Origin of the sequence: Vibrio diazotrophicus, from assembly GCF_038452265.1 — a bacterium.
Lineage (GTDB): Bacteria > Pseudomonadota > Gammaproteobacteria > Enterobacterales > Vibrionaceae > Vibrio > Vibrio diazotrophicus.
Genome location: NZ_CP151842.1, coordinates 2,133,841 through 2,364,526 on the forward strand (window position 1 = coordinate 2,133,841; position 230,686 = coordinate 2,364,526).

Consider the following 230,686-nt stretch of genomic DNA (forward strand, 5'->3'; position numbering starts at 1 on the left):
AGCAATTTGCCATAAAATTAGAATAAAAAGAGATTATATTCTTATCCAGAATGAATAATTAGATGCAACCACTAACCAAAGACTAGCTTGCAGCACAACAAAGGAAAGTAATCCTTTACATCAGATTTAAATCTCGATTTATCTAACTAACGCCGTATTCTCAGCATCTTGCACTAGAAAATAACAATACATTTAACATTTTGTACACAAATTTAGGGAGATTGTGTGATTTTTATCTCATCAGACAAGAGGGAAATGTGAGCGTTATCACTCAGCTGCACTATGATAGATCTCTATGCCCAATAAAAGAGCATTAGAGACCATAGACTAAGTAATTAAATAGTTATGCAGTTTGGAGACTGCAACTACTTGCGCTCTTTTGCTGAATATTTAGGAACTTCGGATAAGCTCGGCCAAACTGGTTAAGCGGCGTTTCGAGTCCTTCACATAAGGATTATTGGTATCCCATGCGTAACCAGCCAATATTGAGCAAATCATCTGCTTGATTCTTGAGTTTGGATTTTCATAGTAGATAACATCTTGAAGTGTACCGTCATACCAACCTTCAACGTAGGTTCTAAAGGCATTCACACCAATCATCAGCGGTATTTCGTAGTCGTTTTGCCAATCAACACTTTCGCCTTTTATTTGGCGAACAACGCACTCAGCAGCCAATTGTGCTGATTTCATTGCTATCGTAACACCCGATGAAAATACCGGGTCAAGAAACTCACCAGCATTCCCCAGCAGAGCATAGTGTTGAGTAGCCAAATGTTTAACGTTGGCGGAATAGCCTTTCAGCTCACCTGCTGCATTCGGAAACTCTGCATTCTCAAGTAGCAGTGCCAGATGTGGCTCTTCGCCAGCTAGTTGCTTTATCGCTTCGATTTTGTCTTCAGGATAACCTTCAAAAAACTCGGGTGTTGCAACCACACCAATGGAACAAACACCATTTGAGAATGGAATGAGCCAATACCAAACATCAGCATGTTTAGGATGAACCGAAATAAGAATTTTATTTCTGTCATAGAGATGTTTATCTGCATCTATATGATCAATGGTGTGGGTAAAAATGGCTTTGCGTGCGGGTAGACAAGAAGGTTCTTCAAGATTTAAAAGTCTCGGCAACACTCGGCCGAACCCGCTGGCGTCTAACACGTAAGAGGTTTGAAGTTGATAACTATTTCCTAGCTCATCCTCTACCGTAAGCAGAGAATTCGACCCATAAAACTCTATGCTTTTCACTTCATGCTGGTAGCGAATTTCAACACCTTGGCTTTGAGCACTATCAGCGAGAACTTTATCGAAGCTTGCTCTTTGGACCTGAAAGGTAGTACCCGGCCCCGGCGTAAACTTATTGCAAAAGTCAAACTCGGTATAGACACCATTTTTCCTAAAAGCCGCACCGTTTTTAAACTGAAACCCTGCTTCTTCCACAGCCTGCAGCATACCAGCGGCCTGAACGGTCTCCATGCACGCTGGCAGTAGGCTCTCTCCTATGGAGAAACGAGGAAACTGCATTTTCTCTAGAACTAAAACATCGATACCTTGCTTGTTAAGCAAAGCTGCGGCCGTCGAACCTGACGGCCCCGCGCCAATAATAACGACTTGACGTTGCTGTATATCCATTACAATTATTCTCTGAATATTATTTTTACTTGGCTTTTAGTTCTAATAGCGTATGCCCCAGACCAATGTGGTCTGTACGCTCCACTACTTCTAAACCAGCCGCGTCAATGATCTCTAGGAAATCATCACTGCGATAAAAACGGCTGTTACCATTTGCCAGACAGGTAAAATAAAGCGAGGTGGCGTTCAAGCTATAAGAAGCCGCATCATATTTCTGGGCGTCCCAGAATAGCTCCAAAATATACACTTTTGAATCTGGTTTTAGCTGCTGTTTGACTCTTTGCAGAATACTTAGAATTTCCATTGGTGAGAAACAGTCTAAAAACTGGCTCATCCACCATACATCAGCCTGCTCTGGCAAAGCTTGGCTCTTATCCAACATGTTGGCGGGATAACCCTTTATACGCTTCGAAAAACCATTTTCTTCGGCATTTTTCAGTGCCATTTCGAGCTGCTGAGGAAGGTCAACGATCGTTACTTCAACATCTTTGTCATAGTGACAGCATTGCATTGCCCATTTACCCGTGTTGCCACCAATATCAACCAGAGTTTTAGGCTTCGAAGCAAATACATGTTCAAGAAGAATAGGAAATGATCGATCTGAGTAAAAATGGTCGAACTGGAACCAGCTCTGTTTTGCTTTTTCTGGCAAACGAGAAAGCCCTTGGTAAATGGTTTCCCATTCGCCCAGCTCTTTAAGACCAGCGGGTTTACCTTCAGTAATCGACTCGGTTAAATGCATCATAGCGGCGTAACAAACATCCGCAGTGAAATCCATATTTGCTTGAGTCATTCCGTCATGAAGGATGAAATGCCCAAGATTCGCCAATATGTAATTTGGCTTTTCCCACAACACAATGTGGGCGCTAATTGCCATATCAAGAAGGACTTTGACACCGTACTCAGATACACCCGTCGCTTTGGAAAGAGATTCAGCGCTCGCGCCTTGCGAACCCGCTTTATCCAATTCCGTCAAAATACCTAAATCACGTAATGTACGTGCGGTTTGAAAAATAATCGGCGCAAAAGATAACTTTTGCGCCTCAGTTTTCGCTTCTAGAGCGTTATAAGGGTCTTGTTTTTGTACAAACACGAAAAAGCCTAATTATATTATTTTGAAACTATTTTACTGACGCTCTAGCCAATTGTTTCTGAATATCAACGTTCAGATTATTAACCCAGCGATTGTAATTACGGTGAATATTACCGCCACCCGCTTTCAAATTCACAGAACCGACATAGATGATGGAATAATATTTTTCACTATAAGGAATACGAACTTCCGCGCTATGATCTCGAGACATAAGTTTGGCAGTTAATTCAGTTGGAGTGCTGTTTGAAATTATCCAACCTCTATTGGTTGCAGCAACAACAATGGCAGCTTTCACTTCGTCACTTTGAAGATTATAAGCAACAGGAGTATTCTCTACGTTCATGATTGGTTGAACTCGCCCGCAGCCTGCTAAAAGAACAACTAATAGAATCGAAATCGTGTATTTTATTGCTTTCATTGCATTTCCTTGCTTTGATTGGGGAATATTAATAAACGAGCATAGTATTTAATGTGCTCAACAACAAATCAATACGTTATGTCAAATCAGTTGCATTTAATCTCATTTAATATCGATGCTTGGTCAGCAAACAGTCTGGGTATCAATGTCCTGCCAGATTGGCAGCAGTGGTCCCAAACTCATCAATGGCCAGAAGATGAAACCATCGAATCTGGTCTAATCCCCCCAATGATGCGACGCCGCATGAGCCCGTTAAGTAAACTAGCGGTACAAACGGCTATCCATCTTCTGCAAGAAGAATCTATCGATTACTTGGTATTTTCAAGTCGTCATGGTGAACTACGTCGCAGTGCTGAAATAATTAAGAATATTCTTGCTGGTGAAGAAGCTTCTCCCATGAATTTTTCTCAGTCGGTACACAACACAGCGGCAGGTTTATCAACCATTGCAACAAAACAAGCTATTCCAGTGACTTCTATAGCTGCTGGTGACAACACTTTTCACAGTGCATTAATCGAAGCTTGGATCTATCTCAAGCAATATCCCAACGCCAAGGTATTGCTGGTCGATTTTGATGAACCCCTACCTGACGATTATTCTGAATACGAAGATAAACAGTTCAAAGGATATGCATTGGGCTTGATTTTATCCGCTGGTAATACGTGGCAAGTTGCACAATGTGAAAAAATGGATACTATCAGCCCCCTACCTCAAGCGCTTAGCTTTTTGACACACTATTTATGCAAACAACCTCACTGGATAATTGAAGGTGAAAGAACTTCATGGGAATGGCAGCAAGAATGAATGCTGTAAATAAATATTGGCGAATTTTTGCTACTGGACTCTGTTTCGCAATTTTTGGTTTAGGCGGTTTAACACTCAGTTTTATCATTATTCCTTTAATTCGACTGACAACACCAAATACGATTCAGCGTGAATATCGAGTACAAAACGTCATTCGCATTACGTTTAATTTTTTCTGTCGCTTAATGAAGTTCACTGGAGCCATTGATTACCGAATCGATGGGGCCGAGATCTTAGCCAACGATAAGAACTGTCTTGTTGTCGCTAACCATCCAAGCCTGATTGATTATGTATTAGTCGCTTCACAACTCAAGCAGTGTGACTGCTTAGTAAAAGCGGCCATTTGGTCAAATCCATTTATGAAGCATATTGTCAAAGCGGCGGGTTATATTCCAAACCAAACGCCGGATGATCTGCTCGATCTGTGTGAAGAGCGATTTGAACGTGAGAACGTTCTACTCGTTTTCCCAGAAGGAACCCGTACTACACCGGGGGTCGCGTCAAAACTTCAGCGTGGAGCGGCTCAAATAGCCATTCGCACACAAAGAGACTTGCGCATAATACATATTTCCGTTTCTCCTAGCTTTCTCACAAAAGAAAAAAAATGGTATCAAGTTCCGGATACCAAGCCTTTTTTCCATGTAGAAGTTAAGGATAAAGTTGAGGTAATGCCCTTTATAGAGCAAACTAACAACCCAACTTCAGCAGCAAGAAGGCTGAACAGCTATCTTGCTGAAGCTATTTTTCCATCTATCAATAATAAATAAGTAGGTTCCCGTGGAAGTACTACACAAAGAAATTAAGCAGTTGATTATCGACGCATTAAACCTTGAAGACATCTCAATTGATGAAATTGAAACAGAGGCGCCATTATTCGGGGATGGGCTAGGACTAGACTCTATTGATGCTCTTGAGCTTGGCTTGGCAATTAAAAAGAAATATAACATCGTAATCGATGCTGATGATTCAAATACGCGCCAACATTTCGCATCTGTGGCTAACCTAGCAGCGTATATTTCATCTCAAACTAGCAACTAATTTGTAGAAAACGATTATGACAGATTTAAACAAGCAACAGGTTTTTGACCAAGTAAAAGATGCTCTGGTTGAACTTTTCGAAATCGATGAAGCAGACATTCAACCTGAGGCTCATCTATATCAAGATCTTGATTTAGATAGTATTGACGCTGTTGACCTCGTGGTTCACCTGCAAAACGTGACTGGCAAAAAAATCAAGCCAGAAGAGTTTAAAATGGTACGTACTGTCGATGACGTGGTTGAATCAGTAGTAGAACTGCTTAAGGAAGCCTGATGCGTCACTTGCTGACAGGTTTGTCTGCAATTGTTCTGCTCGCGTATCCATTTGCAATTTACTACGGCATAGATAAGTTCGGTCTGAGTATTTTAGGGGCAACGCTCGCTGTATTCTTTGTATTACGCATTTTCACAGCAAGTCGAACCAAACTTAAAGAATTCAAACAGTTAGCAATTATAAGTGGTCTTATCGGGATCACTTTAATTGTTTTGGGTATTCTATTCCGTAGTAAAGGCTGGCTGCTGTTTTATCCCGTCGCTGTCAATGCTTGCATGTTGATGGTTTTCGCAAGCAGTTTAAAGCAACCACAAACCATTATAGAAAGACTTGCCAGATTACAGGAGCCTGAACTCCCGCAAAGTGGTATTAATTACACGCGGAAGGTCACTCAAGTTTGGTGTCTGTTTTTCTTGTTCAACGGAATTACAGCGTTATATACCTGTTTCTTACCGATTGAAGTTTGGACCTTATATAACGGTCTGATTAGCTACCTCCTGATTGGTCTATTGTTTGCCATCGAGTGGGTGGTACGCCAATTTCTTCGCAAGGATTAGCCATTTAATGACATATAGCGGTACTGCATTTAGTTCTCTCTCCCATCTGTTACTAGAAAAACGTGAAGATACCGTCGTAGCGTTTGGTTCTGAGGGTGATATTACATGGGCACAATTTGTCGCCAATGTGAGTCATTACACTCAATTACTTCATCAAACACCGCAACAAAACGTCGCACTTTGTGCTCGCGATAGTTATTTGTTTACGGTCGGGTTGCTTGCACTATTCCATGCTGGGAAAACCATCATTTTGCCGGGTAATTATCAACCGGAAGCTCTGGAAGAGCTGAGTTCACAGTTTGATCTATTATTGTGCGATGACGCTATAACACCATTACGCAATACCGAGACACAGCTTATCACTACAGGCCACAATAGTAGTCCGTTCGTTTTTGCTGCTCTTTCTCCAGAAAGCATTCGACTCATTTTGTTTACTTCTGGTTCAAGCGGCACACCAAAAGCCATTCATAAGACCCTAGATCAGCTCAGTGTTGAAGTTGAAATCTTACAATCACTGTGGGGAGAGCAGATCCCTCACAGCCGAATCGAAAGTACGGTTTCTCATCAACATATCTATGGTTTGTTATTCCGAGTTCTGTGGCCATTATGCGCAGGTAACCCATTCGCCCGACACAGTTTAGAGTTTCCCGAACAAATCACTCATCATGCTAATCAGGATACGGTTTTAGTCAGTAGCCCGGCACTGCTAAAACGCCTAACAGAAGAACACAAACCGACAAAGCTGAGATGCATTTTTTCATCGGGTGGGCCGCTGCCTTTTGCCGCAGCAAACCATGCAGAGGAATTGTTTAGCTATAGGCCAATAGAAGTATTCGGCAGTACAGAAACTGGTGGTATTGCTTATCGCCAGCAAATGACAGAACAAACCCCTTGGTCACTGTTTCCCAAAGTGGAAGCAGAGTTAAATCATGAGAATTGCTTACGATTGCGTTCTGCACATATTGATCCAACAGGCTGGTACCAAACTGCTGATGAATGTGAGTTCGTATCTGAAAACCAGTTTGTTTTGAAAGGTCGCACGGATCGGATAATCAAAGTTGAAGAGAAGCGAGTGTCACTGGTAGAAGTAGAAAAACGCGTTGACCAGTTAGACTACGTTCAAGAGTGTGCTGTTATTCCGATGCAGCAGGCTGAGCGATTGATTTTAGCCACAGCAATAGTGCTGACTGAGAGTGGTAAAACAAAGCTTGCTGAACTTGGAAAGGGCAAGTTTTGGTTGCTGCTACGCAATGAACTGAGACGTTGGCTTGAACCAATTGCTGTACCACGCAGTTTTAGAGTGGTAAAAGAGATCCCATTAAACAGTCAAGGTAAGCGCCAAGTCGCCGAGCTTGAAAAATTATTCCAATAAAAACGAAGAAAACGCCGATTATATGATGGCTAAAAGAAAACCAACGTTACTGGCTTACGAGCAAACAGAACACCATGTGCTGCTGACTATTAAAGTAGACCAAGATATCGAAGATTTTAAGGGGCATTTCAATCACTTTCCCCTACTGCCCGGTGTCACTCAAATTGATTGGGCGATCTTTTACGCGCGTCAATATTTAAACACGCCTATGCATTTTAAAGGCATGGAAGTGATTAAGTTCCAAGAACCCATCTTGCCCAATGCAGAAGTATCCCTGAGCTTAACTTGGGATGAGAGCAAACAAAAACTGGCGTTCAGTTACCAATCTCATAGAGATGGTGACGTGGTGACACATTCATCAGGCAAAATGAAACTGGGAGATGCCAGTGAGTAAGCTTGATTACCGCCCGTGCTTTTTGATTCCCTGTTACAACCACGGTGGAACCGTAGCTGGTGTTCTAGACGCAATCGCTGATTTCGATCTTCCCGTATTCCTAGTGGACGATGGAAGCAATAAAGAGACCAAATTTGCTCTCTCAGAAGCCGCCAAACGAGCTAATGTTTCGTTAATTACCTTGCCTAAAAACCAAGGTAAAGGTGGTGCTGTCGTGGCGGGTATACGCCATGCACATTGGCTCGGGTACAGTCATGTAATTCAGATTGACGCTGACGGTCAGCATGATATCAGTGCATTGCCGAATCTTATCGAGACCTCGAAGAATAACCCTCATCACTTGATTTCGGGACAACCCGTTTACGATGAAAGTGTGCCCAAAGCTCGACTATACGGCCGATATGTCACACACATCTGGGTTTGGATTGAAACACTCTCGCTGGAAATTAAAGACAGCATGTGTGGTTTTCGGGCGTATCCGATCAAAGAAAGTATTGACGTCATTAATCATCACGACATCGGCAGTCGCATGGATTTCGATACAGAAATCTTTGTCCGTATGTTCTGGAATGGCGTGCAGTTCAAATTCGTCAACACTCGTGTAATTTATCCAGAAGACGGTATTTCCCACTTCGATTCACTTTGGGATAACGTCAAAATCAGTTGGATGCATACACGACTGTTTTTCGGTATGTTGCCGCGCATTCCTAATTTACTGATGCGCAGAAAAACGCAAGGAACTGAAACACACTGGTCAAAACGCCAAGAGCGCGGAACCGTACTGGGTATTAAAGTGCTGATGGCGATCTACAAGCTATTGGGTAGAAAGGTTTTTCGCGCCATTTTAAAGTTGGTGATGGGCTATTACCACCTCACCGGTAAACAGGCGAAGACATCATCAGAGCAGTTTATTACTCAGGTAAAAAACTTTGCCGAACAACAACAGTTGCCTGTAGCCAAAAACCTAACCAGCTATAACCATTTGTTGTCGTTCGGTGAAACTATGCTCGACAAACTGGCGGCATGGCGAGGCGATTTCAATGTCAACAATCTAACCATCCATGGTCAAGAGCAACTCACATCACTGGTTGAGCGAAAACACGGCCTGCTACTGTTAGGCTCTCATTTAGGCAATATCGAACTGTGTCGCGCGCTAAGCCGACGTCACACTCATCTTAAGATCAATGCTTTGGTGTTCACAGAGCATGCCGAACGTTTTAACACCGTTATGAAAACGGTCAACCCGAATTCAGAACTCAACCTGATACAAGTCAGCAAAATTGGGCCTGATACTGCGATTATGCTTCAGCAAATGATAGAGCGTGGCGAGTGGGTGGTAATCGTGGGAGACCGAACTTCCACCAGCGTAGAAAGCCGAGTTGTTTGGGCGGATTTTCTTGGCAAGCCTGCACCGTTTCCTCAAGGGCCGTTTATGCTCGCTTCTGTCCTAGAAGCCCCTGTATACCTTATTTTTGGACTGCGCGACGACCAAAGTAAACATCCGCATTTTGACGTCTACTTCGAGCATTTTAGTGACGGTATCAAACTGCCTCGCGCAACAAGGCAGGAATCTTTGCGCCAAGTGGTTCAACAATACGCAGAACGCTTGCAACACTACACAATGAAAGCACCATTACAGTGGTACAACTTCTTCAACTTCTGGGAATTAAGTAAAAACAATGACGAAGACAAACGACAATAATATTTTATTCGGCGCTGAGCGTCTGACCATTGAGGACGTTGTTTCAATCGCACAAGGCGCTTCAGCCTCTATTAACTCTTCAGCTGAATTTACCGCGAAGATTGACCGAGGCGTAGCCTTTTTAGAACGCCTACTTAAAGAAGAAGGTGTCATTTACGGCGTAACCACTGGTTATGGTGATTCTTGTACTGTCGCCATTCCACCTAATTTGGTTGAGGAACTGCCTCTGCACCTGACCCGTTTTCATGGCTGCGGTTTGGGCGAAGTACTTACTCACCAACAATCACGCGCTGTATTAGCAACTCGCTTATGCTCACTCGCACAGGGTGTATCAGGCGTGTCTCACGATGTGCTCAATCAAATTATCAACCTGATTAATCACGATATTGCCCCACGTATTCCGCAAGAAGGTTCTGTCGGCGCGAGTGGTGACTTAACCCCTCTTTCATACGTAGCCGCGACCTTGATTGGCGAACGCGAAGTGCTCTACAAAGGTGAAGTTCGTTCCACTCAAGAGGTGTTCGCAGAACTTGGCTTGACGCCAATTAAACTAAAGCCAAAAGAAGGCCTAGCGTTAATGAACGGCACTTCAGTGATGACTGCCCTAGCCTGTTTGGCTTATCAGCGTGCTGAGTATCTGGCTCAGTTATGCACTAAAATTACGGCTCTTGTTTCAATTGGTATGCAAGGCAACGACTTCCATTTTGATGAAGCGCTATTTGCGGTGAAGCCTCACCCAGGCCAGCAACAAATCGCGGCTTGGTTAAGAGCAGATCTACAAGCAGAGCGTCCACCTCGTAATAGTGACCGCTTACAAGACCGCTACTCACTTCGCTGTGCTCCGCATCTCATTGGTACGGTGCAAGATGCCTTACCTTGGTTACGTCAGCTTATCGAAAATGAACTAAACAGCGCCAATGACAACCCAATAATTGATGGTGACAACGAGCGAGTACTGCACGGTGGTCACTTCTATGGCGGACACATTGCAATGGCAATGGACACACTCAAAACCTGTGTTGCAAACCTAGCTGACTTGCTGGATCGTCAAATGGCACAGTTGATGGATTACAAGTTCAACAACGGTCTGCCGTTTAACTTAACTGGCGCAGAAGGCGAACGTAAACCGATCAACCATGGCTTCAAAGCGGTACAAATTGGCATTTCAGCTTGGACAGCAGAAGCATTGAAACACACAATGCCAGCGAGCGTATTCTCCCGCTCAACAGAGTGTCACAACCAAGATAAAGTCAGCATGGGTACAATCGCCGCTCGCGACTGCTTACGCGTATTGCAATTGACTGAACAAGTGGCGGCGGCTTCTCTGCTTGCCTCCATTCAAGCCATTGAGCTACGCAAGCGCCACAATGAGATCGATGAGCGTCATATGAGTGCCAGCGTGAATCAAATCGTTGCTAATGTTCAGCGGGACTTTAAGTTTGTGGTAGAAGATCGCCCGTTAGAAGCAGAGCTACGTTTGTGTATTGAACGCATTCAAACCCAGCACTGGAAGCTGTACTAGGAGTGTTAATGGAGAACATTAATTTCCCATTAGAAACCGAAGTGACAGTCACCACTTCGTTTCAAGATGCCGATCCTATGGGCGTAATTTATCACGGTAACTACTTCCGCTATTTCGAAGAAGCACGACGTGTATTACTAGATAAAATCGCTTACGGTTACATAGCGATGAGTGAATCAGGCCACATGTGGCCTGTTATTGATACACGCGTAAAATATGTCAAAGCGATTCCGTTTAACCATGAAATCCGCATCAACGCCAAGCTGACCGAATGGGAAAATCGTCTGCGCATTGATTACGTAATTTTTGATGCACAGACCGGTCAAAGAATGTGTAAGGCACATACCACTCAAGTTGCGGTCAGCATCGCTGAACAAGAAATGTGTTTTGTCTCACCAAAACTGTTCTTAGATAAAGTTGAACATTGGCATCAAACCGGAGAGTGTTTGCAATGATTAAGGTGTTTAAAAACATCACTATGTCTGTTTGTTTAAGCTTGATTGCTACTACTGGCGTGTTAGCTCAAGTAACGGATTTAGCCTCATTGCAAGCTCAGCTTCAACAATCTCCGATTATTCGTGGTGATTTTACTCAAAGCCGCACCTTAGCCATGTTTGAGCAACCTTTGGTATCGGAAGGCTCATTTCTGCTTGAAAAACAACACGGCTTACTGTGGCAGCAACACACACCGTTTCCTGTCAACTTGGTGCTGACACAGGACAAACTACGCCAAACTTTCGCCAATCAGCCTGCACAGGTGATTAACGCCAAAGAAAACCCGATGGCGTTTTACTTCAGCAAAATCTTTTTGTCCGTATTCCATGGCGACACCGAACAACTTCAAAGTCAGTTTGATCTGCAGTTTGCTCCTCAAAGTGAACACTGGCAGTTAGTACTGACACCAAAAGAAGCGCCACTGAATGCGGTGTTCAAATCGATCGTTTTGCAAGGCAATCAAAATATTGATTCGTTGGTTCTGCAAGAAATAAGAGGCGACAAAACTGAAATCACCTTCACCAATCAAACTCACCAACCTGAGAATTTAACGGATGCTGAACAAGCTCAGTTCCAGTTTTAATCATTCCAAGCTGGCAATAATCTGGCTTGTTTTGGTGGTACTAAGCTGCGCCCTACTGTTGAAACAGTGGGGCTTTAGCTCATCGGTACCCATTGAAACTGACATCATGAAGCTGCTCCCTCAAAGCCGCCAAGATCCGTTGGCTCAAGTGGCGTTTGATAGAGTCACCAGTAGTGTTAGTGACAAGGTGGTGTTTGTCCTTAAAGGCAGTAACGATCAGCAACTGTTTGCTGCTGCTGAAAGTTTGCAAAATTCACTCTCAAGCCTGAATGCATTTTCCCAAGTTACCGGCAAAATTAACCAACAAAAACAAAATGCTTGGAGTCGATACTACTTCTCCCATCGTTTTCAGTTTTTAACCGACGAACAACGCTCTCGTCTTGAACTTGCTCCAGAACAGCAAGTTCAGAAAGTGATTCAAACCATTTATAACCCTTTTTCCGGCGTTACCGGTTCTGAACTGAGCAGTGATCCGTTTTTGCTGTTTCGCGATTACTTAAGCCACTTAAACCAGCTAACAACGCAATTCCAGATTCAGCAAGGTTTCCTAACGACGCAATTTCAAAACGATACCTATGTACTGATCACGGCCACTCTCGCTGATTCTCCCTACAGCATGAGCGCGCAACAAGTGGTTCCGAAACTCAACAGTTTAGAGCAGTCTTTAAAAACACAATACGATGTGGATAGTGCGCACACTGGCGTGCTGTTTTATGCTGACTTTGGTACTCAAAGTGCGAAATCGGAAATCAGCACCATTGGTTTATTCTCCCTGTTGGGCGTTATCGTCATTGTCCTGTTTGTCTTTCGCAGTGCTGCGCCGCTGTTATTAGCTCTGCTTTCCATCAGCGTTGGGCTTTTAGTAGCACTTGTTGTGACCACCGCCATCTTCGGCAAAGTACATCTGTTTAGTTTGGTATTTGGTGCCAGTTTAATTGGTGTTTCTATCGACTACGCGTTCCACTATCTGACTGACCGCCTTGCTGCACAAGACAAATGGGATAGCATCAAAGGGCTGCAACATATCTTCACTGCGATTACTCTCGGCTTGATTACCAGCTTAATAGGCTACTTAGGTTTATTAATTGCGCCATTTCCCGGTTTGCAACAACTGGCGCTATTCTCAGCCATCGGTTTAGTTGCAGCCTACGCTACTGTTGTCGCTTGGTATCCTATCCTTGCACGCAAAGCGACAGCAAATCGTCCCTTACCCGGCGAGATGTTATGGCGTTGGTGGTTGGCACAATGGCAAAAACGCAGTGTCAGAACGTCTCTACCTCTGGCGTTAATGATTTTCAGTGCAGTTCAATTAACGCAAGTGAACTACGACGATGACATTCGTCAGCTTCAAGCCATGCCTAAGGAACTAAAGCAGCAGGAAGAGCTGATTAATCAAGTCTCTGGTGTGAAATCTTCACAGCAGATGTTGGTTGTGCGCGCAGAGAGCGATGAACAACTACTGATAAAACTTGAACAGCTAGGCCGCACACTTGCTCAATGGAAGCGGCAGCAAACAATCAGCGGCTATCAAAGTCTCAATCAGTATTTGCCATCAATTGCGAGACAAAAATCCGACTATCAACTGGTGAGCAACCTCTATCAGAATTATGGTTCCTCACTGTCTGAGTCTTTAAAGTTGTCAGCTCAGCCAACGCTAACTGAGCCCATGATTCCGGTCAGTTTATCGGACTACCTCAATCAAAGCGTTTCGGAACCCATTCAGTTCCTTTATCTGGGCAAAATTGAAGATAGCGTCGCTTCCGTCGTCATGCTTAGAGATGTGAGTAACGCAGAAGAAATCATTGCTTTTACCAGCCAACGGGCTGATATCAGTTACTTGGATAAAGCCGGAGAAATCTCAGCCTTGTTTGGGGAATACCGAACTAAAGTGATGGAGCTGTTAGCGGCAGCTTTGATCGGCATATCTTTGCTGCTGGTTAAACGTTATGGTGCTGCCCATACAATCCGAATTGTCTTCCCATGTATGGTTGCCTGCTTAGTCGGCATTGCGGTTACCACATTAACCGGTTCAACACTCAACTTGTTTAACTTGTTGGCGTTGGTGCTTGTCGTCGGTATTGGTATTGACTACACCTTGTTTTTTGCCGAACAGGCACAGAGCCGGAGCACTTTACTGGCGATTACTCTGTCAGCTATGACCACCCTACTTTCATTTGGCTTGCTGTCACTAAGTGAAACCCACGCGATTCACAGTTTCGGCTTAACGACATTAAGCGGCATTTTTGTCGCTTGGCTGCTTTCACCACTTGCAATAAAAAGGCAAAAAATTCAATGAAATGGTTAACAACACTCTTTGCTTGCTTGTGGCTCAGTGGCTGTAGTTTGCAACCTCACACCTCTTCGACACAAGTGGAAATCGGTCAGGATATATGGGTAGAACTTCCCTTACCCAGTGAGCTAGGACAGTCTCTTAACGCCACTCAGTTGATCTCAGCACAGTGGCAAGATGAACAAGGGATCACGCAAGCTCAACAATTACCTGTGCAGTTACAAATTGATTCGCAGCATATTGTTTTAGCAGGTTTTTCCTCTTGGGGGACGCGATTGCTGTCATTGGATTACAATGGTGAAAATATTTCCACCCAAGTGTTAAACGGTCTAGAAAATACCCTACCGAAACCGGAACAAGTACTATTTAATCTGATGATCACCCTATGGCCTCGAAGTGCTTGGGAAGCACCGTTAAATAAGGTAAGGTGGTCAATCATTGATGCCCCACATCAACGCATTATAAAAAACGAAGCTGGAGAACCCGTACTGATCATTAGCTATGCTGGAAAAACACCACTCGATGGTGATATTCAGTTTTTAAATAAGCCATTGGACTATTCGATCACGATCCAGACATTAAGTCATCAAGCTAAATTAACAACTTCAGAACAGTAGAAAAACCTAGATGAATTCTTCAACTTCATTTCCAGTGTTTATTCATGATTGTGGTTTTCACTCTGCGCTAGGGAGTGAAACGGTCGCTATTCATCAAGCACTACAATCCGGGCAGTCAAAAGGCATGCTCATAGACAATGAGATTCTCAACACCCATACGTCCACGGTGATTGGGCGAGTTACTGAGGCGCTACCTAAAATTCCTCAGCCATTGTCAAAATATGCGACACGTAATAATCAGCTCGCTTTATCTGCTCTCTTGCAAATCAAATCCAGCGTTGAAAATGCTATTCAGCAATACGGTGCTGACCGTATTGCCGTCATTGTCGGTACCAGTACCTCTGGCATTTCCGATGGTGAAATCGCCTACGGGCAAAAAATCGCTCAAGGAGCATTCCCAGAAAACTATCACTACACTAAGCAAGAGTTAGGTGACAGTGCTCATTTTGTTGCGGATTACTTCAAGATCACCGGTCCTAGTTACTCGATTTCAACCGCTTGCTCTTCCAGTGGCCGCGTTTTTATCAGCGCAAAACGTCTGCTACAGGCAGGCATTGTTGACGCTGTATTGGTTGGTGGTGTCGATTCCATCTGTAAACTGACACTGAATGGATTCAATGGCTTAGAAGCTCTGTCGAATCAGCTTTGCCAACCATTTAGCGCAGACCGTTCAGGCATTAATATTGGTGAATCGGCGGCATTTATGTTGTTGAGCACAGAACCAAGTGATGTCGCATTGTTGGGTGCAGGTGACAGCTCTGATGCACACCACATTTCTGCGCCTCATCCAGAAGGGAATGGAGCGGAACAAGCCATGCGAAAAGCGCTTGAAGATGCCAGTCTTACACCAGAAGATATCGGTTACATCAACGCCCACGGCACAGCGACCCCACTGAATGACAGCATGGAAAGTAAAGCCATCTATCGAGTATTTGGCGACAGCGTACCTGTTAGCTCAACCAAGCCTTTAACCGGTCACACCCTTGGTGCTGCAAGTGCGACTGAAGCCGCTATTGCTTGGCACATTTTGCGTCATCAGTTACCACTGCCTATGCAGCGCTGTGCAAACAAAGCAGACGATATTGAAATTTCACTGGTAGAAAGCGAGCAATTTTTGGGCGGCAAAGCCATTCTCAGTAACTCTTTTGCTTTTGGTGGCAACAACATCAGCTTAATTTTTGGATATCCCTATGACTGAATTACCTGCTATCGAAACACTGCTGCCTCATGATAATCCAATGATTTTGGTTGACCGCGCTTTGTCTATCGGGGCGACATCCATCCACAGTCAGGTGGATATTGATAAGCATCTTATGTTCTTCAATTCAGAGACCAAAACGGTACCCGCTTATGTTGGCATTGAGTTTATGGCGCAGTCCATCGCGGCTTGGTCAGGTTATCAAGCCTTACAAAAAGGCCAACAACCACCCATCGGATTTTTATTAGGCAGCCGCCGCTACGCCACAGAGTGTGACCAATTCACCCAAGGTCAGACTCTGGATATCTTCGCAGACCAAGTGATGGAAGATAACGGAATGGCTGTTTTCTCTGGCCGTATAGAATACCAAGGGAATACAATTGCTCAGTGCCAACTGAACGTTTATGTTCCTACACAAGAAAAATTACAAGAAATGAAAATTAGGAGTCATGTATGACCCGACAAGTTCTCGTCACTGGTGCCAGTAAGGGAATAGGCAAAGCAATTGCTATTCAGCTAGGTAAAGATGGCTTCAACGTCGTCGTTCATTACATGGGAGACCAGAATGGTGCCCAAGCAACACTTGATACGATTGTCGAAAGTGGTGGATCAGGCCGATTGATCCGATTTGATATTAGTAACCGTGCTGAATGTAGAAGCCAGATTGAAGCCGATATTGAACAACACGGCGCTTACTACGGTGTTGTTAACAATGCGGGTATCACTCGTGATACGGCTTTCCCTGCAATGACAGAAGAAGAGTGGGACGGCGTTATCCATACCAACCTCGACAGCTTCTACAATGTGCTGCACCCTTGTGTGATGCCTATGGTTCAACTGCGTAAAGGTGGACGCATTGTTACTTTAGCGTCAGTGTCCGGCATTGCGGGTAACCGTGGCCAAACCAACTACAGTGCAGCAAAAGCGGGCGTGATTGGCGCAACGAAGTCACTGGCTTTAGAGCTGGCAAAACGCAAAATCACGGTGAACTGTGTTGCTCCGGGTTTAATTGATACTGGCATGGTCGATGAGCATGTGAAAGAACATGCACTGCCGCTTGTTCCGTTGCGTCGTATGGGTGAACCAGAAGAAGTGGCAGGTCTGGTTAGTTATTTAATGTCTGATATCGCTGGGTATGTCACTCGCCAAGTTATTTCTGTAAACGGAGGTCTCGTATGAACCGCAGAGTTGTTGTAACCGGTATGTCCGGTGTTACTGCGTTTGGTAACGACTGGGAAAGTATCGAACCTCGTTTACGCGCTTGCGAAAACGCCACTCAGTACATGCCTTCTTATGAGCAATATGACGGACTGAATACAAAACTGGCTGCACCGGTCACTGATTTTGAATTACCGAAACACTATAAGCGAAAGCAAGTACGAGGTATGGGACGCGTTTCCATGCTCGCAACAGTCGCGACAGAGAATGCACTGATTCAAGCTGGCTTAATCGGTAATGAAGTACTTACTAACGGCCAGACAGGTATCGCTTACGGATCTTCAACAGGTAGTACAGACGCTGTTGGTGCATTCGGCGTGATGCTGAATGAAAAGACCACCAGAGCGATTACCGCAACGACTTATGTGCAAATGATGCCGCACACCACAGCAGTGAACGTAGGTCTGTTTTTCGGCCTTCGTGGTCGTGTAATTCCGACTAGCAGTGCTTGTACTTCAGGAAGCCAAGCGATTGGTTATGCCTATGAAGCGATCAAACATGGATATCAGACCATAATGGTCGCTGGCGGTGGCGAAGAGCTTTGCCCTACTGAATCAGCGGTATTCGATACCTTGTTTGCAACCAGCCTGAAAAACGATGCACCAAAAACCACACCGAGCCCATACGATAAAGATCGTGATGGCCTAGTGATTGGCGAAGGTGCAGGTACGCTGGTTTTAGAAGAGTATGAACACGCCAAAGCTCGTGGTGCCAAAATCTATGCAGAAATTGTTGGATTTGCCAGTAACTGCGATGCGGCACACGTTACTCAGCCTCAAATGGAAACCATGCAAATTTGTATGGAGCAGGCGCTGAAAAACGCGAATCTCTCTCCGGATAAAATTGGTTATGTGTCCGCCCATGGTACGGCGACGGATCGCGGTGACATTGCCGAAAGCAATGCTACAGAAAAAGCCGTAGGCAGAGTGCCAATCAGTTCCCTAAAGAGCTACTTTGGTCATACTTTAGGTGCATGTGGTGCGGTAGAAGCTTGGCTGGGCTTAGAGATGATGCATACCGGCTGGTTTAACCCTACCCTTAACCTTAATAACCTTGACCCAGAGTGTGGCGATCTTGATTACATCACTGGCTCTGGTCGTGAAATGCAAATCGATTACCTGATGAGCAACAACTTCGCTTTCGGCGGCATTAACACCTCAATTATCTTCAAACGAATTGCTGATTAAGCATCAGCAATTCGTTTAGACTTCAACTACGAGTTTTAAAGCCGCCCTTATTGGTAAGATAAGGGTGGCTTTTTTATCTCTCTGTTCTCTATTTCGATAAAAATTGTTAACGGGATTGGATAATTAAATCAATACCGGGAACGTTACCGAAAACTGAATTATACTAACCGCATTTGAAATTAAGATTCGATGGAGAGACACAATGAATACTGTTTGGGTAACTGGCGACGCTGTCGTTGATTTAATTCCTGACGGGGAAAACCATTATCTCAAATGCCCAGGCGGAGCTCCGGCAAACGTAGCGGTGGCGATAGCTCGTCTTGGCGGTCAAAGTGCGTTCTTTGGCAGAGTGGGAAATGACCCGCTGGGAAGATTTATGAACCAGACGCTTTCACAAGAACAAGTGGATAGCCGCTATCTTATCTTGGATAACGACCAGCGCACGTCTACAGTGGTGGTCGATCTGGATGACAGTGGAGAACGCAGCTTCACCTTCATGGTGAAACCGAGCGCTGACCAATTTCTGCAAACCAGTGATATTCCAAACTTCAAACAGGGTGACTGGCTGCATGTATGCTCAATTGCTCTGGCAAATGAGCCTAGCCGCAGCAGTACTTTCGAAGCAATTGAACGAGTCAAAAAGGCTGGCGGAAGCTTTAGCTTTGACCCTAACCTTCGTCCAGAAGTCTGGCAGAAACCGCAAGAGATGGTTGCAACAGTCACGCGTGCAGTCGCGAACGCTGATGTAGTTAAGTTTTCAGAAGAAGAACTAACCCTGCTCACAGAGACCGACTCCATCGAACAAGGTTTGAATGCAATTAAAGCGTTGGAGATTCCTCTAGTGATCATCACTCAAGGCGCTAAAGGTGCACTCGTCGTGACTAAGGAAAGCCAGACACTAGTCAGCGGTAAAGTGGTGAAACCCGTAGATACCACGGGTGCTGGTGATGCTTTTGTCGGTGGATTGTTGTACCAGCTTTCTCAAACGGCAGACTGGCAAAAAGCAGAAAACATTGCTCTTGCTGTCGAATGTGCTCACGGCTGTGGTGCCTTAGCAACCACACAGAAGGGCGCAATGACGGCTTTACCAAATCAACAAGCGTTGAAAGCGTTCCTTCAGTAAGCATTTAAAATAAGCGTTTTTAAATACAACAAAGCCACCTATTACTAGGTGGCTTTCGTTTATCGGGCTTTAGTTTCTCTTTATCTACTCTCAGCTAGACAGCAGGAGCAAATGTCGATTCCACGACCGATTTCAAAGGTGCAAACTCAGCACTGACGTTCGCTCCTTCTAAAATAATTTGTGTTGCTGACTCTGGCGTAAAGACCCTGCCCGTCATCACATGTTCACCATGGTTGATAAACACTTCCAACGATGAGTTATCGGCCAGCATCTGCAAATGTACCGCTTTGTCAGTATCTAACGGCAGCTCACGAATGACATCACCTTCTCGAATTTGAGTTTGGCTTCGGTCGAAACGAAGTACACCTTTATCTGTATCAAGCTGCAACTTCACACGATAATTGTCGTCAGACATCAGTGTAAGAGCACTTCCCCAAGGCAGTTCAACGTTAAGCTCAAAGCTTTTGGTTTGTGCATCGACAGGACTGATTCCCAGCTCCAAACTTGATACCGACTCTCTAAGCTCCGCAAGCTCACGAATTGGAGTTTGAACAATCTTTCCGTTCAACCATTTAAGCTCTCTTAATGCGGTTAGCTGATGTATCCAGCCATTGTCACAACTTGGCTGGTTAACTTCATCGGGTAACCCCATCCAACCGACCATAACTCTTCTTCCGTCTTCTGTTTCCATGCTTTGAGGCGCATAGAAATCAAAACCCGCATCCAGTTGCCAACCTTCAAGGAAATGAATTTTTCCTTCACCATCCTGCTCAACATGATAAATGCGATTTTGGTGCTCAATAGTATGATTCGGATTCTCGGATTTAATCCCTTGTGGCCCAAACACAAAAAACAGATCACCGTTCAGCTCAAACATATCTGGGCATTCCCACATATAGCCAAAAGGTGCGATTTCATCACCATAGAGGGAATCAAAATCCCAGTTCATTAAGTCATTTGAATGATATACAGCCAAACGACCTTGCAGATCGGTAGTTTGCGCGCCTAGTAGCATGTGCCACTTGTTTTGGCGATAGAGTATTTTAGGGTCGCGGAAGTGTTCAGTAACACCAGCAGGTAAGGTGCGAATCACAGGCCCCAGTTTCTCCGCCGTATTGTCTTCGTTTAAGCGTGCGACACATTGCATCGTTTGTCTCTGACGATCATGGCCTAAACGTGTGTTACCAGTATAGAAAAGCAGTAAATCCCCTTCATGGCTTACGGCATGACCCGAGAACACACCATGGCTATCAAACCAGTCTGAAGGTGTGAGAGCAATGGATTGCCAATTCCAGTTCACCAAATCGCGGCTTTTTAAAAGAACCCAGTATTTGTCTTTATGCTCACAAGCATAGGGATACCACTGATAGAACAGATAGTATTCACCATTGTGGTAAACAAAACCGTTAGGATCATTTAACAGACCTTGTGGTGGGGAGATGTGCCATTGTGGGCGATAACTGCAGGTCGTAGGTTGCAGATGTTCTTTTGCTGATGCTATTTGCTTCTCGGCAATCAAACGACCTAAGGAAGCCAAATCCTCATCACTAACGGCGCTGCTTCTAGGCATAGATAACTGCCATTCGCCTAACACCGACTCTGCTTGCACAGAATCTGGACAGGGCAATGCTTTTTGAGCATCTTTAACGGCAACAACCACCCGTCCTTCGGGAGCCAAAATACGTACGATGTTATCAACACCACCAGCGAGTTCGATAAGGAATTGTAGAGACATAGTCTTACCTAATTAAATTCTAGCGAAAACGAAAATAAGAGTTTTCTGTAAATTATTTCGGGAACGTTCTCAAAATATAAAACAACCGCTCAATTAGCAAGTATTTAAGCGGATAGATAAAAAAAGAGTCTGGTTAGTGTGAAGCTGGGCACAAAGCCCAGCCATTATTGAGGAAGGAATCTAGCAGGTTTCGCGGTCTATATTTTGGAAAGTGAGTACGACTTTACTCATCTCCAATCCTTTGCCTGCAATACGCTCTAACAGCATTTTCGCAGCATTTTCTCCCGCTTTATCAAAGGCATAATTAAAGGTTGATAAGCTGGGTGTACTGACAGAAGAAAGCTCATCGTTACCCACACCGAGTACTTTAATTTGTTTGCCCACTTCAACACCTTGCTCTAGCAAAGCTCGAATAGCTCCAAGAGCGATCCTGTCGGTGGCACAAAACAGCCCGTCCATATCCGGAAATGCTTTTAGCTGTTGCTTAGCTAGTCTATAACCAGATTCAATAGAAAAATCCCCGTGAGCATGGAACAACAGAGACAACTGGTTAAAACTTAAAGCTTGCTCCAAGCCTTGCGAACGCTGGATATCAACAGCAATGTCGTCTGCTTGCACGCCTATAAAACCGATGCGTTTGCATCCTGCCGCGACTAAACGATTTCCCGCTTCAAAACCAACCCGCGTATCGTCATGGACCACGCTTGGAATGTTATAAAGAGAGCCATCTTGACCGATGAGTACTACAGGTACATTGGAATTCTGGATCGCTTTAACCAATGGTGCATCTAAATGTGTCGCGTAGAAAATAATCCCTTCCACACGTTTCTGGTTAAATATTTGAATATATTCAAGTTCTTTTTCATGAACCTGATGAGTATTGGCCAACAAGACGTGTTTTCCCGCTTGTTCAAAAATGGCCGTTAAACCGTCAACACCTTGTGCTGTGGCGTGTGAGCTTACACGGGGAACAATCACACCCACCAAATTAGTCTTCTGTGATTTTAAGTCTTTTGCGACCTGATTGACTACGTAACCGCACTCTTTGACAGCCTGTAACACCTTGATTTTCGTTGATTCTTTAACGCCATACTCGTTGTTAATAACACGAGATACCGTAGATTTCGATACACCAGATAATCTAGCGACGTCGTGCAAACTTGCCATAAAGTACCCTACTAAGAACAAATTGGGATTGATTGCAAACTTATCTGCATTCTTCGATTTATATATCGTGATTCTACCCTTGTTTTTGTCATTCTTGCCTACCCTTTTGGCGATCATCTTCACAATATTCACCGTTTGCTTTTGACCATGAGCAATTTTTTAACAAGAATCAATATTGCAAACGTTCCCAAAATAACAATTAAGAACCAATTTTTAACCTACCCAGTCAATCGGGCTTGCAGAAAGACTAGCGAAAGCTGGTGATGAAAATGCAACTTCAAGTGAGACGGGTATCTATACTGACTATTAACATGAAACGGGGTGAGTTATGGACTATCCAGTCATAGCAAAACAGCTTCTCGACCATTTGGGTGGTAAAGCCAATATCCAAGCTTTAGCACATTGTGCGACACGCTTACGCTTAGCGCTAAAAGACGATGCACTTATCGATGAAGCTGCGATTGAATCGCTTGAAGGCGTTAAAGGACAATTTAAGGTTGCTGGTCAATACCAGATTATCTTTGGTTCTGGCATCGTTAACCAAGTATACGCAGAGATGGCAAAACTAACCGGTATGACAGAAATGTCGACCAGTGATGTGGCAAGTGCTGGCGCAGATAAACAAAACATTGTGCAACGTGCAGTGAAAGGACTTTCGGATATCTTTGTTCCGATTATCCCTGCTATCGTAGCTGGCGGTCTGTTAATGGGTCTATTCAACGTATTAACAGCGCAAGGTCTGTTTATAGACGGACAATCACTGATTGACGCAAACCCTGGTTTGGCTGATCTCGCTAGCATGATTAACACTTTTGCTAACGCCCCTTTTGTATACCTTCCGGTATTGCTAGCGTTCTCAGCTTCTCGCAAGTTTGGCGGTAACCCTTTCCTTGGCGCAGCCCTCGGTATGCTGATGGTTCACCCAGATCTTCTCAATGGTTGGGGATTCGGTAGTGCATCGGTTTCGGGAACTGTACCGACTTGGAACATTCTTGGTCTAGAAATTCAAAAAGTAGGTTACCAAGGTTCAGTTCTACCTGTACTGGTGTCAGCGTTTATCCTTGCCAAAGTTGAAAATGGCCTGCGTAAGTTTATTCCATCTGTGTTGGATAACCTTCTTACACCTATGTTGGCAATTTTCATCACAGGTTTCCTAACTTTCACCTTGGTTGGTCCTATCACTCGTGATGTTGGTTTCATGCTTGGTGATGGCCTGAACTGGCTATACGATTCTGCAGGTTTTGTTGGTGGCGCACTGTTTGGTTTTATCTATGCACCTTTCGTTATCACAGGTATGCACCACAGCTTTATCGCAATCGAAACTCAGCTTCTTGCAGATATTGCGGTAACTGGCGGTACGTTCATCTTCCCTATCGCGGCAATGTCTAACGTAGCACAAGGTGCAGCGGCTTTAGCGGTTGGTTTCAGCACTAAAGATATCAAGCTAAAAGGCATAGCAGTTCCTTCAGGCATTACGGCTCTACTTGGTATTACTGAACCAGCGATGTTTGGTGTGAACCTTAAACTACGCTATCCGTTTATTGCAGCCATCACTGGCGCAGCAGTATCGAGCGCATTTATCACACTGTTCAATGTAAAAGCTCAAGCACTAGGTGCAGCGGGTTTACCGGGTATTATCTCAATCTCACCAGATAAGATTAGCTACTACGTTGTAGGCATGGCGATTTCATTTGCAGTGGCATTCGGTATGACCATCCTTCTAGGTTTGCGTGCTAAAGCAAAACAAAATACCCAAGCGTTAGCGTAATCCCCCTCAATTATTACGCTTTACATTGCCCACTACGTTTGTAGTGGGCATTTTTATTTGTGCAGACTGGCTGAATAACTATGAAAGGGCTGCGATGATTTGTGGACGGAAGATAAAAAACACTGCGCCTAACAAGCAAAGCCCTGCCCACACAAAATCCATTCTGAAGGGTTCTTTCATGTAAATGAGAGCAAAAGGAACAAACACAGTTAGCGTGATCACTTCCTGCAATATTTTCAATTGTCCAAGGTTTAATACGGTGTAGCCAATACGGTTGGCCGGTACCTGAAAAAGATACTCAAACAGCGCAATTCCCCAGCTTAGCAAGGCTGCAATAATCCACGGCTTGTGACTCAATTCGCGCAAATGGGCATACCAAGCGAACGTCATGAAGACATTGCTGATGAGCAATAAGCCAATAGTGATTAACATAGGAGGGATAGCGAACATTCAATAAAACTCCACGCAAATATAGCGACATTATTTGCGCGGAGTGTGCTACTAACAAACGCTTTTAGCAATAGGGATCATACTGTTACTTGGTTGAAAAATTGATTCGAACATCGCGGCCATCTCCGAACTCTTCAATCGTAAAATCCCATTGATAATGACTGACGATTCTATTCGTTAATTCAAGGCCTAAACCAAACCCAAGTTGGTTTTGAGTATCACCACAACTTTCGTCTCGGTTCATGATAATGACTTGTGAACCAACCTGCTCTATCACCACTCTGCCACGCAAGGTATGTTGATAAGCATTTCGAATCAGGTTGCTGAGAACGATACGACTCATGGTTGCGGGTAGTTCAAATACGCCGCCGGACAGGCTTACCTCAACGTTTACGTCTTTATCGCGAATCAGATAGTTCAAATCTTGGCACAACTGCTTTATCAATTCACCGAGATTGACTTGCGTCAGCTGCAACTCGTTGTGTCGCCCTCTGTTGAGCCACAGCAAGGTATCGCAGAGATCGGTCATGGTCACACCCGCTCTCAATATGCGTTCCAGCACTTCTTTTTGCTTTTCAATCGAATTGGGTTTATCGACCAGTTTCGCCATTAGCTCGGTATTACTACGAACCACAGCAATGGGCGTTCTCAGCTCATGGCTCGCATGTGCCAAAAACTTGTGTTCGCGGTGTAATGTTTCTTCAACCGAAGACAAGCTGTTCTTTACAATCATTGCCAACCGATTGAGTTCGTTATATTGGAAGTCAGGCATAGGGCGATTAAGTTGACAAGGCGTCAACGTTTTCGCCCACTTAGCTAAACGTTCTATAGGATTGGCAACCAGTTGACCGATAAAATACATACACACCGCGAAGAGAGTTAAAGCTATCGCTGCGTAAACAAGAATCTGACACAAATGAGGGAGCTTATCTTTGTTGAGACGGGAGCTCAGATCCGCCGCTTCAACTTCATTAATAATGCGTGAGATATAGAGAACTTCATTCTCACCTCGTTCGTATCTAAGCAAAAACAAGGCTCTATTCGGCTCAGAATACCAATTATCTCGATAAACTCGTTTACTGAAATCCAAATGCTTAGTTGGTTGAGTGAACACTTGTCGGATTTCGGGTGTGACATCTTCCCATTGGCGAACAACTTGAAAACCCAGAATGGTTTTCGGCTCCTCAACAGAGGAAAAGCGGCCAATTTCCTGCATGTTAATTCGCAGTCCGCTGTCTAACCCTTTCTCAAAGTAGCTCGCAGTTAGCGTAGAGAAACCGACAACCGTGATGGTAGCCATCCCCATAATAGTGCAGACAATGAATATTTTTAGACTACGACGAATTTTCATGACGCATCCTGAGAAGTGATAGCAAAGCCAAATCCCGGAATTGTTTGAATTAAAGGTGCCCAATCATTCTGGTCTACCTGCTTTCTCAGGTTGAAAATGTGCACTTTTAAACTGTTGCTGTCCGGTTGTTCATCACCCCAAACTGTATGAATAATTTTTTCTCTAGAGACACCAGACGGGTATTCTCTCATCAATATTTCAAGAATTTTCAAGGCAATAGGAGAAAGTTTAAGAAGTGTTCCGGCTCTGGTTGCCTGGCGGTGACTGAGATCGAGTTCCAAATCGGCAATTACAAGTTTAGAAACTTGCCCGCTGCGACGTTTGGCTAGCACCTGCATACGAACCAGCAGTTCTTCCATTGCAAACGGCTTCACCAGATAGTCATCCGCGCCGCGACTGAATCCTTCCAGTTTGTCGTCAAGAGTATCTCGCGCCGTCAGCATCAAAACCGGCGTTTCAACACCATTGTTGCGAATGCGTTCGCAGACCACTAAGCCTTCAACTTTAGGCAGGTTAAGGTCGAGAATAATAACGTCATAGCGATTAGACATAATCAGGTTGTAGCCAACCTGACCATCGGAAGCGTAGTCACAATCGATATCTTCCAATGACATATAGTCAATTAATGCCGTAGCAAGATCCAAATCATCTTCTACTAATAATGCCTTTAACATTTGCCGAACCTAACCTTCCTAACGCAACTTTACCGTTCGATGCCGAAACAGAAACGCCAAGGATACTATTTTAGCTATCCATCGTATAACGGTTCGGCGCATCTAATTTACAAATAACATTTTAACTGATGGCAGACTAAATCATCCGTAGTTAAGGAAAGGTTAAAACATAAACGCCCGACATTCGTCGAGCGTTTAGTAAAAAAATGAATTAATTCCTTCGGTTAAAACTCATAGTTGACCTTTAATTCAATCGTACGCTCAGCGCCATACCAGCAGTTCGCACTGTCGTAGCAAGTGTAATACTCTTCATCAAACAAGTTACTGCTGATAAGTTCTGCTTTTGCGCCAGTAAGAGAATCACTAAGTTGTGCTAAGTCATAGCCAATCGACATGTCAGCCACTATGTAGCTTGGCACTTTGCCTTGAGTATTGGTTGCGTCCATGTTCATCTGCCCCACATAACGACCGCCAGCACTGATTCTCAAACCATTTAATGTCCCTTGTTCTACGTTATAGGTCGACCATAAGCTCGCACTGTATGTTGGCACATAAATAGGAGTCGTACCCTGTAGGCCATTGGCGCTGTCTTCAGTGACTTCAACAGCCGCGTAAGTATAGTTGGCTGCCACATCCCAGTTTGGCATTAACCACCAGCGACCTTCGACTTCAAACCCTTGCGAACGCACTTCACCCACTTGCAGTTCATCTTGATAGGTTGCAGATGAAGGGTCTGTAACCACCATATTGCTTTTGACAATACGATACAGCGACGCCGTCAATTGTTGACTCATATCAGCAGAAAGATACTTAACACCTAGCTCAACCTGCTCACCAACCTCCGGTTCGAACGGCTTACCAAACTTGGAATCGACTCCAGCCACAGGGGAGAAACTGGTGGCAAAGTTGGCAAACGGCGAAATGCCTGACTCAAATTCGTATAAAGCGCCTACACGGTAAGAGAACTCGTTATGGTCTGCTTGGGTATTGCTTCCTGAAAAGTTATTGATACCTTTATAGTTGTCAAAGCGACCACCGGCGATAAATACCCATTGGTTCCAGCGCAGTTGATCTTGAAAATACGCACCTAGCTGGTCGACTGACACCTGATCGTTACCAGCAAAAACTTCACTGACATTAGAACGATTAAGCAAACTGTTATTAGCATTGTAGATATTGAACTGATAAAAACCGCTGTCACTGGTTGAGTACTCTTTGTAAGCGGAATCACCACTTAGTGTTTGATAATCCAAACCAAATAGCAGGTTATGTTCAACACTTCCCCAACGGACAACTCCAGATAGCTGGTTATCCACCACTAAGCCTTGATAGTCTTCATCTGTGGTATAGATATTACGGCTTAAGGTTCCGGTCGTTTGATTAAACCCAGAAGCGGAGTGGTAAGTATTTTCTTGATAGAGGGAAGCATCCGTATAACGTAAATTTTGTAGAAAGCCCCAATCATCATTGAATCGATGCTGAATTTTGTAGCCAAGCATCATGATTTCGCGTTCGAAATGGCTCCAATTATTGTCTCCAGCGAAGGTTGAAGGTGATGTTGAACCATTCGTTATCGCCGCCAAAGGAAGTGAGGAGTTCATCCCCATTGCCGGATCCTTCTGATAATACATATTGAGATTAATCAGCGTATTTTCCGTTGCTTGCCAATCAATCGAAGGGGCTACCAAGTAACGCTCTTCCTCGGTGCCGTCCACCTGACCATCTTGCTTGCGAGCTTTTGCAATCAAACGATAAGAGACACTGCTGTCGCCAAACAGCCCTGTGGTATCTAAAGTCGCTTGCGTGAGGTTACGCGAACCAGTGGAAGCAGATACCTCAGTGTGTTTCTGGCTTTGCGGTGACTTTGCAATGGTATTGATCATGCCGCCCGGCGGCATAGAGCCATAAAGTACGGATGTTGGCCCTTTGAACACTTCCACTCTTTGAATTGCAATCGGGTCGATTTGTGACTGCAAGTTCCAGCCTTTCAGATATTGGAGGACCAAACCATCGTAATAGGTTTGATCGATACGAAAACCACGAATGTAGAAGTTATCGTACATGGTGACCGCGCCGCCTTTGGTTTCGGTCACAACACCTGACGAGTAACGCAGCGCCTGACCTAAAGAAGTTACACCACGCTGTTCGAGTTCTTCGCTTTCAATAACTGAAATAGCTTGCGGCGTTTCTTCCGCCTCTAATGCGGTTTTGGTCGCTGTATTTCGATAAGTCTGACCGAGAACGGTAACAGTTTCGACAGATTCTGAACTCTGATCTTGAGCAAAACTCAACGGAGAACAAAAAGCCGCTAATAAAGCCAAAGCTATCGGCGAAAAATGGATTTGTTTTTGTCTGTACATAATGTTTCAAATACCCTGCTTTCTTTATAAGAATAAATATCATTTGCATCTTACTCATCACAGCAGGGAAAAAGTTAACAATTTGGAGCATCTTATGAGGGCTGAACTGGAGATTTTGTCGCTCATAAACCAGTTACTGGCGAAACAGGCAACCAGTATTCCATCTCTGCATCATGGTCTTGGCAGTCATAACCTTGTGGGTAACGTTCAAGTTCAAATCCGTCTTCACCTCGATAATCAGACTGAGGTAACCAATGAAAAATAAACCACTCCAAGGTTTGAGCGAGGCCCGAAATCGGGCCTTTGTGTTTAATCACAGCGTAAGTTTGAGTGGGTATTATTAATTTCTCGATAAGGATCTCTGAACTAGGCAGCCTTTCAGTCACACCCGCTAAATAACGAAGGCGATGACCATTGGAGCTTGCTCCGGTAACGTCAACCACACCGGTGAGGGGATATTGTTTAACATCAGGAAAGCTCTCGTATAAACGAGCCCAAAGCTTAGGAACTTGCTGCGAAAAGTTGGGTTCCGGCGAGAATAGGCCGCGAATCTCCCCCATCACACCATAGCAATCAAAGTCGCTGGTTGTTTCGACTCTCACTTCAATCAGCTGTAGTGCAGTTTCTGTTTCTAGCAGGTTTTCCGTTGGCAGGGAGATTGGCGTCAACAAAGGTTTTCTCAACCCATATCGCTTACCTTGTTTTCGATATGAACGAGGACTTACACCAAAATGCTGTTTAAATGCACGGCTAAAACTCATTTCTGAATTGAAACCAAGCCCAATCGCGATATCTATAACGCGTTCAGAACCAGCTAATAACGATTCTGCGGCTGCACTCAGCTTAATTTCTCGAACATAGTGAGCAACGGATAATCCCGTTTCACTTTGAAACACTCGTTGCAACTGCCAGCGAGACCAACAACTTTGCTGCGCTAACTCTTCCAGACTGAATGCTCGCTCCATATTGGAGTGAATGTAGTTAAGCAGTTTGCAAACACGTTGAAAAGAGGCGCTGGAACGATTCATGACTTGCTACAAATGAGAAAACAGAGTGGCGCTATTGTCGCACAAAAATATCACTAATGATAATAATTATCATTTAATGATTATAAAAAAGGGCGTCAGCAAAAAAGAGTTCCATCTCTTCGCTTTAGCCCGTGGATTAAAGGTCAAATCTTTAAGTATTAATGTGCAGCGCTTGGATCAACCGCGTGCTTTGGTTTAGGGGCAAACCAGATAATGCATGCTGCGACAGCAAAAATAACAGCGATGACCATAAACAACTGATTGGTTGCCACCATGACACTTTGCTTTTGCAGTAGCCAGTCCATCGAAGAACGAACCTGCCCTATTCCCATGCCTGAACTTTGCATCGCTTGAGTCGCCACACCTGCTCTGTCGGTTAAACCTGCCAGCTCCGCATGGACATACCGAGTCTGGCGTTCCCATGAGGTATTGATCATCGACGTCGCAAATGCACCTGACAATGTACGAATGAAGTTCATTAAACCAGCAGCCGATTCCATCTCACTGGGTTTTACACATCCCAGAGCAATCGCCGTCAGCGGAACAAAGAACAACGGCATACCAATACCTTGCAGGAACATGGGATAACTGACTTGCTCAAAAGTCATATCTAAGCTGCCGAAGCTGCGTAAGAAGGTCCAAAGCCCTAACCACATTACCCCGGCAAACACGAACGGTCTTGGGTCAAACTTAGACGACAAGTTCGCAATAATTGGCGCAAGGAATACTGCCAGAACACCCATAGTTGCGGTGGCGTAACCGGATATGGTTGCGGTATACCCCATATAGATTTGTAGCCACAAGGGTGTAATAACCGAGATACTGAAGAACGCGCCAAAAGCGAGAGATAGCGTCAGCATACTCATACTGTATCCTCGATGGCGGAACACCTTCAGGTCAACGACAGGGTCACGCTCTGTCAGTTCCCAAATTAAGAAGGCGACAAAACCGATCGCAGCGATGACCGCCAAAATGACAATACGGCTTGATTCAAACCAATCGTGGTCTTTACCTTCATCCAGCATAATTTGCAGAGCGGCTACCCATACCACCAACAGTGCCAAACCCACTTTGTCGATTTTCGAACGTACTGTTTTGGTTTCAAACTGCTTGAGCAATTTCCAGCAAAGTATTGCGGCAACAATAGCGAAAGGAGTTTTGACAAAGAAGATGTAAGGCCAGCTAAATTGATCACACAAGACACCGCCCAAAATCGGCCCCATGATTGGTGCAACAAGTGTGGTCATACTCCATATGCCGATCGCAGCATGGCTCTTATTTTTGGGGAAGATCCGCATCATTAACGTTTGCGACAAAGGCATCAGCGGGCCACCGACTAAACCCAAAAATACACGGAAAGTGACCAGCATCGTCATACTGGTTGCCAACCCACAAAACACTGAGAACACACCAAACAGAGCGAAACAGGTTACAAATACGCGAATTGAACCAAAACGTCTTGATAGCCATCCGGTCAAAGGAACTGAAATCGCCTCCGCCACCGCATAAGAGGTAATCACATACGTGCCTTGACTGGTTGAAGTGCCTAAACTGCCCGCAATACTTGAAACAGAGACATTCGCAATGGTGGTATCCAGAATGGCAAGAAAGTTCGCCATTGCCAGACACAGAGCGCCGATGAACAGCGCTCCACCAGTCAAAGGTTTGATGTCATTGTCTAATGAATGACTCATGATTCACCTTAACCTTGTTCAGAGAGCTTAGATGCACGGTATTGAGCGATGGTTTGCTTGTTCACATCCGCTTTGGTATCAATCGTCACTTGCATTGATAAACCAACTTGCAGCGGGTGAGCCTGCAAATCTTCCGGATCGAGTTCAATACGAACGGGAAGACGTTGAACCACTTTAATCCAGTTACCTGTTGCGTTTTGCGCTGGAATCATTGAAAACGCTGAACCCGTTCCACCAGAAACACCCGCAACCACACCATGATAAGTGACCTCATCACCGTAAAGATCAGCGGTAATTGAGACTGGTAAGCCAATTTTCACTTCACTTAATTCAACTTCTTTAAAGTTGGCATCCACATAAATATTCTGCACCGGAACGACTGTCATTAAAGGCGTACCCATTTGCACTTGACGACCAACCTGAACTTGACGTTTTGCCACAATGCCGCTGATAGGAGCACGAATAACTGTACGTTCTAGATTGATTTGTGCCTGATGCAGACGCGCTTTTGCCGCCAACACTTCTGGGTTGTTTTCAACGGTTGTGTTGTCAGTCATTGCTGCATTTGCTTTTTGCGCACCAATGGTGGATAAGCGATTAGCTTGAGCCTGCGCTAAAAACGCTTTAGCTGCGTTTAAATTTGCCTGAGATTGCTCAAATGCCGTTCTTGCATTTGATAGCTCTTCACCAGACACAGAGCCTGAACGAACCAAGTCTTCGCGACGCGTTAAATCAATTTTCGCTCGTTCAAAGTCAGCTTTCGCTGCGTTTAACTGAGCCTTGGCGCGTGCTTCATTGGATTTTTGCGCAGCAACCTGAGCATTAAGACCTTCGTCATTCGCCAGATAACTACGTACTCGGCGCTCTGCTAAAGCCAAGTTTGCTTGCGCTTGGTCTACTGCAATTTGTGCGTCTGTATCTTCGATTTGTACCAGTACTTCACCTTTGTTGACGTACTGTGTATCCACTACATTCACGCTGGCAATAATGCCACCAATGGCAGGAGTCACTTCGGCTATTTCAGCTGCGGTGTATGCATTATCGGTAGAAATATAACGCGAACCCACTAAATACCAGTAAGCACCATAGCTGCCCCCTGCAATAACGATCGCCGCAGCTAACGCTAAGAACCCTTTTTTACGTGATTTGTTTGCACCAGACGCATCGAATTCTGCTGCGTCGTTTTGTGATGGATTTGAACTCATGAATAGAAACCTTTTAAAAATTAAGACTCTGTGGTTTGAAGGCTATCGTCTTTAAAACCGCCGCCTAAAGCGTGAATAAGAGCAAGATCAAGACTGAATGCGCGTGACTGTAAGTTCACCAACGCTCGTTGGTTATTGAGTAGCGACTCTTCAGCAACAAGCACATCTAGGTAAGTTGCCAAACCACCCTGATAGCGATTAGAAGCAATCTTCAATGCTTGTTCTGCCGCATCCACCGCTTCTTGCGTTTTCGCAATACGAGCATCAAGTGCTTGAGTGCTGGTCACAACGTCAGCCACTTCATGAAGAGCCTGAGTAAGAGTTGCGTTATAGCCACTTACGGCTTCTTCATATCGCGCTTCCGCTGAGGTGAGTTGTCCATCAAGACGACCACCCGTAAACAACGGCAAATACAGCGCTGGACCTATGCTGCCGGCATCATTTCCGCTCTCAAATAAATCATTGAGACCAAAAGCCTGATAACCAATAAATGCCGAAATACTGAGATCTGGGTAGTACATCGCTTCCGCAATACCGACTCGTTGTGCTGCTGCCTCTGCTCGCCAGCGAGCGGCTGTAATGTCTGCTCGATGCCCAAGCAAACCAACACCTGCTTCTTGCGGTAAACCGTAGCGAGCATCCAGCTGAATGCTTGGTTCAGAAATGGTCAAAGCTTTGTCCGGACCTTGCCCAACCAGCGCTGCAAGCGCATTTTTCTGCAACGCGATAGATTCGTTGATACCCAACATCTCAGCTTCAACGTTCGCAGCAATTGCTTTTGCTTGATTGACAGAACCCAGTGTTTCCAAGCCGTTTTCATAACGCTTAGTCAATAGCTCTAAAGTTTTATGGCGAATATCGAGCGCGGTTTCTACCGTATGCTTGTTCGCATACAAACGAGATAGCTCTGCATAGGCGTTTGATATCGCAGTTGCCAACATCAAACGTGCAGAAACAGCTTCTGCTTCAGCCGCAGCGAGTTCAGAAGTTGCCGCCGCAACCGAGGCACGATTCTTACCCCAAAAATCAAAATCGTACTGGAAGTTGAGGGTCAATGTTCCGTAGTCATTCCAACCGTGAGGTGGCGTTGCTGTCTGATATCGGTAGCTCACTTTTGTTTCAGAAGCACTAGCAGCTAATCCCACATTCACCGAGCGGCTTGCGCCTGCTTGCTGTGCAATGCCCTGTGCATTTTTCAGTCTGGCTTCAGCCATTTTTAAACTTGGCGCACCTTTAAAAGCGTCATTGATAAGTTGGTTTAACTGAGGATCTTGATAGCGATACCACCAATCCTGAGTTGGCCACGCCATATTTTTATCCGCAGTCAGACTTTGCTGAAACGCATAGTCGCTGGCTTGCGAAATTTCAGGCAAGTTTTCATTTTTCGAGACTGAGCAGCCCGCCAAAAGCGCTGCGCTGATCAGAGTTAAGGCAAAAAAAGGAACATTCTTATTTGTGTTTATGTTCCTTTGCATAGATTTTTTCACATTAGACAACCTTATAACTAAACCGTACGGTACAGTTATACTCTTGACAGAAAGATTCCGTCAAGCGAAACTTATCCACAATTTTCACTGGGGCTATTAAGAAACCATGCGAGTAAAAAGCGACGAAAAACGACAGGCCATCATAGACATTGCTAAGGAATGCTTTTCACAACAAGGCGTTAGCGGTACTTCTATGTCTCAACTAGCGAAACAGTTGGGAGGTTCTAAAGCCACTCTTTACAACTATTTCAGTTCGAAAGAAGAAATTTTCGCGGCGGTTATGCAATCTTCAGCGACAGAGCAAATTTCGAATTCCTTCCTTTCTTTGGATATAAATCGTGATGTTCGAACGTCGCTTTTGGAATTTGGTTACAATTTTCTGGACTCGATTTTAACCCCTGACGCTATCTCTATTTATCGCATGGCGGTAACCGAAGCCGATCGCTCAGATATAGGCCGTCATTTTTACAACAATGGCCCTAAAAAAGGCTGGAAACACTTGAGTGACTATATCGAACAACAGATTTCGAAAGGCGAGTTAAGCCAATGCAATGCTTGGGTTGCGGCTATGCAGTTTAAAGCGTTGTTGTCGGCAGAATATGTTGAACAATATGCGTTTGCCGCAATTGAAAAACCCAGTCAAAAACAAATCGAAGCAACAGTGGAACAAGCCGTCAATGCATTCATGAAGCTGTACGGCAAGTCATAACGCTTGCACTCTTTCCTACTCAAACCGTCACGTTGCCCTCATTCTAAATTTTCGAATAAGGGCAACGAATTCAACGGCTGTAATCGTAGCGCTTAAAACTCTAAGATCTCTTTCATAGATTGGTATTCCTGCTAATGACCCTGTTGTTCATTTGAGAGCGAGCCAAGTGAGGAGAACAATATGATTGAAATTAGAAAAGCATCACAACGCGGCCGCGCGAATTTTGGCTGGTTAGACAGCAAGCACACATTTTCTTTTGGGAGCTACTTTGATCCTAAACACATGGGCTTTTCTGAGCTTCGTGTGATTAATGATGACACCGTTGCCCCAAGTGCAGGCTTTGAAACTCATAGCCACCGCGACATGGAAATCATCAGCTACGTTTTAGAAGGCACCATCGCGCACAAAGACAGCGAAGGTAACATCGAAAAACTTCCTGCTGGTGAGTTTCAATTAATGTCTGCTGGCCGTGGTATTTCGCACAGTGAATTCAATGCTTCCGGCACTGAAACATTGAAGTTTTTACAGATCTGGATTCAGCCAAATAGCTATGGCGGAAAACCGGGTTATCAGCAGAAAGATTTTGGTCAGGAAGCAGGCTTAACGACTATCGCAACACCAACCGGTGAAAACGGTACTTTGCAGATCAAACAGGATGCGAAGCTGCACCAACTCATTCTGGAACCTCATACTGAGGTTAGCTATGAAGTGGAGAAAGGCCGCCGCGTTTATGTTCATCAGATCAATAGCGACCTGTTCGTTAATGATACTCAACTGACACCGGGAGACGGCGCAAAAATCGTTGCTGAGCAATATTTAAGCTTCTATAACAACAGCGATGTACGCGCTACAGCGTTAGTGTTTGACCTTCCATAAACACAATGCTCTCGTAACCAGAGCGTTTTTCATTCGTTCCTTCCCTTTTCGCCACGAGCATTTCACTCGTGGCTTTTTTGTTTTTCTCAATTTTTTATCAGTCAGTGCTCTCTGTCTGGGTGGATTCTAAATACTAGATTGACGAGAACTCACATTGTAACCGGTTTCATTTTGGCTTTTTCTGGATTAGAATGCCTATAAATCACCTATTCTATTTAGGCTCATTCACTTTATTTGAGAAGGTATCACTATGTCACAACAAGGTTTTCCGAAGGATTTTCTCTGGGGCGGAGCAGTGGCAGCGCATCAGGTTGAAGGCGCTTGGAACAAAGATGGCAAAGGCCATAGCGTGGTTGACGTTCTCACCAAAGGTGCACATGGTGTACCTCGCGTCATCACCGAAACTGTTGAAGCCGATAAATTTTACCCAAACCACGAAGCGGTTGATTTTTACGGTCACTTCAAAGGTGACGTGGCTCTGTTCGCAGAAATGGGCTTTAAATGTTTCCGCACATCGATCGCTTGGACACGTATCTTCCCAAACGGTGATGAAGAGACACCAAACGAAGCGGGGCTTCAGTATTACGATGATCTTTTTGATGAATTGTTGAAATACGGCATTGAACCTGTCATCACCCTTTCTCACTTCGAAATGCCGAACCATTTAGTAAAAGAGTACGGCAGTTGGAAGAACCGTCAGGTAATGGATTTCTTTGTAAAGTTCAGCTTAACCGTGATGGAACGCTACAAAAACAAAGTGAAATACTGGATCACCTTTAACGAAATCAATAACCAACGTAACTGGAAACTGCCTATCTGGGGTTACTGTAATTCTGGGATGATTTACAGCGATTACGAAAATCCTGAACAAATGCTGTATCAAGTGCTTCACCACCAGTTCCTTGCGAGTGCACTCGTGGTTAAACAAGGTCATGCTATCAACCCTGATTTCAAAATTGGCAGCATGATCCATATGATGCCACTCTACCCTGCTTCATGCCGACCTGAAGATATGCTGCTAGCTCAGGAAATGATGCGTGAGAAATACCAATTCAGTGATGTGCAGGTGCGTGGTTACTACCCAAGTTACCTACTCAAAGAATGGGAACGTAAAGGGATTACTGTCGACATGCAGCCAGGTGACGATGTAATTCTGCGTGAAGGTTGTGCAGATTATCTAGCGATCAGCTACTACATGACCAACATCGTTTCAGTAAAAATAGACGAAGCGACCAACACGCCTTCGCTATTCGAAGGTAGCCGCCTAAATCCATATCTACCAGCGTCTGACTGGGAATGGCAAATTGACCCAGACGGTCTTCGCTACGCGCTGTCTGAGCTTTACGAACGTTACCAAAAGCCAATCTTCATTGTTGAAAATGGTCTTGGTGCCATAGACCAGTTAGAACAAGACGGTTCAATCAACGATGACTACCGTATTGACTACCTTGGTTCACACATAAAAGCAGTGAAACAAGCGATCAGCTATGACGGTGTTGATGTGATGGGCTACACGCCTTGGGGCTGTATTGACTGCGTGTCATTTACCACAGGTGAATACAGAAAACGTTATGGATTTATCTACGTAGATAAACACGATGATGGCAGCGGCACAATGGCACGTTCGAAGAAGAAAAGCTTCCACTGGTACAAGAAAGTTATCGAAACCAACGGCGAAGTTATCTAGCCTCCACACATCCGGTAAATAAGCCTTTCAAAATTCAATTGAAATTGGCTAAACTTGTCTCCCTCTCGGCATGCCTACCATGTTTAGGTATGTCGGGTCGGATAGATAAGGAAATGTATGGCAACCATAAATGATGTGTGCAAAGCCGCTGGCGTCTCAAAAGCGACGGTGTCACGAGTACTGAACAACAGCCCTCAGGTCAAAGAAGTGACCAGAAATGCGGTTCTTTCTGTAATGAAAGAGTTGGGATATCAACCCAATACACTTGCACAGGCTTTGGCAACCAATACTTCCAATTCTATCGGCCTCGTTCTTCCTGAATTTAGAAGCAGCTATTTTGGCAGCGTCCTCCATCATGCTGGGCAAGCAGCCCTTCAGGCAGGCAAAAAGCTGTTGGTTATTCGCAGCAAGAACAGCGCAGAAGGTGAACGCGAATCGGTAGAAACCATTGCTAACCAACGCTGTGATGCCATTCTGCTTTATAGTCGTCATCTGTCCGAATCTGAACTGGTTGAACTGCAACAAAAAATCGCCCAGCCACTAGTTATATTAAACCGCCAACTCAAAGCGGAATCTCTATCGAGCTTTGGTTTAAAGCAAACTCAATTAGCCACATTAGCGATGGAGCACCTCATCCAGTTAGGTCATAAAAACATCGCCTGTATTACTTCTCCGATTAATAGCGAAACCGGTCGGTTACGTTTAGAAGCGTACAAAAACCAGCTTAGTGTGGCAGGTATATCAGAGAAGAAAAACTGGATTGTGGAAGGCGATAACACCTTAGAAGGTGGTTATAAAGGCGCGCAAATCCTGCTGCAAACTGGCGAAAAATTCACTGCTATTTTTGCTTGTAACGATGATATGGCGATTGGTGCAATCCGTGCTCTGCACGACCACGGTGTAAGAGTTCCGCAAGATGTGTCTGTGATTGGTATCGACAACGAACCGGCTGCCGCCTATGCAATTCCAAGCCTTTCAACGGTATCACTGCCGATTATCCGATTGACCCAAGATGCCACAGCCCTTGCCTTAGCGCTGGCGAATAAGCAAGGCAACCTTACCAGCCATCAAGCCTACGATGGTGAATTGGTCGCGCGTGAATCCACGCAAGCTATTGCGGGTTGCATCATAGACGAGTGAAATTCCATTACTTGGAAAAAGCAAAGCCGCAGAACTCTCAATCCCTTTAAATACAGATAGGTAGAGGTTTGTATGGCTTTATTTCATTGCCTTTAATCATCTCCTCTAGAACCGGAACAAACGCTGTTATATCTAAATCGACTTCTAGATTTTTCTGTCCGATGAAATCTCTAAAATCATATTTCCACCATTCGAGTTCGAGAAGTTTCTGTCTGATACTTTCAGAAAACCTATACTTCAATATTTTTGCTGGAACGCCACCAACGACGGCATAAGGTGGAACGTCTTTAGTTACAACAGAGTTCGCGGCGACCACTGCTCCATTACCTATAGTCAGACCTTTTTTAAACAAGACGTCATTACCGATCCAAACATCATTACCTATAGTGATCCCTTCAGGTTCCTCAAATGGTGAAAACCTATAAGTTGAGTGCTTTAAATATCTAGGATGACAATAACTAATATTGGATGTAGTGAATCGATCCAGAGGATGTCCAATAGACATAAGTCTGACATTCGAAGCAATGCTCGTGTACCTGCCTACTGTCGCATGCAGATCAAGAGCTGAGTTCGAATATGAGAACGACCCCATACTGCATAAGTTTCTTCCACTGCAGAACCTAGAGTAAGGTTCAATTTTAATCGTGTCGGAAGACAGATTAAACGCGGAGAAAAAGCTCTTTTTAGGCAAGATAATATGCGATTTTTTTAACTTGCTTCTCAATATCGGTGATATGAAGATTTTTCGATTGCTCATTGCGATTAGTAAATGCCATTAATGATTAATAAAATTATATCAATCAATTATTTACAACTTACCTTTCACATCCCTCAATCCGTTTTATCCTACGCTATGTTCATAATTTTCCACATAACTGCATGTCAGAATTGAAGAATTTTGACTAGTTAGCAGCATTTTAATTCTAAACAAGAGGGACACCGACTAGAGGTGAACTAGCCGGTTTTTCAAATCAAAAAACTATCGAATTGCGGTATATCGCTTCATCAGGAACAAAATCCAGAGCAGTGATAGCAAGGCGAAAATCGCACTCACGTATCCGATGCCTTCAAGAGACATATAAAGAATCACTTTACCGCCGATTAGTGCACCTGCGCCGATACCTAAGTTAATGATGCCCGAGAACATAGACATGATCATATCCGACGCGTTGGCGTCGATGTTAAGCACTTTTACCTGCATAACCAGACAGACAATCATCAATGCTGCACTCCAAACCACCAGCAAAATACTGATAGACCACAAGTGCGGTACTGCAAAATATAACATCGCGGTACAAACCATCACTGTCGCCGTACAGCCGACCAATATCGGTGTATTCGGACGTTCGCCTAAATTGCCAAAAATCACACTACCTATAATTCCCGCAGAACCAAATAGCAGCAGAAGGAAGGTGGTAAAGTTTTCAGAGAGCAGCCCAATCGTCTTAAGGAAAGGTTCGATATAACTGTAAGCCGAGTAATGCGCGGTAAAAATCATGAAGATAAATAGGTATAAACCCATCAAGGCTGGATTTTTCAATAGCTCTGGCAGCTTCTTCATGGAACCGGTAAACAAGCTCGGCATTACCGGCAATAAGCGATAAAGGCTGAACATTATGACTAAAGCGGTTATACCGATAACACCAAAGGTGACGCGCCAACCAAGCCATTGACCTATGATTCGACCGAGTGGAACCCCTAATACCATCGCAAGTGAGGTTCCCGTTGCCAAAATACTGAGAGCAAAGGTCTTCTTACCCGGAGGAGCAACTCGTATTGCGATAGAGGCAGTGATGGACCAGAACACCGCATGAGCAAATGCAATACCAACGCGGCTGGCCATCAGAACTTCAAAGTTCCAGGCAAACACCGATAGACCGTGGCTGACAATAAACAGCGTAAACAACGCGAGCAGTAATTTTTTACGCTCAATTCGACTGGTGAGCATCATCATTGGTAATGACATCAATGCGACTATCCAAGCATAGATAGTCAGCATCCAGCCGACAGAAGCCGTCGATATCGAGAAATCATTCGCGATATCAGAAAGCAGCCCAACTGGCACAAATTCAGTGGTGTTAAAAATGAAGCCGCTGAAACCTAAAGCAAAAACGCGTAAGTATTGTGAACGACGAGAATTGTCATTGGTTGCGGACATGGTTTGCGTCATATAACCGTGTAAAAGAAGATGAAAAAATGTGCGCATATTGTGATTTAATTCACAATTAAAGCAATATGTTTATACAACTTTTTTAATAGTAGCGAGAGGATTTTATGTTTTATTAACAGGCAAAATCCTCGATATCTACTTCCTCTTTTCCACGGCTATTTTTTCAATTTTCGAAGGCTGGCTTTGTTTAAAGCAGCGCTTCCGCGATCAAACTCACTGGATGAATACACTCTAGCTGAGTGTTTTCCTCAATTTGCCACTTACAGGTTTCGCAATCTGTAATGGCGTAATCAGCGTTTGAACGTCTAATCTTGCTAAACAGGTCATCCCCTATCTTCATAGAGACTTCGTAGTTTTCCTCTTTAAAACCATAAGTACCTGCAAGGCCACAACATTCACTATCAAGTACAACCACTTCTAAACCTGGAATCATCTTCAGGACTTCAATGGTAAAAACGGCACCCCCACTCCTTTCAAGGTGACAAGGCGTGTGATAAACAATTTTCTTATTGAGCGGTTTCATTTTTGGCAAGTTGCCACTCATAAACTCTTTCAACAAAAAGCGGCTCACATAGTGGATCTTGTTCACTACATTTTCGTTTTCAACGCCGAGCACGTGAGGATATTCCTCCTGCAAGGTGAAAGAACAGGTTGATGAGGTGGACAATACGGCAATACTGTCTTGTTCGATGGCTTTGCCGACATGCTCAATATTAAACTCTGCGTTCTTTCTCGCTTTATCGTGAAAGCCGTTCGCTATCATCGCTACGCCACAGCATTTTTCTTTTTCCAGTAAACGCACACCTATGTTCATGGCGTTCATCACTCGGATAAAGTCTTTCCCCAGTTGAGGATGGTTATAGTTGACATAGCAGCCGTGGTAATAGCTAACCGCTCTCGGGTAAATTGACTGTTCGGTGACGTTTTTCTTAAACCAATTTCTAAACGTGCCATGCGAATACTTAGGCAAAGATTTATGTTCATGCACACCTATCGTCTTGTGCATGATCTTCTTCACCAAAGGCAGTTGCGTTGCCGCATTCACGAGTGGTGCAAATGGAGTGGCGATTGAGCCGAACAGATCGGTATGGCTCAAGACAAAATCACGCACTAACTTAGGATTCATCGGGCGCTTGCCAAACTTGCCTCTTGCTACCGCAATAATATCGCCAATACGTACACCTGACGGGCACGCCGTTTCACAGCGTTTGCAGTTGGTGCAGTGTTTCAACATGTCATCATAAAACTCTGGGCTTTTGATGCGTAGTCGCTCACCGTCTGGTCCGCATTGTTTTGGTCCCGGAAAATCTGGGTTCGCCTTTGCTACCGGACAGTACACAGTACAAACGGTGCATTTAATGCATTGGTCAAAGGTGGTATCTCTGCTTGCCACTGTCATGCACTCACCTCCTTCATTAGTAATTCGCTTCGTAATCCTGCGACAATTCGCTCGACAACCCAATAAGCGGTGCTGACTGCCACACCTCCGCCACAGCCGTGGGTAATAGGATTGTAGCCACTTAAAATCGCACCAATACAATGCAAGTTATTCACCTTTTGCCCTTGGATAAACGGGGTAAAGTTCTTGTCAGTCACAACGCCAAAGGACAAGAATGGATGCGGTTTGGAGCTGAAGAAATCATGCTGATGCCACTCATGTCTTTCACCCGTCACTTCCGTATCCAAATTAAAGATTGGCTCTTTGATTGAGTTCTGGTTCGCTATCAAACCCTTACTGAAGAAGCTACCGGAAGCAAGTATGTAGTGTTTCGCCGTCAGGTTCATATCACCCATTTTTTTGGTTTGGATAGACGCCAAATTCATACTGCCGCCTTGATCCTCAAACTGACCGCCAAGCACTTCATCACCTTTGTGCAGCACACCGCCTTTTTTGATGAAGGTGTGCATCATGACATCCTCAATACGAATACCGAGCAATGAAGGCGGCATGGTTGGTACTTCATGCAAATGGAGCCCCGTATAACGGCTGAGTTTATGCATCAGCTCTAGACCATCGCCATTACCCATAATCGACGGCATCATCAGTAAATCTTCAGGTGTGGCAACTTTCAGCAATTGGTTGGCAAACTCGGTGAACTGAGCTTCGTCTCTTAAGATCCTCGAAATATCTATCGACCTGAGATCGTACGGGTTACGATTCAGTTGCCCAAACGCCGTTAAACTGACTTTGGCGGTTTTGATGGTTATATCTTTAAACGCTGGGTGTTGCTGCAAATTGCCTAGTGCAATATGTGGCTGAAAATCTCTGAAGCCATCAACAGCAATCATCACAATACGTTTAAACTGCGCCAGATTTGAAAAATTCTGTTCTATTTTTTCAACATAAGGTTGAGAGAGCCAAGTCGATTTCAAGGTACCTAGGGTGGTAATTCGAAAATGGTTGTGCGACGAAGGCAAAGTGCTCATGGCAAGTCCATTTGCCGCAAGCATTTGTTGATACCAGTTCATGGCTGAACGAACATTTTTACCGCCGACTTTCGCATAAGGGTGCTGTGGAAGCGCAGTTGGTAAAGCGTCAATTTCAGCCCAAGGATCATCTATTAACTTATGCGTTAACGGGGAATGTGAAAGCAAATCGATAGAACCGGATGAAAAATGTAAAGCACTCTGCCCGCTGCTCACCACCGCCGTTTTTAACCCGTGTTCTAAACATTTAATGGCAGCCGAATAGCCTGCAATTCCACTACCAATCACTATGACATCGTAATTCATCATTGCTGTTCTTGCTCCTGCGTTGACGGTGTAATGGTAGGTTTGTCGATACTCGCTGGCTCAATGTCTCCACAGCCAAACAACCCTTCATAGATCCAGTAGCTAAACTCAGCCTCTCGTAAGGCATCACCCCAAAATATCGGTTTAATTCCCTTCCAGCGCTCTTCCAAAAACTCTTTGAGCAGCAGTGCTGATTCATGGCCATCTATATCGCCATATTCTTGGAACAAACTCGCAGCACGAAAAGCACACAGCTCTCCCTGACACGGCCCCATTCCCAACCGAGTGCGTCGACGTAAATCCACGAGGTTTTTTACGTCCAGTTTTTTAATTGCGTACTCAATTTCACCTGCGGTGACCATTTCACATTCACACACAATCGCCTGACTGCGAGGTTGTTCAGAGAGAAAAGCTTCTGCCCTTTCCCCATGACGGTAGATGGCTGATTCATAAACTGGCTTAGCGATACTGGCACTTTTGCGAAGCGCTTTAGGAGATTCGACAGACCCAGGCAACGGCTTGGTATGAGTAATACAAGGCGCAGTATTGCCAAGCTTACGAGCAACAAGATCCGTTGCCTGTTCCGCCATCAAACGGTAAGTCATTAACTTGCCGCCAGTAATTGTCGTGAGACCTTTAAGACCATCGCGTTCCTGATGGTCGAGCAGGACAATTCCGCGACTAATGTTTCTGCCAGAACTGTCGCCACTGAGTGAAACCAAAGGCCTAACGCCTGCATAAGCTCTTAGCACTCGGGTATTTTTCATGATCGGCGCTAACTTGATACCTTCTTCCAGTAGCAAATCCACTTCTGCGGCAGTCACATGCAGGTCGTCTATCATGTCGTAATCGATATGCTCTGAGGTAGTGCCTATCAAAGAGATGGTATCGCCCGGCACTAAAATGTCTGCATCCGATGGTTTACGACAGCGGTTTATCACCAGATTATTGATTCGATAATCAAGGATCAGCAACGAGCCTTTTGCAGGGAACATTTTGATATCCAGCTCTGCGTATTCACAGATACCCTGCCCCCAAATACCCGCCGCGTTAATCACTTGCTGGGCAATCACTTCAAAAGGTTGGTTGGTTTGGGTATTGACACATTTCACGCCCAGTACGGTGTCGCCTTCACGGATCAGAGAAACGACGCGTGAATGGTTAAACAAACGTGCGCCGTGCTCTTTTGCATCAAGTACGTTAGACGAACAAAGGCGAAATGGGTCGAGCGTGCCATCTGGCACTTTGACGGCACCAATCAATTCAGGGTTAGTATTCGGTTCTAAACGAAGAGCATCTTTTGGCGAAAGAGTTTCCACATCGATATCAGCGGCTTTGCATTGCTCGATAAAGGTCTTTTGAAAGCCCAAATCATCTTCAGGCAAAGTGATGAACAAACCGCCTGTGTCTTCAATACAGTGTCGAGCGATTTTCTTCAGTATGCGGTTTTCTTGGATACATTCTTTTGCGGAATGTTGATCGGTGACGGCATAACGCGCACCAGAGTGTAATAAACCGTGATTTCGCCCTGTGGTACCTGACGCCAAATCGTCTTTTTCTAGCAAAATGCACTTTATGCCCCTCAGAGCACAATCACGCATAATCCCTGTACCTGTCGCACCACCACCAATGATGACAACGTCGGTTTCAAATCGAACTGTAGAATTCATTGTCGCCCCACCCTTAATTAACGCGTTTTTAGTGTGACATCAAAAAGATCAAATGTGCGAAAATTTAACTAAAAATGTTCGTTCGAGCACAAATTATGTTTATTTTAGCTAATGAATGGGGATAAATGATAAAAAAGAGAGTGAATTTCATATGAATGACATAAAAAAGACCTAAAAAAACCAGTCAAAACGATGACTGGTTTTTAAAACGAACATTATCAAACAATATCGAGCTGAATCTCATGCTCGCGGATAATGGCACAGATGCTCTCTGGCGGCATTTGATCGGTAATTACCAGATCAACCTCTTCGATTCCACCCAGTTTTACCATGGCATTACGCCCAAACTTAGTATGGTCAACGCCTAAATAGACACTGCGGCTATTCTCGATAATGGCTTTTTTAACTCTAACTTCATGATAATCAAAGTCTAAGAGTGAACCATCGAAATCAATGCCACTGATGCCCAGAATGCCGAAGTCGAGACGAAACTGAGAAATAAAATCCATGGTCGCCTCGCCAGTCACACCGCCATCTCGATTGCGAACTTCACCACCAGCCAGTATCACTTTGAAATCAGGCTTGGTCATCAGTAATGATGCAACATTAATATTGTTGGTCACAATGCGTAGGTTCTGATGGTTTTGCAGCAACGCTCTTGCTACTGCTTCTGGCGTGGTACCAATATCGATAAACAAAGTTGCGCCATCTGGAATATGTTGAGCCAGCTTCAATGCAATACGTTGTTTTTCTTCTTGATGAGAGACTTTGCGCGTTTGGTAAGAAGAGTTTTCGGAACTGGTGACTATGGTCGCGCCACCATGGTTTCGTTTGATTTGGTTTAGGTCGGCAAGCTCATTGAGATCTCTTCGAATGGTTTGAGGGCTAACATTGAATCGCTCAACAAGATCTTCGGTGCTGACATATCCCTGAGCCTTGACTAGCTCGATGATTTCTTGATGACGTTTAATGGCTTTCAAAGTAGATCCTGATTGACTGTTTCCAATAACTAGCAGTGTACTTCTTCATGTTCATATTTGAAATATATAGATAAATACACTGTTGAATAAGTCACTTAATCTTAGCTGTTCTGCCTAACATTGATCGTTATCGACACTTCGCCTTATTGAACTAATTTGATACAAAACTGTGCATTGCTTAACATTTGCGAACATAAAATGAACATTTAATTGTTCGTTTGCTCATTTTGAGAGCGCCATATAGTTTCATGCGAATCCTTTTGATTAACATAATGCCCACATTATCTGTATGGGATAATGCCAAATCAACGTCCAAGGAAATAAATTATGGCTAATAAAAAACAACATACTCTCATTGGTGAGTGTATTGCCGAGTTCATAGGTACGGGTTTGCTCATATTTTTTGGTGTCGGATGTGTAGCCGCACTCGTATTGACCAATGCTCAGTTTGGGCAATGGGAAATCTCTATCGTTTGGGGCCTTGCAGTTGCCATTGCTGTCTACTGCACTGCTGGTGTCTCAGGCGCACACATTAATCCCGCCGTGACCATAGCGCTTGCCGCTTTTCATGGCTTCGAAAAATCTAAAGTTATTCCTTACATCGCTTCTCAAGTTGCCGGAGCATTTTGTGCTGCTGCTCTTGTTTATGGTCTTTACAGCAATTTATTTACCGCATGGGAAGTGACAAACGGTATTGCTCGTAATACACCTGAAGCACTTGCTACCGCTGGCATTTTTTCAACATACCCTAACGCTGCTTTATCTTTTTCTGGTGCATTTGCTGTAGAATTTGCCATTACAGCAGTACTGATGTTCGCAATTTTGGCTTTAGGTGATGAAAATAATGGTGCAGCACGCGGAGCGCTAAACCCACTTCTAATCGGTATCGTGGTTGCCACTATTGGTGGTTCGTTAGGTCCACTGACTGGTTTTGCGATGAATCCTGCTCGTGACTTTGGACCAAAATTATTTGCATACCTAGCAGGGTGGGATTACGCATTAAGTGGCGCGAAAGATATTCCCTACTTTATCATTCCAATAGTTGCAACCGTTGCTGGCGCTTGTTTTGGTGGTTGGGCTTATCCTAAATTTATCGGTGCGTACGTACCGACTGTGGGCACAGGCTGTACCATTCCAAATCAGTGCGAAGAGTGTGAAATCGCAGATGACTCAAAAGCTCAGGTTTGAGCAATAAAAAGAATAAATCCAATAAAGTGAAAAGGATCCCTACCTATGAATAATAAATATATTGTTGCTCTTGACCAAGGCACGACGAGCTCACGAGCAGTAGTGCTCGATCATGACGCAAACATCGTGAGTGTTGCACAACGCGAGTTTACTCAAATCTACCCTGAATCAGGTTGGGTGGAACACGACCCTCTCGAAATTTACGCGACACAAAGCTCCACACTGGTTGAAGCTCTAGGCCAAAAAGGCATTCGCTCAGACCAAGTAGCTGCGATTGGTATTACTAACCAACGTGAAACCACCATTGTTTGGAACAAAGAAACGGGTGAGCCTGTTTACAATGCGATTGTGTGGCAATGCCGCCGAACAGCTGATATATGTGCAGAGCTGAAGAAAATTGACGGCTTTGAAGAGTATGTACGCGAAAACACAGGTTTGCTGCTAGATCCATATTTCTCAGGCACAAAAGTGAAATGGGTGCTTGAGAACGTTGCTGGCGCACGCGAACTTGCTCAGGAAGGCAAACTGCTGTTTGGTACGGTTGATACTTGGCTGGTGTGGAAAATGACTCAAGGTCGTGTCCATGTCACTGACTATACCAATGCTTCTCGTACCCTGCTATTTAACATCAATACCCTTCAATGGGATGAAAAAATCCTTAAAGAACTGGATATTCCGCTATCAATGATGCCAGAAGTAAGAGCATCCTCTGAAGTCTATGGCGAAACTAACATCGGTGGTAAAGGCGGTACTCGTATTCCAATCGCAGGCATTGCAGGCGACCAACAAGCTGCGCTATTTGGTCAAATGTGTGTTAAACCGGGTCAAGCTAAGAACACCTATGGTACCGGCTGTTTCTTGTTAATGAACACTGGTAAAGAGAAAGTGACGTCGAAAAATGGCTTGTTAACAACGCTAGCTTGTGACCCAGAAGGTAAAGTCTCTTACGCGTTAGAAGGTTCAGTCTTTATTGGCGGCGCTGCTATTCAATGGCTTCGTGATGAAATGAAACTCATCACTGATGCAAAAGATTCTGAATATTTTGCAACTAAAGTGGATTCTTCAAATGGTGTTTATGTGGTTCCAGCCTTTACAGGGCTTGGCGCTCCATACTGGGATGCATATGCTCGCGGTACTATCGTAGGTATGAGTCGCGGCACAGGTATCAACCACATTATTCGCGCAACATTGGAAAGTATTGCCTATCAAAGCCGTGACGTAATTGATGCAATGCAAGCGGATTCGGGTATCAAACTGGCCACACTGCGTGTTGATGGTGGCGCGGTAGCGAATAACTTCCTAATGCAGTTCCAATCAGACATTCTGAACACAGATGTGCAACGTCCTAAAGTTACAGAAGTGACCGCTCTCGGAGCAGCATACCTAGCTGGCCTTGCTGTCGGTTACTGGGGCTCTTTGGATGAAGTTGCTGATAAAGCTGAAATCGACCGAGTCTTTGAACCAGCGCAAGATGAAGCCAAACGAGCTCAACGTTACAACGGCTGGAAACGAGCAGTTAGAGGCGTATTGGCTGTTTCTCACTTTGCTGACGAATAACACTCTTACAACGTCAGGTTGGCGCTAGATCAAAAAGTATAAAGGGACGCTTAGCGTCCCTTTTTGTTTCACCGAACAAAGTCTTCAATACCTACCAATAGTTTTTACCAATCAATTCAATAAGAACAAGCAATTTTTCTTAAACATCTCTTCATGTGAATATACATCTCGAAGGCAAGAGACAGAAATTGCCAAACCAAAAAACTCTTAGGAAGGTAAAAACATGATTAACACTACTATCAAACCATTTAACGCAACGGCATTCAAAGACGGCAAATTCGTAGACATTTCTGAGAAAGACGTACTAGGCAAATGGGCTGTATTCTTCTTCTACCCAGCTGACTTCACATTCGTATGTCCAACTGAGCTAGGTGACCTAGCTGACCACTACGAAGAGCTTCAATCTCGTGGCGTAGAAGTGTTCTCAGTATCGACTGACACTCACTTCACTCACAAAGCATGGCACGATAGCTCAGACACAATCGGCAAAATCAACTACTACATGGTAGGCGACCAAACTGGCAACATCACTAACAACTTCGGTGTAATGCGTGAAGGTCAAGGTCTAGCAGACCGCGCTACTTTCGTTATCGACCCACAAGGTGTTATCCAAGCAGTTGAAATTACAGCTGAAGGCATCGGTCGTGACGCAGAAGACCTACTACGTAAGATCAAAGCTGCACAATACGTTGCTTCTCACCCAGGTGAAGTATGTCCAGCTAAATGGAAAGAAGGCGAAGAAACGCTAGCTCCTTCTCTAGACCTAGTAGGCAAAATCTAAGCATAAAGCTTAAGACCTAATCCATTTGAAGCCGTTTGGCGGCTTCATATTGGAAGGTAGCTGAATTAGAGAGCTGGTCAGGCAATGTACCTAACGACCTACGAGCTTGACTGGCTCTCCCCCTCAGCAAAACAAAGAATTGAATTTATCCAGAGTGACCGCTCTCTTTAATAGAATTACGAATAGGTATAACAAAAAATGTTAGATCAGGCGATTAAACAACAATTAAAACAATATCTTAGCAACCTTAAAGAAGAAGTTCAGTTAGTGGTCAGCCTAGATGAAAGCAAGGCATCTAATGATATCCAATCACTAGCGAACGAAATTGCAGAGCTAAGCGATTTAGTGACTGTGACTCGCGATGATGCAGCAAGCTCTCGCCGTCCAGTAATGACAGTGACAAACCCTAAGAAAGGTACTCAGCTACGTTTTGCTGGTCTTCCAATGGGACACGAGTTTACTTCTCTTGTATTGGCATTACTTCACTCAGGTGGCCATCCAATTAAGCTAGAGGCAGAAACGATTGAACAAATTGCTAAATTGGACAAAAAGCTCGATGTAGAAATCTTCATTTCTCTATCTTGCCAAAACTGTCCAGACGTTGTTCAAGCGTTCAACATGATGTCGGCGATTAACCCAGACATTCGTACTACGATGATCGACGGTGCTCTATTCCAAGATGAAGTGAAATCTCGCGACATCATGGCGGTACCAAGCGTATTCGTAAATGGCGAACTGTTCGGTCAAGGCCGTATGTCTCTGACTGAAATCCTTAACAAAATTGATGACGGCGCGGCAGACAAAGCAGCAGCAAGTCTAAACGAAAAAGAACCATACGATGTTCTTGTGATCGGCGGTGGCCCTGGTGGTAGTGCAGCTGCGGTATACGCTGCTCGTAAAGGCATCCGTACAGGTGTTGTAGCTAAGCGCTTGGGCGGTCAAGTAATGGATACAATGGCAATCGAAAACTTTATTTCGGTTAAACATACTGAAGGTCCAAAACTGGCGCATGATTTAGGCGAACACCTAAAAGAGTACGGTGTAGACATCATCACTGAGCAACAAGCCGACAAGCTGATGGGCGCTCAATACACAGAAGATGGTTACATCCACGTCAGCCTTGAAAGCGGTGCAACGCTGAAGAGTAAAAGTGTCATCTTAAGTCCGGGCGCACGCTGGAGAGAAATGAACGTTCCTGGTGAACAAGAATACCGTAACAAAGGCGTTGCTTACTGCCCACACTGTGACGGCCCACTATTCAAAGGCAAGAAAACAGCGGTAATTGGTGGTGGTAACTCAGGTATCGAAGCGGCAATTGACCTAGCAGGTATCGTTGAACATGTGACGGTTCTTGAGTTCGCTGACACGCTACGCGCTGACCAAGTGTTGATCAACAAAGCAAACTCTCTGCCAAACGTTGAAATCATCACAATGGCGCAAACTACCGAGGTAATCGGTGACGGTAAACGCGTAACAAGTTTGAAATACAAAGATCGCAATACAGACGAAATCAAAGAGATTGAACTGTCAGGTATCTTTGTCCAAATCGGCCTTGTACCAAACACTGAATGGTTAAAGGATTCTGATGTCGAGTTGTCTGCTCGTGGTGAAATCGAAGTAGGCAGCCGCGGCGAAACTAGCATGGAAGGTGTCTTTGCTGCTGGTGACGCAACCACTGTACCTTACAAGCAAATCATTATTGCTATGGGCGAAGGTGCAAAAGCGAGTCTAGGTGCGTTTGATTACCTGATTCGCAAACAAGCTTAAATCATACATTTTATCTCCTATTAACGACAAAAGGCTCTACTTCGGTAGAGCCCTTTTTTTAGGTTTTAACAGCAACGGAGAAGAGTGCAATCGCGGTATTTATTACTTCACAACTGCCGACGGAAACGCATCGCTACCTAGCGTGTATCCATTCACCGATTTGCCGTAGAACCCATCATGAGCATGGTACTTTTTACGGTTGTCTTCGAGACTGCCCTTGTATCTTGGGTCTTGTGGCCGCTCTTGGCTATTCACATAAGCGGATACATCCCAAGCTTCTTGTGCAGTTAACTGAACGCTTTTACCCAATGGCATGTTTTCATAAATGAAGTAGGCCGCAGTATTAATACGGTGCATGCCCGCGCCCCAGTTATACGCATTTTTGCCCCACAAAGGCGGAATATAGGAATGCCCCTCTCTATCCGAGACACCTTGCCCATCTTTCATATGACAAGCGGCGCAATTGTCTGCATACACCTGCATTCCACGCTCAAGTGAAGGTTCCAGTTCAGGATTTGCTATCTTTGGATAACCTCGCCCGGCTAAACTGCCGCGTTTATCAACCGGAAGAGCCTGAGCGATAACGTCTGGCATGGGAAACGATTCAGCCTTACCACCAATTTGCAACTGCTTATCGTCTAAAGCTGGTACAGGTTCATTTTCCAGACCATGCTGATCCATCAAACCGCCCATGGCCAACCAATAAGCATAAGCACTCAACGCAACCAGTTCCGGAGAATCATAGACTGGCGGTTTACCGTTCATCGAATAAGTGAAACACCCTTGAATTCGATCAGCGTAGCTGTTTACGCGATCATTCTTTTTACGGTATGCAGGATAAGCCATATACGCAGCCCATAAAGGCGCTGAGTTTGCCTTGCGACCCGCTTCCATATGACAGTTCACACAGTTCTGGTCATTGCCAACGTACTTGCCGCGCATCTGCTGTGAATTGACGAACAATGAGTAACCGAGTTTAACCTTCTCTCCAAATTCATCGTTGGTGATAGTGGTTAAGTCTCTTGGGACAAGATATTCGGCTTGACTGTTTTTCTTTGCCGCAGGTAATTCAGCCTGACGGTCAGGCAACTCAGTATTTGCTTTTGCCGATACAGAAAGCATGCTGAACGCCAACAATGAATAAATGACTTTCATAGCAAACTCCTAGTATCGAAATGACGCAAAGTAGAACGACAAATTTTCTATTTCATCGTCTGTTAGCTTTTGGGCAATGGTAGACATCATATTGAGTGGGTCGCCACTACGAGCGCCCTTCTTCCAATCATGAAGTTGCTTCTTCAGATAATAAGCATGCTGACTTGCTAAGCGAGGGAACTGACCCACGCCCATACCACTGGCGGCATGACAAGTGGCGCACGCGGGTATATTTCTGTTCCAATCCCCTTGATAAACCAGTTTTCGATAAGGGTTGCTGATATCGGCTTGAGAACCGCGCTGTTCGAGATTGGTAAACTCATAGCTAGGCAATGACGCATAGTACTCGGTCACTTCTTTGCGAACTTGAGGATCACCCAGCTCTTTTGCCATCGGGCTCATTAGGGGATCTTTACGTTCACCGGATAAGAACAGCTGAATTTGGCTATCCAGATATTCCGCACTTAACCCTGCAAGCATCGGAGCAATATTTGGTTGACCTTTCCCATCCTGCCCATGACAACTGGTACAGACGCCAGCTTTGGCGGGCATTTCCACCGCCTGAATACTGACTGAGGCAACCAGCACGGGCAAAGCGGCCCATAGTTGTAAATTTGACATGCTGACTCACTATTACTACTTCTACTATCACTCCTACTATTGTCAGTATTATTAGTAAGTCTACTATTGTGGATTTCCACATAACGACAGAAAACACCGCCTCTATCACTACGACTAAAGGCGGTGTTGCAAGTCACCAAGTGCTTTGTTTTATGCTTTATAAATCCGAGCTGGCAGTGATTGACGAGCAGCAGCACCCACCACCCAGTCGAGTAATACGCCTTTGCCTTCTCGGGTTGGATCAACCATGCCAATATCGTTGATGTTTACACCATCGCTGGTCTTCATTTTTACAGGCTGTTGTTTGTCGCCAATCCAGTGAGCGCGTTCGCCCAGTTCAGTATGACCAAAGCCGTGCTCGAAACCCAATGTCCCCGGTTGAATACCATCAAGCACCATTGCTGTCGCCTTAATTTGAGCGCTCGGCGTTTCCACAACAAAAAGGTCTCCAGTTTCAATACCCGCATATTGTGCATCTTTCGGATGGATATAGACTGGATTGGTTCCTTTTATCGAATGCAGACGTGGCGACAAGTTCGAAACAGCACTGTGAATGTTCGATTTAAAATTGGTGAGTGACATTGGCCATTCGCTCTTAGGATATTTCTCCTCCATTGGCGTGCCGTCACTGAGTTTTTGCGGATGCCAGCTCGGGCAGCCTGTGTACAATTCACCGGTCATGGTATTACGCGAAGTACCCACCTTTTCATTCCAAATCGCCACCGGACGATTCCACTTATACTTCATCTCTTCGCCTTTATAGGCTTCCGTAGCGTTCTCAAATCTTCCTCCACGGGCAAAAATGAACGCAACTCTCTTCATCTCTTCAGGTGTTAACACTTTCAGCATCGTTGGCAGCAGTCTTTCCAATCCAGACCAAGCAATGTCTTCCGCAGAAACCTCAGGCACGCCGCCTTTGACATAAGCTAAGTTGGCCGCCGAACGTAAGTAAAAATCTTCGGCGCTATGAATCCCATGCCACTGCCCTTGTGCATCTTTAACGGCGTTTTCACCAAAGCCGCCCAGCTGCATTTTCTTCGCTACATCGATCAAGAAATTTTCCAGACAGATTGGACGACCATCCGCTGTTTTTTCGGTGCGAGGCTCAACAATTGGCCAACGTGCAGTGACCGCTTTTACCGGCACACCATGCCACGGACCGGCCATCCCCCAGCTTTCATACGTCACGGTATCTGGAACCAGATAGTCAGACAGCGATGTGGTTTCGTTGATAAAGGCATCCACAGAGACTATCAAACCCAATTGTTTCGGATCTTTTAGCTTATCTTCCAATAAGGTTTTTAGCCCCGGAACACCATAGAGTGGGTTCGCTATATGGTTTATCCACGCTTTTATGCGATAAGGGTAACCATCCACAGCTGCAGATAAATGTTCTGTCAAAAGCGGAGCGGATATAGGATACCAAGGCGCTCGTGTTGGGTACGGCGATTGCCCTGCAGCCACTCTTCGCTTGTATTCGCTGGTTTTCTGATAAGGGAACTTGCTGCGTGATAAGAAAATACCTTTCGGGCCAACTTTACCTTCAAACTTTGTGAAATCGTAGCGAGGTCCATCCTCAGAAGTCGGGTAACCACCCGCTTTTGCCATCGCGCCACCTTTGAGGTTGATGTTCCCCACCAGCGCATTCAACATCAAAATAGTGAACGAATTATAGAAGCCATTGCTGTGCATATTACCGCCGTGAGTATCGACAACCGCTTTCGTGCCATAGCTGGTAAAACGCTTAGCCAGTGCAATAATGTCTTCTTTAGCAATCCCGCATTGTTGGCTGTAAAAGTCCAAATCATATTTGAACGCCTCCTCTTTTAAACGTTGTAAAGAGGACTTCACCTTAACGAATACGCTTCCAAGCTTGACCTCTGTTTCAACAAACAAAGCCGCAGCATCACTCTGATTATGTAATGCGAACTCACCACTTGTTGCGTTCACAACAACATAAGGGTCAGTGTCTGAACGAGGCTCACCCGTAAACGGTAAACCCATATCCGAAGCGCGAAGAAAGCTGCCGTTTCTAGGATGAGTTTCGTCACTGATGACTAAGTGAGTCGCGTTGCACCAGTGGGCGTTACCCGCCTTTTTCATTGCCTCAACACCCGGCTGGGCAAGAAAACTTTGGTTGTAACGTTGGTTTTCGATGATCCACTGAATCATCCCCAGCACTAAAGCTGAGTCAGTGCCCGGATTGATCGGTAGCCAGTTATTTCTGTCTGCGGCAGCAAGACTCGATGAACCAGCAGGTAAGCTCGGCGTCACTATGGTGTATTCCAACTTGCCGCTGGTTCTGGCCTGCGCTAACTGACGCGCCTGACGTTTAAAAGGATTACCCGCCTGAGCTGGCGACATTCCAATAAAAATCACATATTCCGCATTATCAAAGTCAGGTTTTAAATGGGCATATTTGTCTAAATCATTGAGCAGAGCACCACTTCCGGCACGAAACGCGTAACCACAGTACGAACCATGATGACCAAAGTTACGAGTGCCGAAACTGTTGAAGGCAAAGCGCTTGATGATATCGTCACGCCCTTCATTCGAGGCATTAGTAACCAGCAACTGGTTGGCTTTTGGACCGTATTCAGGATTCTCTGGATCAAGCGGTGTTTTTACATCACGTATCGCTCGTAAACCATCCACATGCCCCTCACCGAAGAGGTCGCCGCCTTCGATAATCTCTTCCAACAATTGCTCGTAACTGATAGGAATCCAACGACCTTCGCCGCGTTTACCCACTCGTTTTAATGGCTGAGTAATACGATATGGGCTATTACGAATTTCCAACATACCATTGCCACGAGCACACGCAGTAGAGCGCCCTTCCAAGCCCGCTTCACCAGCCAAACTCAAATAAGCGTCTTTAACAGGTGTCTCAAATGGAATCGCATTTTGGTGCGACAACGGGTGATACGGATTGCCACTGATACGTAAAATCTCATCAGTTTCATTATCGATACGTACCCGCAAACCGCACAAAGTCCAACAACCAAAACACATTGAAGGCGCTACTCGCTGGTTTGGATTGGGAATCAAATTCCCCTTTGCGTTGACCGTGTATTCAGCTTCCAGTGAATTACCATTATGAATGTCCTTAGTTGGGCTGCCAGCTTTACCTTCAACCACGCCTTCGACCATATGTTTGGTTGTGGTCGCATAACCTGCTGCAAACGCACCTACACCACCAACGCCGAGGCCAGACTTCAAAAACTGACGACGTTTATTGTCCATAGAACTGTTCCTCTAATTATTGATGAGTAGATGTGAGTCGTTTGTCACTGGATGAAACTAACTCGCTGGCAAGCAAAGCAAGAGCCAGCCATAGACCGAACATCCCTACAATGCCCAGTAAGCCATCAGATCCTAATGAGAGCTGATATGGAATTGGTCCAATATCGTATTTGGCAATGGTCTGAACCTGCATCATGGTGACCCAACGTACAACCCATGCAGCGCCAAGAGCCAACAACGCCATCACTAGCAAACCTGTTTTGCTGTAATGCTCACGCAGACAAAACATGCCCCAGACAACGCTGAGTAGCATCAAAACTGAAATCATTGCCATCTGGTGCACCCACTCATTACTGAGATATAGCGAAAACGTCTGATTATTCGACGCCCAAATCGGTACAAGCACTAGGGAAAGAACGCTGCTCAATGAGACCACTTTTTTCAACAGATTGAGATCAAAAGACGTCAGTGAATCTTGCTTACTTTTGTTTGGAAAAAGCAGCCAGACAAATAGCGTAAAACCCACGGCACCTAAGAAGGCGGAAACAAACCAAAACAGTGGCGATGCAGGCTGATTCCATAAAGGACGAGAATGTACCGCCATAATCTCAGCGCCGGTATACACCGCAATGGTTAAGCCAGAAAGAGCGGTGAACAGAGACACTACCAACATGTGTTTATGAGAAATCTGCCATTGACCCAGCGTCAGTTTGGAAATCCATCTGAACACTTTTCCTTGGCTATCACTTAATTTCATCAAGTCATTACGCAAGTACAACCAAGCCGTGATTATCGCCAAGCCGGAAAACACGGGTAACAACAGAGAACCTAACGACATCCATGACCATGGTGTGAAATGTACGTAGAAATGCCATGCTCGACCCGGTTGATGAAGATCGCCAGTCAGTGCAAGCGGGCCGACTACAGCGCCAATCGCCATAGTGAGTACCAACGCAGCACGCAGACGATGGCTACTTTGCTGATCAAACTTTAACGCAATCACAAACAGTATCGCTGCTGCATAGGCCGAACCGATGTAGAAGAAATACTGAACGGCCCATGGCAGCCAAGCAACAGCCTGAGGTTGAACGAGAACTTCGGTAATGTTCATGCTGGTTCTCCTTGCGGTTCAAAAATCGCAGATTGCCCTTGCAATGAATGAACAAACCTTTCGTTCATACCGATGTAGAACACATGCGGACGAGTATTTTCATTCGGCTTTAGAACCTTAAGATCATCACCATGCTCTGCGATTAACTGACTGACGTAACTGTTCGGGTCATTGATGTCGCCAATCACCCTTGCACCGCCTACACAGGTTTCCACGCAAGCAGGCAACAGACCTTTTTCAAGACGATGAGCACAGAAAGTGCATTTATCGGCGGTCAAAGTGTCATGGTTGATGACGCGTGCATCATAAGGACAAGCCTGAACACAGTAAGCACAGGCAACACAACGGCTGTTATCAACCATCACAATGCCATCGTCACGCTGAAAGGTGGCTTGTACCGGACAAACCGCAACGCAAGGTGGATTTTCACAGTGGTTACACAAACGGGGTAAGGTAAACGCTTTTACGTTTTGCGTTGAAGATGAGCCATCTTCCAGAGTCACTTCGTATTGTTTGACTGTGGTTCTGAACTGACCAATCGGCATCTGGTTTTCCACACTGCAAGCAACCGTACACGCCTGACAACCAACGCACTTACGCAAATCAATAACCATGGCGTAACGCTTACCAGTTTGTCCTTTTCGGTCTGGCGACTGGTTATTTCGTATCACGGTACTTGCTGTTGCTGTTCCAACACCCGTGATTGGAATCAAAGCAGCACCAGCAGTAACGGCACTCATGAAGCGTCTTTTGCTCGTATCCATCACTCACCTGCTAAATTTATAAGGGGTCTGTGTTTATTGTCAGAAAAGCCCCCACTTGCCGATATAGTGGATTTCCACATACCCAGATCAAAGTTGATCTAAAACAAATGTAGCTAGCAGTAAGATGCTGTTATCCTTAGCCATATAAGGATTTCACACGGACAGTTCAGGCGATGATGAGAACGGTTATACAGCACATTGCAACTCTGCTATTGGCAAGTATCTCTCTGCTGTTTTCTGCGTTCAGCTTTGGACAATCAACAGAGAAACACTCTGTTGATATTGGTGTGTTAGCCATACGAGGCAGCTTGTACGCACAGCAGCGTTGGCAACCGACAATGGATTGGCTGAGCCAACAAATTCCTGATAGCGACTTTATCCTCCATCCTCTGGACCTAGAAAGTATGGCAACCGCCGTTCAGAATCAGAGCATGGATTTCATCCTGACCAATCCCGGTCAAGCGGTGCGTTTGGGCAGACAGTTTGAACTGTCGTGGTTAGCCACCCTCAACAGCGGTCTAACCGGTCATTTTAATCACACCATTGGTTCAGCCGTAGTGGTGCAAAAAGACGCTCCGTATTTCAAAATCGAAGAGTTAGCAGGAAAACCGATGGCTGCGGTTTCAGAACGTGCGTTCGGGGGGTATCTGACGCTGCGCTATCAAGTGTTAGAAATGGGAATCAACCCGAATGACTTCTTCGCCAATGTCCGTTTTCTTGGCTTTCCGATCGACGCCAATCTCTACCAACTGCGAGACAAGATTGTCGATGCAGCAATAGTTCCAGTGTGCCTACTCGAAACCATGCAACATGAAGGATTATTGGAAGCCAATGCTTATCGAGTGATTAATGCGCAGACACCGAATGATTTCCCTTGTCAGGTATCGACTCGTCTTTATCCAAACTGGTCATTTGCAAAAACTGAACGTGCATCTTCTCAACTGGCAAAACAAGTCACTCGGGCCTTACTGGCAATGCCATCGGACAGCCAAGCGGCTATTGCTGCCGGAGCCTCTGGCTGGACATCTCCCGCCAGTCTTTTGTCCATTGATAAACTTTATCAGGCGTTAGATCTCCACCCATTTCAAGAACCTTGGTGGAAAGAGGCCTTTCGTTGGCTGCGTTATCATCAGGAATGGGCATGGGCGGTATTTGTATTTGTCATCGTTTTGAACGCTTATCACTTTTGGCTTGAATACCGTTTCAGCAAAAGTAAGCAGGCTCTGGAACAGACACAATCTCGACTTAAAGAAAAAAGTGAACAGCTTGAACACTCTCAGCGCGTAGCCATTGTCGATGAGCTGGGAAGCAGCCTTGCACATGAAATCAACCAACCTCTCGCTGCAATAAGAAATTACAGTGAAGGTGGCTTATTGAGACTTTCTAAGCAAAGACCGAATGAAGATATCGTGCCGGTCTTTCATAAAATTCAAAAAGAGGTGGATAGAGCGGATGCCATTATTCATCGTTTACGCAACCTCATTAAGAAGCGCAGCATCGAAAAGCAACCGAACAATGTAGAAGATCTGATAACCGACACCCTAGAGTTAATGCATTACCGCTTACAGAAACACTCGGTATTACTGATGCGCGAAACGGAAGGTGACGTCATTGCCGCTGACATTGATTCCGTGGGCATACAGCAAGTGTTCGTAAACTTATTAAATAACGCCATTGATGCCTGTATCAGCTTCCAACAACACCATAAAACTGAAGACTATCAAGCAACCATTACTGTAGAGACTGAATACCATCAGGACAACCTGCTGGTTAAGATTACAGACAATGGCACGGGGTTAGCGGGAATTGAAATAAACGACGCCTTCTTTACAACCAAAGAGAACGGACTTGGCTTAGGGTTAGCCATATGCCGAGATGTTATGGAAACCCACCATGGTCAGATTAAGTTGCAGTCTATAAAACCTCACGGCTGTATGGTCACGCTTTCGCTGCCCTATTTTTAATGGATCATCAGGAATATCACTTATGAACCACATCAATGCACAACTTCCTGTTTATGTCGTCGACGATGACGAGTCCGTTCGTGATTCGCTCGCCTTTATGCTTGAAGAACACGATTTTAAAGTGACTACATTTGCAGACGGCCAACTGTTTCTGGATTCTGTCGACATCACCAAACCAGGCTGTGTGATCTTGGACAGCCGAATGCCACAACTTCGAGGTCAGCAGGTTCATCAAATTCTTAACGAAGCCAACAGTCCTTTGGCGATCATTTACCTCACTGGCCATGGTGACATACCAATGGCAGTCGACGCTTTGCAAGAAGGAGCCATTCACTTTTTTCAAAAGCCGGTGAAAGGTGACGAACTGGTCCAAGCCATCATTGATGGTCAAGCCCAATCTGCGGCCAAACTCGACTGGGTTGACGCCAAGGCTTGCTATGACTCACTAACCAAACGTGAAAAAGACATACTCAGACTGATTATTTCAGGCAAACGCAACATCCGTATTGCTGACGAACTTTGTATCGCAATGCGTACTGTTGAAGTTCACAGAGCAAGTCTGTTAAAGAAATTCTCGGCTCATACTGTTGCGGAACTCGCCTATATCTATGGAAAGCTGACAAACAGTATTAAAGAGTAATCCACGTGTCCGCCGACTTCGTCTAGCAACCTCATTCACTCCACTTGGTTGTTTTTATTTTGTTAATGGATTGAAAAAGTTCCTTACAACCTCAACATAAGAAATCATAAGCATAATTGCCTTCTTTGTAAGATAAGGAACGTCTTTTGTCAGAAATAGATTTAAACGATCTCAGGTTTTCCGCTCACCACTTCTATTCTGGTGTTCGGAAATTCTTACCTATCTCACTTTTCGTTGCCATATTTGGTGCGGCTTTTGGGTTAGCAGCTTCTCAAACCGGATTAGATGATCTTTCAACTGTGTTGATGAGTGCTGCTGTTTTCGCTGGCGCATCTCAGTTCGGTAGTCTGAATTTATGGGGCACTGAGGTACCTATTCTTCCGCTGGTCGTCACTGTTTTTGCTATCAACGCCAGACACCTTTTAATGGGCGCCTCTCTTTACCCTTGGTTAAAACATCTGAACCCATTAAAGCGATACGGTGTAATGATGGTCGCATCTGATGCCAACTGGGCGATGTCTTTGCAGGCGTTTAATCGCAGGGAATATGGCAAAGCTTTGGGCATATTGCTTGGTGGCGGGCTAACCATGTGGGTTTTCTGGATCGCAGGCACTTGGCTTGGTCTCTATTTCGGTAGTTCTATCAGCGACCCAAAAGCCTTTGGTCTCGATATGGTGATGTCGTGCTTTTTGCTCACCATGGTTCTGGAAGGTAAGAAAGATCAACGCACCTTGATCATTTGGGGTGGCGCTGCCGTGGCGTCGGTTTTGGCATATCTGTACTTACCTGAAAACAGTCACGTTTTTGCCGGTGCATTAGTCGGCGGTTTATTAGGCATTATTTTGAAGGAAGAATCACATGAGCATTGAAACCGCAGGAACTGGTGCACTTTTCGTTATTCTGATTATGGCGCTGGTCACACTGGTCACTCGCTGGGGCGGCGTGTTTGTCATGAGTTTTGTGCCGATTAATCAAAAAGTACAACAGTTCATTGCGGCAATGTCGGGTTCAGTGTTGGTTGCGATTATTGCGCCTCTGTTTATACAAGGGGATATGGGGGCCAAACTCGCTCTGGCGATGACAGCGATATTCGCTTTGACAACTAAAAGACCGTTAACCGCTATTGCCTTAGGCATTGCAATGGCAGCGGTAACAAGACAAATGGATATTTATTAAGTTTGATATCCAAGAGCAATAATGAGCAATTTTGTTCAAGTTTTCGATTCAGCGAGTAACTATACTGGGAACTATAGGAATCACACGTTAAGGGAATCGTTTTGAGTGCCAAACAAGAAAATCGCTTTCAGTTCAGCAGTAGTCAAAAGCAACTAGTCACCGCACTAGAAGCAACTATGAGCGATTTTTCTTATGCCAAACATGCGCATGAGGAGTATTCCCTTGGCGTTACTCTTAAAGGTCGCCAAGATTTTTTCTGCCAAAACGCTTTCCATAAAAGTCCAGCAGGCGGAGTACTACTCTTCAATCCAGAAGAGGTGCACGACGGTCATTCCGGTGTTAGTGAAAGCCTTGAATATGTCATGCTCTATATTCATCCCAATGAATTGAAGCCGCTTTTTCAAGCGTTAGGTTACGGAAAAGAGGCGACATTAAGAGTCGACCGTCCGTTACTCAATGACCCCGTGCTAAGACACCAAATTCTGGCAATGCACCAACTCGTCAGTGATTCAAACCACTCGACTATCGAGTTTGAAAGCGGGCTATTTCATATTGCGCATTCTTTAGTACGCAAAGCTGGAAAACTCAATCATGATTTCCATACACCTTTGTCGAAAAAAGATAGCCTGTTAACCAGAGCAAAAGATTTCATCATCGATCATATTGACCAAGACATTTCCATTGATGACGTGGCTCAAGCCGCTGCTATGTCGAAATATCATTTTATTCGCTTATTTCATCGTCAGTTCGGTATTACCCCTCATCAATACGTGCTGAACTGCCGAATTAATGCTGCGCGTAAATATTTAGAGACAGGCTTACCTTCCAGCCATGTCGCACAACTATCAGGCTTTGCCGATAACAGTCATCTCAATCGTCATTTTAAAAGAACGTTTGGCATGACACCTAAACAATACCAGCTACAACTCTGTTCTTAATTCCATACATTTGGAGCTTTCAATGTTAGAAATTCTCGCTTATGCCATTGGTGTAATGTACACACCTGGCCCAATTAACCTATTAGGTCTACACAGTGGATTAAATGGTAAAACTCGTGAACATATTGGCTTTTTCGCAGGCGTGGGATGTGCCATGTTGATTCTGTTTATATTTCTCGGTTTCCTTGGACTTAAATTTATTAATCCTTCCTTATTACCATACATCAGTTTAATTGGTTGTATTTACATTGTTTATATTGCATGGAAAGTGTTTCGTGCAAATATCAATATCTCTGACAATAAAGCAAACGTATCTATATTAAGTTTTAATAACGGGTTATTTATGCAACTGCTTAACCCTAAAGCACTGGTTGCAACTATGCCAATTTCAACCATTCAATTTCCTGCCGCGGGTATTAGTGGCAGTGCGATCGTCGTTTGGTCTACATGCTTAGCCCTTCTCGCCTTTGGCGCACCGGGCAGTTATTCCTTGGCTGGAATGGTCATGGGGAAACGGATTGAGAACCCAATCTATTTCAAAACCTTCAATTTTCTGATGTCCGCACTATTGATTTTCGTTGCCACAAGTATTGGTTACGAGCATGTTTATCGTGCGCTTCTAGAATCACATTATTAAAAAATTATTGTCACTCGTTGGCTTTTTCCAATCTTGCTGATTTCTATTTGAGTTCAATATACACACTGTATAAGCCCCTTATTTCATATAAGGTTAGCTCTGAAATTGACCCAAAATATGTTTTAGGAAAACTCTATAAATTTTGCCTACCGAATTAATGACAAAAAATATATAGTCGGCACAAATAGATTATCCATACGTAATGTATATATTTAAAGATTGCAAATTGCCAAATGAGGGAATCATGAATAGATTCAAACTACAGACTATCGGCACATTGAGTCTGCTCATAGCCGCTATTGTGATACTAATAGCAGCGTTAGATTACCGAGCTTTTAGAAATGAAAGCATTCATCAACATAAAGAATTATTGCGGGAACACAACGCAACAATTGAAGCCACACTCAATGCCAAGTTTGAAAGTTATCGCAGTGAACTTGCAGCACTTAGCACCTTTGAAGGTGATACTGAAGGAGGCAGCTTAGCCTCTCATGTTATCCGCCAGCTAAAAACCTTGCAGCGAGTTCAACAAGATGTCAGTGAATCCGTGTCAATTTTGACCAGTGATGGCAGCTTATTCAGTTCTGATGGTGAAAAACTGCCTTTCAACGCTAAAGAGATGAATCGCTCTTACTACAATGCCGTGTTTAACCAAGGCAAAGAGTTCTATGTCTCTGAACCATTTAAATCAGCGACAACCGGAAATCTAGTTATTGCGGTTATTTATAAGCTCAATAACGAAACCGCAATCACAGCAAACGTCAAAGCAAGTGCCGTTTTAGGTGCTTTTGCAGATAAAAAAGACATGTTCCTTTATGCTCACGACGGTTCAATTTTACACTCTCCTTACCCTGAGCTTATTGGTAAAAATATCTTTGATGAGCGCCCACGATATAAAGAATTCAGTGAGTCAAATCCAGAGCTAGGCTACACCGCAGTAGTGAGAGGAAAGGATGTTGATTTTACTGCTTTCTGGACTCACCTTGAAGTGAGCGGCTGGAACTTTGTTACCTTCACACCGAACAGTGAAATTGAACAAGGGGCCAGCGACCAGCTTATTTACGCTGCAATAACCGGATTAATCTGTATTGTTTTGGCCAGCGGTGTATTGATGATGATCATCAATAAGTTAGTGTTAAGACCCGTCGGTGGAGCTCCTGATGAAATCGCAGCGCTAATGGAAGAGATGGCCACGGGTAACCTTTCACACAACTTTACTAAAACTGGTAAAGAAACGGGTATTTACCTCTCTCTTATCAACCTATCAGCTCAGTTGTCCACATTGATCAAAAACTCGTTGAGCATTTCAGAAAATGTCTCCTCAGCGGCGCAAGAACTGAACGTTGTGATGAATGAAACACAAAACAACGCTCAAGATGAATTGCAACAAATGGAGCAGGTATCGACTGCGATCAACGAGCTGTCTTCTACGTCTCAAGAAGTGAGCAACAAAGCCGTCATGGCAGAAGACGAAGCGAGAAAAACTCAAGACAGCGTTATAAACGGTAAACAAACGCTCGAAAAAAACATCGTCTTGACCGATAAGATCAGCCAATCGGTGACCAACACAGCAAGCATTGTCAGTGAGCTCAGCCAGTTGGTTTTGGAAATCGGCAGTGTTACTGAAGTTATCAATAACATCTCTGAACAGACTAACTTGCTCGCCCTAAATGCGGCAATTGAAGCTGCACGTGCTGGTGAACAAGGTCGCGGCTTCTCAGTTGTAGCTGATGAAGTCAGGGTTCTTGCTACTCGTACTCAAGAATCAACGGTCAGCATTCAGAAGATAATTGAAAGATTGCGTGGGCAGTCTGAAAAAGCCAACAAGAACATGATGGAAAACGTTGATTTAATCGAAGACTCCGTCGCTCTGGCAGATCAAATCAAAGCAGCATTTGAAGAAATCGCAGCGGCTTCACAGTCGATTTCTGATATCAACACTTTGGTTGCCACCGCATCCCAACAACAGTTTGCGGTAACCGAAGAAATTTCTCAGTCCATCACCAACACTTTTGATTTGGTGAACCGAAATGTTTCCGCTATCCATCAAACTCTGCAAGCTTCAACAGAACTTGCACAGTTAGCTGAAGCTCAAACGAATGAACTGGAATATTTCAAAGTCTAGTTAAACACCCGCTCCTCTTTCTAAGTTCTTGGGAAGAGGAGTGTTTTCTCTCCTCCCCCTCCAAACAGGCGGGTAACAATTTGCACCGTGTGTCACTTATTGCTCGCTGACTAGTAAAAACTTGCCCACCACTTGATAACAAATCATTAAGCCACTGAAATATAGCCACTTTATAATTGGCACTTCACTTGCCTACTCCCTCTACTCATATACGATAAATGTTGTTCAGAGGGATACATGACAAAGCTTAATTTCACGTTAACGGTTGATGGACTACCTGAAGACACGTTTGTTGTACGCGAATACAAAGGCTATGAATCTCTATCCGACACCCTTTTAGACAACGGTGATACTTGCTATGGATTTCGCTACTACATTGATTTAGCAAGCCGTCAGGCAAACTTCACAGCTAACAATATCGTCGACCGAAATGCGCATTTGAAGGTGTACAGAAACGGAGAGGTGGTTCAGCAGGTCAACGGCATCGTTCGAAGTTTCAGCCAAGGTGACACTGGGCACTCGCATTCTTACTATTCCGTCACTTTAGTTCCCCCATTAGAGCGTTTGTCGCTGCGCCAAAATTGCAGGATTTTTCAGTTAAAAACCGTTCCTGAAATCATCACCCTGTTATTGAATGAAATGGGCATCAGTGATGTTGTCTTTACCTTGAAACAGCCCAAAAAGAAGCGTGAGTTTTGTGTTCAATACCGTGAAAGTGACTTGGCTTTCGTGCAAAGACTCGCAGCAGAAGAAGGCATCGTTTACCACTTCGCCCATAAGAATGGTAAACACACGTTATGTTTTAACGATGACAGCAATACTCAACCAAAGCTCAATACGCCAATTCCTTACAATGCTGCCTCTGGCGGAACGGCGGATTCTACCTTCGTTTTTTCTCTCATCAAGAGCACTCAATCCGATGTTTCTGAGATTCAGCTTTCTGACTATAGCTTCAAAAAGCCCGATTATCTTTTCCGCCAAACTAGCGCTGGCACTGAATTGGATTACCAATTAGAAACATACGAACACTTTGATTTTCCAGGACGATTCAAAGACAACGAAAACGGTAAAGCTTACAGCCAAGCTCGATTAGGCTTTTTGCGCAGAGAAGCGAAGACAGCAATTGCGAAAAGCAACGAGCCAGCACTTCAAGCGGGATATAAATTTGATTTAGAAGAACATCTGGACGACACCAATAATCGCGATTGGCTGGTCGTTTATGCTCAACATTCCGCAACCCAGCCGCAAGCACTAGAAGAAGCCGGTGGACATGGCGCGACCACCTACTCAAACCAACTCAAGTTGATTCCTGCACACATACACTGGCAAGCTACGCCAATGGCGAAACCTCAAGTGGACGGCCCCTGTATTGCCACCGTCGTCGGGCCTGAGGGCGAAGAGATTTTTTGTGATGAACACGGACGTGTAAAACTTCACTTTCCATGGGACAGATACTCGAAAGGAGACGAACACAGTTCTTGTTGGGTTCGAGTATCGCAAAGCTGGGCTGGAAGCCAATACGGTGCTATAGCGGTTCCACGCATAGGCCATGAAGTGATTGTCTCATTCTTAAATGGCGACCCTGACCAACCTATCGTGACAGGGCGTACCTATCACGCAACAAACACTCCACCCTACTTGCTGCCGGAGAACAAAACCAAAACCGTTATCCGCACTGAAACCCATAAAGGGACAGGATTCAACGAGCTCAGTTTTGAAGACCAAGCCAACGAGGAAAAAATCTATCTGCATGCTCAAAAAGATTATGAAGCCGATGTTCTCAATGATCATTCAACCCACATAAAACACGACAAGCACTTAACGGTAGATAACAACCAATTTATCCAAATAAAAAACAATCAACACACCACTATTGATGGTGAAGGCAGGATAAAAATCTCGCAGGATTCGACGCAAATAATTGAAGGCAGCCATCATCATAAGGTCAATAACCTCTACGCCGTGAGCACTGGCAATGAAATACATTTCAAGAGTGGAGCCAAAGTCGTTATTGAAGCAGGAGCAGGAATCACACTAAAAGCAGCTGGAAGCTTTATAAAAATAGACGCTTCCGGAGTAAGTGTTGTTGGTCCTGCGATTAATTTAAATTCCGGCGGTAGTGCTGGCAACGGAAGTGGGTTTAGAGAAGCAATAGCGACACTGCCTAACAATGTTGAACCTGTGCCAGATCCTGAAGTTGCAACCCTACCAGTATTTACACCAACTCAAATTAGTAAGACAGGCGGTTTAGCAAAACCATGTAAGAAGGAAGCATAAGATGGAAGAAACACTTCATTTCCATCAATGGATAAAACAGCAAGAGCATAGAACCATTTACGCTATAGTAGACCCGTATTCTGAAGAATGCCCGCTCAAAGCATTTTATGACTGTGATGGATTAGATGCTGCTCCTTTACTAACACTAGAACAATTAACCAATCCAGAAGATGGACCTTGGCTGCTGCCAACTAATGAACATTTCTTACTTTGGTGGGAGCAAAATACACATTCTCACTGCGGTATTTTGATCTCTACAGATCAGCCAGTTCAGACTTTCCGCCGTCACTTCGCAAGTCTGTATCAAGCAATACTGCTGGGAGAATTGGTCTTTTTACCCTTTTATCGTCCAGAATATTTGTTCTCTCTGCTACTCAAGCTCCATCCAGATGAACGGGATACTTTATTGTCAGGGAACTCCGTCTTACTGCGTTCTAATGAATGTTGGCATGGCTATATATCTAATGCTTTGACTCTACAGCAAGAGAAGAACACTCCATGGTGGCGCATCAAAGAACATCACTTAGATAATAATCCGAACGTTCCCCTACTTGCTCACAACGTTGAAAGTTGGCTTTGGCAGTATCAACCAAACTTAATGATTAAGCTGCTAGAAGACAGCCCAGCAAGTTTTTCTGACGTGTTTAGCAACCATTTTTATACAACTAGCAAACCTACGCCACTAACTGAAAAAGTTGTTACAGCGGCTCTAAAGACGCTTTTCAGCAACGCCGTCATACAGCACCCCGAAGTTCAACACATCATCGACTCCTTAAAAGATGAAGAGCTACTTTTCGCTCTGAGAAAGACGTTTAACCAAATTCAAGGATATGCGTAATGCCTACTGAAATGTTTAACCACTGCCTACTCTGTAATCCAGAAGTGAATTGGTTAGAGGTGGAGCTTCGCAGCGAAAGAAACGAACCAATTACTGGATTGACGGTGAGAATTACCAACCCTTCTAGTGGCCAGACACTGAAAAAAAGCGCGCCACAAGGAAGAGTGCGGTTTGAAAACATTGTGGCGGCGGAATGGGTAGTTAATGTTGATACCGACACTCTGTTATCCAAAGTAGAGCAGTACGCCAGCCGTAAGGATAATGAAGATTCCCCTGTGCAAACGTGGGCTAAGGAACAGAAGGATTGTTGCGGAAATCCCAAAGCTTATTATCACGTAACGGTAGGCGATCTCTGGGAGAACCCACCGAAAGACAGTTTCCTTGTTGAAAATCATGGTCCCTCGAAGAAAAACTATCGGGACGAATCTAAGGGGTTTCGAACGAGCCATAACCGCTCATCGGTACTTGAGATCACAGCTCTACGCAGCTATATGCCCATGATAGTTGACACAGACGAGTTCAGTCTGGTGAATAGTTACACCTTTGCTCTGTTGTCTCAGCAGGCTTACGGTAACAATGATTTTGGCGACTCCAGAAATAAGACGTATCCACAAGGCGGTCATACGAATCTTTTAAAGACGTTGCAATCTCGACAGCGCCCAAGTCATGCGGCAGATAGAGAGGTGACCTGGCTACTTGATGAAGTGCCATACTCTCAAGCTCTAAAAGGAGAGTTTTATCATGATGATACGATTGGATCAGAAGGGTACATTTTCAGCAATGATAAGATAGCCATTATTGGTGTAAGGGGGACGGAGACCTACTTCACTAACGATGATGTGTTTCAGATTGGGGATTTAAAGGTAACGCCTACAGTAATGAATAAAGCGTTCCCCGTTATGAAAATCACTGAAGTGGTAGACGGTGTGATCGCAGCTGTGGGATCTCCGGGCTATCAGGATGTGATGACCGACATTGATGCGTCTCAGGAATCTCCACCGGAGTTTGGCGGAGCGTATGTGCATCGTGGTTTTTATAAGTATGCGATGGCATTTCGTAGCGCTGTTCGAGACAAGCTAGATTTGCATAAAAATAAAATAATTTATGTCTGTGGTCATAGTTTAGGTGGTGCAGGAGCCTTGTTACTCAGCACTTTACTTTATGATACTTATTCACCTTCTACTTTGCGTTTATACACCTATGGTATGCCGCGAGCGGGGACATATAGTTTTGTGCAGCGCTATCATTCAATAGTGCATTACCGTCATGTGAATAATCACGATGTAGTACCTCAGGTGCCGATGAGATGGATGAACACCAACCCCGATGAAAAAAGCGGACAATCGTCATTTGAAACGGCGTTGTCTCAGTCATCTAAGGTCTCAACACCTAGTACATTCGCTTCAACGTTTGCAATCCTATATCTTTGGGACTCGCTCAAAGAGAGAGTGGTAGACAGTGATGATGACAACTACCAGCATCATGGTAGTTTGATTCAGCTATTAACTTTTAGTCAGGCCAAACACTATCCTGAGGCGGTGAAACAAGTGTTGCTCACACACCGACAAACACACATATCAAGCTTAACATTGGCTTCAAACAAGTCTAATGATGCCTACCTTTTGGCAGAGACGCTGAGTCATGACCATATAGATATCAACGGATATAAGACCACGATTAAAGAATCGGGGGCAGACCATGCCTTAGGTGAGTATATCCCTAATTTCAAACAGCAATTAGCCTTGTTGCTAGAAGATAAATCGACACTAAATTATCAAACAGCCTTACAAACTGTACTTAATACTGAGCAATTGTTAATCGAGGTTCATAGCGAACTGGAAAAAGATGAATTGAATGCCTTAGCGATGCAGTACATTACTAGAAAAGATCCTGCGGCTCATATTCAGAGAGAGAATTCTCGTTCACAGGCATTGTTTGCAATACGCCAAGAGAAAAAGTTAACCGAAAAAATCACCTTAAATGTACAGCGGGTAAGAAAGGAGCTTGAAGCTCTAATACAAACGCCGAAACTATTACCCAGTGAGACTTTGTTATTTGGTGATCAAACTGCAAAAATCGAATTAGTGAGAGAGCAAATACAATGAGAACACTCAAACGGATAACACCTTTTGCACTGATAGCAATTGTGGGTGGGATGTTAGTTTATTATTTTAGCCCACCATCAGAGAAAATCTGGGGTGCAAATGGTGAGCCTTACATGGTTATTGCTGGGAAGAAACCTGCTGATGCGAGTATTAGTGTTCGAGTGAACTATTTTGGCCGTGGGGAATCCTGCTCGGGTTGGTCATGGAATGCGGGCAGTGGTGAGGTGAGGAAAGGGATTTATAACCAGAGCTTTAAGTTTGAGCACAATTTTTCAGAAGATGAAACGCGTTACGAATTAAGGGTGCCTTATAAGCCCAGAGAGCCAGAAAAAAACTGCATTACGACCTTATCAGATATGGAGGTTGAACTTACTAACGCATTTGATACGGTGGGTTTTGCGAATTTACGCATTAATAAAGCAGGAAAGGAGTATTACAACAAGCCGTTGGATGTAAACACCATAATTGAAGCCAAAGATTGTGATGGAAAATTATATAAATGGTCTAAGGATATTTGGAAAGGAATTATTGGTTGTATCTACGTTATCAATGACAACGAAATATCAAAACAGTCTGAAACAAATGCTGAAAGTGTTTATTTCGATTTCTCTCAATTCAATGACGACACCGTGATTCATTACGATATTTTGGCTGGCGAAAATTATCGTAGTGAGCCATTAGATCCTACTACCGGAAAATAAAAGTATCTTGGTGCAAAAAATCACAATGAAATTACTATTTAAATTGTTACTGGCTGCTATTGGGAGTGTGATTACTTTTTTCCTCATTGTGATATTTATCCTTACTCCATTAATGCAATGGTATAGCGAAAATAAGCCGCCTATAGGTAGCTCAATCGATGACCATTTTATTCGTATTCAAGGGATCAAGCCTGCTGATGCTCAAGTCATTGTGCGCACCACTTTTTATGGAGGTGGAGAAGAGTGTAGTTCATTTTTTTGGAGTGCTTCTGATGGTAAGAAACGGCAAGGCGGGAAAGGCGTATTTAAAATTAAACACGATTTTTCAAAGACACCAGACCGTTACGAGTTGAGAGTGCCCTATCAAAACTACCTATCATCAGGATGCGATATGAAATTATGGCAAATTGATGTAAGTGCCATAAATGCTTTTGACACGATTGGTTTTGCTGATTTACGGATTTACTCACCTGTAGATGAGAGAGATAAAGTACTCCACATTGATTCGAAAATAGAAGCTAGAGACTGTGATTCTTATATATTTTTTGGATTGGGAAAAGTTTGGTCTGGTGCATTAGGGTGTGATTTTTATTTTAATAATAAGAAAATATCTAAAGAACCAGAATATAACGCTGAAAAAGTTTACTTCGATTTCTCTCAATTTAATGACGACACCGTAATTCATTACGATATTTTGGCTGGCGAAAATTATCGTAGTGATCCATTAGACCCACAAACGGGAAAATAAAAAGTGCGTGGTAGGAAATTAAATGAAAGATTGGAACGATAAGCAGAAAGTGTGGAATGGCAACCTTAGAATATGGAGGCTTGTTGGTTTTCTAGTTTTAACTAGCTGCGCATACTGGATAGTAAGTTACGACTATACCGCCCCACCTAAAAGCTCTATTCGTATCGCCGGTATGAAACCGATCGATGCAAATATAAAAGCATGGGCGAATTACTGGGTAACAGGTGACGACTGCCAAGCATACTCTTACGATATGTTTGGTCGTAAAGCTTACCAAGGAGGGAAAAGAACAGAGAATTTTACGCAGAATTACGCTAATAAACTGAATCGCTATGATTTGAGAATACCTTACCAAACCTATATAGATAGCCAGAATTGTATTATTGAATTACGCGATATAACCGTTGAAGCGTATAACGAATTTGATACCGTTGGATTTGCTCAGTTACGCGTCTATCAGGCAGGAAATGACTATGATAATAAACCGATTGATGTAAATTCAAAAATTGAAGCTAAAGATTGTAATAGTGAAGTATATAGAAGTTTAAGGACAGTTTGGGCAGGAGCTGTGGGGTGTTACTTCTATTTTGACGATAAGGTCATATCAAAAAAACCGGAATATAATGCTGAGCGTGTTCATTTCGATTTCTCGCAATTCAATGACGACACCGTAATTCACTATGATATTTTAGCGGGCGAAAATTATCGTAGTGATCCATTAGATCCACAAACGGGAAAATAACATGGTGCTTCGGATGCAAGTACAATGAGAACACCTTTTGCACTGATAGCAATTGTGGGTGGGATGTTAGTTTATTATTTTAGCCCACCATCAGAGAAAATCTGGGGGTGCAAATGGTGAGCCTTACATGGTTATTGCTGGGAAGAAACCTGCTGATGCGAGTATTAGTGTTCGAGTGAACTATTTTGGCCGTGGGGAATCCTGCTCGGGTTGGTCATGGAATGCGGGCAGTGGTGAGGTGAGGAAAGGGATTTATAACCAGAGCTTTAAGTTTGAGCACAATTTTTCAGAAGATGAAACGCGTTACGAATTAAGGGTGCCTTATAAGCCCAGAGAGCCAGAAAAAAACTGCATTACGACCTTATCAGATATGGAGGTTGAACTCACTAACGCCTTTGATACAGTGGGATTTTCGAATATACGCATTAATAAAGCAGGAGAAGATTATTACAACAAAGCTCTGGATGTTAATGTGAAAATTGAAGCAAAAGACTGTGATGCATATATAAAACAAGGTGTCGTTAACAAAATATGGTTTGGTGGCTTGGGTTGTTATTTCTATTTTGATGGGCAGAAAATATCTGAAAAACCAGAATATAATGCCGGACAGGTTTATTTCGATTTCTCTCAATTCAATGACGACACCGTGATTCATTACGATATTTTGGCTGGCGAAAATTATCGTAGTGAGCCATTAGATCCACAAGCAGGAAAATAAAATGGTACTTCGGAAGCAAGTACCATGAGAACACCTTTTGCACTGATTGCAATTGTGGGTGGGATGTTAGTTTACTACTTTAGCCCGCCATCAGAGAAAATCTGGGGTGCAAATGGTGAGCCTTACATGGTTATTGCTGGGAAGAAACCTACTGATGCGAGTATTAGTGTTCGAGTGAACTATTTTGGCCGTGGGGAATCCTGCTCGGGCTGGTCATGGAATTCAGGCAGTGGTGAGGTGAGGAAAGGGATTTATAACCAGAGCTTTAAGTTTGAGCACAATTTTTCAGACGATGAAACGCGTTATGAATTAAGGGTGCCTTATCAACCGAGAGAGCCGGAGAGAAACTGCATGACTCAGTTATCTAATATGGAAGTTAAATTAACTAATGCTATTGATACTGCAGGGTTTGCTAACTTACGCATTAATACATCCGGTGTGAAATATTACAACAATCCTGTCAATATGAATATAAAAATTGAAGCTAAAGATTGCGAGCCTTATTTTTCAATAAAATATAAAAGATGGACAAATGGTTTTGGTTGTTATTTTTTTATTGATGGTATTCAAGAATCTAAAGAACAAGAATTTAATGCTCACCAAGTTTACTTCGATTTCGCGCAATTTAATGACGATACCGTAATTCACTTCGATATTTTGGCCGGCGAAAATTATCGTAGTGAGCCATTAGATCCTACTACCGGAAAATAAAAGTATCTTGATGGGAAAAATCACAATGAAATTACTATTTAATTTGTTACTGGCTGCTATTGGAAGTGTGATTGCTTTTTCCCTCATTGTGATATTTATCCTTACTCCATTAATGCAATGGTATAGCGAAAATAAGCCGCCTATAGGTAGCTCAATCGATGACCATTTTATTCGTATTCAAGGGATCAAGCCTGCTGATGCTCAAGTCATTGCACACGCCACTTTTTATGGTGGTGGAGAAGAGTGTAGTTCCTTTTTTTGGAGTGCTTCTGATGGAAAAAAACGACAGGGAGGAAAAGGAGTTTTTAAAATTGAGCATGATTTTTCAACAACGGCAGATCGCTACGAACTGAGAATTCCTTATCAAAACTACCTATCATCAGGATGTGATATGCAATTATGGCAAATAACTATCGGTGCTCGAAATGCCTTTGATACTGTCGGGTTTGCCGATTTACGAATTTACAAGCCAGCCAATGAGTGGAATAAAGCTCTTAGCTTTGACGCTATAATTGAAGCAAGACAGTGCAATTCTTTTATACATCAATGGAAAGATAATACATGGTCAGGAGGCTTGGGTTGTTATTTCTATTTTGATGGGCAGAAAATATCTGAAAAACCAGAATATAATGCCGGACAGGTTTATTTCGATTTCTCTCAATTTAATGACGATACCGTGATTCACTACGATATTTTGGCTGGCGAAAATTATCGTAGTGAGTCATTAGATCCACAAACAGGAAAATAAAAAGTGCGTGGTGTAACAAATTAAATGAAAGATTGGAACGATAATCAGAAAGTGTGGAGTGGCAACCTTAGAATATGGCGGTTTGTTGGTATCGCTGTGTTAATTAGCTGCGCATACTGGATAGTAAGTTACGACTATACCGCCCCACCTAAAAGCTCTATTCGTATCGCCGGTATGAAACCGATCGATGCAAATATAAAGGCGTGGGCGAATTACTGGGTAGCAGGTGATGACTGCCAAGCATACTCTTATGATATGTTTGGCCGTAAAGCTTATCGAGGAGGTAAAAGAACAGAACGTTTTACGCAGAATTACGCTGATGAGTCGAATCGTTATGAGTTGAGAATACCTTACCAAACCTATATAGATAGCCAGCATTGTATTGTTGAATTACGCGATATATCCGTTGAAGCGTATAACGAATTTGATACCGTTGGATTTGCTCAGTTACGCGTCTATCAGGCAGGAAATGACTATGATAATAAACCGATTGATGTAAATTCAAAAATTGAAGCTAAAGATTGTAATAGTGACGTATATAGAAGTTTAAGGACAGTTTGGGCAGGAGCTGTGGGGTGTTACTTCTATTTTGACGATAAGGTCATATCAAAAAAACCGGAATATAATGCTGAGCGTGTTCATTTCGATTTCTCGCAATTCAATGACGACACCGTAATTCACTATGATATTTTAGCGGGCGAAAATTATCGTAGTGATCCATTAGATCCACAAACGGGAAAATAAAAAGGTGCGGTGGTGGCAAATTCAATGAAAGATTGGAACGATAATCAAAAAGTGTGGAATGGCACCCTTAGAATATGGAGACTTGTTGGTTTTCTAGTGTTAATTAGCTGCGCATACTGGATAGTAAGTTACGACTATACCGCCCCACCTAAAAGATCTATTCGTATCGCCGGTATGAAACCGATCGATGCAAATATAAAGGCTTGGGCGAATTACTGGGTCACAGGTGATGAATGTGAATCTTACTCTTATGACATGTTTGGTCGTAAAGCTTATCGAGGAGGGAAAAGCACAGAGCGTTTTACACAAAATTATGCAAGTGACTCTAATCGTTATGAGCTGCGAGTACCCTACCAAACTTATACTGATAGCCAACATTGTATTGTTGAGTTACGCGATATAACCGTTGAAGCGTATAACGCATTTGATACCGTCGGATTTGCGCAGTTACGTGTCTATCAAGCTGGAACAGAATACTACAATAAACCAATTGCGTTAAGTTCAAAAATTGAAGCAAAAGACTGTGATGCATATATAAAACAAGGTGTCGTTAACAAAATATGGTTTGGTGGCTTGGGTTGTTATTTCTATTTTGATGGGCAGAAAATATCTGAAAAACCAGAATATAATGCCGGACAGGTTTACTTCGATTTCGCGCAATTTAATGACGATACCTGTACTAATTCAGACCTGATCTGACAGTTACCCACTTTTCGACTTGGTGCCTGTCAGATTATATCTGGGCTAGATTCTTTTCAGCCCAGATTGATTTCCCATCCTCTAATGTTTCTATCGGCGTTCTGCCACAGCACATTTTTCCTTGATGAGTACGGTGATTGTTGTAGTAGTCCATCCATTCGTCCAGATCTTTCTGCAACTCTTCGATAGAACCATACAGTTTCTTTCTGAATGTCACTTGGTAGAACTCATTCAATATGGTCTTGTGGAAGCGCTCGCAGATACCATTTGTTTGTGGTGACATCGCTTTAGTTTTCGTGTGGTCGATATCATTAATGGCTAGGTAGAGCTGGTAATCGTGCTGCTCAACACGACCACAGTATTCAGTGCCTCGGTCAGTCAAGATTCGCAGCATTGGCAGTTCATGCGCCTCAAAGAACGGTAGAACCTTATCATTCAATATATCCGCTGCGGTGATTGGTGTTTTCGTTGTGTAGAGCTTGGCAAAGGCGACTTTACTGTAGGTATCAACGAAGGTTTGTTGATAGATGCGACCAACACCTTTCAAGTTGCCAACATAGAATGTGTCTTGAGAGCCGAGATAACCTGGATGCGCTGTTTCTATCTCACCACAAGCCTCATCATCGTGCTTCTTACGCTCAAGAGCCGCAACTTGCTCGTCTGTTAGGATAATACCGTTCTCTGCGACCTGTTTCTCCAGTGCGATAAGACGTTTCTTGAAGTTCTCTAGGTCATTGCGAAGCCAGATTGAGCGTACGCCACTTGGAGAGATAAACACTCCCAATTTACGTAATTCATTACTCGTTCTAACTTGTCCATGAGCTGGGAAGTCGATGGCGTATTTGATAACGGCTTGCTCAGTTTCACTATCAACACGGTTCTTCAAATTCGGTGCTCTTCGGCTACGGTTAATCAGAGCATCAATACCCCCGTCTCAACCAACTCTTGATAACGGTAGAAAGTATCTCTTGATACCCCCATAACCTTACAGGCTCTAGATACATTACCGAGTTCTTCTGCAAGATTGAGAAGGCCCGCTTTGTGTTTGATAATTGGATTGCTAGTATGAAGCATGAGAGTTACCTCTTTTTGTCTTTGATTAGTGATTAAGCACCTTTAATCAAAGTGGGTAACTCTCTTCTTTTCAAATTGAAGTGTCAGATCTAGTCGGAACTAATACACGATACCTTAATTCACTACGATATTTTTGCTGGCGAAAATTATCGTAGTGATCCATTAGATCCCGCTACGGGAAAATAATGTTTAAATACATCGAGCACCCGCTAGAGATGGGTATTCTTAATAGCAACCTGCCCCTTTATCGCTGTACTTTCAAATAAAAAGAACCTGCATAGTCGGCAGATTCTTTTTACTGACGCAAAACACTCAGTATCTATCAGTTTAAAACCTCTATTTTTTCCTAGTGTAACGATTACACTTCCAGCGCTTGGTAAGAGTATCGATTACGTCCGTCGTGTTTGGATTGATATAAAGCTTTGTCTGCTGCGCTGACAATATCAAGAGGCGTGACAGAACTAAAATCACACTGCATAGGATCTAACGTCGAATAGCCAACAGACACAGTTACGATTGGGTAGATAGCTTCCGGTGCGTGCTTAATCGCTAAATCAGCAATTGTAGACATTAAGCTACCGATGAGAACTTCGGCTCCTTTTTTATCCGTGTTTGGCAAGATTAGAGTAAACTCTTCGCCGCCAAAACGTGCAGCAAAATCCGCAGGACGTTTGGTAACGTTGTTCAATCCCCGTCCAATCGCTTTTATACAGTCATCCCCTTCCACGTGGCCGAAATAGTCGTTGTATTTCTTAAATTCATCGATATCTATCATCACAATAGATAGAGGTTCTTGTTGCCTGCGCGCACGCCTAAACTCGATATCTAATTGTTCATCAAATGCCAGCCTGTTAGCTAACCCTGACAAACTGTCTGTATGTGCCAGCTTGTTCAGTTGCACAAGGGCTTTATGATAAGCAAGGTGCGTTTGCACTCTAGCAGCGACGACGCGCGGTTTTAGTGGCTTAGTGATAAAGTCGGAAGCACCTGCATCAAATACTTTCTCCTCAAAACCTGCTTCTATCTTACTGGTAATAAAAAGCACCGGAATACTCGCGGTCGCCATATCTTCTTTAAGCATTATGCAGAGCTTAAGACCATTGATGTCTGGAAGCTCTACATCCAACAAAATTAAGTCTGGGCGAGTTTCACTGACCATCTCCAAAGCTTGAGAAGCCGTCGAGGCAAAACGAATTCGACCAACGTCTTGCAACACTTTATGTAACGCGATAACGACGGAACTGTCGTCGTCCACAATAAGGATCTCTGGAATGTTTTCTTCCGACAGCTTATCCATTATCTTTCCTTGAACTGAGTACAAAAGGCTCTAAGACCTCTTTAGCTTGTGTGAAATTCAAACGCTTTGTTGAATCCAGTAACGAATTGAACTTATCGCGTCCTAACAGATTGAATAAATGTTCTTTTTCTTCTTCAACCAATGTTAATGCATTTAAGTCTTGTTCGTTAAACATTTTCAATAATTCTATGGCGGCATCTAGTGAGGCTTCATTGTCAATCGTTGAAGGAACGATCGAAATTTCCTGACTTTGCTTCCATTGCATGATTGCCGCTTTAGAAGCCGCATATAGCTCTTTAAGTTCTGATACCAGCTCCTGCATTACATTTTCTGCGTTTGTGTCTGGCTCCCTTAAGGTATTTTCAGCGGATGAAGCAAGCGTATGGAGCCGCTGCGCACCAACCATACCGGCTGAACTACGTAATTTGTGCGCTTGTGCGGCCAAGCTCTCGCGAATCTCGGGATTATCTAGACTATCGGCACCGATAGCTTTATCCGACAATAAGTTTTCATTGTCTTCCAGCAGATGCTGAAGCGTATTAAAAAACAGTTCTTTATTGTTCATTAACAGCTGTTTAGCTTCTGCTAAATTTAACCCCTTAATCACTGGCCAGCTGTCTTCCGGTTGTAAAGGCATATCAATAGAATCTGCTTCAATACTCGTTCCAAGCGGTTTCGATATATGAGTTCTCAACACACTGATTAACTGTGCCGGACTAATAGGTTTGGTTAAGAAATCGTTCATTCCGGCCTCAAAAGCACGTTTGCGTTCTTCAACCAGAGCTCCTGCCGTTAACGCTATGATAGGAAGTTCCGTCATACCAAGAGATTGACGGATGTGTTTCGTAGCAGAAAGTCCATCCATAACCGGCATTTGTACATCCATTAAAACTGCATCGTAATTTGACGAATCAGCTTTCAACTTATTAATGGCTGTGTCGGCACTATTCGCGGTCTCTACATCTGCGCCCGCTTGAGTCAAAAGATATTTCGCCACTTCCAAGTTTGTTTCACTATCGTCAACCACCAAAATGCGCGAGTTACTCAGCCATTTTGCTTTTATTTGAGCTGTCGTCGTAGCGCTCAAAACACGCTCAATATCACCCGTAAAACGACAAACCGTATCATTCACCGCATCAAATAAGGTCGAAGCAGACACTGGCTTTTGCAGTGTATAGGCGATCAAAGGATTATCATCAAACTGGCCTAATTGCTGTTTTTCAATGTCTGAAACCATGAGTACGGCTGGCAGTGTATCTTTTTCGATTTGATGAGCTAACTTCTCTAGTGTTTGAACACCATCAAGATCGGGCATTTTCCAATCAACAATTAAAGCATCCGGTAGACGCAAACCGTGCTCTTGCCTTTCAATAAAGAGTTCGACAAGCGCGTTCCCGTCATTCACTAGATCTGCTCGCCATCCAAGTGAACGAGTAAGTGACATAATCTGCTTAGCATCTTGTTCATCATTTTCAGCCACGATGAGATACAACATTTGCTGATTTTGTAATCCGGCTAACTCAATTTCATCAGCAGAAATCACCGAGAAAGGAATATCAACCCAAAATGTAGAACCTTTACCCTCCTCGCTTTTTACGGCAATTTCCCCATCCATAAGTCCAACAAGCTGACTTACGATAGATAGCCCCAATCCAGTTCCGCCATATCGTCTTGTGGTACTTGCATCCGCTTGTGAAAAAGGTTTAAAAAGTCGTGATATGTTTTCTTGTGATATCCCCACACCAGAATCAGTAACAGAAAAACGCACAATGGCTTGAGGTTTATCATCAATAACTTTCGTATCTTTCAGTTCAACGTTAAAACTGATCTTTCCGATATCAGTAAACTTGAGGGCGTTACTCAGTAAATTATTCAAGATCTGCTTCAACCGTAACGGGTCAGCTTCTACCCAATCGGGCAAATCACGAGATAGTACTAAAGCAAATTCAATCTTTTTCTGTTCTGCTTGAATAGTAAACACGCCGCTAATTTCGTCAGAAAAATCGCGAAGATTAACCGGCAGTAACTCTAAAGACATCTCATCCGCTTCAATTTTGGACAGATCCAACACGTCATTGACTATTCCTAATAGCGACTTGCCCGAAAGGCTTATTTTATCTATCAGTAGACGCTGTGCTTCTGTCAGTGATTCGTCGGCAAACATATGAGTTAACCCGATGATCGCGTTAAGAGGTGTCCTTATCTCATGGCTAGTATTCGCCAGAAAAGCACTTTTAGCACGTGTTGCATTCTCTGCTTCTTGTAACGCCACCTTCAGTTCTTTTTCTATTTTTAGTCTTTCAGTGATATCTCGAAGCGAAACGGAAACAAGCAAATCATCTTCCATAGGAACCGCACTTAAACTAATTTCCACAGGAAACTTTTCACCAGTGCCTTTTAATGCAAATAGCTGTCGTGAGGGAGCCATGCGACGATTTTCAGGGTTATTCATGTATGCATTTAAATACATACTGTGCGCTCCCCTAAACTCTAGTGGGATGAGTTGATCAATCGAATTATTCTCAAGTTGACTCCTCGACAAACCAAACACTTTCTCCGCTTCCGCGTTTACCATTTTGACGATGCCAGTTTGATCCACAATCAAGGTGGCTTCAGGGGAAGACTCCAATAGTGCTTTAAATCTTGATAATTCTTTGGTTTGTTGACGTTGTAACTGGTGATTCCATTTCTCGCGCTGTGACACCAAAGCGCTCATCCAAAGCCAATATTGAATCACAACGCTCACAAAAACGAATATTAGAATGGCAAAAAATAACACTATAAATTGCCAGGAAATACGAATGATAAATGGCAGTTTAGTGCTCGTTGTATAGATATTGAGATGTCTGGGCGACGTGGTAGTGTCTAAATTGAACATTGAATCAACAGCCCAAATATCGCCACTATTGCCTGCATATTCATTGGCTCCGGTGATCGCCAATATTGTCGGCTCTACAGGGAGAAATTCATTACTCCACTTGACCGGATTACCGTTCTCAAACGCAAAGGATTGGCTCGGTTCAGGATGTACAATAAAACTCCCGTCACTGTTCGTAATGTAAGATTGGATATGAGCGATATTCCCCAAAGTAATCTCATCTAAAATTGCAGTGGCGTTCAGGTTAATAATGATGAGACCAAATGGTTTCCCATCTTTAAAATACAAAGGTGTTGAAAACCGCCAGACAGGACGATGAGGGGTTTCAATGACTCCATATTCTCTATTGAGATTGATATCAGACACATAAACCTTACTGTCCCCGACACTCAACGTTTGCGATATATAAGGCTCTGAACTTTTATCCTGTAAATCGGCGTCATTAAAGACAATAAGATTGCTGCCTTCTCTTTGTACTTTTACCTGTTCTTTCCAATTATTTTCTTCGGTGATAAGTCTTACTTGAAATACTTCTTGAGATGTCTGCATGTAAGCTTTGAATATCTCTGTCATACGCTCTCGCCACAGCTCTTTCAACGCACGCCCAACCAATGGCATATCCTGACTTTCCATTTGTAGCATTGCTATAACTGGCGGAGTATTGGCTAAAAAGAGCGTGTCACGACTATATTGTGCGGCTATTTCTTCAAGGTTTGACTTCACTTCATGATTATTACGAGAAAGCTCATTTGCTAAGTCTGATTTTTGCCTCTCCAACATTTGCCAGCTGATTAAAAAAAATACCGCTAACATAGTGACGATTGCTGTCGGCCAAGTTTTTCTTACGTTCGAACTACGCAAAAAGTGCAAGACGCTTTGAACACCACGATATGCTTCACGGTTTTCATCAAAATCGTCCCCTGCATTTGTGCGCAAAAAATTAACGCTCAGAACTAACAGCAAGGTCAGCCCCATACCAATGATGATAACCCAGTGAATGTCCCAGCGATTGGCCATGTAAGCCTCATCATTCGGAACAATTTCTAATTTCCACTCCTGCCCCATAACGTTGATTACACGTACCATTTTGTCTTCTAAATGGTAGTTCGAACCATGACCATCACTAATATAAAACGGTGTTGATTCATTTTGGTTACTCAGTTGGACTTGTGCATGGTCTATAACCAAAGATAAACCGGCCAATACGTCATCAATGATCAAAGGAGCATACGACCAACCGACTACATTTTGCTCCCTAGCCTCTGGGGTTTGCATGGTGAAATCGTTTGGAAAGATAGGCAGCATAATTAACACACCGCGTCGGGCTTTTTTGTCAGCCTGTACCAGGGTAATTGGCTCACTTAAATACGCACGGTTTTCTCTTGCGGAAGCTAGTGCTGCATTTCGGCGGTTTGTTTCAGAGCCAATATCAAGCCCTATGGCTTGTTTGTTCGGAGCAATAGGATAGATGTATTGAATAACGAAACGATCACTATCATGAGGATTCAATGAACGAACTGAAAAATCCGGCATACCATCCTGCCGAGCCATTTCGAGAAAACGTTGTTCTTCCTTGACCGGCACTCGTCTAACAAAGCCAAATCCAAGTGCACCCGGAAACTCTCTGGTGATATCACGCGTCCCAATATAGTTTTCAAATTGCTTACGAGTGATTTTATCTGGTCCCGCTGTGACAACGGAACCACGAGCGCCCCTCAATCCATATTCGTACAGAGCAAAACGCTCCTGAATAATTGATTCGGCTTGCGTCATAAGCAACTCTATATGAGCTTTATCATCCTCTTGGTTTTGGGAGTGCAGCAGTATTGCAATTAATGCCGTAAGTAATGTACCCGCACACAAAGGAAGCCAAATAGATAAAAAACGGAAAGTTTTGGTCAGAGAAAATTTCATAAGGAGTAGCCCAATTCAATTTCTTCGGCTGGAACAGACCGAAATAGCGTTCTCTCTGACGTGGAATCACGCCAATGGCTTTGAACTGACCTTTCAAATGGCGTGGTGTGAAAATCAACGTCGCTATCAAGCAAACAAAAGAGCCGTTGTTCAATTGAATCATCAACCAATAATATTCTAGGTAAAGACTTACCGACTGAGAACATGCTCTCTCCTTCTGCTAGGCACGCGCAAACCAATGAAAACGCATCACTCAACATGCCATATGTTAAAAGTGTAGTTTAGAAAAACTGTATAGCCTGAATTCGGTTAGCTAAGCCAATTCGATCAGATAAATAACAACGCCGTTTTGCAATGCGTTATTAGATAGATGGCAGAACCAACATTAACAAATGTTCAAAAGCTGACAAAGAAAGATTAACCGTTAAACGGTCTACCCACACACCTCTGAAACATTTGTACAACATTTAAAACTCACCTTTACAACAAGTGGCACATCGATTGCTCAGATAGATAGCGCGCAATATATTTTTAAGGCTTATGCAAAGGCGCAGCTCTTTTTCCTACTCCTGTTAGTAAATTGGTTAACGATTTAAGTCTCTTTAGATAAGTGGTTTATATGGCTAACTAAATACGGTATCTCTCACAACGCCTTAACTATTAAGCAGTTGCGCTTGAGAGGAACTCATTATGTTGTTCACATTAACGGGGTATATATGTTTGGTAGAAAAACAAAATTAGCATTGCAAAATGCAAATGAAGAAATTGCAAAACGCGATTCGCTTTTATCTTCAATTCAAAATAGTGTGGCTGTAATCGAGTTTACTCCAAGTGGAAAAATCATTTCAGCTAACTCTCTATTTCTTGATGTGGTTGGCTATCAACTCAGCGAAATTGCAGACAAGCATCATTCCTTGTTCTGTAGTGAAAACTACAGTAAATCAAAGGAATACTCGCAATTCTGGAAAGATATCGCCAACGGAGTTCCTCAATCAGGAGCTTTTGAACGCATTAATAAAAATGGCGAGACAATCTGGCTGGAAGCGACATATTTCCCAGTCAAACATTCAGGGAAAGTCGTCAAAGTGATGAAAATCGCTTCAGATATTACAAAACGACGTATTAAAGATGAAGCTCAAACCAACTTAATCAAAGCTTTGAATCGGTCTCAAGCGGTGATTGAGTTTGATCCTTCTGGAAAAATTCTTGATGCAAATGAAAACTTCCTGCAAGTCTTTGGTTACAAGCTAGAACAAATTAAAGGGCAACATCATAGAATGTTGTGTAACGATGATTTTTATATTGAAAATCCACGCTTTTGGGACGACCTAAATAAAGGGACTTATAAATCTGGGCAATTTCTACGTAAAGATAAATATGGGAATGATATTTGGCTTGAGGCGACCTATAACCCTGTCATTGACCGTTTTGGCAAGGTAACTAAGATCATTAAATTTGCTACAAATATAACCACTCAAGTGAGTAAAAACTTAGCTGTTGCAAAAGCTTCAGAAGTCGCATTGTCCACTTCTGTAGAAACTTCGCAAATCGCTAAAGAAGGAGCTTCACTGTTAAATGATTCGGTAGCACTGTCGACACAAATTGCCGATGATGTTCGAGTTACAGTAGAAAAAGTCCAAATGCTGAATGTTCAATCTCAGAACATTTTTTCAATCGTATCAATCATTAATGGAATAGCGGAACAAACCAATTTACTGGCTCTGAATGCTGCAATAGAAGCAGCTCGTGCCGGAGAACAAGGTCGAGGATTCGCTATCGTTGCTGACGAAGTTCGTTCATTGGCATCAAGGACCAGTAAGTCTACATCCGAGATTACCCATGTAATCACGGCAAACCAAAAATTGACTGAAGACTTAACTTCTGCAATGGAGTCCGTGGTTGACACTTCCAGTAAAGGTAAAGACAAAATCACTGAAGTATCAGCAGTGATGGACGAAATATACCGTGGCGCAGAGAATGTTTCGAAAACGGTGATGCAACTGTCTGAAAGCTAAACATGGCTTCCATCAACCACAATAATTCCAGCACCTAAGTTTGGACTTACGATTTCTGAATATCAGACCGTAAGTCCCTGCTAGGTCAATGAAGAATAGTATTTACGCTTCATTCTTAGGGCTACGTTAACTAATGCGATTAGCACAGGAACCTCTACCAAGGGACCAATGACACCAGCAAAAGCTTGATCAGAGTTTAAACCGAACACTGCGATGGAAACAGCGATAGCAAGTTCGAAGTTATTCCCAGATGAAGTAAAAGCGATTGATGCGTTCTGATCGTAAGGAATACCTAATCGTTTTCCTAAGTAGAAACTCGCAAAAAACATCACCATAAAATAAATGATAAGTGGCACTGCTATTCTGAAAACGTCCATTGGCAACTCAATGATCATCTCGCCCTTTAGACTGAACATCAGCACTATAGTCGCCAAAAGCGCAATAAGTGTAATTGGTGAAATAAGAGGAATAAACACATCGTTGTACCACTGCTCACCTTTTGCAGACACCAACAACTTACGGCTTAAGAAACCAGCTAGGAATGGGATACCTAAGTAAATGAGTACACTCTGAGCAATATCCAGAATTGTCACATCCACAACAAAACTTTCCAGTCCAAAGTAAGGTGGTAAAACAGTTATAAACAACCACGCCATAAAACTGTAAGTCACAATTTGAAATGCACTATTCAAAGCAACTAACGTCGCTCCATATTCTTTGTTACCGCCGCTGATATCATTCCACACCAAAACCATCGCAATACAGCGAGCGAGGCCAATAAGGATTACCCCTACCATATAGCCCGGTTGATCTCTCAGGAAAATGATGGCAAGGGTAAACATCAAAATCGGTCCGATAACCCAGTTCATAACTAATGAAAGTGTTATTGCTCTCTTGTCACGAGTCACTTCTCCCAACAGGCTGTAATTCACTTTTGCTAAAGGTGGATACATCATTAAGATAAGGCCAATAGCCAGAGGAATATTCGTTGAACCCACAGACATAGTCTCGTTCCACTCTGCGACTTGAGGGAACAATACTCCAATGCCTACGCCGATAGCCATCGCAAGAAAAATCCACAGCGTTAAATACCGGTCCAGAAAACTCATTTTTTGGGAGGCACTGGCCTCCTCACAACCTACGATGTTACTCATAGAATCCCCTTCAAATTAAACTAATTTGTAAATATGTTTTGTACCGATATTAGCTAACCGTGCCATTTGAACACGACTTACTTTTGATACTGTCCAGTTCTAACTCAATTAGCGATAGATTGTTTTGCAACGTAAGCTCCAACACTTGTTTAATCCAAGGTTCTATATTGGGATTAACTCGGTAATAAACCCACTTTCCTCGACGTTCATCAAGAACGAGGTCATGTTTTCGCAACTCTGCAAGATGTCGTGAGACTTTCGGTTGACTAAGATTAAGCGCTTTCATCAGGTCACATACACACAACTCCCCCAGCTTCTGCATCAAAAGCATAGATTTAAGACGAGTTTCTTCTGAAAGTGCTTTGTAGAGAGATATTGGATAAGACATAAAAAGATTTCAGCTTCTATTACATACGAAATATCATATATGTTCTTTTCCATATATGTCAATTTTAAAAGCTAGATAATCTGGTCGTCACAAACAAGTATCCGTAGACTATCGTCCTAAAAAGGCACATAAGGCTTGATTAAAAACCTCTGGCTGATCCATTAAAGGTAAATGCCCAGCGTCTTGTATCCGAATAAGTTCCGCATTAGGTATTGTCTGGTTAGCTCTTTCACCATATTCGCTAGAGAACAGCCTATCGTTTTCCCCCACTATTACGAGGGTTTGATGAGTTATTTGAGCTAGTGAATCCTCCGGAATTGCTGATACCGCTGCCCCTCTACCTTGAGTAAAAGCCTTTTTACCACCAGGCTTTTTCAGTACTTCAATAGAATAGTAAATATGACTCGGGTCTCTACTCTCTGGACGAGATAATAAATATTGAGAATTAAAACGACTTGAGAGCAAAGATGGAAAACTGTTCATCCAAATCATTCCTAGCATTGACCAAAACGAAGGCCGTGCGCCTAATCCTCCTGAGTTAACAAGTACTAACTTATCCACCATGTCTGGATTGTCTAATGCAAACTGAATAGCAATAGCACCTCCTTGACTTAATCCGACAAGGTGTACTTTTTCCTCGCCTAACTCCGATAAAAATGCTTTCAACCAATCCGAAAAATAAGCTCGGTCATAAAGTGCGTCTGGCTTATCCGACTCTCCATAACCGACAATATCTGGAGCTAGAACACGAAAATTTCTAGCAATGGCATCTATTGACGGATACCAAGTGACCGCTCCTGCGCCTGCTCCATGCAGTAATACAACGGGAAAACCGTCTCCAGTAGTTAAATAGGTCGTCCTGATCGAATCACAGGTCAACGCCTTTTTAACTACAGGCCGACCCATTTTTTCAATCAGTTTTTGTCTGTGATTAATCTTTTTCATCACATGCTCCTATTTAAAACAATCTGAAACACTAGAGCTTCAGCTTATTGATGATGACTTGCAGCGTAGACAGTTCTTCTTGATCCAATAGAGAAAATATTGAGTCGGCAGTGTGTTTAACAGTAACTAGGGCATCTGTTAGCACTTCATGACCAACATCCGTCAAAACCACCAAACTTTGGCGCGCATCTCTGGGATTACTCTCTTTGAAAACTAGATGATTTTTTTCCATAGGTAGCAATACCCTTGTTACACCAGATGCAGTAAGTCCTATTTTTTCAGCCAAATGCACACGACTCAGTTTGCTTTCATAGGCTGAATGCAGATGATACATGATGGTAAATTCAGTGAAGCTAACCCCATGAACACTAAGGGATAAGTCCAATTTTTTACTTAGCAGTGAACCTATAAATGCCTGTTGCGTGATAATTGAAATATTGTCCACTTCTGTTCCTCTCGCTTATTTAATCATTGCAAGATACTTGATTACTCAAGCATCTTGCAAGTTTTATTTCTGGCTATTTATAAAGCGAAATATCACTTAGAGGTAGAAATGCCTGTCATGTCATTAGCTATAAAGCAATAGGAACCTAGGTAAGAAAGGGAAAGAAGCACAGCCATTAAGGCATTTGTTCTGCGTAGAAGACTGATGCTGGAACAAGAATTAGCTTGTCCAGATCTGAGTTAGCAACACGGGGAATTATGAATGTCTAATTAGCTAAAATAGCAGAGGGGATACGATTTCCCCCTCTGCATCAATGGAAGCACTATGGCTTACTGAACTTTACTTAGATCGACGATTGGCTCATGCACTTGCTGCACTTTTTTACCATTCAGAAGTTGATTCACATCTTTAACCGCACTATCCACTTCTGCTGAAGAAGACAATACCGTATACGTTAGATCAAAATGTTTGCTTTCTCCTGAATGAATCGTCGGGACTAGGCCCAGAGGACGTTGGAACTTGGTGTTGTAGGCGTAACTGGTACCAGGTTCAATTCCCGTAACATAACCTTGCTGTAAAGTATCTGTGTTTTTCCAAATCGTCAGAACTGGCAATTGGCTGGTATTGTATTGCATTGATACACCTAAGTTGCCCGCCTTGTTATGTAACACAGCTAATGTGTTTCCACTCTTATCTGCGACAGGTTTTAGATTGTAAACCATCTCATCATACCCTTTAGTTGGGCCTAGGTAAGTTTGCCAATCTTTCAAGCCTTTATCTGCGTAGCTATTAAAGGGAGAAATTTCACTGGCAGCGGCATACACTTTTGCACCTTTTTCTAATATTGGGCTGCCAAAGTTAGAGTGATAAATAATTTGGTATTCATCGTCGTAATCAGATTTATTGGTCAAAGTATCATTGAGCGAGAAGCTGTTTTCTCCCGGAGTAATAGAAAACGATGTTTTTGTTACTAGCTCTGCTTTTTTAAACGTTCTTTCCGACACTTCACCTTCAACAGTAATAGTGTGTGGAGCCTCGTCGCTAATAATGACTTTTATTGTCGAGCTAGGGGTATTTTGAGCCCGACCATGCAAGCTAAGTAGTTGACCATTGTCATCTACCCCTGGATGCCCCGTCCATTCATAACCACAACGCACCATCATTTCGTTGAAGCCATCCAACCAACCGAGCCCGTTACGACTTTCCAAATCAATGTAGGCTGGGTTCACAATTTCTTTTACTGGCGAGTCCCAGCCTAACACTCGTTTGCCATCTTTCTTAACGTCAAAAATCCCCATACCTCTGGTTGGTACTAAGGTCACTTCCAGCTCACTATTCTTTATGACAATAATGTCAACGCCTTCTTGCTTACCGCCATGTAAGCGCACTTTTTCTATGCTAAAAGGGATATTTCCAAAACCAAGCTTTTGGTTCGTAATTTCCCAATTTTCAACATAAGTATTCGTTGCGGTATCGGTTAGGGTAAATTCTGCTGCTGTAGCATAAAGCGGTGCAACCAAAGTAAGAGCTGCAACAAGTGGTTTTATTTTCATAGTTTGATCCTTTAAATAATTTTTCTGACATTTAAGCTGAATCGTTTCAGCTATCAAAATTGCAGACAAAAGATTTAGGATCAAAGTGCTGAACAAATAGATGTGATTCAGTTCATCGAACTGGTCATTTTTTAGCCTATTAATGTTTGATGAATCACGTTCAGCACTAACTGATTGATTTATAAATAGTAATATAACGACGTTGAAATGTTATTTTTTAGAATCGAATTATACCTTGGGTAATAGTCAAAAACTTAGGTTCGATGGCTCTGCAATAGACATTAGCGTTTTAAATAATGCTGATATGTGTATTTTTCGGGATTTAGGCTTGTTCTCGTATACTCAAAAATCCTTCCATCTTTCAGTTTTCCAACTGAATGGATACGAATCAGAGGTCGATCTGGCGACACATCTAAAGCTGCGCAAATATTTTCGTCCGGCATAATCGCTTCAAAATCTTGAATTGCGCCGTCAATTTTAAAACCCAAATCTTGTTCTAAATATTTGTATTTAGACCCTTCTAGCGAAAGAAGATTGATTTGTGGGAACAAGGCAACAGGCATATAAGAGTCTTCGTAAATCGACGGGATATCATCAATCAACTTAATACGACGGATAAAATACACCTTTTCTGAAGGAGCTATTTTTAAGAAATTGGCTATTTTTTCATCCGGAGACATCAACTGAAATTCCACAACCTTATAAACCAGTCGCTTATCCGAATCCGCAAGCATTTCTTTGGTAGTGACCAGGTTCGACATGGAATTGGCCATCGCTTTACTGATCACGCTGGAACCTGAACCTTGGCGTGTTTCGACCAATCCAAGTTTAACAAGCTCATCAATCGCCTTGCGTACCGTACTACGGCTGACTGAATAGTGTTCAATCAGTTCTTTCTCTGTCGGCAAGGAATCTCCAATTTGTAACTCATCCGAATCAATACGAGCCTTTAGATCCAGCATTACTTTCTTATACAGCATGATTTCCCCTTTGTTTGTTGCCAATAATTATTACATACAAAAGATACAAATCAATAACCAATTTAGTTTTATAAAACCCAAACATCCTTCTCATCACCACTCTAAAGTTGTCATTAATTTGTATCTATAAAAATAAATTGATCACGATCTATATTCTGTTAAGATTAATTTGTTATTTATTTGTCATTATGAATAATCACCAAAGCAAACATCATTACTAAACCAAAAAGAAACAAAAATACGGTGGTCATATGAACATAGAGAAGATATCCAGAGACTTGATTCCCTTATTGGGAGGGAAAGAGAACATTAGCAGTGCCGCTCATTGTGCCACTCGATTAAGACTTGTCCTCGTTGATGATAGTCAGCTAAACCAAGCAGAAATCGATAACGTTGAAGGTGTTAAAGGTTGTTTTGTCAACGCCGGACAAATTCAGATCATTTTTGGGACAGGGCTAGTCAACAAAGTGTATGCGGAGTTTGTTTCCCAGATCGGATTAAGTGAAACATCAAAGGCTGAGCTCACTAATATCGCGACACAAAAGCTGAATCCGTTTCAGCGCATAGCCCGACTTCTATCAAACATTTTCGTACCTATTATTCCGGCTATAGCATCAGCAGGTCTGCTAATGGGATTGCTTGGCCTTGTTCGTTCCAATGGCTGGGCAGCACCAGACAGTGCATTATTTATCATGCTCGATATGTGCAGTTCCGCTGCATTCATAATTTTGCCGATCCTGATTGGTTTTACCTCCGCTAAAGAATTTGGCGGTAACCCGTTCCTAGGTGCTGTTTTAGGTGGCATTCTGACTCATCCAGCGTTAACTAATGCCTGGGGAGTGGCTTCCGGCTACAACACCATGGACTTTTTCGGCATTGATGTGGCTATGATTGGCTATCAAGGAACGGTCTTTCCAGTGCTACTCGCTGCTTGGTTTATGAGTAACGTTGAGAAGCAGCTGCGCCGTATTGTTCCTGATTCTATCGACCTTATCGTCACTCCTTTTGTTACGGTCATCCTAACGGGTTTTGTCGCGTTGTTGTTTATAGGCCCTGTCGGCCGAGCACTCGGTGATGGCATCACTCTCTCACTCAGCTTTATCTATGAACACATTGGCTGGCTTGCTGGATTTTTGTTTGGCGGTACCTACTCAATGATTGTCATTACCGGTATCCACCACAGCTTCCATGCCATTGAAGCTGGCCTGCTAACCAACCCTGAAGTGGGAGTAAACTTCCTGCTACCTATCTGGTCGATGGCTAACGTGGCGCAAGGTGGTGCATGTCTTGCGGTAGCATTTAAAGCAAAAGATACCAAAGTTAAGGCCATCGCCGTTCCAGCTGGCATCTCCTGTATGTTGGGCATTACAGAAGCGGCTATCTTCGGTGTGAACTTACGCTATGGAAAGCCATTCGTTGCGGCACTTATTGGCGGTGCTTTGGGCGGTGCATACGTAGTATTAACCAAAGTCGGCATGACAGCGGTAGGAATGACAGGTATTCCGGGCATGGTTATCACGCAACCAGGTAGCTTGGTGAACTATATTATCGGCATGTGTATCGCCTTTGGTGGCGCATTTGTTATTTCTTACCTCATCTCTGCGGTTAACAAAAAATAACCACGAGTCATTCGTTTTCACTTTGAAATATAGATATAAGAAGAGATTTGTTTATGTATAAGATTTTTTATCAACCCGAAGGCCACTGGTTTGGCGACTGCATGCCCTATTGCGAAGATGGTGTGTTTTATCTTTACCACCAGCGCGATACTCGTAACCCAGGCCCGATGGGCGAACCTTTTGGCTGGTCACTTTGTACCACATCCGATTTTCGCCACTATCAAGAACATGGCACGGCGATAGAACATGGTTCAAATGATGATCAAGACCAATACATCTATGCGGGCAGCGTGTACCAAACATCCCAAGACACCTATACCGCTTTCTATACTGGTGCTAATAAAATTTTCAAAAAGAAAGGCATTCCTTCACAAAAGCTCATGCAGGCAACTAGCCATGATTTAATTAACTGGCAAAAGAATGGCAATGCAGAACAGATCGTTCCACAAGAAGGCTACGACGTATTTGCTTGGCGTGACCCTTTTATTGTCTGGAATGATGAGAAAGAAGAGTATTTGCTGGTACTCGGAGCCAGAGCCCCAGGTGATAACAGAGAACGTACCGGTCGCTTGGTTTCTTTTACCAGTAAAGATATGAACAAGTGGGACTTTCAAGGAGACTTCTGGTATCCGGGATTGTTCACAATGATTGAAATGCCGGAGCTATTTAAAATTGGCGAGTGGTGGTATCTGATTGTTTCTGAGTTCAGTGACAAAAACAAAATGATCTATCGAATGAGTCGTAGCCTTGATGGTCCTTGGATTGCACCTCATGACGATGCTTTTGACGGCAGAGCATATTATGCCGGCCGTACAGCGACAAATGGCACCAATCGTATTCTTTTCGGATGGGTTCCAACAAAAGAAAATGATGACGATTTGGGCAATTATGAATGGGGAGGCACTTTCGTTCCTCAAGAAGTTTACCAACGACCAGACTACTCACTGGGCGTAAAACCGGTTAAATCAGTGCTGGATGCATTTTGCGTCAAGACAGCATTGGCAGACGTCCATTTACAAACCATTGATACCCATAAAACACAAATTCTCACTGAGAACAGTTCAACCTGTTTTACTCTTGAAGCAACGGTGAAAATTGCAGAAGGTACTCGTGGATTCTCTATTTTCATTTATGGGAATGAACTCGAAGAAGCGTATGAATACCGTTTTTCACTCAACGAAAAACAGCTTACTTTCGACAAAACACCGAACTGGCCTTGGTTCCAGTATATGAATAAGGGATTGGAGCGACCAATTAATCTACAAAATGATACCGAGTACAAACTGTCTATCATCGTTGATGACGATATCGCAGTTCTGTACATCAGCGGCACGGCACTGAGTGTTCGAATGTATCAAAAACCGGGCACAAAACTTAGTTTCGGAGTCACAGACGGTGACATCGAGTTAACTAATATTGTGCTGTCCAAACTGGAACAATAACAACTAACAGTGATGGTCATCTGACAGCCGGATGACCATCTAAATTTAAGTTTGTTTAATACATTTCGAAATCAGCATAAGCAAAACTTAGGTGCTCCGAGTCCTAGAACATGATCGAGGACTTCCTCAATCGCGATATTGGACAATTTATCCAATCGAATATCACTTTCGTCTCGTCAATGAAGGAACGAAGGTGAGTCAGTCCATAAGCAGAACACGATCTCACCTAAGCTTCAGATTTGGTTCCCCTGTACTATTGGCTATCAAAACTGGGAATTATTTAAAATCCATCTCTGCCTTACAATCCCAACGCTTTTGCCAACCAATACAATAACGACAGCCCCAATCAGAACTGGACTAATCAAAAATCCCCAGCTTTGTCCCGACAACATAATTAGCAGTGGATTAGCGCCCGCTGGTGGATGCGTTGTTTTCGTTACCAGCATCAGACTAACCGCTATTCCTGTGGCCAAAGCTAGCCATATAGGCGACACGCCAACAAACTGAACAAAAAACACCCCAACGAAAGCCGTTAGCAAATGTCCTAGAATTACGTTTTTTGGCTGAGCCAATGGGCTATCTGGAACGCCAAACACCAGCACCGTGGTCGCACCAAATGGCGCCATCAATAAAGCGATGTCGTAAAAAGTATGATCAAAATAAGACAATGTACCGATAGCAATACTTGCTCCAACCCCTGCAATAATTGACAAAATAATACTGTTCATATGTAGTTGCTCTCCTTTTAGTAGACCACTCTGTCTACATTTATAAAATAGACAGAGTGGTCTACTTATGTCAACATAGTTTTCAAAGGAGCGTGCATATGAGTAAAAAACGTCAGATATTAGTTGATACAGCGTTAGAGCTTTTTTATCGAAACGGAATCAATACCATAGGGATCAATGAAATTCTGAAATCCGCTGGTGTGGCGAAAAGAACGTTGTATACGGATTTTGATAGCAAAGAGGCGCTGATATTAGCGGCTTTACACCAACGTCATGAACGTTTTATTGACTGGCTAGAAAGCAAGCTTTCCGATTCAGACTCCGATGCCCGTGTCATCGAAAACTTATTCAATTCGTTAGCCAGTTGGTTTGATAATCAAGAACCTGCGTTGGGAGATTTCAGAGGGTGTTTTTTTATAAATACATCCGCAGAGTTTAGCGATACTAGTTGTGAAATTTCTCGTTTCTGTAACCAGCACAAACTGCAAGTACGCCAAGTAATTCAAAGGCATCTTCACAGCAAAGATCCGATATTATTAGAATCAATATGTGTGCTAAAAGAAGGAGCCATTACCACGGCATATATGAGTGGTGATAACCACACAGTGATAGCCCATTGCCTTGAGATATTAAAAGTACTTCAAGAACGCTTGAACCAACAAGTTCAAAGTAAATAAGAGATAGGCTTGTATTCTGACGAGTTACGTTAGGATAGATGAATGCTGATTGAGAATAAAAAAAGAGATTTGCGTGTTTTAGATGGGTGGAAGCCCCAGCCACATCCCGGCACACACGTCATTCGCTGTGGCTGCTTCCTTCCGGACCTGACCAGGTTTACGAACTAGTGTTGCGGGAGGACCAGGGCCCCCATAGAGCATCTTTGGTTTGTGCCAAAGAGTGGGAAGGATTATCAAGCATCGACTTCATCATTGCAAGCCTAAATCCTAGTAATGTCTTTGATTGTGAACCAATTGGACACCAATTAAACAAATCGAGTGCATTGGATTCGTTTATCGATGTCTCATTCGAATCGGTGTTACTACATTTCTTTGATGTTTTGTCACATACATCGCTTGATCGGTTTGGTGCAACACTTCTTGCAGAGACATATAGCTATCTCGATCTGTTGAAACGCCCATAGCCACTGTCACATCAAAACTCACATCACGCTCAACATCAACAAACACGAATCGTTGCAAATAAGCTTGGATTTCTTCCAACTGGTCACGTTTTATATTACCAACCAAAATAAATTCGTCACCACCAATTCGGTAAGCATGCCCTTGCCACACTTGCTGGATTCTATGAGCAAGTTGCTTTAGTACCTTGTCTCCGATTTCGTGTCCGTAACTGTCATTGATTTGTTTGAAATGGTTTAGGTCGAGATAAACAACGGATATTTTACCTGCTAAGCCTCTACTGTATCTGCGATACAGAGCTCGACGATTACACAATTTGGTTAAGTTATCGGTATTTGATTGTTTGTGTAGATATAAAGCAACGATAACTAATAGGCCAAATGCGGTCGCAAATAACCATTGGCTATGACGAGTGAAGCGCTTTTCAACCACTAAGGTGGCACGCCAGTCGGGCTGATAATCATACGTTTTTATGATTTTCTGCGTATCCATCATTTTAATAGCGCGGCTAAATAGTGATGCTAAAGATTCACCCAAAGGGGTTTTGGTAAAACCGATAGCGACATCAAACTTATAGAAGCCGCCAATCATTGAATCCTCAACAAAGGGCAACAACTGATCGGATTCACGTAAAAAGAGATTAAAATTGCCTCGGCTCATAACAATGTAGTCAACCTTCTCTGTCATAAGCCCTTCAATCAATTCTTCTTGAGTGAGAAATGTTTCGAGTTCCTTGCGCGGCAGCATTCGATGCAGCAAATCTGCAAAGAAGTCGTCTTTGATTACACCAATACGTTCTGCGATTAGTTCAGACACATTGCTGTATACAAAATCCTTGTAACCTTCTCTTTTGATCATCACGGCTTCAGGATGGTAGTAGCTCTCGCTGAAATTAACGATGCTCTTACGCTGCTCGGTGATAGTCAGTGGGGCAATAATATCAATGTGTTGCTGGCGAATATCGTTGTACATGCTCTCCCATGTTTCATTAGCTTTACTGGCTAACTCACACTTCAACAGCAAAATGTCGCAGGCACGGAAAACGATATCTGCACTGATACCACTGACGCCACCATCCGGATGATAAATGGCATAAGGGCTGACGTTTTCCAACTTCACTTTCAGCGGTCGCTGAATGCTCAAACCACTGTCTATCACTGCTTGGCGTAACGCATGCTTACGAATATCAAACTGATATTTTTGGATAGATTCACGAAGCAACTTCTGTACTCGTGCGGAATGAACGTAACGTTCGATTTCAAGCAGTAGTTCTGTGTTTTCACCTTTTGGTGTCACGATAGATACAGGCTGAATAGAGATTCTGTCGTTAAGAAGCTGAGCATCAAACCCCGCTAATAGCATCGGCTTTAGTTGATTTATCGCATCTACTACACCATCAACTTTGTTATTTTTAAGTAGCGATTTCGCTTCCGCTGAACCGTAGTAATCAATCAACTCAATATTGGGATAATTTTGAAGAATTAAGTCTCCATAAATCGTTCCCGCAGGTACCCCTACTTTATTCATATCTTCCAAATGGTGATTGGTTTTACTAAATAGATAGGTGTATTCAATGTTGGTCGGGCGAGAAAAATCGAAACGCTCGGCACGCTCAGGGGTATAAGTCACATTCGCTGCGAAGTCACTGATCCCAGCTTCAACAGATTTTAGAATGGCGTCAAAGCTCGAATAATTCACATATTCAATATCGATATTAAAGCGATATGCGACGTCATCAAAAATAACGCGCGACACTACATCGTCAGCTTCAGTCGCGACGAAATAGACTTTATGTGAATCATTTGTATTAGCGGCAAGTGCTTGCGAAGAACACAAAAGCACCAACAACCAACCGCAAATGTGCATGGCTCTGGACATAGACGTTGTTATTAATAGTTCTTATTTTTTATATGGAATAATAGTATCGAAACTGACTTTGATTGCATAAAGCTTTTTGCAATCCGTACGGCATATTTTTGCACTAGATTTGATTTTAATCGCTGTCTTTTCGTTCAACCTGCTCATAAGAACAGCGCAAAATAGAATCCGTTAACCAAGTCGTCGCGAACAAGTTTACCTAAGCTACCAATACAAAGTCGGGTACCGCGGTGTTTACATTCACTAACATTGCAGTACTGAACAGAAAAGTTGAAAATAACCCTCCCACTCCTTAAACCGATCCTTGGTAAATTTAGAACTAGGACTGACTCAGTATGGACCAATTTCTATCACATATCTTCACCGTCATTTATCGAATCCCCGAAGGGAAAGTTTCTACCTATGGTGAGATAGCGAAAATGGCGGGTTATCCCGGATACGCACGACATGTTGGTAAAGCGCTCGGTAACCTCCCAGAAGGAAGTAAATTGCCTTGGTTTAGAGTCATTAACAGTAAAGGTGAAATCTCGCTGACTGGACCCGATTGGGAGAGGCAAAGAGAACATTTAGTCGCAGAAGGCATTGCCGTAAGCAGCACCGGAAAAATATCTCTTAAGAAATACAAATGGCAGCCCTAAAGCTGCCATTCTTTTTAATTAACGTGTTTAAAATCGCAGTAGGCTTATTTCGCCCCTACACCGATTAATCGCAAATCAACGTGTGTCGTCGCGTTATCATCGGTAATAACCGCATATTGGGTGTCAGTAATAAAGCGCAGTTTACCGTTCACCTCAATACGGGCAGAAACACTGTAACGGTGGTTTTCCTGAATCTTAGTGCTGTCGTACGCCAAATCAAAAGTCAAAGGAACTTGATGACCGTTGGTAATAAATTGCTGTTTTGCAATCACTACCGCTGCGGTATCCATTTTCGATACGTCTTGCAATACGACGGTAACTTGCGCGTCATCAGGTAATGCAATTCGCTCACGGTAAGCAACCGTGCCAGTAATAGACTGGATTTTTTGTTGTGGCTTTGACGCCTCAGAGCTTTGGCAACCGACCATAAATATAGACCCCACCACCAACGATACTACCAACAGCATTACTTTTTTCATTTTGCCTCTCTTATAAGATCTTTCGACCAAGCTAATTTCATACAAATCAGTATAGATTCAGTGTCCTAGGCTGTCATATTGCTTCAGTTACCACTAATATACTTAGTACTCATTCAATAGCTGTGTTTTTAAATCAACACGTTAAATGAATATTAGCCGAGATGGCCTATGACAGTCACGGAGCTAGGTCAGCTATTGACAAACAATTGACTCAATAAACAGACTAACAGCGTCAGATAAAGATTCATAAGGAAAGGGTAACAAGCTATGAGTAAACCTCTGCAAGAGTTATTGAACTTGCTGCAATTAGAAAAATTAGAAGAAGGCTTATTTCGTGGAGAAAGTGAGAACTTAGGATTACCTCAAGTCTATGGCGGACAAGTAATAGGCCAAGCTCTCTCAGCTGCGCATTACACCGTCGATCCAGATCGTACGGTTCACTCATTCCATAGCTATTTCCTATATCCGGGTGATTCAGAAAAACCGATTATCTATGACGTTGAAAACCTCCGTGATGGCAGAAGCTTCAGTACCCGAAGAGTCAAAGCGATCCAGAACGGACGCCCAATTTTTTACCTCACCGCTTCATATCATGGAGAAGCCGAAGGTTTTGAGCACCAGAACACCATGCCTGATATCCCAGGGCCAGAGAACTTTGCTTCAGAATCCGAACTAGCCGCTCAGATAGCTCACCTGCTTCCTGAAAAGGTTCAAAAAATGCTGTGTGGTGAAAAGCCGATTGAAATTCGCCCTGTTACGGTTATCAATCCTCTCAAACCACAAAAGGCAGAGCCTAAACAATATTTGTGGATGAAAGCCAACGGCCAAATGCCAGACAACCAGCTTATTCATCAATATATCTTGGGGTATGCTTCTGACTGGGGATTTTTAGTCACTGCGTTACACCCGCATCAGGTCACTTTGCTTACACCCAAGTTCCAAGTAGCGACCATCGACCACTCTATCTGGTATCACCGCTCATTTAAGATGGATGAATGGCTGTTGTTTGCCATTGAAAGCCCGACTGCAAGCAACACTCGTGGCTTAGTGCGTGGCGAAATCTACAATCAACAAGGTCACTTAGTGGCTACTGCTGTTCAAGAAGGCGTAATGCGCTTTAAGCCCTAATTTTTTCTTTACTCTCCCCTTAGGTTAAGGATTACTCTAATGGCATATCCTTGACCTAATCGGAGGAAATTATGGGCTGTTGTAACCAACCACCGAAAGGTGGCTCTACTGAAATCAAACCACTACTCAAAGCGTTTGGCGTGATGCTGGCCGTCATTCTGCTCATTGCTTGGATATTCGGTTAACTACCCTCTGTGTTGGCCAAGATTAATGACCTAACGGTAGCTCAGTGGTGTATTTCAACGATTCCATGGCAAATGTTGAAGTCACGTTGTTAAGACCTGCAACACTGTTGACCAGTTTTTTATAGAACTGGTCATAGTCTTTCATGTCTTTGACCAGCACTTTCATCATGTAGTCATACTCCCCCGCCATACGATAGAACTCCATCACTTCAGGGAATTCCTCCACGGTTGCGACAAACTTCCGATACCACTCATGGGAATGATCGCTGGTCTGAACCAAAACAAACACGGTAAAGCATAGGCCCAGTGATTCCGGATTCAGCAAAGCGACGCGCTTAGCAATGATGCCTGACTCTTCCAACTTCTTGAGACGTTTCCAACATGGCGTGGTCGTTAAGTTCACTGCTTCCGCCAAATCATTAAGAGAAACCGTACTGTCCTGCTGCAATATTGCCAATATTTTGCGATCAACCTTATCCAAAGCCATACAAAAACCCACTTAGAGAGAATTATTTTCTCCAAAATTAAACAAACACGAAAAAATTAGCAAAGTTTTTCTCCTGATAAATCGCTAGATTATGAATATAAACTTTAGGGAGAAAAAACATGTGTACCGACCATCAATGGATAAACAGCGCAATTCGAAAAATCGAAGCTGACTATCAACGTTCTGCTGACACTCATTTAATCAAACTTGATTTACCGTGTTTACAGGGCATTGATATATATCTGAAAGATGAAAGTACCCACCCAACTGGTTCCCTAAAGCACCGCCTTGCCCGCTCGCTGTTTCTCTACGCCATTTGTAACGGTTGGATTGGTCCAGAGACCCCAATTATCGAATCCTCTTCTGGCAGCACTGCTGTTTCAGAAGCGTACTTTGCTCGTTTGCTCGGTTTGCCTTTTATTGCCGTCATGCCTAAGTGCACGGCAATTAAAAAAATCGAACAAATTGAGTTTTACGGTGGTAAGGCACATTTAGTCGACCGTTCTGATCAGATCTATGCAGAATCACGCCGTTTAGCCGCAGAGCTGAATGGTCATTACATGGATCAGTTTACCTATGCTGAAAGAGCAACAGACTGGCGTGGTAACAGCAATATTGCAGATAGCATCTATAGCCAGATGAAAATGGAAGACCACCCAGTACCAGCTTGGATTGTGATGAGCCCGGGAACTGGCGGCACTTCCGCAACTATAGGGCGCTTTATTCGCTATCAACAATACGACACTAAATTGTGCGTTGTAGATCCGCAGAACTCGGTGTTCTTCGATTTCTATAAAACCCGTAACCCAGACATCAAACTAGATTGCGGCAGTAAAATTGAGGGCATAGGTCGCCCACGTGTAGAACCGAGTTTTATTCCCAATGTCGTCGATGAAATGCTTCAAATCCCCGACGCCGCAAGTGTCGCAACAGTTCACTGGTTAGAAGGCATTCTTGGCAGAAAAGCCGGTGCATCGACTGGTACCAACCTCTACGGTGTCTTGCAGCTTGCCTGTGAAATGAAACGCAAAGGTGAGACAGGATCTATTGTAACTTTGCTATGTGACAGCGGCGAACGTTACCTTGATACCTATTACAACGCGGATTGGGTAGCGAAAAACATTGGCGATCTTTCTCCATACTTAGCAAAACTAGAAATTTTCTCTAGAACCGGTGAACTAGAGTAATAACTTTCTCATAGCGTGAATTAAGAACCGAGAGACAGATTTATTGTCACTTTTCTTTTATAGTCTTGTTGAATAAAGAAAAATCTGGAGAACCACAGTGCAAGTGCGAATTGTTGAATTTACGCCGAGAAAAGTAGCCATTTATACTCATCAAGGAGCCCCTGAGCAGTTGATGAACAGTGTGGAAAATTTCGTAGCATGGCGTAAAGAAACGGGGTTGTCCCCTATCGCAACCAGTGACACCTTCGGTATTCCATACAGTGACCCTAACGAAACGGACAACAAAAATTTTCGTTTTGATATCGCAGGAAGTGTCGAAGAAGACATTCCTGACAATCGTTTCGGTGTGGTTAACGGCATGCTGACAGGTGGCAAATGTGCCGTACTAAGACACTACGGCAGTTTGGATCTGATCAGCCAAACAGTCTATAAGCTGTATAGAAACTGGTTACCCACCAGCGGCGAACAGCCAAGTGGTAAACCTTGTTTTTTCCATTACCTGAATATTGCTCCAGACACCGACAAAAACGCTTTGCAAACCGATGTTTATTTACCTCTAAAATAGTCAGCCTTTAATTTACTCATTCTCAGCAGTATTGCCGTCAACGATGTTGTTCCTATTCTCCGTAGAGGGCAACACTGGCGGCTTTATACTTTCTATGTATATGTCCTTACCTTGGCGCGAATGCCGCTTATCACTCTGCCCTACTAACTGTCCTTATTAGCTTTCTTTCCCAACTTTTTTATTTACTCCGAATTCTAAAGCGAGTTTGTAACTTAAAAACCGTTTGAGCCTTAGAAACAAAATTTCGTTTTGAGTCAATTCACATTCGCCTCGCGCTTATTTCCCGAAAATCACTCCAGCTTAAAAACTAAACCCTACTATTATAAGGAGCAATACCATGCTTATGGCACTTTCGGGATTCCTGATGTTGGCAACCATCATGTATTTCCTGTTTAAAGGACGCACTATACCTGTCGTCGTATTTATAACTGTCCCAGTACTCGCCGCTTTTTTGGCTGGATTCTCAGTCGAAGAAGTCGTTTCTTTTATTGAATTTGGCATAAAAAAAACCAGTAAGATGGCCGTGTTATTTATCTTCTCTGTCACCTTCTTCGGCATAATGTCTGATGCTGGTATGTTTGATGGATTGGTTAACAAACTGGTATCCAAAGCTGGCACCAATGTTGTAGCCATCGCTATCGCTACAGCGGTTATCGGTATCATCTCACATCTTGATGGAGCAACAGTCACCACGGTACTTGTAACAGTACCTGCAATGCTTCCTGTATATAAGAAACTGAATATTCGTCCACACTTACTACTGCTGATCGTTGGTTGTGGTATGGGTGTAATGAACCTGCTTCCTTGGGGTGGACCAGTGGCACGTGCAGCAGTGGTATTAGGCATTGATCCAACCTCTCTATGGCGCACTATGATTCCTCTTCAGGTAATGGGCATATTTGCAACAATTGGTCTTGCAATAGTCATGGGTATCCGCGAGAAAAAATTCCATAACGCTGGTCGCGTTGACCTCGTGGTAAACGAAGTTAGCGGTGATGTTGAAGTTAAAGAGCAGGACGAGGAAGCCTTAAAACTTAAGCGCTATGATCGTACTTGGGCAAACCTTACTATCACACTAGTTCTACTCACTCTTCTGCTATTAAATACTTTCCCAACTTATTTCACTTTCATGCTAGGTGTATGTGCGGCATTAATTGTGAACTACCCGAATGTTAAAGAGCAGAAACGTCGCATGAAAGCTCATGCTCCAGCAGCGCTGGATGTGGCAGCTGTCATGCTCGCTGCCGGTATCATGGTTGGTGTGCTAGGGAAAAGCGGCATGCTCGAAGCCATGACAGTACCTCTACTAGAAATCATTCCAAGTTCTATCGCACATTTCCTACACATTATCATGGGCGTTATAGCATTACCTTTAGGCACCATGCTTGGTACTGATTCTTATTTTTATGGACTTCTACCTTTGGCGATCAAAGTTGGTGAAAACTACGGCATTACCAGCATGACAATGGCAATTGCTATGCTCATTGGTAAAAACCTATCACTGCTTATCAGCCCACTTGTTCCAGCAACTTACCTAGGTATAGGTCTGACAAATATTGAACTGAAAGATCACATCCGTTATAGCTTCTTCGGCTTATGGATCGTCGGTCTCATCATGTTCGCCTTTGCTTGGGTTATTGGCATGTTCTAACTCAAATAGATTAGTGACATTCACAAGTTAATATTTAAAGGAACAACCAATGCTACGTAATTACTATGAAATGAAAAAAGAGAGAGAGGCAAACAACATTTGTCCTAAACCTCTTGATTCTAACGACACCTTAGAGCTGATTAACGAATTGCAAAAGGCAAATATCGAAGCTCACCTAGCGATTGAGTTAAAAACACTCCTCTCTACACGAGTACCACCCGGTGTTGATGAAGCAGCAAAAGTGAAAGCCGAGTACTTAAGTAAACTGGCTTTTGGTGAACTAACTTCTAGCGTGATCTCAGCAACAGAGGCCGTCAAACTACTCGGTACTATGCAAGGCGGATATAATATTGCCCCTTTGGTTGAGCTACTAAGCCATCAGCAACTTTCATCCCATGCTATAGAAGCTCTTAAGAGCACCATTCTGATTTTTGATGCTCTGGAAGAGGTTGTAAAACTCGCAGAGGAAAATCAAGCTGCGAAAGAAGTGCTGAAAAATTGGGCGAACGCGTCTTGGTTTCTAAGCAGACCAGCCTTAGAAGAAAAAATTACGGTGAATATCTTCAAGGTACCTGGTGAAATTAATACTGACGACTTATCTCCGGCTCAAGATGCATGGTCTCGACCAGATATTCCTTTGCATGCACAAGCAATGTTGAAGAACCCCCGAGAGGGAATGACTGATAAACCATTGGAGTTCATTGCAGGTCTAAAAGAAAATGGACACCCAGTGGCGTTTGTCGGCGATGTTGTCGGCACCGGCTCTTCTCGGAAATCGGCTGCGAATTCCGTGATCTGGTGGATTGGTAAAGATATCCCTTACGTACCGAACAAGCGATTTGGTGGCGTTGTCATTGGCGGAACCATAGCTCCTATTTTCTACAACACGCTTGAAGATGCAGGCGCTCTGCCTATTCAAACGGATGTCTCTCAACTTGAATCTGGGCAGTTAATTGATATCTACCCTTATAAGGGTGAAATCAGAGACAACTCGAGTGGCAATCTGATAACCACATTTGAGGTTAAACCATCGATATTCGACAGCGTAAGAGCCGGTGGACGTATTCCTCTCATTCTTGGACGTCAACTTACCGATGACTGTAGAGAGATGTTAGGTATGCCTATCAGTGACGTATTTGTTCGTCCCGAACAGATCACAAGAAAAGGCGGATATACACTTGCTCAAAAAATCGTTGGTAAGGCCTGTGGTTTAGAGGGAGTTTACCCTGGACAATACTGTCAGCCCAAAGTCAGTTCTGTCGGTTCGCAAGACACAACTGGACCAATGACGAGAGATGAAATCAAAGACCTAGCATGCTTAAAATTTAATGCGGACCTTGTACTTCAGACTTTCTGTCACACTGCGCCCTATCCGCGCCCCATTGACGCAGAAAACCACAAAACGATGCCCACTTTCTTTGAAGAACGTAATGGTGTGGCGATCAAACCAGGTGACGGCGTCATCCATTCGTGGCTAAATCGAATGATTCTGCCAGATACGGTCGGTACAGGTGGTGATTCACATACCCGTTTCCCACTTGGTATTTCTTTTCCTGCTGGTTCTGGTTTAGTTGCTTTCGCAGCAGCCACCGGAATGATGCCACTGGATATGCCAGAATCGGTTCTCGTTCGTTTTAAAGGCGAAATGAGAGAAGGCATAACGCTACGTGATCTCGTACACGCGATTCCATACTTTGCGACAAAATCGGGATTGCTGTCGGTTGAAAAGACCAACAAGGTAAATATTTTTGCTGGCAAAGTAATTGAAATAGACGGTCTGACTGACCTATCTGCCGAACAGGCGTTTGAGCTCGCAGACGCAACAGCTGAACGTTCAGCAGCAGGCTGCACGATCGTTTTGCAACAGCAAAGTGTAGAAACCTACCTTAAATCGAATATCACTCTGCTAAATTGGATGATTAGCCAAGGTTATGAATGCAAGCAAACATTGGAAAAACGCATTCAGGAAATGCAAAACTGGTTGGACAACCCTGTGCTGCTTAAGGCCGATGCTGACGCTGAATATGCAGCCATACTCGAAATAGATATCAGTGAGATCACCGAACCTCTACTCTGTTGTCCCAATGACCCCGATGATGTTAAACCGCTTTCACAGGTGGCAAATACGACCATAGATGAGGTGTTTATCGGTTCCTGCATGACCAATATCGGACATTTCAGAGCTGCTGGTAAGATTTTAGAAAACTGGGAAGGAGCAAACCGCAGCAAAACTTGGATAGCTCCGCCGACTAAAATGGATCAGTCGCAGTTAATGAGAGAAGGCTGGTATAACATTTTTGCTCGTCGTGGTGTCAGAACCGAAATGTCAGGCTGTTCACTCTGTATGGGTAATCAGGCTCAGATTGCAGAAAATTCAACGGCAATTTCAACCTCAACCCGAAACTTCCCTAACCGTTTGGGTAAAGGCACTCAGGTTTATTTGGGGTCTGCTGAACTGGCAACCGTGGCTGCAATGTTGGGCCGATTACCAACCATTGAAGAATATACCGCAATAACAGCGCCATTAAGAGGTAGTGAACAAGACATTTATCGCTACCTAAACTTCAATACCATGCCAGAGTATCAACAACCAAAAGAACTGGTTATTCGTCAAATGGCTTAGCGATTAGGCTACTGCATAAACCATGCTGCTGTCGCTTTGATCAATGTGGCACAGCATGGTTTATTTACATTGAAAGTATTAAACCCCATAAAACCATTAAAACCACATATAAGTTGCGGTTAATCACCGAATTCAATTCATCAATGCCCTACTATTCACAATCTTAATAATTGCCATGTCGACGAAAAGGCATCGAAGATAAAGATGGATTGTGTTTTGCTTAATAAGCTCAAATTTCGTACCCGTGTAGCATTAATGCTGTCTCTCTTTTTTATCACCCTTATCTGTTCTCAAAGCGGACTGTTTCTCTATATTTTTGAAAAAACAATTGTTGAACAGGTTGGTTCGAAGGCGTTAGTACAGGCAAAAGAAATTGCTTCCGACCCTGCTGTTATTTCTGGATTGAAGAACATTAATCAACCACAAATCTCCGATATTTTCAGTCGTAGAAACGAATTAAGCGATGCCGATTATATCGTTATTGCTGATCGTCAGGGATTACGTCTTTATCACCCGAACCCCGATTATATCGGTGAGAAAATCACCAGCGGCGATAACTATGATGCGCTGGTATTGGGAAGAAGCTATGTCTCTGTAAAAAAGGGACAATCTGGCCTTTCCATTCGAGGGAAAACACCTGTAATTGCAGGAAATAAAATTATTGGTGTGGTCTCTGTGGGTTATTTAGTCAGCAAGCTGAGTGACCGCATATTTGAATACTCTTTACCCATATTGAGTGGCATTGTTATCGCAACGATACTGACGATTTGGGGAGCCTATAATTTTTCAAACCATATTAAAAAACAGATGTTTAATATGGAGCCTAAAGAGATCGCGCAATCCTTACAAATCAAAACCAGCATCATGCAGACCATGTACGAGGGTATTATCGCGACCAAGAACAACGGAACCATTCTAAATATCAATCGGTCTGCAATTGAGATGCTAGGTATCACTAAAGACCCATCACACCTAACAGGCAGATCTATTCAGGAGTTCGTAACTCCTGCTGGTTTTTTCATGCCTTGCAAAGAAAACGAAAATATCCCAGACGTGAATGATGAATTGATGACCTGCAATGGAGAGACGTTTATCGCTACAAGGGTCAAAATGTCCGATGAAAACGGTGTGTTAGGTACCGTAGTTAGCCTTCGTAAGCGGGACAATATAACAACGCTTACCACTCAATTAGCTCAGGTTCAGCACTATCTAGACAATCTGCGCGTTATTCGCCACGAGCACAATAATCAACTCTCTACACTAAGTGGACTGTTACAAATAGGCGAATACCAAAAGGCTCTTGAGCTTCTGGAAAGTACCAATAATAAGCGTCAGGGCTTAATTGATATGGTCTCCCAAATATTTAAACCGAGAATTATTGCGGGCCTACTTCTGGGCAAAATCAGTCGCGCTGAAGAACTCGGCTTGACGTTGGAAATAGATCCTATGTCCGCTCTGGATGGTGGTGACTGGAAGATAAAAGAGGATGAATTATGCGCTCTTCTAGGAAATGTCCTTGATAACGCTTTTGAGTCCAGTATCAAAAATCCAGGCAGTAATAAAATTATCTCTTTGTTCATTAATGACAGAAGCCAAGAACTGATCCTTGTTGTTAGCGACAATGGGATTGGATTTGAAGGTCGGGATCCTGAAGAGCTTATTACTCGAGGCGTTTCATCAAAAAAAGAAGAAGGCCATGGCATCGGATTGCATTTGGTTAGTAATTACGTCGCCAAAGCTGGCGGTACTTTACTAATGGAAGAGGCAGAACCTCAAGGAGCCGTATTTTCAATTTATATTCCTAAATTTCGTAAACAAGAGGATACATCGTATGAAGGTGTTTAACGTTTTAATTGTTGAAGACCAAACGAACATCGCGGAGTTTCATGCAGAATTCCTTCGTCATACCCAAAAATTTGTTGCTGTTGGTATAGCAAAAAGCATAAGAGAAGCGAAAAGCATGATAGCTATTATCAAGCCAGATTTAATCATACTGGATAACTACCTTCCTGATGGAAAAGGTATTGAATTGATGAAGGACATCAACGCAAAAGAGAACCCGCCAGATATCATATTTGTCACCGCAGCCAGTGATATGGATACCGTCAGTAAGGCAATTAGAGCTGGTAGTTTTGATTATCTGTTAAAGCCTATCTCATACAGCAGACTTGAAGACTCACTCAGTCGATATTTGAATTACAAAAGTACATTAAAATCCACTGACTCGGTTAGCCAGAAATATGTCGATTTAATGCTTAATTTTCAATCCAAACCAGGGAAAGTTAGTGAAAGCCTACCGAAAGGAATTGATGAACTAACACTAGAGAAAATAAAAGATGTGTTTAGTGATGACAGTGTTGTCCATACTGCCGACACTTTGTTAATGGAAGCTGAAATCAGCAAAACGACAGCGAGACGTTATCTGGAGTATTGTATTCTTTCTGGTTACCTTGAAGCAGAAATATGCCACGGAAAGATTGGACGCCCAGAAAGGCGATTTAGAAAAAAAACGATGACTTGATGTGTACTAATTCAGACCTGATCTGACAGTTACCCACTTTTCGACTTGGTGCCTGTCAGATTATATCTGGGCTAGATTCTTTTCAGCCCAGATTGATTTCCCATCCTCTAATGTTTCTATCGGCGTTCTGCCACAGCACATTTTTCCTTGATGAGTACGGTGATTGTTGTAGTAGTCCATCCATTCGTCCAGATCTTTCTGCAACTCTTCGATAGAACCATACAGTTTCTTTCTGAATGTCACTTGGTAGAACTCATTCAATATGGTCTTGTGGAAGCGCTCGCAGATACCATTTGTTTGTGGTGACATCGCTTTAGTTTTCGTGTGGTCGATATCATTAATGGCTAGGTAGAGCTGGTAATCGTGCTGCTCAACACGACCACAGTATTCAGTGCCTCGGTCAGTCAAGATTCGCAGCATTGGCAGTTCATGCGCCTCAAAGAACGGTAGAACCTTATCATTCAATATATCCGCTGCGGTGATTGGTGTTTTCGTTGTGTAGAGCTTGGCAAAGGCGACTTTACTGTAGGTATCAACGAAGGTTTGTTGATAGATGCGACCAACACCTTTCAAGTTGCCAACATAGAATGTGTCTTGAGAGCCGAGATAACCTGGATGCGCTGTTTCTATCTCACCACAAGCCTCATCATCGTGCTTCTTACGCTCAAGAGCCGCAACTTGCTCGTCTGTTAGGATAATACCGTTCTCTGCGACCTGTTTCTCCAGTGCGATAAGACGTTTCTTGAAGTTCTCTAGGTCATTGCGAAGCCAGATTGAGCGTACGCCACTTGGAGAGATAAACACTCCCAATTTACGTAATTCATTACTCGTTCTAACTTGTCCATGAGCTGGGAAGTCGATGGCGTATTTGATAACGGCTTGCTCAGTTTCACTATCAACACGGTTCTTCAAATTCGGTGCTCTTCGGCTACGGTTAATCAGAGCATCAATACCCCCCGTCTCAACCAACTCTTGATAACGGTAGAAAGTATCTCTTGATACCCCCATAACCTTACAGGCTCTAGATACATTACCGAGTTCTTCTGCAAGATTGAGAAGGCCCGCTTTGTGTTTGATAATTGGATTGCTAGTATGAAGCATGAGAGTTACCTCTTTTTGTCTTTGATTAGTGATTAAGCACCTTTAATCAAAGTGGGTAACTCTCTTCTTTTCAAATTGAAGTGTCAGATCTAGTCGGAACTAATACACTTGATGTACGATTACGCCTCAAGCAATGACTTAGCCTATGCTCAGTTAAAAATGTGCCTGGCAAAAAAGCCACCAACCATGTCAGTTATCAAACAACATATAGAACCTAAATGACTGACAACACTGGCGGCTTTTTATTTCCCTAAGTTTCTATTTTTTCTGCTTTGCTTCAAACGCAGCGAGTTGCTCTGGTGTTGCTGGCAGTTGGTGATTTGCTTTCCACTCATCATAAGTCATGCCGTACACACGTTCACGAGCATCATCAATCGACAAGTCTGTCCCTGCACTTTCCGCTTCGGCTTGATACCACTTACAGAAGCAGTTGCGGCAGAAACCAGCAAGTATCATTAAATCAATGTTTTGAACGTCTTTATTTTCATCTAGGTGCGCCAATAGACGACGAAACACTGCCGCATCAAGCTTGTCTTGTTCTTCTTGGCTTAGGTTTTTGTATTTGAATTCAGCCATGATATTTCCCTTTCTTGTTTGACTTTACCACTCAACGTTACGTTGTCTGGTTAGATTGTTGCTTATCATGCCAATAAAAAAACGCCCAAGACAAGCTCGGGCGTTATATAAAAGCAATTTTGTGACTTAATTGATTGATTAAGCTTGAATACCAACAATCAACCAAGGTGCATTTGGCACTGTCAGATCGCGCTCTAGGTGCCAGATATCTTCGATATTCTCTTCGATACCTTCTACAGTGTCACGGTAGCGACCGCTAAACTGAAGGCTAAGTTGAGCTTTATCTGCATCGTAGTCTGCGCGAACAATTTCAGCATCTACATACATTACGTCTGTGTGTTGCTCACCTTCTAGCTTCGCACGCTCTTCTTTCAGATCAGCGAATAGACTTGGTGAAACATACTCTTCAATAGTTTCAAGCTGATTGAAGTTCCAAGCGCCTTGAAGAATACGGTAGTGTTCACGAGAGCCACTGATGAAAGCCGCTTGATCAAAACCCGGTGGGTAGTTGTGCGGTACGTCACTTGTTGCTGTCGTACCGAAACCGCCCGCTGCTTGTGGCTGCTCAAAGTTATGTACGTTTGGTTGCTCATGCATGTTGCGGTTAACACCGCCGAAAGCCGGCTGCTGTTGATTCTGGTTCATGCTGCCCTGTTTTGCGGCCAGCATGCTGCGCAAGAACTTAAATGCGAAGTAAGCAATCAAGCCCATGATAAGAATATCTAGGAACTGAATACCCTCAAACGCTCCACCGAAGAATGCAGCTAATAAACCACCTGCTAGCAAACCACCTAACAGACCGCCCATCAGACCTTTTTTGCCTGAAGTTTGCGCAGCTTTAGAAGTATCTTTGTTGATGGTACTTGTGTTTTGGCTTTGCTGCTTAGGAGCAGGAGCTGTTTTAAAACTCTTACCAAATGACTTACCGCCACCAAACTTTTTGGCTTCAGCTATCGGTGAGACAGCGACAGAAACCATCAGCAGTGCGATCAGCGAGAACAGACGTTTCATACTTATCCTTCACGTTATATTTGTACGAGGGTGCAATAGTGTTTATACCCAAACTCATTGGAGTGTAGTAAGGCGACTATGTATAGCCAACACTGCTGCGGCTTCAATTAAGACGGGGTTACCTATATTTGTAACACATCATATCCACTTCACTCAGACAATAAAACGCTTTTACAGTGAGGACTTGTATCAGAATATTGCAAACCTAATGTTTGACGCCCCAGACCATGCTTATTAGAATATCGAACGTTGTTCATTATTCTATTCCGGCTATGGCGAGACGAAACGATCACACACGAGAGGAATTGATCACTCTCACACTCAGTTCCGTAAAGGATTTTTTAACTGAACATTCCTATCACGAACTCAGTTTGCGTAAAGTAGCAAACATGATTGGTTATGTACCAAGTACATTAGTCAATGTGTTCGGCAGCTATAACTTATTGTTACTTCATGTGGTTGCTCAGACTCTAGATGAACTGGCTCTGGAAGCTAATGAAGTGGTCAGCCAGTGTCACGACTCTGAACAAGCCCTCTACGAACTTGCCTATTGTTACCACGATTTCGCACAGAGAAACCCTCACCGTTGGCAACTTATATTCGAACATAAGATGAACGGTGAAGCTCTCCCAGAATGGCAGGCTGAACGCATTGATAACATGACCAGTATGCTGGAAGATTTGCTTACAATATTTGCACCGCAGCGTTCTCCTCGCGAAGTATTACAAGCAAGCCGTGTGCTTTGGGCTGGTGTGCATGGTATTACCTTGCTGAGCGTTGACGACAAATTTTTTGCAAACGAACCGATTGATGGCAAGAAGCTGATTCAGAATCTACTCTCTAACTACTTGAGTAAATGGTCACACTAATAAGGACATAGGATGTCACAACATCACACACCGTTGCTCAGTCAGCGACGTTTTCTTCCGTATTTTGTGACGCAGTTTTTTGGCGCTTTCAATGACAACATTTTCAAAAATGTTTTGCTGCTCTTCGTTGCCTTTTCAGGCAGTGCAATTCTACCCATTTCAAGCCATCTGTTTATTAATTTAGCGGCAGGATTATTTATTCTTCCGTTTTTTCTTTTTTCAGCTTCCGCTGGGGTGCTGGCGGATAAATATGAAAAATCTTGGTTTATCCGTAAGGTCAAACTGATTGAAATCGCCATTATGTGTTTGGGCGCCATCGGCTTTATTACAGAAAGCTACCTTGTGCTGCTATTGATGCTGTTTTTGATGGGTACACAATCTGCGTTCTTTGGCCCTGTAAAATATGCGTTGCTACCTCAACAACTTAAAGCCAACGAACTGGTGTCTGGTAATGCGCTGGTAGAGGCAGGAACTTTCCTTGCCATATTAATCGGTACAATTGGCGCAGGCGTTATCGCCTCGCTTGACCACGCCAAATACATTGCTGCAGGTTGTGTGGTTCTGTTTTCACTTTGTGGTTATCTGGCAAGCCGCTTCATACCACAAGCACCTGCGGGTAACCCGCACATTCATTTTACTTGGCGCCCTATCCGCCAGACTCGCCACACACTAGCCATTGCCAAAAGCGATCGCACCATATTGCTGTGTATTATGGCAATCAGCTGGTTTTGGTTCCTCGGCGCAACTTATTTAACTCAGTTTCCAAACTTCACTAAGCTCCACCTCAATGGCACTGAGAGTGCGGTTTCTTTCTTACTTGCCCTGTTCTCGGTAGGGATCGCTATCGGTTCATTAAGCTGTGACAAATTGTCAAACCACCGAATTGAAATTGGTATCGTGCCTATCGGCAGCTTAGGCATTACCGTATTCGGCTATTTGATGGCGACCAGCATTCCAGAATCACTGCCTATCTTTCATCAGTTTAGCGAGTTCGTTCTTTATCAGCCCCTCTGGCCTTTGTTCTGCTATTTACTGCTATTAGGTGCTTCTGGTGGTGTATTTATTGTGCCGCTTTATGCATTAATGCAACAACGCGCTCAAGAGACTCAACGAGCACAAGTTATTGCAGCGCTCAACATCTACAACTCGTTATTTATGGTTGGCAGCGCCATTCTCGGGATTGTGTGCTTGTCTGTGTTAGAACTTTCTATAATCCAGCTATTTGTCGTTATCTCGGTGATCAACCTATTAACGTCGGTATTTGTGTTCTTACAAGTCCCTATATTTGCTGTCCGGTTTTTGGTTTGGGCACTGACCCATACTCTCTACCGAGTGAAACACAAAAATCTCAATCACATTCCCGAACACGGTGGTGCGTTGCTCGTCTGTAATCACGTTAGTTATATGGATGCTTTGCTCCTCAGCGCAGCCAGCCCTCGCCTGATTCGTTTTGTGATGGAAGAAGACTATGCAAACCTGCCTGTGTTAAGAGGCTTTTTAAAGCGCGCAGGCGTGATCCCTATCTGCGCTCGCAACAGACGTTCCATACTCCGAGCGTTCAATGATGTTGAACAGGCTTTGAATGAAGGTCATCTGGTGTGTATTTTCCCTGAAGGCCGTTTGACGGCAGACGGTGAAATGAATGAGTTTATGCGAGGGTTAGACATCATCTTAAAACGCAGCCCTGTTCCAGTAATACCCATAGCGTTGAAAGGATTGTGGGGCAGTTACTTTAGCCGATGTAAAGGTCGTGCTTGTAAAGGGTTGCCGAGTCGTTTCTGGTCACGCCTAGAAATAGAAGCCGGTCCGCCAGTATCTTCAGAGCTTGCGTCCTCAGAGGTAATGTTCAAAAAAGTCGCTCAATTGCGCGGAGATTGGCAATAAGCTCTGGGTGTATCAAAAGATATTTTGTTGGAAGGCTTCTTTTAAGAAGCCTTCATTGCATCACCTAACACTGAAAACACCTGTTGTTCAGTTTATCTAAACATATGTTCAATACATTAAGATTTCCTGACCAACCACTTCTCGTTACAATGCCCCTCCAAACGGTTCAGAGCTCGCCGTTTAGCAAAATCGTGCTGAAAAGCGGGACTTAAAAATATTGTCTGTGCATGTTGTTGTAAGGTAGTCACTATGAACATCAAACCTATTCACCTTCCATTTTGGCTGGGTGGCGCACTTTGCCTTTCTCCTTGGATTACATCTCCAAGCGCTTTGGTTATGGGTTTTTTGATTGCTTCCTTAGGCTGGGTTCCCGCGCACATTCCTATCGCAAAGCTCACCAAGAAACTGTTGGCTTACTCTATCGTTGGCTTAGGTTTTGGCATTCCTTTGCAACAAGCGTTAACTGTCACCAGTGACGGTATTGGCCTTATTCTGGCAACCATCTGCGGCACACTCGTTATTGGTACTTTTGTTGCCAAAGCAATGGGACTTGAGAAGAAAACAGGGCATTTAATCGCTTCTGGTACCGCAATTTGTGGCGGAAGTGCGATTGCTGCTGTCGCTCCAGCAATTAATGCCGATGACGACCAAACGGGCTTAGCTTTAGGCACTGTTTTTGTACTGAATTCTATCGCGCTGTTTATCTTTCCGATGATCGGGCACGCGTTATCACTCGACCAACATACGTTTGGTACTTGGGCAGCGATTGCAATTCATGATACTTCTTCTGTTGTTGGTGCCGCTTCAGCCTATGGTGAAGAAGCACTTAAAACAGCAACCACACTTAAGTTGGCTCGAGCGCTTTGGATTGTACCCGTAGCATTAGTGAGCGCTTGGTTGTTCAAGAGCCATTCGCGCAAACTGGCTATCCCTTACTTCATTCTTTTCTACTGTCTGGCAATCGGGTTCAGTGACTTATTTCCACAGTGGCAACAAATCTATCAAGGTGTGTTTTCGATTGCTAAACAGGCTCTGGTGATCTGTCTATTTCTGATTGGTTGCAGTATTTCACCTGCACGTTTGAAAGCTTCTGGGCCTAAGCCGCTGCTGTTTGGTGTGATTCTTTGGATTGCGATATCGGTGTCGTCTTTGGGCTGGTTACTTCTGACGGTTTAATGGCTCAGGCTTGGTGGTAAACGGTTTAACCGCAAGGCTGAATAATACGACTAATAAGAACGCACTCAGCTCCGCCACCGAGCGTACCCAGCCGTTTTGTGTAAAAGCAATCAATAGTTGCAGTGCGATGGTGACAATAAAAAGCCCTTTGAACATAACAGCCCCTTGAATATAGACACTATAGTCTTAAATTCTCAAAAATCTGGGTCTATTATGCTCATGAGTTATAAGAAGAGAAATTCTGTTTTGGACTAACTCATAACCGCAGCTTTTAACTTTCGGTTTTAAGTTCACAAACGTTCGGTTATGAGTTCACAGACTCTCGATTTTCAGTTCACAAGTGCAGTTCATAGCGGTATGTATTGGTTCTGATGATCCTTCAACCAATCTTTAACGGCTTTGCGTGAGACTTTTATCCCTGTTTCTAACAGTTCATCCGGCATCTGAAAATACGCGACCGGCCATTTGAATTTTTCAAGTTTGTCACTGCATAACACATCGCCATCCGGCTTTTCGAACTGCTTTTGGCTGCGAATCACCGCCACCGGACGAGCGCCGTACTCTGCATCCGTCACCGGAACAACCATCGCTAGTTGAATATCTGGATGCTGGTTCAATACGCTTTCAATCTCTTCACAGTGAATGTTTTCTCCACCAGAGATAAATAAGTTATCAGCACGACCGATAATCACTAATTCATCACCAACCCACTGACCCAAATCTTTACTGTCAAACCACCCTTGTTCATTCACTATCGGTGTCATTGAGCCCTGAAAGAAATAACCCTGAGCAAGCGTATTTCCGCCGATATAAATACGTTCGCCTTCCAGTTTAACTTTCCTCTGAGAAAGTACCTTGCCAGTCGCAGCCGTTTCATCAACTCGTTTCGCTGTTACTGTGGAGGCGGCTTCCGTCATTCCGTAGCCAAGCCAGGTTTCTATTCCCAATGCCGCGGCTTGCTGGCTAAGCTGCTGTGGAATATGGCTTCCTCCAAGTAATACATGGCTAAGAGTGAGTACCTGCTTACTATCCAACAAGCGCTTTAATTGTGTGGGGACTAAAGAAGCATGAGTGACATTTTGAATATCTTGAACTAGCTCTCCCGTACCAATTTTTAAGCAGGCTGCTGAGCTTAGCCAACGATAAACAATCGCTAATCCAGAAACATGGTACATGGGCAGGCTTAGCAACCAAGTATCATCGGCTTGGAAGCGAAATACTTCGAGTAACCCCTGCGCCGAGGCAAGATGCTGACTGTGATTATGGGCGACGGCTTTCGGTTTGCCTGTGGAACCTGACGTAAAAATGATGCTGGCTAAGTTGTCAGCTTTGTATTGAGAGTGAAGTGAAACAGAATTAGGGTTGCAAAGATGAGCGTCAAACTCGATGAACGCTATTTTTCTCTCAATGTGTTGAAAGTCTTCCGCTCGGCATTGAGCGCTATCCGCTAACCACACATAAGCCGTTTGTGATGGTGTGTAGAGGGTATCTAGTTTGTCCGTCAGCTGAGAAATCGTTTGAGGCATCGCAAAAGCGCACACTATCCCAGATTGTTGGGCAGCCAAAAACCACATAAGCATCTGTATGTAATTCTTTCCCACTAAAGTGAGTACTTCACCCGCTTTGATTCCCTTTGATAGCAGAGACGCTTGGTATTGGTCTACATGATGGCTAAGTTGCTGCCACGTCAACCTCTGCTCTCTACCCTGTGGGTCATAAAAGCAAAGTGCCACCTTATCTGGGTGACACTGTTGATAATGTTGCCAAGGGGTCATGCTGTCTCCGACGACCAGATAAGCTCTTGGTCTTCGAGATTCGCAACCGGAATGTTGCAATCCGGCCATGAGGTAACAAGCTGAGCCTTAAACAGCCCTATCGTATCTAGCCCCGGAATTTCTTCCGGCATCAGCCATTTAGACAGACGAGCTAACTGAGTCAGGCCTAAACTTGATTCAATACTTGAACTGACCACTGCCTGAATTTTTAACGCCTTAGCTTTTTCAATCAACGTTTTACAACGTTCGACAGAACCTATCAGCGTCGGCTTGATAACAATGGTTTTCGCCCCTACCAGTTGTTCAAGTTTGAACTCATCACTGCGAACCGCATGTTGCAGGGTTTCATCCCACGCAATGCCGATACCGGTATCAATAGCAAAAGCCAGACTGTCACTTGGCGACATACACGGCTCTTCAAGGTAAGCGATTCTGCTGCGTCTTGAAGGCGCGATATATTGGGCAAACTTAGCAGCTTTTTCTTTTGTCCAAGCTCGATTGGCATCCAAGCGGAGATAAAGGTCTGGCATAGATTCTAAGAATAGATTCACCAACATGCCGTCACGAATCGGTTCGTACAAACCCACTTTGATTTTCGCCACTTTTCTGCCCGGCATATTGTTCAGCGTTGGAATGAGATCGTCTGGATCACCAGTACAAAGCGGTGCCGCGTTATACTCACCCTCTTGTGGTAAACCACCTGCTAACTCTAACTCCGCCATCGATAACCCGAAGGCAACTGATGGAAACAGCTCATCGTAGCTCAGCGATTGCCCTTGAACCCAGAGTTCAAGCTGCTCTTTTGCTAACGCACCCGCTTCATCTGGCGTTTCGACACTGAATCCTTTTAAGGGCGCAATTTCCCCAAGCCCTACTTTTCCATCTTCACGAAGTTCAACAACAAAACCTTCGCGTACAGTCAGTTTCTCTTCACGAAGAATCACTCCGCTATCCATGGGTAATGCATAGCGGTACAGTTTTGCACTGCGCATATAAAACCTAATTTGTTCACTATGGGTCAGAGTAACGAGACTACTGACCCTAATTTCGTACGGCTAACAGTTAAAAACTGTCAGCCATTAACCATAAGCGTCTGCAACATTAAGGGTTGCGAGGGAACTTGTTGAAGTCCGGACGACGTTTTTCATTAAACGCATTACGTCCTTCCTGCCCTTCGTCAGTCATGTAGAACAACATGGTTGCGTTACCCGCCAGCTCTTGAAGACCAGCTTGACCATCACAGTCTGCATTCAGTGCTGCTTTCAGACAACGAAGCGCCATAGGGCTGTGTTGCAGCACTTCACGGCACCAACGTACCGTCTCTTTTTCAAGATCAGCCAGTGGAACAACTGTGTTGACTAAGCCCATATCTAAGGCTTCCTGAGCGTTATAGAAACGGCAAAGGAACCAGATTTCGCGTGCTTTTTTCTGACCCACGATGCGCGCCATGTAAGAAGCACCCCAGCCGCCATCAAAAGAACCCACTTTTGGTCCTGTTTGACCGAACTGCGCATTTTCTGCCGCGATAGTAAGATCACACATCATGTGCAGAACGTGACCACCGCCTACCGCCCAGCCCGCAACAGATGCGATCACAGGTTTTGGACAGGTACGAATTTGGCGTTGGAAGTCCAACACGTTTAGGTGGTGAGTGCCGGTGTCGTCTTTGTAACCGCCGTAGTCGCCACGAATCTTCTGGTCGCCACCAGAGCAGAATGCATCTTCACCTAAACCGGTAAGGATGATGACACCCACGCCTTCATCGTAACGAGCATCTGCTAACGCATTGATCATCTCTTTTACGGTTTGAGGGCGGAATGCGTTACGTACTTGAGGACGAGCGATGGTGATTTTCGCGATACCATCTTCAGATTTGTGGTAGTGAATATCTTCAAAACTGCCGCTGCAATCATGCCACGCCACTGGTGCGTAAAGTTCTTCTTCTGAAATGCCTACTGTTTTAGCCATGGTGATTCCCAATATTGTTGCTTCTCACTTCTTTGTGGAGTGAGTCTATAAATCGCTGAATTGTCCTCGCAAAAGCACTTGGCTGTTCTTGATGAACATTGTGCCCTGCGCTTTCAATCTGACTGTAAGTCAGCCCGCTCTGTTCGGCGAGTTGACGAAATTTGTCATCGTTTGCTCCACACACATAAAGCACTGGCAACGAAAGTTGCTGCAATGCAGGTAGTAAGTATGGTTGATTTGCTAACGATGTTGATAACAGCATATTTGCTATCTCGTTCCCAAGATTAGCACTACGCTTTGTGATCAGAGTTTGTCTTTGCTCATCATTTAGTGAACTAAACACCGCTTGCTGATACCAATCGTTCAATACTTGCTCAATCGGTTCCAAGCGAAATCGCTGTGCCCAATGGCTATCTTTTTCCCAGCGCGCTTTTTTCTCTTGTTCATTCTGTAAACCAAAATTCCCACCTTCGATAACCAATCCAACAAGGTTGAGATTCGAAAACAGTTCAAGCGCAACCCCTAACATGGCGATGCGACCACCCAATGAGTATCCAATCAAAATAATGGGTGTATTAGGTTCTAGCTGGGAAAGGATTGTGTGAGAAATTTGTTGGCAGCACTGAAAAAAATCTGCACAGGCATACTCTTGACTTTGACCATGCCCGGGAAGGTCTATGGTGATCCAATTGCTGTTAGGCAGTTTTTCAATCGAGGATTGCCAGTCTTCGCCACTGCCCAGCAAACCATGCAAAAAGACCAGCACGGGCTCGCCTTCTTTGGTGGTTTGCTTAAAGCAAGAGTGACTATAAAGCATGAATCTGAGCGGTCAGTTGCTTGATTTGTGCTGAAGCTTGTTGAGGTGGCGTGATGACCTCCACCAGCAGGCATCCCTCACCCGACTGCAAATGTTCCTGCACTAAAGAGCGATAAGCATGAAGCGTCTCAGGTTGCGCATAGTGCAAACCAAATTGCGCTGCTGCGGCTTTAAAGTTCATGCCATGTGGCATCTGGTAAAGCGCTTCACGCTTTTCAGCAGGTACAGGAAGCAAATCGAATATCGCGCCACCATCGTTATTGCAGACAACGATCACCAGCGGATGTTTACTTGCGCGCACTAACGCCAACGAGTTGAGATCGTAAAGTAGCGAGGTATCACCCAATATCATCAACATAGGTTTATCAATTGCGCGATGTACGCCAGCCGCTGTCGCAACAAGTCCATCAATACCAGACGCTCCACGATTTGAGTACACGTCACGTTGATCTATCACGCTGAACATATCCGCTAAACGCACAATCAAGCTGTTGCCCAAGAACAATGCTGCGTCCGTATCACTATCACTCAGCTCAAGTGCAACTGCAATTTCGGTTAAATGCTGTTGAGATAAATGCAACTTCGCCAATTGTGAAATGGCCGTTGAATACGCTATTAGTGAATCCGCCCAGCCAGATTGTAGCGGCGTTAGCGCTGTCCATTGTTCTATGGCAGAAGCGACCCAGTCAGAAATATCTGCGACCCAATGTTGCTGAGGAAGATGAGCGGGATTGTTTCTGTCCGAACTAGGGGAAACATAACCATATCGGCAATTTCTTTGGCTCACTTGTTCCGAAAGCCATTGATTTAAACGCTTGGAGACGATACGAGAGCCAAACTGAATGATTTGCTCACATTGATTGAGCTGAATTTTTGCTGTGGCATTTTGCAGCCATAAATCGAAGTGTGCCCATTGGCTGTTGATTCCTGATTGAGGGTCACACAGCAGAGGCCAACCCAGCTTTTGGGCGAACTGCTTCGCCGCCAACGCCTCTTTTAAACTCACCGAGCCAACAATGACGACGCCTTTGTTACTCAATATGTCGTTGGAGATAAGAGAAACCTGCGAAATGCTAAAGTGTCGTTGGCAATAAATTTGTTCAGATTGAGACCACTCACCAATCGTAGCGAGGTAATCCTGATACTGTGAATCGTCACCATTGGAATACAAAGGTTCAGGGAATGGGCAGTTAATATGGATGGCACTACCCGCCTGCTGCTGCTGATAACAAGCATCATCAATAGTAGTCAACAACCAGTTAATTGAGACGCCAACATCAGGGCTGGGCAGGTAAACCGCTTTTGTCACATGCGAAGAAAAAATGTCATGCTGCACAATTGCTTGGTTCGCGCCACAACCTACCAGTTCAACAGGACGGTCAGCAGTAAGCACGATCAGTTTTTCACCGGTTAGTTTTGCTTCTGCAATAGCAGGAAGTAAATTCGCTACCGCCGTGCCGGATGTAACAATAACAGCGACAGGTTTGCTGCTTGCTTTCGCTAAACCTAATGCAAGGAAACCAAGCCCGCGTTCATCATAGTGAGTGTGAAGGTTTAACTTTGCGTTCGCGTCAGCTTCAAGTGTCAAAGGTGTAGAACGAGAACCCGGAGCCACGCAAACTTCAGTCACACCAAAGCGCGATAACTCTTCTAAGATAACCTTGCTCCAAATTCGGTTCAGTACCGCTTGATCTTGGCTCATGAAGCCACTCCCAAAGGCAGCTTGTCTGATATTAAACTCAGCAGCGTCGACATTTTCTTATCCAGTTCCTGCCACTCATGTTCTGCAACCGAGCCGGGAACAATACCTGCACCGGCAAAAAGCTGAACTTCTTTTTCCAGCACTAATGCACTGCGAATCGCGACACAAAACTCGGCTTTTTGATGGCTAAAGTAACCCATAGAGCCTGCGTACCAACCGCGAGCGAAAGGCTCGTTTTGGGTAATAAAATCCAACGCTTCTTTGCGAGGTAACCCAGCCACCGCGGCTGTTGGCTGCAACGCACTCAATAATTGAATGCCGTTAATACCCTGTTTCAGGTAAGCGCGGATAGAACGTTTCAAATGTTGAACTTTGCGTAAGCGAACCAATCGGGCTTCCTCTTCAACAAACACTTGATGAGAATGCGGTTCTAAACGCTCAACAATATCATCCACAACCAACTGGTTTTCATTCAGATTTTTTGTATCTTGCGTTAACCAATTTGCCAGTTCTAAATCCTGACTGGCATTGTGACCCCGTCCAATTGTGCCAGCCAACGCTTCTGTCTGTAGTTCACTTCCTTGGCGGTAATACAAACGTTCCGGCGTAGAACCCATGAAACTGTGCTTTGTATCAATCGATAGAAGGAAGTGGAAGCTGTGATGATTCTGCGCATAGCTTGCTTTTAAAAGCTGAGCAGCACTTAAGTTGCTGTCTAGCTGCAAGCTTGTTTTTCGTGCCAGAACCACTTTTTTGAACTCTTTCTGCTCAATACCATGCAAGACTTTTTCTACAAGGTGATTCCAACTGTTTTCATCCGGTGTATGTGTCACATGCACAATCTCGCTTTGCAGCGTCCGAATTGGCGTAACGTCCACCAGCAGTTTGTTGAGCGTAGCTAATGTGCGGTGTTTTTCGTGACTCACATTTGCAGCTAACGACCATTTATCGTCGAAACGGATTAACTCAATCTGTGGCAGAAAGAAAAAAGAAGCCATGCAGTAACGGTTCTTCTCCGTCCGCCCATCAAAAGAACGTCCGCCCCATACTCGCTGGCCTTCGCCCAGAATGGCGTAAGCAGGCTCTGGCTCAGTAAAGGTGTATAACTGCCCTAATGCGACTACTTCGTCACGAGTGTCTCGTGATTGCCAGTAAAACTTAGGGAAAATAGGTTGGGCTTCAAGCCAATCTATAAACGCGAATGGTGGCTTGTCTGCCAACTCTTGGACAAAACGAACATCGTTTTCTCTCGCGTTACTTACTTGCTCAATTAACTGAGCAACGGCTTGATAAAATTTAGACAAAACAACCTCGTAGTTAAGGAGATTTGGTATACCTTTGGCTACTCTATTGAGAGAACTTATTTAAATCAAGGTTATGCTCTATCTTTTACATCACTTCAACAAAATGACATTCAACTCACTCACCATAAAGCAGACTTTTTACAGATTTTTATTCTAAAAAATTTCTATTTGAGTTAGTTTAATAAAGAAATTCAACCATTCTCAGGAATAAAAAAATGCAAAATATCGGGATGTCGTCAAAACTCGATAATGTCTGCTACGACATTAGGGGTCCTGTACTCAAACATGCTAAGCGCATGGAGGAAGAGGGGCATAAAATACTGAAGCTAAATATCGGTAACCCGGCCCCATTTGGCTTCGACGCCCCAGACGAAATCCTGGTTGACGTGATCCGTAATATGCCGACTTCGCAAGGCTATTGTGATTCGAAAGGTATTTATTCCGCTCGTAAAGCTGTTGTTCAACACTATCAGAAAAAAGGTATCCGCAGCCTAGATGTCGAAGACGTTTACTTAGGTAACGGCGTATCTGAACTGATCGTAATGGCGATGCAAGCCCTACTGAATAATGGCGACGAAATGTTAGTGCCAGCGCCTGACTATCCGTTATGGACTGCTGCTGTGTCTCTTTCTGGTGGTACTGCGGTGCATTACATCTGTGATGAACAAGCAGACTGGTACCCAGATCTGGATGACATTAAAAAGAAAATCACACCAAAAACTCGCGGTATTGTTCTAATTAACCCGAACAACCCTACTGGTGCGGTTTACAGTCGCGATTTTCTGTTAGAAGTGATTGAAATTGCACGTCAGCATAAATTGATCATTTTCGCAGATGAAATCTACGACAAAGTGCTTTATGACGGTGCAACGCATACTCCAGTCGCAAGTCTGACGGAAGATGTACTGGTTGTGACATTTAACGGTCTGTCTAAAGCTTACCGTGTTTGTGGTTTCCGCAGCGGCTGGATGTTCCTGACTGGTCCTAAGCATTATGCTAAGGGTTATATCGCAGGTCTTGAGATGCTCTCATCAATGCGTTTGTGTGCCAACGTTCCTATGCAACATGCAATCCAAACAGCACTGGGCGGTTATCAAAGTATCAATGAACTCATTCTTCCTGGTGGTCGCCTGTTAGAGCAGCGTGATAAAGCATGGGAAATGATTAACCAGATCCCTGGGGTTTCTTGTGTGAAACCGAAAGGCGCGATGTACTTGTTCCCGAAAATCGACACTAAGATGTACAACATCAAAGATGACCAAAAAATGGTGTTGGATTTCTTAGTTCAGGAAAAAGTACTGTTGGTTCAAGGCACTGGCTTTAACTGGCCGAAGCCTGACCATTTCCGTATCGTAACGCTGCCACACGTTGAAGATCTGGAAATCGCCATCGGACGCTTTGAACGCTTCCTAAGCACTTACAGTCAATAATTTGATATTACAAATATCATATTCGAACCCTTAAGCGGCAAGCCAAACGGTAAGAGTATTAGAATTAACGGGCTCTCTTCTGTACACTCAAGAGAGCCCGTTTTTTATGCTGAACAAGTTGGAATGTTATGCAAGAGAGTCATTTTTTCGCCCACCTCGCTCGAATGAAGCTGATTCAACGCTGGCCATTAATGCGTTCAATCTCTAAGGAAAATATCTCAGAGCACAGCCTGCAAGTGGCTTTTGTTGCTCATGCCTTGGCGGTAATCAAAAACAAAAAATTTGGTGGAAAACTCAATCCTGAGCGCATAGCCATTTTAGCGATGTACCACGATAGCAGCGAAGTGTTAACCGGCGATTTGCCGACCCCAATCAAGTACTACAATCCAGATATCGCTAAAGAATACAAAAAGATAGAAGCAGCGGCAGAAAAACGTCTTCTGTCTATGTTGCCTGAAGAGTTCCATGAAGACTTCGCGCCTTTCTTAGTTTCAGAATCTTCACATCCGGATGATGCCGCTATCGTCAAACAAGCAGACTGTATCTGTGCTTACCTGAAATGCTTAGAAGAGCTAAGTGCGGGTAACCACGAATATGCGTTAGCGAAAAAACGCTTAGACGTAACGTTGAAAGAGCGCTATTCGCAAGAAATGGAGTATTTTTTAAACACTTTCGCCCCAAGTTTTGAATTAACACTGGACGAAATTAGCTAGCCCCCCAAAAAATAGGCATGCGGGGAGCATTAGCCAGCATGCCTATTGTATAGATCAATTTTTTATAGCTTAAAACGCCCGACGACATTAATCAGCTTGTCGTTTACGGTTGCAATATCTTCAGCATTTTTAATCGCTTCTAGACCGTTTTGATCTAGATTGGAAACAATTTCACTAATTGCATTCATATTCCGACTGACTTCTTTAGTCACACTACTTTGTTCTTCTGCGGCAGTTGCTATTTGTGAGCTTAAATCATTAATCTCATCAACAAATTGTGTTAGCGCTTGAAGGCTAGATTCTACTTCGACCGACCCCGCAGCCGTTTCTTGACAGCGCTCTTTGGTATATCCCATCGACTCCACCACTCTTTGGCATCCAGTTAAGAGATCCGTTAGTGCTGCCTCAATTTCCGCTGTACTTTCTTTAGTTCGGCTGGCTAATTTACGTACTTCATCAGCGACAACAGCAAACCCTCGTCCTTGCTCACCAGCTCTAGCGGCTTCTATAGCAGCATTCAGTGCCAACAAATTCGTTTGTTCTGCAATATCACCAATAACTGTCAATATTGTACTAATGTTTTGAGTCTGGTTGTTCATTTGCTGAACGTCCAAAGACGCCTTTTCAACATCAGCAATCAACGCAGATATCGTTTGTTTCGATTTATCCAAGATCCGACGTGATTCATTACTGCTATTATTGGCTTGTTCAGTTAAATTAGCTGTATTGGCAGCATCGGTAGCCATAGAGTTTGCTGTGGCATCCATCTCATCAACAGCTGTTACTATTTGCTCTGTTTCTGTTACATGGCTTTGTAGGATCTCACCATTGTATTTAGATTGCTCTCGAAGCTTATACACGTTGTCCTGCAATGTTTGACTCGCACCTTGCACTTCCAACATCATACTTTGCAGATCAGCAATAAAGCGATTAACTCCGGTCGATATCTCACCAATATCATCATTAGAAGTTACACTCAAACGTTGAGTAAGATCTCCGTTACCACTTGATAAATCTGTAATTGTCTTACGCAAAGAAATAATTGGCCGATAAAGGATATTGACCAAAACAAAAGCTACGATAATGCTAATCACGGTCGCAATAGCTGTTACAAAAAATGCAGAAACCTTGACACTTTCTAGATCGGCAAAAGCAACTGATTCATCAAGCCCTATCGCGTAATACCATAGCTTATCTCCCACTCTGACTTGGTGTGAGAAAAGCAATTTGTCTTGTCCATTTAATTGGTATTGTGATACTGCTTCGGGTGCATTAAGTGCATTTTCAGCGGCTGATTTAAACCAAGCGTAATCGCTAACCTTGGTTCCTGACTTTACAACCTCAGAAGAAGAAGCCAATAAAGTACCACTTTGGTTCATAATGATAGCGACGGCACCAGGTATCGATGTTTTCACCATCTCATTTAAAAATGACAAAGTCATATCCGCAGAAACAGTCCCGTCTTTCACTTTATCAATAATTGTTACCCAGTAAACTCCATCGGTTCCCATATATGGATCCGTGACGGTCACTTTATTAGAGCTCTGAGCCGCTTGATACCAAGGGCGCTGGGTTACGTCTCCCGCATATTTATGATTCGGCCAAGTGTCACTGGCAATATTCCAATACGCATCCCCGTTGTCAAAAGCAATAACAGCACTATCTACATTCATAGCATTAGCAAGGAACTTCGTTCGCTCTATAATTTCTTCCGCACTTCCCGTAATTGCCTTATTTTTATATTGTCCTGCAATTTTGCTAATACCACTTGCCTTCTGATTAATGAAATTTTCAATAATAACGGCCTGTTCGGTAACGTAACTTTTACTTTGATTTAATATATTGGTTGTTAATGATTCTTTCTGTTGTAGATATGATGCTAAGTTCGCTAACGAGACAGATATGGCAACAAGTAATATTACGGATATTAATAATACTTTTTTTAATCCTAATGTTCGCATTTCACACTCTCCAATATGTTGCAAGACAAGCTCCCTGCAGATTTCATTATAGACGCCACACAATCAATAATTAGCCAACTCACCACAAAACTGGGGAAACAGCGACCTTTCTTCTCACATTTATTCTGTTTTAGGACGAGGTCTCCAATACCTTCTATAATCAATACATTACATATAGAGATATTTTATGACCTTAAATTTCAAGCGCCTATTGATTTTAACTTCACTGATTCTTTCATGTTTCATCCAGCCGAGTTACGCCAATACGGTCAATTTATCCGCGATGGAGTGGCCGCCCTTTTATGGGAAAGATTTACCCGAAAATGGTTTTTTAGCTGCAATAACCAGAGAAGCTTTTCAGCGCTCGGGATACACACTAGAACTGACGTTTATGCCTTGGAAACGGGCTCTCAGTAGTGCACAAAATGGACTGGTCGATGGCATTCTAGGGTTGTACTTCGCACAAGAAAGGGAGAAAACGCTTTCTTACTCTTTCAGTATTTATTCCAGTGAACAGGTGTTTATTAAAAAACGAGACCCACTGAATAAAACTGACTCACTCAATGATAATAAAAATCTCCTTATTGCAGTTCAGATAGGCACCCTGCAAGCCGATGACGCTCAAACCGAAGGGCTTAATTTATATCCGGCAAACTCTAATTTGGTTAGTTTGTCTATGCTAGTTAAGGAAAGAGTTGACCTTGCTTTGATGGCTCGGGAATATTTTCGCTTCATGCAAAATTCTGGATTAGAACCGAGCAATTCCTCCGAACATATAGAAATCCTCGTTCCTCCATTTCGCACTTACGAAGTCTATAATGCATTTAGTCGCAAGTTATCTCGAAGTGATGAGCTGACTCAAGCATTCAACCAAGGCCTGTCATCTATGAAAGAAGATGGTACTTACAACGCCATACTGACACGGCTTGGTGTTTCAAATCTTCCTAATGAAAATTAAGGCACCAAAGTAATTTCGCGTTATCTCTGGACGAACACCGCTAAGTCACTATAAGTTATACAAACACCTTGTAGGAGTTATGAATGAAACCCTCTTTCGACCTCGCGGAAAACTACGAATGCAATGCTCTATGGCAAGAGCGTAAGAACGACGAACATAAAATTCGCCGTAATGATCACCGCAGCCCTTTTCAGCGAGACAGAGCACGCATACTTCACTCCGCCGCTTTTCGACGCCTGCAAGCAAAAACTCAGGTTCACGGTACCAGTCTTAATGACTTCCACCGCACTCGCCTTACTCACTCTTTGGAAGCCGCGCAAATCGGCACAGGCATCGTCGCCCAACTAAAACTTAAACAACCCGAATTCAGTGAATTATTGGGTAGCGACACATTAATTGATTCACTTTGTTTAGCGCACGATATTGGGCACCCACCTTATGGGCACGGCGGTGAGGTCGCCTTGAACTATATGATGCGTGAACATGGTGGTTTTGAAGGCAACGCTCAGACGTTCAGAATTGTCACCTGCTTAGAACCCTATACTGAACATCACGGAATGAACCTTGCTCGACGTACTCTGCTCGGGCTATTGAAATATCCTGCCCTGCTGAGTGCAACTCGTGCAGAAAAAATACCGGAATCCGTTCCTCACCAGCGTCAGTTAAAAGCGAAAGACTGGTCACCAGCGAAAGGGGTTTATAACTGTGACAGCTTTGTTTTTGACTGGGTCTTAGAGCCTCTTGATGCTCATGACAGAGCACTGATTAGCCAAATGCGTGACGGAATACAGTCACCATATCAACATCAAAAAACTCGCTTCAAGTCGCTCGATTGCTCCATTATGGAACTGGCGGATGACATTGCTTACGGTGTTCACGATTTAGAAGATGCGATTGTACTTGGCATGGTAACTCGTCAGCAGTGGAGTGAAGCGGCTGCCCAGTTGGAGAAATGTGGCGACCCTTGGTTTGGCGAGAATACAGGCAAGCTCAGTGATATGCTTTTTTCTGGCAAACACCATGTGCGCAAAGATGCTATAGGCGGCATAGTCAATGCCCTGCTTACCAGCATCAGCATTCAACCCGTTAATGCACCTTTCCATAGTGAGCTTCTCGCTCTAAATGCTTACTTGGAACCTCACATGGCAACTGCTTTGGAAGTGCTTAAACACTTTGTTAGCCAATATGTCATTCAAATACCTGAAGTTCAGCGTTTTGAGTACAAAGGGCAACAAATCATTATGGATATGTTTGAAGCTTTAGCCGCTGATCCTGAAAGATTGCTTCCTTCCGCCACCAAGGAAAAATGGCTTAATGCAGAGCAAACATCAGGCGATGGATTACGGGTTATTTGCGATTATATTTCTGCAATGACCGATGCCTATGCACAGCGTCTACATCAGCAGCTATTCTCTGCTCACACTCATTATTAGCACGCACTTAGGAACGATAGTTGCGCTCAAATACGCCAGCAGGCATTTGCTGAATTTGATAATCGATCATGGCTTCAAATGCGTCTAAAAGAGGCGAAAAGTCTTTCTCTGGCTGCATGATGCTGAGAACATGAAAACCAGCTTCAACGGTTGACAGCGCATTTTCGTTTGGCGCTTTGCGAATACGATAATTACCTTTCAAATCTTCTGGCAAATGCAAGCAAGGCAGATGGTGGAGCTGAGTATTTAGCTGCCACATCTTGAATGCTTTTTTCCATGTTCCATCCAGTAAAATGATGCGGATTTTTTTCTCAATTGGTAACGCTACATCCGCAGCCGATAGAGAAACATCACTAGGATATAGAACAAAATGCTCAACATCCGGCTCTGCTAATAGTCGGTTTAGTTCGCCATGTTCGCGGAAGTCCTCCCCGACCAACAGACGACTGTTGACCAGTGACAAACTTAAAATTCGCGCCGTTCCCATAGGTCGGTGTTCTTCTGTTGGGTGTTGAAGGATGATAAGCTCGACCTGCGAATCAAGCGCAACAATGTTGTCACAGATACACGCTTTACGTGCCTTTCCACACTGAGAACAATAACGAGACATTTTGTGAATCTTTACCTGCTGTTATCTATAGTCACCGCCGTTTGCTTTGGGCTTCAGTTTGAGCCTTTCAGCCACGTAATGGCTTGGCAAGCCGATGTGATAGAAAATGGTCAATGGTGGCGGATCGTAACAGGAAACTTCACTCATACCAACTTTGCTCATTTGGCGATGAATTTGTTAGGTTTGTGGGTCATTGGCTACCTATTCCAACCCAAACCTCGCTACTTTGCCCTGCTCACTTTACTTATCAGCACTTGGATAGGAATCAGCCTGTTATTTACCAACATGGTGAACTACGTGGGTTTATCTGGCACTCTGCATGGCTTATTTGCTTTTTATGCTTTGAATGAAGCATTAGGTGGACGTAAAAGTAGTTGGTTATTAGTGATTGGGGTGATGTTAAAAGTCGCCAGTGAACAGCTCTTTGGCGCCTCCACCAACACAGCTGAAATGATTGGTGCACGAGTCGCAACAGAAGCACATCTGGCTGGTTTACTTGGTGGTTTACTGCTGGCATCAATCGCCGAAATGAAAAAACGTCAATACTTAAAGAAGTAAAAACGTCCTATATTTAAACCTTAATTACATAGATAACCAACTATTTAATGACAGATACCCTTTCTTCTATCCGATCAATCACCTGAATTATTTTATCTTTAGAGCCTTTCATTAATTTTTCCCGGTAAATGATATACCAATCATTCTGCCCACCAAGGTCATTAATTATCTTAAAATTTTTGTAATCAAAAGTTTGCCTATTCGATGGATCATCATTACTTTTAAAATATTCTGGGGGTACATATGTTCCCGTATCTGCCCAATGATCGATGGTCATTTTAATGTATTTTATTTCACCTACCGCCATTTTCTCACCTAATATCACAGACCAACGCTCTGAACTATCAGCATTGCGTTTTATGAAGTGACCTCGATAAAAGTCTGTTCTAACGGTATGTGCTTTCCTAGATTTGGGTTTAGCCGAAGTAAAGATACTCAGAAATGATTTCATCTTATCCATTATTTCTACCTAATGTGAGAGTCAGTGACTACGCTTTCTTAATGAAACGACATTCCCAAACCTGACCATTTTTATCTCGGCATGTTTCTATTTCATCTACCGCACTGTAAACCCTAACATTTTCATTCCACCGATAACTGTGAGCGTATAGAGGTTCTTTGACTTCTGATACATTCCACCAGCCATTTCCATAACGTTAATTTTCGACAGACAATAAAAAACCTGCCTAAGCAGGTTTTTTATCAACTAGGTAATTTTCAGAATGGTCTTCAGACTTATTCAAACAACTACACAATCGGACGTTGGCCTCGGTTGATCAGTTTTAATAGAACACTGTCAGCCGCTTCTCCGGCAACACCTGCCAGTTTGTCGGTCAATTTTTTCTTCTGCACATAGCGAAGAGCTAATACCGTCTTCTCTTTACACGCTTCAACAATTAAATCGTCCGATGTTTTGATTTCATCTACCAGACCAAGCTCTTTTGCTTGCGTACCAAACCAGTGCTCGCCGGTTGCCACTTTGTCTAGATCTAACTCTGGGCGACGTTCACGGATGAAATCTTTAAACAATACATGCGTTTCTTCCAGCTCTTGCTTGAATTTCTCACGAGCTTTATCCGTATTCTCACCAAACATAGTCAATGTACGTTTGTACTCACCTGCGGTCAGTTGTTCGAATTCAATATTGTGTTTTTTCAGCAGTTTATTGAAGTTAGGCAACTGTGCTACCACACCAATAGAGCCAACAATAGCAAACGGCGCCGAAACAATTTTGTCCGCAATACAGGCCATCATGTAGCCACCGCTTGCTGCCACTTTATCTACCGCAATAGTCAAAGGTAAGCCTGCGGCTTTAATACGATCCAACTGTGAAGACGCTAAGCCATAGCCGTGAACCATACCGCCACCCGTTTCAAGGCGCAGTAACACTTCGTCACCTTGCTGTGCGACAGCCAGAATCGCGGTAACCTCTTGGCGCAGTGAAGACACTTCTTTGGCATCAATACTGCCGTGGAAATCTAAAACAAATAAGTGAGGTTCACGTTCTTCTTTTAACTCGCCCGATTTTGCGGCTTTCTTAACGGCTTTTTCGTGTTGCTTATGTTTTTCTTTCTCGCTTTTCGCTTCTGCTTTATGGCGAGCTTTCAAAAAAGATTCATCGTGTAAGTGCGCTTCTAAATGTTCAGCGTTCTCTCTGTTCTGCTTAGTTAAGTCGGTCACTTCCAACTCACCTTTAGCTGCACCTTTTCCGCCGACGGATTTAGCAATGACTAACAACACAACGATCGCAACCACAACTGTCGCGATCTTGGCTAAAAATAAGCCATAGTCCAACAAAAATTCCAATGTACTCATCCTCTTCAATGCGAATTGGTGTATTGTAACCACCTTGTCATCATGACTTAAAGTAAATCATAACAATAAGGATACGTAACGTGGATTATTCAGTGTCTGCAAACGCCCTAAAAGATAAAGTAATTTTAGTTACAGGTGCTGGTGACGGCATTGGTAAACAAGCAGCCATCACTTATGCGGCACATGGTGCGACAGTGATCTTGCTTGGGCGCACTGTGAAGAAATTAGAACAAACCTACGATGAAATTGAAGCCGCTGGCTATGCTCAGCCTGCTATTGTTCCTTTAGATATGAAAGGAGCAACAAAACAGAACTATCTGGATATGGTGGATACCATTGAAGGCCAGTTCGGCCGTTTGGATGGTGTTTTACACAACGCCAGCATTTTGGGTGTACTAAGCCCATTTGATCAGATCGGCGAAGATTCTTACGACGACGTCATGCAGGTAAACGTCAAAGCACAGTTCCTGATGACTCAAGCTCTGCTGCCTCTACTTCATAAATCTGACGATGCCCGCATCATTTTCACCAGCTCGACGGTAGGCCATTCTGGTCGCGCGTTCTGGGGGACTTATGCGATATCCAAATTTGCGACTGAAGGCATGATGCAAGTGCTTGCCGATGAGCTTAGCGATACTAATATTCGCGTTAATGCTATCAACCCAGGTGGTACTCGTACTGGTATGCGTGCAAAAGCTTTCCCTGCGGAAGATGCAGGCCTACTGAAAACACCACAAGACATTATGCCGTTATACCTGTATTTGATGGCGCCAGAAGGCAAAGCTGTCAATGGTCAGTGCATTGATGCTCAGCCGAAAAAATAGTTACTGAGTTTCATCAAACGATTCAAAGCCTTGCTAGCTTAGCGAGGCTTTGTTGTTTCTAAACCTTACTTTTTTCTTGAATGTTCTAAACAACAAAATATACTGTACAAATATACAGGTAAATTATTATGTATGAACTGATAGAACACCTCAAGAACAAACACTGGCTATGGCAAGGCTCTGAAACAAAGTATGAGCAAAGCGCCCGCTCTACCGGATTCAATGCACTGGATGACAAACTTGCCGGAGGCTTTCCTCCTCATGGTGTGGTTGAAATTCAGTCTCTGTCGGGTATTGGTGAATTACGCCTTATCTATCCTTATCTGAAACAACATGATAAGCGATTAACGGTATTTATTAATCCACCGGGCATAGTGCAGGCTGAAAGTCTGAAGTGTGAAGGTATAAACCTTGAACACGTATTGGTTTTAACGCCCAAAAACCATAAGGAAGCCTTGTGGGCTGCCGAGCAATGCCTAAAAAGTGGTGCATGCAGTCAAGTATTGCTTTGGCAAGATAAGCTCGAAGTCCATCAGGTTCGTCGCTTAAATGTTGCCTGTGAAACGGGTAGCTGTTTGCAATTTCTTTTCCGTTCGCCGCAAGAAAGCGTATTTTCGCTACCAGTATCACTAAGTTTATCGTTACAAGCTGATCCACAAGGTCTGCAGATTAGTGTCCCAAAACGCAAAGGTGGGTGGCCTTTAAGCGCATTTAAGCTATCTATGTATGAGCGCTGGCCAAACTTGGTGATCCCGCAGGCTTCTTCAAAACCGTCTTCACAAGTTATCGCCTTTCCTCAACGTATGCAGGGCTAACGATGACGCTTTGGATCTATCTTCATTTTCCAGCACTACAACTGGATACCTTATACGCCGAGCATGAATACCCTCTGGTTATCATCGAAGGTCGTGATAACCATGTTGTTCAAGCCAGTGCTTGTGCATTAAAGCAAGGCATAAAAATTGGGATGGGGCTAGGCAGTGCGGCATCTATGTGCAGCGATCTACAAGTACATCCCTATGATGAGAATGTTGAAAATCAAACCATCGAAGAGATAGCACAATGGTTGTATCTGGTAACCTCAGACATCGTGTTGCTTCCACCAAAAGGCATATTGCTAAGAGTCACTAACATGCTGTCTCTGTATTCGGGTCTGGATAACTATTGGCACACATTAAGTGCTCATCTTCGTTTACGTAAAACACGTTACTACTATGGTTCCGGTTTTTCGCCACTTTCGGCTGTTTTGCTTGGAAAAAGCGGTTCAAACATCATCATTGAGGATAAAGACAAGATTCTTGCTGCCATTAACGATTACCCACTCAGTGCCACAGAACTGGATTTTAAACAGGTAGAAAAACTCGCCAGAGTCGGGATTCGAGACATCAAAGCCCTCCTTGCCGTACCAATACAAGATCTGGCAAGACGGTTTGATATCGATTTAGTGAACTATGTAGGCAAGCTCTTGGGGCAATTTAAGCATCCAGTTAGTTTTTACCATCCGCCAGAAGCCTTTTGTAGCCACCTAGAATTGCTGTATGAAATTGAAAATATTCAATGGTTGGAGAAGCCTTTATCTCGTTTGCTAAAACGCTTAGAGCAATTTTTAACACTGCGAAATCAGGTCGCTTTTGAGCTTGAACTGATACTGACTCAGCGAGATAACATCAAAAACAGTCTGCATTTTACTTCAGCACAGGGAGAATATGCTTGTGGAAAATGGGGGAAGCTCTGTCAACTCACTCTAGAGTCAATACAACTGTCCCAACCCGCACTGGCAATGACGTTAAAAGTCATTCGTTCTGGGGAAATGAACCAAAGCGTGACGGACATTTTTGATGGTGAAAAAGGTCAGACGACAGCACTGGAACTGATCACTCTGCTACAAGCCAAGCTTGGTCAGGCACAAGTCAATAAGCCGAATCTGAGTGATGATCCTCGCCCAGAGAAGCGCAGCCAATACATAGCAGCAACAGAACCCACATCCCATACATTACGCAGACCAGAGTTGCGCCCTAGCCTGCTGCTTCCTGAGCCCGAACCTCTGTGTGAAATCGTATCGCTCATCCATGGGCCTGAAAGACTAGTCACTGGATGGTGGGACAACCAGCCCATCACTCGTGACTATTTCATTGCCCACAGCGAACAAGGCCGCTGGCTTTGGGTATTTCGCAACCAAGATAAACACTGGTTTCTGCATGGCCAGTTTAGCTAAAACGCAGGCTTGTTTAGCAAACGTGCCTCTTTGATCAGACGATTTTTATAAGAGTAGTGACATGGCTTACGCTGAACTATTTTGCCAAAGCAATTTCTCATTTCTGACGGGTGCTTCTCATGCTGAAGAACTTATTCAGCACGCGGATTTTCTACGCTATCGTGCTCTAGCGATTACCGACGAGTGTTCAATCGCTGGCGTCGTGAGAGCTCATACAGCCATCAAAGACCGAAAGCTTGGTATCAAACAAATTGTCGGCAGTATGTTTTGGCTCAATGGTGAGTGCCAAGTTGTACTTTTGTGCCCAAATCGCCAAGCATACGCTGAGCTGTGCAGAATCATCACCAATGCCCGTAGGCGCAGTGAAAAAGGCAGCTATCAGTTATCTGAATGGGATTTAATGTCCGCGAAGCACTGCCTTATTCTCTGGCTTCCAACCGAGGAAGACAACAATGCCTATTGGGGAAAGTGGCTGAAGCAATATCATCAAGGTCGTTTATGGATTGCCGTTCAACGCCATCTTGGCGCGAACGACCATCACTATATTTCGCACTGTCAGGAACTGGCTCAACAACTGAGTTTGCCCATCACTGCATGTGGCGGTGTTCTTATGCATACGGCCACTCGCCTTCCACTGCAACATGTTCTGACGGCCATCAAGCACAACCAGAGTGTCGAACACATTCAGGCTCATCTAATTGGCAACACTGAACGGGCACTGCGCAGTAAAGCAAAGCTCGCCAAAATATTCTCAAGTGAATGGTTGGAAGAGAGTGTGCGCATTGCTGAACTGTGTCACTTCAAACTGAGTGATCTGAAATACGAATACCCAAGCGAATTGATACCGAACGGTTCAGAACCGATGGAACATCTACGTCTATTAGTTGAAAAAGGCAAGCTTGTTCGCTTTCCCGAAGGTGTCCCTGACGATATTCAAGCAACCATAGATAAAGAACTCTCTCTGATTGAGGAACTCAACTATCCGTTCTACTTTCTTACTATTCACGACATCGTTATGTTCGCCAAAAGTAGAGGTATTCTATACCAAGGACGAGGGTCTGCCGCTAACTCTATTGTCTGTTACTGCTTAGAGATAACCGCTGTCGACCCTCGCCAAGTCGCAGTGTTATTTGAACGATTTATCAGTAAAGAGCGCCAAGAGCCGCCAGATATTGATGTGGATTTTGAACACGAGAGACGTGAAGAAGTCATTCAATACCTGTATCAGAAATATGGCAGAGAGCGAGCTGCATTGGCCGCGACAGTGATTACTTATCGCTTAAAAAGCGCTATTCGAGACGTAGGGAAAGCGTTGGGGATTAGCGAGACTCAACTCGATTTCTTTATCAAAAATATTAACCGCAGAGACCGCCAGCTTGGATGGCAAGCCCAGATCATAGAGCTTGGACTTCAGCCACAGTCGCATAAAGGGCAACTGTTTATCGATCTGGTCAACGAAATACAGTCGTTCCCACGTCACCTCTCACAACATGTGGGTGGCTTTGTTATTTCCGCGGGCCCTTTGTACGAGCTTATCGCCGTAGAAAACGCAGCCATGCCGGAACGAACCATTATTCAATGGGATAAAGACGATTTAGAAAGTCTCGGACTGATGAAAGTCGATGTGCTGGCGTTAGGTATGCTAACGGCCATTCGTAAGTGTTTCACCATGATCGAACTCCACCATCAACGAAAGCTCAACATTGCAGACATCACTCGTTTAAAAGACGACGAAAACGTGTATGGGATGATACAACGCGCAGATACCGTAGGCGTGTTTCAAATAGAATCTCGCGCGCAAATGAGTATGCTGCCACGCTTAAAGCCTCGCACTTATTATGATCTGGTCATACAAATCGCCATAGTTCGCCCCGGTCCAATTCAAGGAGATATGGTGCACCCGTTTCTTAAACGAAGAAATGGTATTGAGGAACCTTCTTTCCCATCTCAAGAGGTGAAAGAAGTTTTAGAGCGGACGATGGGCGTTCCGATCTTTCAAGAGCAAGTGATTAAAATTGCTATGGTTGCAGCTGGTTTCAGTGGAGGCGAAGCAGATCAGCTTCGCCGAGCGATGGCGTCTTGGAAAAAGAGTGGCGAGTTGGCTAAATTCAGACCTAAATTGATAAATGGCATGCTGGCACGTGGCTATGAGAAGGAGTTTGCTGAACGGATTTACGATCAAATTTGTGGCTTCGGGGAATACGGTTTCCCAGAGAGCCATTCGGCGTCATTCGCGGTTTTGGCATATTGTTCTGCATGGCTCAAATACTATTATCCGGAAGCGTTCTACGCCTCGTTGCTCAATAGTTTACCTATGGGGTTTTATAGTCCTTCACAACTGATTCAGGATGCTCAAAGGCACGGCATTGTGGTTCTGCCTGTTTGCGTTTATCATTCAGCTATTGAGCATCAAGTCGTACGCCACCAGCAAGGTTTTGCTATTCAGCTCGGTCTGCGTCTGGTGAAAGGGTTAAGCGACTCAGGAAGCGAGCAACTGCTGCGTGCTCGCCCTACTGGCGGATTTCAACATGTTAACCAGCTAAAAAATGCAGGAATTAACCAGAAAGATATGGAATCACTAGCCTCTGCCAATGCCCTGCATCGCTTGACCAATAACCGCTACGACACCCGTTGGGCGATCATGGATTCTCTTTCTGACCTGCCGTTATTTGAACACTATCAAGAAGATGAACGCCAAATTCAACACTCACCTACAGCGATGGAAGATCTGATAGAAGATTATGCATCGTTAGGATTGTCCCTTAACCAGCATCCGATAACCTTATTAGACAAAGCTGGTCTCTTGGGCAAATTCACCCGTCATAAAGACCTGATACATCTCCCACATAAATCACTCGTTACCGTTGCAGGAGTCGTCACCGGACGACAAGCTCCCGGAACAGCCGCTGGCGTAACGTTTTTCACACTAGAAGACGATACCGGAAATATTAATACCGTAGTTTGGCAAGCCACAGCTAGAGCACAGAAAAGCGCTTATATCAGTGCCAAAGTCCTAATGGTAAAAGGTATTGTCGAGAAAGAAGAAAATGTGGTGCATGTGATCGCGGGAAAACTGATTGATATCACCGAACATTTAACGTTGCTTCAAAGTCGCTCTCGGGATTTTCATTAAGCCAGATACTATTAAATACTGAGAGGCAGTATTTGAATATACAAAAAAGCGCTGAATGTTCAGCGCTTTTCTATTCTTATAAAACTTCTCGAAGTCGTTCTTGAGCTACTTGCACTAACAAGTCGGGCTGGAACTTAGAAATGAATCGATTACAACCGACTTTCTGAACCATCGCTTCGTTAAAGCTACCACTCAATGACGTGTTCAAAGTAATAAACAGGTCTTTCATACGAGGATCATTACGAACTTCATGAGTTAAGCGATAGCCGTCCATTTCTGGCATTTCAGCATCAGTAATCATCATCAGAAGTTCATCATTAATGTTTTTACCGGCATCACACAAAGATTTGAGGAAATTCAAAGCTTCCAAACCATCTCGGCATTCAATGATGTTAAGACCAAGCTGTGACAAGGTATCTTTAATCTGGTTTCGTGCGGTTGAAGAATCATCCACGATTAAAACATTGCGACCTACCATTTCACCCAAAATATTGTGGTCAAGCAGCTCTTCAGAAATAGAAACATCGTACTCGATGATCTCTGCAAGCACTTTCTCAACATCAATAATTTCAACGATATTGGTTTGATTTTGCTCTTTAATTTGAGTAATGGCAGTCAAGTAGTTTGAACGCCCTGCTGATTTTGGCGGCGGCTCAATTTCTGTCCATGCAGTGTTAACAATGTTGCGGACTTGGCCAACGAGAAAACCCTGAGTAGTACGGTTGTATTCCGTAATAATGAGGTTTTGCTCTGGCTTTTCTAATCGAGATGGTGGGAAACCAATCGCTTGGCGCAAGTCGATAATCGGAACTGGCACTCCGCGAAGTGTTGCAACACCGGTAATATTGCGATGCGAACCTGGCATTTTAGTTAGATGAGGGACTTTAATCACTTCTCTAACTTTAAATACGTTAATAGCAAACAGTTGACGGCTGTTTAAGCTAAAAAGCAATAACTCAAGTCGGTTTTCGCCAACCAAGTTAGTACGTTGATCGACTGAATTTAAAACACCTGACATAGAAAATTCCGCAAACTATTAAAACCCAATAACAGTATAGCTACAAAGGATAAATGTAAATGATAGTACTCAAGGTATTGTGATAATTATCCTTCCACCACCTTCATCAGCAACAAACCATCATATAATGCTTGCTTAACAAGCGCTGCACCAGGCATCGTCGCCTGTTTGTAAAAACGAGACTCCACCAGCTTCAAATCTTTATGGTAAACAGGAAGACTTTGTTGTTCGATACAATGCTGAATTGCCGGGTACAACACACTTTTTGCTTGATTGATAACGCCACCAATAAGAATTTTTTCTGGATTAAATAGGTTGATTACGATAGCAATTGCCGCACCTAAATAAGCACCAAGCTGCTCAATCACTTCAACCGCAAGAGGATCCCCTTCTGCAGCCGCAGAACAAATATCTTCTATCGTGATTTCTGCAATTTCACTTAAGCTTGAAGCTTCACCATTGGCAATACGTTCTGCGACTTGTTCTCGAATCGCTTGAGAACTGGCAACCGTTTCAAGACAGCCAATATTCCCACAGTGGCAACGCTTACCATTGCGGTCAATTTGGATATGCCCTAATTCACCAATATTGCCGTTACGACCTTGCAGTACTCGACCATCAAGAATGATACCAGCGCCTAAACCATGGTGTATTGAAATCAGAATTGAATTATCAACGTCTTGCGAATGACCAAATAACTTTTCCGCCAAAGCCCAAGCACGAGTATCGTTAGCAATAAATACAGGCAGCCCAGTTGCTTTATAGATTTCAGGGCCTAACGCTAGATTATTCACGTTGTAGTGAGGCATCTGCAAAACGATGCCTTTCTCCGAGTTAACTAAACCCGGTAAAGTGATAGCAATGCTCGTGACGCGATCGAGTTGGTCAGCATAAGTTTGGAAAAATTCTTCAACTTCAAATAAAAGACGTTGAAGCACATCGTCTTGATCGATTTCATGAATCTCAATTTTAGTATCGATCAGAACTTCACCACCAAGCTCATGAAGGGCTATGGTTAAATATCCGCGTCCCAGACGCATAGAAAGGAACTGCCAGCCTTCATTGTTGGTCTGTAAACCTACAGCAGGACGACCACGGCTGATAGCTTCTTGAACCGTTGTTTCATGAATTAGGTGCGCATCAATAAGCTCGCGAGTAATTTTAGTAATACTTGCAGGCGCGAGTTCGCTCTCTTTCGATAAATCGATACGAGATATCGGACCTTTTTGGTCAATCAATTTATACACACGACCAGCATTGACCTGCTTAATGTGGTCAATATGGCCAGGTTGAGCCATGTACATAGTACGCTCCAAAAAACAACAACCTGCCAATTTTTTTACTTTGCGAACTAATTGTGAAGGGCTTTGGTAAATACCCGTGACCAGCATCACGTATATACTCGGAACTTTGTGTATTCAGTCAAATTGTCGGGTTTGGGTAGGCTCGATATCTGTGTTTGAAAAACTTATTTTCAGAGCAAAATTATTTTAATTGCATTGAGCATTACGGCCAAATTCCTACAAAAATCTCAGACTTACGTAACAATTTTATAACCTTCATCTCAAGTACTATGGGTGTTGTTTATACTTATAAAATCCTCGATACCTTATCTGCCCGATCACTGTAGGAGATCACCATGAGTTTAGGTCAAAGACGTACCAAAATTGTCACCACACTCGGCCCATCCACAGATAAAGAAAACGTACTAGAGCAAATCATAAAATCAGGGGCAAACGTAGTACGAATGAATTTTTCGCACGGTTCTGCGGAAGACCACAAGCTAAGAGCTCAAAAAGTTCGCGAAATCGCAGCAAAACTCGGAAAAAATGTCGCGATTTTGGGTGATTTACAAGGCCCCAAAATCCGCTTATCCACATTTAAAGATGGACCGATTCTCCTGACTGAAGGTAACCGATTTATCCTTGATGCCGAACTGGCGCCCGAAATGGGCGATCAGGACTCAGTCGGTATTGATTACAAAGCCTTGCCAAACGATGTCAAAAGAGACGACATCCTTCTGCTCGATGACGGAAGAGTACAGCTACAAGTATTGTCTGTTGAAAACAATAAGATTTTTACCTCCGTCCTGATCGGTGGCCCTTTATCGAATAACAAAGGCATCAACAAAAAAGGAGGAGGCCTTTCAGCAGACGCACTGACCGAGAAAGACAAACGCGATATCCTTCTTGCAGCTGAAATCAAAGTGGATTACCTCGCCGTTTCATTCCCTCGCAACGGGGCAGATATGAATTATGCTCGCCGTCTTGCTCGAGATGCTGGCTTAGAAGCGGGGTTAGTAGCGAAAGTGGAGCGCGCAGAAACCGTCTCATGCGATGAAAATATTGACGATATCATCATGGCATCTGACGTGATCATGGTGGCTCGTGGCGATCTCGGTGTCGAAATTGGCGACCCAGAACTCGTGGGTGTGCAGAAAAAACTGATCCATCGCGCGAAAGCTCTCAACCGAGTGGTGATTACCGCCACGCAAATGATGGAGTCTATGATCACAAATCCAATGCCAACCCGTGCCGAAGTCATGGACGTTGCGAATGCCGTACTTGATGGCACCGATGCCGTAATGCTGTCAGGAGAAACTGCGGCGGGGAAATATCCTGTTGAGACGGTCAAAGCGATGGCTGAAGTCTGTATTGGTGCAGAGAAAACCATTGAGTCGAATCAACAGAACTATCGTATTGATCGTTCCTTTGCCACCTCAGAAGAAACCATCGCCATGTCTACCATTTATGCAGCTAACCATTTGGAAGGTGTACAGGCGATGGTCACTTTAACGGAATCGGGACGGACAGCACTAATGACGTCTCGTTTAAATTCCGTCTTTCCTATCTTTGCCATGTCACGTAATGAACGTGCGCTTAACCGCTGTGCGCTATACAGAGGAGTTACTCCATTCTATTTCGACAGTAAGCATGAAGAAGGATTTATTGCGGCACAATCTGCTTTGAAATCTCTCAAAGATAAAAAACTGCTCGAGTTTGGCGACTTGGTTATCATCACTCAAGGCGATGTGATGGAGGTTGAAGGTTCAACCAACTGTATGCGTATCCTGCCAGTCTTCTAACTGGTATATCCCATAAAGCAATAACTCACTCTACTTGTTCTAGAGTGAGTTATTCGCCGATTTCCAGAGAATTAAAATCTGCACGAATAATGCGTTCCGCTTTTATCTCCCTAGCCTGCAAAAACAAATTGATAAAGCGGTTTCCGGCTTCAACACCTAACTCATAATCGTGTAATAGGTCTTCTTTATCACTCATCAAAGAGGAGGATTTCAGAGGACTGCTTGGCGCAATTTGTACTATAAACACATCATCAGGTGGTGAATTCAGAAACTCTCTAGTTAGGGAGTAAGTCTGGTAATGTACCATCAACATATCCGCCAGCCCTGAATCAAATTTATCTCCAAGCAAATGACTCAATCGATAAATATCGTCCGCACCAAATAACCAACGACCGCCGTTGAGTGCTTGTAGGTGTTTATGCTCATTTTTCAACTCTTTGGAGCGCGCAATTTGCTGCTGAAAAAAACGGTTCCAGTCTTGTTTCCATTGACCTAATCGGTTCTGCCACTGATTTTGAATACTGTTAAAAGAATCTCTGAACCATTTAATTTCTTCCTGCCGAGCTCTTTCATCCTGCATGATTAGCCCTGATTCAAAATCAATTTCTTCCGTTCTGATCACCGTAATAAAACGAGCTTCTCGACGCCAAGCCTCCTGAACAGGGATGGAAGCAGAGACTCCGCCATCAATGTAAAACTGATTGTTTAACTCGACTTGTTTGGGATATAAGCGAGGAATCGCGCATGTCGCTCTCATAATATCCTTCCAGTTGCCTCCCAGCATCGGAAAGTATTCATCACTCAGGGTCAATGAGGATGTAACAGCCGCCATTGCTTTGCGTGAACCTAATGCCCTACGTCCCATGTCTATATCCATATGAAATGGGAAGTCACAAATTTTTTCCAACGCCCAGTCAAGATCCATATATTGTTTTCTACGGATGTAACCAAAAAGGTGGAAAAACTCGGGTGTAGTGGTGAGTTCTGTAATGAAAGCTTTGCCTAAGCCATGCTGACGGCAGAGAAAAGCGCTGAGATTCAGAGCACCAGCGGAGGTACCATAAAATTCATCGAATGGGTCGAAGTTGGCGAGATTAAAGGCGTCTAATACACCGGCAGTAAATATACCTCTCTGACCGCCACCTTGAGCAACCAGAGCGTTTTTACCGCCGATGAATTTGGATAGTCGAATCACATCGACTTTGTTATCTAAATTAGAAACAGTTCCACTATTAGGCATAAGTAGAACCCTTATCAGTTAGTGTGTTATTGCGATCAATCCAAAACCGACAAGTACCGTAAAGATAACGGCAGTAGCAATTACTGCAAACTTTAGATCATGTTCCATACAGACCTCCTTTTACTTAACAAATTAATAACATCGGTAAAGGAAGCCATCAAGAATTGTCGATTTTTCACCTACAATTATGCAATTGCCCTCACAATAACTCAATCACCATATCCCTCATTAGACTAATCTGGAGAACGAAAAAACTAACCTCAACGACTCTTTGATTAACAATGTCTGCATTTCCTCTCCTTATTTTAGATAAAGAGCGAAAGGTGGAGGGATTCACTGTCGATTGTATATTTTTCAGTCATACACTCTACTGTTTTTAATAGTGATATAAATTACAAATAAACGAAATAAACATCACTTGAGCCAGTGATAAGTAACTCAGCAATATTTTAAACCACATATTAGCCAATACATCACACAATAAAACTATATAAACACAAAAAACTAACATTTATGTTCTATTGCTATTAACAGAACAAATCTGTAGCCTCGGTACCACGCGTAGCTGATTATTTCAGATTTCGCAAACACACATCAGATAATAAAGAACAAAACTCTGAGTTTTCTTAAGGCAAACAAAATTTAATACTAACTTTTCACCGAATCATGGACGATAGATAAAATATTGAGCCATTCTATAGAATGCTAAAAAATATCGACAGTAGCCATGTTCGCCAGTGATAGCCATAAAGAAGCTTCAGACCTCAGAGTGTCGTAAAGGAGTAAAACATGAAGCGAGAACAATGGGGATCCCGAGTTGGGTTTATCCTAGCTGCAGTGGGCTCTGCAATCGGTCTTGGAAACATTTGGCGTTTCCCTTATATGGCTTATGAAAACGGCGGCGGCGCATTTTTCATTCCTTATATCTTCGCACTACTTACTGCGGGCATCCCATTCATGATCCTTGAGTTCAGTATGGGTCAAAAAAACCGTGGTTCAGCACCTTCTACGCTAGCAAAGATCAATTCTAAATTTGAATGGCTAGGCTGGTTCCAAGTAGGTATTGCTGCGCTTATCGCAGTTTACTATGTGGCTGTTATTGGTTGGGCTATCTCTTACTTTGGTCTGTCATTCACTCAAGGTTGGGGTACAGATACTAACGCATTCTTCTTTAGTGAATACTTGGCGCTTGGCGACAACTCACCAACCAACCTTGGTGACATCCAATGGAATATCGCATTCGCTATGCTCATCGCTTGGGCAATCACTTATGCGGCTATTGTAGGTGGTGTAAAAGCGGGTATTGAACGAGCTTCTAAGATCATGATGCCAATTTTGTTCATCATGGTATTGGGTCTGATTGCACGTATGATTTTCCTTCCTGGTGCGCTTGATGGTGTGAACTATATGTTCGAACCAGATTTCAGCAAAATTTGGGATGTGAAAGTTTGGGCGGCAGCTTATGGTCAGATCTTCTTTACGCTAAGTATCGGCTTTGCAATCATGCTTGCTTACTCAAGCTACCTACCAGAGAAATCAGACATCACAAACAATGCGTTTATGACGGTATTGATCAACTGTGGTTTCTCGATTCTTGCAGGTATTATGATTTTCTCTGTACTGGGCTACATGGCTCAAGAGCAAGGTAAACCTCTAACAGAAGTTGTTTCTGCAGGTGTAGGTCTGGCATTCGTAACACTGCCAGCGGCAATTAACCTTTTACCAATTCCATACATCTTAGGTCCACTATTCTTCCTAGCATTGGTTGTTGCAGGCCTAAGCTCGCACATCTCTATCATGGAAGCTGTTACTTCAGCAGTGATCGATAAGCTAAACTGGAGCCGTAAAAAAGCTGCAAACATCGTTATTGGTTCAGGCGTAGTGATCTCTATGGCGTTTGCAACCAACGGTGGTCTACTTCTACTTGACCTTGTTGACCACTTCGCAAACAACGTAGGTATCATGGCAAGCTGTTTCGTTGAAATCGCGCTAATGACTTGGTTGCTAAAAGTCTCTGACGTACGTAAATACGTGAACAGCATTTCTGATTTCAGCGTGGGCGTTTGGTTTGACATCTGTTTACGTTTTGTGACTCCAGTGATGTTAGCGATCATCATCGCGACAAAACTGATTGCACTGTTCACTGAAGGCTACGGTGGTTACGACCTAACTCTAGGTTGGGCAATTATTGGTGTTCTACTTGTATTTGGTGTCCTTGTTAACCTAACCAGCCGTAAGGAGGCAAACTAATGACGACTAGCGCAATTATTATGATGATCATTGGTCTTGGTATCACTTGGGGTGGCGCTGCTATCTGTATCAAGAAAGCGATGGACAAATAAGTCATCCAGCTAAAGAAAAACCGGCAGAACGCCGGTTTTTTATTTAATACGGATAGAAGAGTCTCCTACCTCTAGCAATAATTTTTCTCAACTATAGGTCGAATAACTAATTCGTCTACACTAGAAATGCCGTTTTGACTCGCCATAAGCAAAATCGCATCCACCACCTGTTCTGGATCTAAGTACTCAGGGCGATCAGCGGCTCGGAAAGGGGTATCTACCCCACCGGGATAAATAGCGCATACTTTCACACCATGTTCCCTAGCTTCTTTTCGGAAAACCTTCGTTAAGGCATCGATACCCGCTTTTGAGGCTGTATATGCACCAATCCCTTCATTGGAAAATCCGCATACCGTTGACAGAACGTTGATGACAATGCCCTGCCCTCTAGGCTTCATCGAAGCATTGTAAACTTCCTTCATAAAAACGAATGGAGACATCATATTCAGTTGAACTAACCCCATGAGGTCATCTACAGATAAGTCTGCGACAGCACTTCTCGATGTATTCGCACCAGCACAATTAACCAATACATCAATGCCACCCAGTTTCTCACTGGCATCAGCAACGAAGTGATTGATCAACCCGAAATTTGTCGCGTCAAAGGCTTGCGAGAACATTTGGCTATCACAAGATGTGACTTCAGAAACTAATTCATTGAGTTTACTTTCCGAACGCCCACAGAAAGCCACATTGGCGCCTAGCTCTAACAATCGCTTTGTCAGCAAACGTCCAATACCGGATGTCGCTCCTGTGACAATAAAATTCTTATTTCTAACATCCAGCATCAGGTATCCACGCTTTTGTTCAAATAGGTTTAAATTCAGCCATGACAAGCACGGCTGATACGATTTACCTATATGATACGTTTAACTACCTAAAAGCGAAAAGGCGGGCAATCACATAACGAACTAAATAGTTTTAAGATTAGAAATGATACGTCAGGCCTAATGCCGCTCCGATTTGCAGTTCAGGGCCGCTATAAAAATTGACTTCAGGGTGTACCTGACCATAAAGGTTAAAACGGTTATTGAACTGCCAATTAATACCTAACGGTAGACGAGCACCAAAATCATCTTCCCACTCAGCCCATGCTCCGCCTCCAACATACCAGTCAAAAGGTACATTTGGGCTGTTGAAGCCTCCCTGAGCAAAAATGTAATCAAACGCTGCGCCATCATTACCTAGAATGAAACGATATTGGTCATCGATTTCAAAAACAACACTAAGCTGCTGGTCAACTGCCATGCCGACTTCAAAGCCTTTGTTCTGCTGTGCATGAACAGCGAATGAAGTGCCAAGTAGTAAGGCGACAATCCCTAATTTCTTCATATGTAATTCCAAATACCATAGCTATACAAAAGTATAGACGGTACCCAAGCGGCCATTGGAATGTGTCATTGTCAGGTAAGGGAATATCAGAAATTTGTAGGAATTCGCGCACAAAAAAAGGAGACCGAAGTCTCCTTTTCTATAGGGGAAGAAATGTCTGAGGATTAACCGTGGTTACGGATCCACTCATCCATATCTGTTTTAAGGTTGTCAGACTTAGTACCGAAGATAGCTTGAACGCCACCAGATACTACAACTACGCCTGCTGCACCAAGTTTTTTCAGTTTGTCTTGATCAACAATTTCAGTATCAGCAACTGATACACGTAGACGAGTGATACATGCGTCTAAGTTAGTGATGTTCTCTTTACCGCCGAATGCAGCAACAAGTTCACCAGCCATTTCAGTACCAGTAGTCGCTGTTGCAGCTTCTGACTCGTCTTCACGGCCTGGAGTTTTAATGTCCATAGCGCGAATAACGAAAGTGAACACTACGTAGTAAAGAACTGCGTAAGCGATACCTAGACCAACAAGCAGTAACATGTTTTCAGCACGTGGAGATTGAACCACGAAGTCGATGAAACCGTTAGAGAATGTGTGACCGTGAACAACACCTAGAGAGTTCGTTAGCATGTATGCAACGCCAGCTAGTACTGCGTGAATTACGTATAGTACTGGAGCGATGAATAGGAACGAGAACTCGATTGGTTCAGTAATACCAGTTAGGAATGAAGTCAGAGCTGCAGAAGCCATGATACCCATTACTTTTGCACGGTTTTCAGGTTTAGCGCTGTGTGCAATTGCAATAGCAGCAGCTGGAAGACCGAACATCTTGAATAGGTAACCACCCGCTAGCTGACCGAAACCGTTACCCGCTGCGCGAGAAGCGTCATCAGCAGTTAGGAAACATGTCATAATACCGTGAGCGATTTCACCAGAACCATTTGTACAAGTACCTGCTTCGTAGAAGAATGGTACGTTCCAAATATGGTGTAGACCGAATGGAATTAGAGAACGCTCAACAATACCGTAGATACCAAATGCAGTAACAGGGTTTTGGTTTGCTGCCCAATCAGAGAAAGATGCAATCACGCTACCAATTGGTGGCCAAATGATAGAAAGAATCACACCAAGACCAATTGATAGGAAACCAGTGATGATTGGCACTGCGCGTTTACCAGCGAAGAAGCCTAGGTACTCTGGAAGTTGAATTTTGTAGAAACGGTTGAATGCCCAAGCAGCAACACCACCCGCTAAAATACCACCTAAAACACCAGTTTCGATGTGGCCAACACCCATTGCATCGCCCATTACGTTTAGCGTAGCAATCATGATGCCGTAACCAACGATAGCAGATAGACCTGAAACGCCATCGTTGTTAGTGAAACCTAGAGATACACCAACTGCGAAAAGAAGTGCCATTTGGCCGAAAACTGAACCGCCAGCTTGTTCCATTAGGTGTGATACAACTTCTGGTATCCAGCTAAAGTTCGCCGCACCCACACCAAGCAAAATACCTGCAACTGGTAGCACTGATACTGGTAGCATCAGAGACTTACCAACTTTTTGCAGGTTAGCAAAAGCGTTTTTAAACATGTTTATGCTCCTGATTAAGTTATTAGAATTTTAGGGTTCTAACGGCACACCCCCGTAGCCTAAATGTTAGCACCCAATGAAAATGTAACCACAAAATGTATTATATTTTCCGCCTCTAAATATATATTGATGCTCCTCATGGATTCTACTTAGTTACGAAATTAAGTTTCAAAGTATTAGACAGATCACAATCAGATCTGACCTCTGAAAACCATTACACAGAACGTATCTAATTGTTTTTAATAAATTTAAAAGTTAAAACCAATAATTTCACTGCGTAAATAAAATTGGGCATCATGTTATTTTATGTAACAAAATTACATTGGTTTGTTTTTCCCTCTCAAAATCAACAGATTTAGTAAACAATGGAGTTATTTTTACAATCATCTAAAATTTTCAATAAAAAAAGGAGCAGATGCTCCTTTTTAAAGCAAATGTTGATTTCTATCGCAAAAAAAGATTTTGGTAATTTTGGGTTGTTTTTTCAGCGATTTCAGAAAGCGAGCACCCTTTTAACTGAGCAATGTAGGCTGCAACCTCAACAACATAGGCTGGCTGATTCTCTTTTCCACGGTGTGGAACAGGTGCAAGATATGGTGAGTCCGTTTCAATCAGCAAGCGTTCTATCGGCAGTGCTTTCACGACTTCCTTCAGTTCTGTTGCTTGTCTGAAAGTAACAATCCCTGAGATAGAAATGTAAAAACCCAAATCCATAGCCGCTTCCGCAAAAGCGAGATCTTCAGTAAAACAGTGGATCACGCCACCACAACGCTCTGCTCCACCTTGTTTTAGCATCTCTAAGGTGTCTTTTCGCGCATTGCGAGTATGAATAATCAGCGGCTTATTAAGTGCAACCGCGGTTTCGATTTGCTGGGAAAAACGTAATTTCTGCAACTCTGCTGTTTCTGGCTGGTAATGATAATCCAAACCAGTTTCACCTATCGCCACCACCTTAGGGTGTTTCGCATATTCGTGGAACTTATCTAGTGCGAACTCACTTTCCACATCTAATGGATGAACACCACAAGAGGCATGGACATTTTCGAATGGCGTGATCATTTCAATCATGTCAGGGAAAGAATCAAGCGTAACTCCAACCGACAATAGCTGTTTTACATTCGCTTGAGCGGCTTTGTTCACGACATCCGATATATCAGTATGTAAATCTTGATAATCCAGTTTATCCAGATGGCAGTGGGAATCTACAAACATGTTTCCTCGTTAAATTTAAATATCCAATCCATAATTAAAAGCTCGCTATTTAGACCAGTAAAATGACGTAGCTTTTCAATTAAAGTGGCAAGTTCTGAACTTTGCTTTTCTAAAACAACATAGCTCAATACTGACGATAAAGTATGACAACCGGGAGTAAAGTTTGGTTGCACAACAGCAAAATGAGCTTTTTGAGCATCAGTAAGTAAGTACCAAAGCCAAGTTAAGCGCACAACTGGTGACTCATTCAGTTTGCTCGCACATTTGAGGGCAGCTTCAGTATTGCCTTGCACCGCAGCAATCAGACTCTCTTCAATAGACTTGTACGTATCTAAATCACCGGACTGAATAAAAGCTTTAGTCTGTACTGGAGCATCACCATTAATATGAGCAACATAAGACGGAACTTGCTCACCCAATTCATTCTGTAGCCACTGAGTGACAACTGAAGATTGCGGATCGGGAATCGTAACTTGCTGACATCGACTCACAATCGTAGGCAACAAGGCACTGGCTTTGGAAGCAATGAGAACAAACACACACTTCTCTGGCGGTTCTTCGAGTGTTTTCAATAATGCGTTAGCAGCAGACTCGTTCATCGCCTCTGCAGGTTCAATCACAAACAGGCGATAACCTGAGAGCTGAGAGGACTCCTGAGCAATACGATTACACTGGCGTATCTGCTCTACTGTAATCGCCTTCCCTTCCTTCTCCGGCTTTACGACATGGTAATCAGGGTGATTACCCGACTGCATTAAATCGCAGCCATGACAAAAACCACAAGGTTCACTGTTGGAAGTGCTACACATCAATGAACGAGCAAACTGCTCGGCCAACTGAAACGTTTCTAAACCGGGAGAAGATGACAGCAAGGTAGCCGAAGCGAAGCTGTTATTATCTAGCTGGTGCTTCCAGTTATCCCAACTGCTTTGTAACCAAGAATGGAGTTCTCGCATATCGCTTGCTCCCTAGACGCTCTTCAACCATTGTTGTAGCGCAGACTTAATGTCCTGTGCCACTTTGTCTATGGTTTGCTCTGCGTTCACGACAATAACCGAATCGTCTGAACCAGCTATTTCAAGGTATCGTGCTCTTGTGCGCTCAAAAAAACTGATGTCCATTTTCTCAATACGGTCCAGCTCACCACGTCCGCGAGCACGCTCAAGACCGACTTTAGGATCAATATCAAGATAAAGAGTTAAATCAGGCTTAAAATCACCCAGAGTCGTTTGTTTCAAACTTTGCATGGTTTGACGCGAGATTTGACGACCGCCCCCCTGATAAGCCTGAGAAGACATATCATGGCGATCTCCAACAACCCAACTTCCTTTCTCTAGAGCTGGCTTTATCACGTTCTCAACTAGCTGAACGCGAGCGGCATACATCAAAAGCAGTTCAGTCATGTCTTGCAGAACTTCACCTTCGTGCTCTTGCTTAACCAACTCACGCATTTTCTCTGCCAGTACAGTGCCACCAGGCTCTCGAGTACGTGTAATTTGGTCGACACCAAACTCATGTAAGGTTTCTACAATCGCTTGAATAGCGGTACTTTTACCAGCCCCTTCTAGGCCTTCTACTACGATAAATTTTGAGTTCATTATTGGTTACGAATCTGTTTTAGATAGGCGCGTACTGCGCGGTTATGCTCTGCGAGTGTCTTAGAAAAAACATGACCACCATTACCACTAGCAACAAAGTACAAATAACTGCTTTGGTCTGGATTTAGAGCTGCATTGATTGAAGCAGGGCCAGCCATTGCAATAGGCGTCGGTGGTAGGCCAGAAATCACATAGGTGTTATAGGGTGTAGGGGCCTTCAAATCTTTCTTGCGAATATTCCCGTCATAATTTTCACCCATACCATAAATCACAGTAGGGTCAGTTTGAAGCCGCATGCGCTTGTTAAGTCGATTAACAAATACCGATGAGATTTGTCTTCTCTCATCTTCAACTGCGGTTTCTTTTTCAATGATTGAGGCCAAAATCAGCGCTTCGTATGACGATTTCAGGGGTAAACCAGTTTGTCGTTTGTCCCACTCAGTAGTCAGAATGTCATTCAGCTTTACATGCGCCCGCTTCAGAATATCTAAGTCACTTGCTCCATGAGTAAAATGGTAAGTTTCCGCAAGAAACAAGCCTTCCAGTTTGTCGCGTTCAATCCCCAATTTTTGAGCAATCTCTTTTTCTGATACACCATCTAACGTGTGTTTCAGATAAGGATTATTCGTAAGGATATCTCTCCATTCAGAGAAACGGCTACCTTCAACGAAGGTGATAGCAAACTGATGTTCTTTACCTGAAATCACTAGATTCAACGCTTGGTTTAACGTCATATCTGGTGTGAGCTGGAAAGTTCCCGCTTTTAGGCCAGCAAGCTCAGGGTGCAAGCGATGGATTAGAGAAGTAAAAGGCGTTGTCTCGATCCAGTTCTTCTCTACTAGCATTGACATCGCGCGATTTAAACTGGTGCCACTTTGAATAGTGACGATTTGCGGCTCTTCTATTTTTAAAGGTTGAGCAAGATAGCTGTTTACTTCACTTTGTACATAAAAATAAGTGCCAGCTACACACAGAAAAAGAACGACCAATAGAAAAGATAACTTTTTAATCACGAATTAAATTTCTCCTGAATTCTTAGCGTCTGTTGTCCAATAGAGTACTTACGCTCCGATATTTGGACCACAGGTGCGATCTCTAACAGTGAGTTAGAGATAAATACTTCTTCGGCATTATCAAGATGATCGAGTTCGAAATCACCTTTCACCACTTTCAAATTAAGTTGCTGGGCGTATTCTAATATAATTCTGCGGGCCACACCTGAAACACCTGCATTTTTTAACGAAGGCGTATACAAAGTAGCACCTTTTACCCAAAAAATATTGGCGGCGGTGGTCTCTACAATATGCCCATGAATATCAAGACATAAACCATCGAGATAGCCAGCCAAATCCATTTCGCTTTTGAGTAGAACCTGCTCGAGTCGGTTGTTGTGTTTGTGTCCTGCAAGCATAGGGGTTAAGCCCATGCGCTTCGAACAAATACCAAGCTGCAAACCTTCGGCTTGCCATTGTGCATAGTGAGAGGGCAAAGAAAAGTTGCTAATCGTAACGTTAGGTTGCGTGGTTTGAGCAGGGCTATAACCTCGCCCACCAGTACCTCGGGTGATATGCAATTTAAGGCCAGATTTCTCATCGAAAAGAGAAGCTTGTTCCAACCATTGTTCGACTTTCTGCCAATCGGGAAACGGAATGTCTAAGACTTTCAAGCACGCTTCCATACGGTCTAGATGATATTGCCAATGCTGAATTTGACCTTGCTTGACCAACATAGTTGTAAAGCATCCATCACCGTATTGAAATGAGCGATCACTGACTGAAACTAGATCACTCTGCTCACCATTTATCCAAAACATATTTCCGCTCCCTGAAAATAAAGAAACGGCCTAATGCTAAGCATCAAGCCGTTTCAAAACAAGTACAGTTCAATGAACTTTATACGCGTTTAAAGATCAATGATCCGTTTGTGCCACCAAAACCAAACGAGTTACACATTGCGTATTCCATACCTTCCACTTTACGTGCAGTGTTTGGAACAAGATCAACGTCTAAACCTTCTTCTTGGTTTTCAAGGTTAATTGTTGGTGGAACCATTTGATCAACTAGCGACATAACTGTGATGATAGCTTCAACAGAACCCGCTGCACCTAATAGGTGGCCAGTCATTGACTTAGTAGAAGAGATAAGAACTTGTTTCGAACCTTCTTCGCCTAAAGCACGTTTGATGCCTTTCACTTCAGCCACGTCACCAGCAGGAGTCGATGTACCGTGAGCATTCACATAACCGATTTGAACACCAGTTAGGCCAGCATCACGCATTGCCGCTTCCATCGCTAGCGCGCCACCAGAACCGTCTTCGCTTGGTGAAGTCATGTGATAAGCATCACCAGACATACCGAAGCCAACGATTTCTGCATAAATTTTAGCGCCACGAGCTTTAGCATGTTCGTACTCTTCAAGCACCATGATGCCCGCACCGTCGCCTAGTACAAAACCGTCACGGTCTTTGTCCCAAGGGCGAGAAGCTTTTTGTGGTTCATCGTTACGAGTCGACAACGCTTTTGCGGCACCGAAACCAGCCATACCTAGCGGCGTTGATGCTTTTTCTGCACCACCAGCAACCATAGCTTCTGCATCACCGTATGCAATCATACGAGCTGCATGACCAATGTTGTGCAAACCAGTCGTACATGCTGTTGAAATAGCGATGTTAGGGCCACGTAGACCACGCATAATAGATAAGTTACCAGCAATCATGTTTACGATGGTTGATGGTACAAAGAATGGGCTAACTTTACGTGGGCCTTTATCTAAAAGTGAACGATGGCCACTTTCAATAAGCTCTAGACCACCGATACCTGAACCAATAGCAACACCAACACGTGGAGCATTTTCTTCAGTGATCGATAAACCAGAATCGTCTAATGCTTGAATACCCGCAGCAATACCATATTGGATAAACAAATCCATCTTGCGGGCTTCTTTTTTAGACATGTAATCTTCGCAATTAAAGTCTTTAACTAGACCTGCGAAACGAGTTGAAAAATTGGTTGTATCAAAGTGATCAATATTAACAATACCACTTTGACCAGCTAGCAGGGCTTTCCAAGAAGATTCTACTGTGTTGCCCACTGGTGACAACATACCCATGCCAGTGACAACGACACGACGCTTGGACACGATCATATTCTCCGGGAATTGAAAAATTCTATGAGAGGTAAAGATGATTGAGAAAAACTCAGGCGGTCAGATGACCGCCTGGGAAGAGACATTACTGAGCGCTGTTTACGTAGTCGATCGCAGCTTGAACAGTAGTGATTTTCTCTGCTTCTTCATCAGGAATCTCAGTGTCAAATTCTTCTTCTAGAGCCATAACTAGTTCTACAGTGTCTAGAGAATCCGCACCTAGATCTTCAACGAAAGAAGCTTCGTTTTTAACTTCTGCTTCGTCTACACCTAGCTGTTCAACAATGATTTTCTTTACGCGTTCTTCGATGTTGCTCATTTTTTCTTTTCCTTTACAGATTTCGCCTAATGCGATGATTCCGTAGTTTATTCTAACTAGGGAAAGTTGCAAGGGGGTCCTTGCTGGTCAAACCACAAAATTGGCGATTTTAACCGAAATTCACACCATTTTTGACATATATCATGCACAAATGTTGCGCATTTTTATATCAATTAATGTACAAAGTTGCTCACAATTAAAACTCTGTTTCCAACTTAGCACAAAAATGGCATTAAACCATATACATGCCGCCATTTACGTGCAAAGTTTCGCCCGTAATATAAGCGCCTTCTGGTGAAGCCAAAAATGCAACTGCAGAAGCAATTTCACGTGGATCACCTAAACGACCAGCTGGTACTTGTGCAAGTGTAGCAGCACGTTGCTCATCATTCAGTGCTTTTGTCATATCTGTTTCGATAAAACCTGGAGCAACAGTGTTTACTGTCACACCACGAGAAGCAACTTCACGCGCCATTGATTTAGTAAAACCAATCACGCCTGCTTTTGCTGCTGCATAGTTTGCTTGTCCAGCGTTACCCATAGTACCAACTACAGAACCTACGTTGATGATGCGGCCATTACGCTTTTTCATCATGCCACGTAGTACAGCTTTCGACATACGGAAGATAGAAGTCAGGTTAGTATCTAAGATATCTGACCATTCATCGTCTTTCATACGCATCAACAAGTTATCACGAGTGATACCTGCATTGTTCACTAGAATATCGATTGCACCAAACTCATCATTGATTGCTTTCAATACTGTCTCAATAGATTCTGCATCTGTAACGTTAAGAGCTAACCCCTTACCGTTATCGCCAAGATAAGCGCTGATTGCTTGCGCGCCGCTCTCGCTGGTTGCAGTACCAATTACTGTGGCACCACGTTCTACAAATAGTTCAGCGATAGCTTTACCAATACCACGGCTTGCACCAGTAACTAGTGCAACTTTGCCTTCTAAACTCATGAATTGACTCATGTTTGGTTCCTATATTTACTTAGCTGCTTCTAGTGAAGCAATATCGTTCACTGCTGCTGCGTCTAAGGTTTTTACAATACGTTTAGTTAGGCCAGTCAGAACTTTACCTGGACCCATTTCTAGTAGTTTCTCAACGCCCTGTTCACTCATTTTCTCTACGCCTTCAGTCCAGCGTACTGGGCTGTATAGCTGACGAACAAGTGCATCTTTAATTTTCGCAGGATCTGTTTCAGCAACAACATCCACATTATTAATTACTGGGATTTGAGGTGCATTGAATTCGATTTCCGCTAATGCTGCAGCTAAACGTTCAGCCGCTGGCTTCATTAATGCGCAATGTGAAGGAACCGAAACAGGTAGAGGCAACGCACGTTTAGCACCAGCTTCTTTACACAGTATACCAGCGCGTTCAACTGCGTCTTTTTGGCCAGCAATCACAACTTGGCCTGGCGAGTTGAAGTTTACTGGAGAAACCACTTCACCCTGCGCCGCATCTTCACAAGCTTTAGCAATCGCTTCATCATCAAGACCGATGATCGCATACATTGCACCAGTACCAGCAGGAACGGCATCTTGCATCGCTTTACCACGAAGCTCAACTAAGCTGATCGCTTGTTTGAAGTCAATAACACCTGCACAGACTAATGCTGAATACTCACCCAAGCTGTGACCTGCAAGAACCGATGGCTGTTCCAAGCCAAGTTCTTGCCACACTCGCCAAATTGCAACAGACGCTGCAAGTAATGCAGGCTGTGTACGGAAAGTTTGGTTTAGATCTTCAACAGGGCCGTTTTGAACCAACGCCCACAGATCATATCCCAATGCATCAGATGCTTCTGCAAAAGTTTGGTTAACTACATCATACTGCTGTGCAAGCTCTGCAAGCATACCGATAGCTTGAGAACCTTGACCTGGAAATACGATAGCAAACTTGCTCATTGCTGTTTCCTCAAAAATGATTAAGGCGTTATTTCAACGCCTTAAAGACTAATAGTAACGATTAATTATTACAAAAACCGATTGGCTAAAATCTAACGTTGTTAAAATTTAACCAAAGCTGAGCCCCAGGTGAAACCGCCACCAAAAGCTTCTAATAATAAGTTTTGACCACGTTTGATACGACCGTCACGAACCGCTTCATCAAGCGCTGTTGGAACAGTAGCCGCCGAAGTGTTACCGTGTTTATCCAAGGTTAATACTACTTGGTCTAGAGACATAGAGAGTTTTTTCGCTGTCGCAGAAATAATGCGATAGTTCGCTTGATGCGGAACCAGCCAATCCAACTCAGACTTATGCATGTTATTTGCTTCTAACGTATCTTTAACCAGCTTAGACAACTGAGTCACCGCAACTTTAAAGACTTCGTTACCAGCCATGTACAACCATTTGTCAGCATCACCACCACGCTCAGCGACTGGTAAACTCAATAATTCACCAAATTCACCATCTGAGTAGATGTGGGTTGAAAGAATACCCGGCTCTTTACTTGCCCCCAGCACAACCGCGCCTGCTGCATCGCCAAATAAAATAATGGTTGAGCGATCCGTTGGGTCACAGCTTTTTGACAATGCGTCTGCACCAATAACCAGTGCATTTTTACACATGCCTGTTTTAATGTGCTGATCTGCAACCGAAAGCGCGTAAATAAAGCCAGAACACGCCGCTGCTAAGTCAAATGCTGGACAGCCTTTAATGCCTAATTTCCCTTGAACCTGACAAGCAGATGAAGGGAACGTATGGCTGCTGCTTGTGGTCGCGACGATAATGAGATCAATGTCGTGTTTATCAATGCCCGCCATTTCGATCGCATTTTGCGCTGCATAAAACGCCATATCTGCAACTGTTTCATCTTCAGCTGCAATACGACGCTCGCGAATACCGGTACGAGTGACAATCCACTCATCACTTGTATCTACCATTTTCTCTAAATCAGCGTTAGTACGCACCTGAGATGGCAGGTAGCTGCCAGTACCTAAAATTTTGCTATACATGAAGACTAATAATGCCTCTCGAGTAAAACCGCTTCCAAACGATCGCTTATACGGCTGGGTACTTGTCGTTTAACTTCATGCACCGCCTCTGATATCGCATTCACGACAGCGGATACATCAGCACTTCCATGACTTTTTATTACAATGCCGCGCAATCCTAGCAAACTTGCGCCGTTATACTGGTCGGGGTTCAGTGTTTTTAACTCAGTAAATAGTTCAGAAAACAGCTTTTTCGCAATCCAACCTTTTATAGATGAGCCTAAAAACTTATTTTTTAGCCTATCGATAAAAAGTTGTGCCGTTCCTTCACACGCCTTTAAACAAACATTGCCAACGAAACCATCGCATACGACAACATCTGCTGCATCAATTAATAATTGGTTCCCTTCAATGTAGCCGATAAAATTCACAGCGTGTGTTTGACTCAGCATTTCTGCACAACGTTTAACTAAATCATTACCTTTAATCTCTTCCGCACCGATATTCAAAATCGCTACACGAGCAGGTCGACCTAAATGTTGCTCAGCTAATGCTGCACCCATCACTGCAAATTGAAATAAAGAGTCTGCATCACTAGAAACATTTGCGCCTAAATCCAGCATCCATGTTTTACCACCTGACGCGGTGGGCAACGCTGAAACCAAAGCGGGACGATCAATACCTGGCAATAGTTTAAGCCTAAAACGGGATAACGCCATCAATGCACCGGTATTGCCAGCACTGACACACGCATCAGCTTGACCGTCAGCGACAAGATCAATAGCCATACCCATAGAGGTACCAACACTGTGACGCAATGCCAAAGAGGGTTTTTCTGAATTCGAGATGACGCGGTCACTATTTACGACACTCAAGCGAGCGTTCGGTTCGCAACCTAATAAAGAAAGTTGTTGGGCGATCTCAGTTTGATCACCGATGAGAGTCACTTTTAGCTCTGGGAAATGCGACAGTGCCTGCACGGCGGCAGGCACTGTTACGCGAGGACCGAAATCCCCGCCCATTGCATCAAGTGCAACGGTTAAATTTTGCAAAGGTCAACCTTACTTGTTGATAACCTTTTTACCACGGTAGTAACCTTCAGCAGTTACGTTGTGGCGTAGGTGAGTTTCACCTGAAGTCGCGTCTACAGATAGTGCAGCTGCAGTTAGCGCATCGTGTGAACGACGCATACCACGACGTGAACGTGTTTTACGGTTTTGTTGTACGGCCATTGACCCTACTCCTATGTTAATGGTCTCAAAGAATTACTTCTTCAAACTTTTTAAAACATCGAATGGATTCGGTTTATCTTCCAAAATCTCTTCTGGAATCTCACCAAACACCATATTGTCTGATTTAACGCTGCAATCCGCATCTTCATGCATTGCTACTTGAGGCAAACTTAAGATGAACTCGTCTTCAACTAGCTGAATCAGGTTTACTTCACCGTACTCATTAAGATCTACCAAATCGTAATCGTCGGGAATTTCTTCATCACTCTTTTTCCCCGTAATCGGAGAATAAGTGAATTCAATTTCGCACTCGTGTGCGAAAACCTCATTACAGCGCTGACACTCTAAATCAACTTCGATGTTAGCTTTACCAGAGATAACTACGAGTTGTTGTTCATCAAGCCCAAATGACAATGAGACTTGTGCGTCGCGTTTTACGCTAGCGACTGATTCATCTAAGCGCTTCAAAAGACTCATTTGGATGATGCCATCGTAATCAAGTCGTTTTTGAGCCGCTTTGCCCGGATCAACCGTTCGCGGTATCTTTACCTTTTGCATAGGGCGCGAATATTATCTTCCAAAACAGATTTAGTCAAAGAAAAAGGTTAAAAATACAATTTTTTCCCTTTTCACGGAGAGAATTATGGTCAACAGCATTGAATGCTATATGCTGCACATAAACTTAACGATAATTGTAAAGTAAAATGCAAAATTACCAACTAGTTTTAGCTTCCACTTCACCTTTTCGTCAGCAGTTGCTGAAAAAGCTCGATATCCCTTTCATTACCGCACAGCCCAATTGCGATGAAACACCCCACACAAACGAGTCGCCTGAAGCTTTAGTACAAAGACTAGCAGAACAAAAAGCACGCTCTTGTGTCGTTAAAACCCCAAGTTTAGTCGTTGGCTCAGATCAAGTTTGCGTCATTGACGGACAAATCGTTGGTAAACCGCATACCAAGCAAAAAGCGGTTGAGCAGTTGATGAGTCAAAGTGGGAAAGCGATTACCTTTTACACAGGCTTAGCACTGTATAACTCTGAAACGCAAAAAAGTCAGGTTACGCTAGATACGTTCACAGTGCATTTTCGCCAACTTAATCAAAAGATGGTCGAATGTTATGTTGAAAAAGAAATGCCTTTAAACTGTGCAGGCAGTTTTAAAAGTGAAGGGTTAGGAATTGCCCTATTCGACAAACTCGAAGGTGACGACCCAAATACATTAGTAGGTCTTCCACTTATTAAGCTTATCCAATTGCTCGAAAACGAAAGTTTTACAGTTCTATAAACTTCATCGAACTATCAAACTGAAAAAGGCTTGTTTATCACAAGCCTTTTGTTATTTGGCAGAGCGCATTTGAGTGAGCGCATGCTCAAGTTTGCTATCCAGAGGAGCGTTAATTTCCATTTGCTCTTCCGTCGCTGGATGAACAAATCGAATGTTCGCAGCGTGTAAGAACAAACGGTCAATGCCGAATTGGGCAGTATAGGCATCAAAACGGCGATCACCATATCGGTCATCCCACGCAATTGGATGCCCCATATATTGAGTATGAACGCGTATCTGGTGAGTTCGGCCTGTTATTGGGCTCGCTTGAATCAACGTCGCCTGTTCAAACTTTTCAAGGATCTTAAAACGCGTTTCTGAAGGCTTACCGTTAGAATTGACTCGAACAATACTATTCACTTCGTTCTTTAGCAGCGGCGCGTTAACGACCTTCCACTTGCTCTCCCACTCCCCCATCACCAGAGCAAAATAGTATTTCTGTACTGTTTTCTCGCGAAACTGAGCTTGTAGATGACGAAGTGCCGAACGCTTTTTAGCAACCAGCAAAATACCCGATGTGTCGCGGTCAATACGATGTACCAGTTCCAGAAAGCGAGCTTGTGGACGTAACGCACGTAAAGCTTCAATCGCACCAAACTTTAGGCCACTACCTCCATGCACCGCTGTTCCTGACGGTTTGTTCAAGATCAGTACATGGTCATCTTCATGGATAATGCAATGTTCAAGTTCCGCAACTTTGTTCAGCTTGGTACTTGGCGCAGTTGCTTCTTCTGCCTTCGCTTCAATCGTTACGGGTGGAACACGAACCACGTCTCCAGCTTCCAATTTATATTCAGCCTTCACTCGCTTTTTGTTTACGCGCACTTCACCCTTTCGCAAGATTCGATAAACCATGCTTTTAGGAATTGATTTTAATTGGTTACGCAAAAAATTATCGATGCGTTGACCAGCCATATCTTCATCTATATCGATGAACTGGACTTGGGTTCTGATTTCGTTCATGGCAACTATTCTAACTGAATCTACGTGAATTCACATTTTCTTCGTGATTAAAAATCGCTTTTCGGATGCTTTTTTTTAATAACTCGTTGAAATAAACATCACATTGCTCATTGCGCCCGAAAATTGGGCGGTTTGTTATTGATAAAATGCAAACTTCTCTTTCATTTTGCTCAGATTTGACACTGACTAGGAAACACTTTTGGACATGGCTTGAAATTTTTAAGCGCTTTCTAATAAAGCACATTGCTGTGACTAGCAGTCACTGCTATAGTTCACACCTGCAATAATTGAACTGGTATGTTTCTATTTTTACCGTTTTATTAAAGCAATAAACGAGTAGTAAACCTATAACTTGGTGCTGCATTGGCGTAAGACATTTCAGGTTAAGGTTTCTTGTTGCTCTACTCTTCGCCTTTCATGATGAGTAAATCCGCCTCTATGCGGATCACAGGCTGCTTATGCTTGTGATGACTGACGTGCCCTCAGAGCATCCCTCCAGCCGGGAGGCTGTAATGAATTAAGCCATGGGATCTGGCACCGTGAAAGCGAACCAAACGCGACAAGAACAATAATCAAAACAAAGAAAAAATTACGAGATTTTTAAATGAAAAGAATGCTAATTAACGCGACTCAGAAAGAAGAGTTGCGTGTCGCTTTGGTTGATGGCCAGCGATTGTTCGATCTTGATATCGAAAGTCCTGGACATGAATCTAAAAAAGCGAACATCTACAAAGGCCGTATTACCCGTATTGAACCAAGTCTAGAAGCTGCTTTCGTTGATTACGGCGCTGAAAGACACGGTTTCCTCCCTCTCAAAGAAATTGCCCGCGAATACTTCCCAGATGGTTATACCTATCAAGGCCGTCCAAGCATAAAAGAAGTGCTTAAAGAAGGTCAGGAAGTTATCGTTCAAATTGAAAAAGAGGAACGCGGTAGCAAAGGCGCAGCTCTAACAACTTTCATCTCTCTTGCTGGTAGCTATTTAGTTCTTATGCCTAACAACCCTCGTGCCGGCGGTATTTCTCGTCGTATCGAAGGTGATGAGCGTACTGAGCTAAAAACAGCATTGAGCTCTTTAGAATTACCACAAGGTATGGGCCTCATCGTTCGTACTGCGGGTGTTGGCAAAAACGGTGAAGAGTTAGAATGGGACTTAAACGTTCTACTTAATCATTGGGCTGCAATCAAACAAGCGTCTGATTCGAATCCTGCGCCATTTCTGATCCACCAAGAAAGTAACGTAATCGTGCGAGCGATTCGTGACTATTTGCGTCGTGATATCGGTGAAATCCTAATTGATAGTAATACTATCTATGAACGTGCTCTAGACCATATAAGTCTAGTTCGTCCTGATTTCGTAAACCGTGTTAAGAAATACGAAGGTGAAGTGCCGCTATTTAGTCACTTCCAGATCGAAAGCCAAATCGAATCTGCATTCCAACGTGAGGTTCGCCTTCCTTCTGGTGGCTCAATCGTTATTGACCCAACAGAAGCACTAACTTCTATCGATATCAACTCAGCTCGCGCAACTAAAGGCGGCGATATCGAAGAGACTGCTCTGAACACTAACCTAGAAGCTGCTGACGAAATTGCACGTCAATTACGCCTACGCGACTTAGGTGGTCTAGTTGTTATCGACTTTATCGATATGACACCAGTTCGTCACCAGCGTGAAGTAGAAAACCGCTTGCGTGACGCTGTTCGCCTAGACCGTGCTCGAGTACAAATTGGCCGCATTTCACGCTTTGGCCTGTTAGAAATGTCTCGTCAACGCCTAAGCCCTTCTCTAGCAGAAGCAAGCCATCATATTTGTCCACGTTGTTCGGGTACGGGTGTAGTTCGTGACAACGAGTCTCTTGCGCTATCTGTTCTTCGTCTTATCGAAGAAGAAGCATTGAAAGACAACACTGCACAAGTATTGGCTGTAGTGCCTGTTTCCATTGCTTCATACCTATTGAATGAAAAGCGTCGTTCAATTAACCACATTGAACGTATCCAAGAAGTTAGAATTACTATCGTTCCAAACTCAGACATGGAAACACCTCATTTCGAGGTAGTTCGTGTACGTGAAGGTGAAGAGCATGAAATTCTTTCTTACTTGATCCCAAGAAAACTTGAAGCACTAAAAGAAGCTGAAGGCAAAGAACTTGGTGAACCTGATTTACGTCCAAAACGCATCGAAGAACCTGCTCTGAAAGGTTTTGCGTCACCAGCTCAGTCAGCACCTGCGCCAGTTGCAAAACCAAAAGTAGAAACGCCTAAAGAAACCGTTGTTGTTGAACAAAAACCTGGACTGGTTAACCGTTTCTTTAAAGCTTTAGCTGGTATTTTCGCTTCTTCAGAAGAAGAGAAGAAAGAACAGGTAAAAGAAACAAGCGAAGCAGAGAACGAGCGTAAGAAACAGCCTCAACGTCGCGAACGTAACGACCGCCGTCGTAACAACAACTCTCGAGACAGAAATCGTCGTAAGCCAAATGATAAGGCGAACGAAAAAGTTGAGAGCGAACAACCTGTTGTAGCAACTGAAAGCAAACAGCAAGAGCGCAAGCCTAAGCAAGAGCGCCGTAACAAGCGCGACCGCAATGATACGAAGTCGAACAAACTTCAACAAGAAGGCCGCCAGTTAGCAGCTGAAGCACAGCAAGAAGTGGTTGAAAAACCTGCAAGCGAAGCGCAACAAACAAAAGCGGCTGCAGTTAAAGAGCGTCGTCAACGCCGTAAGCTTAACAAGCAAGTTCGCGTGAACAATCAACCATCTGAAGAAGCAGAAATCGTTGAGAATTCATTGAATGCAGATGTTCAAGCACCTGTTATTCAAGAACCTAAAGTTGAGTTGACTCAAGCGAACATTGATACTGATAACAATGCAGAGCAACAAGATGAACAGAAACAGCGTCGTAACCGTCGTTCACCTCGTCACCTACGAGCAAGTGGTCAGCGTCGTCGCCGTGGTCGTGATCGTCGCCCTAACCCATTCCGCCTACGCAAAGGTGGTGTAGCTTCTCCAGAGATGGCTATGGGTAAAGTCATGCCACGTTACGACTTAGCTAAACCTGTGGTTAAAGCTCAGCCTCAAGTTGAAGCGGTAATTGAACAAGCCGTTGTATCAACACCAGTATTAGGTGGCTACGCATTCCCAGAAATGGCAATGGGTAAAGTGATTGTTCGTCGTGACGTAGCTGTTGCTGAAGCGCCAGTTGAGAAAGCTCCAGAGCCAGTGGTTGAAACGCCTGTCGTTGAACAGACTGTTGTTAAACCAGCTGCTGTTGAACAAACACCGGTTACTCAACCAGAAGTGGAACAAGCCCCAGCAGTTGAAACCATTGAACAACCGACAACAGAAGCGCCTGTAGCTGAAGTTGTTGTGGAAGAAGTAGCAGAACAAGCGGCGGAGATCCCTGTACCCGTAGTTGAACCAGCGAAGAAAGCGAGTGTTACAGCTCCGGCAAAAGGTCATGCTTCATCACCAATGACTAAAGCTTCTGGTTCACAAGAGGTGAAGGAAATTGAAGTTAACGCTGCACCTTTCCGCACTGAACGATACGCACCTATTGGTGCAGGTAGTCAAGTCGCTCGCAACCAAGCCGGTTCTGCCATGGCGAAACCTCAAGGTTACTAATTAGAAACCATGTAAAAGCCACCTTCGGGTGGCTTTTTTATTATTGCAGCAGGCTCATTACTCTTGATTATTGGTTCAATATTGAACTTCATCACACAATTCTGTAGCATCCGCCATTCATCTTTAACTTAACGCGTTCAGCCTATTGAATACCCTTTTTGCCAAACAACATTTATTTGGCACATCCCATTTCGATTCAATGAGCGTTTTAAATAAAGTCGGTTCACCATTAATTATCAGGAAAAACACTCAACTCATGTTTGAATTTCCCCAGTTTTCCAAACACTCTGTAAAAAATGACGCTCTTTCGGGTCTTACTGTTGCTTTAGCACTGGTACCAGAAGCGGTTGCATTCGCATTTGTAGCCGGTGTTGACCCTATGGTTGGTCTGTACGCCGCATTTATTGTTGGTCTTGTGACTTCTATTTTCGGTGGACGCCCGGGCATGATCTCGGGAGCAACAGGCGCAATGGCTGTAGTAATGGTCAGCCTAGTATCAAGCCATGGTGTCCAATACCTGTTTGCCGCCATTTTGTTAACGGGAATACTGCAAATTGCAGCCGGCCTATTTAAACTCGGTAAGTTCATTCGCATGGTGCCTCATCCTGTCATGATTGGTTTCGTGAATGGCTTGGCTATTGTTATCTTCCTAGCACAATTAGGTCAGTTCAAGGCACCTGATATGAGTGGCGCGCTTAGTTGGCTTCCAAGCGATCAGTTGTTCCTAATGTTAGGCTTGGTCGCTTTGACGATGGCTATCATCCACTTTCTTCCTAAAATTACCACTGCAGTTCCATCTTCATTAGCAGCGATAGTTACCGTCACTTTGCTGGTTCAAGGTCTCGGGTTAGAAACTCGTACTGTTGTCGATTTCTTGCGTGCAATGTCGGGTAATGAAGGCGCAACACTTGCTGGTACGCTGCCAACATTTGCCTTCCCTATTGTTCCAATGACACTTGAGACTTTACAAATTATTCTTCCGTATTCTGTTATTTTGGCAGCTATTGGTTTGATTGAGTCATTGCTGACGCTGACTGTTCTAGACGAAATGACTAACACTCGTGGTAAGTCTAACCGTGAATGTATGGGACAAGGTCTTGCGAACATTACCTGTTCTGTATTTGGCGCTATGGGTGGCTGTGCGATGATTGGTCAGTCAATGATTAACATTAATTCTGGTGGTCGTGGGCGCTTGTCAGGTATTGTGGCAGCGGTGATGCTACTGGTCTTTATCCTGTTTGCTTCCTCACTGATTGAAATGATCCCACTGGCTGCGCTAGTTGGCGTGATGTTCATGGTGGTGATCGGTACGTTTGAATGGGCAACCTTCAAACTTGCTCGTCGTGTACCTAAGCAAGATTTCTTTGTCATCGTACTAGTAACGATTGTTACCGTGTTTACCGACTTAGCTATTGCGGTAGGAGTTGGTGTAATTGCTTCTGCACTTATGTTTGCTTGGGAACACGCAAAACACATCTACGCAACCAGCCAGCTTAATGAAGAAGGTTCCAAAGTTTACAAAGTTAATGGCCCTATATTCTTTGGTTCAGCTGCGAACTTCTTAGAATTATTTGACGCGCAAAACGATCCACAAGATGTGATTGTCGATTTTGCTCAGTCACGTGTTGCTGACCACTCAGCCATTGAAGCGATTGAAACTCTGGCGGAGCGCTACGCTTCTGTAGGAAAAACACTTCATCTACGCCATTTAAGCCAAGATTGCCGTGCATTGCTTCATAAAGCAGGCAGCCTAGTCGAAATAAACGTGAAAGAAGACCCTAGCTATAAAGTTGCTACAGATGTGCTTGCAGGCTAACTGACAGCTTCTTCAATCAACATTTCTAAGCCTCTCAATTGAGAGGCTTTTTGTTATATATCCATTTGATATGGCAACCGATTAGTTGCATAGTGATATGCCTGTGCTCGTCTTGTGTCATCTCTGGCACAACAACTTTCTGTTATCTCTTTGGATGTTCTTAGCATGACATGGATTCTGTTCACTCTATTCGCCGCTTTTATGCAATCTTGGCGCAACGCTTTTCAAAGTCACTTATCTGGCGATGTAAAAACGGCTGGAGTCACTTTGGCTCGTTTTCTTTGGGCAAGTCCTATAGCTGCTCTGTATTTAATCACTTTGTATGTCATAGAGCCCATTGCTCTACCCAATTTTAATTCACTCTTCATCACTTACATTGTCGGTGCTGCGACAATGCAAATCGTTGCGACAGCGCTTATGGTTAGGCTGTTTAAATTTAATAATTACGCCGTAGGAGCTGGTCTTGCCAAAAGCGAAGCATTAGTTGCCGCATTGTTAGGCATGCTTTTCTTCGGCACTCACCTGACATTATTGGGATGGTTCGGGGTATTTGTTGGCGGTATCGGTGTGTTCTTACTCAGTACTCAAGGCAGTTTTCGTCAAATATCCTTGCCCACCGTTATTTTGGGGATAAGCTGCGGCAGTGCTTTCGCGTTAACATCGTTATGGGTTCGAGAAGCCAGCATCGCTCTAGGATTACCTTTTCCTTACGGTGCCGCTTGGGTTTTGCTGTTAGTTATATCCCTTCAAACACTCATCCTAGTCGCATATTTAACCCTCAGAGATGTGGATACGCTAAAAGCTTTATTCGCCAGACCTAAAATAGTCTTCTTAACCAGCTTTACCAGTTGTCTAGGCTCAATAGGCTGGTTCAGTGCGATGTCTTTGCAAGCGGTTCCTTATGTAAAAACTCTAGGGCAGGTAGAAATCTTTTTTACGATGTTGATATCTGTTCTCTGGCTTAAACAAAAAGTCCGAATTAAAGACGGCTTTGGGCTAGTTCTTGTGGCTCTCGCCGCTATTCTAGTCATGTGGACTTAATATCAAAAAGAAGGCAATCTTCAGATTGCCTTCTTTTTAAAAAATTACATATTGTAGCCAGGCTCACTTGGGTTATATGAAACCTTATAAACTTTAAATACTCTCGCACCAAAGCCAGTACCACCGGTAAAGACTATTCGGCCTTCTCCTTTGTATAAAGCTTCAACTCTCGCTGCATCACTACCAAAATAGAATGGGATAAATGATTTACCTGTAATATAACTCAATGTATCAGTAGGTTGACCAATGGTGTCATAGACCTGCCCCATTGACATACCAACCTTTACCTTCGCGAACTTACTCTCAGCAGGGATATTCCCTGTTACTTGCGTAATATTTTCCTGTGAGTTGGTAACTTGAGTGGTAGATGTCGATTCAGAAGTACTAGCGCAGCCAATAATGAAATTAGTTACTAGAGCAAGCCCCAAAACTTGCAATACAGCTTTTTTATTCATTCAATTTTCCTTAGATTTATAATTACTATCTTTATTATTTTCGTGCATAGAATAATAACTATTCATAACGCACACAATATATATCTACATGATTTTCATGCATTATTCACGTTATCGATAAAAATTATAGATAATAAAAATTTTAATAGATAATTAACCCTTATGTGGCAACCCAAATATAGTCAGATCCATATTTGATTATTATCCTATATCTGTTGAATAGACAAAAAAAGCCCCACCGAAGTGGGGCTTTTTGTTTCTTGATTTGGTAATCGTGCTAGCGAAAACCTATCTCAAATTAAGCTTTTACTTTTTTATCTGCTTTAGCAGCTGCTGGAGCTACTTGGTCAGCTTTCTTCTTGATTACAGTAGTACCTTCGAAAGTTTCACCTTCAACGAATGCTTTACCGTAGTAAGAAGAGATAAGTACTTCTTTCAGCTCAGTGATTAGAGGGTAACGTGGGTTTGCACCAGTACATTGGTCATCAAACGCGTCAACCGCTAGTTCTTCAACTTTCGCTAGGAAGTCAGCTTCGTTAACACCCGCAGCTTGGATAGACATTGGGATATCAAGGTCTTTCTTAAGCTCATCCATCCACGCTAGTAGACGTTCAATCTTCTGAGCAGTACGGTCACCAGGTTGAACTAGACCCAAGTGCTCTGCAACTTCTGCGTAACGACGACGTGCTTGTGGACGGTCGTATTGAGAGAATGCAGTTTGTTTAGTTGGGTTATCGTTCGCGTTGTAACGTACAACGTTAGAGATAAGCAGTGCGTTAGCAAGACCGTGTGGTAAGTGGAACTCAGCACCAATCTTGTGAGCCATTGAGTGACATACACCCAAGAAAGCGTTCGCAAATGCTACACCAGCGATAGTTGCTGCGTTGTGTACTTTTTCACGTGCGATTGGGTCATTTGCACCATTCTTGTAGCTTGAAGGTAGGTACTCTTTTAGCATCTTAAGTGCTTGAAGAGCCTGACCGTCAGAGTATTCGTTCGCAAGAACAGATACGTATGCTTCAAGAGCGTGAGTTACTGCATCGTAACCACCAAACGCTGTTAGAGACTTAGGCATGTTCATAACAAGGTTCGCATCAACGATAGCCATGTTAGGAGTTAGCTCGTAGTCAGCTAGTGGGTATTTAGCACCAGTCTTGTCGTCAGTAACAACCGCGAATGGAGTAACTTCTGAACCAGTACCTGAAGTAGTAGTAATACATACCAACTCAGCTTTTTGACCCATTTTAGGGAACTTGTAGATACGTTTACGGATGTCCATAAAGCGCATAGCTAGTTCTTCGAAGTGAGTTTCTGGGTGCTCGTACATAACCCACATGATCTTCGCAGCATCCATTGGTGAACCACCACCTAGAGCTAGAATCACGTCTGGTTGGTAGCTAGCCATTTGAGCTGCACCTTTCTCTACTACAGATAGAGTTGGATCTGCTTCTACATCAAAGAATGTCTGAACTTCCATACCTTGAGCTTTAAGTAGTGAAACTACTTCATCTGCGTAACCGTTGTTGAATAGGAAACGGTCAGTTACAAGGAATGCGCGTTTTTTACCTTCTAGGTCGCTAAGAGCGATTGGAAGGCTACCACGACGGAAGTAGATTGACTTAGGTAGTTTGTGCCACAACATGTTTTCAGCTCGCTTAGCAACAATTTTCTTGTTGATTAGGTGTTTAGGACCAACGTTCTCAGAGATAGAGTTACCACCCCATGAACCACAACCTAACGTTAAAGATGGAGCAACGTTGAAGTTGTAAAGGTCACCGATACCACCGTGAGTAGTCGGAATGTTGATAAGAATACGAGCAGTCTTCATCTTGTCACCGAAGTAACGAATACGATCTGCGTTTACGTCTTGGTTAGTGTAAAGACCAGAAGTATGACCGATACCGCCGATTTCAACCATTGTTACAGCTTGGTCAACAGCGTCTTCGAAGCTATCCGCTTTGAACATACCTAGACATGGAGATAGTTTCTCATGTGCGAACTCGTCGTCGTAAGAAACTTTACCAAGACCTTCACCGATAAGAACTTTAGTATCAGCTGGAACTTTAACACCCGCCATTTCTGCGATAGCAGAAGCAGGTTGACCAACGATTTTCGCGTTTAGCGCACCGTCGATTAGGATTGTTTTACGTACTTTGTCAGCGTCAGCTTTGCTTAGTACATGAGCTTTGTGAGAAGCGAAACGCTCTTTAACTTCGTCGTATACATCTTTATGAACGATTACAGCCTGCTCAGAAGCACACACTACACCGTTATCGAAAGTTTTAGACATAAGAACAGAAGCTACTGCACGTTTGATGTCTGCTGTTTCATCGATAACAACTGGAACGTTACCTGCACCAACACCGATAGCTGGTTTACCAGAAGAGTAAGCCGCTTTAACCATGCCTGGACCACCAGTAGCAAGGATAAGTGCGATACCTTCGTGTTTCATAAGAGCGTTAGATAGCTCTACAGATGGTTGGTCGATCCAACCGATGATGTCTTTTGGCGCGCCCGCTGCTACTGCTGCGTCTAGAACCAGTTTAGCTGCATCGTTTGTAGAATTTTTAGCACGTGGGTGTGGTGAGAAAATAATACCGTTACGAGTCTTCAAAGAAATCAAAGATTTGAAGATTGCAGTAGATGTTGGGTTAGTTGTTGGGACGATACCACAGATGATGCCCACAGGCTCTGCGATAGTCATTGTGCCCATGCTTTCGTCTTCTTCTAGAACACCACAAGTTTTTTCATCTTTGTATTTGTTGTAGATGTATTCTGAAGCGAAGTGGTTTTTGATTACTTTATCTTCAACGATACCCATGCCAGATTCTGCTACCGCTTGTTGCGCTAGAGGAATACGAGCTTGGTTAGCTGCAAGAGATGCTGCACGGAAGATTTTGTCTACCTGCTCTTGAGAGTAAGTAGCAAACTCAGCTTGAGCCGCTTTAACGCGAGCTACTAGAGCATCTAGTTCAGCCAGATTAGTTACAGGCATAATGGATCTCCTAAAATAAAAAAATTTAAAATTAAAAACTCTTTATTAAGCATGTTGCATATGTGTTTTTATCAAAACTTCAGAGACTTAATAACAACGAACTTAGTAAATTGCTTTCATGGCTGAGTATAATATTTCACTACGTGAAAAAAATTGACTCAGATCAGTTATGAAAAACTAATTATCCCTTTATAGGTAGAAAGCACCAAAGATACCAACTAACCAATTGTATTTATTGAAAAATTCCTCACAAAATAAACTGGTTAAAAATACTGCATTCGAACTGAAAATCTAAAAAAAATACAACATCGTGTAAAAAAGTTTCATTTTTGTACAACATTACTACATGTAGACAAGTTTTCATGTGCTACTCATAGTATATCCATTTCATTTTGACTCTCCAGTAGATGCACTTTTTTTTATCAAAACTGGGGGGATGTTAAAAAATCCCATAAACAAGTCGATTAATGCACACATATTTGAAACAACTAATTTTCAATTATCGACCATAATTAGTTTTTCTCACGTATAAGCTGCAAAAAACAGCAAATTTTTTCATTCGCGATTTTGCTATGTTTGACTTAGATTACGCGCAATTAATTTCAATCCTATGAAAAATAAGAGAACCTAACATGTCGTTCGAAATTGCTATTTTTCTCCAGTTCTTTCTGGGCTTGGTTGCCGCAGTTAATCCTGTAGGAATCATGCCGGTTTTTGTTTCCCTTACTGGGCACATGACTCCAGAAGAGAAAAACAAAACCGCCGCTACTGCTAATACTGCTGTGGCCATCATTCTGATCACTGCGCTGCTTGGCGGACAAATGCTGTTAGACATGTTCAGTATTTCTCTGGACTCATTTCGTGTCGCCGGTGGTTTATTGCTTATGAGCATCGCCTTTTCGATGATGAGTGGTAAGTTGGGTGAAGATAAGCAAAACAAACAAGAGAAATCGGAATACATCAGCCGCGAACAAATTGGTGTGGTTCCGCTGGCAATGCCACTAATGGCGGGCCCTGGTGCTATCAGCTCAACCATAGTATATGGCTCTCGCTATCCGGGATTGATGGATACCACAGGTATTGTCGTCACGATTGTATTTTTCGCGTTGTGTTCGTGGTTGTTGTTCCGTTCAGCGCCCTATATTGTGAAATTGTTAGGCCAGACTGGCATCAATGTGATCACGCGTATCATGGGCTTGATACTTGGCGCATTAGGCATCGAATTTATTACCAATGGCTTACGTAGCCTATTCCCAGGATTGGCTTAAACGCTAGCCTAAGGCTATGATAGAGCGATAAAAAACGTTAGGTCGCTCTATCATGTCTTTCTCAAATGAAAATTTAAAACATCAGCTCTATGTCATCATCTTTGGAACTCACACCAAAGCGGGTAAAATTTTCGACATCGCACTTATTATCGCGATTTTCACCTCTTTGATCGTACTGGTTCTAAGTTCCATCCCAAGTTTTGATGCGAAATGGCGTGAAGAGTTCAAACTGATCGAATACGGATTTACAGCTCTATTCACTATTGAATACTTAACGCGACTCTACTGCTCACCAAAACCCAGCGCATACGCAAAAAGCTTTTACGGTGTAATCGATCTTGTCGCGATATTGCCGACATATCTCGCAATCTTGTTCCCTTCTGCGTCATTAGTTGGTGTCGTTCGAGCACTGAGAGTCATGCGTATCTTTCGTATACTTAAACTGGTTCGTTACCTTCAGGACTCCAATCTGTTGTTAAGATCATTGTTGGGTGCAAGAAGAAAAATCATTATTTTCTTCAGCACGGTAGCGATACTGGTCACCATCTTGGGTTCCTTTATTTATATCATTGAAGGGCCAGAAAACGGTTTTACTAGCATTCCGCAAAGTATTTATTGGGCAATTGTAACAATCACTACCGTAGGTTATGGCGACGTTGTACCACAGACAACACTAGGTAAAGGCTTAGCGGCACTTACCATGTTATTAGGTTATTCAATACTTGCTGTGCCGACGGGCATTATCACCGCAGAGCTACATCAAGAAATGAGTGCACACAGAGCATTAGTGAAATGTCCTAACTGCTCTTTGGCGGGGCACGAGTCAGATGCTCTATTTTGTAAGCATTGTGGAAGTGAATTGGCAGATCCTGATAAGCGAGTGGTACCAGTCAATACGACGAAAACATAGCGGATGTTAGAAGCTTAAAACTACGGATTAATACATGGGTGGTTCGACTCACTCAGTATCGTTAACCAGTATCGGAGATGAGATAAACCATCTCCGATATTGTTTATGCGACAGCTGATTGCTCCTCAAAGATTTCATACCCTCCTTCTGGATAGTTTCGTTTAGCCAAATACATCATCTGATCGGCTCGTTGAATCAAAGACTCAGCATCAAGCCTATTCGCTGAATAGAAGGCAACACCAATACTGGGAGGAACAATGACTCTGGCTGTTTGTGCCCCTTCAAGGATATGTGGTTCGGATAAGACTTTTACAAATTTATTCGCGACAACAGAAGCATTTGCTCGGCATTTTAACCCTTTTACGATGACTGCAAATTCATCCCCGCCAAGACGGTAAACATTATCTGAACTTCGCAGGACTTCTTTCAGCCTCTGCCCGACATTCTTAATGACCAAATCTCCAGCTGCGTGGCCATACTTGTCATTGACGTCCTTAAATTTGTTTAAGTCCATGTAAAATAAACCATATTGGTGTTCTGTATCTTCCATCATATCGAGATGATTATGGAACGACCGTCGGTTGGGGATCTCTGTGAGTTGATCTGTGTTTGCGTATTGGTGAAGCTGGCTATTGAGCTCTTTCTGCAAAGTAATATCTTGATAAGTTCCTGCAACGGTAAGAGGAATTTGACTGTGAAATGCCCTCTTGATAACTCTACCTCTCACCAAAATCCAAACCCAGTGGCCAAGTCTGTGCCTTACCCTAATCTCAGTCTGGAAAAAACTGACTTCACCATCCAACTTAGACCGCATATTTTCTTGGGCATCAGCCCAATCTTCAGAATGACAAAGGGGCTTCAAGCTTCCCCGTTTAATCGGGAAATCCGCCCACCGCTGGTAACCAACCATAGCGTAGGCGTAATCATTCAAAGCTAATTGATCACTTTGAATATCCCACTCCCAGGTCCCAATATTGGCAGCCCAAATCACATCCGACAGTCGTTTCTTTTCATCTTCGAGTTGGGTTTTAGTGCTTCTCTGATTTATCAGCAGTCGACTTAATGCTACCAAGGCAGAGACAAGAAATGTTGATAGCACAGTAAATGTAATTAATTGACGTTGATGAGTAGATCTCAACTGAGCGGATTGTTCTTTGACCATATCGTCGAGTCGATGTTGAAAGTGCCAGAGTCCTTCTTGAGCCGAACGGTATTCAGAAATATCTCGAATAATTGAATAGAGAACGGGCCTGCCTTGATAAGAAATAGGAATAGACGACACTTCAACGGTTTTTAAATTTCCGTTTTTTAACTGGTGCTTGAAAATGAAGTAGTTTCTTTTCTCTTTTCGAGCTAGCTGCATTTCTGCTTGAGTCGCCTCTTTGCTGAGGGTATTAATCTCTTGAATCTTCATAGATTCTAATTCTGAAATTGAGTAGCCGTAAAACTCTGAAGCAGAAGAGTTGGCTTTAACAATACTCCCTGTCACAGGATGGATTAGTAACATCACCATTTTGTGCTCTGCAAATGCCTTAACCCCATCGAGAGCATAGACTTCGAAAGAACCTAGAAATGTAATCAGTACAATGATAATGAGATTTTTAACGCAAAGTATAAGTGACATAAACCTAACTACAGCCATCAACAAGGTACATTTCAAAAATCATTCAGTGAGCACATGGAACATATTCAGCAAAATGATCTTTTTGTATTATTTAGTACCTCTATTTATGACTGGTAATGCTAGCAACCACTGGCACAATAAAAATAGGCGTATGCCTTTTGCAATGTAGGATATATCTCGCGTTGTGTGAGGATAGCTTATACGAATAGTGGCGCTTGTTTTCAGACTCTACTCAGGCAAGTGACGAACAAAAAAAAGCGCCCTAAGGCGCTTTAGATATTTGAACATATTATTATTTTTCAGAAAGAATAATACGAAGTGTACGACGTAGCGGCTCAGCAGCACCCCAAAGTAATTGGTCACCAACTGTGAATGCATTGAGGAAGTCATCACCCATTGCCATCTTACGTAGACGGCCAACAGGGACAGACATAGTGCCTGTAACTTTCGCTGGTGATAGTTCTTTCGCGGTAATGTCACGTTCGTTAGGGATCACTTTTACCCACTCGTTGTGAGAAGCAATAATCTCTTCGATTTCATCCAAAGGTACACTTTGTTTTAATTTGATAGTCAGTGCCTGAGAGTGACAGCGCATCGCACCAATTCGAACACAAGTACCGTCGATCAGCACTGGTGAATCTTGAGTGCCAAGAATTTTGTTCGCTTCAACACCCGCTTTCCACTCTTCTTTGCTTTGACCATTGTCGCGTTTCACGTCAATCCAAGGGATCAAAGAACCAGCAAGTGGAACACCAAATTGATCCGTTGGGAAAGATGAAGAACGCATGGTTTCCGCCACTTTCTTATCGATATCAAGAATAGAACTAGATGGGTTAGCAAGTTCAGAACTTACAGAGTCATTAATAACACCCATTTGAGAAATAAGTTCGCGCATGTTCTGTGCGCCAGCACCAGAAGCAGCCTGATATGTCATAGCGCTGGTCCACTCAACCAGACCTTTTTCAAATAGACCACCAAGACCCATTAGCATCAAACTAACAGTACAGTTACCACCAACGAAGGTGTTAGTACCCGCGTGGATACCTTGTTGAATTTGCTTCAAGTTTACAGGGTCTAGCGTGATGATAGAGTCTGATGCCATACGTAGAGTTGAAGCAGCATCGATCCAGTAACCTTTCCAACCTGCTTGACGCAATGCTGGGTATACCTTTTCGGTGTAGCTGCCACCTTGACAAGTAATGATAGCGTCAAGCTGTTTTAGGCTCTCAATATCAAAAGCATCCTGAAGCATGCCAGCGTCTTTACCTAAGTTTGGCGCAGGAATACCAATTTGTGAGGTACTGAAGAATACTGGTTCAATTAGATTAAAATCACCTTCTTCAACCATACGTTGCATGAGTACCGAACCAACCATGCCACGCCAACCTACTAAACCTACTCTCATCGCACTAATTCTCCGTGTGTTCTTGAAAAAACAATTGACCATCTATAAGTGGTTCAGACAAAAATCTCAAGCGTTTCTTATAAAAATGATTATATTGCTGCTTTATGACAAGGAAAACGACGCGATTCGCTTCCCTACACAGCTAAATCTTATAAGTATACTAACTTAACACAACTATCTGGCTTTAAAAGGCATATTAGTAACAAAATGTTCGCTATATTCAGGATATTTGACGATAAAACTTTGAATAAGAACGATAAATAACCGATAAAAAATCATCTCACTTTTCTTCAGAAAAAGAAAACAAAATAAAAATAACATTTAAAAACAAAGTATTAGAGATAATGATAAATCATTACCTCAAACAACACTTTTCATATTGGAATAGCATTCTACAAAATAATCAGGAATTAACTAAAGTTGAGTTAAATATTTCATCTAGAAACAGAAATCTCTAACACTACTCGACAAAAACAACACAAAAATGACTCACAACAAGTCAACTCGAACGTTGCCAACCAAAAAACAACATTTAATAAGAATTAACAGCTAAAAAGATGCTTGCTCCAACCAAAACTGAGCACTTTTAACCGTTTCATCTAAAGATTTTGCCAAATTCTGAATTTCTTCATCCGTAGGAATTTCTTCTCGTTTCAATTTTGCTTCAATATCTATTGCTATAATTCTTAACTCATTCGCTCCAATAGTACCTGCGACGCCTTTTAGACTGTGTGCGGTTCTCATTGCTGCGCCTAAATCAGACGAGATTTGCATCTGGAGTTTTTCACAATCTTCATAATGATCTTCAATAAATACACGCAGCAGCATTTTCACAGATTCTTTATCATCATTAAGCGAACTTAACATTTGAGGAATATCTATCTTGGACTCAACAGATGTACCAACCATAGGCAAATAATGACCACCAGCCAAAACCTCTTTTTTCCCTATATTCTGAACAGTACTTTGTTCCGTAGCTGACGAAGCCTCGCCATTGCAAAGCGACTCAACCGCGTGTTTGCATTGCCTTTGGAAAAAAATCACAACAATAAGCAGGCTGGCAATGAGTAACCCACTTAGAACCAACAACAAAACATTAATAAAGCCGAATAACTTAAAATATTCATTTTCAAGGGTGTGTAACTCTTGATAGATCTCGTGTTGTAGTAGCCTATTCACTAGGTTTCCGCTTTCCGCATACTGACTTAATAGTTTGGAAACCTTTGCTAGAGTCAGTTGCAAATGCTGTCGGTCATCTGGCGACATCGCTTGTGACGCAACCATGATTTGATCTAAAGATCGATAAATTTCAGGACTTTGCTCACCTTCGGTAAATAACGCTTCAAAAAGATAAGCACCTAACTCTACGTAATAGCGCCTGATATCGGGTTGATTCTCATATTCTGAGCGCAACAATTTAAGCTGCTCAACCATATCGAGCACATCCAAGTCCGAACTTAAGAACATCTGGCTTTTTTCAATAAACTTATCAATAACATAAACTAAGTGCGTCACATCAGGCTGAAATACGGAGTCTTCATAATCCGCTTCTAACTGCACTCGTAAGGAATAGATTAACTGGACATTGAGAGACATGTCATTGGTGTGAATAACACGATAGGGAGATCTAAAATGCAGAGAGTTGTGAAATGACATGATGTGATTGCCTAATTCGACAACATCGTCGCTCATTTTGGCCGTTTGCCTGTATTGGACAAATATGACCGACACACAGAGCAGCCAAATAACGCCAATGATAGCTATCGCTTTATAGACAAATTTGCCTTGATGATGCTCTAAAACCATTCCTTGTCCCAGCATTCAATATTGATTAAATACAATAATATACCTTCCGCATTCAACTTGCGTAGGTTGGTTCTCAAAACTCGAGTCTTAATGTGAATAAAAAAGAGAGCTCATAGGCTCTCTTCCAAAATGACACTGATTAAAAATAACTAACTTTTACGCGTTAGCTGATCTCGCAGATTTGGTGGAGTACCTTTGATGGTAAGAGTATCGGTTTCCGGATCGTAGAAAACGCGCTCACCCATCAATAAACTGTCAAAACTGATGTTCAAGCCGCCACCAGCACCGACATACTTGGTCAGTTTTCTCATCGTAGAACGATCGCCAGGGAAACTTTCCTCTAATTCGTAACCATGCTCACGCGTAAAGTCCATAAAGCTGGTGCCATCCTGAGCTGGAGGTAATTCACCTGACAACTCTTTCACCTGAACTTCTTCACCCGCTTTTATTTGATCATTGCAGTAATCGTAAACTTGTTTCTTGTAGTTAATCGCTTCGTCTTTTTCCAGCTTTGAATCGCTACAAAAATCTTCAACTGCTTGCATCAGAACTTTGTTTTGCACTTTCGCATCGAGGCCAACTTCCGCTTGAAGGAAATCTAAAAAGAAATCTGAAACTTTACGTCCAACACGACCTTTAATGTAAGTAAGGTAGCGATTCGATTCTTTGTCCGTTTCAAAACTCGACAAATCCACACGGGCAACAATATCCATTTTATTGATATCAAGATAGTCAGTTGCACTTATGTCTAACCCTTCGGTCACCTTCAAACTTTGATTCAAAGGGAGAATACCAATCAAAAGATAATCGGTGGCTAATGACTGATATTCAGCCATCACCAAGATACCCTCATCGGCAAATGGATATTTCGACAGTTCGTCTTTGAGACGTTGCGCACTGATTTGAGAAAAATCGTAAAACGAACGCTGACTTTGACGCATTTCTTGCAACCAGCTTTGAAAATCACTGTCAGACTTGAAAGAACCAAAACCTTTACCCGCTTTCGCATTAAAAACGCGATGCAACTCGGATACTAGGTTTTCTGTTGATGTATCATTATCAAGAGATTGAGCACGGAAATTAACCGTAAGCTCGTCGTTATTATTTTTGCTTAGTTGATGCAAAATGACATTGGAAAGGTGCAGACTCATAGTGAAATAATCATCGTTCTGGTTTCAGTTGTAAGGCATAGTAGGTTATCATAAGCCGTTTTTACTATCATCATTAGAGTGTTTATGCCTATTACATCGAAATACAGCGACGAAAAAGTTGAAACTATCCTGACCGAAATCGCTGCCGTTCTTGATAAACATAATGCGTCTCCTGAACTTTCCCTGATGATTGCGGGAAATGTCGCGACCAACGTTTTGAATCAAAATGTTGCTGCATCGCAACGTAAAGCTATCGCGGAAAAGTTTTCTCAAGCATTGATGTCTTCGTTAGCAGACTGAATTTAAATATAAAAACGGATAAATAGAAAAGTACATGGTAGATAGCGGAAACACATACGGCGAACGCGTATCACGTCTAGTAGGTTGGGGGCACTGGTTTGCCTTCTTTAACATCATTGCAGCAATGCTGATTGGTACCAGATACATCGCACAATCGCCGTGGCCGGAAACTTTCTTAGGACAGCTCTATCTTGCGCTTTCTTGGGTGGGTCACTTTGGCTTCCTAGTATTTGCTATCTATCTGTTGACGCTTTTCCCGTTAACGTTTTTGATCCCTTCTAGGTCACTGTTCCGTTTTGTATCCGTCTGTTTCGCAACATTCGGGCTCACTGTACTACTGATTGATACTCAGGCTTACCAAACCATCAACTTGCACTTAACGCCCGTTGTTTGGGAATTGTTATTCAGTGATGAGAGCAGCTCTGTAAGAACTGACCTTCAGCATTTATTTGTCGTACTTCCACTCGTTTTCCTACTGCAACTTGGTTTATCTGAGTGGGTATGGCGTAAACAGCGTAAACTCAGCCACAAACGTGTTGGCCGCCCTCTCGCAGCGGTATTCTTCGTCAGTTTTATCGCAAGCCATCTGATTTATGTATGGTCTGACGCTTATTTCTACAGCCCTGTTACTAGCCAAAAATCGAATTTCCCACTGTCATATCCAATGACTGCGAAATCGTTTATGGAGAAACACGGTTTATTGGATCGAGATGAATATCTCAAGCGACTAGAAGAAACTCAAAATACGGTTGATTTGGTTAACTACCCGATTGATGAGATCAAATTTGGTCGCAGAGCCAACAACCTCAACATTCTGTTGGTCAGCGTAAATAATCTTCGCGCTGACGTTTTAACACCAGAGCTGATGCCTAATACCTATCAGTTTGCTTTTGAGAATCTCAACTTTACCAATCATTACAGTTCAAGTAACGATACGTTTGGTTTATTTGGTCTTTTCTACGGTTTGCCTAGCAGCTATGCAAGCAGCATTGAAGCTCAAGGTACTGCACCAATCATGCTGGATGTTCTTGAATCGCAAAAATATCAGTTTGGTCTCTTTAGCGGCGATAACTTTGAAGATCCGCTCTATCAAGAAACGATTTTCCGTAACTTGCCAATGTCTAAAGCGCCGTTTGATCCAGAAACAAGTAACGATGAACAAACTATTGCTCGCTGGTCTACTTGGGTTGAGCAGAAGAAACAACCTTGGTTTAGCTACTTAGAACTTTCTACCGTTGATAACTTCGACCAATACGACAGCGCGGCATCAAATGGTTCCACCAGTGACAGATTACGTGCAGGCTACAACCATTCCGTCACTTTAGCGGATAACGAACTTCATTTACTTTTCACTAAACTCACCGAGCTGGAGCTGTTAGACAACACGGTTGTGGTTATTACCTCTAACCATGGCACGGAGTTTAATGAAACGAAAACAAACAGCTGGGGCTCTAATAGCAACTACAGCCGTTTCCAACTTCAAGTACCTATGATTGTCCATTGGCCGGGAAGAGTTGCTGGTGTTTATAACCACCGCTCAAGCCACTTAGATTTTTCTGTCACAATCATGCAGGATCTATTGGGAGTTTCTTCCAACCCAAGTGATTTCAGCAGCGGTCGAAACATGTTTAACGAAGCGAAGAGAAAGTGGATTCTTGCTGGTGATTCACGTGAACTCGCCCTTATTACTGATGAACAAACAACAGTGATAGATAAGTTTGGCAACTTCAAACTTTACGATGATAACTATCAACGCTTAAAAGAAGAGAACCCGACTCTACCTGTATTAATGCAGGGGTTCACCGAACTGCAACGTTTTTACGCGAAAGATAATTAAATCAGTTGGTTAACATACTTTCGTATTGACGATCAGAAAAAAACTGATTAGATTACGCGAATCGGACTGTAGCGCAGCTTGGTAGCGCACCGTCATGGGGTGTCGGGGGTCGGAGGTTCAAATCCTCTCAGTCCGACCATACACCTAAAGCCCGTAATTCAAAGAGTTACGGGCTTTTTTACGCCTATAAAAAACCGCCTGAAAATGAGGCGGTTTGAATATGGTTTGAAAACTGTTTGAATACTAGTGCACAGAGCGATGGAGTTATTGCACCAAGTCTTTGATCGCAGCCTGAAGCTTAGCCTGCTTTTCTTCATCAAGATAAGGCATCACTTGAGGTCCTACAGTTACTATCAAATCCTTCAACTGTTCATCCCGTTCCGCGCCATCAAACATCAATGCCGTAACCAAACCAGACAACATTGAAAATGATGGGCTAGCATCTGGATGCTTCAGTTCTTCAATGATGTTATCGGCATGAATCGATGCAACGTCTTCACTGATACCTTGCTGTTTTGATTTTTCTATTATCAAAGTCTTGATACTCGCTAATGCTTCTTTATCCATGATGTTCCCTTAGTGTTCTAATTCCCAACTCTGCAGGTGGCACTTTAACCCATTGAATATGCCCTGCCTTATAGATTTCTGTGCTTCTGGCATCAGAGTGCGCCGCCCGAATTTGTGGGTCATAACCTGACTCATCGTAAAGATGAATGCTCAAACTCCGAATTTCGTGAAATGTTGGGCGCTGTGTACTTGGTACGTCTTTTTTTACTTTGGCCATATCCCTGTAATTAGAAAACTGACGGCTTAAATACTTACGGTTGACTTGAGTTATATGGTCGCAGTTCTGGCTAATATCGTTAGAAAGCCGTTGTGGTTGCCTATGAACAATGTACGGCGAATCGATACCATCTTTCTTGCTATCTTCGATAATATTTAAAAGAGACGTTGTCACTGGAATGATGACACGACTCGATTCATGCTTCTGCACTTTTTGGCGATGGATCTTAATGTACCCATAGACCTTCCAATCACCTTCAATAACTGGTTCAGGTAAGTACTCAACATCGGAGTATTTCAAAGCACAAATTTCATTAACTGCGTGAGTTGTCTCTAAAGATAAATCCATAGCTATCTTCAACCAACTTGGCGCAATGGCTCTTATCCGATGATACTCTTCCAGCTTGAGCCTTTTACGTTGCTTATTATCCTTTGGCTTCCGTTTCTTACGCTTTGCAGGGTTATCGATCATGACTGATTCATCGACTGCATACGAAAAAACTTTCTCTAGGAATGAAAGCCAACGGTTATACACATTATTTGATTTATTCGTGGCGACTTCGTTAAGGACAAGATTTACTTCATCCAAGCCAATAGCTGCACCGACATACCCACCAAGAATCAACCTTAGTTTTATCAATTTATTATTGAAATCATTTAGCGTTCCCTGAGTGGGGCTTTCCTCGCTCTCATATCTTGAGCTAATCCTATCAAGGAACTCAGAGAATAAAGTTTGCTTCCGCATGTAAGCCGGTGAAGGTGTTTCTTCAATGTGGGTAATGTCCTTGGCTACTCTGAAAGTGGCGTTATAACGCTTGGCCATAGACACCGCTTTCGACTTGTCATGTCCAAGCGACTTCCAAGTCGCATCGATGCGTCGAAATACATAACCTTTGTTGTTGTAGTAATAGAGACCTTCTGGAAGGTCTCTATATTTTTTACTTCTAGGACGTGGCACGGTCACCTCATAAATGAATAATTAATGCGTCATCAAATCATCCAATAAAGGATCCCCGAATGACTGCTTTTCTCTATCTATATCCACATAATAAGTGCGACCTATTCGCTTACCTGGCAACGTACCTAAATCGATTTCCCTACGACAGATTCGAACGTCTGGAGCACAACCTTCTGAAAAACGTGTTTTTCTCCAAGTGCTGAGTTTCACTAACATAAAAGATCTCCACCCATAGGGACGTACAAAAAAACCTGTGAACCTATGGGATGAAATGAACAGACTTAATTAATTCAGATAGTTAAATGACTTCTGGTTAATCCTTAGCCCTCAAGTTGCCGCAAGAGGGCTTTGAAAACCTATGGGACGATCCATGGAATCCCATAGGTTGTGTTTGAGCCATGAGCATAGTTTTGCGGACCTATGCTGCCTGTGTTTGCTCCTCTAATGTCATTGTATTTAATACATTAGTTACCCAATGATGTTCAGCCATCAAACGCTCACACTCTCGATTGGTAACTAATGACGACAAAACATCGCCTTGCTGAAGTTTGGCTTCATTCTCTTTGACCGCGTTTTCTAACTGTTGAAGCAATAACGAATCCAGTTGCTCGAAGTAGTAGCGATTAGCGAGAAATAAATGAACCAATGCTTCATCCTGAGGGCGCTGAACTGACGGTTCGATATCCAAAGCATTCGTTAACAAATTCTTTCCCGTTTCGTTCAACAAGTAGAGTTTCTTATCAGGTTTACCTGACTGAGGAATTTCTTCCAATGACACAACGCCCTGTTTATGGAGTTTGGCCAGATCGCGATAAATCTGTTGGTGAGATGCTTTCCAACCCTTATCAAGTAATGACTTTGATAAGTCATAGCCGGTTGATGCTTCCTGGCTAATTTCAGCCATCATTACGAGTTGTAAATTAGATAAGTACATATGCTTTACCTTCTGCGGTTTATACAATTTGTATTAACAGTGATGATTGAGAACTTTCACGGTCACATCTAAATGCAGAGATGTGATACCAAGCTTTGCTGCTAAGCGTTTACGATTGCCTGTATCGAGATTGATGGCGCTGGCCAACGTTTCATACTTGTTCTCGTGGTTGCTCATATCGTGCTTTTTGCCTTCGATATATGGCTTGTCCATACCAGCTTCTTCGTAGACTTCAGCAATGAGTTTTGCGATATGGTTAAGCGGTTTTGTTTTTGGCATTTTCAACTGCCTCCTTGTTTAGTTTTTCGAACTCTTGTTCGTTACAAATAAGAAAACCTCCAAAACCTGCGTCTCGATGTAATACACCGTTACCGATAATGTGGCTTTCCAATAGATCACACGCCGATTCCACAGCCTTCTCAAAACTTGAAAACGAACCAAGCTCCATCTTGATGACTTCGTCAGATTTCTTGCATACCGAAAGCGCGCCGTTGTCATTGAGAAAAGCTGCGATGTAGTTATTCAATTAAAGTCCCTCAGTTCAGCGAAACTCATCGGTAACACTCCATTTTTCTCTTCCCCTAATAGCTTCCCTCCGCTTATCCAGCCGAAGGAGAAAACGATGTAGCCATCTTGTTGGGCGTAGCTAGTGATGTAATTAATCTGAATAGTCAGATAACGATTACCTTCTTCTTCGATTAGCGTTACTCGATCACCTACTTTGAAATCCCTGTCGTTCTTGCGAATCTCAAAGGTTTTTACTCCGGAGATGATGGCTTCCAGATGCTCAGATTTGATTTTTAGTTGATGGTTAACCATGAGCATGTACCTCCATTTGAAAGTGCTGCTTCAAGCCTGATTGAACAGTAGTGATCAACTTCGTCAGGTACTCATAGTTATGATTTGGTTTAGATGGGACTGCGTACCACCATTCATAGCCAATCACTCGGCATAGAAGGTTAGAAAAATGGACACAGTGTGAATGGCTTTCAAACCGCTCAGGTATTTCATCGAACAGTTCTCTAGCCTCTCTTTTATCGATTTCGTTATAGCGGCGAATCATCAATAGCTTTTCTTTAACGATATCTGTGAATCTTTCGAAATCGTTGACTTCACTACTTATACTCGACAATTTGCCTGCTAAATAATGTTCGTCACAATCAACGAAAAACTGCTCAATACGACGACCAGACATTGCAGGCCATTTACTTGACCAAACCTCGCCATAGCACTCGATAGTGATTCCACCTTTACCTGGTGCGTAATTCTCCAAGTGCACGGTTATCGGGTCCATACCATCGACGTTACTCATGGTTAAAGTGACAGTTTCTAATGTTTCAATCTTCATCTGACTGATCCTCTCTAAACCCCCATCGCTCAATTAAGTCTTCCACAAATTCACTGCCATAGATTTCATGTGACTCAACTGCACCACAACATTGAATTAACGTAATGACTCCATCACGTAGCAAGTTGCAAGACTCTCCTCTGGTGTAGGACATTAAGTGATACATATCCGCACCACATATATTTGAGTTGTATAGATTGACAATTAAGCTCGCGATATGACGCTTCTCTTGAGCTAATCGTCCAACGTAGGCCAACTCTTTTTCCCGGCTTTCTGGGATTGGACTGTACTCCCCTGGTCTGGGGTCTAAATTCACGGGGATGTGTTTAATTGATACAAACTGCATAAATCACTCCTTACTGGTTAGTTTCTTTCTCTTGAACGTCGTCTGGAACGGCTGGGAACAGGCCGAACTCTCGCAAGTTCTCAACGCCCAGGGCGACAAAGTTGGCAATACGTTTGCCGTTGATAGATTTCTCATGGCCATCTTTCAAAACTACTTTGGCTTCTTTCAATTGCTTCTTGAGAATGCGATCGCTCTTCACTGGCAAACTATCGAATTTGGCTTTTAATGCAGGGCTTTGGCTGATGTGCTGCATGATGTGGCTAGTACGAACTAACAAGCACAGCTCACCTTCCACCCAGTCAAATGCGTATGGATGGCGGAAGTGGCCAGCATCCATTTCGCCTAGAATCAGTTCCATGATCCAAACCCATGGCTCACGCTCTGCTTCAGTTTCACGAATGTGGGTGTTCATCTCAGTAATGATGTCTTTTAAAAAATCGCCGTAGTTACTCGCTACACCTGTGAATTCACATAGAAGGCGCCAAGTCAACATTAGGCATGCATAGTTATCACGCATACGGTTAGCACCGTTGTCATCTGGCTTTGCCATGCAATGCTTAGATAGGAAATCCACACACTCTCGGTAGGCACGTTTCATTTGCGGACGAGTATATGAAGTCAGATATTTGATCCAGTCTTTAACAGGGAAACGAGGCAATTCATCAGGAATCATATCGCCCTTACGTCCTGTTAGGTCTGAACGAACCAATTTGCCCAGTAGTGATTGCACCGGCACATCCTCACCTGCAAGTAGAACAGGCGCGATACTCAAGAACTCGGTCATATCGGTACCACGGCGAGTGATGGTGTACTGGTAACTTTCTTGAAGCATGGCAACGGCTTTATCGATAACACCTTGCCCCTGAGCTGAAAGCTCTTCCCAACCGACTGGGTGAGAGGTGTGCGATATCGATGTCAGCAAACGGAACTCGGTTTTCAAACTCTGGCCAGAGAACATGGTAAACGCCAAAGTGCGTTCCAATGATTTAACCAAAGTTGATTTACCCGCCCCTTTACCAGCGTTAAGCATGTAGTGTGGCCAGAAACCTAAGAACGTTTTGGCATGAGCACCTAACCCCCAAACCAATAGCATCAAAGCGGCATTGTTTTTGAAAGTTGCGTGGTAAGCCTCAATAACGCGACGGCCTTGTTCTGGTGTTCCTGAAGGGAATTGCAGGTTGTGATAAGGACACTGCTGGGTTGGGTCAGTGAAGAAAGAATCAGGTCCTTCATTTAAGATGGCTTTGCCATCATGCCAGGCTAAACCCACGAAATTGACAGCGCTACGCTCACCGATGTGAGTAGCACGCTCTAGAATTGAGATCATACGGGTGAACTTGCCTGGGTTGAAAATACCACCGCCAACACGACGCCATACATCGATGTTGTAAAGCTGCTCGCGTTTAAGTACAAAACGAGTCAGTTCATTAGGTGAATCTGGCGTTTGGATAGTTGCAGAGTAAACTTTCGTTGGCTGTAAATCCGGTTCGCCAGTCATCGCAGAGCTGGCTGAAGAAATAGTAATTTTCGATAAGCCTGCAATGCGGAAAGAACAAACGTCCTGCGGAATTTTCTGCTCACTTTCCCCGTCGGTAACCACTTTCAGGTAACTGGTAAAGTCCGGTTTTACTCGGTAAGTCCAATAAAGATGTTGGTCATGATTGGGTAGTGGTAAACGCTTGTGATTAGCATGTTCAAATTCACCGTCTTGTCCAGTAACGAGCCACTGATCCAAGTTGTAGATAAGGTTATATTTGGTGAGTTTTGGTCCATGCTGTTTCAAAAAGTCGTTAAGGTCATTAAGCCCTTCCCACTTACCATTTTTATGATCAACAAGGAAACAAGGGATGTTTAATGCGGTACATTTCTCATGAACTATCCAAGCGGCTTCTGGCCCAGGTCTGTGACCTTTCCTTGGTCCGTCCGCGATAGGCTCATCATTATCGAAGCAACAAATCACACGTTTACCCGTTAAAAAGCGCCAATCAATTTCTTCGACCGCTAAACCGCGAGTTGCAATAGCAGTAAACAACCCTTTACCTTTTCCTTCAGGGTCAAAAGCTGCGATCGCAGAGATGGCATTGATAGCAGACTCAACCACAATCACTGTTTTTGCGCGTTTTAATGCAACCTTGTCAGGAATGTATGGATAACCGCGTTTCTCACCCATAGCTTTGGTTTTGTTGTCACCATTAAGCGCAGGGTCAATAAAACGTAAATCGATCCCCATCACTTCGTTAGTAAACAAACAACGACTTGGGAATGTAACCGCAGGGCCACCATAACCAAGTTCACCAGGGTTCTTCTTCGGGCTATGCCAGTCACTAAAACCGATAGCACCACGTTTGATAAGCATCTCAACGACAGGAGCAGGAATGCCACGTTGATCAACCAAATACGCCTTTGCATCCGATGCAACAGCCAGCTGCTTCTCTGCAACCCAAGAAAGCTGACTTTGCTGCTTAATTTGCTGAGGAGCATTATCAGTAGGAATATTGAATTCAGCATGAAGCCACTGCATAGCCTCGCTGGAATCTACCGCTTGGCCACAATAGATAACCAAATCAATACAGGAACCTTTTTCACCAGACGTATGGTCTTTCCACATCATGTAACCCGCTTGGGCTGCATCAAAAATGCTGACACTTGGGTGTTTGTCCGGGCGATTAGGAGCCTTATAATTTCCAGTAGGGTCTGGACGTTCCATACACAAACGATCAGCCAACTCGTGTAAATCAATGATCTGTTTTAGTTGTTCTGCGGACGCCATAGAGCGTGCCTCCGATATCTTTTAAATCTACCCCAATCGCAACTGGGCCAAAGTACTGTTCTAAATTCTGTTTTACCTGTTGAAATTCCGATGACTTCAACAGGTTGGCAATGGTTTGGTGGTTTTGCTGAATATGCGCCCACACCATCTGCTTTTTCTCTGGCTCTAATGTGGTTAACACCACGGAAGGCGCGGCCAGTCGGGTTAAAACAGGCGTGGAATACCAGAGGGGGCATTGCCACCCCCTGTAGCTATAAGTCACACGCATAAATCCGACGCAGACAAGCGGAAGCAATCCAAAGCTGTTCACTTAAATGGCAGCTATGAGTGAGTTGCTGTTGCTCCACTTGCTCCTGAGGTAAATGTTTGAGTTCGTCTTCATCCAATTTGATGTGGCCTTCTTGCTCCCAACGAGCAAAAGCAGAAGCCTGTTCATCGGTGAACGCAAGACGATTAATAAACCCTTGCTGGCGAACCATCTGTTGTTCCAGTTTGAACAAACAAGCTCGTTCCGGTGGCGAAAGCTTTGTCGCCGCTACTTGGTTAGGCATAACTCTTCTCCATGTAAGCTTCGACAAGCTTCTGTGATGGGCGAATCTGATGCTTGCGCCAAACAGAGTTCTCATTCAACAACGATAAAAACTCATCAACATAAGCTTCAGGAACACCATCACCAGAGCACCAAAGACGAATATCGATAGGCCTTAACTTCATCCGTTCTGCCACGTACTCTTCCAAGCGCTTTGAATTCGCTCTTCCACCAAATACATGCAAGTTGATATTGCGTAGTGCCGCTGCAAGTGCCTTTCTACGCATATCCATTGCTGCTTCTTGTAACCTAGCCATAGCCTTATACATCCTTATCCCCTTATCGATACGAGCGAACTGAAACGACTCTGTCTTTACTGATACTTAAAGGATCTTCACCAACACACTTAACAATCATGTTTGGCCCTTGTGCTTCGCACTTTTCAACCACCCAGAATTCATGCCCTAAAATATTGATAACATCCCCACGAACAACCGATTCAGCACATTGCTGCTTTACTGAACTTTCTATCGAAAACATGTGCTTGCCTCTCTCATAGCTGAATCCAGAGACTCACGGTCAGGTGCCGTATAGATCGAGGTGGTAGAAAGGTTCGTGTGTCCAAGCACCGCTTGAACTCTACGCAACGCATCTGGTGACGTTGTGCGTTCTAAAAAGCGTTTCGCCCATGAATGGCGTAACCAGTGCGGTGTTCCTGCAGGTACTTCGGCAACTCGGCACCACTGTGTAAAACGGTGTTGGAAAGAACGGCGACTCATCGCCTGATTGTTTCGGCTAAGAAAAAGAGGACGGTCTAGTCGTGGCGTTTCCCAATCGATGCCTTCGCTCATTTCTTTATGAATTTTAAGTAAGTGTCTTAGCGCACTGGTTGCTGACTTGTTTAAAGCGATCGGGTGCTTCTTAAGGTTCTTAGCGTTCATGCTGTCGTAAACCAAATAGCCTTCTTGCAAGCTGCGTTCAGCGTCACCAACCGTTAGCCCAATCATAGGCAAGTCGTGACGTTGTGCTTTACCTGCATCAGGGCCAGCTAACACTCCTAAACGAATCGCAGTTTCACGCATCAGTAGCATCCAGTAATAATCTCTTTTTGCATAAATGCCTTGTGTGTCCTTCACCGTTTTAAATAGTTTTTTCTCTTCCTGCTCAGTGAAATAGTGCAGAAACAGATTGATTGAAGAACTTAGATTTTGAGTTGATAAAGTATTCATGGCATACCTCCGTTGGCTTCGCCGTTACTTAATTCACTACAACTAGTGCACGAAGACGTTCTAACAGCGCCAAAGCAGCCGTAAACGTTTCACGTAATTCACGTTCAATTCTTTCGAATTCATGTTGTTCGATATCACCGTCTTCTAATGCTTCAGCAATAGCGCGGTTCACATCGCCGATTTCGGCATGCCATTGGCTATAACTGTTCAGCAGCTCAACATCAGAAATGCCGGAATAATCACCGAGGAAATAAAGCGAGTAGCCAAGTTCGGAAGCGATAGAGCGGAGGATTTGAATGTCTCCCGTTAGCTTCATAAGGCGTAAAGCATCAAACAGCCCAAACTTGTGACCATGTTGATTAGGGTTGATCTCATTAGGAAGAACGCCCGGGCGCTTACCCAGCAGACGTTCAAGTTCTGCAGTGTTGTTGAATTGTTTTAACGTGCTGTAGCTGGCATTCACTACCTGAGGGAATTCACAGGTAAGAGCCGCTTCAATAACTGATGTCATCGTAATCTCCTGATAAACGAATACGTTTTGTTTTTCAGAAGGCTGCGCTACAATCTACGGTAAGGATGAAATGGTGTTTGAGCCGTGAGCATAGAGGTTGCACCCTCGCTCTGAGTCCCTACAGATGACTGTTTTAACAGACCTCTGGCCGCTTACTGATTGCCGTTGGTAAGCGGTTTTTCTTTTTTAGATCTATCAATTTGAAAATTCATAAATAAGTTTCTCTGTGATTGTTCGTCCATAACTACAAATACGCCGACGATATAAAACTGTTTACACTTACCTTGATTCAAACTTGTTTAAGTTATGCAGCCTCCTCTTCAATTGGCGGTAAACCTAATTCCTTTTCTTTGTCTCCCACGGCCTTAGTCAAAAGAATGCGAGTCATTTGTGCCAACTTGCGCGAATCTAACGTTGCCAAACGCTCTATACGAGTTCTTAAATGCAAGTCACGAGTAGCAATCAAACTTGCACTTGGGTTTGATTTGATATCCATAGTGTCTCCTGCTTGTGTTAAACTAACTAATTGAATCAAACGTTAACAAAATAATCCAAATAGTTATCTTGATAACTTTCAAAACAGATAGTAGATCCATTTTTGGAGCATTACAAGCCGAGGAAGGTAAATATATGGACTTTTCTTTTGAGGAACGTCTCAATAATGTGTTGGATGACCGTAAACAAACGCCATGGGGGAAAGGCCTAGGGTTTACTAGTGCCTCAATTTCACACATTTTTTCAGGGGGACGAATCCCTGGGCCGGAGTTTCTTCAGGCAATCTGCAAAGCAGAGAATGTAAACCTAAACTGGCTACTATCAGGTAAAGGAAAGCCCTTTAACGTAACTTATATTCAAAGTGCAGAAGACTTTGTTGTGTACGTGAATACCATGCTGACAGATGAGAACTGGCAAGTCTGTGTCTGTTCTCTATCAGAGCAAACAGTCTTAGTTCTAACTCAACCAGCTCAGTATGAGTTTAAAGGTAAATGGATTGATTACACTTTGTGCGAAGTGCTCGTTGGGCAGGGAAGTGAAAAGCTTGCTTGGATATTGAACCATCATCAAAACGAAAGAGATACTTACTCAACACCAAACTTACCTAGTAATATTTTGAAAAAAATAGCTCGTGGCGAGCTTGGAACATATGCACTTCTTCATCATCCAGATTACCGTTTGGAAAATTGGATACAGCCCGCTCCAAAAGAATCACTAGAGTATGAACCAGAGATGAGTCATAGCACCCCAATCTCAGTGTCACTAATGCGCTCTGTTGTGAAGCTGGTTGATCAGTGTGAAAGAGAAACAAAACAAAATCTTGATAGTGACCAAAAGGCTCGTGTGATTACTGCTGTTTACCGTCAAGCGGAGAAGCTTGGTTTATCTGAAGAAGAAATATCTTCAGCCATCGAAACTTCTTTTGATGTACTCAAGGACTGAAACTCTTTAGAACGAGCAATACAAGCTAACTTTTCCAACGCCAGAGCAAGTACCATCTGCTCTGGCGTTTCTTTTTCTGTATCTCGAACCTGTTCCATCATCACTCCGAAAACCACTGTATACACATACAGTATCTTTAACTGAGAATATGAAATCAAGACATTATTTCGGTTGTGGATTCAATATCACGAATTGAACCGACATCACAAATAACAGCCATCAGTAAAATGTCGAGTATTACTAACAATTCTGAATGAGCTAGAACACATTATCGTAATAAGACAGCATCATGTTATTGAACGAATTGAATAAAAACGCCATGCTCAACCCATAAATAAATGAGGTTGGCTATGACACAAACAATAGAAATGAAATGGGATACCGAAGAAAACATTCTTGGTGAGTTCTGCCCAGCAGATAAGCTTGACCGCGTAAAATACGCCCAGTTTTTAACCGGTTTCCTTGCTGGTCAGGGCTTCGATGAAACCAAAGAAAAAAAAGAACAAAAAAAGAACTATGTTCTCAATCTCAATTCTGAATGGGGTTCTGGCAAAACCTACTTCCTAAAGCGTTGGTACAACGATTTACAACAACATTACCCAGTCGTTTACGTTGATGCATGGAAGCAGGACTATTCTGATGACCCATTGATGACGGTCATTTCATCAATGACTAAGCAACTTAGGGAGCAAGCTGGAAAAGCAGAAGATGATCCTAAATTTAAAGCTCCCAGAAAAGCCCTAGGTTTACTCAAAGCAGCTCTACCAAGCGCCGCTGGAGCATTAGCAAAACGTTATTTGGGTATAGACCCCGTGGCAATAATGGAAGCCGCAGATGAAGGTGAAGTAGGTGAAACGATAAAAGATGCTGAAGGTAAAGATATAGATATGGGAGCAGCGGCTTCCAAACTTGTTCAGTACCTTTTGGATGAACACGATGCCAAAAGTGACGCGATTAGCAGCCTAAAAAAATCAGTAGAACAATGGATTGAAGCGGCTAAGGGAAACAAAAAGCTCAGCTATCCAGCATTCATCTTCATTGACGAACTAGACCGTTGCCGCCCAAGTTATGCTGTAGAAATGCTAGAAACCATAAAGCACATTTTTGATATACCTGGAGTTGTGTTTGTGGTGGGTACTGATACAGAGCAGCTGCAACATGCAGTTAAGGCTATTTATGGCGAAGGATTTGATGCCAGGACTTACTTAGGTAGGTTTTTTAATAGTCGTTGTACGTTGAAAAAACCAACATTTAATCATCTTTTGAATTCTCATTGCGATCTACATAAATTATCCAATGAGTATTTAAACAATAGCAAATTATCTTTATGGCCAACCCAAAACAAAGCCTATTTAGATGCGTACAATATCATCAGCCGTATTCTAGAGTCCTTCAACCTTTCACCCAGACAGGCGATTCAGATAACAGATAGAGTCATTGCAATAATGAGCGCACATAATTCGTCTGCTCATATTAACCTACCTTATTTAGTTTGCCATTTATGCCTACAAGAAATATCCCCTCAACAATATCGAAAATGGAGAGAAGAAGGTGTATGTGAGTTTGAAGTCTTCAAAACAGAAAAAGCAAACAACATAAGTACACTATGCTTTAACTTGATTCCTCAAGACTTAGTTGAACGATTCTGGATAGAAGAACATATAACCGCCAATAATAACTGGCCTTCTAAACTTTATAAATGTTCTATAAATAATTTTATCATTGAAGTATCTAGAGTCATTAGTAACTCTGATAAACCACATGTTATCAATGATGACCACCGTGATCTTATGGAGCACTATATTGCTCAGATAGAACCGAGAAATTATCAACGCCCAACTTATATGGAAGAATTATCTTGGATTATGTTAGATCTAATTAACTCTAACAAAGGTAAACCAATTCAAAATGAAGATTACTACTTCAATCTTGTTGAACTGTCTTACTGTATAGACACTGAACTAAGCTAAGTCATAACCTCGGTATATCCCCAACATCCTGTTTGGGGATAACAAACTCCCCGCTTAATACATGCCCGTTTTCATCCAGTACTTCCCTTACGCTTTGGCACATCCAGTAGGTGTTGAACTCCTTTCTCGTGTGTCCGGATAACACAATATTGCGCTCGGCCTGTATGCCAGGGATAAATGGCATTTCATCTAAGGTGAGTTTGTAATCACCGCACTGTTCACGATACAAAGCAGACTGAGCAGCTGCTTTCGCTGCCGCCTGTGTTGGGTACACCTTGCTGAGTTTCTTCACTTTGCCTGTGCTTTCCCCCGCTCGTACCGCTTGTTTTTGCCCTTCAGCTACGGCTTGCCAGTAGGCTTCTACCGCCTGAAACTTTCCGGTTCCTTCTAGAGTGATTTCTGCTTCTGTCTCATCGGTTAGATGCACTGCTACCGCAGGTAAGGTTTTACCGCTTACGCTTTGGTTATCTCCGCGAGGAAAAAAGACGAGTTTTTTATTGGCCACTTTCATGGTGGCACCATGCTCGGTTGCCAGTTCTGTCACTAAATCGGAATCGCTTTGGCCTGCCTGAATGTAGTGTTCAATTGTGGTATTGGCATATTCTGCAGACACCGAAGGCGTTAAGCCGTTACGTTGTGCCACGGTTTCAACCAGAGTTTTCAGTGTGGTTGTTTGCCAGGTGTAATCACGCTGAGTTTTAAAAGTGCCGCCTAGGTTCGCAGCATCGCCAGAGAGCACAATTTGTTTTTCAGGGCTGCGCAGTTTTACTGAGTTAACGGTGTAACTGCCCCTGAACACCAAGTGTTTATCATCTTTCCCTGTGTAGATTTGCATGGTGGCTTCATTGCGCGGGAACGCTATTTTGCCATCGTCGGCCAGTACCAGTTCGAAGCTATCGCTATCGATACCCGCTGCGTCATTGATAACAAGGCGCACAAAGAAATCGCGAATGGTTGGGGTGATGTCTTTACCGTTAGCGACAATTTTGTAGTTGTTCAATCCCATAAGCTGATCTCTTCTTCTTGTGCCGGTTGCTCGAGAACAGGCAGTTCTATTTCTACGCCAGCCGCTAAAGGATGTGGCAATGCCGAAAGCCCTCGATTGGCTTTTAATACGGCTTCATAGGCTCCTGGCATACCGTCGTAATAGCGGTATGCGATGTCATCAATTTGGTCACCTTCTTTTGTGATGTACTTGGTCATGGCTATTCCTTATCTGGATACTCTTTGATCTCGATGGTGAATTCGATTTTACGCGCCACACCTTTGGTGAAGAGTTTGGTTTTGTTCACTTCCAGCGTTCGCATTGTCCATAAGCCCCAGTCTCTACCTAAACCATCAATCATGCGCAGCGGTTTGCCTTTATCCCCTTCTGCTTTCATTTTGTCGGTTTGTCCTAAGCCGCCTCGAAAATGCGGATAAATGGTTCCTTCAAAACGCAGTGTGGCCAAGTCACCACCAATGAATTGTGAACGGGGCTTTCGACCTGCCAAATTCTTATCAGCCCAGCGCCAAGCGTAGGTTTCACTGATGCTTTGCAGCGCGGCGGTATCGATACTGAAGCGATATTCACCCAGTGCCATCATTACATCTGCCATGGGTTCTCCTTATGAATCTGCAAAGCGTACATTGCGACCGCCTACGTTGAGTTTTTCCATCTGTTTGGCCACTCGCATTACCATCTTCTCTAGCTTATCGATTTGCTCATCGCTGGCGTTGCCTTGAACATGGAAAACAGGGTTGAAGTTTATTTGTGCTGGTGCATTGCTATTGGACGAACTGTTGAGCGTTCTGGCTGTGCTATTTGCTGTTTGCGCTAGTTGTGGAGCACTTTGCGCATTGCCTTTTTTCACTGCGTCACCGGGTTTGGATCTATCTGAACCGAACAGACCACCAATCCAACTGCCTAGTGAATCACCACCCATGCCGCCAATTAGTGCACCGGCTATACCGCCGATAGCGGTACCAATAACAGGCACAAACGAACCCATAGCCGCACCAAGAGACGCGCCAGCCATAGCGCCGCCCATACTTCCTACGGTTCCACCTACCTGTTGAGATTTCTCTTTGCTTGAGAGTGAATCATTCATCAGTGTTGAACCTATATCGAGAGCCCCAAGAGCCGCTCCTATATAAGGCAACTTACGAGTTAAACCGCCTAACTTACCGAGCGTTCGTCCAGGCATAGAACGAGTACGTGGTTTACCGCGCTTGCGCGTTCTTCCTCCTTCCATTCCTCCACCAAAGCCGCCTGCTGGCATGTTGGTGACATAAACATTAGACACTTCACCATTTGGTAAGCCTGGTACACTTGCGCCGCCACCTTTGGGGCCACGAACAAAATCAACCACGCTTTTACCCATTTTGTACGCTTTGCGTCCTGCCCATACAGCACCCAATGTTCCTGCTAATGCTGTTGCACCGGTTAATGCCTTATTGAGGTTCTCAGGTTCGATGCTGTTGATTGCATCGGCAAGGTCTGCAATTGGCTCTGCCAGTTTTTCATCGGCGAAACTCATCCATGCGGTTTTCAATGTCATCATGGCTGCGTTAGCGGTTTGAGCTGCTCGAGCTGAGTCCTGCAGAACGGCGGTGCCATCGCCACTGATAGACAAGAAAGAATCGAACGAGGCTTTTCCGTCCGCACTGGAGAGCACTTTCATAAAACGCATGGCTTCATCACCAAACAATTGACTGTATTCGGTGATGTCGGAGTTGGTGACTTCCATGATCTCTTTTACGATTGAAGGTAAGTCGCGAAATTTTTTCTCTCCTCTCGCTAGCGCTTCTTCATCAAACACTTCAATTCCAAGTTTCTCGATGTCTTCATAGTTGGCAGTGATGTCAGCCAACACGGATTCCATTGCACTGGCGGCTTCTGCTGCTGATCCAGAACCCATACGGGAAATCTGCAGCATGGCACCCATTTCTTGTACAGCTTTCGGCCCTGTTCTACCCATCGCTGCATAAGCTGCAGATACAGACGCACCTTCAGCTGCCAAGTTCTGCAATGTGAATGCACCGGCTTTACCTTGGACGACTAAAGTATCAATAGCAGAAAGCACATCTTCGCTATTCTTCAGCCCGAACTTCTGCGACATATCCGCAAACATTTCACCGACATCGATACCCGCGGCACCAGTGGCTTGCATAACACGACCGATGTTGGCCATGTTGTCCTGGGCGAATTTGAGATCACCGGTCTTTTCTACAATCTTTTCGACTGCAGAAAGCATTTCGCTTTGGTCTACTCGAACATCCGCTTGCTGAGAAGTAGCAAACATCTCGGCTCGCAGCGTCGCCATTTCGTCTTTGGTTTTGCCTGCTTGAATCCCTAAGCGTTCATAGCGTTCTTCTAAGCCCATCACTGCAACGGCGGAACCTGTGCCAGCGGCTCCCGTTGCTAGTGCTGTCCACTTATTGCCGATGCTATCAAGGCCTTCATCCATCTTTTCGACACTGCGCCGCATGAGATCGCTCTTCTTAATTGCGGCACCAATGTCTTGGGTGTATTTGCGAACCTTCTTACCCGCATTGATGAAGCCATTACCAGTACGAGTAACGGTTCTGCCCGTGCGTTGATTTTCTCTACCGAGCTTAGTGGTCTCGTTTTTTAGTCGTTGATTGCTTTTGCCCAGGCGCTGATTCTGGCGCTCTAGATCGTCAAAAGCTCGGGAGACAGACCTGTCAACCCGAGCTTCTACACCAATCCCGACAGATGCTTTGTTGTCTGCCATTGTTAGTCCTCTTTTTCGTCTTGCAGCTGGCTCACTGTTTTACAATCAGTGAGCCAGTCGTATAACTCCGCTATGGTTAATCGTCGGAGCTCTTCGAAGGAGACTCCACCGCAGAACTTGGAAATAGCAATGCAGACTTGGCGACATACTGCTGGATCGGCAGCAAAAAACAGTCATACGCCTTTTGCAGTTGCAGGTAGTCATATTGCGCTAAGCTACCAATGAACTCGCGGGTCGTGTTCGTCAGGTTGGCAAACAAGTGCGCTTCATGCTCTGCGTTATCATCATAAAATTCACCGTTATGAGCCAAGCGGCTGTTCTTCTGCGCCAGAATGACATCGTTGGTTGTCGGTGGTCGCATGGTTAAAACGGTTTGTTCCTGACCGTCGAGCTTCTGTGGTACCTGCAGAGCGATTTTAATTGGTTGATACATGGTTACTCCTAAATACCCAATGCTTTGTTGATACCAGCGCGCAGGTCTACGCCACCTACGCGCTCGATACCGCCAAGAATATCGATGTGTACTAGCTCAACGCCGTTAGAAAGAATGGTGTAAGTGTTCCAGGTGATTTTGCAGTTCATCTCAGAGAGTTTTTTACGTTCAATCTCACCCATATCCAAGCCGTAAACTCGACCTGTTGCTTTAACTGTAAAACTTTCAACACCATTTTGACCTTGCAGCGCGGAACGGAAAACAAACGGCTTTTCATAGCCATTGGTTAAGCCATACATAACAATGGTTTCTGCATTCAGTTCTGCGATGGTGATTTCGATATCTTCCGGTTCAACCGCAGCCATATCGATTTTGATTGAACCAGCCATACCGCCAGCAATGTATTCTTCCACCGCTCGGTTTAAAGCAGGCAGTTTTACTTTTGACACTAAGCCAAGTAAGCCAACGCCGTCCTGATACCAGGCATAATCGGCGAGCACTTTTGGTGGTCTGCGTTCCATGGGAATTCCTTACTCGAAGATTACGTCGGCGTAATCGTTAATAAAGTGGCTGGTGACCGTGATGTTTTGAGCGATACCAGGAGGAGTGAAGTCGTAATCCAGATAGAAGTTACCCGCAATAATGGATTCTGGCGGATTTAAATCAGGGTCGGCCCAAGCGGTTGCACCGTATAGATGCCCTGCTCGGGTTTCACCATCCAAACCTTGCTGCACGGAGTCCGTCACATCTTCCACGAAAGTGCGCAGGATTTTACGGTCACGCGCCCATTTCAGGCTGGTTGTGATCATATCCAGAATCATGTCGTTGACACGCACATGCGAGTTGAACTGCCATTTAGGATCATCACTACAGCTTAAGTTGCCCCAAGAACGGTAGCCGTCATCGAGAATCACGGTGGTGATTTGGTTTTCGTTCAGTAAGTGCGCCATGCAGTTGGTATCACCATCTGCATAATCAATTGGAATTTCAGTGCCCAAGGTACCGTTGATTTTTAAGTTGGAGATTGAGGCGCTGTAGCCGTAGTTTGGGTCCTGGTCTTTTTGGATTTCCAAACCGAGCATGTACGAGCTCATCGGAACCAAACGACCTTCGGCATTCACCATTCGTGGCCAGAATAACTCTAAGCGTTTGTCTCCCCACAACTGACGATAAGCCACCGCTTCTTCGTAAGTGGTTCCCGGACACTCACCAAACACTTTGCAGCGTAATCGGGTGGCGATGGGTAGTAACTTGGTCAGTACTGCTTGCTCTTTTAAGAAGTCAGGCACATGCAATAAACGAGGACGTTTACCCGTAATGGATTGCACATCTAGAATGGCTTCAATGCCTGACTTTGCCCCCGTTACTGGGTCAACACCGCCAATGATATTGAGGATGGTAGCCGCAGTATCCACACCTTCTTCAACGCGAATAATCGCAATAGCACAGCGCTTTTGGTCATAAACTGCTTCGAGTGCATCCGGCAGTGTGCCAGCGTTGTTACCCACCATATCGAGCTTAGCGATTTTGTGAATGTTACCTGCCACAAGAACGGGTTTGTTTAGAGGATAAGTTTCTGCATCTGCGTCTGGAGCGGTACCCACAACAACAGCAAAAGACGTGTCGGCCATTTGCATTGGTCGCACACCACTGTTGTCGGTTACTCCAAAGATGCCATGTTTAAAGGTCATGGTGTAGTTCCTTTGTTGTTAGAAACTCACCTTCAGCGGCACTGTTTTCTTAAGTTTATGGGTTAAAGACGTGAAAAGGAGGGGTTATTTAAACTGGAAGTTCAGGCCAAGGGTTATCGGCACGAATCTTCAGGTAAGCAGCATCCGCCTGTTCTTCATATTCAGTCGCTTTAGCTTCATCACCTTCAGTACGACGAATCATTTCTGCTTCGTTATTCAAACGGTCAACTATCTGCACATAAAGGATTCCGCGAGTGTCGTTCACTTGTTGATATTCAGCTTCGTATTTGGCTTGAGTGTCGATTTGCCAGTCGTTTAACGCTTCACTCCACGTGACGTATTGGTGTGGTGGTTGAGTGAGTGTCCAACCTTCTTCAATCTCACCCAAGTCTTTTACTTGTTTTGATTCAAGTGGGTTGGCTTTGTTGTAGATGGTTTTACCACGGTGGTCGACGACATATTCAGTAGCCGTTGGACGACCGTTAACGAATTCACAAACACGCACAACAAAGCCCTCTTTAGGCTCTAGCGGCTTAACAAGTAGTGCATCACGGGGATATTCTGGAATCTTAGAGTTTTTGGTTGTAGAAACACCCTCTTGATTAACAACCAGAGTCTCTTTGTTATATGTGTAATAAACATCAATCATAGTGCGTATCCTACCCATTCAATGTAAGCCTTTGGCATGGTTTCATCTGCTGTTCTTGGAGTTCCATTTGTACCATCGTTAATAAACTCATCAGCGATCATGCCATCATCATTTGAATCCGCAGTATACGAACTAGTGCCAATAACTATATTTGGTCCACCAAGCGCCCAAGGCGTACCGCTTGGGCTTGGAACGTGCGCATAACTACCATGAGCTATCGTCCTTACAGCAATGCTATGGCCTTGGAACGCATCTTCATGCGCTTCACCAGCTAACCAAGTAGTACCATCAGCCGCACGAACAAAACGCCCTTGTCGGTCGGGAATGTTAAGTAACGTATTGTCTACCTCATCAATCCATTCAGGCTTTGCCGTAGCCAGCGAGTGATACACCGCTACAGGTAATTGCTGACCAATACCAAGTACCATGTTTTCTGGAATTGCATCGTTATCCCACGCCATAGTTTCACCTGAAACTTTGGAAGAGCGCGGTTTCCAGTAGAACGGTTTAGTCACATCTGTCCAGCCGACGCGGCGGTTTAATGGGTCGTTTGGGTCTTTACCACTGAACGGCTCTAAACTGTAGGCTTCCCACTGATAAGTTCTATCTGCTACTCGGGTGTAACAGGTATCACCGCAGTAGTAAGTGCGGTCTGGGTCGTATTCTAAACCTTGGGCTTTTGTGGCTAGGGGGTACTGTGGGTGCGGATCTGGAGCATCAGTATGAGCCTTATCTTTATCATCCACATATTTGCGAGTGGCCGTCACAATAGACGGGTCAATCATGATAATGGGATCGAGTGATGTAACAGCGAACGTCATCTCAATGTAGATATCATTCACTTCTCCGCCATTGTTGACACCAGACAGAATTGGAATACGAACCGAGTTACCTACAGCGTGGAGGTAAGAATTGCCATCATAAACCGCAATGGCCGCAAACTCTCGCACTGCGACATCAACGATATTATCTGGAATTTTTGCCCAAACTTTTAACTGAGGGATACCGCCCTCTTCTGATGGTTCAATTTTCTCCATCCCCGTAACTGGGATGCGAGTAATTTCATTGACCAATGTCGTTTGAGTTCGAGAAGGTTGAACATACTGGTCGTTACCATCACCAATCGCAATATGAGTAAAGGTAATCGACTTATTATTCAGCTTCCCGTTAACTTCTGCATTTTCACCTAGCAAGGTGAGAATTGAACCATAGTTCAGCGCAGATTCTGGAATGCTCATTCTAACTCCAAGGGTAATGCGCCAGATCGAATGATCATACCAAGGCGAACAAAACTGACATGCTCAACATTAACTGAGCTAACAATGTTTTCGGTTCGCCATGGGCCAGAGCGAATCGCTAAGCCCATTCGGCTCAATACACCAATATTGATAGGATTCTGGATTTGACTGGTAATAGAAATACTCTCTAAGTGAGAGCGTGTATTTTTGGCGTTATTCACTGCCGTATAGATTTGCGGTACCGTGTTTTCATCGATGTCGGAATTGCGAGCCTCCAAGTTAACTCGGAAAAAACCGGGGGCTAGATTCGCTTCGTCATCAAACCATTCTGTAACGCTCAAACCATCATCTCGAATAGATTCGATGCTTTTATCCAGAGCGTAACGAGTCCCTTTGGTGGTGTGAATCGGATTAGAAGCCGCAATAACATCGCGCTTGGTTTGCTCGCTCCAATTCTCATCCCAATAGTCAACGCTCATTTCCCAGGCTAAATACGGGAGTAAATCTACTCGGCACTGATATGGGTCGTAAAAGTTGCGAATGTCGCGTTCAATAAGAGCAAGTTCTTCCCAGAAGACTTGCTCCATCACTCGTTCCATCTTCGATGCTGATGGTGGCAACTTGCTAACAAATACCGATGCCATTACACAGCACCAGCCTGAGTAACGATGATGTCCGTGCAGTAAGGCGCCTCTGTCATTGCGCACAGCACTGAAGCAGCAGGTTGAAGAATATTGACATCGATGACGGGCTGAAAACTCACATTGGAATCTGAGCCTTCACTTTGAACATGAGCTGCAGCGTTAATCAAAGACAGAGAAACTTGCCCACCAAGAACGTGTGTTTCAGTGACTAAACTCTGTAGTCGTTTAGTTGCTTGGGTGATAGTTTCACTTTCACCTGGACCATTTGGCAACGTCAGCTCAACTTCAATCACATAAGGTTTAATGACTGCGGATTTAACCGTCAGCTTATCGTTCAACGGTCTTAGGTTGTCCTTGCTAACATAGCTGTTTACCTTATCAAGCAAAGCTTGTGGTGCTGTGCCATCGCCCGTTCTGCTAAGTATGTATAAATCGACGATGAAACCGTCTGGGCTATCAGGGTATGCATCCTGAACATCTTCATCTGCAGCTAAAGCATGGAAAATATAAGCGCCATCAGGACCTGCTGTTGAGAAGCTTTCTGGAGCCATCTGAACGCGACGACGAAATTCATCATCCGTTTCCGTATCGAATTTTTCTACTGGACGCCAGTCAGCTAAGCGTTGCAAGTTGTAGCCTGTTGCGTAGGCCACCATGTTTTCCAGTGAAATATCTTGGAACTCTTGGCGAGCTCGGGTGACTTCTTCCCCCATTGCCGAAAACGCAAAATAAAGCGGATCCCCCGCTTTAGGGACATTGGTATCCATAAGCTCAGCAAAACGAGCCAACATGCGGTCACGAGGAATAGACGCATCCAACTGCTGTACAATTTCAGGTGGTGGTAGTTGTGATATTTCAATTTGGTTCACAAGCTTAACCCCGAAATCTCTTCGATGGAGCCGTCAAAAAGTAGCTCTACTTCCACAGATAACGTCACTTCATTTTCTCCGTACTCTAGCCATGTTTTCACTAGTTTTAGCTCGTCAGTGAATCCGTTTGGAGGGTGAGCGATAGCGTCAGCCACGTCGGCATAAATATCGATAGCTAAGTCGGGCGTGATATTTCTATCCACTCTGTCCGGCAAGTTTGAACCATAAGCACGGTTAAGCGGTAAAGAACCTCTGCGAGTTTTAAAACAACGATTCAGACGTTGCTTACGTTCTGCCGCATCGGTTATCAGTAAGCCGGTATTTTCGTTAATTCCTGTGGCCATTATTCACCTACTGTTTTTGATTGGCTTTGCCCGTGACTGGGTCACCGTGTTGATGATCGTGGTTGTTATAAATATTGCGGTCATCAGCCATAGAACGGACGCTGTCGGAAATGTTTTGTCCGGCAGAAACGTTAGCAACGGCTGAAATACTGGCTTGCGATGCAATATTACCCGTAGAGGTTTGCTTACCGTCATGCTCGATGTCGCCATCAAAGATAAGCTTGGGAGCGGCTAAGCGAATTTCTATTGCTGCATCGAGATTAACTTTGCCAACTACCGAACCAGATAGCACTTTGTTGGCCATGTCGTACTGCAACCAAGTACCGTCAGGAAACTCGCGATAGAACAGATTAATATCATCTTTCGGTTGGTCTTTTGAGTTCTGGTTCAGGCTGGCAACAATCACACCGCCCTGAGTATTGAATTCCTTCACAACCAGAACGAGCTCCCCCGCTTGATGAGGCGCAAAATCTTTCACCGCACCGGCATGACCAACATCTGATGGAATCCAACTGGTAGTTAAATTAGAAGTGAACTGAACTTTATAGCGGAGCGGTTTAGCCTGAACTTCGACGATGGTACCGATTTGGATCATCTGGGAAATTAGGCGCACCAGTTGAGACTGAGTAAACTCATGCATTCTCTTCTGGCTCCAAATCTGACAACGTAAAATAGTTTTCTTCATTGCCAATATCTGGCGAAAGCCCAACATGAATTTCAGCCGGTACTTCTTCTGGTCCTTCTGGCAACCAATCTATTTCACCGCCAAAGTCATACGGGCCAGCCACGCATTCACAGATAAACCAACCATCCGGTTTTTCTTGTTGCTGCGATGTCATCACTTTCTGGATAGAAATATTGCCTGCGGCAGACGAGGAACAAAACAATCGCCACTCTTTTAAGAAATTGAGTTCAGCATCCTCAACATCGATACCGTCAGCATCTTTTCCACAGTAAATACGTCCAATCACCATGAAGTTCATTCTGGTGTTGTACACATCCCCAAGTGGGCTTTCGCCGGAATAAACCAGCGTTAATATGCCAGGCCTTAACTCTTCATTTTTATATGCGGCTCTATCCTGCCAGTTTCGAGTGACAGTGCGAGTTGGATAACGAGTTTCGAAAGCACTTTTAATGCCTTCCAATATTTCATTGGGCATAGGTTGTGGCATGTTGCTCTCCTAGAGTTGAAAACCTGCAGCTCGCAAACCGTCATTCACAGAGCGCTTGAGAATGTCGGCAACTTGGTCTTGAGTTTGTTCTGCAGCACGGTCGTAGAAGTCATTGCCTTGGGTGCCGTTCTTAGCAATAGAGCGAGCAATAATAAAAGCTAAATCTCGTTGATCGGCTTTGGGGTGTTTGGGCTGAATACGTTTAACTCGAACCCAATCAAGCACTGACTGAACAGGCGGCATTCCTTGGGCATCAGTTCCCTGTGCAACAAAAGCGTTGTAGCGAAGTGAACTGGTGATCATGCGTTGCAGTTCGCCAACGACGTTGGAGCGAATTGAATGAGTTAATGTGCTTTCAGCTTTTGGTGCTTCTTCTTTGGCTGCTCGAGAAACAATTGAGCCAGCATGACTAATGCCGGCTTTCAAATGTCTATTTAGAATATCTGGAGCAGACCTGAACGCCTCATCAAGCACTGACGTATGTAGCTCAACACTTAACTCACGCATCTTTCATCTGCCGTTCAAACTGTGTCATCAGCTGCTCATGAATAGCTGCTGGCGTTCCGTTCTTAGCTTCACCACCCACGCTATTACGCACCGAGACAGTTTTATTCAATTGATGAACCGCAATGTATTTCACCGCTTCAGCAATGCAGCGAAGAAGCAGCAGAGATTCATCTTGAACATCTACAGAAATGACATCGTTAACAATTTTACGGCTACCGTAGTAGGTGTATGAGAAATCGCGACCACAGCTCATCACTACCGATTCAGACGGATAATGAGAAAGTTGCACCCACTTCTGGTTTTCATCACTTTCAATAACAGACAAGCGCGGTAAGTTACGAGGGTATCCTTGTTCCCAAGGTTGCTTCGCCCTTTGGCTTTGGCCATACAACACAGTTCGAACTCGAATCATGTCACTAGGTGCCAAATAGAGCATTTGGTTGGTCATGAGAGAAAAGGTCGCAACCTTAGTATGCGGTCGATAGCGGCTGAAATCAGACAAGGCAGTTTCAACTATTTGTTGTTCAGTGCCTTCAATAAGTTCAGCGCTATCCATCATGGCTTTCTTTAGACGGTCTATTAACGTAGCTAATTGCATGGTTAACCCACCTGATTTTTAAACATGAAAGTACAGACGCTGCCGAGAATGCCTAGCAGTATCCAGATAAGATCACGGTTGTACTTGGTCTTTTCATTGGTACCACTCTGCCCTTGCTCTAAAGGTCTTACTCGTTCTTCCAATTTATCGAAATCGCGATCTAAGCGCCCAAACTGGTTTTCCAAATTTGAGTGCTTGGTTTGTAGTTCAACCATCTGACTCATTAGGTTGGTTTGCTGCTTCATGTAATCACGCATTTCAACACGGAAAGAGTGGAACTCGCCTTGTGATACAGGGCTATTTGACATTACTACCTCCGCGAATGGTCGAGGCGATACTCCCTAACACGCCTGCTGGCACCACACCTGCGGAGACTTGTTTATCTTGCGAACGTTTGTGAATGTTCAGCCCGAGAACGGTTAACGCCACACTGAATAATCCCGTAAGTTTTGCAGCTCCCGTAAAGGCTTGCTCTGTGTATTCAGGGTGAATGATCATGAGCAGACAAATACCAAAGAACAATGATGACCAGGCTAAGCAAACGGCATAGCCGAATGTTGGGCGCCAACGACGAACGTACGCATCATCACTCGCCAATTCGGCTTGCATGGTTTTATGCTGCTCGGTTAGCGCAAGTTTGCGCTCTGTACTTTCGAGTTCAGCTTGCTGGTAAGTTAATTCACGTAACCGAATACGCTCTTCACTTTCCATTTGCGTGATCTTGAGTAACGCGTCAGGATTGCGGCGGATTTCAGCTTCAATCGCTTGCGGTGTGTGTTCCACACCTAAAGCATTCGCCACCAAAGCGCCAACACCGCCCCCCACTGGACCACCAATCAAGCTACCAACTAAAGGCGCTGCGTCTGCAATTAGCGATTTGACTGTATCCCACATATAGAGACTCCTTAAGAAAAAAGCCCGAAGCTAGTCCGGGCTATAATTGGCGGGTTACTGTTGCTCTTTAAGTTTGGACAAAGCTTCCTGGATAACCGTGAGGTTCATTTCGTTGTCACCCGCTGCGAGCAGCTCTACTTGCAGATCGCTTTCGTCTTTACCTTCTAGCGTTTTGGCGAAAGCTGCAGGCGTTAAGTCTCGCTCAGCTTTTCGTGTGGCCAACTCTTCATCAATACCGCTGAGCAGTCCTTTACGTTTCTGGTCAGCCGCCTCAAGTTCTGATAAACGCGCCAGTTCTTCATCCGTCAACTCGGAAAAGAAAGGCTTAATTTCATCAATCTTCTTCGTTAGGAGTTCTTCGAAAATCTTATCCTGGAATGCACCGGCATCCGCTTTGTTTGGATTTTCAAAATGGATAATTGGCAAGCGTGCTGCAGTGTTTGGTTGCACGACTGTTTGCCCAAAGTACTTAGGCGTAATGCTGAAGTTGATGTAGAGAATGATGATCGCTCGGTTCACCTGAGCCGCAGCAGGAACAAAGCGCGCATCCACTTCACGAGTTTCACCAGGATTAACAGTGCGACCACCGATATTAACGGCTTGCTTGGTATTGTTTGTGTATGCAGTCATGATTGGCATGATTTATTACCTTAAATTGGTTAGCAAAAAGGCCCCGAAACTGCATTTACAGTAACGGGGCAATAGCTCGCTCTATCGACCTGTCGCTGAATAGAACAGTACGCTGGTAAAGCGGTTACGAATTGGTTTAGGACAGTGAATTGCGTTGTACTCTTCACCGTAAGCTTCCTTACCACCTTTCAACTGACCATTAGCATCACGCGCTTCTTGCATGTCGCTCAGAGTGAATGGTTTCACCACTGAGTAAGCCATCGCGCCTTTTTGGCCCATGATGATACGTTCATCGCCCAGATGCGTAGCTGGAGCGTTAGTTGAATAAGCAGGCAGCGCTTTCACCATTTCCAGATCACCTTGTGCATTGGTGTCGGTACCGTTGCGCTTCATCGATGCGACGAACTGTTCTGCGTTGGTACAGGTATCGTTCAAGGTGTGTGACATCAATAGGAAGTCAGGAGTGATAAAGCGATCGTCTTTCATGATGGCTTTACGACGGCCAATCGCCTGCAACAGTTTGTTGTAGTGCTTCTCTGGCGTTACGCCATCTGGAATATCACTGTCCACTTTGACAATGTTGGTTGCGTAGCTATAGCTGATAGACGCAGCGCCAGCGGTTACAGACTTCAATGCACCAGATTCATCAACCAACACGAACTTGCCTAGGTTGTATGAGGTGACAATGTAGTAAGTACCTGCGGCCTGAGAGCCTGTTCCATCAAATGGCTTAATTTGTGTTGCATCAATGGTGAGAACCATTGGGTTTTCAGTGTTACCCACAGTGTTGCCTTGCAAATCGTATTGTTGATGCGGCGCTACTACTGGGAACTGTGCTGTTTTGAATTCATACGAATCTTGCAGCTGAGCAGTGATTGCTTCACCGTTCACATCTGCAGCTAAGTATGAGTCAGCGACACGTTGCATTGCATTGACGATGCGACGTGCAACCATCTCTTTGATGATGCGGCTAGCTGTTGCTACGTTACGGCCCCAAGCATCCCAGTTAATGGCTGAAGACTTGGAAAAATGCATGAGCTCGTTTGAGACTTCAAACGCGACTTTCATTGGCAATACGTAAGCCAAATCCATGCGCTGTGAGTTTTTCACTTTTGGAATGGTACCGTGCTCAAACACAATGCCATCGCCCATAATGGCGGAAACATCACGGCTTTCGTATGGAATTTGTGTGGTTGCTGACGCGCTGAAATCTGTCAGTGTTTGCACCAGCTGCAGAACGTTAAGATCTGAGAGAGCTTCACGAATGACTTCACGCTGAACTGAGACTGGCAATTCAGAATCAGACATAACGTTAGCGCCACCTTGCCCCGCCAGTACTAGGCGCTCAGCATGAATGCGGCGGTGGTTTTTGCGGTCAAACTCTGCAAGTACCTGACGACAGAACGCAGGCAAATTCTTCTCTTCAGTAAGGTGTAACTGGCCTAACGCATAAGTATTGGTGTTGCGTAGGTTAGCGTGAATTTGTTCTTGTAGCTGTAAGCTTTCGCGTTGTTGGTCTGGTGTTGGCATCACTAAGCCAGACGGTGAACCCATAAAACCCATTTCGCTTAGCTGAATAGAAACCATTTTTTGGTTGCCATGAGCAATTTGGTTTTCAGCCAGTTTAGTGACTTGCTCATCAGACATTTCAACCGTGATCAGGTCTTGAGTTTCTTTTAGCTCTTTCTTCACTTCGTCGCTAAGGCCTTCGGCTTTATCGATCGCTTCCGTAAAGATTTTGACTTTTGCATCAAGCTTTTGTTTTGCGTCTGCTTGAGCTTGCAGCGACTTAGCTGCTTGTTCACTAAGAATACGTACGACATCAGCTTCGCTTAGTGAACCACCATTTAGGTTGATCACCGGCACAGATGAGTTGCCCGATTCAGACAACTGCTTGGCAATGCCTTCAATTTGTTCGCTTAGCACCTTTGCTTGTGCTTCATCACTGATACCAGTTAGTGAATCAGTAAGTAATTTAACCATTGCTGTGTGTTGCTCAGCCGATAGCTTGAAACCTTTAAGCTGCTTTTCAAAAAGCGCAATTAGTTGGGTCCACATGGTTTGACGTTCCTCAGAAAATTTATTAGCTAGAGACTCGGAAAGATAGGTAGGGCATTCGTGAAGGCTGGCTTCACTAAGTTCGATTTTGTCCAGGTTCTTAATGCATGGTCGGGTGACCAAACCTGCCCCTAAGAGCGTTGGACCAAATTCTGGATACTGGCCGTTCTCTCCGGCTTCGTTGCTGACATAATTAGGATGTATTTCGGCAGACAAGTATTTGAAACCATCTTTGGTGACTTTATTGATGCCGAGTTCGTACCACTCCACCTCTGCTCGTAAACGTCCACGGTCGGTAAATAAACGTCTTACCACCGCCCCAGCACCATCTTCTGGCTTGTGTGCAATATCGATATTGATTTCTTGGCCATAAACTCCAGCGTTGAAGTTTTTGATCATGGAATCGAACATCTGCTGGGTCAGTTCAAACTCACCGTATCGTGGGTCACAAAATTTTCCGGTTCGGGTAATGGTGACGACACTGCGTTTATTTGAGGTATCCACCTTTACAGCGTCAGAAAGTAGATGAATCACACCTTGGGGTGCTGAGGATGAAAGCGCCAGTACAACACTAGCCGTGAGGTGAGACTTAATCATGAGATTTCCTTTGCCTATAAACGAAAAAAGCCCCTGAATATTCAGGGGCTCGGTCGCCATTTATGGACAGTTTGGAATGTTCAACTAACCGTTTGGAGGGGTTACAAACATAAAGTTGTCGGTTTATAGCGCATTTTTGAAAGTGCTAAATTTGTCCATTAAACCCATATGTGTATTATTGCATTGACACTAAATTAGAATTGGATGAACTATGGAAACCACTAAGCTAGCTATAATAATTGGCGTTCTACTCATTGCTTTATTTCTACTATATCGCAAGGCTAAACAGCTCCAAGAGAAAAATCAGGCATTTGAAACTCGCTTTAAAGATGTTATCGACGCTGATAAAGAAAGAGATGCAGTACTCCAAGAAAAAGAACAAATTCAGCTTGAAACCAAAGAATTAGTCGAATCTTACAAAAGTAAAAGAGCTCTTTACGAACACCTCACAGCAGAGCTTGCAATCTACGAAGATGAACTGGATATGATCGAACAAGGTTTTTACAGACCTATGTTTGATTTTGATACTTCCGAAAAATTCAAGGACGAGATCAAGCAAATAAAAGACACCCAAAAGCAGATGATTAAAGATAAAGAGGCGATCTACTGCAATACCAATTGGACTGTCGGTGACAGTAAGTCTGAAGGTAAAAAAATGATTAACCGAGGAATAAGGTTAACCGCTCGGGCTTTCAACAATGAATGTGATGCTGCAATAGCAAACGTTAAATGGAACAACGTAAATAATATGATTGCTCGAGTTGAAAAGGCTTTTGAAGCAATTAATAAGTTGAACGAAACAAATGATATTCACATTTCACCGACCTACCTTGAATACAAGCGGCTTGAACTAAGAGCTACTCATGAATATCAGTTGAAAAAACAAGCTGAAAAAGAAGAGCAGGCTGAAATAAGACGACAAATGAGAGAAGAAGCTAAGCTCGAACAAGAGATGCTGAAAGCTCAAAAAGAAGAAGAACAGTTCCAAAAAATGCTAGATAAAGCCAAGGCTGATGCTCAAAAAGCTAGCGGTGAAAAGCTAGATAAGTTGAATGAACAAATAGCGAAATTAGCTGCTGAGCTTGAAGAGGCCCACGCTAAAAATGAACGAGCAAAATCTATGGCTGAACAAACCAAAGCTGGTCATGTGTATGTCATTTCAAACATAGGCTCATTTGGTGAGAACGTATATAAAATTGGCATGACGCGTCGTCTAGAGCCATTGGACCGAGTGAAAGAGTTAGGTGACGCAAGCGTTCCATTTACTTTCGATGTTCACGCTATGATCTATTCTGAAAACGCACCTGCATTAGAAAATGAGCTGCACCGTAAATTTGATATCCAACGTCTAAATCTTGTTAACAACAGAAAAGAGTTTTTTGCAGTTACTCTTGATGACATCAGAGAGGAAGTGATTAAGGTGGATCCTGAAGCAGAATTTTATGAGACAGCTGAAGCTCAGGAATATCGAGAGTCACAAGCCATTCGTAAAACGCGAGAGAATAAAGAAACACACTCTAAGAAAATGGACGAGTTCCCGGATATGGAGTTCGCTTAATTTCCGTATTCAAGAAAAAAGCCTGACAACTCAGGCTTTTTTAACAACTGGCACTTTTACCCAACGTTTACAACGGCACAATGCAGTCCCTTCATGAAGCTTCACGCATCGAGAACGGATGATACCTTCGCTATCGCAAATGCAGTGGCCACAAATACAAGTGACCTTACTGACTAGCTGAGTGGTTTGGTTTAGCTGATGATTTTGATTTGGTGCAACACTCATTGTAATCCCCTAGCAACTGACTGATTGTCTCTAACTTTTTGACTGACGTAAGCATTATAAGGAAATCTACGTGGAAAACAGGGGGCAAGTTATTCACAGGCTGTCAGTATCAATACCCTTACGTTTCAAGGCTGGTTCTACGTGTTTCCAAGGCGTAGCTATCATATTTTGAGACAGGAGATCCCGATGTAATGCGGATACCTTTTTATCATGGCCAAGCACCGCTTTTTGTGTGTCTCTGCCCTGCCCTTTTAGCCAATGAATTCGACTGGTTGTATTGGCTCTATCTTCTTCTGTGACTTCATCGATGAACACCACTTGCTCATAACTCAAAGTATTTGGATGCGCTGGCCACGGGCTTTTTCCTTTCGGATAAACACCTTTTCCTAAGCCATACAAATTTACCCTCGCGTGCATATCGCAAATATCCCGCCTTGGGTGATTAGGGCTAAGTTTGAATTTGGTACCAACAACAAACTCATCCTCAAAGGCTGAATTCTGAAAAGCCATGCCATGAGCTCGGTTGATTTCAGTACGCATCACTCGCTTAATTTGGTGATACGGTGCGCCTTGATCATCTATCAGGACATCTTTCATTTTTTTATTGAGTGCAGAACTACTTGCCATGTTCGCCTGTTGAGTAATCTCTGTCGGTACTGCTTCAGCTCTGCGCTGATATTCCTGAGCAGCATCAGCTGCAGAGTTACCCAAAATAACCGCACGTTCTACAGCCTGAATTAACTGTTCTTTTGCGTTGCGATGAACACGCCAGAGACGATCGCTAAGCTGCAAACCATCTTTCTGTTTCATGGTTCGCACAGCTAAAGCTGCTGAATCGATAGACTGCGAAACTCTCTCAACAGGAATGCTGGTAGAAAACGTATTGCCACCGTTCTTAGCCGCTTCAACGATATAACCATCAACCATGTTCGACTGAGTTAAGTTGATCTGATTAAGAATGCCTTCAATCTGAGTGGTAAGAGCTTGTAACTGGGAAAGTCGAACCATGCCTAGTTCATCTGCAGCATTGGTAATGAGATATTGAATTTCGACTAGTGCAGACTGATAGAGAGTTTCCAGTTCCCTCATCGCCTGCGCATCGAGTTCATTGGTTGCCCGTTCTGCTGCCTGCATCGCTCTGCGAATGGTGGCTTTTACCTGAGTACGCTGATTATCAGTCATTCCATTTACCCATTACTGATTGAGGTTGCGCTTTCGCCTTTCGGCTGGTTGTTTGGCGTGATGCTTACTTTCGGTTTTGGCTTGTCGCTTTCCTCATCTTCCAGTTCGTTATGCTCTGGATATGGATCATTGCTATTTGCCTCTTCTTCTCGCATTGCCTCCGCTCTTTGAATATCAACACCAGCAGCTTCCCAGGCAAGTTTACGCGGCATACCCAAAGCCTGATATTTAAGAGCCAAATCTGCACGTTGGTTTTTGCTATCAGTCATACGTTCAGCGAATTGAACCTGGAACTGATAAGAATCCGGATTAATGCCAGCTAACAATAACTGCAGCTTAAAACCATCTTCATAGGCATAAGCCAATGCGTCCTGCAATGAATCGATTTCTTCGTAATAATCACGCTTCAAGTCTTCGAGAACATCACGAGCTAAGTCATCCACATAACCAAACAAACCTTTTGGCGCTGGAGCGCCAGAGAAGAAAGCATCAATCAGCAAGGTGATATCCGCGATTTGTTCCAGGTTAGCATCACCACCAACCGCAGTAACGCTGAGTTTGTTACCGTAAAAGTCGGTAGCAATTTCGCCAGACTCCCCTTCTACACGATCTCGATATTCATCCAGAGCCTTTTGGTCAGCGCCATCTAGCGAGTGAGCTAGCTTCTGCGGTGCTCGAGTACGACGACGAATAACGAGGTCCTCTTCCGTCATATTCAATTTCTGCCAAATACCGCGAGAAGCGTCCATATATGGGCGCCCCATACAACCCATATCATCGAAGTTGTCAGGGTCTAAACGGCTAACAGTCAGCTGCCACAAAGGAAAGGTGCACAGTTCTTCATAAGTCAGCGGGTCAACCTGACGAAATGCTTTCTTGGTATCTTTGAAACGACCAGTACGGTCCACGATAGGAATAATGGTCTCTGTAGGCATACGCAATGAACCAGTCACCTGACGCAATTCATTGACGATCCATTGCAATGGTAAGTTTCCCTCTTTTGCCAAACCTGCAGCATCACTCATTAACTTCATGCGGTTGTTTATCTGCAGGCGTAAAACAAACTGCTGCCATAGTTTGTTAATTCGTGGGCTTTCTTTGCCAATCCAATGCAACTTCAAACCGCCTTTAGTGGCATCACGAGCTATACGACGGTGGATTTTCTTCACCCTTGGATCAACCTTATCCATATATCGAATAGTTACGATGGCCGCTCTTAATTGAGGGTCGATTTGCATTTGGTCATAAAGGTACTGCACCGAACGTTCAGGATCAGCAATATGACCTTTCTCTGTTGTTGCCTCTCCATGATGGTTACCTGATGTATTAGGCGCGGAAGGAAGAGGTCTATTTCTCAAGATGGCCCAAATTTGGGAGAACTTGCTCATCGTAAATTCCTTAGCTGATCGAATGCGCTTGGGGCGCCTAGAAGTTGTTCGCGTGTTTTATGGTGGATAGTGATGATGCTTGGTACTGGCGCAGCGCCTTGTGTGACTAACGCCCAATGTGAAGCCATGTGAGCGTCGAACAAGTCATCACCCAACGCTTTCTTCACCATCTGATAACTGCTGTAACTGCCCGCTTTCACAGGTGATGGTTTGATGTTTTTGAGCTGCCTTGGCAGGCTGACGTAATCTTCTAATGCAGGGTCAGTATCTCGATCATCAACATAAGGAAGCACCATTTGACGGTTGTGGTATGCGCTACGTAATGACTGAGCCATTTGGTGTTTAGCCATACCTTCAAAACGTAAAGGGGAAAACGCCCATTCTGGCCATGTGGTTGCCGTGCTCTCACCGCCACCAATACTTTTTCGGTCGATTTGCGTTAAGCCTTCAGCAAATAGATCATCGTTAACCTGCGTGATAAGCCCGATACCAAAGGCATCACCGATGGCGTAATCCGGGCGAAAGTAACGCCAGAATCCGACTAAATCTTTACGAATAACGCTTTCATCCGTTCCCGGGTGCCAAGTTTTAGCGAAGATAACAACTGAAAAGTTACCAATTTGTTCTTCGACAATCAGCGAGGAACGAGAGGAAGCTAGGTTTTCACCGTGGCCAGTATGGTCATAGCCAAAAGAGAGTACGCCACGTTTTTTGTAAACGGTGTAAGGTTCCGGTTCTACTGGTTCCAAACCAATACGAACGCCAACCTGAATGGCATAGCGAATGTACTTTTCCCAAATTAGGTTTTTAGCGGCAACGTTAATGCACAGCAGCTGACGAATGTATTCATCTTCAGGAAGTTGCTTACGCATCGACATGATGAATTCTTCATTCAAAATCCCGAGCTCAATACCAAGGTAACAATCAACCGTTGGCAAGCAGCTATACTCGCCAGAATCTATCAAACCGCTGAGAGTATCGGCACCTTTGAATACACCAGTGATGCGGATTTGTGGTTTGTTGATGGCTGTTTTACTGGCACCTAAGCGGCGGTTTGAGCCCATCATCAATAGGAATCGACCGTAAAGACGATCAGAATCCATATCATCAACTTCTTCTAATGATGCCCAGGTTAAATCACCACCATCGACGTTGGCCATGATGCCGTAAGCTCGTGCTTTTGAACGGTTAGCGAATTCGTAGTAGGTGTCTGCCAGCTGCTTACGCCCCGATTTATAAGCGATATATCCGCTCAAAATATCGGAACGACGAATCGCTTCCAGATGATAGCTAAGATTCACCAATGACTGTGCTTCACGCGGCGCAACAATACCGCCCTCCTGATCGCCATTGATAGCGTTGTACTCCAAAAAGTACATTTCTTTTCCGGCAGTTTTACCAGTACGACGACAGCTATAATCAACCGTATTTGGATGGGTATCCATCTCTTCCATTTTGAGCAACTGGACTGGGTCAAGCTCTACGTTGTGAACATGTTTGTGCCACATGCCGTGGTTTCCGGCATATCGCATAATCTCAGTTTCAGCTCTGCTCTGGATTTCAACCCGCTCTTTCGCTGTGACGCGTTCAGCCATTATTTACCTCGCCATCAATGACATCAGCGTCTTCTGCAGAATATTCCTGATTGTGTTCCAGCAAAATATCGTCACTTCTCACTCGTTGCTTAGAACGGGAGATCATGTCGCGTAATCCATCCATTTGTTCTGACATTTTGCGTTGATACTCAAGTGCGGATTCACGTTCATCTTCATGTTCAAGTGTTTTGCCCATCTCGATGCCGTGGTCAACTTGGACTTTAGGAGTCATGTTGAGGTCAGCCATCGACATGTTGTTTTTGCTTAGCATCTCAAGCATTGGCTTGAGCAATGGGTGCGCTTTCACTTCCTCAATGGTTTCTAGTACGCCATGAGCATTTTTGTACTGGCCAATATGGAAACCACCGTCTTTATCGAAGTCATAAACGGGATTACGCAAAGCTACACCATCAGACACAATGGTTTGCATCATGTCCTGAAATATCGCGGCCAAGTTCGCCTGGTTGATAGCATGCAGTTCAGTGAGTTTTGTTGGGTCATTGGACTGAAAGGCGATGAGGTGCTGCATCATCAGCTCAGTTCGTTTGATACAAGCAGGCTGAGTCGCGCAATAGGCATGATCAACATCGCAGGTTTTACATTGCGGGTATTTGCCAGGGCGAGCAGGGAAAAACAAGGCTGTTTTTGCGTTGGCGCCGTGTTTGAGTGCGTTGAATCGACTGACGCCCCTGTTACTCACTTCCTGCAAGTTTGCTGATGATTTGGCTTTACCTTCCGTTGTTCTTGGTCCTGTTGCTGCCAGTACTGCACAGAACTGACCGACCTCCCAAGGAACTTGCTGCACTTCGCGCTGACAGCTGTCGCAAATAGCGAAATATCGATACGGATGCGCTCGGTTTGGTTCTTCTTCAATGCGTGATGCTTCGCTCTTGAATGTGTAGTCACAAGAGGCGCACTTGAATGTAATCATGGACTTTGGCTGTTTATGCTCGTTCATCACACCATTTCGCCTGATTTTTGATTGTGATTGGAGGGATTCAAATCAGTAATCATCTTTGAAGCTAAGTTGATGCGTGATTGCGACGCGGTTTGACCAGTCCAAAACAGAAGGTGTTGTGAAACTTTGTACTTGGGGACGCCTGCATTAAGAAGGTTGAACATTAGAATGTGTTTTAAATGCGTATTCCAGGTATTAAAAAGAGGGACGTAAACTCGCAGCGTTCTTCTTCCTGGATGAAAGGCAACGTCGTGAAGAGTTTTCCATATAAAGCGATATTGTTCTGGAGATGTCGAATAGTAGACTTCAAACCATGGCTTAGATAAGCGCTGAGCATCAAGCCAAAGCTCAAACTCATCAGTGGTCATCTGCAGGTGTTTGTCCTTCAACTTACCAATTTGAATGCGTAACCGATGACCAGTCCGGAGTTCTTCTAAACCTCGCCATAACTCTAAAAACTTTAATGCACCGATATGGTTCTGGATTTCAGCCCAATGGCTTGGAAGAGGTAAGCAGCTAAATGCTTTTTCTAACTCAAGGTCACTTAATGAAAGTTCTAATTTGGTGTAGTTATCTAGGTACCTACCCCCCTCTATTGGCAGGGGTAAATCTTTATGCCGAGCCCCCACCCCATGAGCAGTGACCTGATGATCCTTAAGTACATCTAGATATTTTTGAATTGAACTGCACATTACCTAGTCCTTTATGAAAACTGTATCCAGTAAACACAAAGGCTCGGTCACCACAGTAAGCTGATGAACTGCGCATTCTGTTAGTATGTGCAGCTAGTGATATATATCACGTTTCAGAGTTTGGTCGTTTCGAAGGTGAGTTCTCAAGGCTCCCGCAATCGTCCGACAACATCCAGTATACCTGAGTTTAGAAAATAAGTTAAAGACGGGTTATATAAGTTCTAAGACATTAAAGTGCAGTAAGGAAGCCTGTGTAGAGCACTCAAAATTTAGAAACTTGAAATGGGGAGAGGGAGTTTTATTAACTGAGGATTATTGATTTCACTTAAAGGTATCTATGACTTTATCAGCTTTGCGTAAGTCTCTATCAATTACAGATTTATAAAAGTAGAACGCTGAACCAACTCCTGTGCTTGTTGCATGAATAGAAAGCTTTTCCTGCAAGTGTGCCACTCTACTCATTAGAGAATTAAACTCAGCTTTATTTAGATTTGTGGCTATTGAGCGCCTGAATATCAGCGATATCAGTGATTGAATGCTACGGATTGACAGCTTCATTAGTTACGATCTCTAATGAAATAAATCTCTGCTTCGTTAATAAACAACCAGGTTTGGCCATTACATGCTACTTCTAACCCTGAATAAGGATTGAATTGGATCTGATGGCCAATATTCACCTCTTTAACCTTCGGCCCAACAGCTATAACTATTCCTCGGTTTGTTGGCTTATCCGGAACCCAAAGCAAACCGTCAACTGGCTTATCACGTTCAATGACTACCCAATCGTGCAATGGTCTTAGCTTCATACCAATTTACCCTTCTTGAATTCGTTCAATAATGCCGTAACTGGAGTATCCATCTTACTTAATGGGTTTCCTTTATCGAGCACATTCGTCATCTTACGCATCGATATATGAGTGTATATTTCTGAGGTTTTCGGGTCAGCATGTCCCATTAGCGCTTGAATTTGCAGTGTAGAAGAATCTGATTCTGCCAGCTCGGTACCAAACAAGTGACGAATAGCATGAGCATGTGCCTGGTCTTCAGGAACTCCGGCATCGATAGCGTATCGTTTTATCATTCTATCAACTGCTCGAGTAGATAAACGACGCAACTCACCTCGATGTTCCCATTCAGGAACGTGGCGATTACGCAAATTAACAAACAATACTTGGTCACCGTTCTCGAGTAAGCGGTCAACATTTCTTAAGTCCTGGTGGCCAAGATATGCTTGAACTAAAAGCATGGCTTCAAGTGGTACCGGCACTAAACGCTCACGTTCACCTTTCTCTAATGTTCTTATGGCCAAACGCTCAACTTCACCATATTGATACCAAATTAACTGTGATTCATTCAACCCACACAAACCAGCAACCCGAAAGCCACAACCAATGAGTAATGCCAACATAGCACTATCTCGAACACCAGATAATGACGATAAGTCAGGCTGAAATAATAATGCCTCGGCACTTTTAAGCCCCATGAACCTTGGAAGCCTGCGTCCCATTCGGGGGTAAACCAAATCTTGAGCCGGGTTTTTAGAAACCATACGGCGTTTAGCAAGAAAAGAATAAAACCCTCGAATAGCAGCAACAGCAACTTTTCGCGATGCTGCTGAATAACCAGCTCGATGCAACCAGCCGCCAGAGAACTGCTCCAAAATTTTAAGCTCAGCGTTAGCAAAGTTTCCGTTCAGAAACTTCCCCAGATGGTTAAGCAACCCTCGATATTTCCTCACTGTCCTAGCACTGCAATTCTCATTCTCCTGCTTCCAGGTAAGAAATTGATCAATTAGATCAGATTGGGTTGATGAAGCTTTCATTTCTTTGGCAGGGGCAGAAAAATCCATGGACTTGTGGGCTCGCTAAGTGAGAACTAACTGAAGCTAGTATTTACAAGGCTTTCAGCAATTTGGAGGGCTTTAAATAATCCATGGAAAAACATATGGAGCTTAAAAAAATATATGGGATAAAAAATGAACAATAAAAATTATCTATGGGGACCTCTTTGCGCGCATTTCTCTTTTCCTAGTTATCTATCTCTCTCTTTTTATTAAATAAAGAAAGAAAAGAAAGAAGAGCAGCGCAAAAATGATCAATTTGCCAATACATGGAAAAACAAAGCGAATACATGGGAAAAATAGACCAATGCATGGGCGTAAATTTATTACAAAACCAGTAGCCATGTGGCATTGAGAAAGATACTCCATATATTCACAGGTTTTGACTAAGTATGCGTGACATCGGAATTGACAGAGCAGACTCAAGCCGCCATCTTATTTTTCATGTCCAGAACCCTATCTGAGCGCCCATATTCTCTAAGGGGGTGCGGGGGACAGAACAATTAGGAAGTCGAAGCGCCTTTTTATGATGGGCGTTCTTTATATGGGGTAAGAGAACGAACGTTAGTGTATCGACACCTTAAAGAACGCCCTCTTAAGGGTTTTCCAACAAGATAAGAATGCACATGGCAACCAAAGGAGAACGCTATGTGTATACCTAAACCAAGAACTATTAATGAAATCATCCTTGAAGCTATGAAAAAGGAAGGATTCAGATCAAACCACGTTGATGACCTGGGCGGAGATACTACTTACGGCATAACAGAAGCTACGGCTCGTCGCTTAGGCTACAAAGGCTCAATGGCTAACTTGACGCCGGAGATAGCCTATTCACTCTATCTAAACGAATACGTGCAACGGGTTAACTTTGACGACATACACGCAGTTAGTGCAATTGTTGGTGAAGAGGTTATTGATACCGGAATTAACATGGGTCAGAACACCGCAGCTGTATTCCTGCAGCGTTGGTTAAATGTATTCAACAACAAGCAGTCTTATTACAAAGATTTGGTCATCGATGGCCAAGTTGGTCCAGCAACAATCACTGCTCTGAAGGCGTTCTTAAGCAAACGTGGCCAAGAGGGTGAAGTGGTATTGTGGAAATCGCTCAACTGCAGCCAAGGCGGCCGTTATTTGGATATCACTCTAGCCAGGGAAAACAACGAAAGCTTCGTCTATGGATGGATGAGAAATCGAGTTGGATTGGTTTGAAAACTACCTGCTAACTTATTGATTTAAATGTATGTGTTTGCACTAAAATGCACTATCCGCCATAGCCATAAAACAAGCATTAACATTAAAAATCAACAAGTTAACAAATAAGATAAACCGTCATGGGGTGTCGGGGGTCGGAGGTTCAAATCCTCTCAGTCCGACCATACACCTAAAGCCCGTAGCTGAATAAGCTACAGGCTTTTTCGTTGACGCTAATAAACTTTATCGCGTAAAAGTTAAAGCCAACTCCCTCTCTGTGATTTTCTCTTCATTTTCCCAATAAATGTTCAACTTATTCATAACATTCAATCTGTTAAAAATGCTGAGAATAAAAAAATATCGCTAAAACGTTCATTATTAGAGCAAACAGTTAATTAAGGGCTTTACAAGATTCCAAGAGGTCGTTAATATGCGCTTCAACAACGGAGAGATGGCTGAGTGGTTGAAAGCACCGGTCTTGAAAACCGGCGTACGTTAATAGCGTACCTAGGGTTCAAATCCCTATCTCTCCGCCACATTCTAGAAAAAAGCCTCTGATTTCAGAGGCTTTTTTCTTTTCTAATCGATTAAATTCTTCTTTTGCCTGAGTCTCTCAACTTCACGACTCAATAGAATGTATCGTTGCCTTCCAAAACAATTGACCGTCATAGACCGCTTCTTGGCTCAAAAAAAAGAAGAGCCAACATGTGGCTCTAATTCGCGAGAACTAAAGAGATGTTTTTCTTAGCGGCTTCGTATTGAATTAGATAATTCGCTTCAACTAGCTCTTCTTCAGTAGACAATTTAACGATAACTTCATGACACTCTTTTATCTTGTCAAAAATCTTATAGTTGCCGTCATACTCAAAAGGACATTGCGCGATGAACTTAACGATAGCCATACACAGCTTTCTAGAGTTAGGTGACAGCTCGTGCAAACGAAAATAAAGGTCAATATACTGCGTCATTGCCTCTGAATCCCCTAGCGTTATTACAGCGTCAGAAATTTGCTTGCGTAGCGCTTCTATCTGTTCAATCACACCCTGCAATCTCGATTCAAAGCTTAACAGCATATGGGTTTGGCTTCGTAAAATACTTGGATGCTGGTTTCCATCCATCGCAATGCGGCACTGAGGCAATATCTGCTTAACCTCATTAAAGTACGAACACTGCTCGAGCAAATACCCAAGATGGTAAATGTCGTAGAAATGCATGCTTTTGATGTGTTGGATTACGGGCTTAAGTTCACTGATCGCTAATTTAAGGTCCCCTCGAATCAACGCTATGTGTGAAATAATCAAACGATGCATATGTTCAAGACTAGGCCGTTTTCTCACTTCATCAATCAATGGATTAAGTGAGTGTAACTGGCGTTCAAAAAGACTCTGATTTTTTATGCCTTTCGCTTTATACAAATAGCTACGCACTAAGTTGAGCTGGGTAAAAACACTACCTCTGAAGGTGTTTTTATTCTTCTCGTAGTAACGCGTCATGTAAGTCACCGCATCACCATAGTTCTCGTTAGCCAATGATAGGTTTGCGATCACTAACTCACGCTCAGCGCCAGAATCTAACAACATAGCAGACTGCTTAAGGTGCACGATGGCCTGCGGAAGATCGTTGTTCAGCGCGGCAATACTCGACATTTCATCGTGGTAATAAGGATTTTCATCCTTACTTTTCACCGTTTCTAGAATCTCTTTCGCTCGGTTTACATCATCAGTTTCAATGAAAGTGTTGGCCAATGCCGTCTTTATCCAGTCGAAGTTGTCTTCGTTGAGCATTTGTTCATATTCGGTTCGTGCACTGTGATACTCCTTGCAACGAACCAAAGCATTAGCCTTGAATTTGCGGATTAATTTGGTGTATTCAGGACGAGTTTCCAAGCATTCTTTGCAAGCTTCAATTACACCGTAGTAATCATGCTTAATCAGTTGCTCATAAATAGGCAACAGTGCCAATTTGCGTTTAATCGAATTGGTTAAACGGTCTATAAAGAACTGATTTTTGAACGGCTTTAATAAATAGTCATCCGGCTCAGCATCAATAATTGAACGCACAACACGTAAGTCATTCTCTCCAGTAAGGAACATGAATGCCGTATGGGAAGGAAGTAGTTTTAAGTGATTAAGTTCTTCTAACAGCTGGAATCCATTAATAAAACTCTGAAAATTGTAATCACAGATAATCAGATCAAATTGGTTCTGCCTGCACTTCGCGATCACATCCAACGGTTTATAGGCACAGTGAATCTGCTCGCAGCCAAGCTTTTTGAGTAACGATGTAATAGTGCTTGTCACCAATCTTGAATCATCAGCAACCAATATGGTGTAATTTTTGAAGCTTAAAGACATTTGAACCCCTCCGACGCTTCATAGTATCAGACGGAGTCTATGCGTAAGATAAGGTCTTGCAAAACAGGAAAATACCTACAACCATAGAATTATTTCCTCTTTCATAAGTTCCCAAATACTGACTAAAAAACAGCCAAGCCATTTCTATAACGTATCTTATCGTCGTAGAGAGTAGAAACTAGACATTGTGAACATCGATAAGTGATACCAAATTCTACTTCAAATTGAAGCGCCGACTTGCTGGCATTCGTTAATTATATTTCCTCTGTATTTCGCTTGTTTCACGTTGGTTTTTGATGGCTGTCAATGTAACAATTATGTTAGTGTCGCTATCCGTGTTCAGACACTGAAAAAACCTTTATCCATTCAATGTGGACAGGTGTTCAACTCAAAAAATTGGATTCAACCATCGCTCAGATCGTTATCAAGTAACAAATATATTAAGGAGAATTTCTGTGCTTAACCATGTAACCGCGTATGCTGGAGATCCTATTCTGTCCCTTATGGAACAGTTTATGGCTGATGACAGATCTGAAAAAGTGAACCTAAGTATTGGTCTTTACTATGATGAAAACGGCAAAATCCCAACACTAGATTCTGTCGCTCAATCTCAAGCTCAGCTAGCTCAAGCTGAAAGCCAACCTTGTATTTACCTTCCAATGGATGGCCTAGTGCAATACCGTTCAGCGGTACAACAATTAGTGTTTGGTGAAGACCACCCTGCCCTTGAAGCTAATCGTGTTGCGACAATTCAATCTTTAGGCGGCTCAGGCGCGTTAATGATTGGGGCTGATTTCCTACACCATTATTTCCCACACTCAAAAGTTTGGGTTAGCAATCCAACTTGGGAAAACCACCACGCAATTTTTGCTGGTGCTGGCTTCGAAGTGAATACTTACCCTTACTTCAACCCTGAGACCAAAATGCTTAATTTCGATGGCATGCTTTCTACTATCGATTCTCTGCCAGAACAAAGCATTGTCCTGCTACACCCTTGTTGCCATAACCCAACTGGTGTGGATCTAACGAATGCGCAGTGGGACCAAGTGATTGAGGCTGTTAAGAAAAACAAACTGATTCCTATCTTCGATATGGCTTATCAAGGCTACGGCGAAGGTATTGGTGAAGATGCTTACGTTATCCGTAAAATTGCATTGGAAACAGACGTCGTCAGTTTTGTTAGTAACTCCTTCTCTAAAACCTTCTCACTCTACGGTGAGCGTGTAGGTGGTCTATCAGTTGTTTGTAGTAATGAAGAAGAGGCGTCTCGTGTTTTAGGTCAGCTTAAAGCGACAGTGCGCCGCAACTACTCAAGCCCTGCAAAACATGGGGCGGTAGTGGTATCAAATGTATTGAATACCGAAGCACTTAAAAACATGTGGTTTGGTGAAGTGGAAGGTATGCGCACTCGTATTGAGACCATGCGTAAAACGCTACACGACCAACTAGCAGTGTTACGTCCAGAAACAGACTTCAGCTTCCTGATTAAACAGAAAGGCATGTTCAGCTACACTGGTTTTAGCCAACATCAGGTAGAAACACTACGCAACGAACACGCGATATATCTAATCAACAGCGGTCGTATGTGTCTTGCTGGACTGAACGAGCATAACGTTGAACGAGTTGCTAAGGCGTTTGCTGCTTTATAAAAACTGAGTGTTAATAAGATATTGGAAAGCCACTGTATGACAGTGGCTTTTTTCTTGCTGGAAGCTATAGAGCGATTGCCAATGCAGCTTCAAACAACTGCATATGAATCGGCACTAAGGTTTGATGCTCATTTCGGTAGCCACCACCAACCACGCAGGCTATTGGTATTTGTTTGTTTTGAGTCAGTTGCATCATAAAGCAGTCTCGATGGTAAATGGCTTGGGTTGATATGTTGAAATAGCCAAGTTCGTCATCACGATGAATATCAACTCCTGCATCATAGATAATCAGATCAGGCTGATAGAGGTTCACCGCCATTTCGACCACCGACTTAAAATGACTGAGAAATTCTTCATCCTCAGTTTCTCTGGGAAGTGCGACATCTAAGTTCGATTCAGGCTTACGAGCAGGAAAATTTTTATCGCAATGAAATGAGAGCGTAATGATGTCATCTCGTTCTGCACAGAGAGTTGCGGTTCCGTCACCATGGTGCACATCGCTATCGACGATCAGCACTTTATCAATGTCAAAGTGCTCAATTGCGTGCTGAGCCGCCAGTACCAAATCATTAAACAGACAGAAACCACTGCCAAAGTCTTTGTGTGCATGGTGATAACCGCCGCTTAAGTGCAAAGCTCGGCCGTATTTCAAAGCCAGTTCAGCCGTAAAACAGGTTCCACCTGCAGAGGTCAATGTCCTTTCAATAAGCGCTTCGCTCCATGGAAATCCAATACGGCGCATTTTGGCGGCTGGAAGAGAACCAGAACAAAGATCGTCAACATACTGCGCATCATGGATCTGCTTTACTTCGCTTAACGTAAGAGGTTTCGGTTCCATGAACTGAAATTTTGTTTGCCACTCTTGATTGTGACGTTGCTTCTCAACAACGGCGTCATATAACAAGCGGTATTTATTGATGGGATAACGATGCCCTTCAGGTAAAGGTAGTTGAGAATAAATAGAGTGATAAACCAGTGGGATCATGTCTGCTACTTGATTACTCCAGATACGCGCATGTTAACAAGCCAGTTTTAAGAATGAAATGAGACACGCACTAGGATGCAGTATTCGGTTTTGTTCTGCCTTTCGCGTAACTACGCTTTTTACGCTTAAAGGCAGGTCGTTCTACTGCCGGCAGCGACCTTAATGATTCGGGTACAGGCCCAGTTTTTACTTGTGCCATCAGCTGATCAATCCGTTGTTGTAGTGCCTGCATAAACGGTTGATAGGCTTGTCCTCGTTCAGCCATAGCTTGTAGTTGGTGCTCCCAGTGAGCTGTCATATCAGGATAAGTAGACTCACTAGGCAATGCATGAATTAAGCCCCTTCCTGCGGGTGTACTGCGAATGATTTTGCCATCTCGCTTTAATAACTGACGTTTAAAAAGCGTATCTAATATCCCTGCCCGTGTAGCTTCCGTCCCTAAACCATCGGTTTCTCGCAGTATCTTTTTCAGTTCTTTATCTTCAACAAAACGGGCAATGCCTGTCATTGCTTGTAACAAGGTGGCTTCAGTAAAGTATTTTGGTGGCTCCGTTTTTCTATCCTTAATTTCACCTTCTCTGCAAATCAGTTCAGTACCAACGGCCAACGGTGGAACGGTATCAACGCCATCGTCTTGTTCATCTGACTTACCCGTTAGTGCTTTCCAACCTGCAGACACCAGCTGACGACCAGACGCAATGAAAGTGCCGCCGGCGATATCAAACACCAATTTTGCCTCAGCATAGACAGCATGTGGATAGAACTGCATCAGATACTGACGAGCGATGAGTTGGTACACTTTCATTTCATAGCTAGAGAGCGCATTAACTGAGGCTTGCTTAGGTGTCGGGATGATTGCATGGTGTGCATCCACCTTAGCGTCATTCCACGCTTTGGATTTTAGAGATAAATTTGCGTCAGATACTGCCGAAACCAGCTCCTTGGCATTGTTGGCGATAGCATCGACCACAGAAGAAGCCTGAAGCAAATGCTCTTTTGGCAGATAGCGACAATCTGAACGCGGGTAAGTAATCAACTTATGTTTCTCATACAAACTCTGACAGGTATCAAGAACCTGCTGTGCGCTCATGTTATAACGTTTGGCTGCATCTATTTGTAAAGCAGAGAGCGAGTAAGGTAATGGCGCAGACTGCTTAGTTTGATTCTGCTCAGACTCAATAACTTTAGCGGGTTGACCCGCGATACGCTGGGCAACATTTTCTACCAGCTTACGATTGAGTACTCTACCCTCTTCATCTTGCCAAGGCTTACACGCTTCACTCGGCTTCCAACGAGCTCGGATATCAAATGATCCGTTCCCGTCTTGATAGGGAATTAAGGCGTGTAGGGTAAAATAATCGCGTGGAATGAAGTTCTCTATCTCTTCGTCGCGGCGAACCACCAGACCCAAAATCGGTGTTTGCACTCGCCCAACCGACAACACTCCCTGATAGCCAGCTTTTTGTCCCAACAAAGTGTAGGCACGAGACATGTTCATGCCATAAAGCCAGTCAGCACGTGAACGCGCTAATGCAGAGACAGACAGCGGAATGAAATCACGATTACTGCGCATATTGGAAAGCGCGCGTTTTACTGCCGGTAAGTTGAGGTCACTAATTAGTAGGCGCTGAATCGATGCCTTTTTATTGCTGGCGACTTTGCAATAATCAATCACTTCATCCACCAGCAATTGCCCTTCTCTATCCGGGTCTCCCGCATGAATGATTTCATTGTGTTCTTTAATCAGTTTACGTACGACTGTCAGTTGCTTGCTGGCGGTTTTTCTCGGCCTTAATTGCCACTGCTCAGGTACAATAGGCAGGTCAGCCAGGTTCCATTTCCTATAACGTTCGTCATAAGCATCTGGCTCCACTTGCTCAAGCAAGTGTCCGATACACCATGTAACCACATCACCGTTTGCGCATCGAATAAAACCCTGATCTTTTTTATGAGGCTTAGGCAATGCATCTGCAATTGCTCGACCTAGACTTGGTTTCTCGGCGATGAATAATCGGCTCATGATAATCGTTACAGGTAGCGGAAAAAATTAAGGCCACATTATCGAATGTGGCCTTAATAAATCAAGAAAAACTGTAAATTTAAACAGTATTACTCTTCGTTGCTTGCAGAACGAGCTGCTGCTTCTTTAATTAGAGATTGAAGCTCACCTTTTTGGAACATTTCCAAAATGATGTCACAACCGCCGATCAATTCACCTTCAATCCAAAGTTGTGGGAATGTTGGCCATTGAGCATAAACAGGTAGTTCAGCACGAATGTCTGGGTTTTGTAGGATATCTACATACGCAAATTTTTCACCACAAGCCATTAGTGCTTGTGCAGCTTGAGAAGAGAAACCACAGCTTGGCAGCTTAGGTGAGCCTTTCATGTAAAGAAGGATCGCGTTTTCTTCAATTTGCTGTTTGATCTTGTCGATGGTTTCCATTGCTTCCTCTTAATGGGGTCGTCTTTGATGTCCCACATTCTAAATCATTAAATGAGAATAAAAAGCACATTATCAGTATGGACTTTAAACTTCATCCTCTCCATATCATTCGAAATTATTAAAAGCTTAGCCTACTATTTTGGTGGACTAAGCTTAACCAACTCTCACGGATACCCATTTGCGTTTAAAACGCCTTAGTACTTGTTGTTCTGATATAAAACACTTTTATTATGAATTGGGGTTTTAATAAAGTAAAAAGTTGCTAAAATACATATACCCAAGTAACCTCAAGATGCTTGTTCAGCGAGAATTTATTCGCTTTT

211 protein-coding genes, 2 tRNA genes, 1 other RNA gene and 1 pseudogene are annotated in these 230,686 nt (G+C 43.6%); 87 read left to right on the forward strand and 128 right to left on the reverse strand.

Annotation, left to right across the window (positions count from 1 at the left end):
* Positions 1 to 390: 390 nt before the first annotated feature.
* The 3 genes from AAGA51_RS09710 to AAGA51_RS09720 are packed head-to-tail and all read right to left on the reverse strand — an operon-like array spanning position 391 to position 3,140.
* On the reverse strand, positions 391 to 1,629 hold the full coding sequence (locus AAGA51_RS09710; protein ID WP_042481815.1) for an NAD(P)/FAD-dependent oxidoreductase: 1,239 nt from the start codon (positions 1,627 to 1,629) through the stop codon (positions 391 to 393).
* Positions 1,630 to 1,654: 25 nt separating this feature from the next.
* Positions 1,655 to 2,722, reverse strand: a complete 1,068-nt coding sequence (locus tag AAGA51_RS09715) for a methyltransferase (protein WP_042481812.1) — start codon at positions 2,720 to 2,722, stop codon at positions 1,655 to 1,657.
* A gap of 28 nt (positions 2,723 to 2,750) precedes the next feature.
* On the reverse strand, positions 2,751 to 3,140 hold the full coding sequence (locus AAGA51_RS09720) for a hypothetical protein (RefSeq protein WP_042481810.1): 390 nt from the start codon (positions 3,138 to 3,140) through the stop codon (positions 2,751 to 2,753).
* Positions 3,141 to 3,218: 78 nt separating this feature from the next.
* Here AAGA51_RS09720 and AAGA51_RS09725 point away from each other — a divergent pair, with 78 nt between their 5' ends.
* The 18 genes from AAGA51_RS09725 (at position 3,219) to AAGA51_RS09810 (ending at position 19,514) form a co-directional block, all read left to right on the forward strand.
* Positions 3,219 to 3,944 (forward strand): beta-ketoacyl synthase chain length factor, encoded by a 726-nt coding sequence (locus AAGA51_RS09725; protein WP_042482177.1) that lies wholly within the window; start codon positions 3,219 to 3,221, stop codon positions 3,942 to 3,944.
* On the forward strand, positions 3,941 to 4,711 hold the full coding sequence (locus AAGA51_RS09730) for a lysophospholipid acyltransferase family protein (protein ID WP_042481807.1): 771 nt from the start codon (positions 3,941 to 3,943) through the stop codon (positions 4,709 to 4,711). The genes AAGA51_RS09725 and AAGA51_RS09730 overlap by 4 nt, the downstream gene beginning before the upstream one ends.
* A gap of 10 nt (positions 4,712 to 4,721) precedes the next feature.
* Complete coding sequence (locus tag AAGA51_RS09735; protein WP_042481803.1) at positions 4,722 to 4,982, forward strand: phosphopantetheine-binding protein; 261 nt, start codon at positions 4,722 to 4,724, stop codon at positions 4,980 to 4,982.
* Between the two features lie 16 nt (positions 4,983 to 4,998).
* A complete protein-coding gene (locus AAGA51_RS09740) occupies positions 4,999 to 5,256 on the forward strand; it encodes an acyl carrier protein (RefSeq protein ID WP_042481800.1) in 258 nt (85 codons plus the stop codon).
* Complete coding sequence (locus AAGA51_RS09745) at positions 5,256 to 5,813, forward strand: hypothetical protein (protein ID WP_042481798.1); 558 nt, start codon at positions 5,256 to 5,258, stop codon at positions 5,811 to 5,813. Before AAGA51_RS09740 ends, AAGA51_RS09745 begins: the two co-directional genes overlap by 1 nt.
* A 7-nt stretch (positions 5,814 to 5,820) precedes the next feature.
* A complete protein-coding gene (locus AAGA51_RS09750) occupies positions 5,821 to 7,185 on the forward strand; it encodes an AMP-binding protein (protein ID WP_042481795.1) in 1,365 nt (454 codons plus the stop codon).
* Between the two features lie 25 nt (positions 7,186 to 7,210).
* Complete coding sequence (locus tag AAGA51_RS09755) at positions 7,211 to 7,579, forward strand: 3-hydroxyacyl-ACP dehydratase (RefSeq protein ID WP_081878667.1); 369 nt, start codon at positions 7,211 to 7,213, stop codon at positions 7,577 to 7,579.
* Entirely contained in the window at positions 7,572 to 9,281 is a 1,710-nt protein-coding gene (locus AAGA51_RS09760; RefSeq protein ID WP_255209359.1) for a glycosyltransferase family 2 protein, read from the forward strand. The genes AAGA51_RS09755 and AAGA51_RS09760 overlap by 8 nt, the downstream gene beginning before the upstream one ends.
* On the forward strand, positions 9,259 to 10,803 hold the full coding sequence (locus tag AAGA51_RS09765; RefSeq protein WP_042481790.1) for an HAL/PAL/TAL family ammonia-lyase: 1,545 nt from the start codon (positions 9,259 to 9,261) through the stop codon (positions 10,801 to 10,803). The genes AAGA51_RS09760 and AAGA51_RS09765 overlap by 23 nt, the downstream gene beginning before the upstream one ends.
* An 8-nt stretch (positions 10,804 to 10,811) precedes the next feature.
* Positions 10,812 to 11,258, forward strand: a complete 447-nt coding sequence (locus AAGA51_RS09770) for an acyl-CoA thioesterase (protein WP_042481787.1) — start codon at positions 10,812 to 10,814, stop codon at positions 11,256 to 11,258.
* Positions 11,259 to 11,281: 23 nt separating this feature from the next.
* Positions 11,282 to 11,881 carry an outer membrane lipoprotein carrier protein LolA gene (locus AAGA51_RS09775; protein WP_414628702.1) on the forward strand — a complete coding sequence of 200 codons (600 nt, stop codon included), beginning with the start codon at positions 11,282 to 11,284 and terminating at the stop codon, positions 11,879 to 11,881.
* Positions 11,853 to 14,177: an MMPL family transporter gene (locus tag AAGA51_RS09780; protein ID WP_042481781.1), complete on the forward strand. Its 2,325-nt coding sequence runs from the start codon at positions 11,853 to 11,855 to the stop codon at positions 14,175 to 14,177. Before AAGA51_RS09775 ends, AAGA51_RS09780 begins: the two co-directional genes overlap by 29 nt.
* Positions 14,174 to 14,788 carry a DUF3261 domain-containing protein gene (locus AAGA51_RS09785; RefSeq protein ID WP_042481778.1) on the forward strand — a complete coding sequence of 205 codons (615 nt, stop codon included), beginning with the start codon at positions 14,174 to 14,176 and terminating at the stop codon, positions 14,786 to 14,788. Before AAGA51_RS09780 ends, AAGA51_RS09785 begins: the two co-directional genes overlap by 4 nt.
* A 10-nt stretch (positions 14,789 to 14,798) precedes the next feature.
* Entirely contained in the window at positions 14,799 to 15,986 is a 1,188-nt protein-coding gene (locus tag AAGA51_RS09790) for a beta-ketoacyl-[acyl-carrier-protein] synthase family protein (RefSeq protein ID WP_042481776.1), read from the forward strand.
* Positions 15,979 to 16,443 carry a hotdog family protein gene (locus AAGA51_RS09795; protein WP_042481773.1) on the forward strand — a complete coding sequence of 155 codons (465 nt, stop codon included), beginning with the start codon at positions 15,979 to 15,981 and terminating at the stop codon, positions 16,441 to 16,443. The genes AAGA51_RS09790 and AAGA51_RS09795 overlap by 8 nt, the downstream gene beginning before the upstream one ends.
* A complete protein-coding gene (locus tag AAGA51_RS09800; protein WP_042481768.1) occupies positions 16,440 to 17,165 on the forward strand; it encodes a 3-ketoacyl-ACP reductase FabG2 in 726 nt (241 codons plus the stop codon). Before AAGA51_RS09795 ends, AAGA51_RS09800 begins: the two co-directional genes overlap by 4 nt.
* Positions 17,162 to 18,391 carry a beta-ketoacyl-ACP synthase gene (locus AAGA51_RS09805; protein ID WP_042481765.1) on the forward strand — a complete coding sequence of 410 codons (1,230 nt, stop codon included), beginning with the start codon at positions 17,162 to 17,164 and terminating at the stop codon, positions 18,389 to 18,391. Before AAGA51_RS09800 ends, AAGA51_RS09805 begins: the two co-directional genes overlap by 4 nt.
* A 202-nt stretch (positions 18,392 to 18,593) precedes the next feature.
* Positions 18,594 to 19,514 (forward strand): aminoimidazole riboside kinase, encoded by a 921-nt coding sequence (locus AAGA51_RS09810; RefSeq protein ID WP_042481762.1) that lies wholly within the window; start codon positions 18,594 to 18,596, stop codon positions 19,512 to 19,514.
* Positions 19,515 to 19,608: 94 nt separating this feature from the next.
* On the opposite strand, the gene AAGA51_RS09815 is transcribed toward AAGA51_RS09810, so the two are convergent.
* Positions 19,609 to 21,249 carry a glycoside hydrolase family 32 protein gene (locus AAGA51_RS09815; RefSeq protein WP_042481760.1) on the reverse strand — a complete coding sequence of 547 codons (1,641 nt, stop codon included), beginning with the start codon at positions 21,247 to 21,249 and terminating at the stop codon, positions 19,609 to 19,611.
* A 180-nt stretch (positions 21,250 to 21,429) separates the two neighbouring features.
* Positions 21,430 to 22,416, reverse strand: a complete 987-nt coding sequence (locus AAGA51_RS09820) for a LacI family DNA-binding transcriptional regulator (protein WP_042481757.1) — start codon at positions 22,414 to 22,416, stop codon at positions 21,430 to 21,432.
* A 328-nt stretch (positions 22,417 to 22,744) separates the two neighbouring features.
* Between AAGA51_RS09820 and AAGA51_RS09825 the strand changes: the two genes are divergently transcribed.
* Positions 22,745 to 24,184, forward strand: a complete 1,440-nt coding sequence (locus AAGA51_RS09825) for a sucrose-specific PTS transporter subunit IIBC (protein WP_042481754.1) — start codon at positions 22,745 to 22,747, stop codon at positions 24,182 to 24,184.
* A gap of 78 nt (positions 24,185 to 24,262) precedes the next feature.
* Here the strand turns inward: AAGA51_RS09825 and AAGA51_RS09830 are convergent, their stop codons facing one another.
* From AAGA51_RS09830 to AAGA51_RS09865, 8 genes are all read right to left on the reverse strand, one after another.
* Positions 24,263 to 24,625 carry a DMT family protein gene (locus AAGA51_RS09830; RefSeq protein WP_042482174.1) on the reverse strand — a complete coding sequence of 121 codons (363 nt, stop codon included), beginning with the start codon at positions 24,623 to 24,625 and terminating at the stop codon, positions 24,263 to 24,265.
* Between the two features lie 94 nt (positions 24,626 to 24,719).
* Entirely contained in the window at positions 24,720 to 25,985 is a 1,266-nt protein-coding gene (locus AAGA51_RS09835; RefSeq protein ID WP_042481751.1) for a sensor histidine kinase, read from the reverse strand.
* Positions 25,982 to 26,659, reverse strand: a complete 678-nt coding sequence (locus tag AAGA51_RS09840) for a response regulator transcription factor (RefSeq protein ID WP_042481748.1) — start codon at positions 26,657 to 26,659, stop codon at positions 25,982 to 25,984. Before AAGA51_RS09840 ends, AAGA51_RS09835 begins: the two co-directional genes overlap by 4 nt.
* Positions 26,660 to 26,883: 224 nt before the next feature.
* Positions 26,884 to 29,019 (reverse strand): TonB-dependent siderophore receptor, encoded by a 2,136-nt coding sequence (locus AAGA51_RS09845; protein WP_042481746.1) that lies wholly within the window; start codon positions 29,017 to 29,019, stop codon positions 26,884 to 26,886.
* Between the two features lie 122 nt (positions 29,020 to 29,141).
* On the reverse strand, positions 29,142 to 30,047 hold the full coding sequence (locus tag AAGA51_RS09850) for an AraC family transcriptional regulator (protein ID WP_042481744.1): 906 nt from the start codon (positions 30,045 to 30,047) through the stop codon (positions 29,142 to 29,144).
* Positions 30,048 to 30,205: 158 nt separating this feature from the next.
* On the reverse strand, positions 30,206 to 31,741 hold the full coding sequence (vceB, locus tag AAGA51_RS09855) for a multidrug efflux MFS transporter permease subunit VceB (protein ID WP_042481741.1): 1,536 nt from the start codon (positions 31,739 to 31,741) through the stop codon (positions 30,206 to 30,208).
* An 8-nt stretch (positions 31,742 to 31,749) separates the two neighbouring features.
* Positions 31,750 to 32,946, reverse strand: a complete 1,197-nt coding sequence (locus tag AAGA51_RS09860; RefSeq protein WP_042481739.1) for an HlyD family secretion protein — start codon at positions 32,944 to 32,946, stop codon at positions 31,750 to 31,752.
* A gap of 20 nt (positions 32,947 to 32,966) precedes the next feature.
* Positions 32,967 to 34,433 carry an efflux transporter outer membrane subunit gene (locus AAGA51_RS09865; RefSeq protein WP_042481736.1) on the reverse strand — a complete coding sequence of 489 codons (1,467 nt, stop codon included), beginning with the start codon at positions 34,431 to 34,433 and terminating at the stop codon, positions 32,967 to 32,969.
* A gap of 106 nt (positions 34,434 to 34,539) precedes the next feature.
* Between AAGA51_RS09865 and AAGA51_RS09870 the strand changes: the two genes are divergently transcribed.
* The 4 genes from AAGA51_RS09870 to AAGA51_RS09885 all read left to right on the forward strand — a co-directional run bounded on the left by AAGA51_RS09870 (position 34,540) and on the right by AAGA51_RS09885 (position 38,845).
* A complete protein-coding gene (locus AAGA51_RS09870) occupies positions 34,540 to 35,142 on the forward strand; it encodes a TetR/AcrR family transcriptional regulator (protein ID WP_042481732.1) in 603 nt (200 codons plus the stop codon).
* Between the two features lie 180 nt (positions 35,143 to 35,322).
* Positions 35,323 to 36,018 (forward strand): pirin family protein, encoded by a 696-nt coding sequence (locus AAGA51_RS09875; protein WP_042481729.1) that lies wholly within the window; start codon positions 35,323 to 35,325, stop codon positions 36,016 to 36,018.
* Between the two features lie 250 nt (positions 36,019 to 36,268).
* A complete protein-coding gene (locus AAGA51_RS09880) occupies positions 36,269 to 37,705 on the forward strand; it encodes a 6-phospho-beta-glucosidase (protein WP_042481727.1) in 1,437 nt (478 codons plus the stop codon).
* Positions 37,706 to 37,822: 117 nt separating this feature from the next.
* Positions 37,823 to 38,845: a LacI family DNA-binding transcriptional regulator gene (locus AAGA51_RS09885; RefSeq protein WP_042481724.1), complete on the forward strand. Its 1,023-nt coding sequence runs from the start codon at positions 37,823 to 37,825 to the stop codon at positions 38,843 to 38,845.
* A gap of 46 nt (positions 38,846 to 38,891) precedes the next feature.
* On the opposite strand, the gene AAGA51_RS09890 is transcribed toward AAGA51_RS09885, so the two are convergent.
* From AAGA51_RS09890 to AAGA51_RS09915, 6 genes are all read right to left on the reverse strand, one after another.
* On the reverse strand, positions 38,892 to 39,350 hold the full coding sequence (locus tag AAGA51_RS09890) for a CatB-related O-acetyltransferase (protein WP_303621180.1): 459 nt from the start codon (positions 39,348 to 39,350) through the stop codon (positions 38,892 to 38,894).
* 474 nt (positions 39,351 to 39,824) lie between these two features.
* The gene (locus AAGA51_RS09895) at positions 39,825 to 41,003 is read right to left on the reverse strand and encodes a sugar transporter (protein ID WP_255209358.1); all 1,179 of its coding nucleotides are present in this window, start codon (positions 41,001 to 41,003) and stop codon (positions 39,825 to 39,827) included.
* A 199-nt stretch (positions 41,004 to 41,202) separates the two neighbouring features.
* Positions 41,203 to 42,414: an anaerobic glycerol-3-phosphate dehydrogenase subunit GlpC gene (gene glpC / locus AAGA51_RS09900; RefSeq protein ID WP_042481719.1), complete on the reverse strand. Its 1,212-nt coding sequence runs from the start codon at positions 42,412 to 42,414 to the stop codon at positions 41,203 to 41,205.
* Complete coding sequence (gene glpB / locus AAGA51_RS09905; RefSeq protein ID WP_042481718.1) at positions 42,411 to 43,751, reverse strand: glycerol-3-phosphate dehydrogenase subunit GlpB; 1,341 nt, start codon at positions 43,749 to 43,751, stop codon at positions 42,411 to 42,413. The genes glpC and glpB overlap by 4 nt, the downstream gene beginning before the upstream one ends.
* Positions 43,748 to 45,418, reverse strand: coding sequence for an anaerobic glycerol-3-phosphate dehydrogenase subunit A (gene glpA, locus AAGA51_RS09910; protein WP_042481716.1), 1,671 nt, complete (start codon positions 45,416 to 45,418; stop codon positions 43,748 to 43,750). The genes glpB and glpA overlap by 4 nt, the downstream gene beginning before the upstream one ends.
* 218 nt (positions 45,419 to 45,636) lie before the next feature.
* Positions 45,637 to 46,398 carry a DeoR/GlpR family transcriptional regulator gene (locus AAGA51_RS09915; protein WP_042481714.1) on the reverse strand — a complete coding sequence of 254 codons (762 nt, stop codon included), beginning with the start codon at positions 46,396 to 46,398 and terminating at the stop codon, positions 45,637 to 45,639.
* Positions 46,399 to 46,725: 327 nt separating this feature from the next.
* On the opposite strand from AAGA51_RS09915, the gene AAGA51_RS09920 reads away from it, so the two are divergent.
* The 4 genes from AAGA51_RS09920 (at position 46,726) to ahpF (ending at position 51,691) form a co-directional block, all read left to right on the forward strand.
* Positions 46,726 to 47,586, forward strand: coding sequence for an MIP/aquaporin family protein (locus AAGA51_RS09920; protein WP_042481712.1), 861 nt, complete (start codon positions 46,726 to 46,728; stop codon positions 47,584 to 47,586).
* Between the two features lie 45 nt (positions 47,587 to 47,631).
* A complete protein-coding gene (gene glpK, locus AAGA51_RS09925) occupies positions 47,632 to 49,143 on the forward strand; it encodes a glycerol kinase GlpK (RefSeq protein ID WP_042481709.1) in 1,512 nt (503 codons plus the stop codon).
* Between the two features lie 223 nt (positions 49,144 to 49,366).
* Complete coding sequence (ahpC, locus tag AAGA51_RS09930) at positions 49,367 to 49,924, forward strand: alkyl hydroperoxide reductase subunit C (RefSeq protein ID WP_042481706.1); 558 nt, start codon at positions 49,367 to 49,369, stop codon at positions 49,922 to 49,924.
* A gap of 198 nt (positions 49,925 to 50,122) precedes the next feature.
* The gene (gene ahpF / locus AAGA51_RS09935; protein ID WP_042481702.1) at positions 50,123 to 51,691 is read left to right on the forward strand and encodes an alkyl hydroperoxide reductase subunit F; all 1,569 of its coding nucleotides are present in this window, start codon (positions 50,123 to 50,125) and stop codon (positions 51,689 to 51,691) included.
* 102 nt (positions 51,692 to 51,793) lie between these two features.
* Here ahpF and AAGA51_RS09940 read toward each other — a convergent pair whose 3' ends face one another.
* The 5 genes from AAGA51_RS09940 to dsrO all read right to left on the reverse strand — a co-directional run bounded on the left by AAGA51_RS09940 (position 51,794) and on the right by dsrO (position 58,585).
* Positions 51,794 to 52,846, reverse strand: coding sequence for a c-type cytochrome (locus AAGA51_RS09940; RefSeq protein ID WP_042481699.1), 1,053 nt, complete (start codon positions 52,844 to 52,846; stop codon positions 51,794 to 51,796).
* A 9-nt stretch (positions 52,847 to 52,855) separates the two neighbouring features.
* Entirely contained in the window at positions 52,856 to 53,467 is a 612-nt protein-coding gene (locus AAGA51_RS09945) for a c-type cytochrome (RefSeq protein ID WP_042481695.1), read from the reverse strand.
* Between the two features lie 150 nt (positions 53,468 to 53,617).
* Entirely contained in the window at positions 53,618 to 56,710 is a 3,093-nt protein-coding gene (locus AAGA51_RS09950; protein ID WP_042481693.1) for a tetrathionate reductase subunit A, read from the reverse strand.
* A gap of 16 nt (positions 56,711 to 56,726) precedes the next feature.
* On the reverse strand, positions 56,727 to 57,821 hold the full coding sequence (gene nrfD / locus AAGA51_RS09955; RefSeq protein ID WP_042481689.1) for an NrfD/PsrC family molybdoenzyme membrane anchor subunit: 1,095 nt from the start codon (positions 57,819 to 57,821) through the stop codon (positions 56,727 to 56,729).
* Positions 57,818 to 58,585: a sulfate reduction electron transfer complex DsrMKJOP subunit DsrO gene (gene dsrO, locus AAGA51_RS09960; RefSeq protein WP_042481686.1), complete on the reverse strand. Its 768-nt coding sequence runs from the start codon at positions 58,583 to 58,585 to the stop codon at positions 57,818 to 57,820. Before dsrO ends, nrfD begins: the two co-directional genes overlap by 4 nt.
* A 176-nt stretch (positions 58,586 to 58,761) precedes the next feature.
* Here dsrO and AAGA51_RS09965 point away from each other — a divergent pair, with 176 nt between their 5' ends.
* From AAGA51_RS09965 to AAGA51_RS10050, 18 genes are all read left to right on the forward strand, one after another.
* Positions 58,762 to 60,549 carry a sensor histidine kinase gene (locus AAGA51_RS09965; RefSeq protein WP_156102010.1) on the forward strand — a complete coding sequence of 596 codons (1,788 nt, stop codon included), beginning with the start codon at positions 58,762 to 58,764 and terminating at the stop codon, positions 60,547 to 60,549.
* 22 nt (positions 60,550 to 60,571) lie between these two features.
* Positions 60,572 to 61,189, forward strand: coding sequence for a response regulator transcription factor (locus AAGA51_RS09970; RefSeq protein ID WP_042481684.1), 618 nt, complete (start codon positions 60,572 to 60,574; stop codon positions 61,187 to 61,189).
* Between the two features lie 146 nt (positions 61,190 to 61,335).
* Positions 61,336 to 62,058 (forward strand): AzlC family ABC transporter permease, encoded by a 723-nt coding sequence (locus AAGA51_RS09975; RefSeq protein WP_042481681.1) that lies wholly within the window; start codon positions 61,336 to 61,338, stop codon positions 62,056 to 62,058.
* Positions 62,048 to 62,365: an AzlD family protein gene (locus tag AAGA51_RS09980; RefSeq protein WP_042481678.1), complete on the forward strand. Its 318-nt coding sequence runs from the start codon at positions 62,048 to 62,050 to the stop codon at positions 62,363 to 62,365. The genes AAGA51_RS09975 and AAGA51_RS09980 overlap by 11 nt, the downstream gene beginning before the upstream one ends.
* Before the next feature lie 101 nt (positions 62,366 to 62,466).
* Positions 62,467 to 63,303 carry an AraC family transcriptional regulator gene (locus AAGA51_RS09985; RefSeq protein WP_042481675.1) on the forward strand — a complete coding sequence of 279 codons (837 nt, stop codon included), beginning with the start codon at positions 62,467 to 62,469 and terminating at the stop codon, positions 63,301 to 63,303.
* Positions 63,304 to 63,325: 22 nt separating this feature from the next.
* A complete protein-coding gene (locus AAGA51_RS09990; protein WP_042481672.1) occupies positions 63,326 to 63,940 on the forward strand; it encodes a LysE family translocator in 615 nt (204 codons plus the stop codon).
* Positions 63,941 to 64,184: 244 nt separating this feature from the next.
* The gene (locus tag AAGA51_RS09995; protein WP_042481669.1) at positions 64,185 to 66,065 is read left to right on the forward strand and encodes a methyl-accepting chemotaxis protein; all 1,881 of its coding nucleotides are present in this window, start codon (positions 64,185 to 64,187) and stop codon (positions 66,063 to 66,065) included.
* A gap of 237 nt (positions 66,066 to 66,302) precedes the next feature.
* Positions 66,303 to 68,342 carry a type VI secretion system tip protein TssI/VgrG gene (gene tssI, locus AAGA51_RS10000; protein ID WP_042481666.1) on the forward strand — a complete coding sequence of 680 codons (2,040 nt, stop codon included), beginning with the start codon at positions 66,303 to 66,305 and terminating at the stop codon, positions 68,340 to 68,342.
* Between the two features lies 1 nt (position 68,343).
* Positions 68,344 to 69,180 (forward strand): DUF4123 domain-containing protein, encoded by an 837-nt coding sequence (locus AAGA51_RS10005; protein WP_042481664.1) that lies wholly within the window; start codon positions 68,344 to 68,346, stop codon positions 69,178 to 69,180.
* Complete coding sequence (locus tag AAGA51_RS10010) at positions 69,180 to 71,285, forward strand: lipase family protein (RefSeq protein WP_042481661.1); 2,106 nt, start codon at positions 69,180 to 69,182, stop codon at positions 71,283 to 71,285. The genes AAGA51_RS10005 and AAGA51_RS10010 overlap by 1 nt, the downstream gene beginning before the upstream one ends.
* Positions 71,282 to 71,986, forward strand: a complete 705-nt coding sequence (locus tag AAGA51_RS10015) for a hypothetical protein (RefSeq protein WP_052404555.1) — start codon at positions 71,282 to 71,284, stop codon at positions 71,984 to 71,986. The genes AAGA51_RS10010 and AAGA51_RS10015 overlap by 4 nt, the downstream gene beginning before the upstream one ends.
* 25 nt (positions 71,987 to 72,011) lie before the next feature.
* The gene (locus AAGA51_RS10020) at positions 72,012 to 72,734 is read left to right on the forward strand and encodes a hypothetical protein (protein ID WP_042482165.1); all 723 of its coding nucleotides are present in this window, start codon (positions 72,012 to 72,014) and stop codon (positions 72,732 to 72,734) included.
* Positions 72,735 to 72,756: 22 nt separating this feature from the next.
* A complete protein-coding gene (locus tag AAGA51_RS10025) occupies positions 72,757 to 73,476 on the forward strand; it encodes a hypothetical protein (RefSeq protein ID WP_042481658.1) in 720 nt (239 codons plus the stop codon).
* Positions 73,477 to 73,603: 127 nt separating this feature from the next.
* Complete coding sequence (locus AAGA51_RS10030; protein ID WP_052404554.1) at positions 73,604 to 74,194, forward strand: hypothetical protein; 591 nt, start codon at positions 73,604 to 73,606, stop codon at positions 74,192 to 74,194.
* Positions 74,195 to 74,218: 24 nt separating this feature from the next.
* Positions 74,219 to 74,905 carry a hypothetical protein gene (locus AAGA51_RS10035; RefSeq protein ID WP_052404553.1) on the forward strand — a complete coding sequence of 229 codons (687 nt, stop codon included), beginning with the start codon at positions 74,219 to 74,221 and terminating at the stop codon, positions 74,903 to 74,905.
* 25 nt (positions 74,906 to 74,930) lie between these two features.
* Positions 74,931 to 75,653 (forward strand): hypothetical protein, encoded by a 723-nt coding sequence (locus AAGA51_RS10040; RefSeq protein WP_042482161.1) that lies wholly within the window; start codon positions 74,931 to 74,933, stop codon positions 75,651 to 75,653.
* Between the two features lie 24 nt (positions 75,654 to 75,677).
* The gene (locus AAGA51_RS10045) at positions 75,678 to 76,397 is read left to right on the forward strand and encodes a hypothetical protein (RefSeq protein ID WP_042481655.1); all 720 of its coding nucleotides are present in this window, start codon (positions 75,678 to 75,680) and stop codon (positions 76,395 to 76,397) included.
* A 24-nt stretch (positions 76,398 to 76,421) separates the two neighbouring features.
* On the forward strand, positions 76,422 to 77,096 hold the full coding sequence (locus AAGA51_RS10050) for a hypothetical protein (protein WP_342291459.1): 675 nt from the start codon (positions 76,422 to 76,424) through the stop codon (positions 77,094 to 77,096).
* Between the two features lie 34 nt (positions 77,097 to 77,130).
* Here the strand turns inward: AAGA51_RS10050 and AAGA51_RS10055 are convergent.
* The 3 genes and pseudogenes from AAGA51_RS10055 to AAGA51_RS10065 form a co-directional block, all read right to left on the reverse strand.
* Positions 77,131 to 78,170, reverse strand: a pseudogene (locus AAGA51_RS10055) (IS481-like element ISVvu4 family transposase).
* Between the two features lie 358 nt (positions 78,171 to 78,528).
* The gene (locus tag AAGA51_RS10060) at positions 78,529 to 79,467 is read right to left on the reverse strand and encodes a diguanylate cyclase (protein WP_042490174.1); all 939 of its coding nucleotides are present in this window, start codon (positions 79,465 to 79,467) and stop codon (positions 78,529 to 78,531) included.
* Positions 79,460 to 84,259: a CHASE domain-containing protein gene (locus tag AAGA51_RS10065; RefSeq protein ID WP_042490172.1), complete on the reverse strand. Its 4,800-nt coding sequence runs from the start codon at positions 84,257 to 84,259 to the stop codon at positions 79,460 to 79,462. Before AAGA51_RS10065 ends, AAGA51_RS10060 begins: the two co-directional genes overlap by 8 nt.
* 716 nt (positions 84,260 to 84,975) lie before the next feature.
* Here AAGA51_RS10065 and AAGA51_RS10070 point away from each other — a divergent pair.
* A complete protein-coding gene (locus tag AAGA51_RS10070; protein WP_042490167.1) occupies positions 84,976 to 86,274 on the forward strand; it encodes a methyl-accepting chemotaxis protein in 1,299 nt (432 codons plus the stop codon).
* A gap of 80 nt (positions 86,275 to 86,354) precedes the next feature.
* Here the strand turns inward: AAGA51_RS10070 and arsB are convergent, their stop codons facing one another.
* The 6 genes from arsB to AAGA51_RS10100 form a co-directional block, all read right to left on the reverse strand.
* A complete protein-coding gene (gene arsB / locus AAGA51_RS10075; protein WP_042490165.1) occupies positions 86,355 to 87,428 on the reverse strand; it encodes an ACR3 family arsenite efflux transporter in 1,074 nt (357 codons plus the stop codon).
* A gap of 49 nt (positions 87,429 to 87,477) precedes the next feature.
* Positions 87,478 to 87,816 carry a metalloregulator ArsR/SmtB family transcription factor gene (locus tag AAGA51_RS10080; RefSeq protein ID WP_042490163.1) on the reverse strand — a complete coding sequence of 113 codons (339 nt, stop codon included), beginning with the start codon at positions 87,814 to 87,816 and terminating at the stop codon, positions 87,478 to 87,480.
* Positions 87,817 to 87,924: 108 nt separating this feature from the next.
* Positions 87,925 to 88,761, reverse strand: coding sequence for an alpha/beta fold hydrolase (locus AAGA51_RS10085; RefSeq protein WP_042490161.1), 837 nt, complete (start codon positions 88,759 to 88,761; stop codon positions 87,925 to 87,927).
* A gap of 31 nt (positions 88,762 to 88,792) precedes the next feature.
* On the reverse strand, positions 88,793 to 89,206 hold the full coding sequence (locus AAGA51_RS10090; protein WP_042490159.1) for a MarR family winged helix-turn-helix transcriptional regulator: 414 nt from the start codon (positions 89,204 to 89,206) through the stop codon (positions 88,793 to 88,795).
* A 329-nt stretch (positions 89,207 to 89,535) separates the two neighbouring features.
* Positions 89,536 to 90,759: an aldose 1-epimerase family protein gene (locus AAGA51_RS10095; protein WP_042490156.1), complete on the reverse strand. Its 1,224-nt coding sequence runs from the start codon at positions 90,757 to 90,759 to the stop codon at positions 89,536 to 89,538.
* A gap of 281 nt (positions 90,760 to 91,040) precedes the next feature.
* Positions 91,041 to 91,739, reverse strand: coding sequence for a GntR family transcriptional regulator (locus AAGA51_RS10100; protein ID WP_042490154.1), 699 nt, complete (start codon positions 91,737 to 91,739; stop codon positions 91,041 to 91,043).
* A gap of 251 nt (positions 91,740 to 91,990) precedes the next feature.
* Here AAGA51_RS10100 and AAGA51_RS10105 point away from each other — a divergent pair, with 251 nt between their 5' ends.
* Together AAGA51_RS10105 and AAGA51_RS10110 are read left to right on the forward strand one after the other, a co-directional pair.
* Positions 91,991 to 93,358: a sucrose-specific PTS transporter subunit IIBC gene (locus AAGA51_RS10105; protein ID WP_042490152.1), complete on the forward strand. Its 1,368-nt coding sequence runs from the start codon at positions 91,991 to 91,993 to the stop codon at positions 93,356 to 93,358.
* Between the two features lie 53 nt (positions 93,359 to 93,411).
* Positions 93,412 to 94,800, forward strand: coding sequence for a GH32 C-terminal domain-containing protein (locus tag AAGA51_RS10110; protein ID WP_042490150.1), 1,389 nt, complete (start codon positions 93,412 to 93,414; stop codon positions 94,798 to 94,800).
* 263 nt (positions 94,801 to 95,063) lie between these two features.
* On the opposite strand, the gene AAGA51_RS10115 is transcribed toward AAGA51_RS10110, so the two are convergent.
* Entirely contained in the window at positions 95,064 to 95,528 is a 465-nt protein-coding gene (locus AAGA51_RS10115; protein WP_042490148.1) for an HPP family protein, read from the reverse strand.
* A gap of 98 nt (positions 95,529 to 95,626) precedes the next feature.
* Between AAGA51_RS10115 and AAGA51_RS10120 the strand changes: the two genes are divergently transcribed.
* On the forward strand, positions 95,627 to 96,205 hold the full coding sequence (locus AAGA51_RS10120; RefSeq protein WP_042490146.1) for a TetR/AcrR family transcriptional regulator: 579 nt from the start codon (positions 95,627 to 95,629) through the stop codon (positions 96,203 to 96,205).
* Positions 96,206 to 96,295: 90 nt separating this feature from the next.
* On the opposite strand, the gene ffs is transcribed toward AAGA51_RS10120, so the two are convergent.
* Positions 96,296 to 96,392: signal recognition particle sRNA small type (gene ffs / locus AAGA51_RS10125), an RNA gene on the reverse strand.
* 146 nt (positions 96,393 to 96,538) lie between these two features.
* Positions 96,539 to 98,545: a GGDEF domain-containing protein gene (locus tag AAGA51_RS10130; protein ID WP_042490145.1), complete on the reverse strand. Its 2,007-nt coding sequence runs from the start codon at positions 98,543 to 98,545 to the stop codon at positions 96,539 to 96,541.
* Between the two features lie 335 nt (positions 98,546 to 98,880).
* Here AAGA51_RS10130 and AAGA51_RS10135 point away from each other — a divergent pair, with 335 nt between their 5' ends.
* Positions 98,881 to 99,183 carry an MGMT family protein gene (locus tag AAGA51_RS10135; protein ID WP_042490143.1) on the forward strand — a complete coding sequence of 101 codons (303 nt, stop codon included), beginning with the start codon at positions 98,881 to 98,883 and terminating at the stop codon, positions 99,181 to 99,183.
* Between the two features lie 44 nt (positions 99,184 to 99,227).
* Here AAGA51_RS10135 and AAGA51_RS10140 read toward each other — a convergent pair whose 3' ends face one another.
* Positions 99,228 to 99,662 carry a YbaY family lipoprotein gene (locus AAGA51_RS10140; RefSeq protein ID WP_042490140.1) on the reverse strand — a complete coding sequence of 145 codons (435 nt, stop codon included), beginning with the start codon at positions 99,660 to 99,662 and terminating at the stop codon, positions 99,228 to 99,230.
* Between the two features lie 267 nt (positions 99,663 to 99,929).
* On the opposite strand from AAGA51_RS10140, the gene tesB reads away from it, so the two are divergent.
* Entirely contained in the window at positions 99,930 to 100,790 is an 861-nt protein-coding gene (gene tesB, locus AAGA51_RS10145; RefSeq protein WP_042490138.1) for an acyl-CoA thioesterase II, read from the forward strand.
* A gap of 207 nt (positions 100,791 to 100,997) precedes the next feature.
* On the opposite strand, the gene AAGA51_RS10150 is transcribed toward tesB, so the two are convergent.
* Positions 100,998 to 101,462 carry an Lrp/AsnC family transcriptional regulator gene (locus AAGA51_RS10150; RefSeq protein ID WP_042490136.1) on the reverse strand — a complete coding sequence of 155 codons (465 nt, stop codon included), beginning with the start codon at positions 101,460 to 101,462 and terminating at the stop codon, positions 100,998 to 101,000.
* Between the two features lie 119 nt (positions 101,463 to 101,581).
* On the opposite strand from AAGA51_RS10150, the gene AAGA51_RS10155 reads away from it, so the two are divergent.
* The 6 genes from AAGA51_RS10155 (at position 101,582) to AAGA51_RS10180 (ending at position 110,009) form a co-directional block, all read left to right on the forward strand.
* On the forward strand, positions 101,582 to 102,649 hold the full coding sequence (locus AAGA51_RS10155) for a PLP-dependent cysteine synthase family protein (protein WP_042490134.1): 1,068 nt from the start codon (positions 101,582 to 101,584) through the stop codon (positions 102,647 to 102,649).
* A gap of 97 nt (positions 102,650 to 102,746) precedes the next feature.
* Positions 102,747 to 103,214, forward strand: coding sequence for an AraC family transcriptional regulator (locus tag AAGA51_RS10160; RefSeq protein WP_052404644.1), 468 nt, complete (start codon positions 102,747 to 102,749; stop codon positions 103,212 to 103,214).
* A 337-nt stretch (positions 103,215 to 103,551) separates the two neighbouring features.
* Positions 103,552 to 104,865 carry a CitMHS family transporter gene (locus AAGA51_RS10165; RefSeq protein WP_042490130.1) on the forward strand — a complete coding sequence of 438 codons (1,314 nt, stop codon included), beginning with the start codon at positions 103,552 to 103,554 and terminating at the stop codon, positions 104,863 to 104,865.
* 49 nt (positions 104,866 to 104,914) lie between these two features.
* Positions 104,915 to 107,488, forward strand: a complete 2,574-nt coding sequence (acnB, locus tag AAGA51_RS10170; RefSeq protein WP_042490127.1) for a bifunctional aconitate hydratase 2/2-methylisocitrate dehydratase — start codon at positions 104,915 to 104,917, stop codon at positions 107,486 to 107,488.
* A gap of 216 nt (positions 107,489 to 107,704) precedes the next feature.
* Positions 107,705 to 109,333, forward strand: coding sequence for an ATP-binding protein (locus tag AAGA51_RS10175; RefSeq protein WP_167828624.1), 1,629 nt, complete (start codon positions 107,705 to 107,707; stop codon positions 109,331 to 109,333).
* Complete coding sequence (locus tag AAGA51_RS10180) at positions 109,320 to 110,009, forward strand: response regulator (protein WP_042490124.1); 690 nt, start codon at positions 109,320 to 109,322, stop codon at positions 110,007 to 110,009. Before AAGA51_RS10175 ends, AAGA51_RS10180 begins: the two co-directional genes overlap by 14 nt.
* A 60-nt stretch (positions 110,010 to 110,069) precedes the next feature.
* Here the strand turns inward: AAGA51_RS10180 and AAGA51_RS10185 are convergent, their stop codons facing one another.
* The 3 genes from AAGA51_RS10185 to AAGA51_RS10195 all read right to left on the reverse strand — a co-directional run bounded on the left by AAGA51_RS10185 (position 110,070) and on the right by AAGA51_RS10195 (position 112,697).
* Entirely contained in the window at positions 110,070 to 111,110 is a 1,041-nt protein-coding gene (locus AAGA51_RS10185; protein ID WP_000903432.1) for an IS481-like element ISVvu4 family transposase, read from the reverse strand.
* Positions 111,111 to 111,368: 258 nt separating this feature from the next.
* Positions 111,369 to 111,686 carry a DUF1244 domain-containing protein gene (locus tag AAGA51_RS10190; protein ID WP_042483479.1) on the reverse strand — a complete coding sequence of 106 codons (318 nt, stop codon included), beginning with the start codon at positions 111,684 to 111,686 and terminating at the stop codon, positions 111,369 to 111,371.
* 138 nt (positions 111,687 to 111,824) lie between these two features.
* The gene (locus AAGA51_RS10195) at positions 111,825 to 112,697 is read right to left on the reverse strand and encodes a Tim44 domain-containing protein (RefSeq protein ID WP_042483481.1); all 873 of its coding nucleotides are present in this window, start codon (positions 112,695 to 112,697) and stop codon (positions 111,825 to 111,827) included.
* 272 nt (positions 112,698 to 112,969) lie between these two features.
* Between AAGA51_RS10195 and AAGA51_RS10200 the strand changes: the two genes are divergently transcribed.
* The 3 genes from AAGA51_RS10200 to AAGA51_RS10210 all read left to right on the forward strand — a co-directional run bounded on the left by AAGA51_RS10200 (position 112,970) and on the right by AAGA51_RS10210 (position 116,626).
* Positions 112,970 to 113,566 (forward strand): TetR/AcrR family transcriptional regulator, encoded by a 597-nt coding sequence (locus AAGA51_RS10200; RefSeq protein WP_042483484.1) that lies wholly within the window; start codon positions 112,970 to 112,972, stop codon positions 113,564 to 113,566.
* Between the two features lie 12 nt (positions 113,567 to 113,578).
* The gene (locus AAGA51_RS10205; RefSeq protein WP_042483487.1) at positions 113,579 to 115,450 is read left to right on the forward strand and encodes an MFS transporter; all 1,872 of its coding nucleotides are present in this window, start codon (positions 113,579 to 113,581) and stop codon (positions 115,448 to 115,450) included.
* Positions 115,451 to 115,699: 249 nt separating this feature from the next.
* Positions 115,700 to 116,626, forward strand: a complete 927-nt coding sequence (locus tag AAGA51_RS10210; protein ID WP_042483492.1) for a YeiH family protein — start codon at positions 115,700 to 115,702, stop codon at positions 116,624 to 116,626.
* On the opposite strand, the gene AAGA51_RS10215 is transcribed toward AAGA51_RS10210, so the two are convergent.
* The 7 genes from AAGA51_RS10215 to AAGA51_RS10245 all read right to left on the reverse strand — a co-directional run bounded on the left by AAGA51_RS10215 (position 116,609) and on the right by AAGA51_RS10245 (position 124,192).
* On the reverse strand, positions 116,609 to 116,782 hold the full coding sequence (locus AAGA51_RS10215; RefSeq protein WP_167828599.1) for a hypothetical protein: 174 nt from the start codon (positions 116,780 to 116,782) through the stop codon (positions 116,609 to 116,611). The two genes, AAGA51_RS10210 and AAGA51_RS10215, sit on opposite strands and share 18 nt — an antisense overlap.
* Positions 116,783 to 116,973: 191 nt before the next feature.
* Positions 116,974 to 118,401 (reverse strand): o-succinylbenzoate--CoA ligase, encoded by a 1,428-nt coding sequence (gene menE / locus AAGA51_RS10220; RefSeq protein ID WP_042483495.1) that lies wholly within the window; start codon positions 118,399 to 118,401, stop codon positions 116,974 to 116,976.
* The gene (gene menC / locus AAGA51_RS10225) at positions 118,398 to 119,393 is read right to left on the reverse strand and encodes an o-succinylbenzoate synthase (protein WP_042483498.1); all 996 of its coding nucleotides are present in this window, start codon (positions 119,391 to 119,393) and stop codon (positions 118,398 to 118,400) included. The genes menE and menC overlap by 4 nt, the downstream gene beginning before the upstream one ends.
* Before the next feature lie 109 nt (positions 119,394 to 119,502).
* The gene (menB, locus tag AAGA51_RS10230) at positions 119,503 to 120,369 is read right to left on the reverse strand and encodes a 1,4-dihydroxy-2-naphthoyl-CoA synthase (protein WP_042483502.1); all 867 of its coding nucleotides are present in this window, start codon (positions 120,367 to 120,369) and stop codon (positions 119,503 to 119,505) included.
* Positions 120,362 to 121,186: a 2-succinyl-6-hydroxy-2,4-cyclohexadiene-1-carboxylate synthase gene (gene menH, locus AAGA51_RS10235; protein ID WP_042483505.1), complete on the reverse strand. Its 825-nt coding sequence runs from the start codon at positions 121,184 to 121,186 to the stop codon at positions 120,362 to 120,364. Before menH ends, menB begins: the two co-directional genes overlap by 8 nt.
* Complete coding sequence (menD, locus tag AAGA51_RS10240) at positions 121,176 to 122,888, reverse strand: 2-succinyl-5-enolpyruvyl-6-hydroxy-3-cyclohexene-1-carboxylic-acid synthase (RefSeq protein WP_042483509.1); 1,713 nt, start codon at positions 122,886 to 122,888, stop codon at positions 121,176 to 121,178. Before menD ends, menH begins: the two co-directional genes overlap by 11 nt.
* Positions 122,885 to 124,192 carry an isochorismate synthase gene (locus tag AAGA51_RS10245; protein WP_042483512.1) on the reverse strand — a complete coding sequence of 436 codons (1,308 nt, stop codon included), beginning with the start codon at positions 124,190 to 124,192 and terminating at the stop codon, positions 122,885 to 122,887. The genes menD and AAGA51_RS10245 overlap by 4 nt, the downstream gene beginning before the upstream one ends.
* A gap of 215 nt (positions 124,193 to 124,407) precedes the next feature.
* Between AAGA51_RS10245 and AAGA51_RS10250 the strand changes: the two genes are divergently transcribed.
* Together AAGA51_RS10250 and yfbR are read left to right on the forward strand one after the other, a co-directional pair.
* On the forward strand, positions 124,408 to 125,622 hold the full coding sequence (locus AAGA51_RS10250) for a pyridoxal phosphate-dependent aminotransferase (protein ID WP_042483514.1): 1,215 nt from the start codon (positions 124,408 to 124,410) through the stop codon (positions 125,620 to 125,622).
* Between the two features lie 128 nt (positions 125,623 to 125,750).
* A complete protein-coding gene (yfbR, locus tag AAGA51_RS10255) occupies positions 125,751 to 126,335 on the forward strand; it encodes a 5'-deoxynucleotidase (RefSeq protein WP_042483516.1) in 585 nt (194 codons plus the stop codon).
* A 62-nt stretch (positions 126,336 to 126,397) separates the two neighbouring features.
* On the opposite strand, the gene AAGA51_RS10260 is transcribed toward yfbR, so the two are convergent.
* Positions 126,398 to 128,320, reverse strand: coding sequence for a methyl-accepting chemotaxis protein (locus tag AAGA51_RS10260; protein WP_342291462.1), 1,923 nt, complete (start codon positions 128,318 to 128,320; stop codon positions 126,398 to 126,400).
* Between the two features lie 163 nt (positions 128,321 to 128,483).
* On the opposite strand from AAGA51_RS10260, the gene AAGA51_RS10265 reads away from it, so the two are divergent.
* Both AAGA51_RS10265 and AAGA51_RS10270 read left to right on the forward strand, forming a co-directional pair.
* A complete protein-coding gene (locus tag AAGA51_RS10265) occupies positions 128,484 to 129,254 on the forward strand; it encodes a substrate-binding periplasmic protein (protein ID WP_042483523.1) in 771 nt (256 codons plus the stop codon).
* An 83-nt stretch (positions 129,255 to 129,337) separates the two neighbouring features.
* A complete protein-coding gene (locus tag AAGA51_RS10270) occupies positions 129,338 to 130,687 on the forward strand; it encodes an anti-phage deoxyguanosine triphosphatase (RefSeq protein WP_042483526.1) in 1,350 nt (449 codons plus the stop codon).
* A 7-nt stretch (positions 130,688 to 130,694) separates the two neighbouring features.
* Here AAGA51_RS10270 and AAGA51_RS10275 read toward each other — a convergent pair whose 3' ends face one another.
* On the reverse strand, positions 130,695 to 131,297 hold the full coding sequence (locus AAGA51_RS10275; protein WP_042483529.1) for a tRNA-uridine aminocarboxypropyltransferase: 603 nt from the start codon (positions 131,295 to 131,297) through the stop codon (positions 130,695 to 130,697).
* 3 nt (positions 131,298 to 131,300) lie between these two features.
* Here AAGA51_RS10275 and rrtA point away from each other — a divergent pair, with 3 nt between their 5' ends.
* The gene (gene rrtA / locus AAGA51_RS10280; protein ID WP_042483531.1) at positions 131,301 to 131,855 is read left to right on the forward strand and encodes a rhombosortase; all 555 of its coding nucleotides are present in this window, start codon (positions 131,301 to 131,303) and stop codon (positions 131,853 to 131,855) included.
* Positions 131,856 to 131,895: 40 nt separating this feature from the next.
* On the opposite strand, the gene AAGA51_RS10285 is transcribed toward rrtA, so the two are convergent.
* Both AAGA51_RS10285 and sohB read right to left on the reverse strand, forming a co-directional pair.
* The gene (locus tag AAGA51_RS10285) at positions 131,896 to 132,315 is read right to left on the reverse strand and encodes a DUF3319 domain-containing protein (protein WP_042483534.1); all 420 of its coding nucleotides are present in this window, start codon (positions 132,313 to 132,315) and stop codon (positions 131,896 to 131,898) included.
* 287 nt (positions 132,316 to 132,602) lie between these two features.
* Positions 132,603 to 133,661, reverse strand: a complete 1,059-nt coding sequence (gene sohB, locus AAGA51_RS10290) for a protease SohB (protein ID WP_042484136.1) — start codon at positions 133,659 to 133,661, stop codon at positions 132,603 to 132,605.
* An 89-nt stretch (positions 133,662 to 133,750) separates the two neighbouring features.
* Here sohB and AAGA51_RS10295 point away from each other — a divergent pair, with 89 nt between their 5' ends.
* The 4 genes from AAGA51_RS10295 to AAGA51_RS10310 all read left to right on the forward strand — a co-directional run bounded on the left by AAGA51_RS10295 (position 133,751) and on the right by AAGA51_RS10310 (position 139,842).
* Positions 133,751 to 134,494, forward strand: a complete 744-nt coding sequence (locus AAGA51_RS10295) for a YciK family oxidoreductase (protein ID WP_042483538.1) — start codon at positions 133,751 to 133,753, stop codon at positions 134,492 to 134,494.
* 128 nt (positions 134,495 to 134,622) lie between these two features.
* Positions 134,623 to 135,309 (forward strand): translesion DNA synthesis-associated protein ImuA, encoded by a 687-nt coding sequence (gene imuA / locus AAGA51_RS10300; protein ID WP_042483540.1) that lies wholly within the window; start codon positions 134,623 to 134,625, stop codon positions 135,307 to 135,309.
* 2 nt (positions 135,310 to 135,311) lie between these two features.
* On the forward strand, positions 135,312 to 136,709 hold the full coding sequence (locus AAGA51_RS10305; protein WP_042483543.1) for a Y-family DNA polymerase: 1,398 nt from the start codon (positions 135,312 to 135,314) through the stop codon (positions 136,707 to 136,709).
* Positions 136,710 to 136,770: 61 nt separating this feature from the next.
* Positions 136,771 to 139,842: an error-prone DNA polymerase gene (locus AAGA51_RS10310; RefSeq protein WP_042483546.1), complete on the forward strand. Its 3,072-nt coding sequence runs from the start codon at positions 136,771 to 136,773 to the stop codon at positions 139,840 to 139,842.
* 76 nt (positions 139,843 to 139,918) lie between these two features.
* On the opposite strand, the gene AAGA51_RS10315 is transcribed toward AAGA51_RS10310, so the two are convergent.
* Positions 139,919 to 140,860 carry a chemotaxis protein CheV gene (locus tag AAGA51_RS10315; RefSeq protein ID WP_042483549.1) on the reverse strand — a complete coding sequence of 314 codons (942 nt, stop codon included), beginning with the start codon at positions 140,858 to 140,860 and terminating at the stop codon, positions 139,919 to 139,921.
* 86 nt (positions 140,861 to 140,946) lie between these two features.
* Positions 140,947 to 142,164 (reverse strand): sugar metabolism global transcriptional regulator Mlc, encoded by a 1,218-nt coding sequence (gene mlc, locus AAGA51_RS10320; protein WP_042483552.1) that lies wholly within the window; start codon positions 142,162 to 142,164, stop codon positions 140,947 to 140,949.
* Positions 142,165 to 142,499: 335 nt separating this feature from the next.
* On the opposite strand from mlc, the gene pyk reads away from it, so the two are divergent.
* Positions 142,500 to 143,945, forward strand: a complete 1,446-nt coding sequence (pyk, locus tag AAGA51_RS10325; protein ID WP_042483556.1) for a pyruvate kinase — start codon at positions 142,500 to 142,502, stop codon at positions 143,943 to 143,945.
* Between the two features lie 49 nt (positions 143,946 to 143,994).
* Here pyk and AAGA51_RS10330 read toward each other — a convergent pair whose 3' ends face one another.
* Positions 143,995 to 145,185 carry a patatin-like phospholipase family protein gene (locus AAGA51_RS10330; RefSeq protein WP_042483558.1) on the reverse strand — a complete coding sequence of 397 codons (1,191 nt, stop codon included), beginning with the start codon at positions 145,183 to 145,185 and terminating at the stop codon, positions 143,995 to 143,997.
* An 18-nt stretch (positions 145,186 to 145,203) separates the two neighbouring features.
* Complete coding sequence (locus tag AAGA51_RS10335) at positions 145,204 to 145,293, reverse strand: YnhF family membrane protein (RefSeq protein WP_042483562.1); 90 nt, start codon at positions 145,291 to 145,293, stop codon at positions 145,204 to 145,206.
* 681 nt (positions 145,294 to 145,974) lie between these two features.
* Between AAGA51_RS10335 and AAGA51_RS10340 the strand changes: the two genes are divergently transcribed.
* A complete protein-coding gene (locus tag AAGA51_RS10340; RefSeq protein ID WP_042483565.1) occupies positions 145,975 to 147,435 on the forward strand; it encodes a sodium-dependent transporter in 1,461 nt (486 codons plus the stop codon).
* Positions 147,435 to 147,527: a MetS family NSS transporter small subunit gene (locus tag AAGA51_RS10345; RefSeq protein ID WP_146029080.1), complete on the forward strand. Its 93-nt coding sequence runs from the start codon at positions 147,435 to 147,437 to the stop codon at positions 147,525 to 147,527. The genes AAGA51_RS10340 and AAGA51_RS10345 overlap by 1 nt, the downstream gene beginning before the upstream one ends.
* A gap of 71 nt (positions 147,528 to 147,598) precedes the next feature.
* On the opposite strand, the gene AAGA51_RS10350 is transcribed toward AAGA51_RS10345, so the two are convergent.
* From AAGA51_RS10350 to yceD, 16 genes are all read right to left on the reverse strand, one after another.
* Entirely contained in the window at positions 147,599 to 148,315 is a 717-nt protein-coding gene (locus AAGA51_RS10350) for an SDR family oxidoreductase (protein ID WP_042483567.1), read from the reverse strand.
* Positions 148,316 to 148,454: 139 nt separating this feature from the next.
* The gene (locus tag AAGA51_RS10355; protein ID WP_042483569.1) at positions 148,455 to 148,859 is read right to left on the reverse strand and encodes a hypothetical protein; all 405 of its coding nucleotides are present in this window, start codon (positions 148,857 to 148,859) and stop codon (positions 148,455 to 148,457) included.
* A 164-nt stretch (positions 148,860 to 149,023) separates the two neighbouring features.
* Positions 149,024 to 150,454, reverse strand: a complete 1,431-nt coding sequence (gene ptsG / locus AAGA51_RS10360; protein ID WP_042483571.1) for a PTS glucose transporter subunit IIBC — start codon at positions 150,452 to 150,454, stop codon at positions 149,024 to 149,026.
* Between the two features lie 444 nt (positions 150,455 to 150,898).
* Positions 150,899 to 151,666: a TatD family hydrolase gene (locus tag AAGA51_RS10365; RefSeq protein WP_042483576.1), complete on the reverse strand. Its 768-nt coding sequence runs from the start codon at positions 151,664 to 151,666 to the stop codon at positions 150,899 to 150,901.
* Positions 151,657 to 152,622 carry a DNA polymerase III subunit delta' gene (gene holB, locus AAGA51_RS10370; protein WP_042483579.1) on the reverse strand — a complete coding sequence of 322 codons (966 nt, stop codon included), beginning with the start codon at positions 152,620 to 152,622 and terminating at the stop codon, positions 151,657 to 151,659. The genes AAGA51_RS10365 and holB overlap by 10 nt, the downstream gene beginning before the upstream one ends.
* A gap of 12 nt (positions 152,623 to 152,634) precedes the next feature.
* Complete coding sequence (gene tmk / locus AAGA51_RS10375; RefSeq protein WP_042483582.1) at positions 152,635 to 153,264, reverse strand: dTMP kinase; 630 nt, start codon at positions 153,262 to 153,264, stop codon at positions 152,635 to 152,637.
* On the reverse strand, positions 153,264 to 154,277 hold the full coding sequence (gene mltG, locus AAGA51_RS10380) for an endolytic transglycosylase MltG (protein WP_042483585.1): 1,014 nt from the start codon (positions 154,275 to 154,277) through the stop codon (positions 153,264 to 153,266). The genes tmk and mltG overlap by 1 nt, the downstream gene beginning before the upstream one ends.
* Positions 154,274 to 155,077 (reverse strand): aminodeoxychorismate lyase, encoded by an 804-nt coding sequence (gene pabC / locus AAGA51_RS10385; RefSeq protein ID WP_042483588.1) that lies wholly within the window; start codon positions 155,075 to 155,077, stop codon positions 154,274 to 154,276. Before pabC ends, mltG begins: the two co-directional genes overlap by 4 nt.
* Positions 155,078 to 155,156: 79 nt before the next feature.
* Complete coding sequence (fabF, locus tag AAGA51_RS10390; protein WP_042484139.1) at positions 155,157 to 156,401, reverse strand: beta-ketoacyl-ACP synthase II; 1,245 nt, start codon at positions 156,399 to 156,401, stop codon at positions 155,157 to 155,159.
* Positions 156,402 to 156,492: 91 nt separating this feature from the next.
* Entirely contained in the window at positions 156,493 to 156,726 is a 234-nt protein-coding gene (gene acpP, locus AAGA51_RS10395) for an acyl carrier protein (RefSeq protein WP_014204679.1), read from the reverse strand.
* 232 nt (positions 156,727 to 156,958) lie between these two features.
* Positions 156,959 to 157,693, reverse strand: coding sequence for a 3-oxoacyl-ACP reductase FabG (gene fabG, locus AAGA51_RS10400; RefSeq protein ID WP_042484141.1), 735 nt, complete (start codon positions 157,691 to 157,693; stop codon positions 156,959 to 156,961).
* Between the two features lie 27 nt (positions 157,694 to 157,720).
* The gene (fabD, locus tag AAGA51_RS10405; protein ID WP_042483591.1) at positions 157,721 to 158,644 is read right to left on the reverse strand and encodes an ACP S-malonyltransferase; all 924 of its coding nucleotides are present in this window, start codon (positions 158,642 to 158,644) and stop codon (positions 157,721 to 157,723) included.
* Between the two features lie 101 nt (positions 158,645 to 158,745).
* A complete protein-coding gene (locus tag AAGA51_RS10410) occupies positions 158,746 to 159,696 on the reverse strand; it encodes a beta-ketoacyl-ACP synthase III (RefSeq protein WP_042483594.1) in 951 nt (316 codons plus the stop codon).
* A 5-nt stretch (positions 159,697 to 159,701) separates the two neighbouring features.
* A complete protein-coding gene (plsX, locus tag AAGA51_RS10415) occupies positions 159,702 to 160,727 on the reverse strand; it encodes a phosphate acyltransferase PlsX (RefSeq protein WP_042483596.1) in 1,026 nt (341 codons plus the stop codon).
* Between the two features lie 9 nt (positions 160,728 to 160,736).
* On the reverse strand, positions 160,737 to 160,907 hold the full coding sequence (rpmF, locus tag AAGA51_RS10420; RefSeq protein ID WP_000290732.1) for a 50S ribosomal protein L32: 171 nt from the start codon (positions 160,905 to 160,907) through the stop codon (positions 160,737 to 160,739).
* A gap of 33 nt (positions 160,908 to 160,940) precedes the next feature.
* The gene (gene yceD, locus AAGA51_RS10425; RefSeq protein ID WP_042483618.1) at positions 160,941 to 161,465 is read right to left on the reverse strand and encodes a 23S rRNA accumulation protein YceD; all 525 of its coding nucleotides are present in this window, start codon (positions 161,463 to 161,465) and stop codon (positions 160,941 to 160,943) included.
* Positions 161,466 to 161,611: 146 nt separating this feature from the next.
* Between yceD and AAGA51_RS10430 the strand changes: the two genes are divergently transcribed.
* The gene (locus AAGA51_RS10430; RefSeq protein WP_042483620.1) at positions 161,612 to 162,193 is read left to right on the forward strand and encodes a Maf family protein; all 582 of its coding nucleotides are present in this window, start codon (positions 161,612 to 161,614) and stop codon (positions 162,191 to 162,193) included.
* Positions 162,194 to 162,244: 51 nt separating this feature from the next.
* On the opposite strand, the gene rluC is transcribed toward AAGA51_RS10430, so the two are convergent.
* Positions 162,245 to 163,195, reverse strand: coding sequence for a 23S rRNA pseudouridine(955/2504/2580) synthase RluC (gene rluC, locus AAGA51_RS10435; protein WP_042483623.1), 951 nt, complete (start codon positions 163,193 to 163,195; stop codon positions 162,245 to 162,247).
* Positions 163,196 to 163,799: 604 nt separating this feature from the next.
* Here rluC and rne point away from each other — a divergent pair.
* From rne to AAGA51_RS10450, 3 genes are all read left to right on the forward strand, one after another.
* Positions 163,800 to 166,814 carry a ribonuclease E gene (rne, locus tag AAGA51_RS10440; protein WP_042483625.1) on the forward strand — a complete coding sequence of 1,005 codons (3,015 nt, stop codon included), beginning with the start codon at positions 163,800 to 163,802 and terminating at the stop codon, positions 166,812 to 166,814.
* Between the two features lie 256 nt (positions 166,815 to 167,070).
* On the forward strand, positions 167,071 to 168,630 hold the full coding sequence (locus AAGA51_RS10445) for a SulP family inorganic anion transporter (RefSeq protein WP_042483627.1): 1,560 nt from the start codon (positions 167,071 to 167,073) through the stop codon (positions 168,628 to 168,630).
* A gap of 165 nt (positions 168,631 to 168,795) precedes the next feature.
* Complete coding sequence (locus AAGA51_RS10450) at positions 168,796 to 169,671, forward strand: DMT family transporter (RefSeq protein ID WP_042483629.1); 876 nt, start codon at positions 168,796 to 168,798, stop codon at positions 169,669 to 169,671.
* Positions 169,672 to 169,715: 44 nt separating this feature from the next.
* On the opposite strand, the gene AAGA51_RS10455 is transcribed toward AAGA51_RS10450, so the two are convergent.
* Positions 169,716 to 170,126 (reverse strand): hypothetical protein, encoded by a 411-nt coding sequence (locus AAGA51_RS10455; RefSeq protein ID WP_042483631.1) that lies wholly within the window; start codon positions 170,124 to 170,126, stop codon positions 169,716 to 169,718.
* Positions 170,127 to 170,424: 298 nt separating this feature from the next.
* Complete coding sequence (gene adhE, locus AAGA51_RS10460; protein WP_042483633.1) at positions 170,425 to 173,121, reverse strand: bifunctional acetaldehyde-CoA/alcohol dehydrogenase; 2,697 nt, start codon at positions 173,119 to 173,121, stop codon at positions 170,425 to 170,427.
* 632 nt (positions 173,122 to 173,753) lie between these two features.
* Here adhE and AAGA51_RS10465 point away from each other — a divergent pair.
* Complete coding sequence (locus AAGA51_RS10465) at positions 173,754 to 174,389, forward strand: YchE family NAAT transporter (RefSeq protein WP_042483635.1); 636 nt, start codon at positions 173,754 to 173,756, stop codon at positions 174,387 to 174,389.
* Between the two features lie 52 nt (positions 174,390 to 174,441).
* Complete coding sequence (locus AAGA51_RS10470; protein ID WP_042483637.1) at positions 174,442 to 175,299, forward strand: ion transporter; 858 nt, start codon at positions 174,442 to 174,444, stop codon at positions 175,297 to 175,299.
* A 103-nt stretch (positions 175,300 to 175,402) separates the two neighbouring features.
* Here the strand turns inward: AAGA51_RS10470 and AAGA51_RS10475 are convergent, their stop codons facing one another.
* From AAGA51_RS10475 to yejK, 4 genes are all read right to left on the reverse strand, one after another.
* Positions 175,403 to 176,923: a diguanylate cyclase domain-containing protein gene (locus tag AAGA51_RS10475; protein ID WP_167828600.1), complete on the reverse strand. Its 1,521-nt coding sequence runs from the start codon at positions 176,921 to 176,923 to the stop codon at positions 175,403 to 175,405.
* Between the two features lie 292 nt (positions 176,924 to 177,215).
* On the reverse strand, positions 177,216 to 178,328 hold the full coding sequence (asd, locus tag AAGA51_RS10480) for an aspartate-semialdehyde dehydrogenase (protein WP_042483641.1): 1,113 nt from the start codon (positions 178,326 to 178,328) through the stop codon (positions 177,216 to 177,218).
* A 549-nt stretch (positions 178,329 to 178,877) separates the two neighbouring features.
* A complete protein-coding gene (locus tag AAGA51_RS10485) occupies positions 178,878 to 180,134 on the reverse strand; it encodes an Hpt domain-containing protein (protein WP_167828601.1) in 1,257 nt (418 codons plus the stop codon).
* A gap of 149 nt (positions 180,135 to 180,283) precedes the next feature.
* Positions 180,284 to 181,285, reverse strand: a complete 1,002-nt coding sequence (yejK, locus tag AAGA51_RS10490; RefSeq protein WP_042483643.1) for a nucleoid-associated protein YejK — start codon at positions 181,283 to 181,285, stop codon at positions 180,284 to 180,286.
* Positions 181,286 to 181,369: 84 nt separating this feature from the next.
* Here yejK and AAGA51_RS10495 point away from each other — a divergent pair, with 84 nt between their 5' ends.
* The 3 genes from AAGA51_RS10495 (at position 181,370) to AAGA51_RS10505 (ending at position 183,561) form a co-directional block, all read left to right on the forward strand.
* On the forward strand, positions 181,370 to 181,585 hold the full coding sequence (locus tag AAGA51_RS10495; protein WP_042483648.1) for a YejL family protein: 216 nt from the start codon (positions 181,370 to 181,372) through the stop codon (positions 181,583 to 181,585).
* A gap of 34 nt (positions 181,586 to 181,619) precedes the next feature.
* The gene (locus AAGA51_RS10500) at positions 181,620 to 183,422 is read left to right on the forward strand and encodes a DUF3413 domain-containing protein (RefSeq protein ID WP_042483651.1); all 1,803 of its coding nucleotides are present in this window, start codon (positions 181,620 to 181,622) and stop codon (positions 183,420 to 183,422) included.
* A gap of 62 nt (positions 183,423 to 183,484) precedes the next feature.
* Positions 183,485 to 183,561: transfer RNA gene (locus AAGA51_RS10505), tRNA-Pro, on the forward strand.
* A 125-nt stretch (positions 183,562 to 183,686) separates the two neighbouring features.
* On the opposite strand, the gene AAGA51_RS10510 is transcribed toward AAGA51_RS10505, so the two are convergent.
* From AAGA51_RS10510 to AAGA51_RS10590, 17 genes are all read right to left on the reverse strand, one after another.
* Complete coding sequence (locus tag AAGA51_RS10510; protein ID WP_042483654.1) at positions 183,687 to 183,989, reverse strand: hypothetical protein; 303 nt, start codon at positions 183,987 to 183,989, stop codon at positions 183,687 to 183,689.
* A complete protein-coding gene (locus AAGA51_RS10515; RefSeq protein WP_020433371.1) occupies positions 183,982 to 185,163 on the reverse strand; it encodes a tyrosine-type recombinase/integrase in 1,182 nt (393 codons plus the stop codon). Before AAGA51_RS10515 ends, AAGA51_RS10510 begins: the two co-directional genes overlap by 8 nt.
* A gap of 21 nt (positions 185,164 to 185,184) precedes the next feature.
* Complete coding sequence (locus tag AAGA51_RS10520) at positions 185,185 to 185,379, reverse strand: hypothetical protein (protein ID WP_156102025.1); 195 nt, start codon at positions 185,377 to 185,379, stop codon at positions 185,185 to 185,187.
* 202 nt (positions 185,380 to 185,581) lie between these two features.
* The gene (locus tag AAGA51_RS10525) at positions 185,582 to 186,097 is read right to left on the reverse strand and encodes a PadR family transcriptional regulator (RefSeq protein WP_042483660.1); all 516 of its coding nucleotides are present in this window, start codon (positions 186,095 to 186,097) and stop codon (positions 185,582 to 185,584) included.
* Between the two features lie 33 nt (positions 186,098 to 186,130).
* Positions 186,131 to 186,376 (reverse strand): hypothetical protein, encoded by a 246-nt coding sequence (locus tag AAGA51_RS10530; RefSeq protein WP_042483663.1) that lies wholly within the window; start codon positions 186,374 to 186,376, stop codon positions 186,131 to 186,133.
* Positions 186,354 to 186,623, reverse strand: a complete 270-nt coding sequence (locus AAGA51_RS10535) for a hypothetical protein (RefSeq protein WP_020433376.1) — start codon at positions 186,621 to 186,623, stop codon at positions 186,354 to 186,356. The genes AAGA51_RS10530 and AAGA51_RS10535 overlap by 23 nt, the downstream gene beginning before the upstream one ends.
* Positions 186,620 to 186,916 carry a DUF3850 domain-containing protein gene (locus AAGA51_RS10540; protein WP_042484146.1) on the reverse strand — a complete coding sequence of 99 codons (297 nt, stop codon included), beginning with the start codon at positions 186,914 to 186,916 and terminating at the stop codon, positions 186,620 to 186,622. The genes AAGA51_RS10535 and AAGA51_RS10540 overlap by 4 nt, the downstream gene beginning before the upstream one ends.
* Entirely contained in the window at positions 186,909 to 187,445 is a 537-nt protein-coding gene (locus AAGA51_RS10545; protein ID WP_042483666.1) for a hypothetical protein, read from the reverse strand. Before AAGA51_RS10545 ends, AAGA51_RS10540 begins: the two co-directional genes overlap by 8 nt.
* Positions 187,435 to 187,791, reverse strand: a complete 357-nt coding sequence (locus tag AAGA51_RS10550; RefSeq protein WP_042483669.1) for a hypothetical protein — start codon at positions 187,789 to 187,791, stop codon at positions 187,435 to 187,437. Before AAGA51_RS10550 ends, AAGA51_RS10545 begins: the two co-directional genes overlap by 11 nt.
* A 10-nt stretch (positions 187,792 to 187,801) precedes the next feature.
* A complete protein-coding gene (locus AAGA51_RS10555; protein ID WP_042483672.1) occupies positions 187,802 to 190,561 on the reverse strand; it encodes a toprim domain-containing protein in 2,760 nt (919 codons plus the stop codon).
* Complete coding sequence (locus AAGA51_RS10560) at positions 190,527 to 190,823, reverse strand: hypothetical protein (RefSeq protein WP_415679583.1); 297 nt, start codon at positions 190,821 to 190,823, stop codon at positions 190,527 to 190,529. Before AAGA51_RS10560 ends, AAGA51_RS10555 begins: the two co-directional genes overlap by 35 nt.
* Positions 190,813 to 191,112: a hypothetical protein gene (locus AAGA51_RS10565; protein ID WP_020433385.1), complete on the reverse strand. Its 300-nt coding sequence runs from the start codon at positions 191,110 to 191,112 to the stop codon at positions 190,813 to 190,815. Before AAGA51_RS10565 ends, AAGA51_RS10560 begins: the two co-directional genes overlap by 11 nt.
* A complete protein-coding gene (locus AAGA51_RS10570; RefSeq protein WP_081878688.1) occupies positions 191,105 to 191,407 on the reverse strand; it encodes a hypothetical protein in 303 nt (100 codons plus the stop codon). Before AAGA51_RS10570 ends, AAGA51_RS10565 begins: the two co-directional genes overlap by 8 nt.
* Before the next feature lie 22 nt (positions 191,408 to 191,429).
* Positions 191,430 to 191,630 carry a hypothetical protein gene (locus tag AAGA51_RS10575; RefSeq protein ID WP_042483680.1) on the reverse strand — a complete coding sequence of 67 codons (201 nt, stop codon included), beginning with the start codon at positions 191,628 to 191,630 and terminating at the stop codon, positions 191,430 to 191,432.
* Positions 191,618 to 192,319 (reverse strand): tyrosine-type recombinase/integrase, encoded by a 702-nt coding sequence (locus AAGA51_RS10580; protein ID WP_042483683.1) that lies wholly within the window; start codon positions 192,317 to 192,319, stop codon positions 191,618 to 191,620. Before AAGA51_RS10580 ends, AAGA51_RS10575 begins: the two co-directional genes overlap by 13 nt.
* A gap of 28 nt (positions 192,320 to 192,347) precedes the next feature.
* Positions 192,348 to 192,830 (reverse strand): phage regulatory CII family protein, encoded by a 483-nt coding sequence (locus tag AAGA51_RS10585; RefSeq protein WP_020432400.1) that lies wholly within the window; start codon positions 192,828 to 192,830, stop codon positions 192,348 to 192,350.
* A gap of 304 nt (positions 192,831 to 193,134) precedes the next feature.
* Complete coding sequence (locus tag AAGA51_RS10590; RefSeq protein ID WP_042483690.1) at positions 193,135 to 193,326, reverse strand: hypothetical protein; 192 nt, start codon at positions 193,324 to 193,326, stop codon at positions 193,135 to 193,137.
* Between the two features lie 134 nt (positions 193,327 to 193,460).
* Here AAGA51_RS10590 and AAGA51_RS10595 point away from each other — a divergent pair, with 134 nt between their 5' ends.
* Positions 193,461 to 194,267: a helix-turn-helix domain-containing protein gene (locus tag AAGA51_RS10595; protein ID WP_042483694.1), complete on the forward strand. Its 807-nt coding sequence runs from the start codon at positions 193,461 to 193,463 to the stop codon at positions 194,265 to 194,267.
* Positions 194,268 to 194,617: 350 nt separating this feature from the next.
* Positions 194,618 to 196,237 (forward strand): KAP family P-loop NTPase fold protein, encoded by a 1,620-nt coding sequence (locus AAGA51_RS10600; RefSeq protein ID WP_042483697.1) that lies wholly within the window; start codon positions 194,618 to 194,620, stop codon positions 196,235 to 196,237.
* Position 196,238: 1 nt separating this feature from the next.
* Here AAGA51_RS10600 and AAGA51_RS10605 read toward each other — a convergent pair whose 3' ends face one another.
* The 20 genes from AAGA51_RS10605 to AAGA51_RS10700 all read right to left on the reverse strand — a co-directional run bounded on the left by AAGA51_RS10605 (position 196,239) and on the right by AAGA51_RS10700 (position 212,298).
* Positions 196,239 to 197,243: a contractile injection system protein, VgrG/Pvc8 family gene (locus tag AAGA51_RS10605; protein ID WP_042483699.1), complete on the reverse strand. Its 1,005-nt coding sequence runs from the start codon at positions 197,241 to 197,243 to the stop codon at positions 196,239 to 196,241.
* Positions 197,234 to 197,440: a tail protein X gene (locus tag AAGA51_RS10610; protein ID WP_042483701.1), complete on the reverse strand. Its 207-nt coding sequence runs from the start codon at positions 197,438 to 197,440 to the stop codon at positions 197,234 to 197,236. The genes AAGA51_RS10605 and AAGA51_RS10610 overlap by 10 nt, the downstream gene beginning before the upstream one ends.
* A gap of 2 nt (positions 197,441 to 197,442) precedes the next feature.
* Positions 197,443 to 197,835, reverse strand: coding sequence for a phage tail protein (locus tag AAGA51_RS10615; protein WP_020432407.1), 393 nt, complete (start codon positions 197,833 to 197,835; stop codon positions 197,443 to 197,445).
* A 9-nt stretch (positions 197,836 to 197,844) separates the two neighbouring features.
* Positions 197,845 to 199,974: a hypothetical protein gene (locus AAGA51_RS10620; protein ID WP_042483703.1), complete on the reverse strand. Its 2,130-nt coding sequence runs from the start codon at positions 199,972 to 199,974 to the stop codon at positions 197,845 to 197,847.
* A 76-nt stretch (positions 199,975 to 200,050) separates the two neighbouring features.
* Entirely contained in the window at positions 200,051 to 200,407 is a 357-nt protein-coding gene (locus tag AAGA51_RS10625) for a phage tail assembly protein (RefSeq protein ID WP_042483706.1), read from the reverse strand.
* A gap of 8 nt (positions 200,408 to 200,415) precedes the next feature.
* Positions 200,416 to 200,928 (reverse strand): phage major tail tube protein, encoded by a 513-nt coding sequence (locus tag AAGA51_RS10630; protein WP_042483710.1) that lies wholly within the window; start codon positions 200,926 to 200,928, stop codon positions 200,416 to 200,418.
* A gap of 9 nt (positions 200,929 to 200,937) precedes the next feature.
* Positions 200,938 to 202,098 (reverse strand): phage tail sheath C-terminal domain-containing protein, encoded by a 1,161-nt coding sequence (locus tag AAGA51_RS10635; RefSeq protein ID WP_042483713.1) that lies wholly within the window; start codon positions 202,096 to 202,098, stop codon positions 200,938 to 200,940.
* An 88-nt stretch (positions 202,099 to 202,186) separates the two neighbouring features.
* Positions 202,187 to 202,747: a hypothetical protein gene (locus tag AAGA51_RS10640; RefSeq protein WP_052404583.1), complete on the reverse strand. Its 561-nt coding sequence runs from the start codon at positions 202,745 to 202,747 to the stop codon at positions 202,187 to 202,189.
* The gene (locus AAGA51_RS10645; protein ID WP_042483715.1) at positions 202,744 to 203,985 is read right to left on the reverse strand and encodes a phage tail protein; all 1,242 of its coding nucleotides are present in this window, start codon (positions 203,983 to 203,985) and stop codon (positions 202,744 to 202,746) included. The genes AAGA51_RS10640 and AAGA51_RS10645 overlap by 4 nt, the downstream gene beginning before the upstream one ends.
* Positions 203,982 to 204,629, reverse strand: a complete 648-nt coding sequence (locus tag AAGA51_RS10650) for a phage tail protein I (RefSeq protein ID WP_042483718.1) — start codon at positions 204,627 to 204,629, stop codon at positions 203,982 to 203,984. The genes AAGA51_RS10645 and AAGA51_RS10650 overlap by 4 nt, the downstream gene beginning before the upstream one ends.
* Positions 204,629 to 205,498: a baseplate assembly protein gene (locus AAGA51_RS10655; protein ID WP_042483720.1), complete on the reverse strand. Its 870-nt coding sequence runs from the start codon at positions 205,496 to 205,498 to the stop codon at positions 204,629 to 204,631. The genes AAGA51_RS10650 and AAGA51_RS10655 overlap by 1 nt, the downstream gene beginning before the upstream one ends.
* A complete protein-coding gene (locus tag AAGA51_RS10660) occupies positions 205,495 to 205,842 on the reverse strand; it encodes a dTDP-glucose pyrophosphorylase (protein WP_042483722.1) in 348 nt (115 codons plus the stop codon). Before AAGA51_RS10660 ends, AAGA51_RS10655 begins: the two co-directional genes overlap by 4 nt.
* 7 nt (positions 205,843 to 205,849) lie before the next feature.
* The gene (locus AAGA51_RS10665) at positions 205,850 to 206,482 is read right to left on the reverse strand and encodes a phage baseplate assembly protein V (RefSeq protein WP_081878689.1); all 633 of its coding nucleotides are present in this window, start codon (positions 206,480 to 206,482) and stop codon (positions 205,850 to 205,852) included.
* Entirely contained in the window at positions 206,475 to 207,014 is a 540-nt protein-coding gene (locus AAGA51_RS10670; protein ID WP_042483727.1) for a hypothetical protein, read from the reverse strand. The genes AAGA51_RS10665 and AAGA51_RS10670 overlap by 8 nt, the downstream gene beginning before the upstream one ends.
* Positions 207,015 to 207,023: 9 nt before the next feature.
* Positions 207,024 to 207,521: a hypothetical protein gene (locus tag AAGA51_RS10675; RefSeq protein ID WP_042483730.1), complete on the reverse strand. Its 498-nt coding sequence runs from the start codon at positions 207,519 to 207,521 to the stop codon at positions 207,024 to 207,026.
* Positions 207,514 to 208,119, reverse strand: a complete 606-nt coding sequence (locus AAGA51_RS10680) for a hypothetical protein (protein ID WP_042483733.1) — start codon at positions 208,117 to 208,119, stop codon at positions 207,514 to 207,516. The genes AAGA51_RS10675 and AAGA51_RS10680 overlap by 8 nt, the downstream gene beginning before the upstream one ends.
* Positions 208,120 to 208,121: 2 nt before the next feature.
* Positions 208,122 to 208,427 (reverse strand): hypothetical protein, encoded by a 306-nt coding sequence (locus AAGA51_RS10685; RefSeq protein ID WP_020432433.1) that lies wholly within the window; start codon positions 208,425 to 208,427, stop codon positions 208,122 to 208,124.
* The gene (locus tag AAGA51_RS10690; protein ID WP_042483740.1) at positions 208,417 to 209,013 is read right to left on the reverse strand and encodes a 3TM-type holin; all 597 of its coding nucleotides are present in this window, start codon (positions 209,011 to 209,013) and stop codon (positions 208,417 to 208,419) included. The genes AAGA51_RS10685 and AAGA51_RS10690 overlap by 11 nt, the downstream gene beginning before the upstream one ends.
* 54 nt (positions 209,014 to 209,067) lie before the next feature.
* Positions 209,068 to 209,652 (reverse strand): hypothetical protein, encoded by a 585-nt coding sequence (locus AAGA51_RS10695; protein WP_042483742.1) that lies wholly within the window; start codon positions 209,650 to 209,652, stop codon positions 209,068 to 209,070.
* Between the two features lie 72 nt (positions 209,653 to 209,724).
* Positions 209,725 to 212,298, reverse strand: coding sequence for a hypothetical protein (locus AAGA51_RS10700; protein WP_042483744.1), 2,574 nt, complete (start codon positions 212,296 to 212,298; stop codon positions 209,725 to 209,727).
* A 211-nt stretch (positions 212,299 to 212,509) separates the two neighbouring features.
* Between AAGA51_RS10700 and AAGA51_RS10705 the strand changes: the two genes are divergently transcribed.
* Positions 212,510 to 213,856: a DUF4041 domain-containing protein gene (locus AAGA51_RS10705; RefSeq protein WP_052404584.1), complete on the forward strand. Its 1,347-nt coding sequence runs from the start codon at positions 212,510 to 212,512 to the stop codon at positions 213,854 to 213,856.
* 30 nt (positions 213,857 to 213,886) lie between these two features.
* On the opposite strand, the gene AAGA51_RS10710 is transcribed toward AAGA51_RS10705, so the two are convergent.
* The 8 genes from AAGA51_RS10710 to AAGA51_RS10745 form a co-directional block, all read right to left on the reverse strand.
* Positions 213,887 to 214,081, reverse strand: a complete 195-nt coding sequence (locus AAGA51_RS10710; RefSeq protein WP_042483747.1) for a hypothetical protein — start codon at positions 214,079 to 214,081, stop codon at positions 213,887 to 213,889.
* Between the two features lie 93 nt (positions 214,082 to 214,174).
* Positions 214,175 to 215,263, reverse strand: a complete 1,089-nt coding sequence (locus AAGA51_RS10715) for a hypothetical protein (RefSeq protein ID WP_042483750.1) — start codon at positions 215,261 to 215,263, stop codon at positions 214,175 to 214,177.
* A gap of 5 nt (positions 215,264 to 215,268) precedes the next feature.
* Positions 215,269 to 216,651, reverse strand: coding sequence for a hypothetical protein (locus AAGA51_RS10720; protein ID WP_042483753.1), 1,383 nt, complete (start codon positions 216,649 to 216,651; stop codon positions 215,269 to 215,271).
* Positions 216,648 to 218,246 (reverse strand): hypothetical protein, encoded by a 1,599-nt coding sequence (locus AAGA51_RS10725; RefSeq protein WP_042483756.1) that lies wholly within the window; start codon positions 218,244 to 218,246, stop codon positions 216,648 to 216,650. The genes AAGA51_RS10720 and AAGA51_RS10725 overlap by 4 nt, the downstream gene beginning before the upstream one ends.
* Positions 218,239 to 219,204, reverse strand: coding sequence for a hypothetical protein (locus AAGA51_RS10730; protein ID WP_042483759.1), 966 nt, complete (start codon positions 219,202 to 219,204; stop codon positions 218,239 to 218,241). The genes AAGA51_RS10725 and AAGA51_RS10730 overlap by 8 nt, the downstream gene beginning before the upstream one ends.
* On the reverse strand, positions 219,204 to 219,896 hold the full coding sequence (locus tag AAGA51_RS10735) for a hypothetical protein (protein WP_042483761.1): 693 nt from the start codon (positions 219,894 to 219,896) through the stop codon (positions 219,204 to 219,206). Before AAGA51_RS10735 ends, AAGA51_RS10730 begins: the two co-directional genes overlap by 1 nt.
* A gap of 557 nt (positions 219,897 to 220,453) precedes the next feature.
* Positions 220,454 to 220,702: a molecular chaperone GroES gene (locus AAGA51_RS10740; RefSeq protein WP_042483766.1), complete on the reverse strand. Its 249-nt coding sequence runs from the start codon at positions 220,700 to 220,702 to the stop codon at positions 220,454 to 220,456.
* Entirely contained in the window at positions 220,699 to 221,745 is a 1,047-nt protein-coding gene (locus tag AAGA51_RS10745; RefSeq protein WP_042483769.1) for a tyrosine-type recombinase/integrase, read from the reverse strand. The genes AAGA51_RS10740 and AAGA51_RS10745 overlap by 4 nt, the downstream gene beginning before the upstream one ends.
* A gap of 639 nt (positions 221,746 to 222,384) precedes the next feature.
* Here AAGA51_RS10745 and AAGA51_RS10750 point away from each other — a divergent pair.
* On the forward strand, positions 222,385 to 222,948 hold the full coding sequence (locus AAGA51_RS10750) for a glycoside hydrolase family 108 protein (protein ID WP_042483772.1): 564 nt from the start codon (positions 222,385 to 222,387) through the stop codon (positions 222,946 to 222,948).
* A 427-nt stretch (positions 222,949 to 223,375) separates the two neighbouring features.
* Positions 223,376 to 223,466, forward strand: a tRNA-Ser gene (locus tag AAGA51_RS10755).
* A 177-nt stretch (positions 223,467 to 223,643) separates the two neighbouring features.
* Here AAGA51_RS10755 and AAGA51_RS10760 read toward each other — a convergent pair.
* Positions 223,644 to 225,284: a response regulator gene (locus AAGA51_RS10760; RefSeq protein WP_042483774.1), complete on the reverse strand. Its 1,641-nt coding sequence runs from the start codon at positions 225,282 to 225,284 to the stop codon at positions 223,644 to 223,646.
* A gap of 455 nt (positions 225,285 to 225,739) precedes the next feature.
* On the opposite strand from AAGA51_RS10760, the gene AAGA51_RS10765 reads away from it, so the two are divergent.
* Positions 225,740 to 226,933, forward strand: coding sequence for an aromatic amino acid transaminase (locus AAGA51_RS10765; protein WP_081878690.1), 1,194 nt, complete (start codon positions 225,740 to 225,742; stop codon positions 226,931 to 226,933).
* A gap of 64 nt (positions 226,934 to 226,997) precedes the next feature.
* On the opposite strand, the gene AAGA51_RS10770 is transcribed toward AAGA51_RS10765, so the two are convergent.
* The 3 genes from AAGA51_RS10770 to AAGA51_RS10780 form a co-directional block, all read right to left on the reverse strand.
* Entirely contained in the window at positions 226,998 to 227,918 is a 921-nt protein-coding gene (locus AAGA51_RS10770) for a histone deacetylase family protein (protein ID WP_042483777.1), read from the reverse strand.
* A gap of 70 nt (positions 227,919 to 227,988) precedes the next feature.
* Positions 227,989 to 229,938, reverse strand: a complete 1,950-nt coding sequence (locus tag AAGA51_RS10775) for a DNA topoisomerase III (protein ID WP_042483778.1) — start codon at positions 229,936 to 229,938, stop codon at positions 227,989 to 227,991.
* Between the two features lie 89 nt (positions 229,939 to 230,027).
* Positions 230,028 to 230,363 carry a Grx4 family monothiol glutaredoxin gene (locus AAGA51_RS10780; RefSeq protein ID WP_042483781.1) on the reverse strand — a complete coding sequence of 112 codons (336 nt, stop codon included), beginning with the start codon at positions 230,361 to 230,363 and terminating at the stop codon, positions 230,028 to 230,030.
* Positions 230,364 to 230,686: the final 323 nt, after the last annotated feature.

Excerpts from the sequence above, each read along its gene's own strand:
- AAGA51_RS09710 (WP_042481815.1), bottom strand. The coding sequence starts at position 1,629 with ATGGATATACAGCAACGTCAAGTCGTTATTATTGGCGCGGGGCCGTCA.
- AAGA51_RS09720 (WP_042481810.1), bottom strand. The coding sequence starts at position 3,140 with ATGAAAGCAATAAAATACACGATTTCGATTCTATTAGTTGTTCTTTTA.
- AAGA51_RS09725 (WP_042482177.1), top strand. The coding sequence starts at position 3,219 with ATGTCAAATCAGTTGCATTTAATCTCATTTAATATCGATGCTTGGTCA.
- AAGA51_RS09730 (WP_042481807.1), top strand. The coding sequence starts at position 3,941 with ATGAATGCTGTAAATAAATATTGGCGAATTTTTGCTACTGGACTCTGT.
- AAGA51_RS09740 (WP_042481800.1), top strand. The coding sequence starts at position 4,999 with ATGACAGATTTAAACAAGCAACAGGTTTTTGACCAAGTAAAAGATGCT.
- AAGA51_RS09745 (WP_042481798.1), top strand. The coding sequence starts at position 5,256 with ATGCGTCACTTGCTGACAGGTTTGTCTGCAATTGTTCTGCTCGCGTAT.
- AAGA51_RS09750 (WP_042481795.1), top strand. The coding sequence starts at position 5,821 with ATGACATATAGCGGTACTGCATTTAGTTCTCTCTCCCATCTGTTACTA.
- AAGA51_RS09755 (WP_081878667.1), top strand. The coding sequence starts at position 7,211 with ATGGCTAAAAGAAAACCAACGTTACTGGCTTACGAGCAAACAGAACAC.
- AAGA51_RS09765 (WP_042481790.1), top strand. The coding sequence starts at position 9,259 with ATGACGAAGACAAACGACAATAATATTTTATTCGGCGCTGAGCGTCTG.
- AAGA51_RS09770 (WP_042481787.1), top strand. The coding sequence starts at position 10,812 with ATGGAGAACATTAATTTCCCATTAGAAACCGAAGTGACAGTCACCACT.
- AAGA51_RS09775 (WP_414628702.1), top strand. The coding sequence starts at position 11,282 with ATGTCTGTTTGTTTAAGCTTGATTGCTACTACTGGCGTGTTAGCTCAA.
- AAGA51_RS09780 (WP_042481781.1), top strand. The coding sequence starts at position 11,853 with ATGCTGAACAAGCTCAGTTCCAGTTTTAATCATTCCAAGCTGGCAATA.
- AAGA51_RS09785 (WP_042481778.1), top strand. The coding sequence starts at position 14,174 with ATGAAATGGTTAACAACACTCTTTGCTTGCTTGTGGCTCAGTGGCTGT.
- AAGA51_RS09790 (WP_042481776.1), top strand. The coding sequence starts at position 14,799 with ATGAATTCTTCAACTTCATTTCCAGTGTTTATTCATGATTGTGGTTTT.
- AAGA51_RS09795 (WP_042481773.1), top strand. The coding sequence starts at position 15,979 with ATGACTGAATTACCTGCTATCGAAACACTGCTGCCTCATGATAATCCA.
- AAGA51_RS09800 (WP_042481768.1), top strand. The coding sequence starts at position 16,440 with ATGACCCGACAAGTTCTCGTCACTGGTGCCAGTAAGGGAATAGGCAAA.
- AAGA51_RS09805 (WP_042481765.1), top strand. The coding sequence starts at position 17,162 with ATGAACCGCAGAGTTGTTGTAACCGGTATGTCCGGTGTTACTGCGTTT.
- AAGA51_RS09810 (WP_042481762.1), top strand. The coding sequence starts at position 18,594 with ATGAATACTGTTTGGGTAACTGGCGACGCTGTCGTTGATTTAATTCCT.
- AAGA51_RS09815 (WP_042481760.1), bottom strand. The coding sequence starts at position 21,249 with ATGTCTCTACAATTCCTTATCGAACTCGCTGGTGGTGTTGATAACATC.
- AAGA51_RS09820 (WP_042481757.1), bottom strand. The coding sequence starts at position 22,416 with ATGGCAAGTTTGCACGACGTCGCTAGATTATCTGGTGTATCGAAATCT.
- AAGA51_RS09825 (WP_042481754.1), top strand. The coding sequence starts at position 22,745 with ATGGACTATCCAGTCATAGCAAAACAGCTTCTCGACCATTTGGGTGGT.
- AAGA51_RS09835 (WP_042481751.1), bottom strand. The coding sequence starts at position 25,985 with ATGAAAATTCGTCGTAGTCTAAAAATATTCATTGTCTGCACTATTATG.
- AAGA51_RS09840 (WP_042481748.1), bottom strand. The coding sequence starts at position 26,659 with ATGTTAAAGGCATTATTAGTAGAAGATGATTTGGATCTTGCTACGGCA.
- AAGA51_RS09845 (WP_042481746.1), bottom strand. The coding sequence starts at position 29,019 with ATGTACAGACAAAAACAAATCCATTTTTCGCCGATAGCTTTGGCTTTA.
- AAGA51_RS09850 (WP_042481744.1), bottom strand. The coding sequence starts at position 30,047 with ATGAATCGTTCCAGCGCCTCTTTTCAACGTGTTTGCAAACTGCTTAAC.
- vceB (WP_042481741.1), bottom strand. The coding sequence starts at position 31,741 with ATGAGTCATTCATTAGACAATGACATCAAACCTTTGACTGGTGGAGCG.
- AAGA51_RS09860 (WP_042481739.1), bottom strand. The coding sequence starts at position 32,946 with ATGAGTTCAAATCCATCACAAAACGACGCAGCAGAATTCGATGCGTCT.
- AAGA51_RS09870 (WP_042481732.1), top strand. The coding sequence starts at position 34,540 with ATGCGAGTAAAAAGCGACGAAAAACGACAGGCCATCATAGACATTGCT.
- AAGA51_RS09875 (WP_042481729.1), top strand. The coding sequence starts at position 35,323 with ATGATTGAAATTAGAAAAGCATCACAACGCGGCCGCGCGAATTTTGGC.
- AAGA51_RS09880 (WP_042481727.1), top strand. The coding sequence starts at position 36,269 with ATGTCACAACAAGGTTTTCCGAAGGATTTTCTCTGGGGCGGAGCAGTG.
- AAGA51_RS09885 (WP_042481724.1), top strand. The coding sequence starts at position 37,823 with ATGGCAACCATAAATGATGTGTGCAAAGCCGCTGGCGTCTCAAAAGCG.
- AAGA51_RS09890 (WP_303621180.1), bottom strand. The coding sequence starts at position 39,350 with ATGTCTATTGGACATCCTCTGGATCGATTCACTACATCCAATATTAGT.
- AAGA51_RS09895 (WP_255209358.1), bottom strand. The coding sequence starts at position 41,003 with ATGTCCGCAACCAATGACAATTCTCGTCGTTCACAATACTTACGCGTT.
- glpC (WP_042481719.1), bottom strand. The coding sequence starts at position 42,414 with ATGACAGTGGCAAGCAGAGATACCACCTTTGACCAATGCATTAAATGC.
- glpB (WP_042481718.1), bottom strand. The coding sequence starts at position 43,751 with ATGATGAATTACGATGTCATAGTGATTGGTAGTGGAATTGCAGGCTAT.
- glpA (WP_042481716.1), bottom strand. The coding sequence starts at position 45,418 with ATGAATTCTACAGTTCGATTTGAAACCGACGTTGTCATCATTGGTGGT.
- AAGA51_RS09920 (WP_042481712.1), top strand. The coding sequence starts at position 46,726 with ATGGCTAATAAAAAACAACATACTCTCATTGGTGAGTGTATTGCCGAG.
- glpK (WP_042481709.1), top strand. The coding sequence starts at position 47,632 with ATGAATAATAAATATATTGTTGCTCTTGACCAAGGCACGACGAGCTCA.
- ahpC (WP_042481706.1), top strand. The coding sequence starts at position 49,367 with ATGATTAACACTACTATCAAACCATTTAACGCAACGGCATTCAAAGAC.
- ahpF (WP_042481702.1), top strand. The coding sequence starts at position 50,123 with ATGTTAGATCAGGCGATTAAACAACAATTAAAACAATATCTTAGCAAC.
- AAGA51_RS09940 (WP_042481699.1), bottom strand. The coding sequence starts at position 52,846 with ATGAAAGTCATTTATTCATTGTTGGCGTTCAGCATGCTTTCTGTATCG.
- AAGA51_RS09945 (WP_042481695.1), bottom strand. The coding sequence starts at position 53,467 with ATGTCAAATTTACAACTATGGGCCGCTTTGCCCGTGCTGGTTGCCTCA.
- AAGA51_RS09950 (WP_042481693.1), bottom strand. The coding sequence starts at position 56,710 with ATGGACAATAAACGTCGTCAGTTTTTGAAGTCTGGCCTCGGCGTTGGT.
- nrfD (WP_042481689.1), bottom strand. The coding sequence starts at position 57,821 with ATGAACATTACCGAAGTTCTCGTTCAACCTCAGGCTGTTGCTTGGCTG.
- dsrO (WP_042481686.1), bottom strand. The coding sequence starts at position 58,585 with ATGGATACGAGCAAAAGACGCTTCATGAGTGCCGTTACTGCTGGTGCT.
- AAGA51_RS09965 (WP_156102010.1), top strand. The coding sequence starts at position 58,762 with ATGAGAACGGTTATACAGCACATTGCAACTCTGCTATTGGCAAGTATC.
- AAGA51_RS09970 (WP_042481684.1), top strand. The coding sequence starts at position 60,572 with ATGAACCACATCAATGCACAACTTCCTGTTTATGTCGTCGACGATGAC.
- AAGA51_RS09980 (WP_042481678.1), top strand. The coding sequence starts at position 62,048 with ATGAGCATTGAAACCGCAGGAACTGGTGCACTTTTCGTTATTCTGATT.
- AAGA51_RS09990 (WP_042481672.1), top strand. The coding sequence starts at position 63,326 with ATGTTAGAAATTCTCGCTTATGCCATTGGTGTAATGTACACACCTGGC.
- AAGA51_RS09995 (WP_042481669.1), top strand. The coding sequence starts at position 64,185 with ATGAATAGATTCAAACTACAGACTATCGGCACATTGAGTCTGCTCATA.
- tssI (WP_042481666.1), top strand. The coding sequence starts at position 66,303 with ATGACAAAGCTTAATTTCACGTTAACGGTTGATGGACTACCTGAAGAC.
- AAGA51_RS10005 (WP_042481664.1), top strand. The coding sequence starts at position 68,344 with ATGGAAGAAACACTTCATTTCCATCAATGGATAAAACAGCAAGAGCAT.
- AAGA51_RS10010 (WP_042481661.1), top strand. The coding sequence starts at position 69,180 with ATGCCTACTGAAATGTTTAACCACTGCCTACTCTGTAATCCAGAAGTG.
- AAGA51_RS10015 (WP_052404555.1), top strand. The coding sequence starts at position 71,282 with ATGAGAACACTCAAACGGATAACACCTTTTGCACTGATAGCAATTGTG.
- AAGA51_RS10020 (WP_042482165.1), top strand. The coding sequence starts at position 72,012 with ATGAAATTACTATTTAAATTGTTACTGGCTGCTATTGGGAGTGTGATT.
- AAGA51_RS10025 (WP_042481658.1), top strand. The coding sequence starts at position 72,757 with ATGAAAGATTGGAACGATAAGCAGAAAGTGTGGAATGGCAACCTTAGA.
- AAGA51_RS10030 (WP_052404554.1), top strand. The coding sequence starts at position 73,604 with ATGGTTATTGCTGGGAAGAAACCTGCTGATGCGAGTATTAGTGTTCGA.
- AAGA51_RS10035 (WP_052404553.1), top strand. The coding sequence starts at position 74,219 with ATGAGAACACCTTTTGCACTGATTGCAATTGTGGGTGGGATGTTAGTT.
- AAGA51_RS10040 (WP_042482161.1), top strand. The coding sequence starts at position 74,931 with ATGAAATTACTATTTAATTTGTTACTGGCTGCTATTGGAAGTGTGATT.
- AAGA51_RS10045 (WP_042481655.1), top strand. The coding sequence starts at position 75,678 with ATGAAAGATTGGAACGATAATCAGAAAGTGTGGAGTGGCAACCTTAGA.
- AAGA51_RS10050 (WP_342291459.1), top strand. The coding sequence starts at position 76,422 with ATGAAAGATTGGAACGATAATCAAAAAGTGTGGAATGGCACCCTTAGA.
- AAGA51_RS10060 (WP_042490174.1), bottom strand. The coding sequence starts at position 79,467 with ATGGATAAGCTGTCGGAAGAAAACATTCCAGAGATCCTTATTGTGGAC.
- AAGA51_RS10065 (WP_042490172.1), bottom strand. The coding sequence starts at position 84,259 with ATGAAATTTTCTCTGACCAAAACTTTCCGTTTTTTATCTATTTGGCTT.
- AAGA51_RS10070 (WP_042490167.1), top strand. The coding sequence starts at position 84,976 with ATGTTTGGTAGAAAAACAAAATTAGCATTGCAAAATGCAAATGAAGAA.
- arsB (WP_042490165.1), bottom strand. The coding sequence starts at position 87,428 with ATGAGTAACATCGTAGGTTGTGAGGAGGCCAGTGCCTCCCAAAAAATG.
- AAGA51_RS10080 (WP_042490163.1), bottom strand. The coding sequence starts at position 87,816 with ATGTCTTATCCAATATCTCTCTACAAAGCACTTTCAGAAGAAACTCGT.
- AAGA51_RS10085 (WP_042490161.1), bottom strand. The coding sequence starts at position 88,761 with ATGAAAAAGATTAATCACAGACAAAAACTGATTGAAAAAATGGGTCGG.
- AAGA51_RS10095 (WP_042490156.1), bottom strand. The coding sequence starts at position 90,759 with ATGAAAATAAAACCACTTGTTGCAGCTCTTACTTTGGTTGCACCGCTT.
- AAGA51_RS10100 (WP_042490154.1), bottom strand. The coding sequence starts at position 91,739 with ATGCTGTATAAGAAAGTAATGCTGGATCTAAAGGCTCGTATTGATTCG.
- AAGA51_RS10105 (WP_042490152.1), top strand. The coding sequence starts at position 91,991 with ATGAACATAGAGAAGATATCCAGAGACTTGATTCCCTTATTGGGAGGG.
- AAGA51_RS10110 (WP_042490150.1), top strand. The coding sequence starts at position 93,412 with ATGTATAAGATTTTTTATCAACCCGAAGGCCACTGGTTTGGCGACTGC.
- AAGA51_RS10115 (WP_042490148.1), bottom strand. The coding sequence starts at position 95,528 with ATGAACAGTATTATTTTGTCAATTATTGCAGGGGTTGGAGCAAGTATT.
- AAGA51_RS10120 (WP_042490146.1), top strand. The coding sequence starts at position 95,627 with ATGAGTAAAAAACGTCAGATATTAGTTGATACAGCGTTAGAGCTTTTT.
- AAGA51_RS10130 (WP_042490145.1), bottom strand. The coding sequence starts at position 98,545 with ATGTCCAGAGCCATGCACATTTGCGGTTGGTTGTTGGTGCTTTTGTGT.
- AAGA51_RS10135 (WP_042490143.1), top strand. The coding sequence starts at position 98,881 with ATGGACCAATTTCTATCACATATCTTCACCGTCATTTATCGAATCCCC.
- AAGA51_RS10140 (WP_042490140.1), bottom strand. The coding sequence starts at position 99,662 with ATGAAAAAAGTAATGCTGTTGGTAGTATCGTTGGTGGTGGGGTCTATA.
- tesB (WP_042490138.1), top strand. The coding sequence starts at position 99,930 with ATGAGTAAACCTCTGCAAGAGTTATTGAACTTGCTGCAATTAGAAAAA.
- AAGA51_RS10150 (WP_042490136.1), bottom strand. The coding sequence starts at position 101,462 with ATGGCTTTGGATAAGGTTGATCGCAAAATATTGGCAATATTGCAGCAG.
- AAGA51_RS10155 (WP_042490134.1), top strand. The coding sequence starts at position 101,582 with ATGTGTACCGACCATCAATGGATAAACAGCGCAATTCGAAAAATCGAA.
- AAGA51_RS10165 (WP_042490130.1), top strand. The coding sequence starts at position 103,552 with ATGCTTATGGCACTTTCGGGATTCCTGATGTTGGCAACCATCATGTAT.
- acnB (WP_042490127.1), top strand. The coding sequence starts at position 104,915 with ATGCTACGTAATTACTATGAAATGAAAAAAGAGAGAGAGGCAAACAAC.
- AAGA51_RS10180 (WP_042490124.1), top strand. The coding sequence starts at position 109,320 with ATGAAGGTGTTTAACGTTTTAATTGTTGAAGACCAAACGAACATCGCG.
- AAGA51_RS10185 (WP_000903432.1), bottom strand. The coding sequence starts at position 111,110 with ATGCTTCATACTAGCAATCCAATTATCAAACACAAAGCGGGCCTTCTC.
- AAGA51_RS10190 (WP_042483479.1), bottom strand. The coding sequence starts at position 111,686 with ATGGCTGAATTCAAATACAAAAACCTAAGCCAAGAAGAACAAGACAAG.
- AAGA51_RS10195 (WP_042483481.1), bottom strand. The coding sequence starts at position 112,697 with ATGAAACGTCTGTTCTCGCTGATCGCACTGCTGATGGTTTCTGTCGCT.
- AAGA51_RS10200 (WP_042483484.1), top strand. The coding sequence starts at position 112,970 with ATGGCGAGACGAAACGATCACACACGAGAGGAATTGATCACTCTCACA.
- AAGA51_RS10205 (WP_042483487.1), top strand. The coding sequence starts at position 113,579 with ATGTCACAACATCACACACCGTTGCTCAGTCAGCGACGTTTTCTTCCG.
- AAGA51_RS10210 (WP_042483492.1), top strand. The coding sequence starts at position 115,700 with ATGAACATCAAACCTATTCACCTTCCATTTTGGCTGGGTGGCGCACTT.
- AAGA51_RS10215 (WP_167828599.1), bottom strand. The coding sequence starts at position 116,782 with ATGTTCAAAGGGCTTTTTATTGTCACCATCGCACTGCAACTATTGATT.
- menE (WP_042483495.1), bottom strand. The coding sequence starts at position 118,401 with ATGACCCCTTGGCAACATTATCAACAGTGTCACCCAGATAAGGTGGCA.
- menC (WP_042483498.1), bottom strand. The coding sequence starts at position 119,393 with ATGCGCAGTGCAAAACTGTACCGCTATGCATTACCCATGGATAGCGGA.
- menB (WP_042483502.1), bottom strand. The coding sequence starts at position 120,369 with ATGGCTAAAACAGTAGGCATTTCAGAAGAAGAACTTTACGCACCAGTG.
- menH (WP_042483505.1), bottom strand. The coding sequence starts at position 121,186 with ATGCTTTATAGTCACTCTTGCTTTAAGCAAACCACCAAAGAAGGCGAG.
- menD (WP_042483509.1), bottom strand. The coding sequence starts at position 122,888 with ATGAGCCAAGATCAAGCGGTACTGAACCGAATTTGGAGCAAGGTTATC.
- AAGA51_RS10250 (WP_042483514.1), top strand. The coding sequence starts at position 124,408 with ATGCAAAATATCGGGATGTCGTCAAAACTCGATAATGTCTGCTACGAC.
- yfbR (WP_042483516.1), top strand. The coding sequence starts at position 125,751 with ATGCAAGAGAGTCATTTTTTCGCCCACCTCGCTCGAATGAAGCTGATT.
- AAGA51_RS10265 (WP_042483523.1), top strand. The coding sequence starts at position 128,484 with ATGACCTTAAATTTCAAGCGCCTATTGATTTTAACTTCACTGATTCTT.
- AAGA51_RS10270 (WP_042483526.1), top strand. The coding sequence starts at position 129,338 with ATGAAACCCTCTTTCGACCTCGCGGAAAACTACGAATGCAATGCTCTA.
- AAGA51_RS10275 (WP_042483529.1), bottom strand. The coding sequence starts at position 131,297 with ATGTCTCGTTATTGTTCTCAGTGTGGAAAGGCACGTAAAGCGTGTATC.
- AAGA51_RS10285 (WP_042483534.1), bottom strand. The coding sequence starts at position 132,315 with ATGGATAAGATGAAATCATTTCTGAGTATCTTTACTTCGGCTAAACCC.
- imuA (WP_042483540.1), top strand. The coding sequence starts at position 134,623 with ATGTATGAACTGATAGAACACCTCAAGAACAAACACTGGCTATGGCAA.
- AAGA51_RS10305 (WP_042483543.1), top strand. The coding sequence starts at position 135,312 with ATGACGCTTTGGATCTATCTTCATTTTCCAGCACTACAACTGGATACC.
- AAGA51_RS10310 (WP_042483546.1), top strand. The coding sequence starts at position 136,771 with ATGGCTTACGCTGAACTATTTTGCCAAAGCAATTTCTCATTTCTGACG.
- AAGA51_RS10315 (WP_042483549.1), bottom strand. The coding sequence starts at position 140,860 with ATGTCAGGTGTTTTAAATTCAGTCGATCAACGTACTAACTTGGTTGGC.
- mlc (WP_042483552.1), bottom strand. The coding sequence starts at position 142,164 with ATGTACATGGCTCAACCTGGCCATATTGACCACATTAAGCAGGTCAAT.
- pyk (WP_042483556.1), top strand. The coding sequence starts at position 142,500 with ATGAGTTTAGGTCAAAGACGTACCAAAATTGTCACCACACTCGGCCCA.
- AAGA51_RS10330 (WP_042483558.1), bottom strand. The coding sequence starts at position 145,185 with ATGCCTAATAGTGGAACTGTTTCTAATTTAGATAACAAAGTCGATGTG.
- AAGA51_RS10335 (WP_042483562.1), bottom strand. The coding sequence starts at position 145,293 with ATGGAACATGATCTAAAGTTTGCAGTAATTGCTACTGCCGTTATCTTT.
- AAGA51_RS10340 (WP_042483565.1), top strand. The coding sequence starts at position 145,975 with ATGAAGCGAGAACAATGGGGATCCCGAGTTGGGTTTATCCTAGCTGCA.
- AAGA51_RS10345 (WP_146029080.1), top strand. The coding sequence starts at position 147,435 with ATGACGACTAGCGCAATTATTATGATGATCATTGGTCTTGGTATCACT.
- AAGA51_RS10350 (WP_042483567.1), bottom strand. The coding sequence starts at position 148,315 with ATGCTGGATGTTAGAAATAAGAATTTTATTGTCACAGGAGCGACATCC.
- AAGA51_RS10355 (WP_042483569.1), bottom strand. The coding sequence starts at position 148,859 with ATGAAGAAATTAGGGATTGTCGCCTTACTACTTGGCACTTCATTCGCT.
- ptsG (WP_042483571.1), bottom strand. The coding sequence starts at position 150,454 with ATGTTTAAAAACGCTTTTGCTAACCTGCAAAAAGTTGGTAAGTCTCTG.
- AAGA51_RS10365 (WP_042483576.1), bottom strand. The coding sequence starts at position 151,666 with ATGTTTGTAGATTCCCACTGCCATCTGGATAAACTGGATTATCAAGAT.
- holB (WP_042483579.1), bottom strand. The coding sequence starts at position 152,622 with ATGCGAGAACTCCATTCTTGGTTACAAAGCAGTTGGGATAACTGGAAG.
- tmk (WP_042483582.1), bottom strand. The coding sequence starts at position 153,264 with ATGAACTCAAAATTTATCGTAGTAGAAGGCCTAGAAGGGGCTGGTAAA.
- pabC (WP_042483588.1), bottom strand. The coding sequence starts at position 155,077 with ATGTTTTGGATAAATGGTGAGCAGAGTGATCTAGTTTCAGTCAGTGAT.
- acpP (WP_014204679.1), bottom strand. The coding sequence starts at position 156,726 with ATGAGCAACATCGAAGAACGCGTAAAGAAAATCATTGTTGAACAGCTA.
- fabG (WP_042484141.1), bottom strand. The coding sequence starts at position 157,693 with ATGAGTTTAGAAGGCAAAGTTGCACTAGTTACTGGTGCAAGCCGTGGT.
- fabD (WP_042483591.1), bottom strand. The coding sequence starts at position 158,644 with ATGAGCAAGTTTGCTATCGTATTTCCAGGTCAAGGTTCTCAAGCTATC.
- AAGA51_RS10410 (WP_042483594.1), bottom strand. The coding sequence starts at position 159,696 with ATGTATAGCAAAATTTTAGGTACTGGCAGCTACCTGCCATCTCAGGTG.
- rpmF (WP_000290732.1), bottom strand. The coding sequence starts at position 160,907 with ATGGCCGTACAACAAAACCGTAAAACACGTTCACGTCGTGGTATGCGT.
- yceD (WP_042483618.1), bottom strand. The coding sequence starts at position 161,465 with ATGCAAAAGGTAAAGATACCGCGAACGGTTGATCCGGGCAAAGCGGCT.
- AAGA51_RS10430 (WP_042483620.1), top strand. The coding sequence starts at position 161,612 with ATGCAAAATTACCAACTAGTTTTAGCTTCCACTTCACCTTTTCGTCAG.
- rluC (WP_042483623.1), bottom strand. The coding sequence starts at position 163,195 with ATGAACGAAATCAGAACCCAAGTCCAGTTCATCGATATAGATGAAGAT.
- rne (WP_042483625.1), top strand. The coding sequence starts at position 163,800 with ATGAAAAGAATGCTAATTAACGCGACTCAGAAAGAAGAGTTGCGTGTC.
- AAGA51_RS10445 (WP_042483627.1), top strand. The coding sequence starts at position 167,071 with ATGTTTGAATTTCCCCAGTTTTCCAAACACTCTGTAAAAAATGACGCT.
- AAGA51_RS10450 (WP_042483629.1), top strand. The coding sequence starts at position 168,796 with ATGACATGGATTCTGTTCACTCTATTCGCCGCTTTTATGCAATCTTGG.
- AAGA51_RS10455 (WP_042483631.1), bottom strand. The coding sequence starts at position 170,126 with ATGAATAAAAAAGCTGTATTGCAAGTTTTGGGGCTTGCTCTAGTAACT.
- adhE (WP_042483633.1), bottom strand. The coding sequence starts at position 173,121 with ATGCCTGTAACTAATCTGGCTGAACTAGATGCTCTAGTAGCTCGCGTT.
- AAGA51_RS10465 (WP_042483635.1), top strand. The coding sequence starts at position 173,754 with ATGTCGTTCGAAATTGCTATTTTTCTCCAGTTCTTTCTGGGCTTGGTT.
- AAGA51_RS10470 (WP_042483637.1), top strand. The coding sequence starts at position 174,442 with ATGTCTTTCTCAAATGAAAATTTAAAACATCAGCTCTATGTCATCATC.
- AAGA51_RS10475 (WP_167828600.1), bottom strand. The coding sequence starts at position 176,923 with ATGTCACTTATACTTTGCGTTAAAAATCTCATTATCATTGTACTGATT.
- asd (WP_042483641.1), bottom strand. The coding sequence starts at position 178,328 with ATGAGAGTAGGTTTAGTAGGTTGGCGTGGCATGGTTGGTTCGGTACTC.
- AAGA51_RS10485 (WP_167828601.1), bottom strand. The coding sequence starts at position 180,134 with ATGGTTTTAGAGCATCATCAAGGCAAATTTGTCTATAAAGCGATAGCT.
- yejK (WP_042483643.1), bottom strand. The coding sequence starts at position 181,285 with ATGAGTCTGCACCTTTCCAATGTCATTTTGCATCAACTAAGCAAAAAT.
- AAGA51_RS10495 (WP_042483648.1), top strand. The coding sequence starts at position 181,370 with ATGCCTATTACATCGAAATACAGCGACGAAAAAGTTGAAACTATCCTG.
- AAGA51_RS10500 (WP_042483651.1), top strand. The coding sequence starts at position 181,620 with ATGGTAGATAGCGGAAACACATACGGCGAACGCGTATCACGTCTAGTA.
- AAGA51_RS10510 (WP_042483654.1), bottom strand. The coding sequence starts at position 183,989 with ATGGATAAAGAAGCATTAGCGAGTATCAAGACTTTGATAATAGAAAAA.
- AAGA51_RS10520 (WP_156102025.1), bottom strand. The coding sequence starts at position 185,379 with ATGTTAGTGAAACTCAGCACTTGGAGAAAAACACGTTTTTCAGAAGGT.
- AAGA51_RS10525 (WP_042483660.1), bottom strand. The coding sequence starts at position 186,097 with ATGTACTTATCTAATTTACAACTCGTAATGATGGCTGAAATTAGCCAG.
- AAGA51_RS10530 (WP_042483663.1), bottom strand. The coding sequence starts at position 186,376 with ATGCCAAAAACAAAACCGCTTAACCATATCGCAAAACTCATTGCTGAA.
- AAGA51_RS10540 (WP_042484146.1), bottom strand. The coding sequence starts at position 186,916 with ATGGTTAACCATCAACTAAAAATCAAATCTGAGCATCTGGAAGCCATC.
- AAGA51_RS10545 (WP_042483666.1), bottom strand. The coding sequence starts at position 187,445 with ATGAAGATTGAAACATTAGAAACTGTCACTTTAACCATGAGTAACGTC.
- AAGA51_RS10550 (WP_042483669.1), bottom strand. The coding sequence starts at position 187,791 with ATGCAGTTTGTATCAATTAAACACATCCCCGTGAATTTAGACCCCAGA.
- AAGA51_RS10555 (WP_042483672.1), bottom strand. The coding sequence starts at position 190,561 with ATGGCGTCCGCAGAACAACTAAAACAGATCATTGATTTACACGAGTTG.
- AAGA51_RS10565 (WP_020433385.1), bottom strand. The coding sequence starts at position 191,112 with ATGCCTAACCAAGTAGCGGCGACAAAGCTTTCGCCACCGGAACGAGCT.
- AAGA51_RS10570 (WP_081878688.1), bottom strand. The coding sequence starts at position 191,407 with ATGGCTAGGTTACAAGAAGCAGCAATGGATATGCGTAGAAAGGCACTT.
- AAGA51_RS10575 (WP_042483680.1), bottom strand. The coding sequence starts at position 191,630 with ATGTTTTCGATAGAAAGTTCAGTAAAGCAGCAATGTGCTGAATCGGTT.
- AAGA51_RS10580 (WP_042483683.1), bottom strand. The coding sequence starts at position 192,319 with ATGAATACTTTATCAACTCAAAATCTAAGTTCTTCAATCAATCTGTTT.
- AAGA51_RS10585 (WP_020432400.1), bottom strand. The coding sequence starts at position 192,830 with ATGACATCAGTTATTGAAGCGGCTCTTACCTGTGAATTCCCTCAGGTA.
- AAGA51_RS10590 (WP_042483690.1), bottom strand. The coding sequence starts at position 193,326 with ATGGATATCAAATCAAACCCAAGTGCAAGTTTGATTGCTACTCGTGAC.
- AAGA51_RS10595 (WP_042483694.1), top strand. The coding sequence starts at position 193,461 with ATGGACTTTTCTTTTGAGGAACGTCTCAATAATGTGTTGGATGACCGT.
- AAGA51_RS10600 (WP_042483697.1), top strand. The coding sequence starts at position 194,618 with ATGACACAAACAATAGAAATGAAATGGGATACCGAAGAAAACATTCTT.
- AAGA51_RS10605 (WP_042483699.1), bottom strand. The coding sequence starts at position 197,243 with ATGGGATTGAACAACTACAAAATTGTCGCTAACGGTAAAGACATCACC.
- AAGA51_RS10610 (WP_042483701.1), bottom strand. The coding sequence starts at position 197,440 with ATGACCAAGTACATCACAAAAGAAGGTGACCAAATTGATGACATCGCA.
- AAGA51_RS10615 (WP_020432407.1), bottom strand. The coding sequence starts at position 197,835 with ATGGCAGATGTAATGATGGCACTGGGTGAATATCGCTTCAGTATCGAT.
- AAGA51_RS10620 (WP_042483703.1), bottom strand. The coding sequence starts at position 199,974 with ATGGCAGACAACAAAGCATCTGTCGGGATTGGTGTAGAAGCTCGGGTT.
- AAGA51_RS10625 (WP_042483706.1), bottom strand. The coding sequence starts at position 200,407 with ATGTATCAACCAATTAAAATCGCTCTGCAGGTACCACAGAAGCTCGAC.
- AAGA51_RS10630 (WP_042483710.1), bottom strand. The coding sequence starts at position 200,928 with ATGGAACGCAGACCACCAAAAGTGCTCGCCGATTATGCCTGGTATCAG.
- AAGA51_RS10635 (WP_042483713.1), bottom strand. The coding sequence starts at position 202,098 with ATGACCTTTAAACATGGCATCTTTGGAGTAACCGACAACAGTGGTGTG.
- AAGA51_RS10640 (WP_052404583.1), bottom strand. The coding sequence starts at position 202,747 with ATGATTGATGTTTATTACACATATAACAAAGAGACTCTGGTTGTTAAT.
- AAGA51_RS10645 (WP_042483715.1), bottom strand. The coding sequence starts at position 203,985 with ATGAGCATTCCAGAATCTGCGCTGAACTATGGTTCAATTCTCACCTTG.
- AAGA51_RS10650 (WP_042483718.1), bottom strand. The coding sequence starts at position 204,629 with ATGGCATCGGTATTTGTTAGCAAGTTGCCACCATCAGCATCGAAGATG.
- AAGA51_RS10660 (WP_042483722.1), bottom strand. The coding sequence starts at position 205,842 with ATGGCCACAGGAATTAACGAAAATACCGGCTTACTGATAACCGATGCG.
- AAGA51_RS10665 (WP_081878689.1), bottom strand. The coding sequence starts at position 206,482 with ATGCATGAGTTTACTCAGTCTCAACTGGTGCGCCTAATTTCCCAGATG.
- AAGA51_RS10670 (WP_042483727.1), bottom strand. The coding sequence starts at position 207,014 with ATGCCACAACCTATGCCCAATGAAATATTGGAAGGCATTAAAAGTGCT.
- AAGA51_RS10675 (WP_042483730.1), bottom strand. The coding sequence starts at position 207,521 with ATGCGTGAGTTAAGTGTTGAGCTACATACGTCAGTGCTTGATGAGGCG.
- AAGA51_RS10680 (WP_042483733.1), bottom strand. The coding sequence starts at position 208,119 with ATGCAATTAGCTACGTTAATAGACCGTCTAAAGAAAGCCATGATGGAT.
- AAGA51_RS10685 (WP_020432433.1), bottom strand. The coding sequence starts at position 208,427 with ATGTCAAATAGCCCTGTATCACAAGGCGAGTTCCACTCTTTCCGTGTT.
- AAGA51_RS10690 (WP_042483740.1), bottom strand. The coding sequence starts at position 209,013 with ATGTGGGATACAGTCAAATCGCTAATTGCAGACGCAGCGCCTTTAGTT.
- AAGA51_RS10695 (WP_042483742.1), bottom strand. The coding sequence starts at position 209,652 with ATGCCAATCATGACTGCATACACAAACAATACCAAGCAAGCCGTTAAT.
- AAGA51_RS10700 (WP_042483744.1), bottom strand. The coding sequence starts at position 212,298 with ATGATTAAGTCTCACCTCACGGCTAGTGTTGTACTGGCGCTTTCATCC.
- AAGA51_RS10705 (WP_052404584.1), top strand. The coding sequence starts at position 212,510 with ATGGAAACCACTAAGCTAGCTATAATAATTGGCGTTCTACTCATTGCT.
- AAGA51_RS10710 (WP_042483747.1), bottom strand. The coding sequence starts at position 214,081 with ATGAGTGTTGCACCAAATCAAAATCATCAGCTAAACCAAACCACTCAG.
- AAGA51_RS10715 (WP_042483750.1), bottom strand. The coding sequence starts at position 215,263 with ATGACTGATAATCAGCGTACTCAGGTAAAAGCCACCATTCGCAGAGCG.
- AAGA51_RS10720 (WP_042483753.1), bottom strand. The coding sequence starts at position 216,651 with ATGAGCAAGTTCTCCCAAATTTGGGCCATCTTGAGAAATAGACCTCTT.
- AAGA51_RS10725 (WP_042483756.1), bottom strand. The coding sequence starts at position 218,246 with ATGGCTGAACGCGTCACAGCGAAAGAGCGGGTTGAAATCCAGAGCAGA.
- AAGA51_RS10730 (WP_042483759.1), bottom strand. The coding sequence starts at position 219,204 with ATGAACGAGCATAAACAGCCAAAGTCCATGATTACATTCAAGTGCGCC.
- AAGA51_RS10735 (WP_042483761.1), bottom strand. The coding sequence starts at position 219,896 with ATGTGCAGTTCAATTCAAAAATATCTAGATGTACTTAAGGATCATCAG.
- AAGA51_RS10740 (WP_042483766.1), bottom strand. The coding sequence starts at position 220,702 with ATGAAGCTAAGACCATTGCACGATTGGGTAGTCATTGAACGTGATAAG.
- AAGA51_RS10745 (WP_042483769.1), bottom strand. The coding sequence starts at position 221,745 with ATGGATTTTTCTGCCCCTGCCAAAGAAATGAAAGCTTCATCAACCCAA.
- AAGA51_RS10750 (WP_042483772.1), top strand. The coding sequence starts at position 222,385 with ATGTGTATACCTAAACCAAGAACTATTAATGAAATCATCCTTGAAGCT.
- AAGA51_RS10760 (WP_042483774.1), bottom strand. The coding sequence starts at position 225,284 with ATGTCTTTAAGCTTCAAAAATTACACCATATTGGTTGCTGATGATTCA.
- AAGA51_RS10770 (WP_042483777.1), bottom strand. The coding sequence starts at position 227,918 with ATGATCCCACTGGTTTATCACTCTATTTATTCTCAACTACCTTTACCT.
- AAGA51_RS10775 (WP_042483778.1), bottom strand. The coding sequence starts at position 229,938 with ATGAGCCGATTATTCATCGCCGAGAAACCAAGTCTAGGTCGAGCAATT.
- AAGA51_RS10780 (WP_042483781.1), bottom strand. The coding sequence starts at position 230,363 with ATGGAAACCATCGACAAGATCAAACAGCAAATTGAAGAAAACGCGATC.